Consider the following 230,686-nt stretch of genomic DNA (forward strand, 5'->3'; position numbering starts at 1 on the left):
CGGTGGTGGTGGTGGCGGCGGAACATAAGTACGGATCGCATCCAGCACGGGTATATGCAGCTGGCCGCCATGCCAGAGTCCCAGGCTCATGCCCACCGGCTCCCCCTGACGAGCCCAGCCATCCAGCTGCAAGGCATCCTGACGCAGCACCTGGACGGCACTGGCTTTAGGGCCGTAGTCATTCATGGCGGTGCGGTTATAGTGGGCAATATCAAATCCCAGTCGCTGGATCAGCTGGTGGTTGTTCCATGCGCTGGCGAGCAGCGCGACGATCCCGGCCAGCGTGAACAGACTCAACGCAGAACGCCAGCCGCGCTGACGTGGCGTAAGCCCCGTTCCTTCAGGAAGCAACGGCAGAATAAAATCGGGCGACGGCGAAACGGAGGATGAGCCGGGCTCGCCGGGTAACCAGCCTGCCACCTGATTGAGTGCAGTATGGCGGGACAGCCAGGCGGTCCAGAGCGAAGAGGGCAACGCACCCCGTAAAGCGGGCATCATCCCCCATAACACCGCAGTGGGCATGACAACGGGGAGATCCGGGTTTTTATCTACAAACACCGCCACTACATGCTGACGAAACCAGCTCATCAGACTGTTCATCAGCACCTGCTGCTGCATGGCGGTCGCGCCGCCAGAGGTGATCCATGCTGCGACGGTGGAGGGAGCCTGAGACATAAGCCAGACGTGGACACCCTCTGCCTGAACCTCAGCCTGCCAGAGCGTCTCGTTCATTATGGCGCTGCCCACTACCCCGCTCAGCACCACAGGAATGGTGTGACCGGTCTCCTTACGCAGCTGGCTGATTTGCCAGCGCAGGGCCAGCAGACGACAGGTCAGGGATTCAGTATCGGCATGTTGCTGGGGACAGACTGTCACCATAATGGAAAGCTGACGCGCCCATTCCGGACGCTGCCGCAGCAGCTGACGGCCCACTTGTTGCAGATCCTGATCCTTTTCCAGCCGGAGCCAGCAGCCCTGCGTCACGGTCAGTAGTGGCGTCGCCTGGGGCCAGGCCTGTGGTAAATCGCCACAGACCAGCACCACCGGCTGACGATAAGTCGCTTCCGGCAGCGTATCCAGTCCCGTACTGACTTCATCTTCCGGACGTGCTGCGCGACGGCAGACGACATAGCTGGCCATCATAATCAGAACCCAGCCCGCCAGCATCAGCAGAACCGCCGTCAGCCGGGAAACAGGCAGGAACGCAAGGCATACAATCGCCGTCAGCAGTGCGGCCCACAGCGCCAGAAAACGGCAGAGCACCGGGGTCATTTCAGCGTTCCCGGCAGCAGTGAGGCCAGCGTCAGATCAAGCCAGTGGTTCAGCCCCCACCACAGTGCCACCAGCCCCGCCAGACTCAGGCCAATCCGCACGGGCCAGCTGTCGAAAATCCCCCCTACGCCACGGCTGCGTCTGGCGTCAGCCAGCACCGGCAATGTCTGTGGATGCGTAAAAGGGGGAACCAGCACGCTCAGCGCCTCAACAAGTTTGGTCCGTTCCGGCTCCTCCAGGGAACGGTAACCGCCGAGGAAACCCAGCTGCATCACCCGATGAAAGCAGGTCAGAACCGCGATGTCCGGTGCAGGTTCCCGCAACACCTTCCGCATGCGGTTACACAGCTCATCGCCGGCATCCAGCGTGCCGAGGAAATGCCCCTGTAATGGGACGTCGTACCATTGCAGACAGGCGTCATCCTGTACGCCGCGGCCTTTCACTACTTCATCAAGCAGCGCGCACTGCGCATAGAGAATATGCTGGCAGCTGGCTTCATCCAGCTCTACGGCTTTCAGCGCCTGCCGGACTCGCTCCACATCCGCCACGCAGCGTTCCCAGAGCCTGCGTCCCTCTCCCTCTTTAAAAGAGGGGCCGTGGCGCAGGCTGATGACCTGCAGCCAGGTGTCCTGCAGCAGGTTGTCGATATCACAGCTTAATTTGTTACTCATGTTCTCAGCACCGCAAACAGTTCAAGTTCAGGCTCACCCAGCATGCCCGGGACATAGAACATGCAGCTGCCGCTTTCCAGCATCTCTGCCGCAACCGGATGGGACAGATCGAGCGTGAAATACTGGTTTTCAAGACGCAGAGGTATCGCCGCAGGAACATGACGCAGCGGCTTCAGCGGAATGCCCCGCTGTGATGAGTTCACAATACTGAGCACATAGTCCGGGCTTCCCACGCGGCACTGCTGCGGAAACTGTTCCTGCAGCTGTGCCGCCGGCATCGGTGAACGAACGGAAAGATAGTAATCCGCCTCTTCACGCAGGCGCGGGTCCTGCAAGCGAGCAAGCCACTGGCGCAGACGTTTATCATGGGTGAGTTCGATAGCCACCACGCGTGACGGCAGGCTCGCTTCCATCAGGTCGCTCAGTAAATCAAACAGCGGCGGGAAGACCGCGCCCGGCTGCTCGTGCTGATACGCAGGAATAGCGCTGACCTGATGCTCAAGCGAGAAAGTGAGCAGACTGCCGGCCAGACGGGCCAGTTCCAGATAAAGGCGTTCTGCCGGACTTTGCGGATAACGCTGAAACTGGCTCAGCACCGGCTCAGCGCTGTTCAGGGCGTTCAGCAACCAGAACAGCGACACGTCGGCAACCGCGAAATCCGCCATGCGTTCGTTGCTTTCACGGCGCATGGCCATCAGGCGGGTCAGGCGGGCGCGCAACTGGATCATCAACTGTTCAAGCTGGGCCATCAGCCAGCGGCTACCCTGTACGGACAGCAGCGGTGGTATAAAGGCCCCGTCCAGAGACCAGACGCCCTGCGGATCTTGCAGCAAGCGGGCCACCGGACAGGTCAGATAATCGCTGTTATTCTGGTCAGCAAATCGCAGAGTGATTTCCGGCGACATCACCGCAATCTGACGATTGTCGTCGCCGAACTGATTACGGACGTCACGCCACTGCTGCCGGTAACGCACCGGGCGCTCCGGAACTTCATCCGGTTTCAGGCAGTTGCCGCCGTTCGCCTTCAGAAGCGGCAAAGCCAGCACGACCACCGCGCCATGCAGGGCTCCCTCCAGCGACAGGGCGGGTGGCAACGCATCGGCATTATTCGTATCAATCAGCGTGCCATCCTGAAAACGCAGATGCAGGTGGTTCGCCTGCAGACGGTTCAGTTTCAGGGGGCCGGCTTCAAAAGCGACATTAAGCACGCCCCACGGATGGCTGAGGCTCATTTGTGCAATACATTCAGCGGTCCAGGCCGCATACGCGGCCTGTTGCTGAAAATGCTGGGGAGAGATCATCACGCCTCTGCCCCATAACGGCTGTTCCGTTTTCATCGGCATCCTGCCTTATGCTTTCGCCTTCGGCATTTTTGAGACCAGCGAAAGACTGACGTCCATTCCTTCAACCTGAAAGTGCGGCACGGCAAACAGCTGTACGCGGAAGAAGCCCGGATTGTCCTCAATATCCTCCACGGTGACTTTCGCATCACGCAGCGGATGGGAGGCCTGAAGTTCGTCGCCCGGATCGGTCATCTCCGTGACCAGACCACGTACCCAGGTATTCAGCTCCAGCTCCAGCAGCCGGCGGTCTTTGGTGCTGCCGATGTTTTCACGCTGGATAAGCTTCAGGTAGTGCGCAATGCGCGACAGCAGGAAGATATAGGGCAGACGGGCGTTGATGCGGCTGTTGGCCGTCGCATCCGCCGTGTCGTACAGCGCCGGTTTCTGGGCGGAGTTCGCCGAGAAGAAGCAGGCGTAATCGCGGTTTTTGTAGTACGAGAGAGGGATAAAGCCCAGACTGGCAAACTCAAACTCACGGGTTTCCGGGATCATCACCTCACTCGGGATCTTCACCTGATTGCCGGTGCCCAGATCGTAGAGATGGATCGGCAGATCCTGCACCGCCCCACCCGCCTGCGGACCGCGGATCTGCACACACCAGCCGTTACTGATAAAGCTTTTCACCATATTGGCGGCAAAGGCAAAGGCGGCGCTGGTCCAGAGGTATTTGTCGTGATCCGGCCCTTTTACCTCCTCGGTGTAGTTGAAGCTGCGCACCGGCACGGTATCCGGGCCGTAGGGCAGGCGTCCCAGCACGCGCGGCATCACCAGACCGATATAGCGGGCGTCGTCCGTCTCGCGGAAGGATTTCCATTTGATGTACTCGGCGCGGTCGAAGTAGTTGCCGATATCCTTAATCGCGGCGACCTCTTCCATGGAATCCTTAAGGAAGAACTGCGGTCCGGCCGCGCCGATAAACGGCATATGCGCCGCCGCCGACACTTTGGAGATATTGCGCAGCAGCGCCACATCCTGCGCGGAGGCATCAAACTCAAAGGCGGAAATCAGCGCCCCGACCGGCTCGCCGCCGGGGGTGTCATACTCATCGATATAGGTGTGTTTATAGAGCCCGCTCTGAATGATCTCAGGCGAGTCCTCAAAGTCCTGGCGTAAATCGTCTTTGGAGAGGTCCAGCAGCTCGATTTTGACGTTCTGGCGGAAGTCGGTTTTATCCACCAGCGATTTCACGCCGCGCCATAAGGACTCCACGGCCTGAAAGGCTTCATGGTGCATGACCGCGTCCAGCTGGCGGCTGATCTGATGGTCCAGCGTCGCGATATGGTGGTCAATCAGCGTTTTATCCAGCCGCTCCACCGGCGAGCCCGCTTTACTCAGGCACTCCAGAAAAACCTGCATCCCGGCGGTCAGACGTTCACCGGCGGAGGCGTCAGACATCGCCTGCGTATCCTGCCAGCTGTCGAGCGCACTCAGCTCGGAGACGGGGTTCAGATTGATTTTTTCGAACAGGGACGCGTAGACGCTCCCCCCTGCCGGCTGCGTCAGCACCAGGCTTTCACCGCCCGCCACATTTTCATTATTTACAGACATCAGCATTCCTCAGTTAATCCGTTAAAAGGGTGTTGCCGTTCAGGGCTGCTTCGGGGCCAGGGCAGAAAGCTCGGCCCGGAGTTCCGCGCTCAGGGCCGGATCGCGCAGGATATTTTCCAGCGCTTTCCGGAACGCCTGGTTATCCAGCAGGTTGGCTTTGAGGTCACGGAGGAGATTGCGCATGGCGAGCATGGCTTTAAGCTGGGGGATCTGACGGGCCACCTGTTCAGGTTCAAAGTCTTTCATGTCGCTGAAAGCGAGGCTGACGTTTTCTTCGCTGCCGTCACCGGCGAGGGTATTTTCGACGGTGAGGTTAATTTTTGGGGAATATTCAGAAAGGACGCTGTTAAAGTTATTTTTACTGATGTTCACTTTAGCGCGCTCCGACAGGGGCGCCTTCTCCTGGCCATTGCTGAAATCACCGGTTACCAGTAATTTCAGGGGTAATTCCGTTTTTCTTCCCGCACCACCCGTGTGCAGGTCAAGCTTGAGGTTAATACGCGCCTTCGGTATCTCCCGCTGGAAACTGTCACTCATCAGTTCATCCCTCTTATTTATCGCTGTGTGATCTCTTCGCACGTCAATTCCCTGCGTGCTAAATTCAGATTATTACACCTTTCGTAGTTCAAATTTAAGATCCTGACACTAAATTTTAAAATTAACAGGTGCTCAAATGAGATTAAAAGGATAAAAAATAGAATTTGCGCCCCATGAGCACACATACTGACTGTTTCAGGCGCAAAAAATAGAGATTTACAGTGATAAACACCAGGCATTCAAAATTTTAATGCAACACACTCTTTACATTGATGAAAAAAAGCCCTGTTAAGGAGGGTCCGTCAACTGGAAATTTACTGGAAAATACAGACTGTAATACGAACCCATTGAGAAAGCGGCAAACTAAATTAACGCATAAAACAGGTGTTCATTGCCTGTAGCCCGTTAGTTAAAATACCCTTACTAAAACAGCACCCAGCTTAATAATTAAGATTACACATAAATAAAAACAGCAAAAGACACTCCACACAGAACATTCAATTAAACAAGCGCTGTTCAGTACGCAATGATTTTATACCTTCTCATATTGCTATTCGAGACGAATTCATTAATGTTTTTTCCGTCTGAATCTATCGTACAATCCGGGCTGACCGCCCCTGAAAAATCTATTACTTCATCCCCGTGAAAACTAATATCCTCTTTTAGTGACTGTGCTTTCAGGCTTCGCAACTCAGTCACCGCCAGAGTTACAGGTATTGTTCAGAATAAGGAATTTTATTGGCACCCTCCTGACGGTAAAGCTGAGTACAAACCGCCCGACGCTATTTTACGACGGCTGAACCTATTCATGACCACCTTGAGCCTGACGGCTCAGAGCCAGCTTATGCCGCTTACTCTGCTGTTGATGACATGAGCAATCAGGCTGGCTGCCGTGCCGGGGCTGCAATTGCGTATGGTGAAACAGGCCAGCGATGCGTCCGCTCTATTCCCCGGCACAATATGACTGCCTGTAACATCGGTAATGCACCAGATGCCGGCCCTTAGGGTATGGTACTGAAGCAGAGACGCTGACGGGCCAGGAAAAATTCAATATCCCGGCAATCATCCCTTTAAAAGAAAAGGCACCCCCGCTCGTGCAAGCGCCTGCCTGATGGTTTTCCCTACACTCCGCCGCGATAACGCAATGAATTTCATTGATTAAAATACTATTAACTAGCGGAACTAAAATAAGCCTGCAAAAGGGTTTTGCATTCAATAAGCGTCTTTTCCGGCAGCGCAATTTCCTGAAAAACGCCTCCCGTCACAGTAATGAAAAGAGCGCGTTCTAATTTCTCACAAGGCTTGTGTAACCTGGAAATTTAACTTAGGTTATTAACAAGATATTTCAAAATTCATTATTTTCCATCATTTTGCTGCCCGGCTTCTGGTCGCCGCAGCGCTTTATCGCAGCCTGATTTTTTTATCACTTATCTCATCATGGAATGATGTTGAGAGAGATACATGCGAAAAAGACTCTTCATTATCATCCTGTTTGCCCTGTCAACGGCCAGAGCCAGCGGTATCTATCTTTATGAGATCGGCACCGACGACATCAGGCCGATCATCACTGATTAACCGGGAGGATAAAATGCATTATCTGATAGCTGCGCTGACTTTACTGGCATTAACCGGCCCCGCCGTGGCGGACTCACCCTATAAAAATCTCGCCTTCGCCCTGAAGCAGCAGAAGATGACCGACGATCTGCGCAACCACTGCCAGATCCCGGTCAGCGTGGCCGATGAAGCGTTAAGGCAGCGCTTTTTAGCTGAGCCGCAACAGAGCGACCTGCTGCTCTCCGCCGCTCAGGCATTGAAAGCAAACGATGAGCCACGCTATTTATCTTTGCTGGCAAAGATCGAATGTCCTGACGCAGAGGACAGGTAACGCCGGACGGGAACGGGGTCTGCCTGCCCGCCAGCGAAGCGATTTGGCTGAGGCTATACGCGAGGCAGCGGGCGTCTCGTTTAGCGGCGCTGCGGCTGCCACCGGGAAGCGCTGCCACCGGGAAGCGCTGTCAGCGCACAAACCGGTATCCCACGCCATTTTCCGTAATAAAATGCTGCGGGCGGGCCGGGCTTTCTTCCAGCTTGTGGCGTAAATGCCCCATATAGATTCGCAGATAGTGGCTGTTGCTACCGGCGTTCGGCCCCCAGACCTGCCGGAGGATCTGCGTCTGCGTCAGCACCTTTCCCGGATTTCCCGCCAGCAAAGCCAGCAGGCGAAATTCCGTGGGCGTCAGGTGAACCGACGCGTCGCCCCGCGTGACGGTATGCGCGGTGAGATTGACGGTAATATCGCCAAACTGCACCACATCTTCCTGGCCCTGCTCGTGGCGGCGCAGCGCAACGCGGACGCGCGCCTGAAGCTCCCCCATGCCGAAGGGTTTACAGAGAAAATCATCCGCGCCCGCGTCCAGCGCCGCAATTTTATCCTCTTCCCCGGTGCGGGCGGAAAGCACAATGATCGGTTTGGTGCTCCACTGACGAAACTGGTGAATAAAAGCGATGCCGTCACCATCCGGCAGGCCCAGATCGAGGATCACCAGTTCGGGACGCCGGGCGGCGGCCGTCGTCAGCCCCTGCGCCAGGGTTCCGGCGTCATAAACCCGGATGTTGTCGTTTTCCAGCGCGACCCTTAAATAGCGGCAGATCTGTTTTTCATCGTCGATAATCAGCACGTTTTTCATGGTGTCTCCTCAGGGTTTTCCTCCATCACTGGCGGGGGCAGCAGCGGCAGCGTAAGGGTAAAGCAGGCGCCGCCTTGCGGAAGATTGCTGGCGACGATTTCGCCTCCGTGCAGGGTCATAATCACCCGGCAGATCGCCAGGCCCATGCCGACGCCGGGCACGGCGGACTCCTCATGCCCGCGGGTAAACTTCTCAAAAATCTGGCTCTCTTTCCCCTCAGGGATGCCGGGGCCGTTATCCTCAATGGCAACCCGCAGTTTATCCTGGTGCCTCTCCGCCCGGATAAGAATATCCGCCTCTGCGCCGGCATATTTCCACGCATTCTCCAGCAGATTGACGAAAACCCGCTCAAGCAGGGGGCCGTCAGCGTGAAGCAGCAGCATCTCGTCAGGCAGCACCAGATGGCTATTTTGCGGCGAGAGGATCCCTTCCAGCGCCCGCAGCGCGCTGGCGATCACCTCATCCAGCGCGACCCAGTCCGCCCGCAGCTGGAACCCCTCAGACTCAATCCGCGCCATATCCAGCATGTTGTTCACCAGACGGATGGTACTGAGCGTCTGCTGCCGTATCTCGCTGGCCTGGATGGCATAGGGAGATCCCCCGGCGGAGAGATTCAGCGTCAGGATTTCCGCCTGGCTGAACAGCACCGTTAACGGCGTCCGCAGATCGTGAGAAAGCGCCGCCAGCAGCGAATTCCGTAGCTCTTCCCGCTCCGCCGCCAGGCGGGAATGCTGCTCGCGCTGGGTCAGCGTATAGCGCTCCAGCGCGCCGGCGATAAGCATAAGAAAGGTTTCCAGCAGCCGCTGCTGTTCGGGCAGCATCTGCCGGAGAGGGCCGGGTTCAATAATCAGCAATCCCAGCGACCTGCCCGAGACGACCAGCGGCAGAATCTTATAGGGGACGCCGGGTAGCGTATCGCTGCCCGCCCCGGCCACCTGGCCTTTATCGAAGCACCAGTTGACGATAGCCGGATCGGGCAGGGTCGTCAGCGCTTTCAGCATGGGCGCAACGAGCTGATTGTGGGGATCGGGCAGCCAGATTTCACACCTGACCTGTAGCGCCGCCGCCACCGTCTGCTGGCTGATGCGCGCAATATCTTCCGGCAGGCGCGCCCGGCTAAGCCCGTTCGCCATCTCATACAGATAGCGTGCGCGCTGCTCCCGGTGCTGCGCCACCCGGGCCTGATAGCGTACGCCAGCGGTCAGGTTAGCGGTAATCACCCCCACCGCCAGCATGACGGCAAAGGTCATCAGATACTGCGTATCATGAACGGTAAATTCCCCCGTCGGGGCGATAAACACCAGATCGAAGGCGAGAATATTCAGCAAGGCGGCGAAAACGGAAGGCAGACGCCCAAAGCCGGTGGCGATCAGCACCACGCCTAAAAGGTAGATCATCACCAGGTTGGTGGGAGAAAAACCGGGCAGCAGCCACTGGCCCGTCAGCGTAATCAGCGCGCACAAAGTGACGGCGGCGACGCAGCCGCGCAGCCTTTGCGGCCACTTGGGGTTGCTGGCCGGGAGATCGCCGCTGCGTTCGCTTTTATAATCCGCCGCATCATCCAGCCCGACGATAATCAGATCGAAGTCGGGCCCAAGCTGGCTGAGGCGTTGCGTAAAAGAGGACGTCAGGCGCCAGCGTCGCTGCGCTGAGCGGCCAACGATAATCTTGCCCAGATTATGTTCCCGGGCGTAGCGAACGGTCGCGCTCGCCTCATCCGTCCCGGAGAGGCTGGCCGTTTCCGCGCCCATACTCTGCGCCAGTTGCAGGGTGCGCATCACCGCCCGCCGCCGCGCTTCTCCCTGACGATGCAGCGAGGATGTCTCGACGGTGACCGCATGCCACTCGCACCCGAGCCTGGCCGCTAACCGGGCCGCGATGCGCACCAGTTTAGCGCTGCCGGTATCGCTGCTGATGCAGAGCAGGATAGCGTCACGCACGTGCCAGACCTTCTCTTCCCGCCCTTTGATATCGCGCCAGGCCCGCACCTGATCGTCAACCCGATCGGCCGTGCGCCGCAGCGCCAGCTCCCTCAGCGCGTAGAGATTGCCCTTCCGGAAAAAGTGCTCAATCGCCCGCTCCGCGCTATCGCCGACGTAGACCTTCCCTTCCCGCAGGCGCTGAAGCAGATCGTCCGCCGGGAGATCGACCAGCACGATCTCGTCAGCGGCATCAAAAAAGGGATCCGGCACGGTTTCGCTGACCCGGATCCCGGTGATCCCACTGACAACGTCGTTCAGGCTTTCAAGATGCTGCACGTTGAGGGTAGTCAGGACATTGATGCCCGCATCCAGCAGCTCCTCAATATCCTGCCAGCGCTTGGGATGACGGCTGCCGCGAACGTTAGAGTGCGCCAGCTCATCAATCAGTATCACCGCCGGACGGCGCGCCAGCGCCGCGTCCAGATCGAACGCCTGATGATGGGGCCGGTCGCCCGCCCGCCGGGGCAGCACTTCAAGCCCTTCCAGTAAGGCCGCCGTCTCCTGACGACCGTGCGTCTCGACAACGCCCGCCACCACGTCCAGCCCCTGCGCCCGTAGCCGGCGCGCTTCCTGGAGCATACTCCAGGTTTTCCCCACGCCCGCACAGGCGCCAAAGTAGATCTTTAGCTTTCCCCGGCTTTCATTATCGGCCTGGGCCAGCAGCAGGTCGGGATCGGGACGCTGGAGTTCTTTCATGATGCTCTCTTAGGGTGTGGTTAAGGCATCCAGCGCCATATTCAGCGTCAGGACATTCACGACCGGCTCCCCGATAAACCCAGGCTGCGGATATCGGGTATGAGCTGCCAGCAGCTTTCTTACTTCCTGCTCAGGTAAATGACGCGCCTGCGCAATGAGCGGCACCTGCCATTCCGCCGCGTCCGGCGGCAGATGCGGATCAAGTCCGCTGGCCGAGGCGGTCACCAGCGCGACGGGAACCGTCGGAGACGCCTGGGGATTCGCCTCGCGCAGCGCGGCAATCCGCTGCTTCACCACCTCATCCAGCTGCGGGTTACTGGCCGCCAGATTACTCCCTGATGACGCCAGCGCATTATAAGGGGTTTCTGCGGTGGCCGATGGGCGCCCCTGAAAATAGTCAGGCCGGGTAAAATGCTGCCCGATGAGCGCGGAGCCACGCAGTTCCCCATTCTGCATGATCAGCGATCCCTTTGCCGCGTCAGGAAACCACCACTGCGCCAGCCCGGTGGTGAGCAGAGGATAAGCCACGCCGGTAATCAGCAGCAGCAGAATAAGCACAGAAAAGGCAGGACGTAAAAGATTCATGAGTTTTCCTCAGACCAGATTCAGAAAGGTCAGCAGCATGTCGATCAGTTTGATCCCGACAAAGGGAACAACGATCCCGCCTGCCCCATAGCGCCAGAGGTTCCGCCGCAGCAGCGCGGCGGCGGACATGGGCCGGTAACTCACGCCCTTCAGCGCCAGCGGGATCAGCACAATGATAATCAGCGCATTGAAGATCACGGCCGACATAATCGCCGAATCCGGCGAGTGCAGCCGCATCACGTTAAGCTGGTTCAGCTGCGGATAGGTCGCGGCGAAGGCGGCCGGGATAATGGCAAAATATTTCGCCACGTCGTTGGCAATGCTGAAGGTTGTCAGCGAGCCACGCGTCATCAGCATCTGCTTGCCGATATGCACCACTTCGAGCAGCTTGGTGGGGTTAGAGTCCAGATCCACCATGTTACCGGCCTCTTTGGCGGCCTGAGTGCCGGAGTTCATCGCTACCGCCACATCCGCCTGCGCTAACGCCGGCGCATCGTTGGTGCCGTCGCCGGTCATCGCCACCATGCGCCCTTCCGCCTGATACTGCCGGATTAACGCCAGCTTGGCCTCCGGCGTGGCTTCTGAGAGAAAATCGTCCACCCCGGCTTCGGCGGCGATGGCAGCGGCGGTTAACGGATTATCCCCGGTGACCATCACGGTTTTGATCCCCATCCGGCGCAGTTCGGCAAACCGCTCTTTGATGCCGCCTTTGACGATATCTTTCAGCGCCACAACGCCCATCACCACGCTGCCTTCTGCCACCACCAGCGGCGTTTCGCCCCGGCGCGCAACCTCCTCCACCAGGCTTACCACCTCCGCAGGAAACTCGCCGCCGTTACTCTCTACGTGACGGCGGATCGCATCCGCGGCCCCTTTACGCAGCATAACCTGTCCGGTATTGACGCCGCTCATGCGGGTTTGCGCGGAAAAAGGGATGAAGGTCGCATCCAGGCTAGCTAAATCCCGTTCCCGCAGGCTGAATTTCTGCTTGGCCAGAATGACAATGCTTCGCCCTTCGGGCGTTTCATCGGCCAGGGACGCGAGCTGGGCGGCGTTCGCCAGCGCCTCTTCCGTGACGCCGCGTGCGGGCAGAAACGCACTGGCCTGACGGTTGCCCAGGGTGATGGTGCCCGTTTTGTCCAGCAGCAGCACATCCACATCCCCGGCGGCCTCCACGGCCCGGCCGCTGGTGGCTATCACGTTCGCGCCCAGCATCCGGCTCATGCCCGCAATGCCGATAGCGGAAAGCAACGCGCCGATAGTGGTGGGGATCAGGCAGACCAGCAGCGCGACCAGCACCGTAACGCTGACCGGCGTCCCGCCCCAGGCGGAGAAAGGATAGAGCGTTGCCGTCGCCAGCAGAAAGACGATGGTCAGCGAGATCAGCAAAATGGTGAGCGCCACTTCGTTTGGCGTTTTACGGCGGCTGGCGCCCTCCACCATGGCGATCATACGATCCAGAAACGTCTCGCCCGGATTGACGCTGCACTGAATAATCAGCCAGTCGGAGAGCATACGCGTGCCGCCCGTCACCGACGCAAAATCGCCCCCGGCCTCACGGATGACCGGTGCCGACTCCCCGGTGATGGCGCTCTCATCCACGGAGGCGCCGCCCACCAGCACCTCGCCGTCGCAGGGAATAATGTCACCCGCTTCCACCAGCACGAAGTCGCCTTTGCGCAGGCTTTCGGCCGGGACATTTTGCGCTGAGGCATCATATTTCGCCGCGGCCAGCTTTTTGGCCCAGCTGGTTTTTTTAATCGCTTTCAGGCTCTCTGCCTGGGCCCGGCTGCGCCCTTCCGCCAGCGCCTCCGCAAAGTTGGCAAACAGCACGGTAAACCAGAGCCAGAGGCTGACGGCGGCGGTAAAAAAGCCCGGCGTGCTGCTGCTGAGAGCCAGTAGCGTGGTCAGAATGCTGCCCAGATAAACGACAAACATCACCGGGTTGCGGTACTGCACCCGCGGATCGAGCTTGCTGAACGCGCCGGTAAAGGCCGCCCGCCAGGTGGCGTTGCGCTGCGCTGAAGGTAACTGCTGTGCCATGATGATTCTCCGCCAGTTAATGCGTAGTAAACTGCAAATGTTCAGTGACCGGCCCCAGCGCCAGCGACGGCACGAAGGTCAGTGCGCCGACCATGATGACGGTGCCGATCAGCAGGCCGACAAATAGCGGGCCATGGGTCGGTAATGTGCCGGGACTGGCGGGCTGCGTTCTTTTTCCCGCCAGCGACGCGGCGATGATCATCAGAGGAATAAGCGGCAGAAAGCGTCCCAGCAGCATGGCGGCGGCCAGTAACAGGTTCCAGAACGGCGTATTCGCTGACAACCCGGCAAAGGCGCTGCCGTTATTGTTGGCGGCAGAGGAGAGCGCATAGAGCACTTCGCTGAAGCCGTGCGGCCCCGGATTATAAATCGCTGCCCGGCCAGCGTCGGTCATCATCGCCAGCGCCGATCCCAGCAGCACAAGCGAGGGCGTAATCAGGATATAGAGGGCCACCATCTTCATCTCCGGCACGCCGATTTTTTTCCCAAGGTATTCCGGCGTGCGGCCAATCATCAGCCCGGCGATAAAGACGGCCAGCATCACGTTGATTAACATGCCATACAGGCCTGAGCCGACGCCGCCGAAAATCACCTCGCCCAGCTGCATCAGCCACAGCGGGACCATGCCGCCGAACGCGGTAAAGGAGTCGTGCATTGCATTCACCGCGCCGCAGGAAGCTGCCGTGGTGATCACGGCAAACAGGCTGGCGTTCAGAATGCCAAAGCGGCTCTCCTTCCCTTCCCAGCTCATCGCGCTGTCGGCACCCAGCGTCAGGAAGTGCGGGTTCCCTTCCGTTTCTGCCAGCATCACCAGACAGACCGCAGTGATAAAGATCAGCGTCATCGCCCAGAGCAGCGTATGGCCCTGCCGCCGGTCACGCAGCGTGTCGCCAAAGGCAAAGCAGAGCGCGGCGGGGATCAGAAAAATCATCACCATCTGCACAAAGTTGGTCAGCGCTGAGGGGTTTTCAAACGGATGGGCTGAGTTGGCGTTAAACACGCCGCCTCCGTTGGTGCCGATGATTTTGATCGCTTCCTGCGAGGCGACCGGCCCCATCGGCAGCGTCTGCTGCACGCCTTCCAGCGTGGTGGCGGTAAGATAGGGAGAGAAGTTCTGCATCACGCCCTGACTGACCAGAAACAGCGCCATGACCAGCGACAGCGGCAGCAGAACAAATAAGGTTATGCGCATCAGGTCACGCCAGGCGTTACCCAGACTGGTTGTCTCACGCCGGGAGAAACCGCGAATCAGGGCAAAAACGACGGCGATGCCGGTGGCTGCCGAAAGGAAGTTCTGCACCGCCAGCCCCACCATCTGGCTGAAGTAACTCATGGTGGATTCCCCGGCATAGGCCTGCCAGTTGGTGTTACTGACAAAGCTGACTGCCGTATTCAGCGCCAGATGCCATGAAAGTCCTGGAAGCTGCTGCGGATTCAGCGGAAGAACGCCCTGGCAAAGCAGGAGCAGAAACAGCAGCAGCAGACCCGCCAGATTGAACAGCAGGATGGCAGCCAGATACTGCCGCCCGGTCATCCCGTTATTGCGGATGCCGCAGAGACGCCATAAACCCGTTTCAACGGCGGCGAAGCCGCGCACCGGACGGTCGGCAATCAATCCTGAAAGGTAGCGACCCAGAGGCTGCGCCAGGATCAGCAACACGGCCAGATAGCTGGCCACCAGTAAAAATGCTTCTGAAGCCATCAGAACTCCTCCACCCGGAACAGGGCATAAAAAAGGTAGCCGAGCAGCAGGCATACCAGCACAAGGCCGGACAGCAATCCAACGCTCACGGTGAAACTCCTCTCGTGGTTAAGTGGCTAAAAGTTTAAAAAATTACATATAAAAATGTCGTTAAAAGAAGGGGAGCGGATATAAAAAAAATATAAAAATCTCAGGGGTTTGGGGGAAAGAAAGGCGAGGCCTGAATCAGGCGCAGCGCACAGTAATGAGCGCATTTATTTAAGTGCGTTTTGCCTTAACGAATAAAAAATTAAGGCTCATTTTAATGCCGAAGTGGTGGTTGAAGCAGCCAGGCACATCCCCCGACTGTAAGTTCTACTGACATCTACTCACGCTCAATCTTCCCGGTTAAGGGGGAATACGGGCGTTACAGCTCTCCTGCAAAGAAGAACGTCACTGTGATGGCCCTTATCTGCATCTTTTGGGTATTAAAAATGGCCTGATGATTTTTAGATTTTCGTACAATTTATTGAGTTAATCCTTAGCGGCTGACACAACTGAACTCAGGACCGGAGCAGATACTCCCCAGGCTTTTTTCAGGTAAACATAATGGTTCTACTGAATAGCTATATGTATATCGCTATGCTGTGAATGATTGCCAGCAGGAGATGGGTGGCGTATATTTTATCTACAGGCTAGTGCCATAACATTTAACCGGTGATCGTATGTCAGCTCAGGAAGCAAAAAGCAGACACCAGCGCGAGTATAAACAGCATGTTGAAGCCGTCCGGAACGGTCAGGCTCCAGGTCGCGTGCTTGAAAAGCGTCCTGCTGGGATTGTCCCTGCCAAAGGCGGACGAAGCCTCTCGTTTTTCTGACAGAACGCGTTGAATTGCCCATATGGAATGGGTTAAGTGATAGAATAAGCTCATCATCATGATGGGCTTTTTTTATGACTTTGCATTCTATACCGCCAGAAGAGCAAATCCTCAAACTCAACCGCTATCTGATCGATAACGCACACCAGCTCCCCTCTCCGGTTATAACTGTGGGCGGGCAGGCCGTCATGTACTGGTATCTGACAAACCTGCACCTTTATCCCGATCAACCTGACATGACAGCTATTACCTCAATCGACATAGATTACGTGGCACGAAAGGAGGGAGTCGATGTGATTGCGAAGATCTTCAACGTAGTAGTAAGGGTTCAGGAGATTTTTAATCCACCTTCCATCGCGGTTTTGAGTCTGATAGATAAAGACACGGGCAGGGTAAAGGAGGACACGCAAGGCCAGTTCCTGAATGAGCGACTTAATGAGGCTAATATTGTTGACATCATTGACAGACCCGCGGGCTTTAAAGCCGGGGATTTTGTCGGCGATAAACTCGCACTTAATACAGAGCCCTTCCTGATAATGCCCGATCGACACGGCGCGGCGATGAGCCATGAACTTGTCAGGGTTCTTAACCCACTGGCATGCATCCGCTCACGTCTGTCCAATGCTACTACTCCCATGGGCAAAGATCGGCTTACGGAGGCAGAACGTATACGTGTACTGGCGCTTCCTGCCTTCAACTTCATGCTTGAAAAGTTACAGTCGTTACCTTTTCGGCAGGGCAGACAGTACGTGGATTACTTCATGTCTTTCGTGTGGGACAGGTCATTCAGACATTTCCAGGCAGAACACAATATCCCCCTATACCGCATTGTTGAGCAGCTGGTCGCCGAGCTTGAAAAAAACGCCGGTGATTACGTTTCGCCAGGGCTATATCTGGAAGAATTACCGAGAAAGGTAGATCATTTAGCGCAAGAGTATCAGCGATACCTCAACCTTATTGGCAATAATAAATAATAACCTTGCTCTAAATATGGTATCAGTCAATTTCTAACTATCTTTTTTATTAATCTCCTGATGAGGGATCATAGTAGCTGTAAAATTAGATTTTATATCTATCCTCTCACTGCTGTTTTCGTTAAAAACTGGCGGACGACAGAGACGATCCGCCCTCGCCGCCGTAACCTGCCGCCCTTCTTTTCGCTCACGCTGGCTTTCCCGCTCACGCGCTGAAGCCAGACTTCCGCCGCTTTTATGATGTCAGTAGTGTAACATCGTTAACAAATGAAACACTTTAGCCGCACAAAATGCATCTTTCAGGTCGTGATTCAGTGAGGCATCTTTATCATAAGGCGAGAGAAACGCCACAGGTAACACGAACGGCTGGTAATGAAATTTAAAGATTTTGCAGAAGAAGAGAAACTGTTCGTCCGGCGAACGCTGGTGGCTTTTGGGGTTGTCCTGGCCGGTTTTGTGACGCTGGTCGTTCACCTCTGGCACGTGCAGGTAGAGGAACACAGCTACTATCAGACCCGTTCTGACCAGAATGACATCAAAACGGTGCCGATCGCTCCGACGCGGGGAATTATTTACGACCGCAACGGCATTGCGCTGGTGAAAAATATCACCTGGCACGACATTGAAGTGATGCCCTATAAAATCCACGATATGGATGCGCTGGTGCAACGGCTCACTCCCATCGTCAATCTTTCCCCCGACGATATCGAAACGTTCAGGCACACGCTCCGCTCTGCCAGCCGCTACAGACCCGTGGTGCTGAAAAACGAACTGAGCGAGGAAGAAGTCGCCCGCTTTTCCGTCAGCCAGTTCCGTTTTCCGGGCGTGGCCATCAACAGCTATAAAGATCGCCAGTACCCTTATGGGGCAGAACTGGCCCATGTGGTGGGCTACGTCTCCAAAATTAACGACCGCGACTATGAGCGGCTTGAGAAGGCGGGCATCAGTGAAAACTACGCGGCCAGCCATAATATCGGCAAACAGGGTATTGAGGCCTACTACGAGTCGGTGCTTCATGGCAAAACCGGCTACCGGGAAGTTGAGGTGGATAACCATGGCCGCGTGGTCCGGGTGCTGAAAGAAGTCCCGCCTGTCGCCGGGAAAAATATCTACCTGACCCTCGATCTTCACCTACAGCAGTATGTGGAACAACAGCTGACGGGACAGCGCGCCGCGGTCATTATCGAAAACCCGCGCGATGGCGAAGTGCTGGCGATGGTCTCCAGCCCCAGCTACGATCCCAATCCTTTCGTCAAAGGCATCAGCTATAAAGCCTATAAGACGCTGCTGGCCAACAAAGACCTGCCGCTGATCAATCGCGTCACCCAGGGCCTTTATCCGCCCGCCTCCACCGTCAAACCCTATATGGCGATGTCGGCGCTGCTTTCTCACGTCATTACGCCACAAACCACCTTTTACGGCGCGCCGACCTGGACCCTGCCCGGCACCCACCGCCGCTACCGTGACTGGAAAAAATCGGGCCACGGTATGCTTGATGTTACCCGTGCGATTGAAGAGTCGGCGGATACGTTCTTTTACCAGGTGGCGTTTATGATGGGCATTGACCGCATTCACTCGCTGCTCAGCAAGTTCGGCTACGGCAGATCGACCGGCATCGATCTGAATGAAGAATATGATGGCCTGATGCCGAGCCGTGAGTGGAAGCGGAAGGTGCATAAAAAAAGCTGGTATCAGGGCGATACCGTCGCCGTGGGAATCGGTCAGGGCTACTGGCTTGCCACGCCAATCCAGATGCTTAAGGCGCTCAACACGTTAATTAATAACGGACGTGCCATCCAGCCCCACCTGCTGTATGAGCAGAAAAAAGGCAGGCATATCTCCTCCTGGAAACCAACGTTGCCGCCTGAACAGGTAGGCGATCCAAAATCGCCTCACTGGGCGCTGGTTCGCCGTGCAATGTTCGGCATGGCCAACGAGCCTAACGGCACTGGCTATAAGTACTTTCATACTGCGCCTTACGGCATTGCGGCAAAAAGCGGCACCTCACAGGTCTTCGGCCTGAAGCAGAATGAAATTTACAATGCGAAAAACATCCCGGTTCGCCTGCGCGATCATGTGCTTTATACCGCGTTTGCCCCCTTTAACAACCCGAAAATCTCCATGGCAATTATTCTGGAAAACGGTGGCCTTAATGGCGTCACCGCCGCGCCGGTAGTCCGGAATATTCTGGATCATATTTTTCTGCCGCCGGACGAGGCACCCATGGCGGTCACCGCCGATCCGGACAGCAACCGCACCGCCCGTTAGTCCGGAGCCAGCGCCGTTGACGTAAACGGCGTTAAAGTCTTTGACTGTTCCTGCCGATACCAGCCAGCGAGGTAGTGTTTAAACTTCGCCGGGGCCGGTCTTACTGGCTACTGACTCGTTCACGCTGGAAGGGACATGAATAACGAAAACAGCTCTGCGGCCAGGTTACGACGCCATTTTGCGTATAACGTGCTTGCTCCCATGCTGGCGGTGGTGCTGTTCGCCTTTCTCAGCTGCGGGTTTACCGCTTGGTGGGTTACCACCCTGAGTAATGCCAAAGCAGAGGAGAAACAGCAGCAGGTTATTCAAAATATCTTTGCTCAGCATCTTGCCGACTATCTGCGCCAGCATCGTAACCTGTTAACCTGGCCGGATCTGTCAGCGCAGCTCGCCAGCCCCACGGGCCGCGACACCTTTGCCAGCTGGCTTGTCCGCCTCGCCGGCGATAATGAGGTCTATCTGCTGGATGCGGCTAACCAGCCGCTTTCTGCCTGGCATGATGGCAAAATGGTGGCGTCAGAACGCTTTAGCGAGATCGGCAGCTTACTTTATCCCTGGCTGGCTCAGCTTGACGCCCTGCAAGGCCCGGCGCCTTTTACCGGGGATTTCATCCGCCTGAACGATCGCGTTGCCGAGGTGGCTGTCGGCACGTTGCCCAACAGCGACGGGCACCGGCTGGTTTTTATTCGCTATCTTCACTACAGCTTTATCAACTTTCTTGAACACCGCGGCGTGGTCAGTAACTTCCGCTTTATCGCTGATAGCGCCGGCGGGACCGACAGAACGGGGTTCCTGCTTAAGTCGGGGCTGAATATTCCCGTCAGCTACGTCTCCTGGCAGCCGATGCGGCCGGGCAGTCAGATGCTGAAAGTGACCGCCCCGCTGGTCACCCTCGCCATGCTCGCCATTCTGGTAATGTGCATTCTGGTCAGCCGCCGCCTCTGGCACGCGTCGCGGAACCTTGCAGATACCGTGCGGCGGCTTAAGAGCAGCGAAGCGCATGCCAGACAGCTGGCGCAGCAGGATTCGCTCACCGGACTGCCCAACCGCTCAGCCATGGCGAGCCGGCTGGCCGGAAGGCTGAGGCAGCTTTCAGACGGCGACGCGGGATTTGCCCTGCTGGTGCTGAACCTTGACCGCTTTAAAATGATTAACGATACCTACGGCCACCATACCGGCGATGCGCTGATTATCGAGGTAAGCCAGCGGCTCTCCATGCTGCTGGAGGAGGGCGACTGTGTCGGGCGGCTGGGGGGAGATGAGTTTGTGCTGATGGTCAGCGGCATAAGCAGCGAAGCGCAGATCGCCCACTTTTGTCAGCGAATCATCGCCCTGCTGATGACCCCGGTAACGCTGATGGGCAACTCCTTCTGGGCGGGCGTCAGCATCGGCGTGGCGCTGGCTCCTCTGCACGGCAGGGAGAAGCTGGAGCTGATGCGGATGGCGGATATTGCGCTCTGTGCGGCCAAGTCCGACGGCCGGGGCCGCTACCGGATGTACTCTCCCATGCTGGGCCAGGCCATTCAGAAACGCCAGCTGCTGGCGGAAGAGCTGCGCCTGGCGCTGGATAACGCCAGCGGGCTGGCGCTCTGGTATCAGCCCATCATGGATATCAGCGGTAAAAATATGCTCGGCATTGAGGCGCTGCTGCGCTGGACGCATGCGGACTGGGGAGCGATCTCCCCCGCGGACTTTATTCCGATAGCGGAAGAAACCAGCCTGATCGTGCCGCTTGGCGACTGGGTGATCGACCAGGCCTGCGGCATGGCCCGGCGCTGTCCCGATCTGTTCCTGTCGCTGAACGTCTCGCCGCTGCAATTTCTGGCCGGTAATTTCATCGATAAGCTGAGCGCAACGGTCCGGCAGCATGGGGTTAATCCCCGACAACTGGAACTGGAGATCACCGAAGGCGTGCTGATGGAAGATCAGCAATATGCGCTGGAAACCATCCAGACATTACGCAAAGCGGGCTTCCGCATCGCGCTTGATGACTTCGGCACCGGCTACTCCAGCCTCAGCTATCTGATGCAGTTTCCCGTCGATACGCTCAAAATAGACCGCTGCTTCACGCAGCTACTGGGCATTCAGGAACAGGCAGATACCATTGTGGAATCGGTGATCAAACTGGGTCACTCGCTGGGGCTGTCGGTGACGGCGGAAGGCGTGGAAACCGAAGCGCAGCGGCTGGCGCTGGCCAGGGTGCATTGCGACAAGCTACAGGGCTTTCTGCTCAGCCGGCCCCAGCCGGAAGAAGCGCTGCTGGCGGCCCGACGCCAGCAGCCGCCCGCCATCCACCCGGTGCTGCCTCTGACAGCGGAATAAACCGCGACGCCCTGATGCATGACGCCAGCGGGGCCACCGGATGCTGAATGGCAAAAAGCGCCGTCAGGCAGAATGCGTATCGCGCCGCCTGAGTCCCTATTCGCGGCTAGCGACGCAGAACAACCTGCGGCGCGCCAGCCTCACTATGATGATGAACATGCAGGTCGGCCTGATACCAGCGGCTGAGTGTCTCTTCCCTTATCACCTCATCCGGCGTCCCTCTGGCGACCAGACGGCCCTGATGCAGCAGTAAGATTTTGTCTGACCAGAGCGAAGCGAGGTTAAGATCGTGCAGCACGCAGCAGACCGAGAGCTGCCCCTGCCGCGTAAGCCGGTGCAGCAGGCGCAGCGCATGTTGCTGATGATAGAGATCCAGCGCGGAGGTCGGTTCGTCCAGAAACAGCCAGCCGCGCGGCCCGTCAGAATGCCAGAGCTGGGCCAGCGCCCGCGCCAGCTGAACCCGCTGCTGCTCGCCGCCGGAAAGCGAGCGGAAGTCGCGCCGGGCCAGGCTGTCGCTGCCGGTCAGCCGCATCACCTCATCGATAATCTGCCGGTTTGCCGCGCCGGGCCAGGGTGCCCGCCCCATCGCCACCACATCCCTGACCGGCAGCCTGAACTCCACCTGACTTTTCTGACGCATCACGGCCCGCGTCCGCGCCAGCCGCTCACGTGACCACGAGTCGATGGCCTGCCCGGCCAGCTGGCAACTTCCCTCATCGGGCGTCAGATAGCCGGTCAACAGCCGTAAGAGGGTCGATTTCCCGGCGCCGTTGGGGCCGATAAGCGACACCATCTCCCCGGCGGCGAGCGTCAGCGAAACCTCCCCGATCAGGCGGCGTTCTCCGGCATGATAAACAAGACGATCGGCCTGCAAAATATCACGCATAGTGTCCCTCCTGACGGCGCAGTATCAGCCACAGAAACCAGGGCGCGCCCAGCAGGCTGGTCAGGAGCCCGACCGGCATCTCGGCAGGCGCCACCAGCGTCCGGGCCAGCGTATCGGCCACCAGCATCAGAATTGCGCCCGCCAGCGCCGATCCGGGCAGCAACCAGCAGTGATTACTGCCCATGCACATCCGCATCAGGTGCGGCACCACCAGACCTACAAAGCCGATAACCCCGCTCACCGCCACGGCAGCGGCCACCACCAGCGCGCTGAGCAGCAGCAGTATCCGCTGCGTGCGCCTCACCTCCACGCCGAGATAGTGCGCCTCCTCTTCACCGAGTTGCAGTAGATTAAGCCGCTGCGCCTGCCGCTGGATCGCCAGCATCGCCGGGAGGATCAGCGTGGCGCTCGCCAGCACCGTAGACCACTGCGCCTGGCCCAGCGATCCCATGCCCCACAGCGAAAGCTGACGAAGCTGCTGGTCGTTGCTGATCCATGACATCACGCCGACGGCGGCGCCGCAGACGGCATTAATCGCAATGCCGGCCAGCAGCAGCCGGGAGAGCGAGGTTCCGCCGCGCCGGCTGAGGGTAAAGATGACCAGGGTGACGCCCAGGCTGCCGGCAAAGGCGGCCAGCATCGGCCACCACAGCGCAAGCACGGCGGGCAGCGTCAGCGGCACCAGGATCGACAGCGCGACCATCAGCATTGCACCGCTGCTGATGCCCAGCAGGCCGGGATCGGCCAGCGGATTGCGGAACAATCCCTGCATGACCACGCCCGAGAGCGCCAGCGCGGAGCCTACCAGTACCGCCAGCAGCACTCTGGGCAGGCGGATATTCCACCAGATTTGTCCAATAAAGCTCTCTGAACCGGCCTGCCAGACCGCGGGCAATGAGAGGCGCATCGCGCCCACGTTGGCGGCAAGCAGCACGAGGGCCGCCATCAGCAGCAGCATCAGCAGCAGGCCGCGCTGTACCGTCATCCATTTCATCGGCGAATGGCCTCCGCCGCTTTACGCAGCCGGGCAATGGCGGCGGGCGTTTCCAGACCAAATCCCAGCAGCGCCATTTCATCAATGACCAACAGGTTATGCTGCCTGGCGGCGGGCGTCAGCGCCAGGCCCGGCAGGGACCAGAGCTGCTCTTCTGCGCCCATCGCCCGCAGGCCATCGCGGCCAATGACCACCAGCTGCGGCGCGCTGGCGACGATGCCTTCCTGCGTCAGCGGCTGGTAACGGGGCACCGCGGCCAGCGCGTTAACCAGACCGGCGCTGCGGATTGCGCCATCGGCCGCCGTACCGCTCCCTGCGCCCATCGCCTTCATCCCGGTGTGATTGAGGATAAACAGCACTTTTACCGGCAAGGGCGTCTTTTTCAGCCCGGCAATCTGCTTTTCCAGCTTCAGGCTGAGCGCCCTGCCCTCCTCTTCCCGGTGCAGCGCCTGGGCGACGGCGCGGATTTTGTCAGGAATAACGCTCAGCTCAGGCTTGCCGGTCAGGGTCACCACCTTTACTCCCGCCTTTTCCACCTGCGTGAGCGCCAGAGAGGGCTTCGCCAGCTCGCTGGCAAGCACCAGCGTGGGCCGCATCGCCAGGATCCCTTCGGCATTCAGCTGACGCATATAGCCCACGTCCGGCAGTTTGGTCGCCAGCGCAGGCCTGAGGCTGGTGCTGTCGCGAGCCACCAGGTTCTGCTGCGCGCCCAGCGCGTAAACGATCTCCGTGATATCGCCGCCGATGGTGACCACCCGCTCCTCAGCCAGCAGGGAAAAGGGCAGGGCGAGCAGCGCAATCAGCGCGATCGGCCAGGCTCTCATACGGCGGCTCCTTCACCTGCCACCGCCGCCAGCTGTTCACGCCAGCGGGTCTGCTCCGGCACGCCTTCCGTACGCTGACCATAAAGCTGCGCAATCTGCGTACCATCGGCGGCAAACAGTTCGAGGCTGGTCACCATGCCGTTAGCGGTCTGCTTACGGGTGATCCAGCTTTCGGCAATACCGCTTTCCAGCAGGTGAAGGGTAAACGTTGGCGTAAAAATATTGAGCCAGCTATCCACCGGCATCAGCTTTTCCACCCCGCCGGTAAAAATCTGCACGCAGCCACGGTTACCAATAAAAATCATGATCTTATTGCTATCTGCCTGCGCCATCGTCAGCACTTCCCTCAGCGCGCTGTTATCCACCTGCCTTGCCAGATCCTCCGGGACGGCGCGAAACGCCTGCTGACGTGAGACGTTATGACGCTTCAGCAGACCAAAGAACTGATGCACGTCGGTCATCGCCCGCCACTCCTGCTCAATCAGGGCGCGATCTGGCTGGGCCTCCCATTCCGTCGGTTCTGCCGGTACGATCTTCAGCTCGGGTGCGGCGGGCAATCTGAACGCCGCGATCAGCGCCCGCCAGGCTTCCCTGTCCGACTGGGGCGTGGCGTAGATTTTCAGCACCGCGTCGCCGTGCGCGTCGAAAATCTGGATACTCTGGCGTTCACCGCGTTCGCTTTGCTCGTTCAGCGCAAAGACGCTTCGCCACTGGCTGGGGAAAATACGCTGGTCGAGCGCCCCCGGATTCAGGATCACGCCAGCGTGATCGCCCAGGTGAAGATTTTCGTAACGGCCCACCTGCTCATGAACCGCCCAGGCGTTACGGGTGATCGACCTGGTTTCACCGATGGCCTCAAGCCGGGTCAGTAAGGCGCGGAAATCAGGCTTCAGCGCCACCGCATCATCAAGGGTGCGCGCCTGGGTCAGTTCCGCTTCGCTGACCGACAGCATCTCTGCCAGATCGCGGGCATATTTTTTGGGATGTTCGCTTTTTAACGCCTGGTATTGCTGCAAAAGTGTGGTGATGTTCATTGGCTCTCCTGGAGGCCCTGCGCTTGCAGGGCAACATGATGTTGATCAGAAATCGACGTTAACGCCCAGCTGGAAGGTCCGGCCTGGCATTACCGCAAGGGCTTTATCCTGAGCGTCCTGGCTGCTGGTTTCGGTCAGTTCACGGCTGCTCAGATAGTCCCAGTATTTGCGGTCGGTAAGGTTGTAGATGCCACCGCTTAGCCGGATGTTTTTCGCCACCTGCCAGTAGGCGGTCATATCCACCATGCCGTAACCCGGCACCCGCATATATTCCGTGCTGGCCTCGCCCAGCGGCGCGCCGCTGTTGCTGTAGCTCTGGCGGCTGGTGGCCGTCGCCTGCTTGCCTTTTACAAAGGTAGCGGTCACCGCCGCACCATAGCGCTTCGCCGGATCGTCCCAGGCAACGCCAACAATGGCTTTAACCGGCGCGACGCTGTCGAGATCGACATAGCTGTCGCCAGCGTAGCTGGATTTCGATTTGCCCTCGCTGTAGCCGAGCGCAAAGGCGGCGCTGAGGCCGTTCACCTCCTCAAACCAGCTGCCGAAGTTAATGCGGGTCGCCACTTCACCGCCGTAAATATAGGCTTTGTCGCGATTTTCGGCCTGATAGATGGTGTAGATATTCGAAGGCACATTGGCGAACTGTGCCGGATTCGCCGCGCGGGAATAGCGGGTGTAGGCGATGAAATTCTTATAGGTGTTGTAGAACAGCGAGGTTTTCAGCGTAACGCCTTTCGTCACCTCGCCCTTCACCCCCCACTCCAGGTTATGGCTGGTTTCGGTATCCAGCTCGCTGTTACCGATCAGCGCATATTGCTGACTGCCCGCATAGCTCGATCCCAGATTCCATGAGCCATAAAGCTGGCTGGCGTTGGGAAACTGCGCGCCGCGCTTGTACTGGATCCAGGTCATCAGGGTGGGCGTAATATCATAATTAAAGCTCAGGGACGGCAGTACCTGCGTATCGGCGTTCTCCTTGCCGTACAGCGCCTCCAGCTCCGCCTCGCTCAGCACCGTGCTGCCGGTCGTCAGGCTGGCGAGATTTTCCGGTTTGGTGCGCTGATGGGTGACGCGCACGCCGGGCACGACGGCGAAGCCGTGACCATCCATATCAAACTGGATCTTATCCTGCACATAACCGCCCAGCACGCTGCTCTGGCTGTCGGACTGTGGCTGCATAATGGCGCTGAATACGCTGGGTGCCGGGTCCTGGCGGAAAGGACGCTCCGTTTCGCTGATGCGGCCGTTCAGGCCAGCGCTTAACGCGTGGCGACCCACGATTTTGGTCAGGCGTGTATCAAAGCCCCAGCTATCCACATTGTAATCGGAGAAGACGCGCTCCATGGTGCCGCTGCTGGCGGGCATCCAGGTATTGTCGTGCGCCTGAGTCTGCTGATAAAAAACCTTGCTGATCAGGCTGTCAATAAACGCATTGGCGGGCGTCCACTCATCGCTCAGGCTGAGGCCCCAGCGGCGCGTCTTACTTTGCTGTTCGGCGGTGCCCAGGATAGCGCTGCCCGCCGTATTCCAGCTGTCGTAATGCGTTTGGTTGGTTTTATCGTAGTAGTCCAGCGTCCCGGTGAGCTTATGCTCATCGTCCGGCTGCCAGATGCCGGAGGCCAGCAGCGCATCTGAATGCCAGTTAGCCGGATAGGCCGCCACCGTCCCGCTATTATTACGGGTTTCCTGACCGTCGCGGCGGCTGTAAACCAGCACGCCACGCAGGAAGGCATCGCCAGCGGCTGCGGTAACGCCGTTATGCCAGCTGCGGTTAGCGGAATCGTAATCCGACTGATAGCCAAACCAGGCTGGGGTACGCGGAGAGAGGTAGTCATCCGCCGATTTTGGGATAAAGGAAACGGCGCCGCCGATGGCCGTATTGGCGGTAGCCGTTGAGGTGGCACCTGACTCGATATCGACCTGGCCGTACATATAGGGATCGATATAGTCGCGCCCGATGCCGAAGGTGTTCAGCCCGGCGCGGCTGGCGTAGCTGCGGCCCGTGGCGTCAGGCAGCGGGATGCCGTCAACGTCCAGCCCTACCCGGTTGCTTTCCAGCCCGCGAATGTTATAGCCCGTGTAACCGCTGCGATCGAAACCGCTTTTACCGGCCGACGCGCCGCCGCTGCTGCCGGTGGCGCCGATCAGCGGTTCATAACGCATTATCGAGCCAAAATCGTTGGCGCCTTTGCGCTGCATATCGGCGGCGGTAATGGTGGTTTTACTGCCCGCCTCCTGCTCCATCCGGGGCGCATTAACCGTCATCACGGCACCGGCCTGGTCTGCTTCTTTGGCGGAAGCGATCGCCAGCGGCGTGGTGGAAGAGTCCGTTACGGAAGAGGTTGGGGAGACCGGCGTTACCGCTCCCCAGCTGAAACTGCCTGTCGCCAGCGTGCCAAAAAGCACGGAGGTGCGGATAACTCCCTGAGATAAAGTGGTTTTACGCATTTATTTAAGCCTTTCATCTTTATTAGTATCGACTCCACTGCGACCACTGACTCATTCAGAAAAAGGATGACGTTGCATCCTGACGTGCGCCGGTCATTTCCTGACCTTGTTATAAACGCGAATGATAATGATTTTGATTACCCATATCAACTACCTCCACAATTTATTCACAATTCCCGCCGTCAGGTTGTTACATCCCGGCTTGACAGGGGCCGTCCGCCCGCCAGAAGATGTCGGCACCTTTACCCAGCGAGCCTGCATAATGAAACCTTCCCCCGCTATCACCATCCACTACTGTTCCCAGTGCAACTGGCTGCTGCGCGCCGCATGGATGGCGCAGGAACTGCTGCAAACGTTCAGCACCGATCTGGCCTCGGTCACCCTGGTCCCCGGCACTGGCGGGATCTATCAGGTGATCGTTGACGGCGAAACCATCTGGGACCGCAAGACGGATGGCGGCTTCCCCGAAGCAAAAGTGTTAAAACAGCGGGTAAGGAACTATTGCTTCCCCGATCGGGATCTGGGGCATATTGATAAATAAGCTTCTGCGAAAGCGTGCGCCGCTCCCCGTTTTAATGCAGGGAGCAACGCAAAGAAGATAAGCAGATAACGCGGGCGCGGTTTCCTCCGGCGTCCTTTTTTTAACAACTTTGCCACCTTTTCAGCACGTTTTAATGAAGCACCCCGCCCGCGTTGTGCAGTATCATTCCCGCTTTCTCTTCTCCTTTAACCGGACCGCAAGCGGCAAGCCATGATGACCCAACACCGCCCCGCCTCATCCCAGCCCGTTTTCGACGGGCATAACGATCTGCTGCTGCGCCTGTGGCTTCAGGACGCTGCCCGGGATCCCGTGGGGCAGTTTCTTGACGGCACGCTGGAGGGCCATCTGGATATGTTGCGTATCCGTCAGGGGGGACTGGCAGGCGGCCTGTTTGCCGTCTTTGTTCCCCCTGCCCGCTACGTTATGCAGGGCAACGAGCGATACGATCCGGCGCAGCATGACCCGCTGGCGATCGTCGAAGCGCAGATCGCCCTGCTGCACAGCATTGAAGCGCGCTCGGCGGGCCGGGCGAAAATCTGCCGGAGCGTCACGGAGATTGAGCGCTGCATGGCGACGGGCGTGCTGGCGATGGTGCTGCATATCGAGGGCGCAGAGGCGCTGGATGGCGAGCTGAGCCAGCTCGACAGCTGGATCGCCGCCGGTTTGCGCAGCATTGGCCCGATGTGGAATCTGCCTAACCGCTTTGGCGTGGGCGTCACCGGCAGCTTTCCCGGTTCGCCCGACAGCGGCGAGGGGCTGACGCCGGAAGGCATAAACCTGGTGCAGGTCTGCAACCAGAAAAAGCTGCTGATCGATCTCTCCCATATGAATGAGAAAGCGTTCTGGCAGACTGCGGAGCAGAGCCGCGCGCCGCTGGTGGCGACCCACTCTAACGTTCATGCGCTCTGCCAGCAGCCGCGAAACCTGACCGCCGCCCAGCTGAAGGCGGTGGCGGAAAGTGACGGCTTTGTCGGCGTGAATTTCGGCACCGCTTTTCTGCGCGCCGACGGTCAGCGCAACGGCGATACCCCGCTGAGCGATATCCTTCGTCATCTGGATGGCCTGATGGCGGCGCTGGGCGAGGATCGCGTCGGCTTCGGCTCCGACTTTGACGGCATCAGCGTTCCCGATGCGCTGGGCGACGTTGCCGGGCTGCCGCGACTGGTAACGGCGATGGCCGGTGCGGGCTACGGCGAGGCGCTGATTGAAAAGCTCTGCTGGCGTAACTGGCTAAGCGTACTGAAAAAAACCTGGGGAGAATGAACCGGGTGGAACATTTTGCTCTATAGTTACCTAAAGTCCCTGCTGCTTACAGGGTTGATATCGTTTTACCATAGGCGCAACATTTGCCGCGCCCAGATGTCGATATTTGACAACAAGCGCATTACCTGCCGAACTTACGTTTCGCAGTTTTCTTGATTGCTAACACCGAAGGAGATTCATTATGTGGACTAAACCTCAGTTCGTTGATTTACGCTTAGGTCTGGAAGTAACGCTGTACATCTCCAACCGCTAAGCCTTATGCCTGCGGTCAGCCGCAGGCATCTTCTTCTTTCCTCTTTTCTGGTCTACACATGCAGATTAACGTTCTCGGCTCTGCGGCGGGCGGCGGCTTCCCTCAGTGGAACTGCAATTGCAGAAACTGTCAGGGCGTGCGTAACGGCACCCTGAAGACGTCGGCGCGCACGCAGTCCTCTATTGCGCTGAGCGATGACGGCATCAACTTTGTTCTCTGCAACGCCTCGCCGGAAATTATCCAGCAGATTGCGGCCACGCCCGCCCTGCATAAAACCGATGTGCTGCGCGGCACCGCCATTGGATCGATCATCCTGACCGACAGTCAGATCGACCACACCACCGGGCTTCTGAGCCTGCGTGAAGGCTGCCCGCATCAGGTCTGGTGCACGCCGGAAGTGCACGACGACCTGAGCACCGGTTTCCCTGTATTCCCAATGCTTGCGCACTGGAACGGCGGGCTTGTCCATCACGCCATTGCGCCGGGCGAGCCCTTCTCCGTCGCGGTCTGTCCCGCCCTGCGGTTCACCGCCATTCCGCTGCTGAGCAATGCGCCGCCCTATTCGCGCTACCGCGGTAAGCCGCTGCCTGGCCACAATGTCGCGCTGTTTATTGAAGATACCCGCAGCGGCAGTACGCTGCTGTATGCGCCCGGTCTGGGCGAGCCGGACAGCGAGCTATTGGGCTGGATGAAAAAGGCGGACTGCCTGCTGATTGACGGCACGCTCTGGCAGGATAACGAGCTGGCGACCACCGGCGTGGGCCGCAACACCGGCAAAGATATGGGCCATCTGGCGCTGGCGGAGGAGCAGGGGCTGATAGCGCTGCTCGCCTCTATGCCCGCCAGGCGCAAAATTCTTATTCATATCAATAATACCAATCCGATCCTGATCGAGGACTCCCCTGAACGTCAGGCGCTGACGCAGCTGGGTATCGAAGTGAGTCAGGACGGGATGCGTATTGACCTTTAGCGAGATAACGATGAAGCCAGACAGAATTGTAACCGGACCTATGTCTCCTGAGGCGTTCGAACAAGCTCTGCGCGCCAAAGGCGCCTATTATCATATTCATCACCCGTACCATATGGCGATGCACAACGGTAAATGTACGCGTGAGCAGATCCAGGGCTGGGTAGCGAACCGCTTTTACTACCAGACCAGCATCCCGCTGAAGGATGCGGCGATTATGGCCAACTGCCCGGACCCGAAAACGCGCCGTAAATGGGTGCAGCGTATTCTCGATCACGACGGCCAGGAAGGCGATGAGGGCGGTATTGAGGCCTGGCTGCGGCTCGGTGAAGCGGTTGGCCTGGATCGGGATCTGCTGCTTTCCGAACGCATGGTGCTGCCCGGCGTACGTTTCGCCGTGGACGCCTACGTCAGCTTCGCCCGCCGTGCCGTCTGGCAGGAGGCGGCCTGTAGCTCCCTGACCGAGCTGTTTGCCCCGCAGATCCATCAGTCGCGCCTCGACAGCTGGCCGCAGCACTACAAGTGGATTGAAGAAGAGGGCTACGGCTACTTCCGCAGCCGCCTGAGCCAGGCGAACCGCGACGTGGAGCACGGCCTGCAGCTGGCGCTGGAATATTGTGATACCGCAGAGAAACAGCAGCGTATGCTGGAGATCCTCCAGTTCAAGCTCGATATTCTCTGGAGTATGCTGGACTCGATGACGATGGCTTACGAGCTGCACCGCCCGCCTTATCACACCGTGACCGATAAACTGGCATGGCATCACGAGAGACTGGTCTGATGATAATTAACGACGCGCAGATCCCCGCCTTCCGCCGCGGCTACCGCTTACAGTGGGAACAGGCGCAGGATTGCCATGTGATCCTCTATCCGGAAGGGATGGCGAAGCTGAACGAGAGCGCCACCGCCATTCTGCAACAGGTTGAGGGAACGCGTTCCGTCGCCGAGATTATTGCCGGGCTTAACGCCCAGTTTCCCGAGGCTGGCGGCGTGGATGAGGATGTGAAAGCGTTCCTCGTCCAGGCCTGTGAACAAAAGTGGATAATTTTTCGTGAACCTGCTTAAACCTCAGGTCAACCCGCCGCTCTGGCTGCTGGCTGAACTGACCTACCGCTGTCCGTTGCAGTGTCCCTACTGCTCCAACCCGCTGGACTTTGCCCAGCAGGAGAAGGAGCTGACCACCGCACAGTGGATCGAGGTCTTCAAACAGGCGCGCCAGATGGGCGCCGTCCAGCTCGGCTTTTCCGGCGGCGAACCGCTGGTGCGCAAGGATCTGCCCGAGCTGATCCGTGCCGCACGGGATCTCGGTTTTTACACCAATCTGATCACCTCCGGCATTGGCCTGACGGAGAAAAAGATCGACGCCTTTGCTGAAGCTGGCCTGGATCATATTCAGATCAGTTTTCAGGCCAGTGATGAAACGCTGAACGCCGCCCTGGCGGGATCGCAAAAGGCCTTTCAGACCAAGCTGGCGATGGCGAAGGCGGTGAAGGCGCACGGCTATCCGATGGTGCTGAACTTCGTCCTGCACCGCCATAACATCGACCAGATTGACCGTATTATCGACCTCTGCATCGAGCTGGAAGCGGACGACGTCGAGCTGGCGACCTGCCAGTTCTACGGCTGGGCGCAGCTGAACCGCGAGGGGCTGCTGCCCACGCGCGACCAGATCGCGCAGGCCGAGGCGGTGGTTCACCGCTACCGTGAAAAGATGAGCGCGAGCGGAAACCTGGCGAATCTGCTGTTCGTCACGCCCGACTATTATGAAGAGCGGCCAAAAGGCTGTATGGGCGGCTGGGGCGCGATTTTCCTCAGCGTCACGCCGGAGGGCACCGCCCTGCCGTGCCACAGCGCGCGTCAGCTGCCGGTGCAGTTCCCGTCGGTGCTGGAGCAGTCGCTGCAGGAGATCTGGTATGACTCCTTCGGCTTTAATAAATACCGCGGCTTCGACTGGATGCCCGAGCCCTGCCGTTCCTGCTCTGAAAAAGAGAAGGACTTTGGCGGCTGCCGCTGCCAGGCCTTTATGCTGACCGGTAACGCCGATAATGCCGATCCGGTGTGCGCCAAGTCGCCGCATCATGGCAAAATCCTCGCCGCCCGCGAGCAGGCGAACTGCACCAATATGCAGATCAACCAGCTACAGTTCCGCAACCGCGTGAACTCTCAGCTGATTTTCAAAGAGTAATATGGCTGTCGTCCGGCAGCGGCTGGCTAACGGGCTTCTGGTCAATCTGATTCAGGACCCCGGCGCAACGCAGGCCTCGGCGCTGGTGCGGCTCTCTGCGGGCAGCCTCCACGAGCCGGACGCCTGGCCGGGCCTCGCCCACCTGCTGGAACACGTTCTGTTTGCGGGCAGCGAGCGTTTTCAGGATGAAGAGCGGCTGATGGCGTGGGTGCCGGCAAAAGGGGGGCGGCTCAACGCCACCACGCGGGGAACCTCTACCGCCTGGTTCGTGGAAGTTGCCGCGCCGGAGCTGGCGGAGGCGACGGCCAGGCTGGTGGATATGCTTCAGCGCCCGCTGCTGACAACGGACGCTATCGGCCAGGAGGCGGCGGCCATCGAGGCTGAATACCGGATGCTGGCGACCCACCAGGAGACGCTGTGTGAGGCGGCCCTCAGCCAGGCGTTTGCCGCACCTCACCCGCTGCACCGTTTCCAGGTGGGCAGCCAGGCGCATTTTGGTCAGGATCTTCCTGCGCTCCGGCAGGCGCTGCGGGCCTATCACCAGCAGTTTTTCCATACGGCGCGGCTGACGCTCTGGCTTCAGGGACCGCAGCCGCTGGCAGAGCTACTCCAGCTTGCTGAAGCACTGGGGGGCGAGTTTCAGCGGGCGGCACAGCTCAACAGCGATGCCGGCCTGGGGGCGTCTTCAGAGACGCACAGCGCTCAGGCCCCGACAACGTTGCCCGAATCAGCATGGCCTGCCGCGCTGGCACTGCGTCCTGAACGACACTTCAGGCTACAGCTGCCGGGCACGGAACGCCTCCAGCTCAGCTTCCTTATCGCGTCCCCCGATCCCCGGACCTTCAGCCTGTTACAGGAATTGCTCTGTGATACGGCCAGCCACACTCTGCTGGCGACCCTTCGGGAGGAGGGTCTGTGCGATGAGATCGACCTGCTGGAGCCTTACCGCAGCGACGGACAGGCGGTCATCAGCGTACTCTTCCACCTGTGCGACACGCCAGTCGATGGCAGCGCTGAAAAATCCCCGGCATCCGCCGTGGAGGCGATTTTCTGCCGCTGGCTGGGGCTGCTGGCCGGACTGTCAGCGGAGCAGCTTCGCCACTATGCGGCGCTTTCCCGTCGTCGCTTCGTGCGCCTCTCTTCTCTCGACAGGCTGCGGGCGCGCGCTTTTGGGCTGCCGCCTGCTGATGAGCACACCCTGGCATCCGGCGCATGGCAGCAGCTGCTTACCCAGCTTCAGCCGGGCAATATGACCCGTCTGCGGATCGCAGCGGAAGCCGTGCCCGACCGGGTCGTCGCGCAGGGTTTTATGCTGAATCTCAGCGCTGACCGCTGGCCGGTCAGCGGCGATCCGGCAGCGCGCGTCGGGCTGGATTTTGCCGACCGCCCGCTGCCTGCGCCGCCTTCTCTGCCGGCAGAACGCGCACCGCTGCGCCATCTTCCCGCTACGTGCGATGCTGTGCTGCTGTTAACCCCGGCAGCTGGCGAGCTTTCCCCCGCCCAGGCGGCACTGATTGAGGCCGCGTTACAGACGGTGAGCGGTGCCTGTCACCATCAGGGCGGCGAGCTGCATTTTGAATCCCGGCAGGGAAGCTGGCTGCTGCGGCTGAGCGGCAGCCGCGAACTGATGCTGGCGGCGATCGATGAGGTAAACAACCTTCTGAACCGGCCCACCTCCGCCGTGGTTGCACGAGGCCAGCGGCTGGCTTTGCGGGCGGCACAGCAGCAGCGTGCCGATATTGCCGTGCGCGCGCTGCTGGCAAAGCTTCCCCTCGCCATTGCCCACTGGCAGCTCGCCGGAGATAACGTGCAGGCTACAGCCTCTGCGCCACGCGACGGAAAGATGCCGGATAGGGTTATGCTGGATGACGCGGCGCTTCTCCCTGAGACAGACCTGCCCCGGGTGCGCTGGGAAGCCACGCTCTACGGCGGCGATGAGCCGCTTTATCAGGCCCTTTCCCGGCTGCTCTCCCGCTTTCCCGGTGAGCTTATCGTCCGGCAGCCGCCCCGTTCTCGCCGCGCTGAACCCGCATTTAAGCAAGCTGTCGCCGCGCGGGCAGCGACGCACTATCTCTGCCCGACGGAAAGCCCTGACGCGGCGGTGCTTCTCTTCTGCCCGCTGGCGGAAGCCTCCGCGACCTGCCTGGCGGCCTGGCAGCTGTTCGGCACCCTCTTTGAACCCCGTTTTTTTCAGCAGCTCAGGGTGGAAAAGCCGGTCGGCTATGTGGTCAGCTGCCGCTTCCATCAGTCGGCAGGAATGGCGGGGCTGCTGTTTGCGCTACAGTCGCCCGGCCTTTCCGCTGAGGAACTTTACCGGCATATGCAGGAGTTTATCGCCGGAATGGGCGAAGTTGTCGGTCAGATATCGCCAGAAAGCCTTCAGGAAAAAGCGCATACGCTCCGGCTGGTTGACGCCACTGGGCAGCCTGAGAGTCCGGCGGCGGTGCTGGATGCCTGGCAGAAGCAGCAGCGCCAGCTTCCGGCGCTGACGCAGGAGGAGCTGAACAGCCTGACTCCCGATCGCCTCAGCCGCTATTACCAGGCGCTGGCTGGTGAGCCCGGCCGCTGGATCAGGATAAGCAATCAGTAAGCTTTATTTCCCCGGCGGCTGCGTGCCGCCAATCACCGGCAGCACTTCCCGCATCAGCGCGATAAACTTGCGCAGCTTGGCGGGATAAAAGCGCGCCCAGGGATAGACCAGAAAAATGGGCAGCGGCGCGGCCTGCCATGCCGGACAGAGGTGCAGCAATCTTCCCTCCTCAATATCCGGCTGAACCAGCCAGGAAGAGGCGATGCCCACGCCCATACCTGCCAGCACGCTGTTGCGTAGCGCGTAGAGGCTGTCGGTCAGCAGCCGGGGATTGATATCGCCCCGCCAGGCGGCTTTTTCATCCTGATGCAACACGATTTCCTTGCGGTAAAAGGTGCTCAGCGCCACCCAGGGCAGGCCCGGCAGCGCCGCCGGATCCTCCGGCACCGCCTGCCCGTGAAAAAGAGCGGGAGAAGCCACCACAATGCGCGGCACCTCAGCCACGCGAAGCGCCACCACCGACGGGTCGGTGACCGCGCCCACATGAACCGCGCAGTCAATTCCCTCCGCCAGAAAGTCGGGCTGCCGGTCGCTCAGCATCCACTCCACGGTCATTTTCGGATAGCTTTGCAGATAGTTTTGCAGCGGCAGGATCATCTGGTCCTGACCAAAAGCATGAGGCGCAAGCACGCGCAGCACGCCTTTTGGCTCTTCGGCGGCACCAAGCAGATCCTCTTCAATGATCTGCCAGCTCTCGGTCAGCGCTCTGGCATGGGTATAGCAGCGCTCGCCGTCATCCGTCAGCTTCATTTCATGGGTGGTACGCTGCACCAGCTTCAGCCCCAGCATCCGCTCCAGCGTCTGTAAGCGGCGGCTGATGGTGGGCTGGGAGGTGGCAAGACGCACGGCCGCGGCGGAGAGGCTGCCCGCCTCCACGATGCGGATAAAGGTTTGCATCAGTTCTATACGGTCGATGCCTGACAGATTCTCTTTCTTCATACGACATACGTATAACAGTTCTGTCTGGCAGAGGGCTACCGTTACCGGCGCAAACGGATAAAACTGTGACTCTCATCTCAGCCAGGATACTTACTATGACCGCCACCCACGCTCCTTTATCCACAGAAAAACCGGTTGCTCCCCGGCATGTTCTGATGCTCGCGACCGGCGCAGGCTTCAGCGTCGCCTCTATCTACTACAGCCAGCCGATGCTGGGGATCCTGATTACGGATCTGCATACCAGGATCGGCCTTGTCGGGCTGATCCCAACGCTGACGCAGATCGGCTATGCGCTGGGCATACTGCTGCTTGCGCCGCTGGGCGATCGTCACGATCGCCGGGGGATCATCGCCATTAAAGGCGTGCTGCTGACGCTGGCGCTGCTGCTCAGCGCCGTCAGCGGAGGCATCACTATGCTGCTGGTGGCCAGCCTGGCGATCGGCATTACCGCCACCATGGCGCAGGATATCGTGCCCGCTTCCGCCGCCCTTTCACCCGCCGCGCAGCGGGGAAAAACCGTCGGCACGGTAATGACGGGCCTGCTGCTGGGGATCCTCCTTTCCCGGGTGCTGAGCGGCATCGTGGCGGAATATTTTGGCTGGCGGGTGATGTTTGCCGTCGCGGCTGCGATGGTGATGGCGATAACGCTCATTTTATGGCGCAGCCTGCCAGCGATGCCCGCCAGTACCCGTATGAGCTATCCGGCACTGCTCGGCTCCATGTACCACCTGTGGAAAAGGTATCGCCCACTGCGCCGGGCCACGCTGGCTCAGGCGCTGCTCTCGGTCGGCTTCAGCGCATTCTGGTCAACGCTGGCGGTGATGCTGCATGATGTGTATCACACCGGCAGCGCGGTTGCGGGCGCCTTCGGGCTGGCAGGCGCTGCCGGTGCGCTCGCCGCGCCGCTGGCGGGAACGCTTGCTGACCGCCATGGCCCGGCGATTGTGACCCGCATCGGCACCGCGCTGGCCACCCTCTCCTTCGCCGCCATGTTTCTGCTGCCGCTGCTCTCGCCTGCCGCCCAGCTGGCGCTGATCGTGGTTTCCGCCATCGGCTTCGACTTTGGCGTACAGTCCACCCTCGTCTCGCACCAGTCGATCATCTTCAGCCTGGAGCCGGCCGCGCGTAGCCGCCTTAACGCCCTGATGTTTACCGGCGTCTTTATCGGCATGGCGGTGGGCTCGGCGCTGGGCAGCCTGGCACTGGAGTGGGCGGGCTGGCAGGGCGTGGTGGCGCTGCTGACGCTGGCGGGTGCCGGCAGCTTTATCGTCCGCTTATTAAGTCCTGACACGGCGCAAGGTGCACACGCGGCGGCGTGATAAAACAGGCCAGTCCGGACTGATAGCGTTCTGACACAAGCAGATCGTCCGGCGCAGGTCAGGTGAGCGCCTCTTTACTTCCGGACCAGAGTTATCCCCCTTCGTTGCCGGTAATAATCTGTTCAGCCTGAAGCCATGGAAGGCATAAACCTTAGATCCCTCCTGGCGTTGCCAGCCGGCTCCCTGATAAAAGAAAGAATAACTTTTTTCAGGGCGTATCATTTATATCCGCCATTTCCCGATCGTCATCGCTCATTATTTTTTCAGGTTAATTCTTAAAAGATCTTCTTTGTGGACGATAAGTCACACCCCCATGTAGCTTCTGACAAATGTGACTAATAGTCCGTGGACTTATAGACAGCAAAGCGTAATGTTGCGCTTATGGAAAAAATAATCGCTCCGAAAGTTCTTTTTGGAAAAAGAGTGAAAGAACTCAGACTGCAGGCAGGCTTGTCGCAAGAAGCTTTCGCACTGAAATGCGGGCTGGATCGTACCTATGTCAGTGGAATTGAACGAGGTTTACGCAATCCGACGCTCGAAGTGATCGTTATTTTAGCCAAAGGGCTGGAGATGGAATTAAAAAATCTGATTGAGTTTTAATCAGAGAAAAAACACAGAGTAAAATTTATTACCTATTTAAATCATTCTGTTGAAAAATAAATCACCCTCGCTTCATAAAAACTTATTCATTTTAAAAAATACGCAATCGCTATTTTTAAATTATCCTGACAAAGCGCCTTTTTTACAGGCAGATTCCACACATTTTCGCTCCCTTTTCTTTTTTTTGCCCGCCAACCTCATCAAACCATTACATATTGTGCAGACTGGCTGATGGCGCTCCCGGCAGCATTGTTAAAGTCCGCTTAACGGATTTTCCCGCGATAAAAGTTCCCCTTACTGGCACACCCGGCTCAGCCCGCATAAAACCCTCGTGCCATCAAAAAAGGGGCCCGGTCAAAACTCAGGCTGATAATGCCTGCCGCCTTTTTTCAGGGCCGTTTTACCCTGCCGCTTTTTAATAGTAATCGTTATCAGAACCATTCATAAAACGAAACCTTTCGCGATAGCGTGATAATAATTATCAGTTAACTTTCATAGAGTTACATTTAAAATAAAAGCGGGGAAAAACGCAACAAACGGTTTTTATTTGTGCAACAGCCGTGCATAATGCACCCACTATTCCGGATACATTTGCCCAGAAATAAGGGAGCGCTATGCTGACGACCGATATGACCGCCAGACTGAACGATCAGTTAAACCTTGAATTCTTTTCCGCCAATCTTTACCTCCAGATGAGTGCCTGGTGCGCAGATAAAGGCTTTGAGGGCGCCTCTGCGTTCCTGCGCAAGCATTCCACAGAGGAGATGCAGCACATGCAGCGCCTGTTCAACTATCTGAGCGATACCGGCGCCATGCCGGTGCTGGGCTCGATTGCGGCGCCGCCGGTGACCTGGAACTCACTGAATGAGGTGCTGGAGCAGGCTTATGAACATGAGCAGCTGATCACCGCCAAAATCAACGAACTCGCCCATGCGGCGATGACCAGCCAGGACTACTCCACGTTCAATTTCCTGCAGTGGTACGTTGCTGAGCAGCATGAAGAAGAGAAGCTGTTTAAATCCGTACTCGACAAGCTGGCGCTGGTCGGCACCAGCGGCGACAGCCTGTTCTTTGTTGATAAAGATCTGATGAAGATGAGCTCGGCGGATCACGAACAGGCGTAACGCGAACCGACGGCTTAACCCGTTTATTTGTTGCCCTCAGGGCCGGTCACAGGACCGGCCCTGATTGCGTCAGGCTACCCTCCCGCACGAGGGAGCCTGAGGCGATAAAACTTCGTGTCCACCTGCATCAGTGGAAAGGCCGCCGGAAGCTGCGGGATGGCGATCTCCTCAAAGCCATGCTTCTCATAGAAACGGTGCGCCGCATGGAATTTCGCCGTGGTGCCCAGAAAGATCTCCCGGATCTGCTGCCGGCTGGCATGATCGAGCAGTCTGTTCAGCAGCGCGTTAGCCGCCCCGGTGGCGCTTCCCCGGTAGCCTTCGGCCACGAACATCTTGCGTAGCGCCGCCTGCTGATTGCCGAGATCCTTAAGCCCGATACAGCCCACCACTCTCCCGCCCGCCAGCGCCAGCCAGAAATCGCCGCCGCCACGCTGGTAAAACGCTTCAATTTCACTGAGGTCCGGCTGCTGCTCAGCGGTGATTTCAATGCCGAATTCCTGGTTCTGTATCGGTAAAATAAGCGAGACCACGCCTTGCTGGTAGCCTGGCTGATAACGCTTTAGTGAAATGAGTTCAGTTTGCGCCGTCATAACATCAACTCTCCACAGAGAAAACCTGCGCGCCGGGCGACAGGCCAGTAAAGGGCTGGTTCCGCGACTCTGGCATGTAAATTCCGCATTCCCGCTGTTCGCGGCGAAAAGCGGCTACGCTTAACCACGCTGAACAAGCTGCACGTTTTGTTTCGTTTTATGTCAGAAGGTCACCTTGCCCGCGGTGGTCTGTAAAATCAAATCGTCTTTACACCGGTAACATACCTTGAGCGGGTTTCTCTGCTGCACCGGATTCGCTTCGCGGCGGCACAGAAACCAGAATTCGGCACAGAGATCCTCATACGGGCAAAAGAATGAAGAATAATCTCGATATTACTTTTCGTAAGCTCGGTATTTTTATGGCTTTTATGCAACGGGGAAACATAGCACGTACGGCGGAAGCCCTCGGCTTAAGTAGCGTCAGCGTTCATCGCGCCCTGCACACGCTGGAAGAGAATGTGCGCTGCCCGCTGTTTATCCATCAGGGGCGCAATCTGGTGCCGCTGCCTGCTGCCCATACGCTGTGCGAATACAGTCAGGAAGCGATGGACGTGATGTCGAGAGGCATGGAAGAGACGCGTAAAACGGCGGGAGTCGGCCAGGGAAGAGTAAGGCTGGGCACGCTCTATTCCCTGACCCTGGAGACGGTGCCGCAGCTGATCATGGGCATGAAGATTCGCCGTCCGGATATCGAACTGGATCTGACCATGGACTCAAACCAGATGCTGCTGGGCAAACTTAGCGAGGGTTTCCTGGACGCCATTCTGATTTCCATCACGGACAGTGAAATTGACCGGAGCCGCTTTGAGATTCTGCCGCTGTTTGAGGATGATATTTTCCTGGCCGCCCCCTCAACCACCCACCTTAATGGCAAAAAGCTCGCCGACCTGCGCGATTTTCGTACCCATAAATTCGTTTCGCTGGCGGAAGGGTTCGCCACCTATCACGGCTTTAAAGAAGCCTTTCAGATCGCGGGCTTTGAGCCGGAGATCGTCATGCGCGTCAACGACATTTTTTCTATGCTGAGTCTGGTGCAGGCGGGCGTGGGGCTGACCCTGATCCCCGGCCGCATGAAGCGGGTCTATGAGAATTCGGTACAGCTGCTGAAGCTGAATCACAAATATCAGATGCGCCAGACGCTGGCGATCGTCTTTGAACGTAACCGGGAACACGATCCCAATCTGCTGGCGCTGGCCGCCGAGGGGCGGATGTACTCGCTGAACCGCCTTAACTCCGGCTTCGGAGTCGCTTAGCCAGCGTCAGTGCCAGCTCGCTGCCGCCCTGCTCCAGTGAGAGCATCTCGCCGGAAACAAAGGCCTGCCGCGTAAGTCCGGTGAGTACCGAGCCGGGCGGCATCTCGATCGCCAGCTGCACATCGCGTTCGTTCGCCGCAATCATCGCTTCGTGCCAGCGCACGGTGCGGGACATATTCTGCGCCAGGTCGTCAGCAATCTGTTCCGGCTGCCAGAGCACCCGCCCGCTGCTGCCGCTCAGATAGGCGTAGCGCGGACGGTCGAGCGTCACCGTGTTAAAAGCGTCAGCCAGCTTTCTGGCCGGTTCAGCCAGCAGCGCACAGTGGGACGGCACGCTGACCGCCAGCCGGTGCACTTTCTGCGCGCCGGCCGCCATCGCCCGTTTTGCCACCGCCTGCATGGCCGCCTCGCTGCCCGCAATGACCAGCTGCCGTTCAGCGTTGAGATTGGCTATCCAGCTCTCCTCCACCAGCAGCGTTTCCAGCTCGCGCTGGGTGAGGCCGACAATGGCCGTCAGGCCATAACCCTCTGGATAAGCCTGCTCCATTAAATCACCGCGCAGCGCCACCAGTTTCAGTGCCGCCTCAAAACTGAGCGCGCCCGCGACGACGGCGGCGGGAAATGCCCCGATAGAGAGCCCGCAGGTCATATCGGGCTCAAGTCCCCTCGCCAGCAGATCGCGGGCGTACGCCACGCCGGTAATCAGCAGGCAAAGCTGTACCGCGCGGGTGTGCTGAAGCGCGGTTTCGCTGTCCAGCTCTCCGGCTTTCTCGCCCAGCACCTCACTGGCCTGAGCCAGTATCGCATCGCCAGCGGGAAGCTGTTGCAGCATGCCGGGCCGCTGCGGACCCTGGCCGGGAAAGGTCAGTAAAATCTTCACGCGGATTCCTCCCAGGGGCGCGTCGTGAGGCGCGGCCCCTCGTTTGTTTTCAGCATCACCCGTCCGTCACGCAGCCATTCCGCCAGCGCAAAAGCGCCCGCAGGCGTCTCCACCTGAGTGTCCACCCGGCAGATAAGCCGCTGGCAAAAGTGCTGCCAGCGGGCAAGCTCCGCGTTCGCCAACGGCTCAGGGCTGCGGATAAGCAGATCGAGATCGCTGTCGCCATGCAGCACCGGCACTTCGGTCGCCAGCGCATACCCCACGCTGCCGGTAATGCCCCACGCCCAGGGCCAGACCTGCTGGGCCAGCTGGATGGCCGCCTGTACCGGCGGCTGGGTGACAAAAGGCGACCTCAGCAGGCCCTCACGCTGGCTGAGCGCCTCGGGGGCGAGGCGACGCTGGATCGCGGTGGGATCAACCCAGGCCGCCGCGCGCAGATCGCGACGTAGCCCCCGGATACCCACGGGTATCCGTCCGTTTTCGTCCCGATCGCGGCGCACCACCAGCGGCAAAGTTGCGCGCCACTGGCTGGCTACCCATTCCGGCAACGATCCCTGTAATTGTTCAGGATCGTTAAGCCAGATAAGATCGTGCGCCCGACATTCCAACTGCATCTCAGATCCCTGCGGTTAATGAAATAAATAGCGGTAACGTAATAATACACAGGACAGAAGTGATCAGCAGCGCGGCTTCTGCATCCGGAGACTGAACGCCAAAGCGGTTGCCGAAGACCACGCCGAAAAAGCCCGCCGAAAGCGCAATCATCAGGATGGCGGTAATGGCGATCTGCCCCGTCAGGCCCAGCGCGATAACGATACCCCAGGCAATCAGCGGCTGAATAATCAGCTTGGTCAGGCTGGCGACGATGACCGCACGGTTAATTTTCAGCTGGCGGGCAGAAAGGATCAGCCCCGTCAGGAAGAGCGCGGCGGCGGTCGCGGCCAGGCCCAGCGGTTTGATAGTGGTCAGCACCATTTCCGGCATGCGGATACCGATAGCGGAAAGCACCACGCCCAGCAGCGGTCCCCAGACAATTGGCTTGGTCACCGAACGCCACATCAGCACCGGCAGCATGGCCGCGCCTGATTTATGCTCACCGCCTGCCGCCAGCGCCTTTTCGCGCTCCAGAATCATCAGGCAAAATGGCGTCATTAGCACGGAACCACAGGCGATGGAGACCGCTACCGAGAGCGAGGTTCCGGGGTTTTCACCCAGCACGCTTCCCAGAATCGGCAGCCCCAGCGCGGCATAGTTTGGCAGCGCAACGGTCAGCGTCAGTACCGCTGCATCCTGCGGTGACTTGTGGAAAACCCGGGTGCAGAGGAAATAGATCCCCACCCATGCGATCCACATCGCCAGTACCAGCACCAGAATCAGCGGCGTCTGCTTAACGATCCCCAGCCAGGGCGTCTGAACAGTGGCGGAAAACAGCGCGGCAGGCAGAGCAAAATCCATCACAAATATATTGAGCAGCGCGACGTTGCGGTTATCCACCATTTTCGCTTTTCCGGCATAAAAGCCGAGCAGCATAATCACAAAAATGGGTGCAAGAGCATGAACTATCACGTAAGTCATAAATACCACCTGTAAACGTTAAGAAAGCGAATAGCACAGGTACGATGGTTTTTTATCAACAGGCTGCCTCGCTGAGCACGCCGCAGCGTGCTCAGAAAATGGCCTGACAGGTTTGTCTTAGTATGGTGTTACCAGGCGGCGCGCATTTTTTCACGTACCAGCGCCGAACTGCGGCGGTTTTCCGCATGCAGCCGGCTGCTCAGTCCGGGATCGTTGCGCGCAGCGGTGACGGCTTTTTCAACCGCTTGTTGCACTGTGGCAAGATCGCTGGACGAAGGGGCATCGGGATCCTGGATATCCAGCAGATCCTCCAGCAGGCCTAACGACTTATAGTTGGCGATGTCATAGGCCATGGGCGGAATGGTTTCTGCCAGTCTCTCCAGCGCCTCGACGCTGCGAAGCGTAATGCGCGCGGCGGCATCTTTCCCCATTGCGTGGATCATGACGCCCGGATCGTTGAAGGCGATCAGCCGGTTAGCCTGATAGCCATGGGCCAGAAAGGCCCCGGACATCGCTTTCCCGACAATCAGACCGATGACCGGGTGTCCGGCAAGTCGGGCGTTGGCCCAGCCGCCCGCCGCGGCGGCCAGCGCCTGATGAATACCGAAAGCCTCTTCGCGGCGGCCATAGGCCTGGCTTGCCACGTCGATGACCGCTACCAGCGGGCGTTTGATCGCGCTGTCGGCATCTTCCGCCAGCGTTTCAGCCAGCACTTTTGCCAGCGTCCAGCCCTCAAGCAGCCCGACTTCTCCTTTGGTGGCTCGCGGATAGTGGTTATGGGCATCCGGAACGACGGCAATAAAGCGCGCAGGCTCACCGCCGAGCGTCGCATCAGCGACCTGCACGGAGGGGCAGAGCCCGGACATACGGGGTGCGTTGTTGGTCAGCAGGCTTAACCACTGTTCACCGCGGCTGATAAAATTGCTCATTTCTCCTCCTCCCGGCTAAAAAGCTGCAAGATTTGCTGCGCGTCGGCCTGTTTCTGCGTATCAAACTGGCTGAGACGCGGCAGGAACCAGGCGTAGTTGTCCGAACGGTGCTGCGCCGGAATGCCCTTTGCAATCGCCTCGTTCATCGCTTTTTTCACCGCCTGCTCGCCATCACTGACCAGCATATCGACCAGACCGCTACGGTAGCGGGTTTCGCCGCCGGTCATGCTCCAGATAAAGGGTCTGTCGCGCGAGTCATACTCTTCTATCCCCGCTTCCTGCTCGATAACCTGAGGGCCGTTCAGCCCCAGGCGCGCCTCGCGGGTGACAATCAGGTAGCTACAGAGCGCCGCCGCAATCGACATGCCGCCGAAGCAGCCCACGGTACCGGCAATGATGCCGATCACCGGGGTGTAACGGCGCAGATCGACGATGGCGGCATGAATATCGGCAATGGCCGCCAGGCCAAGATTCGCTTCCTGTAGCCGCACACCGCCGGTTTCCAGGCAGAGAACCGCCTGGGTTTTAATGCCGTTACGGTTATCCTCTGCGGCCAGCTCCAGCGCTGCGGCCATTTTTGCGCCGGACACTTCGCCCATGCTGCCGCCCTGAAACGAACCTTCGATCGCCACTACCACCGCAGGCTGACCATTGATAGTGCCTCTGGCGACCACCATGCCGTCGTCGGACTGCGGTACGATGCCCTGTGGCCCGAGCCACGGCGACATGATGACGTCAAACGGGTCCAGTAATTCGCGAAAGCTCCCCTCATCCAGCAGCAGTCTGGCCCGCTGGCGCGCTTTCAGTTCGATAAAGCTGCGATCGCTACGCATCGCTTACCTCCTCAAAAACCTGCTCAATACGGATACGCGCCACGCCCGGCGTGGCACCAAAATCGTGAATCAGCATCTGGCCTGACGGCAGGTCGCCCAGGGTGTTCAGACGGTCAAACAGCGCGAGCCAGCGTTTTTTGCTGTTATCCACCGAAGTGGTAAGGCTGACGGTGAGCTGCTGGCCGCCATCGGCCTCAAACAGCACTTCCATATCGCCAGACCCCACCACGCCCGCCAGCGCTTTACCGCTGAGCTTCCGCGTGGCCGGAAGGGAAAAAGTGATCTGTTCCATAACGTCCTCTCAAAAAGGGAGATCGGCTAAGCGATCTAAAAACAGGGTGGCGGCGAGTAAATCAGCCGCGCCGCCGGGCGAAGCGTTGAGCCGGATCATCTGTGCATCAAGCACGGCAAGCGCCTGCTGGCCCTGGGGCTGCTTCACGCCACCCGCTGCCAGCACCGACCGGGCGCCCTGCTGCATGGCGGCCAGACCTTGCGCCCCGGCACGGGAAAGCACGCAGGTATCGCTGAGCGAGGTCATGATGGCCATCAGCGCATCCAGCTGGGCTTCGCACTCTGACGCGCCCGCCTGCCGGCTACGCCTGAGCTGCGGCAATGCCAGCCTGAGGATATGCGGAAAGCCCTGCTGAGCTTCTTCCCGCGCGCCGGGAACCCGGTAGCGACGGCTTGCCCGCAGTCCCTTGCTGAACAGCTTAGGTGCGGCGTCATCGGCAATGCACGCCAGGCTCGCTGCGGCATCCGCCAGACGCTGCGGCGCTTTCTCGCCTGCCAGCATCGCGCTGGCGCTGACCAGCAGCCCCATTGCCCAGATGGCACCCCGGTGAGTATTGACCCCGTCCGTGGCCAGCATCATCTGGCGTTCACCCTCGCGGCCCAGCCTGCCGACGGCCTGACGAAGGGCGATATCTGCGGGCCGGTTCCAGCTGTGCAGGGCCAGCGCCTGAAAGGTCGGCTGCAGGCTGCGGGCTGAGCGCTCCATCAGCGCCAGCGTCAGATCCTGATGCGCTCCGCTGCCCCGGCTGTCCACCAGGCCCGGCTTGGGGCTGAGGCGCGCCTCATCAATCAGGCAGCGCGTCGCCAGCTCCGCCATCAGCGCTGACGGCATATCGATGCTTTGCAGTGACGGCTCTCTGTTCATTACCAGCTCCGGAATTTAGGCGGTGGGGTGTAAAGGCCGCCCGACCATTCCACCAGATCGGCGACGCTACCGGCGGCCAGCAGCGAACGGCTGGCTTCCGTGCGGCGGATGCCCAGATCTTCAGGGAAGGCGACTTTGCCTTCGCGCCGCAGCTGCGCCACGCGTTTCGCATCCACACCCAGCCCGATATCGGTAATCCCGGCGACGGCAGCCACCATCGCGCGGCGTTCCTCCAGCGTTTTCGCCCGGTAGAGATAGGCGATACCCTCTTCCGTCAGCACATGGGTAACGTCGTCGCCGTAAATCATGACCGGCGCCAGCGGCATCCCCGCGGCTTTCGCTACCTCGACGGCTTCAAGATTCTCCACGAAGGTGGGTTTACCGCCGGCCTGGAAGGTTTCCACCATCTGTACGACCAGCTTGCGGCCACGGGCCATTGGATCCGGTTCATCGATCATCGCCAGCCAGGCAGGCGTGGCATGGCGGCGGCCGTGCGGGTCGTGGCCCATATTCGGCGCGCCGCCGAAGCCGGAAAGACGGCCCCGGGTCACGGTGGAGGAGTTCGCCAGTCCATCGATTTGCAGCGTGGAGCCGATGAACATATCCACCGCATACTGACCCGCCATCTGGCAAAACGCGCGGTTTGAGCGCATTGAGCCATCAGCGCCGGTAAAGAAGACATCCGGCCGGGCGGCCAGGTAGTTTTCCATGCCCATTTCGCCGCCGAAGCAGTGCACGCTTTCCACCCAGCCGCTCTCAATAGCCGGGATCAGCGTAGGGTGTGGATTAAGGGTCCAGTGTTTACATATTTTGCCTTTGAGGCCGAGCTGTTCGCCGTAGGTTGGCAGCAGCAGCTCAATGGCGGCAGTGTTAAAACCGATACCGTGGTTCAGCGACTGCACCTGATGCTCGGCATAGATCCCTTTGATCGCCAGCATCGCCATCAGGATATGTTCCTGTTTGATCAGCCGGGGATCGCGGGTAAACAGCGGTTCGATAAAGAAGGGTTTATCTGCCACGACCACGAAGTCAATCCACGAGCCGGGGATATCCACGCGGGGCAGATCGCACTCGTCATCCACGAGTTCGTTGACCTGGGCAATGACGATACCGTCATGGAAGGCCGCGGCTTCCACCAGCGCGGGCGTATCTTCGGTGCTGGCACCGGTATAAAGATTCCCTTTACGGTCAGCTTTAAACCCGGCAATCAGCGCCACGTTAGGCGCCAGATCGACGTAGAGGCGTGAATAAAGCTCAATGTAGGTGTGGATAGCGCCAATTTCGAGCTGTCCATCCTCCAGCAGCTGGGAGATGCGCAGGCTTTGCGGACCGGAGAAGGCAAAATCAAGCTTGCGGGCGATACCCTTTTCAAAAATATCCAGATGTTCGCTTCGGCCCACGCTCGGCATAATCATATGCAGGTCGTGAACGATGCCGGGATTCACCTCAGCCAGCGAGCGGGACAGGAAATCGGCCTGCTTCTGGTTATTCCCCTCCATCACCACCCGATCGCCGGGCGCAATCAGCTTTTGCAGCAGGCCCACAATATCGTCGGTGGGAAGCACTTTGCCCGTTACGCCCAGGGCCTCGATGCGCCGCCGTTTTTCACTCCGGCGCGTATCCCAGACGCGGGCCGCCTTTTGTTCAGAGAACATTTTCACCTCCAGTAAGTCCATCGTAAGATGTCATCAGGTTCTGGTCAGGAAGTGTGGTCCTCACTGGCAGGAGTATCAATTAACCCCGGTGTCGAAGCGTTAGCCTCAGAGTAATGATAAAAACAGCGCGCTGTTTTTCAGCAGATTACAGACAACCCTGCGCGTAGTGCGTCACATTTTTTTTCAGACGGGCGGCTCTTTTTTTACCGGTAAATTCCAGTAGTTGTTCCGGATAACGCTGCCTCCCCAGGCGCCAGTCTGCCGCTGAGCCGGCAGGTTTTCAGCTTCGGCTATACCATTTCTATCAACGGCAACAGGCTCTTTATTGTGGGATTAATAATGAAAGGGTTTACGGCGGAAAATATCGCGCTGCGTCTGGAGGATGGCAAACCGCGTCGGGAGAGGACGCCTCGTTTATTACCAGGCAATAAGTGGACGCTCAGTCAGCACGCGGGGATAGTACGCTTGAGGCGCTGGCAAGGCACGGGTGGGCTGCCCCGCCAGATGACCATACTGCACAGGCTTAGTCCTGGTGACTGGCGGCCTGATACTGCACGAGCGGATGCCATATCTCCGTTACCGCGCCTTCTTTACCCGTAATGGGATCGCAGGAAGGCAAAGGCACCTGGGCGATTTTCGTCAGTGACAGGGCGACATCGGCCGGATCGTCACGCTTTGTATCCGGCTGCATATCGCCCGGATAGGCCCCTACCGCAAAAAAATCTTCGCTGGCGGCGAGCTGTTGATGCCCCACGCCCGCCGGGATCAGCATCGCGTCCCCGGCGTGAACGGTCACCGCCCGCCCGGTTTCGCCACCAAAAAGAATTTGCGCCCAGCCTGCACCCACGCCCAACAGTTCATGGGTGTCAGGGTGATAGTGCGTGTAGGGAAAGACCGGATAGCGCCAGCGCGGCGTCCACTGATGGCGGGCAAACAGCGTCTCAAAATAGTGGCCGATGTCCTCCACCTCATCCGGTACAACCTGCGGATAAATGATCAGCGGCAGCACGTTATTTGGCACGCCAACCGAAGGCTGGAAGGTCATATATTGCGGGCTGGTGGAAGCGCCAGCGGCGAACGTACCGGCGGCGAAAGACATCATGCTGAGTAAACTACCGGTATACGTGGACATACGACGACTCCTGGGCTCAGCTGCAGGGCAGCTTTTGTAGCTTAATTGTGGCAGTTATTAACTAACTTGCAACTAAACTAGCGGACCTCAGATCACATAACTCTTTTATTTACCGTGACTTAACTCAAATAGCCTCGCGACCCAGGCAAGACAGGCTGTATCGGCCCACCTCGGGTATAAAATATAACGATGCGGCAATCCGGGTAAAGTGAGTGACGGGGAGGCAGAGCGCATTACGCCACCAAAAAGGTAACTGTTATAGCCTTAATCCTCCTAACTGTGTCTGTATTAACTTTACCCGCTGTGGTTTACTGAAAATCATAACGAGAGAGGTTACCGTGAACGACATTAAACAAATTCTGCTGCGTGAAATTGACACCCTGAATCGTGAAGAAAAACGCGATAACCGCCCGCGCTTCAGCCTGACCTTTCTGAAAAACCATCCGGGCCTTTGGGTCTCGATGTACCTCTGTTATGTGCTGACCGTGGCGCTGATTTTCACCACCGAGTTTCTCGGCTGGCCCGCCTTCTGGGGCGCCACGCTGTTTGTTCTGCTGATGAGCGTGCTGATGCTGATGGATGTGAATCCCCGCTACCGCTTTGAGGATATCGACACGCTGGATCTGCGCGTCTGCTATTACGGCGAGTGGTATTACGTGCGTACGCTTTCTGATGCGGCCGTAAAAGAGATCCTCGCCAGCCCGACGGTGCCCGATAAGGTGAAGAAGGGGGTTGAAAAGCTCCTGTCGCTGAAGGGGGAAGTCGATTTTTATGACGTTTACCGCCTGACCTGGGGTCAGCAGCGCGCCTCTACCGTCTGACGCCGTCCGGGGCCCGCACGGCGGGCCCTTAGCGCATCGTTCCGATCAGTTTCCCTAAAGTAGCCACGGCCCTCTCCTTCTCGTCATCCCATTCCCATGCCGTATTAAAGCGGAAGTAATTAGCGTACTGCTCGCCGGAGGAGAACATTTTTCCCGGCGCGATGCTGATGCCATGCTGAAGCGCACGGTAGTAGAGATCGGTGGCGTTAACCTGTCCCGGCAGCTCCACCCAGAGAAAATAGCCGCCGTGCGACTCGTTGATTCTGGCCCCTTCCGGCAGGTGTCGTCTCAGCGAGAGCCGCGCCTGATTTTTCCTGAGCTCCAGCGCCTGCCGCAGCCGCCGCAAATGCGTATCATAGCTTCGCGTGCGGAGGTAGTTGGCGATAGCAAGCTGCATCGGGGCGCTGGTCGCCAGCGTGCTCATCAGCTGTAAGCGCTGAATGCGCTGCGCGTGCTTGCCCGCGGCGACCCAGCCGACGCGAAATCCGGCCACCAGATTTTTGGAGAACGAGGAGCAGTGCAGCACGCTTCCCTGTCGCTCAAAGGCTTTCGCCGGCAGCGGTTTGTCGCCGCCGAAATAGAGCTCGCTGTAAACATCATCTTCAATCAGCGCGACCTGATGCTGCTCCAGCAGCGCCACCAATTGCTGCTTCTTTTCACGACTGAGCGTGCAGCCAACCGGGTTTTGCTGGTTGGTCATCATCCAGCAGGCTTTTACCGGCCAGCGCGCCAGCGCCCTCTCCAGCTCATCAAGATCCATGCCGTGCTGCGGATCGGTGGCGATGGCGACGGCTTTCAGCTTCAGCCGTTCAATCACCTGAAGCGCGCCGTAGAAGCAGGGGTTTTCGATGATGACCCAGTCACCCGGCTCCGTTACCGCCTGCATGCTGAGGTTCAGGGCCTCCATCGCGCCATTGGTGATGACGATTTCATCCGGGGAAACCTGCACGCCCTGCAACGCGTAGCGCTGTGCCAGGGTTTTACGCAGCATTTCGTTGCCGGGAGGGAGATTGTTCAGGGCATCGGAGGGCGTCAGCGAGTGCGATACCGCGCTGAGCGAGCGCATCAGCTGGCGCTGGGGGAAAAGGCCAGGATCGGGGAAAGCGGAACCAAAGGGGACGATGTCAGGATCGCGGCAGGCCTGTAAGACGTCAAAGATAAAGGCGTTAATATCCACCGACTCAGCCAGCTGGACCTTCTGATGGCTGGCGGGCTGGCTGAGGAATTCCGCGCGCGGCGCGACAAAATAGCCCGACTGCGGGCGCGACTGGATCCAGCCCTGGCTTTCCAGAACCTGATAAGCGTGCATCACCGTCATCAGGCTCATGCCGCTGAGCGCCACCTGCTCGCGCAGCGAAGGCAGTTTCTCGCCCGGAAGCCAGATTTCATCGGCGATCTGCTGGGAAATACGATCGATAAGCTGCTGATATTTTGCCAAAACTGTTACAGGCCGGTTTACAGAATTTGGACACTATTATAGGTCGGCGATCGGCAATATAACAGCCCGGCCCGTATGCTATGCGGCTTATCTGTCGCGGCCGGAGGCGCTATTTCTGCTCAGAGGCTTCCGGCAAGCGAGGCGGCCTCAGCTTTTCTTTTTTTCAGCCCCGGCAGCACGTCAACCTCTCTGCCGTCCACATAGTGCGTCAGGTCGGGCACCTTGTCGGCAGGCACCGGCTTGCCTAACAGATAACCCTGCAAGGAATTACAGCCCAGTTCGGTCAGAAAGGCCTGCTGCTCATGGGTTTCCACCCCTTCCGCCACCACTTTCAGGTTGAGCGTCTTCGCCAGCGCCACAATGGCGGTGACGATGGTGGCATCCTCGCTCTGCGCCTGGAGTTCGTTCACAAAGGCCCGGTCGATTTTCAGCTCGCTCGCGGGCAGCCGTTTCAGATAGAGCAGGCTGGAGTAGCCGGTACCGAAATCATCTATGGAGGCTTTCACGCCCAGATCGGTCAGCTGGGTCAGGATGCGGATGCTTTCATCCGGATCGCGCATGGCGGTCGTTTCCGTCACTTCCAGCGTCAGCAGCTCGGGAGGAATGTGGTGCGTCTCCAGCGCGCTGGTCACCGCCTCGATCAGGCCCGCCTGCTCAAACTGCAGCGCCGAGAGATTAACGGCTACCGACCAGTGCGGATTGCCCTGCAGATGCCAGACGCGCAGCTGGCGGCACGCTTCCCCGATCACCCAGTTACCGATGGTGACGATCAGTCCGGTCTTCTCCGCCAGCGGCAAAAAGACGTCGGGCGTCAGCAGGCCACGCTGCGGATGCTGCCAGCGGATCAGCGCTTCAAACCCCATGATCGGCCCCTGCGGCGCGCAGAACTTCGGCTGATAGAAGACGCGAAGCTCTTTATTGTCCCGCGCCAGCCAGAGATCGTTGACCAGCTGAAGCTGATTCTGGGCGATGGAATTCATCGACGGCTGGAAGAAGTTGTAGCCGTTACGGCCGTTGTTTTTGGTGTGATACATCGCGGCGTCGGCATTAAACATCAGCTCGCGCTCATCCTTACCATCGCCCGGATAAACGGCGATACCGATGCTCAGCGACACCGTCAGTTCGTAGCGGGAGATCAAAAAGGGCGCATCAATCGCTTTCACCAGCATATCAGCCACCGTGGCCGCATCATTGGGATCGTCGATTTCGACCAGCAGCACAAACTCATCTCCCCCCAGCCGGGCGAGAGTATGGTGACCTTTCAGCTGTGACTTCATGCGTTCGGTGACAGCGACCAGCAGGTTATCGCCAATATGGTGACCAAAGGCGTCATTAACCCCTTTAAAACCGTCAAGATCCATGAACATCAGTGCAAATGAGCTGCCTTCCCGCTGGGCTTTATTGACCGACTGATCGAGACGATCTTCCAGCAGGATACGGTTAGGCAGGCGGGTCAGATTATCATGCAGCGCCAGCTGAGCCAGCTCACGGTTCGCCTCCGCTAGCGAGGAAGCCAGCACCGAAGTGCGGGCCTGAAGGCGGGCATCCAGGGTAGAGACGACAAGCGTGATGCCCAGAATGGAGAGCGTCACCACGACCACCAGCACCGCCAGCCAGTTACTGTTTACGCCCATTTCAGTGGCGTGGCTCATGGCCGGAAAACTGGCCGCCGCCATGCCGGTGTAGTGCATGCCCGCGATGGCTGCCCCCATCAGGATGGCCGCGCCGGCGCGAAGCAGGGCAAGTCTGCCTCCGCCCTGACGCAGCTTGAACGCCAGCCACAGCGCGGCCGTCGACGCCACCAGCGCAATGACCACAGAGAGCGCAATCCAGTTCCAGTTCCAGGTAATGCCCGGCGCAAACATCAGCGCGGCCATGCCGATATAGTGCATCGCGACCACGCCGCTGCCGAGCGCCAGCGCGCCGACGATCAGACGGGAAAGCGGCAGCTCCCCGTAACAGACGATCCACAGCGCAAAAACGGACGAGACGACAGAGACGGCCATAGAAAGCATGGTGAGCGCAGGATCGTAGCTCATCATCATATCCAGGTTCATTGCCAGCATGCCGATAAAATGCATTGACCAGATGCCAATCCCCATGGCGAAACCGCCGCCCGCCAGCCAGACGTGAGCCACTTTACCGGCTGATGTTGCCACTCGTCCTGCCATATCCAGCGCGGTATAGGAGGCCAGTATGGCGACAAAAATGGAGACGATGACCAGCAGCTGGTCGTAAGAGCTAGTTAGCATAGGCAAATCTCTGGGTCTGTAGCCAGTCTTCTGGCACCCTGTAGTTAAACAATATTGCTGAAAAAAACGCCTTTCTGACCCACTGGGTATCGGCTAAATAACAGGCAACTTTACGCTGCGTGAAATAAAGTCTCACCGCGCAGAAACACGGCCAGAACAACGCCATGTTATATCCCTGTAATTCATGGCGTTAATTACAGATCTATCAGGCCGCGAAAAACATAACATCGCCCATTTCACTTGCACAGATTTAAATGTGATAGCGCGCAAATTTTCACTTCCCGCGTCCTCCATAGCCTGCGGCCCGATAGACGCTTTTTTTGTGACCCGCAGGCAATATTTTTTCGCTTCGCTTCACAGCGTTTAACCTCCTGTTCTATAGTAAAGAAAAATAAAAGAATAGTGCCCGGTAAAAAGTACGAAATCCCGGCCATTCCATTCTGTTTAATGCGGCCAATCCATTATTTTTTTCATAACGTTCAGCCAGAATGACGTTAATTTCACACCAGGCGAAAAAGCACATTCATCGGTCTGATCCTTAAGGAATGATTATGAAAATGAAGCTTTTTCTGCTGGGCTGCGGCTGGGGCCTCGGCGTAGCCTCTTGCGGCTTTGCCGCGACCACAACGGGCACCATCAATGCCCAGCTGGTGCTGACTACCGGCTGTCTTGTTAACGGGCAATCGGCCACCACCGGCGTTGACTTCGGTACTCTGGACTTTGGTAGCAGCGCGGCCACCTTTGATACCCTGAACGCCACCCTGGTCGGTTCGCTGGGGAACGGCATCTTCGTGCGCTGCACAACAGGACAGACTTATAACGTCCAGCTCACCAGCAGCAATGCGGCTCCGGCCAACGTTTTTGGCGCCGTCACCGCACAGCCCCGCTACCTTGTTCTGGGTAGCGATGCCACCCAGGGGATCGCCTATACCCTTTATGGCACCACCTCTTACACCACCCCAATCGCTGATAACACCGACCTTGCTAACACCGGCACGACCGATCCTGTTAACGGCGAAAACTATCCGATTTATGGCCGTATCACCGGGGGCGGATTTGACGCCACTATCCCGGCCGGCACCTACACGGATACGATCAGCGTTGCCGTGAACTACTGAGTCTGACCGACAGGGAGCGCCAGCGTGGCGAAGCCGGGGAGAAGAGAAGCGGGCCTGATGCGTCCGCTCTGTCTTATATTGCTTTTTATCAGTGGTGGAAGCAGTGGTGCGCTGCCGACGAAACCTTTTCAGGTAACGGCCTCGATTGTTAACGGCTGCGTCATTTCAGGTACCAATACCAGCGTGTTTGGCGCGCTGGATTTTGGCAGTTACCCAGGCGTCGGAGACCGGTCGGTCACCGCAGGCTTTGTGCAAAACGCCACCCTTAACCTGGCCTGCACGCCGGGAACAACCTTATCGATGAGTATTGATGGAGGCAGTAACTACACCACCACCCGCAACCTCCGGGTGGCGAACAACAGTAATCTTGTGGGCTATACGCTCTACAGTAGCGCGACTTACAGCGCCACCAGCGCGATACCGGTTAATCAGAACGTGGCGCTGAGCTACAGCAATGCAAACAACATCACCCTGCCCCTCTACGGCCTGCTACAGCTGAGCGGCGTTAACCGGGCGGGGACTTACAGCGATACCTTGAGGGTTACGCTGAGCTGGTAAATACAGGGACATAAAAGGATGAAGAATGAAGACGCTATGCACTTTTGCGCTGCTGTTCTGTCTGGCAGGTAGCTCGCTGATAACACCAGCCCGGGCGGGTAATTCGGTACTGATCTGGCCTATCGATCCCAAAATCCTCAGCGGCGATAAAGCGTCCGAACTCTGGCTGGAAAACCGGGGCGACGCCACCACGCTGATGCAGGTCAGGATTTTCACGTGGCAACAGGTTGAGGGTAAAGAGCAGTATCAGACGCAGCAAACCGTGGTGGCCAGCCCGCCGCTGGTGAGGATTGAACCCGGGCAGAAACAGCTGGTGCGCCTGATCGGTCAGAGCCCGCCCCCGGCGGGAAAAGAGGTCGCCTACCGCGTGCTGCTGGATGAAATCCCCACGCCGCAGTCCTCGGGTCCGAATCAGGCTGGTCTTAATTTTCAGATGCGCTATTCGGTGCCGCTGTTCACCTACGGCCAGGGGCTTTCTCCCGATGCCGCCAGCCCGGCGCTCAGCTGGAAACAGGTGAACCAGAATGGCCGTCCGGCGCTGCAAATCACCAATACCGGCAACGGACACGCCCGCCTGAGCAGGGCCCGGCTGGGTGGACGGGTGCTGTCAGACAGCCTTTTTGGCTATGTACTGGCGGGCTCGGTGAACACTTTCCCTCTGAATTTTACTGCTTCCGGCGGTGCAGAACTGAGCGCCGACCTCGGGAATAAAACCTGGCGCAGCGGTGCATCGCGCTAGCCAATGAGCAGGCGAAGATTTGTGTCTTTCGGACGCTGCTCCCTGGCCGTTACCGGCATTCTGAGCGGCCTGTTTCCTGGTACAGGCCGCGCGGAAGTCTATTCCTCACTGCCTCCACCTCCGACGCAGAACACCTCTCCCGCCGGTCAGCAGCAATATATGCTGGGGCTGGTGGTCAACGATCGGGACAGCGGCCAGGTGATCCCCGTTGAGTTTCGCGATAATCACTACTTCCTGCGGGCGGGCGATTTACAGCGGGCGGGGATCCCCAGCGCACGCATCACGTCGTCTATTGTTGATGTCTCCAGCATGCCTGAGGTCAGCGCGGAGTATGACCAGGCCCGCCAGCGGATACTGCTGAGGGTGCCGCCCGCCTGGCTGCCCCGCCAGACAATCAGCGGTGAAGAGAGTGCCGGCCCGCGCTATCCGGGACGAACCACGCCCGGCGCGCTGCTTAATTACGATCTCTATACCAGCCATACCTCGCAAAGCGGGACGCGCTTATCAGCCTGGAATGAGCTTCGCCTGTTCGGCGCGATGGGGCAGTTTTCCAGCAATGGCGTCTGGCAGGAGCAGCTCTCCGGCACGCCTGGCGGACTGAATGAGGGCTATCTCCGCTACGATACCTGGTTCAGTAATCAAAACGAGGCGCGATCGCTGAGCTGGCGCGTTGGCGATCTCACCACCGATTCGCTGGCATGGAGCAACAGCGTGCGGCTTGGCGGCATCAAGATCGCCAGAGACTTTTCGGTAAGGCCGGACCTGGTGACCTATCCACTGCCCTCTTTTTCTGGCCAGGCGGCGGTGCCCTCTACCGTCGATCTGTTTGTTAACGGTTATAAAAGCAGCAGTAATGACGTGCAGCCGGGACCCTGGTCGCTGACCAATATGCCTTTTGTGAACGGCGCGGGAAACGCCGTGGTGGTGACGACCGATGCCGTGGGCCGCCGCGTAACCACCACGCTGCCGTTCTACGTCTCCAGCAATCTGTTAAAGCCCGGCCTTGCCGATTTCTCCTTCTCCGCCGGTGCGCTACGTGAGAATTACGGCGTGGAAAATTTTGACTACGGCGCGGCGGCGGTCAGCGGCTCTTACCGCTACGGGCTCAACGACTGGCTGACGCTTGAGACTCACGCGGAGGGGGCGGAGTCGCTGGCGGCCGGCGGTGCCGGCGGGCAGGTGAGGATTGGCTCGCTGGGCGTGGTGAATGCGGCACTGACCCAAAGCCAGTTGGACGGCGGGCACGGCAATCAGTACAGCTGGGGTTATCAGTACAATAATAGCCGCTTCAGCATCGGCACCCAGCACATCATTCGTTCGGCCGGCTTCAGCAATCTTGCGCTCTATGGCGATCGTAACAGCGGCGTCGGCGGCACCGAGTATACCCTGAGCCGCCGCAGCGCCCAGTACAGCGCCAGTCTGTCGCTGAATCAGTATGGCAGCCTGGGCGCGGCGTACATTGATATCGTCAGCGGCAGTGGCGATCGTACCCAGCTGCTGAACCTCTCCTGGAGTAAAAACCTCTGGGGCAACAGCAGCCTCTACGTCTCGGCCAGCCGCGACCAGCAGCAGGGCGCCTGGTCCGGCGCCGTTTCGCTGGTTATTCCCTTAAGCGACCTGATTAACGCCAGCGTCAGCATGGAGCGTGACGTTGAGGGCGGCACCGCACAGCGTATCAGCGCCGCCCGCGCTATGCCTTCCGAGGGCGGCGTCGCCTGGGACGCCTCCTGGGCTAACCAGGGCAGCGGCAGCGATTATCGTCAGGGCAGCCTCAGCTGGCGAAATGCGAAAATAGAGACCTCTGCGGGCTTCTATGGCGACCGGGATTACAGCACCGAATGGGCCGATGTCTCCGGCTCGGTCGTGCTGATGGACGGCAGCTTTTTTGCCGCCAACCAGGTTATGGACGCCTTTGTGCTGGTGAAAACGGACTATCCGGCCATCAGCGTGCGCTACGAAAATCAGCTGATGGGTAAAACCGACAGCGCTGGCTATCTGCTGGTGCCGGGGATCGGCTCATACTATCCGGCCAAATATGATATCGATACGCTGGATCTGCCGGCGGATATGACCACTTCCCGGGTGGAACAGCGCTTCTCGGTGAAAAGACAGAGCGGTTACCTGCTGCATTTTCCCATCGAGCCGCTGCGGGCCGCCAGCGTGATCCTGCATGACCAGAACGGCGAACCGCTGCCCGTTTCCACCCGGATTATCCGCGCCGACCAGACCATTGAATATGTGGGCTGGGACGGCCTCGCCTGGATGGAAAATCTGTCCGCCGAAAACCCGTTCGAGGCCGAAACGCCGGATGGCCGCCGCTGTGAAGCGGTGCTGAATGTCCCCGGCGGACGTCCTCTCTCCCTTGAGACCTACGGTCCGCTGACCTGCGATCTCTCTACTGATGCTTCAGGAACCCCGCCATGAAAAAGCGCCTGCTCTGGCTGTCACCGCTGCTGCTGGGCTGGGCGCTGCCCGGCTGGGCGGCCTGTACTATCCCCTCTTCCAGCGCCGCGTTCGGCACCGTCAGCTCGTTTAGCGTTAACACCGCCGCCAGTACGACCTCGACCAACGCCAACGTAAACTGTGGCAACGGCAGTATCCTGTCACTGCTCTCTTCCGACAATGTGAGGCTACAGCTGGCCAGCGCTACCTCGACCCGCAGCACGAGAGGTACGCTGAAGACGGTAAGCACCGCAACAGACAGTATTCCTGTTCAGCTTTGCCGTGAAGCCGCCTGTACCACTGAATTAACCGTGGGCGGTCCGGCAACGACCTATACGTCTGCCCAGTTACTGAACCTGGTTGGCCTGCTCGGCGGGCTGAACTTTACCTTTCCGCTCTATCTGCGCACCGTTCCCGGCGAGGTTGTGGCGGCGGGCAGCTACACGGTGGTGCTGAATGTGCTGGTGACCTATAACGTCTGTACCGGCATCGGACTGCTCGGCGCCTGCCTGCTGGGAAATCAGCAAAGAGGCTCAGGCACTCTGCCCATTACCGTCAATATGACGATAACCAATGACTGCACCACTATCACCGCGCCCGATATCAGCTTTGGCAGCGCCCCGCTGGCCGGCAGCTTTAACAGCGTCTCGCAATCCATCAACGTGATTTGTACCAAGGGAAGCACCTACACCGTCGGCCTGAGCAACGGCAATAATGCGCAGGGCGCGCAACGCTATATGGTTAGCGGAAATAACCGGCTGGCCTACGATATTTTCAAGAATGCCACGACCACGCGCTGGGGACCGGCGGGGTCAGCGCGGGTTGCCAGCACGGCGGCGAATATTGTCAGCAGCGACGGACTAACGCGAACCTATAACTATACCGCCCGGATCCTGGCGACCCAGAGTACGCCACCCGCCGGCAACTACAGCGATAGCGTGGTGGTCGATTTATCCTTCTGATCGGCTTAACGAACGGCAGGTAGGACTGAATAAGCGGGGGAAAAAAGGCAGATCGTGACGGCGCGGGGCAGAGCGTGGAGCGCGCGCTGCGCTTTTTGCGGCTCGCCGGTTGCCGGACCCGCTTCCCTTCAAAGGGGCTGAGCCGATCGGACGATCGGCTCATAAGGCGTTACTTAGCAGCGGCTTCCATTCCCATCAGGCCGATCTTCAGGTAGCCCGCCTGGCGCAGTTTATCCATCACGCTCATCAGCGTTTCATAATCCACGGATTTGTCCGCCTGGAAGAAAATAGTGGTCTCTTTATTTCCTTCCGTCTGGCCGTTCAGGGCATTAACCAGCGTCTCTTCGGTGACCGCATTATTGCCGATAAAAAGCTGCTTATCCGCTTTGATCGAGAGATAAACCGGCTTTTCCGGACGCGGCTGCGGCGCGCTGGTGGAGGCAGGAAGGTTGACGCGTACGTCAACGGTAGCCAGTGGCGCGGCGACCATAAAGATGATCAGCAGCACCAGCATGACGTCAATAAACGGCGTGACGTTAATTTCATGCATTTCGCCGTTGCTATCCAGATCTTCGTTAAATCGCATTGCCATCGCCGTCAGCCCACCCGCAGTTTCTGAGCCGGCTGCGTCCGGTGTGAACTGCTGCTGGCGGCCAGATCCAGATCGCGGCTTTGCAGCAGCAGGACCTGCGCCGCTACGTCGCCAAGCGACGCCTTATAGCTGGCGATCGTACGGGCGAAGACGTTATAGATCACCACGGCCGGAATGGCGGCGATCAGGCCGATGGCGGTCGCCAGCAGCGCTTCCGCGATGCCCGGTGCCACCACCGCCAGATTGGTGGTCTGGGTCTGGGCGATGCCGATAAAGCTGTTCATGATGCCCCAGACGGTGCCGAACAGGCCGACAAACGGCGAGATGGCACCGATGGTGGCGAGGAAACCGTTGCCCCGTCCGGCATGTCGGCTGAAGAAGGCCACCCGGCGCTCCAGACGGAAACCGGTGCGCTCTTTAATGCCGTCGTTATCGTCGGAACCTTCGGAAAGCTCCAGCTCGTTTTCAGCTTCATTCAGCAACTGCGCGCTCAGGCTGTTTGCCTTGAATGAGGCACAGGTGTCGGCCGCTTCTTTCATGGAGCGGGCGCCCGCCAGCGCCTGCTGCTCGTGCTTGAGACGACGTCTTGCCGAACCGAGTTCGAGGCTTTTGCTGAAGAAAATGGCCCAGGTCACGACCGATGCCAGCAAGAGGCCGATCATTACCACCTTAACCACGATGTCCGCATGCTGGTACATGCCCCAGACGGAGAGATCCGTCTGCATCAAATTATTCGTCACGCTGTCTCTCCAACGGAAGTCAACTGAATAGAAAAAAACCAGTGCGGATCATACCAAATCGTTGGTGAATTGATAGTGGTTATCATTACTATTTACCCGCCACGGGCCATTTAATGACCGTTTTATTGTTTTGCCTCAGGAGAGCGGCATTTTCCCGGCATCTTTCCCAGGCCGTGAAACCGCAGAATTTCCCCCCGCGCTCCGCCGTGGTAACGTGGCTGAAACACGCCACTTGCAGACAGAGCAGAAGATGACCAGTAAAAAACTCGAAACGGTGCTGATCGCCGCCGGCCGCGACAAGCGCTACACGCAGGGTTCCGTCAACAGCGTGATTCAGCGCGCCTCATCGCTGGTTTTCGACAGCGTGGCCGATAAAAAACGCGCCACTGCCGGCCGCGCCGACGGTGAGCTGTTTTATGGCCGTCGCGGCACCCTGACCCACTTTTCATTACAGGAAGCGATGACCGAACTGGAAGGCGGCGCGGGCTGCGCGCTTTATCCCTGCGGCGCCGCCGCCGTGGCCAACGCCATTCTCGCTTTTGTCTCCGCCGGTGATAATGTGCTGATGGCGGGATCGGTTTACGAGCCGACCCAGGATTTCTGTACCAAAATCCTCAGCCGGATGAACGTTTCCACCACCTGGTTCGATCACAGTATCGGCGCGGATATCGCCGATCTTGTGCAGCCCAATACCCGCGTCGTTTTTCTGGAATCCCCCGCCTCCATCACGATGGAAGTACAGGATATTCCGGCTATTGTGGCCGCAGTACGGCGCAAAGCGCCCGACGCCGTAATTATGCTGGATAATACCTGGTCTGCCGGGGTGCTGTTCCGGGCGCTGGATTTCGGTATTGATATCTCCATTCAGGCAGGCACTAAATACCTGATTGGCCACTCTGACGCGATGATCGGCACCGCCGTCGCCAGTGAACGCTGCTGGGCGCAGCTGCGTGAAAACTCCTACCTGATGGGACAAATGGTGGATGCGGACACCGCCTATATGGCCAGCCGGGGACTGCGTACGCTCGCCGTCCGCCTGCGCCAGCATGAAGAAAGCGGCCTGCGCGTGGCAAACTGGCTGGCGGAACGCCCGGAGGTCGGGGTCGTCAATCATCCGGCGCTGCCCCAGTGCCGCGGACATGAATTCTGGCAGCGTGACTTCTCCGGCAGCAGCGGCCTCTTCTCCTTCGTGCTGAAAGCGCGCCTGAGCGATCGGCAGCTGGCGGACTTTTTAGATCACTTCGAACATTTCAGCATGGCCTACTCCTGGGGCGGCTACGAGTCACTGATCCTGGCGAACCAGCCGGAAGAGCTGGCGGCCATTCGCCCCGCCAGCGCCATTACGTTCAGCGGTACGCTGATACGGGTGCATATCGGCCTGGAGAATGTTGAGGATCTGATTGACGACCTGGCGGCGGGTTTTGCACGGCTGTCGCCTGAGCGGGCTGAAGAAAAGTAAATAAACGCGCAATGGCGCCCCACGAAAGCCCTGGATCAGGGTACTGAGCGCCGATTGCGGTTACAATCGACAGATTAATGCTGTCAACGGGATATGAAATGGGTGTATTGCACGAGATTGTTCAGGCGCTCTGGCATCAGGATTTTGCCGCCCTGGCCAGGCCGGATGTCATTTGGATAGTCTACGGAATTATGTTTCTCACCCTGCTGCTGGAGAATGGCCTGCTGCCCGCCTCCTTTCTGCCCGGCGACAGCCTGCTGCTGCTGGCGGGAGCGATGATTGCCAAAGGCGTGATGGCATTTGTGCCGACCATTCTGCTCCTCACGGCGGCGGCCAGCCTGGGCTGCTGGCTGAGCTACCTGCAGGGGCGCTGGCTCGGCAATACCCGGCTGGTGAAAAGCTGGCTGATGCACTTGCCCGCCCAGTATCATCAGCGAGCCTGGAGCCTGTTTCACCGCCATGGCCTGATGGCCCTGCTGGTTGGCCGCTTTCTGGCCTTTGTCCGCACTATCCTTCCTACCATGGCCGGGATTTCTGGCCTGAAGAACAGCCGTTTTCAGCTGTTCAACTGGCTCAGCGGCGCGCTGTGGGTCACTATCCTGGTCTCTTTCGGTTACGCCATCAGCCAGGTGCCTTTTATCAAACGTCATGAGGATCAGGTGATGACCATACTGATGATCCTGCCGCTGGTTTTGCTGGTTGCGGGCCTGGTTGGCAGCCTGACGCTGATGGTTAAGCGCCGGAAATCTTCTTCCTGAGGCCCTCTTTCCGGCCTTATAGCGCGGCCTGGCGCATCCGCGTGATTTCTTCGCCGGGCGTGACGCCAAAATAGCGTTTAAATTCCCGGGAAAACTGCGAAGCGCTCTCATAGCCGACCCGCATTGCCGCCGCGCTGGCCTTTAGCCCCTCCTGTAGCATCATCATTCGCGCCTGGTGCAGACGATAGCTTTTCAGATACTGCAATGGCGAGGTGCTGGTGACCGCCTTGAAATTGTGGTGAAACGCCGAGACGCTCATATTCACCTCAGCGGCAAGCTGGTCGACGCTCAGCGTGTCGGTATAGTGATTCTCTATCCGCCTGATCGCACGGGCAATCTGGCTGAACTGGGTCTGACGGCTGATCAGCGCCAGCAGCGCACCGCCGCAGGGACCGAGCAGGACGTAATAGAGGATCTCCCGCACAATCTGCGGCCCCAGCACGCGGGCATCACGCGGATTACGCATCACATCCAGCAGCCGCTCCGCCGCGCAGAGCATCTCTTCCGTCAGCGATGAAGTATGGATGCCGCGCGTCTGCGGCTCAGGATGAAAGCTGTCGTCCGTGCCGATATCAATCAGCAAATCCTGAAGCCTGGCGGGATCGACGTTCAGCAGAATGCCCACCAGCGGCTCCTCCGGCGTGGCAAAGGTTTCACACTCAAACGGCAGCGTGACCGTCAGCATCAGGTACTTGGTCGCATCATAGTGGAAGACCGTATTACCGAGATAACCCGTTTTCTGCCCCTGAAACAGGATAACAATTCCCGACGAATACATGACCGGGGTCCGCCCACTCGGCCTGTCGGCGTAGAGCAGCTTGATGCCCGGCACCGTCGCCAGCGAAGAGGAGGTTTTCAGCGCGATAACCTGCTGCGCCAGCCGGGTACAAAGCGAAGGATGATCCATCGTCGTTTTCCATTATCAGATCGTTTTCCACCCCATCATGGCGAATTCACGCCAGATACTCCAGCCATCTGGAGGATCAGGCAATAACGCGGCAGAAACAGGCATTAAGGCTGCCGGTTTCCCATGCTGTCAGGGCTGACGGCGCCTGACTGAAGATTTCTCAAACGGCGCGATTTTCTCAACTAGACTTAACCTCACTAACCGACGCAGAACTTTCGGTTCATTCGCTGCACAGGAGATAACATGGCAGACCAACCTTTAATTAAGCTCCACGATGGCAATATGATGCCGCAACTTGGCCTTGGCGTCTGGCAGGCCAGCATTGATGAAGCGCGTACCGCGGCCGTTAAGGCGCTGAGCGTGGGCTATCGCTCCATCGATACCGCCGCGATTTATAAGAATGAAGAAGGCATTGGCCAGGCGTTACAGGAAACGGACATCCCCCGTGAGCATATTTTTGTCACCACCAAACTGTGGAACGATGACCAGTTGAACGCCGAACAGGCGATGGAAACCAGCCTGAAAAAACTTCAGCTGGAGAGCGTGGACCTCTATCTGATGCACTGGCCCTGCCCGGCAAAAGATAACTACGTCGAGGCGTGGAAAGGGATGATTGAGCTGCAAAAACAGGGGCTGACCAAAAGCATCGGCGTCTGTAACTTCCAGGAAAACCATCTGAAGCGCCTGCTGGATGAGACCGGCGTCAGCCCGGTTATTAATCAGGTGGAACTGCACCCAATGCTGCAACAGCGTACGCTGCACGCCTGGAACGCGATGCACCAGATCCAGACGGAGTCCTGGAGCCCGCTGGCTCAGGGCGGTAAAGGCGTATTCGATCAGGAGATCATCCGCAATCTGGCGAAAAAATATGGCAAAACGCCGGCGCAGATCGTCATCCGCTGGCATCTGGATAGCGGTCTGGTGGTGATCCCGAAATCGGTCACGCCGTCGCGCATTGAGGAAAACTTCAAGGTATTTGATTTCCGGCTGGAAAAACCAGAAATCAGCGAGATTGCCTCGCTGGATAAAGGGAACCGCCTGGGGCCAAATCCCGATGAGCTGAACTAAGTCCCTTCGTAAGCTGGGTGGCATCTGCCACCCATACTGCTGTGGCACCGCCCTGCCCGCTGACAAACGTCAGGTTACGGCCCACAGCGGCCCGGCCAGCCTCCACTTTCTGACGGTACCAGGCATCATATTCCGCCGCTTCCTGCTCTTTTCTTATGAACTCTCTTATGAAGTCCCGCAGCCGCTGGGCTCCGATCCGGGCCTGCTGCTTCAGGGCGCGGGATTGACCTGAAGCTGCCCTGCGGTGCCGCGATCGGCCATTTCCAGCGTCTGGCTGTAGTAGACGAACGGGAAGTGCTGCGAGGAGGCCTGTGGGAAAGAGACAAACAGTTCAACGGTGCCATCCACCCAGACGGTATCCTTCCAGCCGCGATCTTCCGCCATCGGCTGGGCGCCATTGACGTTTTTAATCAGAAACTTCACGCCCTGAATGTGGAACGCCTGTGGCAGATCGGCACGAATAATCCAGCGCTCAAAGGTGCCCTCCTGAGTGGTGACATCAATACGCTGCATATCCCAGAGCGCGCCGTTAATGCCCGGCAGATCCCCCAGCGAGAATTCCCGCGTGCGGCTGACGCTGCCTTCAATAACCTGATCCGCCAGCAGGCGCATCGGCAGATTATCGGTGACCAGCGGCAGCAGGCCGGTTGGGCGCAGCGTCAGGATCAGGGTGGAGGTAAGAATGCTGGAAGGTTCAAACAGACCGCGCAGGCGATCGACGATGCCTGCCGCTGAGCCGGCGGTAATAGAAACTTCATCCCCTTCGCTCATATCCACCAGCACTTCCCGGCGTTCGCCCGGCGCCAGCGAGAGCTGCTGCACGGCCACCGGCGCAGGCAGAAAACCCTGATCGCTGGCGATGACGTTAAACGGGCGTCCGTCGCTCAGCTGGAGCTGGTAGCGGCGGGCGTTAGAAGCATTGAGCAGGCGCAGACGCACCCAGCCGCGTGAAACCTCCAGGTAGGGGTTCTGCACGCCATTGACCAGCAGCGTATCCCCCACAAATCCACCGTTTGACGGCGGGGCATATTCAGGCATGCCGAAGTTATCCAGCCTTTTATCCTGAATAATCAGCGGAAAGTCATCCACGCCGTAGTGGTTGGGGATCGGCAGCGATTTGCTGACTTCATCCTCCACCAGCCAGAGGCCAGCCAGGCCGTTATAGAGATGCGGGGCCATACGGTTTGGCGTGTTGGCGTGATACCAGCAGGTGGCCGCCGCCTGACGCACCGGCAGAACGGGCGCCCAGTCAACGCCCGGGGACATCATTCTCGGCGCGCCGCCTGAGAGGGCACCGGGAACCTGTAAACCGCTGATGGTCATCGCCACCGGCTCATTCAGGCGGTTGGTGTAGATCAGTTTGACGTCATCTCCGCTCCATACGCGTACCGTCGGACCGAGGTAAAGGCCGTTAATGCCCCAGACCTGGGCCTTGCTGCCGCTCTCAAAAGACCAGTGGCTGCGCTGTAGCGTCAGGAAAATGGGCTGTCCCCGCCGCGATTCAATCAGGGGGGGAACCGGCAGGGCATTACTCACGCCGGCAGCATGCGTATTAACCGGCAGCGCACCGGCGCAAAGCGCTGCGCCCGAGGCCTGAAGAAACTGACGTCGACTGAAGGACATAAAAAACTCCGTAACCCAAAAAAAACAGACTGCTGGCAACGCAAAGCCCGGGGGACAGGGACAGAAGAGTAAAGCGGGTCACGCCATGGACGGCGTGCCCGGACCGTCAGGAACAACGCCTGATGCCTTTACGATCTGACCCTGTTGCCTGTGCAGGCGCTTTGCCAACAACCTCAGCAGCCAGGGGCTGCAATCCCTTTTTTATAATTCTGCTTATTGCTGTGCTACTTAACGGACTACTGTGCTGTTTATTTATACGCGTCCGCTGGCTTCACGCTCTGCCACTTCGGCATTCAGTTCGTCCAGTTTTGCCGTCATCAGTTCGCGACAGTGGGTCGCCAGCTTACGGACCGACTGGTCGGCAAAGGCCGCCGTATCAATGGGCGGCAGCATTTCGACAATCGCCAGCCCGTTGTGCAGGCGGTTTAGTTTGATTTTATCGTGGGTGTTCGACACGACGATGGGAATAATCGGCACGCCAGCCGCCATCGCCGCATGGAATGCGCCCGTTTTAAAGGGTAGCAGCCCGCGTCCCCGGCTGCGTGTCCCTTCCGGGAACATCCAGAAGGAGATCCTTTTTTTCTTAAACTGTTCCACCAGCTGGCCGATGGTGTCATGCGCCCGGGCGCGGTTATCGCGATCGATAAGCAGGTTGCCGGTCAGCCAGTAGAGCAGGCCGAAAAAAGGCACCCACAGCAGCGTTTTTTTGCCCACCGTGACCGTGGACGGCTGAACGATTTTCGCCGCCGTGATCATATCGTAATTATTCTGGTGATTAGCAATATAGATGGCATTCGGATAATTATCCGCGCCTTCCGGCCGGCGCAGTTCGACTTTGAGGCCAAACACGCCCGACAGACGCCCGAAAAGGTGGCCGAAGGTGGCGACATGGCGGGGGTTTCGTGGACTGAAAAGGCAGTAAATACAGCCAAATACACAGACCAGTATCGAATAAATTATCACTATGATGATACGTAAAATTGAGAGCATCACTTCCTCGTTATGGCTTCCATGGCCTGGTCCTGTTATTCCTCAAGCGCTGACTGCGCGGCGGACCAGCCGTAAAGTTTAGTCGGTATTAACAACGCGCGCCCGGCTGTAGGTTAGCCGCCCTCACTGGCCGCTAACCCGTGGCGCATCAGGCTTCGCTGTCGGTCACACCTTCGCTGGCTTCAGGCCTTGCCGGCCCATCCGTCTCCACGCGATCGATGCGCTGAAGGCCCCGTGGTAGCAGCGTGCCGCGACGGCCACGCTCGGCACGGAATTTTTGCAGATCGTCCGGTTTCAGCGTCAGCTTGCGCTTGCCCACATAGAGCGTAAGGGAGGTGTCCGGGCCCAGCAGCAGCAGCCACGCCAGCTTATCTTCTCCCGACGCCGCCTGCGCGGAAGGGATGGAGATAATTTTATTGCCTTTCCCCTTCGACAGCTGCGGCAGATCGCCGACCGGGAACAGCAGCATTCTGCCTGCGGTGGTGATCGCCAGCAGCATATCGTCGTCGTGACGAATCGCGACGGGCGTCATCACTTTAGCATTCTGCGGCAGGCTCAGCAGCGCCTTACCGGCACGATTGCGGGAGATAAGATCGTTAAAGGTGCAGACAAACCCGTAGCCGGCATCCGACGCCATCAGCAGCTTCTGATCTTCCGGCTCCATCAGCACCTGTTCAACAATGGCGCCCGGCGGCGGCGTCAGTTTACCGGTCAGCGGTTCACCCTGTCCGCGCGCGGAAGGCAGCGTGACCGGATCGAGCGCGTAGCTGCGTCCGGTGGAGTCAATAAAGACCACCGGCTGATTGCTCTTGCCTCTTGCGGCAGCGCGGTAGCTGTCCCCCGCTTTATAGTTCAGGCCGCCCGGATCGATGTCATGCCCTTTGGCGCTGCGCACCCAGCCCATCTGTGACAGCACGATCGTAACCGGCTCTGAAGGCACCAGCTCGCTTTCGCTGATGGCTTTCGCCTCTTCACGCTCGCGTAGCGGCGAACGCCGATCGTCGCCATAGGTGTCGCTGTCGGCCTGAAGCTCTTTCTTCAGCAGGGTGTTCATCTTACGCTCGGAGGCCAGGATACCCTGCAGGCGGTCGCGCTCCTGCGTCAGTTCATCCTGCTCGCCGCGAATTTTCATCTCTTCCAGTTTGGCGAGATGGCGTAATTTCAGCTCCAGGATCGCTTCCGCCTGGGTTTCACTGATGGCGAAGCGTGACATCAGCACCGGCTTCGGCTCATCTTCGCTGCGGATAATATGGATGACATCGTCGATATTCAGGAATGCCACCAGCAAACCTTCAAGGATGTGCAGACGCTTAAGCACCTTCTCCAGGCGGTAGTTCAGGCGGCGGCGCACGGTTTCACGCCGGTAGACCAGCCATTCGCTGATGATCTCAAGCAGATTTTTGACCGCCGGACGGTTATCCAGCCCGATCATATTCATGTTGATGCGGTAGCTTTTTTCCAGGTCGGTGGTGGCAAACAGATGGTTCATCACCTGTTCCATATCCACACGATTAGAGCGCGGCACAATCACCAGGCGGGTCGGATTTTCATGGTTCGACTCGTCGCGCAGATCTTCCACCATCGGCAGCTTTTTATTCCGCATCTGGGCGGCGATCTGCTCCAGCACGCGGGCGCCGGAAACCTGATGCGGCAGCGCGGTGATCACCACGTCGCCATCCTCTTTTTTCCAGACGGCGCGCATTCGCACCGAACCGCGTCCGGTCTGGTAGATCTTACGGATATCGTTGCGCGGCGTAATGATCTCCGCTTCGGTCGGATAATCCGGCCCCTGCACCAGCTCAAGGAGATCTTCAATGGTCGCTTTCGGCGAGTCGATCAGCTTGATTGCTGCCTGAGCCACTTCACGCAGGTTATGCGGCGGAATATCCGTTGCCATGCCGACGGCGATACCGGTCGTGCCGTTCAGCAGGATATTCGGCAGCCGTGCAGGCAGCATTTTCGGCTCCTGCAAAGTGCCATCGAAGTTGGGAATGTAGTCGACCGTGCCCTGCCCCAGCTCGCCCAGCAGCAGCTCAGCATATTTGGAGAGGCGGGACTCGGTATAACGCATGGCGGCGAAGGATTTAGGATCGTCCGGCGCCCCCCAGTTTCCCTGACCGTCAACCAGCGGATAACGATAGGAGAACGGCTGCGCCATCAGCACCATCGCTTCGTAACAGGCGCTGTCGCCATGGGGATGGTATTTACCCAGCACGTCACCCACGGTACGGGCGGACTTTTTGAACTTGGCGCTGTTGCTCAGCCCCAGTTCCGACATCGCGTAGACAATACGCCGCTGTACCGGTTTCAGGCCGTCGCCAATATAGGGAAGCGCCCTGTCCATGATGACGTACATGGAGTAGTTGAGGTACGCATTTTCCGTAAATTTATGCAGGGCGAGACGCTCTGCACCATCCTGCGTCAGGTCACTCATCGATCGTTTTTCCTCACATCGCGGCGCAATTGGCACGCCGCATCGGGGTCGTTTGGCGAGGATAGTACCTTATCCACACCGGGTCTGTCACAGGTATCCGTGGGGTGGCCCGCATTCGGACCCGGCAAAGAATATCCTCCTGTTAGCGGGTGCTTCCCAGCCACTGCGCGGCGATCTGCTGATACTCGCCGGTGGCGTTGCTGAGGTGCAGCCACTGGTCCACGTAGAGCTTCCAGCTGATGTCATCGCGCGGCAGCATGTAGGCCTTTTCGCCATACTGCATCGGCTTGTCGGGATTCACCGCGCAAAGGTCGGGAAAGCGTTTCTGCTGGAACAGCGCTTCCGAGGCATCGGTGATCATCACGTCGGCTTTTTTATCCACCAGCTGCTGGAAGATGGTAACGTTATCGTGAAACAGCGTGAGGGAAGCGTCGGCCAGGTGGCTGTGAACAAAGGCTTCGTTGGTGCCGCCAGCCGGTTCAATCAGCCGGACGTCCGGGCGGTTTAGCTGGGCGATCGTCCGGTATTTATCCTTATCGGCACAGCGCACCAGTGGGATCTTGCCGTCGATCCCCAGCGGCGTGGCAAACCAGGCGGTCTGCTGCCGCTTCAGCGTCACCGAGACGCCGCCCAGCGCGATATCACACTGCTTGCCAAGGAAGTCCTGCGTCAGCATTTTCCACGTTGTCGGCACCCATTTCACCTTCGCGTTCAGGCTTTTTGCCAGCGACTGGGCCATCGCCACGTCAATGCCTTCATAGCTCCCGTCGGCCCGGAGAAAAGTGTAGGGCTTATAGTCGCCGGTGGTGCAAACCGCCAGGGTTTTGCTTTGCATAACGCGGTCAAGATGCGACTGGGCGCTTGCGCTGCCCGCCAGCAGCAGTAGCAGCGCGGTGATACCTGTTTTTATCATTCTGTCCGTCTCTTCTGTCTGTGAAATAAAGCGAGTATTGCGCCGCCATTATTGCGTAAAGCGCAAAAGTGTTGTGATCAAATGCCCATTTTTTTACGCCGTCGTCGCGCGTAAACTTCCCGCCATGTCATGCACTGGAGAGACAAAAAACATGAGCAAAATTTTAATCCTTGATGCCGGTAAAGCCTTCGCCCATTCGAAAGGCGAACTGAATCATACCCTGGCTAACGTGGCGGCATCTTTCCTGCGCGATGCGGGCCACGATGTTGACGTCACGCTTATCGATGAAGGCTATGTCGTCAGCGATGAAGTTCAGAAATTTGCCCAGGCCGATACGGTTATCTATCAGATGCCGGGCTGGTGGATGGGCGAGCCCTGGATTCTGAAAAAATATATTGATGAGGTCTTCACGGAAGGCCACGGCACGCTGTATGCCAGCGATGGCCGCACCCGCTCAGATGCGGCGAAAAAATATGGCTCGGGCGGCCTGCTACAGGGTAAAACCTATATGCTGTCGCTGACCTGGAACGCGCCGCTGGAAGCCTTTACCGATCCCGAACAGTTTTTTGAAGGCGTGGGCGTGGATGGTCTTTACCTCCATTTCCATAAGGCGAATCAGTTCCTGGGCATGACCGGCCTGCCTACTTTTATCTGCAACGATGTCATTAAGCAGCCGGACATTGAGAATGATATTAACCGCTATCGGACTCATCTGAGCCAGATCTTTGCTTAACTTAGCGGGTGACCTCCACATTTTAAGGAATGCCCATGCTTACCGTGCTTGCTGAGATTTGCGTCAGACCTGGCCGCCGCACGGCGGTGATGCAGGCGATTCAGTTGCTGACGCCCACCGTATTGCAGGAAGAAGGCTGCGGCAGCTACCAGGCGCTGGTCGATCATCAGGCCCAGGTGCCCTGGAAACAGAACTCCCCCGACTCCATTTTTATGGTTGAGCACTGGGAGTCGCTGCGTCATCTTGAACGGCATCAGCAGGCCGCGCATATGGAGCGGCATCGCGCCGCAATTAAGGATGATGTGCTGGAAGTGAAGATTTTTATTCTGGAACCGCCAAAAGAGCACTAGCTCTGTCTCAAGGGCGGCAAACATGCCGTCCTTTTTCCGTCTCTGTTTGCTGCCTGGTCCAGTCCAGTCCAGTCCAATCCAGTCCAGTCCAGTCCAACGATATAACATTTTTTTTGTGAGTGAGATCAACTCATTCCAGTATGCCTGGCGACCTGACAAATACTAGTATGGTAATAATAGTTCCCACCGTTACTTTATAGGGAAATTTTATGCAATTTACCATGCGCTGGTTTGGACCAGACGAAGACAAAATTCCACTGGAGCACATGAAACAGGTGCCCGGCGTGGAAGGGGTTGTTGGTGGGCTTTATGACGTGCCGGTTGGTGAAACCTGGCCGGAAAACAAAATTAAACATCTGGTCGGTCAGGCTCATAATGCCGGCCTGAAGATGGAAGTGATTGAAAGCGTCAATATCCATGACGACATCAAAATTGGTTCCCCCAGCCGCGACGGCTATATCGCTAACTATCAGCAGACCATTCGCAACCTGGCGAAACACGGTATCAAGGTTATCTGTTATAACTTTATGCCGGTTTTTGACTGGATGAAAACCGACATGAACTACGTTCTGCCGGACGGCTCGCTCACCATGGCCTTTGAAAAAAAAGGGGTCGATAAGCCGCTGGAAGACGTCGTGAAAGAGGTGCTGGATAACGCCAACGGCTTTGCGCTGCCGGGATGGGAGCCTGAACGCCTGGCGAAAGTTCAGGAGCTTTTCGGCCGTTATAAAGAGGTTGATGAAGAAAAGCTGCGTGAAAATTTAAAATACTTCTTACAGCATATTATTCCGGTGTGCGAAGAAGTCGGCATTAAAATGGCTATCCATCCCGACGATCCGCCTTATTCCATCTTTGGCCTGCCGCGTATTGTAAAAAACCGCGAGGATCTGGACTGGATTTGCAATGCGGTCGACTCCGAAGCCAACGGCATTACGCTCTGCACTGGCTCAATCGCTGAAGATCCTGCCAATAACGTCTGCGATATCCTGGCGGAATTTACCCGCCGCAAGCGCATCCCTTTTGCGCACGTGCGTAACATCAAATTAATTCAGGATAAGGATTTCTACGAATGCGCGCATCCCTCTCAGTACGGCTCGCTGGACATGTATCAGGTGATGAAAGCCCTTTACGATAACGGCTTTGACGGCTATATCCGTCCCGATCACGGTCGCTTTATCTGGGGAGAAACAGGTCGTCCCGGCTATGGACTTTATGACCGCGCGCTGGGCGTCACTTATCTGCTGGGTCTTTGGGAAGCACTACAAAATAAATAATGTATTCTGACAAACATGGACATCCATGTTTGTCATTTTTTAACAGGATAAACAGGGAAGATCATGCCTACTTTTTTAGCACTCTTTTGGGTTATCGTTGGAATAGGAATTCTCGTCATACTTAACCTGAAGTTCAAATTCCATAATATATTTTCTTTACTTATTGCGGGAATATTTATCGCAATAATGGAAGGGATCCCCATTAACAAAATTGTCTCACTTGTTCAGCAGGGGCTGGGCAGTATTATGGGGCACCTGGCGTTAATCATTATCTTCGGCGCTATTATCGGTAAGTTTATGACCGAGTCAGGCGCCAGCCAGCAGATTGCTGACACCGTCATCCGCAAATGCGGCACCCGCTTTCTTTCCGTGGGCTTAATGTTCATCGGCGTGATCTTCGGCATCGCCATGTTTTATGAAGTTGCGTTTCTTATCGCTATGCCACTTGTGATGAATATCGCGAAAAAAGCGGATATCCCCTATATGAAACTGGTCATCCCAACCGTGGTGGGCGCCACGATGGGCCACAGCCTGTTTCCACCTCAGCCGGGGCCGGTGGCGCTAATCAGCGCTTTTGATGCCGATATCGTTCAGGTCTATATGTACGGTGCGCTAGTTTTAATCCCTTCGCTGTTCTGTGCAGGGATCCTGTTGCCCAGATTGCTGCCAGGCATTGCGGCCATTCCGCTGAATTCGATGATCAACCCTGTCGCTGAAAAACCGGCGCATGAATTACCCTCTTTCTTTACCAGCATTATGATCCCGCTAATCCCCGCCATCCTGATGATCGCCTCTTCCATTATTAAACCGGTGATGGGAATGGACTCTCAGGCAGCAAAAGTCTGTGAGTTTCTGGGCAGTGCAGAAATCAGCATGTTACTGGCGACCATGGCGGCAATCTGGCTGCTGGGCCTTCGCCGTGGTATGACGCCCGATAACATTACCCACTGCGTCAGTGATTCTATTTCGAAAATTGCCAACGTGCTGTTTGTCATCAGTGCGGGTGGGATTATTAAACAGGTGATTATCGACTCGGGCGTGGGCGATCATATTGTCGGTGCCATGAGTCACGTGAGCATGTCGCCGTTTATCGTAGCGTGGATTATCACCGCCGTCATTCGTATTCTTACCGGTCAGGGTGCCGTCGCCGCCATCACCTCAGCGGGAATTGTTGCGCCAATGATCGGCGCCTTTAATCTTAATCCGGCACTAATGGCGCTGGCTGTTGCCTGCGGCAGTAATACCATTACGCTAATGTACGACGGCGGTTTCCTGTTATTTAAAGAAACCTTCGGCATTTCTATGAAAGATACGTTTAAAACCTGGGGTTTGCTGGAACTGATTAACTCGGTTGTCGGCTTACTTAGCGTGATAGGGCTGAGCTATCTTATCTAGCGCTTCCAGAATAAGACGTAAAAAAAAATCAGCGGGCCAGTAGCCGGCCAGCTGATTTTTTTCAATGCTGCATAGAAGGTCTTACACCTCTATTTCAGCGGTATCGCCTTTTTCCTGTAGCCAGTTGCGGCGATCTTCCGAACGTTTTTTTGCCAGCAGCATGTCCATCACTGCCAGCGTCTGCTCCACGTCGTCGTCATCTACCGTCAGCTGCACCAGGCGGCGGGTGTTAGGATCGAGCGTCGTTTCACGCAGCTGGAGCGGGTTCATCTCACCCAGCCCTTTAAAGCGCTGCACGTTGGGCTTGCCCTTTTTACGCTTCAGCTGATCGAGGATGCCAGACTTCTCTTCTTCGTCCAGCGCATAATAGACCTCTTTACCCAAATCGATGCGGTATAGCGGCGGCATGGCGACGTAGACGTGGCCATTTTTGACCAGCGTACGGAAATGACGCACAAACAGCGCGCAGAGCAGCGTGGCAATGTGCAGACCATCCGAATCCGCATCCGCCAGGATACAGATTTTGCCGTAGCGCAGCTGTGCCATATCTTCGCTGTCAGGATCGATGCCGATCGCAACCGAGATGTCATGCACTTCCTGCGAGGCCAGCACCTCATCGGAAGAGACTTCCCAGGTGTTGAGGATCTTGCCTTTCAGCGGCATGATCGCCTGATACTCGCGATCGCGCGCCTGTTTGGCCGAGCCGCCCGCCGAATCCCCTTCCACCAGAAACAGCTCGGTGCGGTTGAGATCCTGAGCGCTACAGTCCGCCAGCTTGCCGGGCAGCGCCGGGCCGCTGGTCAGCTTTTTACGCACCACTTTTTTCGCCGCGCGCATACGCCGCTGGGCGCTGGAGATCGCCAGTTCAGCCAGTTGTTCAGCCGCCTGCACGTTCTGGTTCAGCCAGAGGCTGAACGCATCTTTCACCACGCCGGAAACAAAAGCGGCGCACTGGCGGGAGGAGAGACGCTCTTTCGTCTGACCGGCGAACTGCGGATCCTGCATTTTCACCGACAGCACATAGGCACAGCGATCCCAGATATCTTCCGCCGACAGCTTTACGCCGCGCGGCAGAATATTGCGGAATTCGCAAAATTCACGCATCGCGTCGAGCAGGCCCTGACGCAGGCCGTTGACGTGCGTGCCGCCCTGCATGGTCGGGATCAGGTTCACGTAGCTTTCCGTCAGCAGCTCACCGCCTTCCGGCAGCCACAGCAGCGCCCAGTCAACCGCCTCTACCTCACCGGAAAACGCGCCGACAAAAGGCTTCTCCGGCAGCGTCGGCAGACCGTTTACCGCCTCGCACAGATAGTCGGTGAGGCCGTCCGCATAGCACCAGCTCTGCTCGGTGCCGTTCACCTTATCCTTAAAGACGATTTCCACACCCGGACAGAGCACCGCTTTCGCCTTGAGCAGATGGCTCATGCGGGAAACGGAGAAGCGCGGGCTGTCGAAGAAGGAGCCGTCCGGCCAGAAGTGGACGCTGGTGCCGGTATTACGCTTGCCTACCGTGCCCGTCACGCGCAGCTCTTCTACTTTATCGCCGTTCTCAAACGCCATCTCGTAAACCTGTGCGTTACGACGAACGGTGACTTCCACGCGCGTTGAGAGTGCGTTAACCACGGAGATGCCCACGCCGTGCAGACCGCCGGAGAACTGATAGTTTTTGTTGGAGAACTTGCCGCCCGCATGGAGGCGACAGAAGATCAGCTCAACGGCCGGCACCCCTTCTTCGGGGTGGATGTCGACAGGCATACCGCGCCCGTCGTCAATCACTTCCAGTGACTGGTCGGCATGCAGGATAACTTCGACGCGTTTGGCATGGCCCGCCAGCGCCTCATCGACGCTGTTATCGATCACTTCCTGACCCAGGTGGTTAGGACGTGACGTATCGGTATACATTCCCGGACGACGGCGAACGGGTTCAAGGCCGCTGAGTACCTCAATGGAGTCAGCGTTATAGCTGGATTGAGTCATCGTATAAATCTGATTGGTGGCTAAAATGAATGGCCACTCTCCGCTGCCGGCTATCAGGTGCCTGACAGGCCCAGAAAGTCGAGGATCGGGGAGAAATGGCGCTCGAATCCGATAAAAGCGTGATTGCCGCCCTCTTCTACCGTCTGACGGCAGGCATGGTAGTAGCCCTGGGCCTGGCGGTAATCGAGCACTTCATCGCCCGTTTGCTGGATCAGCCAGAGCAGATCCGGCGATTCTAACGGGTCAATCTGCATCACTTTCAGATCGTAAATGTGGCGAGACTCTAACACATATTGCTGACCGGTGTATGGGTTCTCGTTGTCGCCCAGATAATCCGTCAGCAGCTCAAATGGCCTGACGGCGGGATTGACCACCACGGCGGGCAGCATAAAACATTGCGAGAGCCAGGTAGCATAATAACCGCCCAGCGAAGAGCCCACGATACCCAGCGGTTCGCCGGAAGCGGACATCACAATATCTTCGAGCAGCGCGGCGGTTTCGGCAGGCCAGACGGGCAGCTGCGGCACCAGGAAATGGATCTCAGGATGGTGCTTCGTCAGCCACTGACCGAACTGGGACGCCTTGGCCGAACGGGGCGAACTGTTAAAACCGTGCAGATAAAGCAGCGTCGCCATCGATCAATATCCTTCGGAATCCAGATCGGGACTGAAGGCGCGCGTTTTCAGGCGCCCCACTTCCGTTTCCACCCGGCCATCCTCGTGAAGATCGAGCCAGCGCCAGCCCGGCGTTTCAGAATCGATGGTAAAGCTGGTGCAGTGCGGTTTGAACTGGACGCAGGTTGAAGGCGTGGCCAGCAGGCGGCGGCCGTTCCAGTTGAGATCGAGATCCTGATGGATATGCCCACAAATCAGGGTAGTGGCCAGCGGATAGCGCTGCAGAACCGCCTCCAGCATATGTGAATTGCGCAGGCTGTGCTGGTCAAGCCAGGTGCAGCCGGAAGGCAGAGGATGGTGATGCAGCAGGACCAGCGTGTGCCGCTCCGGGTAGGCAGCCAGCGTTTTATCCAGCCACTCCAGCTGAAACTCGCTCAGCTCGCCGAACGGGACGCCAAAGACCTGACTGTCCAGCAGCACGATTTGCCAGCGCTCACCGACCAGAACGTGTTTCTGATTGGCGATTTGCGCCTCGGCCAGCGCGCTGAACATGGTCGGCTGAAAGTCGTGGTTTCCCGGCAGCCAGACGCAGGGTGCCGGCAGGCGAGCTATACCCTCAGCAAAATGCTGATAGGCTTCTACCGTATGATCCTGAGCCAGATCGCCGGTGGCGACGATCAAATCATACTGACGGGGCGTGGCCGCTATCGCCTCCAGCACCGCGTCAAAGCTGGCCCAGGTGTTCACGCCCAGCAGCGTTTCATCTTTACCGGCAAAAAGGTGGGTGTCCGTGATCTGTAAAATCCTGGCCTTCGACCCACTCGCGACAGGAAGTTTTAACAGGCTATCCAATCAAAGTCCTTAGGGTTAACGCCATCTCAACATGTGTCGTCGGGCGCTCAACAAACAGGAACGGCCATCGCGCCGTGCGCTAAACAGTAGCGCAACCAGTCTGCCAGAAACTGGTTTATCTGATGCTTTTCATCACGCTGATGAAGTTTTTTATTAGGGTAATCATAGCGCGCTTTGAAACGAAATATCTGCTGAGTTGAACACACTTCCGCCACCATCGCATCATGGTAAAGCCTGACCGACATGGCGGGCAGGCTCCAGTAGCTGACGGCCGGAGCGGTCTGCCTGATCTCGACCAGCGTCGTGTAGCGCGTTGACTCTTCAATGGTGACTTTGTAGCTGGCCCCATTCACCTGGTACGTCACTGACTCTCCCGCCCGATCTTCTTTGGGCAGCAGGCGACGCAGCTGGGCGAAATTGGTTTCGCAGATCCGCATCATTTCTGGAAAATCAGGTACGTAGCGCTTAGTCATTCGGGTTTCCACTCTTCTCGTAGCATTTCATGGTGCAGCTCAAGCCATTGCAGCGCAATGACCGAGGCCGCGTTATCAATTTTTCCCTCTTCCACCCACCGGTAAGCCTGTTCCCGACTCACCACATGGACAAGAATGTCCTCATTCTCATCCTCCAGACCGTGGTTTCCCTGCGCCACGCGGGCATCCACTTCTCCCACCAGAATCGCCAGCCTTTCGCTGGTGCCACCCGGACTCGCCAGATAGTTCATCACCGGCTTCACGCGTCCCGGAACGATGCCGGCTTCTTCTACTGCTTCACGCCGGACCACGTCCTCCGGCGACTCGCCGGGTTCGATGATCCCGGCTACTAATTCTAACAGCCACGGGGTTGGGCTGCTGTCAAAGGCGGGAATGCGGATTTGCTCAATCAGCACCACTTCGTCATTAACCGGGTCATAGGGTAGCAGCACCGCAGCATGCCCGCGCTCGAAAACTTCTCTTACGACTTCGCGACTCATCTCACCGTTAAATAACCGATGCCGGAAACGGTAACGTGTGAGTGAAAAAAAACCACTATAAAGCGACTCTCGTGCAATAATTTCTACATCGTTTTTGGTGAAAGTCACTGGAAATTGTTTATCGCCTTCCATAAGAAACCTCGTTGGGGTTGAGGGTGGCAAAAACGGAAAAGGTAGTGCCAAATCCGCCGGGAGTCTGGTTCTTAATGAATTTTTTACGTAAATTAAGGCCACATGGCACTTTCAGCCACCTTATCTTTTCCGCCTGGTCTGTTAGAATCGGCGATTATTTTTTGGCTTACGTCAGCGCTACCATAGCAATTTTGCTGCACTACAAGGAATGCAAATGAAGAAACTGCTCCCTTTACTTATCGGCCTGAGCCTGGGCGGCTTCAGCGTCGGCAGTCAGGCAGAGAACCTGGTGCAAATTTACCAGCAGGCCAGGTTATCAAACCCGGATTTACGCAGTTCTGCAGCCGATCGCGACGCCGCGTTTGAGAAAATTAATGAAGCCCGCAGCCCGTTACTGCCGCAGCTTGGCCTCGGTGCTGATTATACCTATAACAACGGGTATCGTGACAGCAGTGGTGTGAATTCCAATACCACCAGCGGCTCGCTTCAGCTGACCCAGACGCTCTTTGATATGTCTAAGTGGCGCTCTCTGACGCTGCAGGAAAAAAGCGCCGGCATTCAGGATATCACCTATCAGTCTGCCCAGCAGACGCTGATCCTGAATACGGCTACGGCCTATTTCAACGTGCTGAATGCGATCGACACGCTCTCCTACATTGAAGCGCAGAAGCAGTCTATTTACCGTCAGCTCGATCAAACTACCCAGCGCTTCAACGTGGGCCTGGTCGCTATTACCGACGTGCAGAACGCCCGGGCGCAGTACGATAACGTACTGGCAAACGAAGTGGCCGCGCGCAACACGCTGGATAACAACGTAGAAACCCTACGTCAGGTTACCGGCCATTATTATCCGAGCCTGGCCTCGCTGAACGTTGACCGTTTTGAAACAACGCGACCACAGCCGGTCAACGTGCTGCTCAAGGAGGCGGAAAGCCGTAACCTTGATCTGCTTTCCGCACGCCTCTCTCAGGACCTGGCGCGCGAGCAGATCCGCTATTCAGAAACCGGCCATATGCCAACGCTGGATCTGACAGCCTCTACCGGGATGTCTAACAACAAATATAGCGGCAGTCGCGCCGGTCAAACCGGCGGCAACGCTGACAATATCACCGGTAATAACCAGGTGGGCCTGAGCTTCTCACTGCCGCTTTACAACGGTGGCCTGGTGACCTCACAGGTTAAGCAGGCGCAGTACGCTTACGTCTCTGCCAGTGAACAGCTGGAAAGCGCGCACCGCAGTGCCGTGCGTACCGTTCGCTCTTCGTTTAACAACGTGAACGCCTCCATCAGCAGTATCGATGCCTACAAGCAGGCTGTCGTCTCTGCGCAGAGCTCCCTTGATGCGATGGAAGCTGGCTATCAGGTCGGTACACGCACCATCGTTGATGTGCTGGATGCGACCACCACGCTGTTCAACGCCAGGCAGCAGCTTTCTGATGCCCGCTATAACTACATGATTAATGAGCTGAATATTAAATCGGCTCTCGGTACGCTGAACGAGCAGGACCTGCTGGCGCTGAACGGCCGCCTCGGCAAGGAAATCCCGACGTCGCCGGAAGCGGTCGCGCCGGAGACGCCTGAACAGAACGCTTCAGTAGACAACGGTCAGCGGGTTTCCGCCCCTGCGCAGATGCGCGCCACCCCGGCAGTAGAAAACAGTGCGCCAGCCCGTTCCGGAAATAATCCTTTCGGTAATTAATGGCAGAGGGGCAGCCTGCGCTGCCCCTTCACAACTTAAGGTATAGTCCGGTAAAGATCCCCGCCCCACCGCCTTCCATCGCTTCATTTTTCATCGCCTTTCCCCTATGCTATGTCATAACTTTGAGCACGAGACTGAACGCGATGAAACGGACTAAACAGATTAATCATGCCTCCTTTCGCAAGAACTGGAGCGCGCGCCATCTCACTCCGGTCGCCCTCGCGGTCACGGCGGTATTTATGCTTGCCGGCTGCGAGAAAACCGACGAAACCGTTTCGCTTTACCAGAACGCGGATGACTGCACCAGCGCCAATCCTGGCAAAAGCGAACAGTGCACGACCGCGTATAACAATGCGCAAAAAGAAGCGGTGAAAACGGCTCCTAAATACGCCACCCGCGAAGACTGTGTGGCGGAATTCGGTGAAGGTCAGTGCCAGCAGGCGCCAGCACAGGCCGGCGTGGGCAGCACTAATGCTGAAACTCAGCAGAGCGGCAGCTTCTGGATGCCGTTGATGGCGGGTTACATGATGGGCCGCATGATGGGCGGCGGCGCGGGCTTCGCTCAGCAGCCGCTGTTTACCTCGCGCGCCCCGGGCAGCCCGGCTAACGGCAAATTCGTCGATGCGAGCGGTAAAAGCTTTGGTAACGCCGCCTCAGGCCGCACCATGACCGTACCGAAAACGGCGCTGGCGCCTAAACCGGCGACCACCAGCACCGTTACCCGCGGCGGCTTTGGCGAAAGCGTGGCAAAACAGACCAGCATGCAGCGCAGCAGCGCCGCCTCCGGCAGCAGCCGCTCTTACGGAGGCTGACGGGTAATGAAGCGATTACCCATAGCTGAACGTCCTGACTGGCAGGCAAAGGCGAGCGAATACGGTTTCCGCTTTCATACCATGCACGGTGAGCCTTACTGGTGCGAGGATGCTTATTACCAGTTCACGCTGCAACAGGTGGAAACGCTGGAGGATGTCACCAGCGAGCTGCACCAGATGTGCTTACAGGTGGTGGAGAAAGTGGTCAACAGCGAAGCGCTGCTGACCAAATTCCGCATTCCCAGACATACCTGGGACTTTGTCCGCGCTTCCTGGAAAACCAGCCAGCCGTCGCTCTATTCACGTCTCGATCTGGCCTGGGATGGTCAGACAGATGCCAAGCTGCTGGAAAATAATGCGGATACGCCAACCTCACTGTATGAAGCGGCTTTCTTTCAGTGGATCTGGCTGGAAGATCAGCTAAAGGCCGGTAACCTGCCCACCAACAGCGATCAGTTCAACAGTCTCCAGGAGAAGCTGATCGACCGTTTCGCGGCGCTGCATCAGCAGCACGGCTTCAGCTGGATACATTTCGCCTGCTGCCGCGACACCGATGAAGATCGCGGTACGGTGCAGTATCTTCAGGACTGCGCGACCGAAGCGGGCCTGCCCAGCGAATTTCTGTTCATTGATGAGATTGGCCTGGGTGAACGGGGCCAGTTTACCGACGTGCATGATCAGGTAATCGGTAACCTGTTCAAGCTCTATCCCTGGGAATTTATGCTGCGGGAGATTTTCTCCACAAAGCTGGAAGACGCCGGCGTACGCTGGCTGGAACCGGCCTGGAAAAGCATTATCTCTAATAAAGCGCTGCTGCCGATGCTATGGGAGATGTTCCCGAATCACCCCAATCTGCTGCCGGCCTGGTTTGCTGAAGACAACGTGCCGGCGATGGATAAGTACGTCATCAAGCCGCTGTTTTCACGGGAAGGTGCCAATATCCGCATCATGGAAAACGGTCAGGAGATCGCCCACGTTGACGGCCCTTATGGTGAAGAGGGGATGATTGTGCAGCAGTTCCATCCGCTGCCGAAATTTGGCGACAGCTATACGGTGATCGGCAGCTGGCTGATAGACGATCAGCCTGCCGGTATCGGCCTGCGCGAAGATCGTGCGCTGATCACTCAGGATCTCTCCCGTTTCTATCCTCACACCTTTATCGAATAAGGGTTTGCTGGCGGTGGTTCATCGCTGCCGCCAGCCTGCAAGGACTCAGACTTTTCATCTTCCGCGCGGCTTAATGGTCATCGCCTCCGTCAGCCAACCTGTACCGACAGCATGCTCAGTGAGGCCATTATCAGGCCATCGACGGGCACCGAAACCACTTCATCTTCTCTTCGCGCACCAAGCACGTAAAGCAGCGGCAGATAGTGTTCCGGCGTCGGATTCGACAGCGCCGCGCCCTCATGCTGCATGAAATTGACCAGCGGATGCTGTTCCACCGGCCCCTGCCATGCCAGATTGTCGCGCACGTACTGGTTAAAGGAACGGGCCCATGCGTAAGGTTCCTGGGTGTCCTGCCAGCGCACCATGCGCAGATTGTGTACCACGTTACCGCTGGCGACGATCATTATTCCCTGCTCACGCAGCGCGGCGAGTTTACGCCCCAGGGCAAAGTGCCAGGCTGGTGACTGCCTGCTGTCCACGCTCAGCTGCACGACCGGAATATCCGCTTCCGGGTACATCTTAATCAGCACGCCCCATGAGCCGTGATCAAGCCCCCACGCCCGATCGAGTCGCACCTCCACCGGCGAAAGCAGCTCCGCGATTTGTGCCGCAACTTCAGGCGAGCCTGGCGCGGGATAGCGTGTATCGAACAGCGCCTGCGGGAAAGCGCCAAAGTCGTGAATGGTTCGCGGCTGCGCCATCGCCGTTACCGCCGTCTCCGGGCCATACCAGTGCGCGGAAATCGCCACAATCGCTTTTGGTCGTGGCAGGGTTTCGCCTAATTTTCGCCAGGTTTCAGTGAAGGTATTCTCTTCCAGCACGTTCATCGGGCTGCCGTGGCCCAGAAAAAGCGCTGGCATAAGAGTGTGACTCATGGTGATTTTCCAGGGGGTTAGAGGTAATAAGCGTCAGATTACGCGCTTTTACGCCATGAAGAACCCGGATAAGCATGATGAAGATCGTCAGGAAATTTGATGGTCTGACCGACATTTCTTTACGCAACGGGGTCAAAATTTCTGCTAATTTATAGCAAAGGCTATACTTTTTTCTTCGTCCGGGAGAAGACCATGTCCGTGCCGTTGCTACTGACCCTGTTTGCAGGAGGCGCTACTTTTATCGGCGCTTTTTTAGGGATTATCGGGCGAAAGCCCTCCAACCGCCTGCTGGCTTTTGCGCTCGGCTTTGCGGCGGGCATTATGCTGCTTATCTCACTGATGGAGATGCTTCCCGCCGCGCTGCATACGGAAGGAATGTCACCCGTACTGGGCTACGGCATGTTTGTGGTGGGCCTGCTGGGCTACTTCGCGCTTGACCGGCTGCTACCGCACCAGCATCCCCAGGATCTGATGGCGCCCGCCATGCCGTCACATAACCTGCGCCGCACCGCGATTCTGCTTACGCTCGGGATCAGCCTGCATAACTTTCCGGAAGGCGTGGCGACGTATGTCACCGCCAGCAGCGATCTGGAGCTGGGACTGGGCATCGCGCTGGCCGTGGCTATCCATAATATCCCCGAAGGGCTGGCCGTGGCCGGGCCGATGTATGCCGCTACCGGTTCCAAGCGCAAAGCGCTTTTCTGGGCGGGCATTTCCGGGATGGCCGAGATTCTGGGCGGCGTGATGGCGTTTCTGATCCTTGGCCCGATACTGTCACCGGTGGTGATGGGCGCCGTTATGGCTGCGGTAGCGGGGATTATGGTCGCCCTTTCCGTCGATGAGCTGATGCCACTGGCGCGGGAGGTCGATCCGCATAACAATCCCAGCTATGGCGTTCTCTGCGGCATGGCGGTGATGGGACTGAGCCTGACGCTGTTACAGAGCAGCGGCCTGAGCTGAAGCGCGGCATAGCTATCCTGACGGGCCGCCTTACCCTGCGGCCCCGGACTACACGCAATAAAAAACCGGACGACAACGCCCGGTTTTTATTCCGCTAAGCCTGGCTTCAGCTTGCCTGGAGAGCTTCGTGGCTGCGGCGGTACGCCACCAGATCTTCAATGGTGACCACCGGCATATTATGCTGCTTTGCAAAGACGATCGCTTCCGGCGCATGCGCCATGGTGCCGTCGTCATTGGTCAGTTCGCAGAGAACGCCTGCGGGTTTGAAGCCGGCAAGCGTCACCAGATCGATGGTCGCTTCAGTGTGACCACCGCGGGCCAGTACACCGCCGTCGCGGGCGCGCAGAGGGAAAACGTGGCCCGGACGGTTGAGATCGGCAGGCTTTGCGTTATCGGCAATGGCGGTACGGATGGTGGTGAGACGATCCTGCGCCGACACGCCGGTCGTCACGCCTTCGGCAGCTTCGATGGTCACGGTAAAGCCCGTGCCAAAAGAGCTGGTGTTGTTCTCAACCATCATTGGCAGATCCAGCTGCAGACGACGTTCGTCAGTCAGACAGAGGCAGACGATACCGCTGCCGTGGCGAATAGTCAGCGCCATCTGTTCAACGGTCATCGTTTCGGCTGCGAAGATCATATCACCTTCGTTTTCACGATCTTCATCGTCCAGCACCATCACGCCACGGCCATCCCGCAGCGCAGCAATCGCCTGTTCCACGCGCTGTTCCGGCGTGCCAAATTCAGAAAGTAGCGTCTGATTCATGGTAAATAAACCTTTATATGTATGGGTTACCAGAATCAGGGCATGCTTAGGAGTGTCATTCAACGACAAAAAATAACGGCAAGCGGGCACCACGACCCGGCAGGATACGTCACTCTCTCCCATCCGGACTTTAACCGTCGGCCCCGGAGTCACACCGGATCTGCTGACCTTCAGACCGGACGGCCTGAAGCGCTCGCGGGCTTTCGGCACAGCGCCGATTTACCGCCGGTGGGGAATTTCGCCCCGCCCTGAGAATAAACATAGAGTTTGTGAATCGCCACTGTGGCTGAACCAGGGTACGCGCATGATGGCGATTCACCGACTAATATAGCGCCGATAAAAGACCAGGGCAACGGACAAAAAGAGCGATATCCTCACCATTTTGCCGCTTTGGCGTTTTCGGGTTTATCCTTTCAGGTTATGGCATTACACTTACAGAAACTTTGCCGCTATCAGGAAGCCGCCATGATCGATCCCAAAAAAATTGAACAACTCGCCCGTCAGGTTCATGAATCTATGCCAAAAGGCATCCGCGAGTTTGGTGATGACGTCGAGAAAAAAATCCGTCAGACCTTGCAGTCTCAGCTGACGCGTCTGGATCTGGTGAACCGGGAAGAGTTTGATGTTCAGACGCAGGTACTGCTGCGCACCCGTGAAAAACTGGCAACGCTGGAACAGCGTATTGCCGAACTGGAGAGCCGTGGTCCGGTGACGACCGCCCCGACAGCGCCGGTAACTGCGGCAGCGCCGGTAACGCCAGCAGCGCCGACAGCCCCGGTCACGCCAGCAGCGCCGATCGCTTCGGAAGAAAAGGAGTAATTTCCTTTTTTTCGCGATGACTGCACCTCAAAACGGTAACCCCAGAGGTTTATTTTGGGTGCAGTTTTACGTTATCAGGCTTTCGACTGAATCGCTTTGATGATGTTGCTGGTCGAGATGCCATCTTCAAAGTTGAGAACGCGCACTTCGCCGCCGTTTGCCCATACCTCTTTACTGCCCGCGATATCTTCCGGCTTGTAGTCGCCGCCCTTCACCAGCAGATCCGGCAATACGCTGGCGATCAGACGCTGTGGCGTATCTTCTTCAAAGGCCACAACCCAGTCCACCGCTTCCAGCGCGCCCAGCACAATCATCCGGTTAACCAGCGGGTTCACCGGGCGGCTTTCGCCTTTCAGCCGTTTGGTGGAGGCGTCGCTGTTGACGGCCACGATCAGGCGATCGCCAAGCTTGCGGGCGTTCGCCAGGTAGGAAACATGACCGGCATGCAGAATGTCGAAGCAACCATTGGTCATCACCACCTTTTCGCCACGCTGTCTGGCCAGCGCCACGGCGGCGATAAGCTGCTCTTCATTCATCACGCCAAAGCCCGACTCCGGACGAGCGCGGATGGCGTTTTCCAGCTCAACCGTGGAGACAGTGGAGGTCCCCAGCTTGCCCACCACGACACCCGCCGCCGCGTTCGCCAGAAAACAGCTCTCTTCCAGCGTGTTCCCTGCCGCCAGCGCCGATGCCAGCACGCCGATCACCGTGTCGCCAGCCCCGGTCACGTCGTACACTTCCTGCGCCTGGGTCGGCAGATGGAAAGGCGCCTTGCCCGGCTGAAGCAGCGTCATGCCATTTTCTGAGCGGGTGACCAGCAGCGCAGAGAGTTCAAACTGCTGCATCAGCGCCATACCGCGTGAAACGATCTCCGCCTCGTCATGACACTTCCCTGCCACGGCTTCAAATTCAGAAAGGTTAGGCGTCAGGATCGTCGCGCCGCGGTAGCGTTCGAAGTCGGTGCCTTTGGGATCCACCAGCACCGGGACATTGGCCTGACGGGCGAGCTTGATCATCGTCTGCACGCTCGCCAGCGCGCCTTTCGCATAGTCGGAGAGCACCAGCGCACCGCAAGCGGGCAGCGCCTGCAAAATACGCTGATGAAGCGGCTCAGGATCAACACCCTCAAAGCCCTCTTCGAAATCCAGACGGATCAGCTGCTGATTACGGGAGAGGATGCGCAGCTTGGTGATAGTAGGATGGGTGGAGACGGAGACAAAATCACACTGCACGTTAACGCCGCTCAGGGAGGCATCCAGCGCGCGCGCCGCGTCGTCGTTGCCGGTCAGGCCCACCAGACGAGCCGCCGCGCCCAGCGACGCAATGTTCATCGCCACGTTAGCCGCGCCGCCAGGGCGCTCCTCTACGTTATCCACCTTCACCACCGGTACCGGCGCTTCAGGAGAGATGCGGCTGGTTGGGCCGTACCAGTAGCGATCCAGCATCACGTCGCCAACAACCAGAACACCCGCACGGTTAAAATCGGGCAGCGTAATTTTCATTCCAGACACTCCTGGCCTAAGTCAAAATTAGTGCGCGCGATAATAGCATAAGCTGCTGACCGCGCACATTTCCCCGTTCTGTTTGCGAACGGCCCCTCAGGGAGACGCGCAGCATACTGAGGTCTTATCGCTCCGGGTCGCCGAACCAGCGCTGCCAGCTCGCATTCACCACGGCCTGCTCGCGGGCAAAGGCGGTCGCAGGCACATGACCGGGCAACGCCTGTAGCGCCAGATGATGCAGCTCGTCACGCAGGGTGACGTAGGCCTGCGTCAGCGCCTGCGCCTCTTCCGCGTCAATACGCCCCCCCTCAGCCAGCAGCGCGAGGATGCGCACGTTATCGGACCAGCGCGTCAGTTCAGGTTCTGAAGCCGCATAGCGTAACACCAGATACTGCGTGATGAATTCAATGTCGGTGATGCCGCCGCTGTCCGCTTTAATATCCCAGCGCTCTTTATGCTTGTTGCCAAGATGCGCACGCATTTTCTCACGCATCTCACGCACCTCGGTTTTCAGCGTCTCCGCCGCCCTCGGCAGGCATAAAATGCCGCGCCGGATCGCATCAAAGCGCTGGCGTAGCGCCGTTTCGCCAAAGATGATACGGGTGCGTACCAGCGCCTGATGCTCCCACGTCCAGGCTTCCTGGCGCTGGTAGTCATCAAAGGCCTCAAAGGTACTGACCAGCATCCCGGCGGAGCCGGAAGGCCGCAGCCGGGCATCGACCTCATAAAGAATGCCTGACGAGGTACGGGTACTGAACAGGTGAATAATGCGCTGGGCCAGCCTGAGATAGAACTGCCGCCCGTCGATGCTCCGCTCGCCCAGCGTCACCGCCTCGGCCGGGCAGTCATGCAGGAAAACCAGATCGAGATCGGAGCTGTAGCCCAGCTCCCAGCCCCCAAGCTTGCCGTAGCCGACCACGGCAAATCCCCGGTCCTGAGCGCCGGTCAGGTGCGAAGGCTGACCGTAGCGCGCCACCATCATATGCCAGGCCTGCTGAACCACCTGCTCGACGATCGCCTCGGCCAGCCAGGTCAGATGATCGCTGACCTTCATCACCGGCAAGGTACCGGCAATATCCGCCGCTGCGATGCGCAGATGCTGCGCCTGTTTGAACTGGCGTAGCGCCTCCAGCTGCTGCTCCTCATCCTCTTCAGGAATGCGCAGCAGATACTGGCGGAGTTCATCGCGATAGGCATCGGTCGCGGTGGGCTGATAGAGCGTCGCCGGGTCCAGCAGCTCATCCAGCAGGAGCGGATAGCGTGCCAGCTGCGCGGCAACCATCGGCGACGCCGCGCACAGCCGGATCAGATGCCTGAGCGCGCCATGATATTCGGTCAGCAGCTCCAGATAGGTTGTGCGGGTGACCACGCTAAGCAGCAGCGGCGTCAGGCGGCCAAGCGTCACCGCCGCATCCTCTCTAGGACAGACTTCGCTCAGCAGGCGCGGCATCAGCTGATCCAGCGCCTGACGACCGCGGGGACCGATGGTGCGCTTATCCACATCCTGACGGAAGTCGGTAATGGCCCGGAGCAGCTGCTGGCGGGCGGGCGTCTCCAGATGCGGCACCAGTGGGGCAAGCTCCGCCTCCTCCAGCCGATCCTGCCAGAGCACGCCATACTCTTCGGACTCCTTATTTTCACCCGCTTCCGGCGTGTCATCCCCGATCAGCTCGTCGAAGATTGCCCGGACAGCCGCCATATGCTGCTCAAGCTGCCGGTAGAGATCGGGCCAGGCCTCGCATCCCATTGCCCAGGCCAGTCGCGCGCGGTCCAGCTCATCCGTCGGCAGCTTTTGCGTCTGTTCGTCATTAATACTTTGCAGCAGGTTCTCCAGCCGCCGGAGAAACAGCCAGGCGTCGCCGAGCTGCGTAACCTGATCCTGTGGCAGAAGATTGAGTTCCTCAATGGCCTTCAGCGTCAGCTGCAGCGAGCGCTGCTGAAGCGCCCGTTCACGGCCGCCGCGGATCAGCTGGAACACCTGCACAATAAATTCGGTTTCGCGGATGCCGCCCGCGCCGAGCTTAATATTGTCAGTCAGGCCGCGCCGCCGCACCTCGCGGGCAATCATGCTTTTCATATTGCGCAGGGACTGGATCACGCTGAAGTCGATGTAGCGGCGATAGACAAAAGGCCGGAGCATCTGCTGTAGCTCCTGGCTCCAGTGGTCGTCGCGATCGCCCATCAGCCGCGCCTTTACCATCGCATAACGCTCCCAGTCGCGCCCCTGCTCCTGGTAATAATCTTCCAGCGCGGCAAAGCTGAGCACCAGCGGCCCGCTGTCGCCAAAGGGGCGCAGCCGCATATCCACGCGGTAGACAAACCCTTCTGCGGTAGGCTGATCCAGCACTTTAATCAGCCGCTGTCCCAGTCGGGTAAAGAACTGGGCGTTATCCAGCTCCCGCCTGCCGCCCTGGGTGGTGCCGTTCTCCGGCCAGGTAAAGATAAGATCGATGTCCGAAGAGAAGTTGAGTTCGCCGCCGCCAAGCTTCCCCATGCCCAGGATCAGCAGCGGCTGCGGCTCGCCGGCCGCGTTGACCGGCGTACCGAACTCGCGGCAGCACGCCTGCCATAGCCAGTCTCTCGCCGCCACAATCAGAGTTTCCGCCAGCACGCTCAGCATTTTCAGCGTCGCGGGGGTGCTGCCGGTTGCCAGCGCCTGTATCCAGGCGATGCGCGTCAGCTGCTCGCGACGAAACAGCCGTAGCTCGCGCATCAGCGCATTTTCATCGCCCACCGTCGCCAGCCGCGCCTGTAACCGGCTTTCATAATGCTGCCATTCATCAGGGTGCGGCGCGTCCTGCCGCACCCTCTGCAACCATTCGGGATGGCGCGTCAGGTTTTCGCTGATAAAATCGCTGAAGGCCAGCACGGATCGCTCGGTGTGCGTTAATTCACCCAGATCCTGTGGTAGCTGGCTGGCCTTCTCCGCCAGCAGTGGCGGCAGAATCTGCGAGGGCATTGGCAACATAAACACTCCCTGATTAAGGCTTAATGAGATCGGATACCGGACGCCAGCCTCTGTGGCCGCACGGCAGGGGTTCAGACGCTACCGTTTTTCCAGAACGCCGGATGCTTCTGGGCCTGGCGACAGTGTGCATCCAGCCAGCTCTCCTGCCTGGTCTCAATGGCCTGAGCCAGCTGCTGCCAGTCGGCAAACCAGGCCGATACCGCTGCCGGATCGTACGCACCGGCAAGCAGATGTGCGGCGATCAGCTGACGGTGTAAGCGGGTCAGCTTATCCTGATATTCGTTCAGCAGGTGCACGCGCCCGAAGGTCTCTTTCAGATCGGCAGACAGGCGGCCCAGCATAATGTCGCAGAAGCGCTTATAGGAGCCCTGAAGTTTGGCATCCGCTTTAGCGTCAATAAAGGCGCGCCAGCGCCCGGCGGCCAGCCAGTCAGTAAGTGCTAACTGGGTATGCAGAGAGAGCGGGCTGAAACAGATCGCCTCCGCCTGCAGATCCTCTGCCAGCAGGGCCTCTTCCAGTTCGGTCAGCCGCTGACGAAGGTCGCTGCTGGCTTTACGCGGCACCAGCGCGCCAAACAGCGAGAAGGCCTGACGCAGCGTTTCCAGCGCCTGACGGATCTCATGCAGCGCCTGAGTATTACCACGCAGCCACAGCTCTTCATGATACTGCCACTGGTTCAGCGCCAGCGTAAAAGCAGCCTGCATGCCTTCTTCTACCGTCGCCTTCGGCTTTATCTTCATTACCGGTAGCGGATGCAGTTCGCGCGGCGCGTTACCCTGCGCCAGCACGTAGCCCCGCGCCGCCTTGCTCAGGCTGCCGAGGCGCAGACCGCCCAGCGTGCGCAGTTCAGCGGCGAAGGCCAGCAGATCGTCGCGCTCGCCGCTTTTCAGCTCCAGCTCAATCTCCCTGAGAATTTCGCTCTGTTCACCCGCGCTGACTTCCCCCTTGTCCAGCGCGACTTCAATCTGGCTGTTCAGGTAAGTAACCACCCACTTTTCACGCATAAAATGCGTGCTGAACAGCGGGGCGAGCTGCTGCTGTAGCGCCGCCGGATCGGTACCTGCCGGCCAGATGTCAGCAGGCAGCGTCTCAAGCGCCAGCTCAGGCTTCTCCAGGGGCACATTATATTCCGGACGCTGGTGCAGACCGCCCACGCTCTGCCCCGCCGTCTTCAGCGTCATCTCATAGCTGTCGCCGAAGCCGCGAATGCGCAGCCCCATATCCCAGCGACGCAGCTGGCGCTCCGCCGTCTCAAAATAGATGTTGGTCAGCTTCTGCGGTGGGGTGTGCTGATGAGGCCAGGCGGCAAGCCTGCCGGGCAATTTTTCCGTCGCCTCGTCAGTAGCGATGAACTTTAACTCGATTTCCATGGTCATATTTTCTTAATCTGAACGTTACCGGTACGGTAAAATGGGAGTAAGGCGTGATTTTCCTCGCCGTTAGCGCCGTTTTTTTCGCCCTCAGGCGTAAAAAAACGCAGTGCCGGACGAGGTCTCTTTCAGCCAGATATGACGTGAAGAGTAATGCAGAATTGCCCCGGCTGTCTCGGCTTTCTTGTGCTTTCGCATAGCGGCCCGCACCGTCCCGAGACCAGGATAGTTCTCATTCAGCTTTCTGCGAGGCGCCTCCAGACTGTGCCATTACTTTTTTTCCCCAGCATTGACGTAAATAAAGACATCGAATGAAAAAAACTCACCTTATTGGCCTCACTTTACTGACAGTTAGCGTAGCAACCGCCGTTCACGCCGAAGAAAAACGCTACATTTCAGACGAGCTTTCGACCTATGTCCGCAGCGGCCCCAGCGACGGTTATCGCCTGGTGGGCACCTTAAACGCCGGTGAAGAAGTCACGCTGCTTCAGACCAACGAAAATACAAAATATGGTCAGATCCGGGATGCCAATGACCGCACGACCTGGATCCCGCTGGCGCAGCTCAGCGAACAGCCAAGCCTGCGCACCCGCGTGCCCCAGCTTGAGCAGCAGGTGCAAGACCTGACCGGCAAGCTCGCCAATATTGACAACAGCTGGAATCAGCGCACGGCTGAGATGCAGAAAAAAGTGGCCGGCAGCGACGCCGCGATCAACAACCTGAAGGCCGAAAATCAGAAGCTGAAGAATGAACTGATCGTCGCGCAGAAAAAAGTGAACGCTGCCAACGTGCAGCTGGACGATAAGCAGCGCACCATCATTATGCAGTGGTTTATGTATGGCGGCGGCGTGGCGGGCGTGGGCCTGCTGCTTGGTCTGCTGTTGCCGCACATGATCCCCAGCCGCAAGAAAAAAGATCGCTGGATGAACTGATCTTCTTATTTCTTCTCTCAGGGCATCCATTGATGCCCTTTTTGGCATGGGTGCCATAAAGCGGCCATTACCGCGCAAAATTGGGCCTCCGCTGACACTTCACGTATGATAAAAGAAACGACAAACTCAGGAGCGCAGTAGTGAAGACTTACCTTGTAGGTGGCGCGGTACGCGATGCCCTGCTGAATCTGCCGGTCAAAGATAAAGACTGGGTCGTGGTGGGCGCCACCCCCGATCTGATGCTCAGCGAAGGTTATGAACAGGTAGGCCGGGATTTCCCGGTATTTCTGCATCCCGTCACGCACGAAGAGTATGCGCTGGCCCGCACGGAGCGTAAAAACGGCAGCGGCTATACCGGCTTTGTCTGCTATTCCGCGCCCGATGTGACGCTGGAGGAGGACCTACAGCGCCGCGATCTTACCGTTAATGCCATCGCGCAGGATGAAAGCGGCCACCTTGTCGACCCTTTCAACGGTCAGAAGGATATTAAACACCGCCAGCTTCGCCACGTCTCTGCGGCGTTTAATGAAGATCCCCTGCGCGTTCTCCGCGTGGCGCGTTTTGCCGCACGTTTCGCCCATCTGGGGTTCAGCGTGGCGGATGAAACCCTGGCGCTGATGCGCTCGATGGCCGCCAGCGGCGAGCTGGATACGCTGACCGCAGAGCGGGTCTGGAAAGAGACCGAGCGGGCGCTGCAAACCCAGTCTCCCCAGGTCTATTTTCAGGTGCTGCGCGACTGCGGCGCGCTGGCCGTCCTGTTTCCGGAGCTGGATAACCTGTATGGCGTGCCCGCGCCGGCGAAATGGCATCCCGAAATTGATACCGGCGTGCATACGCTGATGACGCTGACCATCGCTGCCCAGCTTAGCGACGATGTTGCGGTTCGTTTTGCAACGCTGTTTCACGATGTCGGCAAGGGGCTGACTCCGCCGGAAAAATGGCCCAGCCATCACGGTCACGGCCCCGCCGGCGTTCCGCTGGTTGAAGGGGTGTGTCAGCGCCTTCGCGTGCCCAATGCTATTCGCGATCTGGCGCTGCTGGTAACGGAATTTCATGACCTGGTGCATACTATTGGCCGGCAGCCTGCCGAAGCGCTGGTGGCCTTATTCGATCGACTCGATGCCTGGCGCAAGCCGCAGCGCATTGAACAAATCGCCCTGACCAGCGAAGCGGATGCACGTGGCCGGACCGGATTCGAAAATAATGCCTATCCGCAGGGCGACTATCTGCGTAAGGCGTTTGAAATCGTGCTGAACGTATCGACCAAAGAGGTCGTCGCGGCGGGGTACAAAGGGGCAGAAGTCAGGGAAGAGTTAACACGCAGAAGGATTGCCGCACTGGGTCAGTGGCAGGAAGAACAGCTTACTCAGTGATTGTGGGGCTGGCCGGGAAACCCGCCAGCCCTCATTATTACCCGATCAGACAAACACCATGTAAACGATGGCAGCAACAATAAAGCGATAAATTGCAAAGGGCACGAACGAGATACGCTGGATCAGTTTCAGGAAGACCTTAATGGCAATCAGCGCCACGATAAAGGCCGTGATAAAGCCAACGGCAAACATCGGAAAGTCTGCCATGGTCAGGAAACCCGCGCTTTTATAAAGGTCCAGCACCGTCGCGCCCATCATCATCGGCACCGCCAGGATAAATGAGAACTCGGAAGCGGCATAGCGGCTCACGCCCATCAGCATCCCGCCTGAAATGGTGGCGCCCGAGCGCGAGAAGCCCGGCCATAGCGCCAGGCACTGGAAGCAGCCAATGACGAAAGCCTGACGGTAGGTCATATCATCAATGCCCACCGCTTTAGGCTGTTTTGGCTTCAGGTATTCGGCTGCCAGCAGCAGCACACCGCCGACAATCAGCGCATACATCACGTTGATGGGGTTAAACAGGGATTTAATCGCATCGTGGAAAACCAGCCCCACCACAACGGCCGGGATCATGCCCAGCAGGATATGAATCAGCGTCAGATGCCCTTTACCGGTGCCTTCATGCGGCACTTTGCCAAAATGAATGCCGATAAGGCCAAAAAGACGACGCCAGAACATCACCACGACGGCTAAAATCGATCCAAGCTGAATAACCACTTCGAAAGTATTCGCTTTAGCCCCTTCAAACCCCAACAGATGACCGACAATGATCATGTGCCCGGTGGAGGAGACGGGAAGGAATTCCGTTAAGCCCTCAACAATGCCAAGGATTGCCGCCACCCATAGCTGATGAATATCTGCCATCAAATCTACCCCTAGTATAAAAATCATTAAAAAGGCGGTCGCGAACGCCACCGCCAAATTGTGCCCCGTTAAATCAGGCCACCCTAAGACAGACCATAATGTCGTTTGGTTTCACCGTGATGGCAATCACAATGGGTTTATTTCGGATTAGTCCCTCGTTCTATAATCACACCTACCTGTTTCGCCTGCGCCACGGCGCCGGGCTTGCTCAGCTTGATTCGTACCCACGGCGAATTGAACCGGGTCAGCAGCAGCGTGGCCACTTCTTCCGCCACGCGTTCGACCAGGGCAAATTTCCCGTTGGCGACATGATTAATAATGGCGTCAGAGACGTCGGCATAGCTCAGGCAGTCGTTAACGTCGTCGCTGGCCGCCGCTGTACGGTTATCCCAGGCCATTTCGACATCGAACACCAGCTTCTGCTTAATGGTCTGTTCCCAGTCATACACGCCGATGGTGGTGATAACCGTGAGTTGTTCAATAAATACGATATCCATGATGTCTGTCTCTGTTTTTGTGGTTGCCGGATACCACTTGCTGTGGTTTATGCGTATTATCCACTGATGACCAGAATAAAACGACCCCCACAAAACGGAACGGTGTTATGAGTGTATTCGCGCTTGGTATGATCATTTTCGCGTATCTGTGCGGCTCCATTTCCAGCGCGATTTTGGTTTGCCGACTGTTCAGATTACCGGACCCGCGCCTGAATGGTTCAGGCAATCCCGGCGCCACCAATGTCCTGCGCATCGGCGGTAAACTCCCTGCTGCTGCGGTTCTGATCTTCGATATTTTAAAAGGTATGCTGCCGGTCTGGCTGGCGTACCGTTACGGCGTTTCCCCCTTCTACCTCGGCCTTATCGCTATCGCGGCCTGCCTTGGCCATATTTACCCTCTCTTTTTCCATTTTAAAGGCGGCAAAGGCGTGGCGACGGCGTTCGGGGCGATTGCTCCTATCGGCTGGGATCTGACCGGGCTGATGACCGGCACCTGGCTCCTGACCGTGCTGCTCAGCGGCTACTCGTCGCTGGGCGCCATCGTCAGCGCGCTGATCGCGCCATTTTACGTCTGGTGGTTTAAGCCCCAGCTCACCTTTCCGGTGGCGATGCTCTCCTGTCTGGTGCTCCTGCGCCATCACGATAATATCCAGCGCTTATGGCGCGGGCAGGAGATGAAGATCTGGAAAAAGAAGAAAGCGAAAACCGGTAAAAAGTCCTCTTAACGGCCAGAGATGCCTTTAAAGCCACCTGATAAAACATGCCCGCTGAGGAACGCTTTAATTTCGTTTCTGTGACCAGCCTGATTCTGACCGGAAGTGAGCCAGCAAAGTCACGATAGTGCGGGAGAGGGGTCCGGGCCACGGTATCCGTTATCGTCAAAAGGTACTGACCTGAGGGGCTTTTACAGGGGAAATTAAAAAAGCCGGCACCTTCCGGCACCGGCTTTTTTTAGCCGTTTTGCAGCGGCGAAAGTTCCGCCAGCGGCCAGCGTGGCCGCACGGTGACGCTCAGCTCCCCCCGCGTACCGCCCTTCATTCTGACCATGCCCGCATAGGCGATCATCGCGCCATTGTCGGTGCAGAACTCAGGACGCGCATAGAAAACTTCGCCACCACGCGCTTTCATTACCGCCGCCATTTTCGCTCTCAGCGTACGGTTCGCGCTGACGCCGCCAGCGATAACCAGCCGCTTAAAGCCGGTCTGCTCCAGGGCGCGTTTGCACTTGATGGCGAGCGTATCCACCACGGCATCTTCGAAGGCACGGGCGATATCCGCCCGCGTCTGCTCATCATCGCTGTTGTTGCGGATGGTATTTGCCGCAAAGGTCTTCAGCCCGGAAAAGCTGAAATCCAGCCCCGGACGATCGGTCATCGGCCTTGGAAAGACAAAACGCTTCTCGACGCCCTGCTGCGCCATTGTTGACAGCATCGGCCCGCCGGGATAATCGAGTCCCAGCAGCTTGGCGGTTTTGTCGAACGCCTCACCTGCGGCATCGTCAATCGACTCTCCCAGCAGGCTGTACTCGCCAATGGCGGTGACGCTGATAAGCTGCGTATGACCGCCCGATACCAGCAGCGCGACAAACGGAAACTCAGGCGGCGTCTCTTCCAGCATCGGTGCCAGCAGGTGCCCTTCCATATGGTGCACGGGGATGGCCGGCACGTCCCAGGCAAAGGCCAGCGCACGGCCAACCGTTGCGCCCACCAGCAGCGCACCGACCAGGCCGGGACCTGCCGTGTAGGCAACGGCGTCGATATCCTGCGCCTTAAGTCCCGCCTCGGCGATCGCCGCCTGAATTAAGGGCACGGTTTTTCGCACGTGATCGCGCGAGGCCAGTTCAGGCACCACGCCGCCGTAGTCGGCATGCAGTTTCACCTGACTGTATAGCTGATTAGCGAGAAGCCCGGCCGCATCGTCGTAAATGGCAATACCGGTTTCATCGCAGGATGTTTCAATTCCAAGCACACGCATGACTTTTTACCTCATTCTTGCGGCGCGCAGTGTAGCACGAAGGCCAGGGCGGGCGCGGCAATTTTCCGGTGCTACAGCCAGATGACTGATGCAAAAGGAGAAAATTTTTTCGCCGGGGGCGGGTGGATTGATGTATACTCTCCGGCCTGAAAATACCGGCAGTGGCACAGGCGCATCTGTTGGTGAGATTACGCTATGGTGCTTTACAACGCAGCCTGTGTTGGAGTAAAATTCCGCACCATTTTGAAATGAGCTGGCTTTGAGCCCAGCAAACCGAATTTATCGAGGTGAGAGTTACATGCCGGTAATTAAAGTACGTGAAAACGAGCCGTTCGACGTAGCACTGCGTCGCTTCAAGCGTTCATGCGAGAAAGCAGGCGTTCTGGCTGAAGTTCGTCGTCGTGAGTTTTATGAAAAACCAACGACCGAACGCAAGCGCGCTAAAGCGTCAGCAGTAAAACGCCACGCGAAGAAACTGGCTCGCGAAAACGCACGCCGCACTCGTCTGTACTAATACCTTAAGGGTTCGCCCTTACGCTTCACAGACAAGTAAGTAGTTATAAAGGCCGTGCTTTCCGAAAGGAATGCGCGGCTTGTTGCCGTTTATGAGCCACAGTGAAAGCCCCACGCTTTTCCGGACCGGGTGGGACGGCAACAGCGCGGCTCTGCGCTTGCTTACCGGATAAGCAGCCCGGAGGCGCAAAGGCAGCCGACGCCGTCAGGTGCTGAAAGATGAAGGGGATTTATGGCTGGACGCATTCCGCGTGTATTTATCAATGATCTGCTGGCGCGCACGGACATCGTGGATCTGATCGATGCCCGCGTAAAGCTGAAAAAGCAGGGCAAAAATTATCACGCCTGCTGTCCCTTTCATAATGAGAAAACGCCCTCTTTTACCGTCAACGGCGAAAAGCAGTTCTACCACTGCTTCGGCTGTGGCGCTCACGGTAACGCTGTCGATTTCCTGATGAACTACGATCGTCTGGAATTCGTGGAAAGTATCGAAGAGTTAGCTACGCTTTATGGGCTGGAGGTGCCGTATGAAAGCGGGACCGGACCGACCCAGATGGAGCGTCACCAACGCCAGAACCTCTACCAGCTGATGGCCAGCGTCAGTGAGTTTTACCAGCAGTCGCTTAAGGAAAACCCGGCGGCTGGCGCGCGCGATTATCTCGCCAGGCGCGGGCTCAGTGATGAGGTTATCAGGCATTTTTCTATAGGCTTTGCGCCTGCCAACGCATTGAAGCGATTTAGCGGCAATCAGGATAACCGGCAGTCATTAATTGATGCTGGCATGCTGGTCACCAATGAACAGGGCCGCAGTTACGATCGCTTTCGCGAACGGGTGATGTTTCCGATCCATGATAAACGGGGTCGGGTAATCGGATTTGGCGGACGCGTCCTTGGCGATGCGATGCCTAAATACCTTAACTCCCCGGAAACCGATATTTTTCATAAAGGCCGCCAGCTGTATGGCCTGTATGAAGCGCAGAAGAATCACCCGGAACCCGCGAAGCTGCTAGTGGTCGAAGGCTACATGGACGTCGTGGCGCTGGCGCAGTTCGGCATCGATTATGCCGTGGCGTCACTGGGCACTTCCACCACGCCCGAGCATATTCAGCTTTTGTTCCGCACAACCGATAACGTTATTTGTTGCTATGACGGCGACAGAGCAGGTCGGGAAGCGGCATGGCGGGCGCTGGAAACCGCGCTGCCTTACATGAATGACGGTCGTCAGCTACGCTTTATGTTTCTGCCCGACGGCGAAGATCCCGATACGCTGGTGCGTAAGGAAGGAAAAGAGGCGTTTGAAGCGCGGATGGAGCAGGCAATGCCGCTCTCTGCGTTTCTGTTTGATACGCTGCTGCCTCAGGTCGATCTGCGTTCGCCCGACGGTCGCGCCCAGCTCAGCACGCTGGCGCTGCCGCTGATAAGCCAGGTGCCCGGTGAAACGCTGCGCATCTATCTGCGTCAGGAGCTTGGTAATAAGCTGGGCATCCTGGACGACAATCAGCTTGATAAGCTGATGCCTAAGCTGGGGGAAAAGGCAAAACCGCCCCAGCAGCCGCAGCTTAAGCGCACCACCATGCGGATCCTGATTGGCTTGCTGATACAGAATCCCCAGCTTGCCGCTATGGTGCCCTCGCTGGAAGGGCTGGAGTCGTCGGAGCTGGCCGGTTTCCCGCTTTTTGTGGAGCTGGTGGGGACATGCGTCGCGCACCCTGGCCTGACCACAGGACAGCTGCTGGAGCTTTATCGCGGTACAAAATTCAGTCAGAGCCTTGAAACTCTGGCCACATGGAACCACATGATCGTAGATGATGAAGTGGAAACCATGTTTAAAGACTCCCTGGCCAGCATGTACGACGCGGCGCTGGAGCGCAGGCTTGAAGAGTTAATCGCCCGCGATCGCACGCATGGCCTCAATGCCGGTGAGCGCCGGGAATTCTGGACGCTCAGCCAGGCACTGAAGAAACAGTAATCGTCGGGGAGACCTGGCGGCAGATGAAGACAATGAAGAAGCGCATCGCGTGGCCGTCAATTAACGGACCGCGAAAACCTTTGCAGCCTGGGTCAATGACCCGCGTCTGCGGACGGGCCGCATGCCATTAGTGCGCTTCTGACAGAATATCCGCGGCTTAAGTGCCGATTTGACGCCAGGTTAAGCCTGGCAGCCGCCGCGACGGGCAGCGGCAATAAACCAATGCCCTCACTGTTATTGTTGGCTGCTTAAACTTAGCCGACCAACACCATTTAATTTAACAGAAGTGTGGATACCGTCTTATGGAGCAAAACCCGCAGTCACAGCTGAAGCTGCTTGTCACCCGTGGTAAGGAGCAAGGCTATCTGACCTATGCCGAGGTCAATGACCATCTGCCGGAAGATATCGTCGACTCCGATCAGATCGAAGACATCATTCAGATGATCAACGACATGGGCATACAGGTTGTGGAAGAAGCGCCTGATGCCGACGATCTGATGCTGAACGAAAACAGCTCAGATACGGACGAGGATGCTGCCGAAGCGGCTGCTCAAGTCTTATCCAGCGTTGAATCGGAAATCGGACGTACAACTGACCCGGTGCGCATGTATATGCGTGAAATGGGTACCGTTGAGCTGCTGACGCGCGAAGGCGAAATCGACATCGCCAAGCGCATCGAAGACGGCATCAACCAGGTACAGTGTTCCGTTGCTGAATATCCTGAAGCCATCACCTATCTGCTTGAGCAGTACGATCGCGTCGAAGCGGGCGAAGCGCGCCTGTCAGATATGATCACCGGCTTTGTCGATCCCAATGCAGAGGCGGAAATAGCGCCGACGGCGACTCACGTAGGTTCTGAACTCTCCGAGGCCGAGCGCAACGACGACGACGACGAGGATGAAGAGTCCGACGACGACAGCTCTGATGATGACAACAGCATCGATCCGGAACTGGCGCGCGAGAAGTTTAACGATCTGCGCGTTCAGTACGAGAAAGCCCGTACGGTCATTAAAGCCAAGGGCCGCAGCCACGCTGATGCCGTTGCCGAAATCCAGAATCTGTCCGACGTCTTTAAACAGTTCCGCCTGGTGCCGAAGCAGTTCGACTTCCTGGTGAACAACATGCGTACCATGATGGACCGCGTCCGTACCCAGGAACGCCTCATCATGAAGCTCTGTGTTGAAATCTGTAAGATGCCGAAAAAGAACTTCATCACCCTGTTCACCGGCAACGAAACCAGCGAAACCTGGTTCAAAGCCGCGCTGGCGATGAACAAGCCATGGTCAGAAAAGCTGAACGACGTGGCGGATGACGTGCATCGTGGCCTGCAAAAGCTGGCGCAGATCGAAGAAGAAACCGGTCTGACTATCGAGCAGGTCAAGGACATCAACCGCCGCATGTCCATCGGTGAAGCGAAAGCCCGCCGGGCGAAAAAAGAGATGGTGGAAGCTAACCTGCGTCTGGTTATCTCCATTGCCAAAAAATACACCAACCGTGGCCTGCAGTTCCTCGATCTGATCCAGGAAGGCAATATCGGTCTGATGAAAGCCGTTGATAAGTTTGAATATCGCCGTGGCTATAAGTTCTCAACTTACGCCACCTGGTGGATCCGTCAGGCTATCACGCGCTCCATTGCAGACCAGGCGCGCACCATCCGTATTCCGGTGCATATGATTGAGACCATCAACAAGCTCAACCGTATCTCGCGTCAGATGCTGCAGGAGATGGGCCGTGAGCCGTCACCGGAAGAGCTGGCTGAACGGATGCTGATGCCGGAAGATAAAATCCGCAAGGTGCTGAAAATTGCCAAAGAGCCGATCTCAATGGAGACGCCAATTGGTGATGATGAAGATTCCCACCTGGGTGATTTTATCGAAGATACCACGCTGGAGCTGCCGCTGGATTCAGCGACCTCGGAAAGCCTGCGCTCTGCCACCCACGACGTGCTGGCTGGCCTGACCGCCCGCGAAGCCAAGGTGCTGCGCATGCGCTTCGGTATTGATATGAATACCGACCATACGCTGGAAGAAGTGGGCAAGCAGTTTGACGTGACGCGTGAGCGTATCCGTCAGATCGAAGCGAAAGCGCTGCGCAAGCTGCGCCATCCAAGCCGCTCCGAAGTGCTGCGCAGCTTCCTGGACGATTAATCCGTTCACCCGACCCGTGCGGTTGTTGATAAAGCCCTGGCTGAAAAGCCGGGGCTTTGTTTTTTCAGCGCCCCCGCCTTTTCTCCTGCCCGCCTAACGTCCCTGTAACAAAAATAGCCTTCACTCCGGCAGATAGCGGTTGAGGGTTTTCCATCATTAAAGCGCTAACGTTCTTTTTATCTCCTGCCTATAGTGAAGCGACCCGCAGCGAACGTTAACCTGTCCAAGGAGTTTCTATGTTTCCCTCCTCGCTACCCCATCCCCGCGTGATCGATCCACAAAGCGTTGAACCTCTCCGCTGGGGGATTATCGGACCAGGCTGGATAGCCGCGCACTTCACGAAGGCTTTGCGCGAGCAGACCCAACAGCAGCTGGTCGCCGTGGCGTCGCGTTCAGCAGCGCGCGCCAACGCCTTTGCCAGAGAGTGGGGTATTCCACATGCCTTTGACAGCGCTGATGAAATGCTGGCGATGCCCAATCTGGATGCGGTCTATATCGCCACACCTCATAATCATCACTTTCCTGATGCCAGCCGTGCGCTCAAAGCTGGCAAACACGTACTGGTAGAAAAGCCGCTGGCGCTGAATGCTGTTGAAGGTGCGGCGCTACAGGCTCTGGCAAAAGCGCACAGCGTTTTCTGCATGGAGGCGATGTGGTGCGACTTTCTGCCAAAGTATGACGTGCTGAGCCAGCTGGTTGAGGACGGCGTGCTCGGGGAGCTGCATACATTGATCGCTGACCATGGCGAATTTTTCACGCCGGATCACCGCATTTTTAATCCTGACCTTGCGGGGGGAACGATGCTGGATTTGGGCAGCTATCTGCTCGCCTTTAGCATCCGGCTGGCTGGCGCGCCGGAAACGGTAACAGCAAAAGGACAAACGGCGCACAGCGGGGTTAACGGCCAGGCTTCAATGCTGCTGACTCATGAGAACGGCATGCATTCTGTGCTTAATACTACCTTGTTCAGCAATACGCCGGGCCGGGCGATAATCGGCGGACGCGATGCCAGTATTGAGACAGACGGACAGTTCTACGCGCCGGGCGGCTTTACGTTGCGCTCAAGCCAGCACGGCAAAACCCTGCGCTGGGAAGAGGCAGCAAACCGTTACGTGCAATTGTCTCATGAAGCGGCCCACTTCGCCTGGTGCGTTCATCAGGGACGGCAATCGTCGCCGGTTCGTCCGCTGTCCGCTTCGCTGGCAACGCTGGCCACCATGGATGAAGTCCGTCGGCAGTTGGGCATTATATTTAATGAAGAACGTCCGGAAAGCCCTTCTTAATTTGTCCGCTGAACGTTACTGAGCGTTCATCGTTATTTTGCCTACCCCGCCCGTCCGGCTAGACTGGCTGAATACGCATTTTGAATTTTCTCTGGCGGAGCGGTTGGTGAAAAAAATCACCCTTGATGAGTTAGCCCGGCGGGCGGGCGTTGGTGTGGCAACGGTGGATCGCGTCCTCAACGAACGCGGCGGAGTTTTACCCGCGACGGCGCAAAAGGTATTGCAGGCCGCACGGGAAAGCGGACTGAAACGCATTTTGCCAGAGGAGCACCGACACCCCTGGCAAATTGAAGTGCTGCTGAGCGGTAATGGTTCGTATTTCTTCAGGCAGCTCAGCGACCACTTCAGCAAGGCGGCTACCGGCCTGGGCCACCGCAGGCTGACGCTGCGCCGTACCTTTATTCCGGAAACGAAGCCGCAAAAGCTGGCGGCGCACATTGCGGCCAGCAGCGCCACAAGTGACGGACTGATTGTGTATGCTCATGACTATCCGGTTGTGCATGAAGCGCTGGCGCTCTGTAAAGCCCGTGGCGTACCGGTTATCACCCTCGTGACCGATCTCCCCGGTGCCGAACGCCTCTGTCATGTGGGCATCAATCAGCTTCAGGCTGGACGCACCGCTGGTCTACTGATGGGTAAAATGGTCAGCGGCCCCGGGGAGGTCATTATGGTCAGTGGACGATCGGATTACCGGGCGCATCAGGAGCGTATTCGGGGTTTTCGTGATGTCCTGACAGCGCGTTTTCCGCACGTTACGCTGCGTGAAGTTCTGGCAGGAGAGGATAGACGGGAAACCATCAGCAGGCTTTTGGAAACGGAGCTTGCCCGCGCCGGAGACGTGGCCGGTATTTACAATACCGGTCAGGGGAACCGTGAAATTGACGCTGCGCTGATGCGGCACCGGCTCGCAGGAAAATGCGTATTTATTACCCATGAACTCTCTGCTAACACGCGGACGCTGCTGGCTGCGGACACCCTCTCTCTGACGCTGGATCAAAATGCCCGCCAGCATGCGCAACTTGCCATCGAACTGATGATAAATTACCTGGACAGCGGTGAAGTCCCGGATCTCTACAGCGCGGGCAAAGTGGCGTTTACGATCCATACACCAGAAAATATTATTTAATCAGCGCCTCATTCAACTCCCGGTAAGCGGCCGTCAGCGCCTCCTGAGAGGCGCGGTTAAGCCCGCTGGGATTAGGCAGCACCCACACCTCGGTTTCGCCCAGCCTTTGCGGCTGCCTGCCCCAGTCCACCTTACTGACGCCGAAGGCCCGCTGGTACGCCTGCTTGCCCAGCACCGCCAGCGCCCGTGGCTGACAGCGGTCTATTTTTTCCCGCAGCGCCCGGCCGCCCTCACGCAGTTCCGGGCCGGAAAGCTCGGTCGCCTCTTTCGTCGGACGCTCCACCAGCATGGTGATGCCACAGCCGGTATCCAGCAGCTGCCTCTCCTCCTCCGGCCTGAGCTGACGGGCAGTAAAGCCCGCCTGCCAGATCGTTTTCCAGAACCGGTTGCCGCCGTGGGCAAAATGAAAGCCGGTGTGGGCGGAGGACTTTCCCGGATTAATGCCGCAAAACACCACCCGCAGCCCCGGCGTCAGGATGTCCGCTATCGTATGTTCTGTTATCTCATCCATTCTGTTTCTCAGTCAGGTAATTCAAAATAGCTCAGTACTTCACAGCCGCGCCCCACCGACGGCGTGGCCACGACGCGAAGGCTGGCGATGTCAATCACGCTCAGCGTACCGTCATCCTCATTGGCAATCAGCAGCGTACGGTTATCGGGGCTGAAGCAGCCATCCATCGGTTTGTTGCCCACCTTCACCTCGCCGAGCGGCTTAAGATCGCCGTCGAACAGGCTGATGACCGGCTCCCCGTTGCCGACCGCCACCAGCAGTGAGCCATCGTCGCTGTAACGCACGATCTGACACGCCTTCTGATGCCCCGGTAAAGACAGCGTCTGACGAAGCTGATGGCTTTGCGCATCCAGCACGTAGAGCAGGGGCTGGCGGCTGTCGGTTGCCACAATATAGGGATGTCCCGGCGACGCCGCGATGCCGTTAATCGCACCTGGCATGGCGACATTATCCACCACTTTACCCTGCCCTGCGTGGAGTTCCAGCACGGTCACGGAAGCATCTTCTTCGTTTTCGGTAAACAGCTTACGGCCTGAGGGAAGGATCGTCAGCCGGTGCGAGTTGTGCGAAGGAAGATCGATTTTGCCAACGATTTTATCCGTGGCAGGGTCGATAACCAACACGACGCCGCTGTTTTCGCAGCTCTGGTAAACGTAGCCATCCCTCCCGAGCCGGGCGGTATGCGGCGCACTGAAGGGTCTGATATCAATAAAGCCGGTGACCTGCCGTGTGAACAGATCGATCACCGCAATTTTATGGCCCGGGTGCGGATTATTGCCGTGCACGCCATCGCCAAAGATAGAGACATACGCCTTATGCTGATCGGGCAGGATCAGCAACTCATGCGGTCGGGGCGGGAACGCGTTCAGCTCCTGCTCAACGGCGAACGTTTCTGGATTCAGAAACAGGACATTGCTGCCCTGCTTGTCAACGGCGATAAGGCCGTAGCGGGTTTCCGGGGTCATGGACGCCTCCTTTACTGTTCTGCTCTCCTTACACAGTAGTTCATGACCTTTCAGCCCGCCCTGAACGCCTCACGCAGCCAGCGGGTAAAACTGCTGACCGCCCGCGGTACCTGAGCCGACCAGGGGCGGACGATATAGACCGTCTCAGCAAAAGCGCCCGCCGGCTGCCAGCCCGGCAGCAGCTCAACCAGGCTGCCCGTACTTAGCGCCGTGCGGGCGCTGAAGTCAGGCAGCAGCGCAATGCCCAGCCCGTCGAGGGCGGCATCCCGGATCGATTCGCTGTTGTTGGTGGCAAAAGGACCGTTGACGGTTACCGACACGCTTTCACCTCCAGCTTCACGCGGCGTGAAGATCCAGCGTGGCGCTTCGGTTCCCCTGGGGTAATAAAGGCACTGGTGATCCGCCAGCGCCTGCGGCGTCTCCGGCTTGCCGTGACGGGCGATATAGGCGGGTGAGGCGACCACCAGCGCGTGCGTGGTACAGAGCGGCTGTGCAACGTGAGTATCCGGCAGCGCCTCGCTGTGGCGAATGGCAAGATCAAACCCTTCACTCACCAGCGACACCAGCCTGTCGGAAACCTCAAGCTGAATGCGCACCTGCGGATGTTCCCGCAGGAAAGCCGTAATATGCGGCACCAGCTGCTGACGGGCAAAGGCGACCGGCGCGGTGATCCTGACCAGGCCTCGCAGCGGGCCAGCCGAATCACGCACGCTGAAAAAGCTCTGTTCAATCTGCGCGAAAGGGCCGCGCAGCTCCTCCACCAGCTTCTCTCCGGCCCGGGTCAGCCTCACCGTGCGGGTGGTCCGCGTCACCAGCGGCACGCCGGCCAGCTGCTCCAGCGCCTTTATTTTCTGGCTCATCGCCGCCTTGCTCACCTCCAGCCGCTCCGCCGCGCGGGTAAAGCTCCCCTGCTCAGCCAGCACCGTCAGCCAGTGCAGATGCATCCACATCGCGTCGGTCTTCAGATCTTTCATGCTTATTGTTCACAATAGTAAATAATCCGTTTCAGTATAGCGCTTTTTCCCGGCGCTCATTCTGCGTAAGGTGAAGATCGCTTTTATCCAGCTTCGTCTGCCATCATCCGCCGCCGGAGCCCGCTCAAGGGGAAAATAATGCCGTTACTTCAGTTTGATGTGATTCAGGGCCGTTCAGAATCTGAGATGCGTACGCTGCTGGATGCCGCTCACCGCGCCGTGCTGGCGGCCTTCAACGTGCCGGAGCGCGATCGCTACCAGATTGTTCATGAAAACAAAGCTTATCAGATGGTTTTTGAGGATACCGGGCTGGGCCTGACGCGCAGCGACAATCTGGTGATGGTCAGGGTCTTCACCAGTCCGCGCAGCGATGAGCAGAAGCAGTTCTTTATGGCCGAGCTTTGTCGGGAGCTGAAGGCGAGCTGTGGCATTTCCGGGGAGGATGTGATGATTAGCTTTTTCACTAACGGTAAAGGCGACTGGAGCTTCGGCAACGGCGTGGCGCAGTATATGACCGGCGCGCTCTGAGAAGCTAACGGCACCTCAGCCCGATAATGCCGGGCTGAGGTAATCCCCGGCATAAACCGGGGAGAAAGCGCGCTATCAGAAATCGTAGCGCAGGCGAACCAGGTTCATATCGCCCAGGTTGTCGGTGCTTGATGTGAAGACGTGTTCGTAGTCAACGCGGAAGCCGTAGTCCAGCTGGAAGGTGATCCCCACGCCGTTATCAATACGCTGGTAGTCACGACCGTTCACGAACTCCAGGCGGTCGCCCATAACGTAAGGCATAAACGACTTCAGCGCATACTGATTGACCGGAATGGTATAACCCGCCAGATATTCAATCCCCCAGGCATCACCAGCAAAGTAGTTATGCACATCCACTTTTTTGGTTGGCAGGAAGTTCTGGTAGTAACCGCCGCCCAGCGTGAAGGTCCAGCTATCAGGCTTCCAGCTAAGCGCCGTACCGTAGATATTCTGATCGTACCGCTTCGCATCGCCGTTGCCAGGATTACGCATCTCCGCACGGGTATAGTTCCAGGCCGCGCCCCAGCTCAGATCCGGCGTCAGATGATAATCCACCGCCAGCGAGCCGCCGCCCTGACGCTTGTAGCGCAGGCCGTTCCCCGGCAGATATTCGCTGTCGCTGAACAGGTAAGAAGCATACACATCCGCATCGCCAAAGGTGTTTTTATACTTCAGCATCTTACGCGAGCGGTAGGAGCCATCGTAGTCGCCATTGATTCCGTTGCCGGAGGCCTGGCCGAGCATGTCGTAGTCCCAGATATCGGTTTTTGCGCCAACCGCGTCATAGTAAACGCTGTTCTGCTGACCAAAGGTTAGTTTGCCCCAGGTTTTGCTCTGCAAGCCGGTGTAAAGCATGCGACGGCTGGTGTCGTTGGCGCCCGGCGCGTAATGGTCATCCCAGTTAAAAAGTGCCGGAATATTGACGCCCAGTTCGTAATAGCCAACCCAGCTAATATCATCAAACAGGTAATAATCCGCCTTGAAGCGGAAGCGGGAGCCGCCGTCAAAGCCGTTACGCTTGTAGGATCCCTTATCGCCATCGCCGGTCATATTGTTGAACTGGGGACGGATGCTGCCGCCAACGGTGAAATTAAGACGGCTCAGCGGATCGCCGGCCTGTGGGTCCTGCTTGATTACGGTGATTTCTGCCTGTGCAGCAAATGAGGCTCCGCCCACTAAGAGTGCCAGACCAAGGGTCCGGCTTAAAACGCGCATTTTTGTTAACATTATGTATACCAGTAAAAGATTGCCCGCTATTGGGCGCGCAAAGAATACCCTGAGAGCTCCCGTTTTCATTCGTGATAAATGGCTGTTTTTTAGGGGTTATGCCAATTAATCCTTAAGCAAATATGTCTTCCGACGCATTTACTCATGAATATAATCATTTTGTGCGTTATTTTTGTTAAAAATGGTCCTGCACAGCGCCCGATAAATAAGGCGGAGTTCACTTTTCCACCGGGCCCTTTTTAGCCATTTGAGTTAACACTTGAACAACATATACTGGTTTTCCTCTCTTCTTCCGCCAGGTAAAACTCAGGAGCGACAGATGGCAGAACATGTTGGTGAACGCAGCGCGCTGCTTGCCAGGCTGCGGCAGACCTCCCATACGCCCGTACTGATTGTGGGCGGCGGCATCAATGGCATCAGTACCTTCCGCGAACTTGCACTACAGGGGATCCCCGTGCTGCTGATCGAGCGCGGCGACTGGTGTCAGGCGGCCAGCGGGGCGCTGTCGAGAATGATTCATGGCGGCCTGCGCTATCTGGAAACCGGCGAATTTGGCCTGGTGAAAGAGGCGGTTGAAGAGCGCAATCGCCTGCTGAAGAACGCGCCGCACTGCGTCTTCCCGCTGCGGACCACGGTGCCGGTAGACAGCTGGGGCGGCGGCATGATCGGTGCCGGTAAGCGTTTTCTGGGCCTTGGCGCCTCCCCCTCACGCCGGGGAGCGCTGCTGCTCAGGAGCGGTCTGGCGCTCTATGACGCCTGGTCAGGCCGCTACGGCGCGCTTCCACGCCACCAGCTCAATGACACCGCCGCGACGCGCCAGCGGTGGCCCGGCTTTGCGGACTGGGTGAAATACAGCGCCGCTTACTATGATGCCTGGATAACCGCGCCGGAACGGCTGGGTTTTGAGCTGACGGATGACACCCTGCAAGCCTGTCCGCAGGCGCTGGCGCTTAATTACCTCAGCCTGAAGCACAGCGATGGCGAAAAGATTACCCTCAGCGATACGCTGACCGGCGAGGAGTTCACGCTGCAAACGCATGTCGTGGTTAACGCCACCGGTGCCTGGATCGACCGGCTCAACGGGGCGCTCAGCCCCACGGCTGCCGGCCAGAAGCTGATAGGCGGAACCAAAGGCTCCCATCTGGTCCTGCGCAGCCCCGAACTGCTGGCGATGCTTGATGGTGAGATGATCTATTACGAGAACCGGGACGGACGGGCCTGCCTCCTTTTTCCCTGGTACGGGAATGTCCTGGCGGGCACGACGGATATCCGCGTGGATGACCCGGACGGCGTCATCTGCGAAGCGGACGAGCAGCGCTATATTCTCGATTCCCTGAGGTTTATCTTCCCTCATTTATCCCTCAGCGACAGCGACGTCCTTTATACCTTTTCCGGCGTGCGTCCGCTGCCCGCGAGCAGTGCCGCCACCAGCGGCGCCATCTCACGCAACCACTCGCTGGTGCTGATCCCGCCCGGTCGTGAACGGGATTTCACCACCCTCTGTCTGGTCGGCGGCAAATGGACGACGTTCCGCAGCTTTGGTGAAGAGGCGGCCGATCGCGTTCTCAACCTGCTGGGCCAGCGCCGCAAAGTCAGTACAAAGGAGCGGGCGATTGGCGGCGGAAGGAATTACCCCGGCGAGGCGCGTAAACCGGCCTGGATAAAAGCCCTGAGCAGGGAGAGCGGACTGTCGACGGAGCGGATCGCTGACCTGCTCTCACGCTACGGCACGCGGGCGCAGGCAATGGTGAAGTTCATGGTCAGCGAGCCGGATGCCCTACTGCATACGCTGCCCGACTGGAGCCGCAATGAGCTGCGCTATCTGATCCGTTATGAACAGGTACAAACGCCGGGCGACTTACTGATCCGCCGCACGCCGCTTGCCGTCAGCGGGCAGCTCACCGCCCCCGCCGTGGAGGAGATTACCCGGCTGCTCGCGCATGAGCGCGGCTGGACGGCGGCGCAATCGGAGCAGGAACGGGCGGCAATCAGCTCGCAGCTCAGGCGTGAGCATGGAGTTCATCTGTCAGAGGTGTGATCTTACTCAGAATTCCGGCACTTTATCCGGCAAGGCGGGTTCGCCCGCCTTCAGGTTAATCCCCTTAACGATAATCCCGTCAGGCTATTCCCTTACCTCACCTTACCCGCTGATTAATAAGTTATTTAATCCTGACCTGCTGCCATAAAGCGAACGGAAACATCCGTTATCTGATAAGCTTGCCATCAAAATTTAAATAAACCGTCAACAAACGGCAATAAACTGCGGGACGGGTCACATTTGCCTCACCGCCTTGCGCCTTGTCAGAGATAATCCGCTGCATTAGATTGATGTGTTCTTCACTCACCGATCGGTTCTCTCCCCTTCCCGGCCACGGGCCGACGCGCGCTTCTGAGGATAATAAAAACTGATGGGTTCCGAATTTCTCTCGCTGCTATTTTTTATCGCTTCGGTGCTGCTCTACTCCTGGAAAGCCGGGAGAAACAGGCTCTGGTTTTCGGCTATTTTGCTGTTTCTTGGCATCTATATCGTCCTCAATGCCACCATGCTGGCAAGTAATTATTTTACCGGCGAAGGCATTAATGACGCGGTGATTTATACCATTACCAGCAGCCTGAGCGGGGCGGGTATCAGCAAGTATATCCTGCCTGGGCTTGGCCTGACCGGCGGCCTGATCCTGCTGTTTTTACTGCTCTCATGGGTGCTGCGCCTGCGCAAGGGGCGACGGGCCAGCCCGCTCTACAGCCTGCTGGCGTTAATTCTGGCGCTGGCCTCCATTAACACCACGCCGGCCTACCAGCAGGTTTCCAGCCTGATTAAATCTCAGGTCGCGCGGGGCAGTTCAGATTTCTACACCCATTACAAAGTGCCGGGCAAGCAGCTGCGCGGCGACAAGCCGAACCTGGTCTATATCTATGCCGAAAGCCTGGAGCGCACCTATTTTGACGAGAAAGCGTTTCCGGGGCTGGCGCCGGAGCTGAGCAGGCTGAAAAACAGCGCGCTCGATTTCAGCAATACGGAGCAGCTGCCCGGCACCGAGTACACGATTGCCGGCATGGTCGCCTCACAGTGCGGCATTCCCCTGTTTGCCCCCTTTGACGGCAACGCCTCCAGCTCGCTCTCCACTTTTTATCCGCAGAACGTCTGCCTGGGCGACATTCTGAAATCGTCAGGCTATCAGAACTACTTCTATCAGGGCGCCAACCTCAGCTTTGCCGGCAAGGATCTGTTTCTCTCTTCGCACGGCTTCGATCATCTGTATGGCCTGAATGAGCTGAAAAGCGTGGTCAAAGATCCCGCTTACCGCAACGACTGGGGCTGGTATGACGACACGGTGCTGGACGTGGTCTTTGATAAATATCTGGCGCTGGCGAAGGAGGATAAGCCGTTCTCGCTCTTCGCGCTGACGGTGGACACCCACCACCCGGACGGTTTTATCTCCCGCAGCTGCCGGCAAAAAAGCTGGTCTTATGAAGGGAAACCCAATAAATCTTTCGCCGCCGTCGCCTGTAGCCAGGAGCATATCGCCAGGCTGATTGAGCGCATCCGCGCCACGCCCTACTTTAAAAATACGATTATTGTGGTCAGTTCCGATCACCTGGCGATGAACAATACGGCCTTTAGCTATCTCAACCAGCACGAACGCCGCAACCTGTTCTTTATGCTGCGCGGCAGCGATGCCAGCAGCAGGGTCATTTCCGTAAAGCGCAGCTCGCTGGATAACGGTGCCACGGTGCTTGACGCCATGGGCGGCGATAACTTCATCGGGCTCGGGCGCAGTAGCCTTTCATCCCCTTCGCTGTCGGCCACCTATCTCAATATTAAAGAGAAAATCAACGAGTGGAAGCCGGATGTCATCAAGCTCTGGAACTTCCCGAAAGCCATTTCGGATTACAGCATAGATACCGCAGGCAACACCTTCAGCTTCTCGGGCGTCCACTTCAAGCTGCCGCTGCTGCTGTCGGTCACGCCGGACAAGGTGGAGCCGAAATTTGACGTTTATCTTGCCGCGCCGCTTAAGCAGCAGCTGGCAAAATTTCCGCAGGACAGGAAATTTGTCTGGATAGACCGCTGCTTTAAAATGGGGAGCATCTGGGATAAGACGCTGGAGCTAAACAGCGGCCTCTGCGTGGCGGACGGTACGCTGGGCAGCCAGCCTGAAATCGTGCAGGTGTCGCCGGGCATCACTCAGGGGCATGTCGCGTTCCGCAACGTCGGTAAGCAGAATGAGGAGCGCTATCAGCAGACGGTCACCCGCCTGCGCATCGCGGATAAAGATGTGAAATACACCTCGGACAGCATCCACTTTGCGCTGCCTGGCCTGCCGGAGCAGGTGCTGAAAGCGACCGGGCTCTCCTATATCGAACCCTGGGGCGGCCGCTGGTCCGACGCTAACCTGCTGCCTTCGGTAACCCTTGAGTATCTGGAGCCGCTGCCAGCCGCTTTCGATCTTGAGCTGACCGCCCGCGCCTTTGGCGCCAACCGCGACCGGCCCTTCAGCGTAAAAGTGGGCAACGAAACGCAGCGGATTACCCTGGAAAGCGGCAATACGACCCAGCGCCTTCACTTCACTAATGCCGCCGGATCCCGCACGGTGGAAATCATCCCACCGGCCCCGGAAGAGACGGCGGAAGGCGCCATCGATGGCTTCGCCGCCCGCAGGCTCGGCATCGGGCTGGTGAGCCTGAAAGTTATTCCAGTCCGCTAGTCCCCTGGCCTCCGGTTACCCCATCCGGAGGCCATTTCCCTTCAGTTTTCTGCTTATTTCCGCCCCTATACCGTCAAGTTTCCTTCACCTGTGCCGATGGTAAAAGGCTGGGTGGGTTCAAATAATAAACCCTACTATTCAAGTGGTTAATAGTACCCTCCCGTAATCATATCGCCGGTGTAACCACCGCTTCTGTTTATCCATAGGGATCTTAGAAATGGCATTAGTACGAAATATGAAAGTCGGGGTTCGCCTCGGGGGAGCTTTCAGCCTGGTTATTCTGCTGCTCATTATCGTCAGCGTCACCGCCACGGTGAAAATTGGCAGCATCAATCACGCCGTCGACAGCATTGTCAATGACCGCTACGTTAAAGTCCGGCTGGCCTTTGACGTGCGCGACGGCGTGAATGAACAGATCAAATACCTGCGCGGTATGGTTATCGACACCACCCGCCCACAATATAATGTTAAGCGTTTCGGCCAGCTTAACGACGCCACCCAGAAAACCACGGACGCGATTGCCGCCATTGCAAAAATCCAGACCACGGCCGTCGGTCAGAAAAAAATCAAGGCAGTAGAAGACGCCGCGGCGGCGTTTGAAGAGGCGAAAAATACCCTGCTTAATATGGTGCGTGCCGGCGACGAAGATGGCGCCGCTCTGTTTGCGCTACAGAAAATCACGCCGATGCAGAATACGTTCCTGGGGCTGGCCTCGAAGTTTGCCGACTCGCAGTCCCAGCAGCTTCAGGCTGAAGGAGCCAATGCCCTCCACGATGGTCAGACGGCAATTCAGATCACGCTCATCTTCTCTGCGCTTGCGGTCATCCTGGCGATGATCCTGGGCTATTTCCTGACGCGCTCAATCGTCATGCCGCTGCGTGAAGCCGTGACCATCGCCAGCAACGTGGCGGCGGGCGATCTGCGCACCGTGATCCGCGTGACCTCCCGCGATGAAACCGGCCAGCTGATGGAAGCGCTGAAGAACATGAATGACAATCTTCTGCGCATCGTGACGGAAGTCCGTAGCGGCACCGACCTGATTACCACCGCCTCCAGTGAAATTTCAACGGGGAATATGGATCTCTCTTCGCGCACGGAGCAGCAGGCAAGCTCACTGGAGGAGACGGCTTCCGCCATGGAGCAGATGACCTCCACCGTGAAGCAGAATGCTGACAATGCCCGTCAGGCCAATGAACTGGCGGCGCAGGCTTCCAAAGTTGCGGTACAGAGTGGCGCGGCGGTCAGTAAGGTTGTCACCACCATGGAGATGATCAACAGCTCGTCCCGTAAGATCGTGGATATTATCAGCGTGATTGACGGCATTGCCTTCCAGACCAATATCCTGGCGCTGAATGCCGCCGTGGAAGCGGCCCGCGCCGGTGAGCAGGGTCGTGGTTTCGCGGTTGTGGCTTCAGAAGTGCGCAATCTGGCGCAGCGTTCCGCATCCGCGGCCAAAGAGATCGCTCAGCTGATCGAAGACTCCGTGGCGAAAGTTGACGAAGGCGGCAGGCAGGTAGCGAAAGCCGGTTCAACGATGGAAGAAGTGCTTTCCAGCGTGAAAAGCGTAACGGAGATTATGGGTGAGATCTCCATCGCCAGTAATGAACAGAGCAGCGGGATCGACGAGATCAATATGGCGATCACGCAAATGGATCAGGTGACGCAGCAGAACGCCTCGCTGGTGCAGGAGTCCGCTTCCGCCGCCCACTCGCTCCAGGAGCAGGCCGTTCAGCTCTCCCAGGCAATCAGCATCTTTAAGCTTAACGCCGCCTCTTAATCTGCTTTAAAGATAAACATGCGTGTGGCGGCCAAACGTCGCCACACGTCCCGGATAACTATCCCCCGTAGCGGACGCTTTATCAGGAGGCTTACGGGCTGTCGGAGGCGCTTGCTCTTTCCTCCGATCCCGCCGCCTGATTCCGCCCTTTATGCTTCGCCTCATAGAGCGCGGCATCCGCCTGATACTTCAGCGTCTGAACATCCAGCGCGTTTCCTGACCCACTCAGCGTGGCGCAGCCTGCGCTGAGCGTCACCACACGATCGGGGATGTCGGTTTCGCAGTGCGGCATGCGGCGGTGATACACCTCTTCCACCGCCCTGCGGGCGATATTCAGCGCCTCCTCAGCGGAGGTTTCAGGCAGGATAATCGCGAACTCCTCCCCGCCGTAACGGGCAATCAGGGCATTTTCCCGCAGCGGCATAAGCCGCAGCGCCTCGCTGACGTTTTCCAGGCATTTATCGCCCTCGACATGACCATAGGCATCGTTGTAGCGCTTGAAAAAGTCGATATCCATCATCACCAGAGAGAGCGGCTCTCCGCTCGCCGACGCCTGCTTCACGCTCTCCCGCAGGTAGATATCGAACTGGCGACGGTTAGCCAGGCCGGTCAGGCCGTCAATCAGCGCCATCGCCTGCAGCATACGGTTAATCACGGTCAGCTCATCCCGCAGGTGCGTCAGCTCCGTCTGGTTTTTGACGTTGATTCTGACCTGCCGCAGCACGGTAAGCCCGATAGCCAGAATAATCACCAGTAAGAGCAGGTTGAGCGCGATATCCTGTATCTTCTCCTTCAGCCAGTTTTGCAGCAGCGAAGGTTTATCATAGCCCGCCGCCACCACCAGCGGATAACGCGCAGAGCGGACAAAACCGAATATGCGGGTATGGCCATCCAGCGCCGCGTTCCACTGGCCGCTGCCCCGATCGGACTTGACCAGCATCTCCTGGAAAAGGCGGCTGGAAGAGAGATCTTTCCCGACGTAGCTGTCCGGCATGGGGCGCGCATAGAGGACGGTACTGTCATCCAGCATCAGGACCAGCACATCCTTTTCCCCCAGCTCATAGTAGGCATAGAACTGACGGAAATAATCCACCCGCACGGTGGCCAGCAGCACGCCGGCGAAGCCTCCAGCCGCGTCGTTCAGACGCAGTGAAACCGGAATAACCAGTTCGCCGGTACTGCGGCTGTAGATCGCCGGACCAATATGGATATTGTTATGGCCGTTCTGCCGGTGGTAGGCAAAATATTCGCGGTCAGAGTTATTGGCCTCCGCCGGCGTCTGCCCGATGGACCAGGCCTGCCATTTTCCCGAAGCATCATAATAGAACAGGCCGTGCAGCTGGGGCAGATGGCTGCGCTGCTCCCGCATAATCTGGCTTAGCGCTTCGGTATCGACCTTGCCGGGCATCTGCTGCTGGATAGTACGCTGGATCTCCCTGAGTGAAATCTCCGTTTGCAGAAAAGTATCTTCCGCCTGACGCGCCTGAGAGAGCGCCAGATTCACCGCCGTCTCTTCTGCGGAGCTGATTGTCTGCTGCCATGACGTGTTCAGTGACCAGAGGTTCAGCAGGATCACCGCCAGGATCAGCAGGCAGCCCGATACCGCGATATTACGTCCAAGTGAGGAGCCCAGAAGTAAAAAAGAGGACAACCGCTTACCGAGGCTCATTCATTTCTCCAGCAAAAATCATTACTTTCATTAAAGCACAGCGGGCGGCCGGCAGAATGAATACGCGCTTATTTATGCCGGCAAACGCCTTTTTCTCGCCAACGCCGGACCTGAATACTGGCTGAACAGCGTGGATTAAGGCTGCATGAGGGCGACTTTTTCCGGCCATCCGGTAAGCCGGTGAAAAAAAATGCCTGGCGTCTTTTTTTGCCGACGCGAATCAGATTACTATACCAACCCTACGTTGAATCTGATGGATATACGCACGTTGAACGCTCTACTTCACCGTTTGCTGGCCCTGGCCGCCGCCGCCCTGCCGTTTTGCAGCCTGGCCGCGCCCTCCGCTACCGATCCGCTGCTGGCGTCTCAGATTGTCGATCGCTATGCCGATAATATTTTTTACAATGCCAAAGCGACCGGCATGGCGATAGTGGCTATTGATGCTAACCAGCGTGTCTTTGCCAGCCGCGGAGCTGTTCGTCCCGGCAGCGCCGTACGTCCGCAAAAGGATTCCCTGATCCGCATCGCCTCCCTGACCAAGCTGATGACCAGCCAGCTGCTGGTCAAACTGTCAGAGCAGGGCGTCGTGCGCCTGGACGATCCGCTCAGCAAATATGCGCCTGCCGGACGCCATGTCCCCTCGTATGCGGGGCAGACCATTCGCCTGATTAATCTCGCCACCCATACCAGCAGCCTGCCGCGCGAGCAGCCGGGCGGTAAACCCCATCGTCCGGTATTTGTCTGGCCAACCGCCAGCCAGCGCTGGCAGTGGCTGGACAGCGCGCGGATCGGCGCGGCGCCCGGCACGCAGGCTGGCTACTCTAACCTGGCCTACGATCTGCTGGGCGATGCACTCGCCCGCGCCGCAGGCGTTGCCTATCCCGAGCTGCTAAAGCGCGAAATCACCCGCCCGCTCGGCATGAAGGACACCACCTTCACACCGTCGCCGGAGCAGTGCCGCCGGCTGATGGTGGCGGAAAAAGGGCCGAGCCCGTGCGTCAGTACGCTGGCCGCCATTGGCAGCGGCGGCGTCTACTCCACGCCGGATGATATGGCCCGCTGGATGCAGCAGTTTCTCTCTTCCGACGTGCATGCCCGCTCCGCGCAGGCCGATCGCCTTCAGACCATGGTTTACCAGCGCGCCCAGCTGACGAAGGTGAACGGCATGGACGTGCCGGGCAAGGCTTCTGCGCTCGGCCTGGGCTGGGTCTATATGGCCCCGCAGGACGGCAGGCCGGGGATTATTCAGAAAACCGGCGGCGGCGGCGGCTTTATCACCTATATGGCGATGGTGCCGCGCTACAGCGTGGGCGTTTTTGTGGTGGTGACGCGCTCGCCGCACTCGCGCTTCACGCCGATGAGCGACGGCGTCAATAACCTGCTGACGGAGTTGATCGGCAACACCTCCGACAGCGCGCAGCTGGCCGCCAGTATTATGTCTGAGTGATCCTCTACCGGCGGAAAGCGCTTTTTCTGCCGGTCTTCCCCCTCTCCGCCGCCGTCCGGATCGGACGTTCGGCCAGGCCTATCGCCCTTCTCCCTGATCCCCGTCAATAACGCCTCGCGCTGTTCCTGTGCATATTTTCTCCTGGAAACCGGATTACCATCCACCTTGAGGAGAACGGAATGCTTCACAGAATGATTTTGAATGAGACTTTCTGGTTTGGGCGCGACGCTGTTTCGCAACTCGTCAACGAGGTCACCCAGCGTAATTATAAAAAGGCGCTGCTGGTGACCGATAAAGTGCTGGTCCAGGCGGGCGTGATTGAAAAAGTGACGGCGCTGATGGATAAGCACCAGCTTCCGTGGCAGATCTTCGACGAGGTGATGCCGAACCCCACCATCAGCCTGGTGCAGCGCGGCGTAAAGGCCTTTAAGGCTGCCGGGGCTGACTATCTGATCGCTATCGGCGGCGGATCGCCCCAGGATACGGCAAAAGCGGTTGGTATTATCATCAATAATCCCGAATTTGAGGATGTCCGCAGCCTTGAGGGCGTCGCCGCTACGCGCCATCCCTGCGTGCCGGTTATCGCCATTCCCACCACCGCCGGTACTGCCGCAGAGGTGACCATTAATTATGTGATCACCGATGAGGAAAAACGGCGCAAGTTCGTCTGCGTTGATCCCCACGCCATTCCGAAGGTCTCGCTGATTGATGCCGATATGATGCAGAGCATGCCGCCTGCCCTGAAGGCCGCCACCGGCATTGATGCGCTGACCCATGCGATTGAGGGCTTTACCACCAAAGGCGCCTGGGAGCTGACCGACGCGCTGCACCTGAAGGCCATTCAGATTATCAGCCGTTCGCTGCGCGCCTCGGTCGCCGGAGACGCTAAGGGCGTTGAGGATATGGCGCTGGGACAGTATATCGCCGGGATGGGCTTTTCTAACGTGGGGCTGGGGCTGGTACACGGCATGGCGCACCCGCTCGGTGCCTTTTATAACGTGCCGCACGGCGTGGCTAACGCCATTATCCTGCCTCACGTTATGTCATGGAACGCGCCTTATACCGGCGAGAAGTATCGCGATATCGCCCGCGCCATGGGGGTAGCAAAAGTCTGTCCGATGACGCTGGATGAGGTGCGTAACGCGGCGGTGGAAGCGGTGAGAAAGCTTGGCGCGGACGTTGGCATTCCGCTCCGGCTGCGTGACGTGGGCATGAAAGAGGAGGATATTCCCGCACTGGCGCAGGCTGCCTTTGACGATGTCTGCACCGGCGGCAACCCGCGTGAAACCTCGCTGGAGGAGATTGCGACGCTTTATCGTCAGATCTACTGATGCGAATGATGCAGGCGCACGGCGCCTGCATCCGTTGTTTCAGCTCGCCAGCGGCTGTTTACGCTGCATCAACTGCCGCAGCAGCCCGACCGGCCCCAGTCCGCTCAGCGTAAAGGCGGAGATCAGCGTAAAGCCCAGCGCCACGCAGCCCAGGATCAGATAGGTGCCGTGGAAGCCCACCTTGTCATACATATTCCCGGCGAAAACCGACATAAAAATCACCGCCAGCTGTTTGAAGAAACAGAAGCAGACCAGATAGATGGTGGCCGAAAAGCGTACCTCAAACTGGGTGGTGATGTATTTAAAGCAGCCGACAATCAGGAACGGGATCTCAAACATATGCAGGGTTTTGAGAAACACGACCTCAACCGGCGTGGTGGCGAAGGAGGAGCCAATGATGCGCACCGACATAATCATGCCCGCCAGCAGCAGCGCGTTTTTGCCCCCGATGCGGTTCACGATCAGCGGTGCAAAGAACATGATGCAGGCATTAAGCAGTTCACCCAGCGTGGTGACATAGCCGAAGACGCGCGTTCCCTGCTCCGGCGAGCTGAAAAAGCCGGTAAAGAAGTTGGCGAACTGCTGGTCAAACACATCATAAGTGCAGGAGACGCCCACCACATAGAGCGACAGAAACCAGAGCTTCGGCTCCTTCAGCAGCTGGAAGGCCATCTTAAAGCTAAAGGCTTTATGGTTAGCGCCCAGCTTATCGGCCACTTCTGCGCTGTTCTGCGCCTGCGGTTTAGCAATAAAGAGCAGGATCGCCAGGATGACCGCACAGCCCGAGCCGAGCCAGAAAACGAACTCGTTATTGATGGTAAACATAATGCCCGCGATAGAGGCACATAACGCCCAGCCCACGCAGCCAAACATCCTTGCCCGCCCGAACTCAAAGTCGCTGCGGCGGCTCACCTTCTCGATATAGGCTTCAATCGCCGGCGCGCCGCCGTTATAGATAAAGCCGAGGTAAATCCCGCCCACGATCGAGCCCAGCAGCACGTTGGTTTTCAGCAGCGGGCCAAAAACGTAGATGAAAAACGGCGCGAACAGCACCAGCATGCCGGTGATGATCCACAGGAGATGCTTGCGCAGCCCCAGCTTATCGGAAAGCAGGCCAAAAATGGGCTGAAACAGCAGCGAGAAGAACGAGATACAGGCGAAGATAATGCCGGTATCGCTTTTGCTGATCTGGTTAATATCGTGCAGCCAGATCGGGAAAAAGGGGAAATAGGCGCCCATAATGAAAAAGTAGAAGAAGAAAAACAGGCCGAACATCCAGAAATTGGTGTTTTTGAGGTAGTGCATTTTTCAGTTCCTTTGCAGGGGCAGCCGCAGCTGGCTGCCCGGATTACACCAGCGCGCTTAGCCGCGACGTTTCCAGCTCAGCTGATAGCGGCAGGTTGTGCCGTTCAGCAGATACTCCGGCGCCACGCTCGGGCTCCAGGAGTCATCGCCGCCGACGCCCATGTGGAAGCCATCAATATTGAGCCAGCTTCCCGCCTCAGGCTTCAGCAGGTGGCGGTGAGTCGTCTCCTCCAGCTGCTGCGGGCTGTAGCGTCCGATATTGAAATGGAACTCTCCCGCCAACTGGTGCGGCCCAAAGTTCAGCCGCCGGGTGTCGCAGCGCAGCCCGTTCTCACAGGGGCGGATATAGGGCGTGTGCATCTCTGCCAGCGGTAGCTGCCAGCGTCCCTGCTGCGCCGCCAGCTTACGGTCAGGGTAGTTTTCGTGCGGCCCCAGCCCCAGCCACTCCACCTGATCCTCAACCTGCGCCAGCTGGCAGCTCAGTCCGATGCGCGGCGGCTGTGGCAGACCAAAAGTCATCGCCACATCCACCTCAATATGCAGCTCACCCGCGCTGTCGACACGCCAGTTTTTACGGCTGACGAACAGCGTCTGGCTGCCGTTCTTCCAGGCGTGAACCGTGCGGATCAGCACCTCCTGCTGAAGCTGGTCGGCTGTACAGCTCAGAAGCTCCGGCGTCATCTCCCAGTAGCCCGCCGCCTTCCAGCGCTCGGCCCAGGCGTTCGGGTCGATGCGCTCCACTTCGCTGATGCCGATATCGTTGTCCAGCGCCGCACGGATAAAATTATCCCGCAGCGGCGTCAGGAAGGCTGGACGCTCCGCCTGCCACCACTGGCTTAGCTCGCCCGCCTCGCGGCTGAACGCCCAGCGCTGATCCTGATGGACGATCTCAAATAGCGCCTCAGTCACCGTCAGCTGCGGGCTTTCACTGTGGGTGGCGGTGTCGGGTAACGCCGTCTGCGCCAGCGGAAGCTGCCACTGATCGCAGGCCACCGCGTGTCCGGCCTCTGACCAGGAGGTGGCTTCGGGCTGGATCACCTCCACGTTCAGCCAGAGCTGCCCGCTGCCTGAGGCCGGCAGAGGACAATCGATAATCAGCCGCTGCCTGCCCTGAGGCGGCAGCGACAGCGTGATTTCGCCCTGTTCAAAGCGGTTGCCGTCAAGGGTGAGCTGCCAGCGCAGCCGCTCGTTGTCGCTGTCGCGGAACAGGTATTCGCTTTCAACTTCCATCTCCAGCGGCGAATGGCCGATCAGCCTGAACTGGAAAAACTGCTGGGCGCGCTTCGCTTCATACAGTGACGGGTGCGGCGTGCGGTCGGCAAAGACCAGGCCATTCATACAGAACTGGCGATCGTTTGGCTTGTCGCCAAAGTCGCCGCCGTAGGCGTACCACTGCCCGCCGTCGGGCTCCGTTTTGATCAGGGACTGATCGACCCAGTCCCAGACGAAACCGCCCTGTAAGCGGGGATACTGACGGAACGCCTGCCAGTATTTGTCGTAGCCGCCGAGGCTGTTGCCCATCGCGTGCGCATATTCACACAGGATCAGCGGACGGCTCTCCTCCGGCAGGCCGATCCATTTTTTGATGGACCACTTCGGCACCTGCGGGAACGGCTGATCCTCGTCCACCCTGGCGTACATCGGGCAGAGAATATCGGTCGCCGCCGTGTCCGCCCCGCCGCCCTCATACTGCACCGGACGGCTCGGGTCGCTGGCTTTAATCCAGCGGTACAGCGCGTCATGGGTGGCGCCGTGGCCCGACTCGTTGCCCAGCGACCAGATGATGATGCAGGGATGGTTGCGATCGCGCTGCACCATGCGGGTGACGCGCTCGCTCATCGCCGGGAACCAGGTCGGATCGTCCGACAGCCGGTTCATCGGCTGCATACCGTGCGTTTCGATATTGGCTTCATCCACCACGTACAGCCCGAAGCGGTCGCACAGGCGATACCACATCGGATGGTTAGGATAGTGGGAGCAGCGCACCGCATTGAAGTTGTTCTGCTTCATCAGGCGGATGTCTTCGATCATCGTCGCCACGTCCATGACCTGTCCGCGTTCAGGATGATGCTCGTGGCGGTTAGTGCCGCGGATCAGCAGAGGCTGGCCGTTCAGCTTCAGCAGCCCGCCTTCAATGCCCACCTGGCGGAAGCCGACGTCACAGGCTTCGGCTTCCCGGATCCTGCCCTGCGCATCCGTCAGCAGAATGACCGCGCGATAAAGATGCGGCGTTTCGGCACTCCAGAGCTGGGGGCGCTCCACCTGCAGCCGGAGTTCAGCCCGCTCGGCATAGTTGCCACGCTCATCCACCACCGCGCTACCGGGCGGGGTGCTGCACTCACCCACCAGCTGCTGCTGCTGCCAGAGCTGAAGCGTGATGCGGCTGTCGGCGATAGCCTGACCGGCCAGCGTGACGTTCGCCACCAGATCGGCACGGGTAAAATCCGCGTTCAGATCGGTGCGCAGACGAAAATCCGCCAGGCTGGTGGCGGGCTTGTTCAGCAGCCAGACGTCACGGAAAATGCCGCTCATACGCCACATATCCTGATCTTCGAGCCAGGAACCATCGCTCCAGCGCAGCACCATCACCGCCAGCCGGTTCTCCCCTGTCTTCAGCACGCCGGAGAGATCGAATTCCGCCGGCAAGCGGCTGTCCTGGGAATAACCGATCCAGCTGCCGTTACACCAGAAGTGAAACGCGGAGTTAACGCCATCAAAAATAATCCGCGTATCGCCCATCGCCAGCTCGTCGGCGGTCAGGTTAAATGTGAGCGAGTAACAACCAGTAGGGTTTTCTTCCGGGACGTGCGGCGGCTGGGTGGTAAACGGATAGGTAATGTTGGAGTAAATCGGCGCATCATAGCCGGACATCTGCCAGTTGGACGGCACGGCGACGCTGTCGGCCTCAGCCAGATCTTCTGTTACCCACCGTTGAGGCACCTGCTCAGGGCGGGTAAAGTAGCTGAACTGCCACTCGCCGCTCAGACAGCGCAGGCTGTCGCTCGCTTTATCGTCGCGGGCATTGAGGGCATCACGCCAGCTTGAAAACGGCGGATGCGCCGCCAGCCGGTTAAGGTGCGTGACACCCGGTCTTTCCCAGTCCCGGCGGGCCAGAAGGGTGGATAAGCTCAGGGGATGAGGATTAGTAACAGCGTCGGTCATGCTTACTCCCGGAATTTACGAAGCGCTCACAATTCACGACACTATGTTGACCGGGAGGAAGGGAGTAAAGCGGCAACCCCCCATTCGGTGACCTGCCTCACGAAACGGACTGATTCAGAACCGATCAGGATGCCGGCGGCAGACGCGCCACCTGGCGGGCCAGCAGCATCAGCGCATCCGCCAGCTGGCTGCCCGTTGGCGCCGCGCCGCCGGGACGCGCCGTCGTTTTACGCTCCACCAGCGTGACCGGAAGGATCAGCGGCTGCTGGTGCTGTTCTCCATTGGCGATCTGCCTGACCAGCCGCTCAACAATCTCTTCGCCCAGCTGCCGGAAATCCTGCTTGATGGTGGTCAGCGGCGGAATGAAACAAGCGCTGTCTTCGGTATCGTCATAGCCAATAACCGAGACCTGAGCGGGCACCTGCAGCCCCGCCTCGCTCAGCGCCCGCAGCGCGCCCAGCGCCATCTGATCGTTGGCCACCAGCAGCGCATCGGGGCGGGCATCGCTCGCCAGCAGCGCAGACACGTTGTCAAAGCCGGAGCGGGCGCTCCAGTTGCCATACATTACCGTGACGGGCTGAAGCCCTGCCGCAGTCAGTCCGTCCAGCCAGCCCTCCAGGCGGAGCCGGGAGGAGATCGACTCATGCGGCCCGGCCAGCAGGCCGATACGCTGATGGCCCAGCGCCAGCAGGTGCGACACGCCAAGCCCGGCCCCTTCCGCCGGATCGAACAGCACGCTGTTGGCCGCCAGCTCAGGATTCACATCGGCAAAAATCAGCGGCACGCCGCCGCTGGCGTCGCGCATCATCTGCACTTCGGCATCCTCCAGCGGCATATTGACGATCAGCCCATCGACGCGCTGTGAAAGCAGATAGCTGATGGCGCGGCGGCATCCCTCCGCGTCCGGCTGCTCCAGCATGGAGATCAGCACGTTAAAGTTGTGCTTTCCGGCGGTAGTTTTGACCGAGGCGGCTATCTGTGAAGGGGCGTGCAGGGAGAGCGTGGTAGTGACCAGGCCGAGCGTCTTGCTCTGCTTGCCGGCGAGCTGCTGCGCCACCCGGTTCGGCACGTAGTTCAGCGCCGCCATCGCCGCCTCCACCTTTTTACGCGTTTTATCAGAAACGTTTTCCGCCTGATTCATCACGCGGGAGACCGTCTGGTAGGAGACCCCGGCCTGCCGGGCCACGTCGTAAAGCGTGTAGGATTTGTTTTTCATGCGTTGAGCGCCTTCCCTGCAAGTTTGTTCAGGAAACTAACCCTATTTGCGATTGGGGGCAATGGTCTGCCTCAATTGATGGCGGTGAATCCGCCCTGCATCTCTTTTTCATCACGGCGGCTGACGGGCAGATGCGCCATGCGTCCTGAAGCTAAGCTCAGCGATCGAGTAACAGACCTGAAGATCGAGGATACATCTGGATGCAGAACCTCTTTCCTGCCGGACCAGGCAGTAACCACAACTGTGTCCAGAAATAGCTGGAGGCGGCAGGCATTAAAAAGAATTACGTTCCCCGATAACTTTTAATGAAAGCTTCAAATTTAATTTTGTTTATTCATATTTTTTTAGGCTTTGCGGCAGGCCTTTTCTCAACCTGTTGATCGGCATTAACAAATAAAAATGTCATAAAAAAACGGTATTAAACCCTGCGCCCGATAAAAAGTGAACAGCGTCACTAATTTTATAAAATAGCGTTTCATTTTTTTCTAATGAGACGCACTTCAAACTATTCTTTGCATTTAATGCGTATTTTCATTGCCTCCCTGGCGTATCGCTTGAAAGGACAAATATGAAATTCAATAACATTGCAGCTCAGCAACTTCTGGCCCTGTCATTCGCCACCTTTGCCTTCTCCGCAACGGCGATGGACAAAGTCACGCTGAAACTGGCCCATAATCTGGATACCTCCCACATCGTGCATCAGACCTGGGTACAAATGGCCAAAGATCTGAGTGCGGAATCCGGCGGCAAAATGAAGTTGCGTATTTATCCTGGCGGACAGATGGGCGGCCCGCGTGAAACGCTGGAACTGTTACAGAACGGCGCGCTGGATATGACAAAAGCGATGGCGAATGAATTAGAGGCCTTTACCCCCGCCTACTCTGTTTACAGCCTGCCTTATCTTTTTAAAAACGATGCCCATTTTAATGCCGTTATCCACGGTCCGGTGGGAGACGCGATGACGGAAGCCACCAAAGAAAAAGGCTTCTTTCCGGTCGCGGCCTATGTGGGCGGCACGCGCAGCTTTTATGCCAAAAAACCGATTCATTCCCCGGCGGATATGAAAGGAATGAAATTCCGCGTGATTGTCACACCGACGACGATCAGATTTATTGAGTTACTCGGTGCCTCGCCGGTTTCTATTCCATTAGGGGAAGTTTATACCGCACTCCAGCAGGGTGTGATTGACGGTGCGGAAAATAATGAACCTTCTTATGTCCAGACGCGGCATGAAGAAGTCGCGAAATATTATACCGAGAACCAGCATACGGCGATGCCGGATTATCTGGTGATTGCCAATAAAACCTGGGAGCGCTTAAGCGACGAGCAGAAAGCGGTACTGGAAAAAGTGCTTAAGAAATCGGAGGCCACCCAGGCCAAAGCCTGGAATCTCATGGTGGCTGAATCCGTTAAAGAAGCCGAGAAGGAAGGCGCCACATTTATTACCGTGGATAAAGAGCCGTTCCGTCAGGCGCTCCAACCTCTCTATGATGATTTTAAAAAGGATCCCGTTCGCGGTCCCTGGATTACAAAGATAGAAAGCGCAGGTGAAGGTATCGCTCAATAATGATGTACAAGGGCGGCCTGGCCGCCTTTGTGACGGGGGTTTTATGAAAATCGGTAAATATAAAAATGCGGTCGATAACCTGCTGGCACTCTTCTGTATCATTGTGATGGTCATGCTGGTTATCTGCGTCGTCTGGCAGGTATTCAGCCGCTATGTTTTACAGCAACCCAGTACCTCAACCGATGAAATCGCCCGCTTCAGCATGATTTGGGTGGGATTATTAGGCGCCGCTTACGCCACCGGGAAACGCCGTCACCTCAATATTGACCTCTTTACCTCTGAACTGACCGGCATCCGCAAACTGTTTAATCAGCTTTTTATTGATGGTGCGATTTTCTTTTTTGCCGCTACCGTTATGGTCTGGGGCGGTATGTCGTTACTGCTCGGCGTGTATGAAACCGGGCAGCTCTCCCCCGCCCTGCAAATGCCGATGGCCTATGTCTATCTGGTGCTGCCACTGAGCGGCGTGCTGATTTGCTGGTACAGCCTGTTATATATGGTGGATACCGTGAAGAGCCACCTCGGCGAGCCCGTATTAACGCAGACCGAAGGAGGGAAATCCTGATGGACTGGATGCTCACGCTGGTGATGTTTGGCTCCTTTTTCGTGCTGGTGTTTGCCGGCGTTCCCATTTCTTTTTCCATCGGCCTGGCGACGCTGGCGGCTGGCGTCATGATGCTCCCCTTCGAAACCATTATTGCGGTGGTCGGGCAGAAAATGGCGACGGGCCTCGACAGCTTCTCGCTGCTGGCAATCCCCTTTTTCTTCCTCGCCGGCTCGCTGATGAACAGCGGCGGCATTGCGCAGCGCCTGATTAACCTCTCCCAGGTGCTGGTTGGCCGGGTGCCGGGTTCACTGGGCCATGTCAACGTTATGGCCAATATGCTGTTTGGCTCCATCTCCGGTTCCGCAGTGGCGGCGGCCGTGGCGGTCGGCGGCACTATGGCGCCGATGCAGAAAAAGGCCGGATACGATCCCGCGTTTTCCGCCGCCGTTAACGTCACCTCCTGCATTTCCGGCCTGTTAATCCCACCTTCCAACGTGCTGATTATCTATGCGCTGACCGCTGGCGGCATCTCGGTCGCGGCGCTCTTTATGGCGGGCTATGTGCCGGGACTGCTGATGGGCCTGAGCGTCATGGTGGTGGCAGGGATTATTGCCAAACGCCGGGGCTACCCGGTGACGGAACGGCCCACGTTCGGTCTGGTACTGCGTGTGTTCTGGGATGCCTTCCCCAGCCTGATGCTGGTTGTGGTGGTGATGGGTGGAATACTGGGCGGGATTTTTACCGCCACCGAAGCGTCCGCGATTGCGGTGGTCTACACCTTTCTGCTGTCGGTGGTGGTTTACCGCCAGGTTAAGCTCCGGGATCTTCCGGCTATCCTGCTGGATTCCGTCGTCACCACCGCGATAGTGCTGCTGCTGATCGGGATTTCGGTCGGCATGTCCTGGGCGATGACCAATGCGGATATCCCTTATACCATCAGTGAAGCCCTGATGACCGTTTCCGATAATCCCATTATTATTCTGCTGATTATTAACGTTATCCTGCTGATCGTCGGCATCTTTATGGATATGACGCCGGCGGTACTGATTTTTACGCCGATCTTTTTACCTATCGTTAATGAACTGGGCATGGACCCGGTGCATTTCGGCATCATGATGGTGTTTAACCTCTGCATCGGGCTCTGTACTCCGCCCGTGGGCAGCGCGCTGTTTGTCGGCTGCTCCGTCTCCGGTATTAAAATCCAGGCGCTGATTAAACCGATGCTGCCTTTCTTTTTCGTGCTGGTCATCACGCTGATGGCGATAACCTATATCCCGTCGTTAAGCCTGTTCCTGCCGGGCCTGTTCGGTTTACATTAAGTCTGACGGTAAGACGAACCCGGCCAGGGGATATCCTCTGGCCGGATTATTTCGGATATGGCGTGGGGAATGAAGTGCATGGGGAAGGCTAAAAGCAGGTATTCCGGATAACGTTAAAATATCCCCAGGGATCTGTTGCCCGACTTCAGGCTTCAACGTTCCAGTCATCCGTGTACTGCACATTGCCATCAACGTAGCGCCAGGTGATTTTGCTGTACTGGAGGGAAACGGATTCCATATGATTGAGTTAAATCCTTTCCCGGTCCATAACAACTCCAGATTTTATAGTATCCTTCAATGTGCATCTTATTAGCCTTTTCACCATACAGTAGGCAACCATAGTGATGGTCAGGTTAATTGCAGCCAGCGCTAAATAAGTCATAACCCCTTCCGGTTCACGGAACAGATATTCGTAAGGAAGGAGGCGTAATACTATCCAGAACAGGAGGATAAATGAAAATATCTTCATCAACCTTCTTAACACAGATAGCAGCCATTCCTGAAAGTGGACGCCGGGTTTCGCCTTGTTCCGTAGGGCATTCAATCCAGTGATAATTGCGCTGAAAAATGGCACGCTAATGAGAATATTTACCACAATAAAAATATAGTCACGCATCGCTTCATAAGCCCCGGGATCCAGCTCACCCAAAATAAAACCTGAAATTTTGACGGCTTGATCAAAACTGATATTTTCCGTAATAAATCTGTCAATAAGATAATCATAAGGCACATATTTCGCCACCAGCAGCATAACGCCAAAAAACAGGGCAAATTTCAACGTGACATTAAAGGCATGTTTTGCCATTTGCCATCACCTTAATCGTGCCATACACCTTCAGATCCCTGGCGCAGGGAACGTCCCTTTTTTGACTTTTTAACAGCGCGTTACACAGAAGTGCAAAATCAGTCTCATGAGGAAGAGTGATACAACCTTCTGGCCCGTCAGCAATCCACTGTTTTTCTGCCGGAACAGACCCCATTTCCGGGATCGTCCTACAACCACCGCGGTGACGATAAACACCCTTGCCTGAGAACGTCAGAAACGTACCCAGGCCTGGGAAACTCAGAGATGAGTAGTCAGCATCATTAACGATAAACTTTCCATGTAAAGCCATCTTATCAGTATCCTTACCTTTGATAAGGGTTATCTTATAGCCTATTTAATGCACAATCTATAGTAAATCATTGATTTTACATATATTCACAAAGCCGCTTTAAACAGGCCTCCGCACCGGAGGCATGATTTTGTTTTACAATTCCCGCATTCTGTTATGTGATCGCGTAACGCCCATTCTTACGAGCCGCCTCACAAAACAGGACTTCTATGCGTTTTTATCAGGCCGATCCCAAGCTGGAGCACTACTGGCGGGGGGTGATCCTTTTTGGCAGAAACGTTGCCTCTTACAAATTTGCGCTGGCCCATGCGCTCTATGACCTGAAACAGCCGGATAACGATCTGATTACGCTTGAGGCACTGGCCGTTCCTTTTGCCCGCCACCTGTGCGCGCATCTGAAGCAGGCGCCCAAACAGATCACCAGCCAGCGCAGCCAGTTTCTGGATGCCTGCGTCCGTTTTAATAAGGGCGAAATCACTGAAGAGCAGCTGACCGGGATCACCGTTAAACTCGGTTTCGCCGCCGTGATCGATGCCTTTCATAACGTCAATCAGGCCGAAATCGATAAGCGCTTCTTCCTTGATGAACGTAAAACGTCAAAAGGTATCCGTCTTACCGACAATTATTACTACCTGACTGAAAACAATCAGTTCCCCAACCTGATCCGGGAAACCGATGCGCGCTGGCGACTGGTTGAGGAAGCGTGGGCAATGGGCGTTTCCCGTAACCTGATTGCGGTGGAATACGATGATGACAGTAAGATGCTGTTCAGCCGCCGCAGTAATCAGCGCATTACTATCACCAGCTGCCGCGACAGCCTGAACGGTTATCAGAAGGGCTACTGCTTCTACTGCTTCCGCCCGGTCAGCGTGGTGACGGGCGGTGAAGACCTTGCCGATGTCGATCACTTCCTGCCTTTTACGCTTAATGGCACGATCGGTAACCTGGACGGCGTCTGGAATCTGGTGCTGGCCTGCCAGCACTGCAACCGGGGTCATCAGGGGAAATTTGCGCGGATACCTTCAACAAAGCTGCTTCAGCGCCTGCATGACCGTAACGAGTACTTTATTAACAGCCATCTGCCGCTGCGTGAAACCCTGATCCGCCAGACGGGCACTACGCCGGCGCTGCGGCATAATTTCCTGCAACGCAGCTGGGAGACGGCCAAATTCACGCTGCTGCATGAATGGGAACCCAGCGCACAGGGAAGCGGGATTTTCTGATGAATGACGATTACTACCAGCAAAACGCGCAACGCTTTTACGACGACACCGTGGATGTGGATATGTCCGCCCTCTACGCGCCCTTTCTGGCACATCTGACGCCCGGCGCGCGCATTCTGGATGCCGGATGTGGTTCAGGCCGCGATACCAAAGCGTTCAGCGAACGGGGTTATGAAGTGGAAGCCTTTGACGCTTCGGCAGAGCTGGCTGCCCGCGCCAGGCAGTTAACGGGGAAATCCGTGGAAGTGATGCGCTTCCGGGAGCTGAATGCGGTGGAGAAGTATGACGGCATCTGGTGCTGCGCGTCACTGCTGCATGTTTCTGAAAACGAGTTACCGGAAGTGATGGCGCTGCTTGTCAGAGCGCTGAAGCCCGGCGGAGTATGGTATCTGTCGTTTAAATATGGATGCGGTGAACGGGAGCAGGACGGACGGCGGTTTACGGATATGGATGAGGCGTCGCTGAGAAAAATAGTTGCGGGGTCTGACGTTGAGATTGAAAGAGTCTGGCTTACCGGTGACGCACGGCCCGGCAGAGAAGCAGAGCGGTGGCTGAATGGGTTGTTAGTCCGGGCTTAAAAGGCAGAGGATGTATTGCTCCTGGCGGGGAGGAATAGCGAACCAATATCCCGGAACGGCATGAACGAATGAGAAATGATAAAGTCGGGGATGAGATAATCATTCCAGTGGTGCAATAAAGAATCGATTTGATACTCCGGCTCGCTAAAACGTGCCATACGATAACGCTGACATCCATTTTGGCGAATTTTAAAAGACTCTTTTGAAGAAGCGCTATTCTCTGAATATCAAAAAAACTGCCCAGTGGCATACTTTTTGCCTACCGTCACTTCGTTGCCCTACCAAATACGCCGGGTGCAAAAGTATACCTGTAAACCGGTTGACTCCTTCATAATACGCTTGTATCTGGTAAATATTGAAACCTCTAAAATCGCATTATAGCCATAAATCATCTTTCCTTTTCGCACTAATATTCAATCTTTATAAAATTACCGAAAAGAGTGATTTTTTCTGTGAGCATATTCTTCTTCATCTTAATAGTCACGCTGCGCAACATTCGCTGGAGGCCTTTCCATAAGATAAAATGCATTATTCTCGCTGACTGGACGTTTCGGACTAATGAAAGATAGTAATCAGAACGCCAATTTATCTGATAAAACTCGCCGGGCTGTATCCGTATTAAGCTACTGGCACAAAATTGAATTTTTCGAATCCACTGATTTGAAAGAGCTGGAAGAAGATGCCGCTGGTGTTATCAGCCTGACGCTCGAACAGTTACAAAACCCAGGATGTTTACCCTGGATCAATGCCCAGCAAATCAGGCTGGCAGGGGAAAATTTCTCCCCAGAAAAAAAATACAGATATAAACTCTATTTCGGTAATTTTGAAAGGCAGGAAATATTCACTCTCGCGTCCAGGCATTTTCCTGATATGGCTGGCCATAACGATGAGCGGAACCAGGACGAAGGACGAACATGCTCCATCACGCTTAACGTTGACCAAAACGGCTGCGCCGATGTTGGAAGCTTTAGTTTCTCAACCGTCACCTGGGCGTTGGGTCAGCTTAAGAAGGGCAATTTCGACAATATCGGTTTAAAAGCGTATGAGGCAGACACTGAAAAATTGCGTCAGCGTTTTTCAGATATCATTACGGTGGCAGCCAATATCAAAAATGAACACGCCATTCCGCCAATGCTGACGACCTACGAACTCATTGAGTTTCTGAAATCCATGGAGAAGTGGACAGATTTTACGCCTTCATTTCCTGCTCCTGCGCTTTATATTAAGCTGACTGAGGCCAGACCTCAGAAAGGAAAAAAACCAGCAGCAGCCGACCTGACCGATCTCACCCAGCTGGCCCCACTGACCATTTTATCTGATAATCTTTCCGGTAAAATTCCTGAGCGCGTATCCCATAAGGCTGATACTGCGGTTAATTCGGGCGAAATCACTATTCTGAACAGCTTTTATCTGCGCGATCTGGAAAAAATTATCGCCAGGCTGGAAGCTGAGGGGCTTAATCCAGCCTCGCCTTTAGGCTGTTATCTTACCGGGAGCCGCCATCGTAAACCTGACCTCCTGCAACCTGAAGGGAGAGACATTTTACTGGAAATGTTGCGTCTGGATAATTTGCCCGAGGGCCGCTGGCCTGCTCCCCCAGCGCACGCAATGAGCCTGATGCAGCAATTCGCTATCAATACGATTGACCAGCAGCTTGCCACATGCGGTCTTTACTCCGTTAACGGACCGCCAGGAACCGGGAAAACTACGCTACTTCGTGACCTTATTGCCAGCAACCTGGTAAAGCGCGCACACATTCTTGCCGGCCTGGAAGCCGCATCGGATGCTTTTAGTGGCGAGCTCACTATTACTGCTGGCGGGTCGCAAAAAACGATAAAGAAGCTGTCAGATTCTTTGGCCGGTTTTGAAATGGTCGTCGTCTCCAGCAATAACGCGGCCGTTGAGAATATCTCCCGTGAGCTTCCGCAGACTAAAAGCTTAGGTCGTGACTGGCAGGGTATAAATTATCTCAAACCTGTTGCGCAAAAGCTGGCAGCTTCACATGTTTTGCCAGAAGGGCAATCTCAGTATGAGATCACCCCCTTAGAGACAAGCGCAGACTGCTGGGGTCTTATCGCAGCGGCACTAGGTAAGCATAAAAACCGGGAAATCTTTGGTACCCGGGTCATTTATCAGACCATTGAAAAATGCCTGGCCTCTCCTCCGGCGGATGCCTACAGTACGCTGACAGCGGCAGTCAGGAAACTCTCCGGGCTGCCTGGCTCTTCCTTTGCGCAGGCTCGCTCAGACTTTAAAAAGGCTGAACAGACTCTCCAGACTTCGCTTGATGAATTGAAAAGACTCGAAGCTTTGCCTGCACTGGAGCAGCACTATCAGCAACAGGGGATGAAAGTTAAAAATAAGCTGGCTCGTTCTCTCAGTCTGCGTGCGCGTATTACAAAGCTGGAGCACCATAAACCCGCCTGGTGGAGCCCTGACCTTAAACGAGGCTTTCGTGCAAGAGGGATTATAAAAGGCCTGTCGCGACGTCGTTCCATGACACAAGCCCAGTATGAAGCTGAAAATCACAAACTGATGATGCTTGAAACGACGCTGGAAAATGAGCAGAAAATCTGTCATAGCCTGCAAGAAAAATATTCTGACGTCACTTTTGCTAACTGCCACACAGATTTGGAATCCCCGGATAGCCAACGAACGGCTTTCGGCCAATGTCAGAGAGTGAATGAGGCCCGCTCACAGCTCACCGTGAAAGCGCTTGAACTTCATCAAGCCTGGCTCGGAGAGGCCTACAAAGAAGCCAAACTCAGTGATTCGTTGTTTGTTCTGATGAGTGCGATAGATGGCAAGCAGACAGATGCTGATGCCTGTAAGGCCCTCTGGCGCCTGTTCTTTATGATTGTTCCCGTGGTCTCTTCCACATTTGCCTCAGTTGCGCGCCAGTTCAAAGCATTTGATGAGCAGGAAATTGGCTGGCTGTTTATAGATGAAGCCGGTCAGGCAACACCGCAGCAGGCCGCAGGCGCATTATGGCGCGCAAAACGTGCCGTTGTTGTGGGCGACCCGCTTCAAATCGAACCCGTTTTTACGGTACCTCCCGCTTTTGTGGAAGCCATTGCCCGACGTGAGTTTGGTGAGCAATGGAAAGAATGGGCGCCGACTGAAACTTCGGTCCAGAACCTGGCCGATCGTGTGAACCCTTATGGTACCAGGCAGATTGCGGATAGCTGGCTGGGCAGCCCTTTACGTGTTCACCGCCGCTGTGATGAACCTATGTTCACCATCGCTAACAGAATCGCATATAACAATAAAATGCTGCATGGTCAGGATTGCCCCTGGGACAATACACCTACTCTCTGGGGACCGAGCTGCTGGTTTGATGTGCGTGGTAGTACGGCAGGTAAACACTTTGTCCCGGCACAGGCGCAGCACGTGCTTTCCATGCTGCAAGAATATATTGACCACTATCAAACCTTACCAGATGTCTATCTCATCTCTCCTTTTAAACAGGTCAAAAAAGAGCTTAGACGCTTTTTATCCAGCGAACTGCCTGAAGTAAAAGGGAAAGCCGAATGGCTAAAAGAACGCATAGGTACGGTTCACACTTTTCAGGGAAAAGAGGAGAAAATCGTGATATTTGTGCTGGGCATTGCCGACGAAAATCCCGCTGCTGCCCAGTGGGCTTCAGCAAAACCTAACTTGTTGAATGTCGCTGTTACACGTGCGCAAAAACAGGTTTACATTGTTGGCAGTAAAGCAGTCTGGGCTGGGTGTAAATATTTCTCCGAGGCAAATGAGCTTCTTACCTGACGACGGAGCACCTGATCTTCTATCCTGATTTTTTTATAACAACGGAGAGGCTACGGCGCTCCGTTGTTAGCGTGCAGTTTATGTAGTGCCATCAGTTATCTACTCAATTATTTTTCTTCAGAAAATCTGATCAGCCTTAATGGCCGCTTATACCAGTACTCGCTGAGGCCCGTATTCCCTCCTCTTTCAGGATTCATTCAGAAAGAGGCTCTTATGTGCACCGGGTGAAATATCATGAAAAATAGCCCTCAACGCGTTCACCCCCATTAACCCACAACCCTTCTCCTGCAAGCCCCTGTTACAACACGCCCTGACGAGACTGAAACCGGAGAAATAACGTATACTCCCGCGCCTGCAAGGGGAGCGCGTTTTCGCGGCTTTCCTTCACACACTCTTCAACGCATTCACGCAGGGGCGAATCGCGTGATCGCTGCGCTATACCGGGCATCGCCACGCAAGGAAAACACGTAATGGCTACACTATCGGCAACAACTAAAGCGTCCTCCCTGCTTGGCGGGGCAATGATCATTGGCGGCACCATTATCGGCGCGGGCATGTTTTCTCTGCCGGTGGTGATGTCCGGCGCCTGGTTTTTCTGGTCGCTGCTGGCGCTGGTTGTCACCTGGTTTTGCATGCTGCATTCGGGGCTGATGATTCTGGAGGCGAACCTCAACTACCATATCGGGGCCAGCTTCGACACGGTCACGAAAGATCTGCTGGGCAGCCGCTGGAATATCATCAACGGTCTGAGCGTGGCGTTCGTGCTCTATATCCTGACCTACGCCTATATTTCCGCCAGCGGCTCGGTGATCCACCATACTCTGGCGCAGATGGATATCGCCTTCCCAGCGCGGCTGGGCGGCCTGCTTTTTGCCCTCGCGGTGGCGTTTATCGTCTGGCTCAGTACGAAGGCGGTGGGCAGGATGACCACCATCGTGCTGGGGGCCAAGATCCTCACCTTTTTTATGACCTTTGGCGGCCTGCTCTGGCACGTTCAGCCCGCTGTGTTGCTGAACAGCGCAGAAGTGAACCCCAGCTATATGCCCTATGTGCTGATGGCGCTGCCCTTCTGTCTCGCCTCGTTTGGCTATCACGGCAACGTACCGAGCCTGATGAAATATTACGGTAAAGATCCGCTGACTATCCGCCGCTGCCTGGTGCTGGGAACGCTGATGGCGCTGGTGCTCTATATCATCTGGCTGGTGGGCACGATGGGAAATATTCCGCGTCCGGCGTTTACAGAAATTGCGGAAAAAGGCGGCAATATTGATGTGCTGGTGCAGACCCTGAGCGGACTGCTCAACAGCACCACGCTGGATCTGCTGCTGACCATCTTTTCCAACTTCGCCGTCGCCAGCTCCTTCCTTGGCGTCACCCTGGGGTTATTTGACTACCTGGCCGACCTGTTTAAGTTTGATGACGGTCCGGTGGGACGCTTTAAGACGGCGGCTGTCACTTTCCTGCCGCCAATGCTGGGCGGCGCGATCTGGCCTGACGGCTTTATCTACGCGATTGGTTTTGCGGGCCTGGCCGCCACCGTCTGGGCGGCGATTGTCCCTGCCCTGCTGGCCCGCGCGTCGCGTAAACGCTTCAACAGCCCGCACTACCGGGTATGGGGCGGTAACGCCATGATCGTTGTGATTTTGCTCTTCGGCGTCAGCAACGCGCTGATCCATATTCTATCCAGTTTTAATCTGCTGCCGGTTTACCACTGAGGAGTGTGGCTGGGCTGGCTGATGATAGATGAAGCAGGTCAGGCGCGGCCACAGGCGGCGGTCGGCGCTTTATGGCGTGACAGACGCGTCCTGGTGGTGGGCGATCCATTACAGATTGAGCCGGTATTCGTCACTCCACCACGTCTGACAAAGTATCTGACAGAGGCGGCATTAGCCAATGATGCCGAAGAATGAACACCAGCGAAATGGTCGGTACAGCAGATTGCCGATCGCGCTAACCCGTATGGCGGCACGTTGACGGTAATGGACAAACCAGTGTGGATGGGCGTACATCGTCGCTGCATCGAACCTATGTTCAGCATAGCGAACCGGATAGCCTATGATAGCCGCATGATCCACGGGCTGGACGATCGGACCATTGTCAGCCAGCCGTTAACAAATGGCCTGAGCAACTGCTGGTACTCATCGGAAGGTGAGTGCATTCGTAAGCAATATAAATCCGCACTGGCTCGCGATACTGAAGCCCTTCTCCTCAGGCTTTCTGACGCTGGCTATATGCTCGGCGATATCTCTGTTATTACGCCATTTAAAGCCGTGCGGGCGGGCCTTCTCATGCGCTGCAACAACAGGATGTGGTGGACAAACTGCCCAGGGAAACGGGCTTGTCACGAACCGAACTGAAAGCATGGCGCGGGAAAATGTGGGTCCCGTCCATACCTTTCAGGGCAAGGAGAATGATATTGTCATTTTCGTGCCGGGCTGCGACGTTGCCCATCAGGGCGGCGCAGAATGGGCAGCCAGCAAACCCAACCAGCTGAACATAGCGCTCACCAGAGCAAAGAATAATATATTTGTGATTGGCGACAGAAACGTATGGGCCGACAAAGCCGGATTTGATGTGGTTGCGCAGGCGCTTCCAGAAAGATCGCTGATTTAATGGATGCCAGTCAGCACGCTATTCTACCGCGCGATGCTGGCCTATTCGTGCACAATGTGTTGTTGCCGCGATATAACGACGCGCCCTGCAAGCGGAGCGCGTCTTATTTAATCCTTTCCCGCCAGCTCCCCGAGCAGCTGCGCCAGCCTCTCAGCCACCGCCTCTTCCGGCTCTTTGCTTTTGGCCTCTGCCAGGATCGCAACGGTTTCCAACGGCAGCAAAGCCTGCGGCCAGGCTTCCAGCGCATTCAGCGCATTCAGCGCCATATGGCGGTTACGCGTCACCGGGCTTTTTAAACCTGTCCGGATCAGCGTCCAGCCCTGTCCGGGAAAACGTTTTAAATCCTGCAGGATAAAATCGAGCGCCGAATGCTGCTGATACTGCGGCCCCATCCCCAGGGATTTCTGCGGTCCGGAGGCGATGGCGGCCAGATCCAGCTCGCTTTCCGCCAGCGCGATAACCTGCGCGGTATAATCCGGGTTGTCGGTCTGCATCAGCTGATACCAGAGGCCGCTTTCCCGCCGTTCACGGTGCCGCTGATAAATGGCCGGCCACGGATCGCCGCCCTGCTCTCTGCAAAGCTGAACCGCCGTATGAAATATCATGGCGTCATCATTATGCAGCCCGGCCTCAATCAGCGCGGGCCACTCGGGCAAGGCACGGATCTGCCCGCACAACGCCGTCAGCCGTTGCCGCTCCGCCTCGTCAGCAAACTCTTCTTCACACGCCAGCCTGCCGATTTCGCCTGCCACCTCATAATGCAGCAGGTCGGCTGCGGTGCCAGGTCGGATATGCGTGAGGTAGCGCTCGCAGGCCAGCGCGGCAAAGGGATATTCATAAATGCCGGGGCCGGGCTGACCGCTAATCATGCCGCGCAGGATTTCAGCGGCGCCCTTAAGCAGCTCTGCATCAACCTCGCCCTCCAATGCTTCGTGCAGCCGTCCATGCTCAGCGCAGTGCCAGGCGGTATATTCCACCATCACGGCATTGTTATAGCCTTCCCTTAACAGCCACTGACGAATGGCCCGATCCGGCGCGTCCGGCAGCCGCTCGATCATCTGGATACGTCCCCAACCCGTCGTGCGCTTTGCCAGCGCCAGCCACGCCAGCGTAAACTCCTCCGGCGGCAGGATAGCCCGCATCGCCACCACGGCATAAAGGGTAAATTCATCGTGGCTGCCTAACGTCTGCAGAAGGTCAACGCTTTGCTGATACGGGAAAAAAGCCAGCAGCGCCATCGCTAATTTCACCACCTGACGGTCCGGCGCCCGCGTCGCCAGAAACACCGCCAGCGCCCGCAGGCGACGGGCGTCAATAGCCTCAGAAGCGGCCATCGTCTTCAGCACATCGTCGATAAAATTCAGCGGCGTATCCTGTTTTGCCAGCTGATAAAGCGCCTGCATGTTTTTACTGCTGCTCCGCCGCAGCACGCGGACGATCGCCTGCGTCACCTGAGCCGCTTTGTCCCGATCGCTGCCGTGTGCGATATGATGACCGAAGGCGCCGTCCAGCGCGCCAGGCGCCCAGCGCAGCGTTTCCTCATCTTCTTGCGGCACAGGCTCGTCCGGCAGCGTTTGCGCCGCTTCAGGCAGGACGCCCGTTTCCTGCGACCACTGCGCCAGCCAGCTATAGATGGCGCGCTGCTCTGCCGGCCACACCACCGGAAAACGCTGTTCGTCAGGCTGACGGAAGATGTTGGCGATCCACTCTTTCATTTTTTTTATTCCCTTTTTTATCAGTTACGCCATGCTCAGCACGGTTTTCATCAGCAACGCATCCAGATCGCGGCAGTCTCGCCGCTCGCTATCCGGCAGATCCTGGCTGACGCGGTTCTCGTCCAGGTGCTGGTGGATAAATGCATGGATGCGATCCAGACGCTCGCCGTATTCCGCTTCGCCTGCGCGCTGCTTACGCGCCAGCAGCTGTTCGATTTCGGCCAGCAGGAGGGGGTCCGTCACCGTCCCCGCCAGCAGCTCTTCAAAACGCATCGGCGGCACGCCTTTTCCAGCCTCTATCCACTGCACCGCCAGCAGCGGACGCAATACGTAAAAGTACTTTTTCAGCCGCACGCTGTCGCCCTGCAGATAACCACGAAAATTCTTTTTTGCCATTGAGAGATAGTGCCAGCGCGCCCGTAGCGGCGAAAACCAGTCTGGTATCCTTTCCCGTAAATCGGTGATGATGGCTTCCTCCTGTTGATAGATCACCGGCGAGTCCAGCCATTCGACAAGCGTTGGGTTGGCTCGCTTTAACAGGCCCAGCGCTTTGCGCCACTCCCAGCCGCAGACGTCCAGCGTATCGTCGATCGGCAGCTCGATAACGTCGCGCGGCGGCTCAATACGCAGATACCACTCCGGTTTATGCACATAAAGAAAACGCACATCGTAATCGCTGTCCGGCGAGGCAAAGCCCCAGCCGCGACTGCCCGACTCGCAGGCATACAACACTTTTACCCCGTGATCTTCTTCTACCTGGCGCAGCACGCCACGTACGCGCTCGCGCATTGCGCTATCCACGCCATGCAATCCTGTTTTCATTTTTTTATCCTTTTACGCAAACAACCTGTGACAGCGTGTGCACCACTTCCACCAGCGAAGACTGGGCGGCCATGACGGCATCAATATCTTTATAAGCCATCGGGATTTCGTCGATGACCTCTTTATCTTTCCGGCACTCTACGTGCGCCGTTGCACGTCGCTGATCTTCCACGGTAAAGCGGGCTTTTGCCGCCGTGCGGCTCATGGTGCGCCCCGCGCCGTGGCTACAGGAGCAGAAGCTCTCTTCGTTACCCAGGCCGCGTACGATAAAGCTCTTCGCGCCCATCGAGCCGGGAATAATGCCCATCTGTCCTTTCTGCGCCGAGACCGCGCCTTTGCGCGTCACCAGCACCGATTCGCCAAAGTGCGTTTCCCGCTCCACGTAGTTGTGGTGGCAGTTCACCGCTTCCAGATGCGTGCTGAAGGGCTTGCTGATGGTCCGCGACATCGCCGCCAGCACCCGCTCCATCATGGCTTCGCGGTTATGACGGGCGTAATCCTGCGCCCAGCTCACCGCTTCCACATAATCGTTAAAGTGCCTGCTGCCCTCTTCAAAATAAGCGAGGTTGCGATCCGGCAGATTGGCGATATGCCGCTGCATATCCTTTTGCGCCAGCGCGATAAACAGGTTGCCGATAGCGTTCCCTACGCCGCGCGACCCGCTGTGCAGCATCACCCAGACCTGCTGGCATTCGTCCAGGCAGACTTCAATAAAGTGATTGCCCGTCCCTAACGTTCCCAAATGCTGATAGTTGTTGGTTTTAAACAGCGACGGATGTTTTTGCGTCAGCGTCTTAAAGCGCGGCGCCAGTTTGGCCCAGTGGCGATCCACCTCCTGCGGCGGCGACTGCCAGGCACCTTTATCGCGACCGGAACGATTATTGGTGCGGCCGTGCGGCACCGCCTGTTCGATGGCGCTGCGCACGCCCGACAGGTTGTCCGGCAGATCGCGGGCCATCAGCGAGGTGCGCACCGCAATCATGCCGCAGCCGATATCCACGCCGACCGCCGCCGGGATAATTGCGCCTCTGGTCGGGATCACGCTGCCGATGGTAGAGCCTTTGCCCAGATGCACGTCCGGCATCACCGCCAGATGGCGAAAGATAAACGGCATTTTCGCCGTGTTCAGCAGTTGCTCGCGCGCTTCCGGTTCCACCGGCACACCGTTGGTCCACATTTTTACCGGCACGCCTTTCGCCTGCTGCAGAGTCTGATAGCTGTTTTTCATCTTCGTTTTCCTCATTGCTGTGGCTTAACTATTGCGAATGCCGTGCCAGAAGAGCGCCACGCTGAATAATAAAATTTATCTCTTTGATTATTAATCTTATTTATTACCATAACGCACCTGCGTATTGCCATTACCGGTAGAGCAACTTATCTTACCGGATAAGTTATTTATCTTCTGGGATAAGCATGAAAGCTAACGTAGTGATCGGTGTGCTGGGCACGGTGCTGGATAAACGTGGCAAACGCGCAAACCGCTGGAGCAAATGGCGGCCAACCGTCGCGCTTTGCCAGCAGCAAGGCTTACAGATCGACAGGCTGGAGCTGCTGCATCAACCGCGTGATCTCAGTATGGCGCAGCAGGTGGCGGAAGATATCATTCAGGCATCGCCCGCCACCCAAGTGGTGCTGCACAGCGTGAAGCTGGAAGATCCCTGGGACTTTGAAGAGGTTTACGGCAGCTTCCTCGATTTTGTCAGCCGCTATCCTTTTAAAACCGACGCTGAAGAGTATCTGGTGCATATCACTACCGGCACGCACGTGGCGCAAATCTGCTGGTTTTTGCTGACCGAAGCCCGCTATCTGCCCGCGCGCATTTTGCAGACCTCGCCGGCCAGCAAGGGATCGGAGACGCCAACCGCGTTCGGCCACTATTCCATTATCGATCTCAATCTGAACCGATACGCCACGCTGACCAGCCGTTTTCAGCGCGAACAGCAGCACTCCACCTCGTTTTTAAAATCAGGCATCGAGACGCGCAACCCCACTTTTAACAGCCTGATCGAGCAGATTGAACGCGTGGCGCTGCGCTCGGACGCCCCGATGCTGCTGACCGGCCCAACCGGCGCGGGCAAATCTTTCCTTGCGGAGCGCATCTATCAGCTGCGCCATGCCCGCCACCGGCTGGCCGGTAAATTCGTGGCGGTTAACTGTGCCACGCTGCGCGGCGACAACGCGATGTCCACGCTGTTTGGCCACGTTAAGGGCGCCTTTACCGGCGCACAGCAGGCGCGCGGCGGGCTGCTGCGGGAAGCCGATGGCGGCATGCTGTTTCTGGACGAGATAGCGGAGCTGGGGCTGGATGAGCAAGCGATGCTGCTGCGCGCCATCGAGGAGAAACGTTTCTTCCCTTATGGCGCTGATAAAGAGGTCAGCAGTGATTTTCAGCTGATCGCCGGCACGCACCGGGATATGCAGCAGTGGGTTGCCGAAGGCCGCTTTCGCGAAGATCTGTTTGCCCGCATCAATATGTGGACGTTTCAACTGCCTGGACTGGCCGAACGCCGCGAAGATATTGAACCCAACCTGGATTTTGAGCTGGAACGTTATGCCCGGGAACAGCAGACCCAGGTGCGCTTTGATAAAGAAGCGAGAAGCCATTTTCTGCGATTCGCCTGCTCGACAGAAGCCAGCTGGCGGGGCAATTTCCGCGAGCTGGGTGCTGCCGTCACGCGAATGGCAACGCTGGCGGAACAGGGAAGGATCTCGCTGGAACTGGCGGAAGAAGAGATCGCCCGGCTGCGCGCCAGCTGGCGCACCACGACACCGCAGGCCACCCTGCCCGATAATCACTCAGCGCAGTACGATCTCTTTGACGAGTGTCAGCTACAGACGGTGCTGAGCGTCTGCCGCGCGGCGGATTCGCTTTCCGAAGCGGGCCGGCGCCTGTTTGCCGTCTCCCGTCAGGGGAAAAAACAGCCCAACGATGCCGATCGCCTGCGTAAGTATCTGGCTCGGTTTGGGATGAACTGGGAAGAGGTTAAAGGGTAACGTATCCGGCGACAGCCGTAACGCTTTTGCCGCCGGGCCTGATGCTGTACGGCTGCAAAAGCGGGTAATACGCTATTGTCCTTCAAAGCCGTAGTATTGCACCGGAAGCCGCTGCCCGTTCACTTCCAGATCGCGCCACGGCTTAACTACAGTTTCAGGTATTTTATCCCGGAGAGCCTGCTCCAGTCTTTCCGACAGCGTCACGCTGCCAATCTGATTCCAGCCTGTGGCCTGGTGGGCATAGAGAGTAATACTCTGCTGATTGCGGTTATAGAGCAGCACTTCCGGCGTGCCATCGTTATTCATATCCTGCATCCACACCAGACAGGAACCGGTATCCATCAGGCAGATGCCCGACTCCTGCTCAATATATTGCGTCTGCATCTGCCACCAGCTTTCCGGCGGCGCTTCGCTGCCTGCCCGTAGCGGGATGCTGCGCTGAAGGTCGCTAATGGTTGGGTTAGCATTATTGGTGTCCCGCTCTGCCAGCAGCCGCACCAGCACGGCTTTTTGCCGGGCAGGATCGCTGAGCCACTGCGGATGCCTGCTTATCTCCTGCAACGCCCGTTTTCCCCGGCGACCAGCATTACTGAATAAGTAGAGATCCCCTTCGTCCACCTTTGCCCTGCCCTCTGCAAAGCGCGCCAGTTGATTTTTCACGGTAATGCGCCATGGATCGGCCACCGGCGTGTGCAGCAGAAACCAGCTGAAGGCCGTCAGAGTCAGCATCAGGGGGATAAACATGTTCATGCTGGCGGCACCTTGCACCCAGGCGCGGCGCTGGAACCCTAACAGCAGCAGCGAGCCAGTCACCGCGATCAGTGCAATCATAGCGGCGTAAACCCGCTCCACTGTCCAGCCATAGTCAGCGATACGCAACCACAGCGCCCAGACAGCCAGCCCGGCCAGCAGCGGCGTCAGGCCCTGCGCAACCAGCACCACGCGCCTCATCACACGCTGCCCGCGAGATACGCCAGGTGCGCTTTCATCAGCGATGGCGCTGAACGTCAGCATCATCAGCGTCATGATCAGCAACAGCGTCGTGGCTGAAAAAGCTTTGGGGATGATTGCCAGTCCGGTAAATGGCAAACAGACCAGAAACAGCAGTAAGGCGACCGCGTGCAAAGGCAGCAGTATGTTAACCGCCCGCGTCATCAACTGCCGATACAGACCGGCAGCGCCCGGCAGGCGCCGGCAAAACACTATGCCCGCCGCGATGACCGCGCCGGTCGCCACCGGCGGAAAGAAAGCATTATCAAAAAACAGCTGCTCAAACAGCGTAATGCCGATGATGCTGAAGAGTTTGCTCCACAGCATCAGTATCAGCCAGAACAGCCCGGTCATCACGCCAGTGACGGCAAGGGTAAAGGTGTTGCGCCACAGGGATTCAGTGACAAGCCTGCTCCACGTTGACCGGCCCTGCTCCTGCTTACTGCAGAAGGCGACCAGCATTGGCATCACCAGGCTGAGCATAACCATCACGGCGCAGATATTCTTAAAATTAAACTCACCCGGCGACATGGTGGGAAAATTCCAAACGTACCACCCCGTCATCAAGGCAATAAACGGCAATGTCAGCAAAGCGCAAAGCCAGGGCTTAACATCGCGGAGACGATAAAGCGTGAACGCCAGTATACTGGCCATCGCCAGCGAGAGCGCTGGCAGATAGAGTGCATAACGAGCGTGCAGGTCAAAGAGATCCGGCAAAGCCCAGAGCAGCCCGGCTATCATCCCGATAGCAATGATGGCCCATTTAGTACGGTGAGGGAAAACTTCCTTTTGCAACATCGCGCTTCCTTTCTGTTGGAATGACTGGAAATAAGTGAGTGAATCTTAGCCATGATAAAGCGTTTTTAACGGAAAGTTTGCAAGAAGAGTGATTATCTCGCGCTGTCGCTTTTTTTTCGTTTCCATCCTGGACTTTTCCTCTCTGGCCCGTATCTTGAGGATTTTTCGCAGGCGTACAGCCAGCCTCATCAGACGCCGTTCGGTACTGCGGGTAAATTACGCTGACCGGCATCTGCCAGTAGCATAATTAACAGCACCAGGTGCAGCTGTGATACTGCTGAAAGCCCGGACTTTATCATTCCCGAATAACAGGATAGGAAACGGTACAAGATATATGACGGGGTTACATCTCAGTTTGATACAGTCTTCTGCCATTGCGTGATGGCTTCTGGGAAAACTATTTCCGCCATTAAATCCGGGTGGTAAAGGTGTTTAATGATTTGCAGGTTTTTTGAAGGAAAAATAATCCTTATGGGTGAATTTATTGAATAATATTTTTTCATAAATAACCGTTTTATGGTCCATGAATTGCCCCCTTTAAACAAGCTTTTATCCCTGTAACTATTCCAATAAAACCAGCCGGTCAATATTTAAAGGTTTTCAGAAAGATTGACTGTCTGTAACCCTTAAAAAAGTCAATTGAACTTCTTCTGCATCGGTAGAGAGACTATTACCCATGTATATCTCCCAAATAACCAGTCCGATAACTCAAACCAACACCTTCAATCCATGCTTCCGCACCACCGTAAGCAGTTTCAGCGCCAGTCTGCCAGGACGTTTTACACCACTTTCCCATTTCTGCACCGTTGAAACGCTGGTATTTAGGTAGCTGGCAAAAACAGGCTGGCTGACGTTTAGCTTCTCACGCAGCGCCTTGATCTCAATGGGTAGAAGTCCATCCACGTTATTAAGGCACGCTTTATCAAAGTTGCGCATTGTTTCCTGCGGGATAGCATCAACGTTAAATAATCCCGAAGCCGCACTGTGGATGACCTCAAATGCAGGACTCTTGAATTTACTTTTTGCGGTCATAGTAAATCTCCACCAGTTCTTTACCTTTAATCAATGCCGTAATCTTTTCATCAGCAAGAGCAGCGTAGTGCTTTGCTAACTCGCAAAACGCAGCCAGTTCACGTTGATCGATGTTTGCCATATCCTGTTTGGCATACAGGAACGTGTAAAACCAGGGTTCCCCGCCTTTCGCCAGGATAATGGCGCGGTCGTGATTCTGGTTCAGGCGCTTCTTGTAAACACCACCGCCAAGATCGTCAGCCTTCTCCTGCACTACCGCCTCTATAGCCCGGCATAACTCACTATCTTTAATGGCGTGAGATTTTGCTGCCTTGCTGAACCATTTAGTTTTGAATACGCGCATCAGGCCCACATCCTGCAACCTAAAGTGTAGCACTCGGTGCTAGACTAATGCTTTTACTCACTGATGCAAAGTGCGTGAAGCCACCAAAACTTGGCCGTATTTTAACCATGTATATTTGCAGTCAACGGACAGCCAGCCAATGTTTTCAGTATCAGGATGATACGAGTGACCTGTGAGAAACGCCTTCGGGTGGTTACAAGCTAAAGTCAGAGGGAATGGAGTCTGGTCTGAGACTAACGCCTTCGGCAGACGTCGGAACCTGAAAGATAACGCTGGATTAGCGGGTAGGGTCAAACTTCATCATAAACCAGACCGCCTCCAGAAAAGCGCTTTCTACCTGCAAACACGACTACATGGCATTGACGTTGCTAATGGTGAGATATCTGCTGGCATGATGATAAGCGATGTCCTCAATGTGACGAATGAATGTATGTAACAAATGCATAAGAGGTATATGACTTTTATAGCCAGCTTAGTGCGAGAAATGGATATTGGTTCGTTGTGTATTAATCAAGAAAAAGCAGGTCATTTCGCCTCTATCTTGGTCTGATTGTGAAATAACCCAAATTTCAAAAAGAGTTTTGGGTGTACTATTCACAGGTTGTCTTATGTTCAGGGAGGTATCATGTCACAACTGCTTCGTATCATTCTTATACACACTCACCTGCCTGGTGTTGTTGAAATTCAACTGGATCAACATACCAATATTTGTGGGACAAATGCTTCTGGAAAAACGACGCTTCAGCGCCTTGTTCCTGTTTTCTACGGCGAACAGCCTAATAAAGTCGTACCAAGAACGCGAAAGAAGTTCGACGAGTTTTATCTCCCCTGTAGCAACAGCTATATCATTTATGAATACCAGCGAGAAACAGGTGACAATTGCCTGGTTGTTTTGACGGGTAAACATGAGGGAGGCGTTGAATATCGTTTTGTTAGCACGTCTTATCATCCTGATTTTTTCCTCCGCTATACGGAAGATGGCGCGAAAGGGCTTAGTTATAACGAATGGTCTGCCCAGATGCGCAACCGGGATGACGTCTCAGTTTCAGCCAAAATAGGTTCAACTACGGAGTACCGTAGCATCATTCAGAATGATGTAGCGTCATTACGCGGTAATTCGACGGAAACGATACGGTTACGTCGTTTGGCGTCATCGTTTAGTCTGGTGAGTGGTAACTGTAAGCTCAGACATATTGAGAAATTAGTAAGTGCTGTTCACGCCGGTGAAGGCAAAATGGAAACACTCAAAACCATGCTAGCGGCGATTTTTGCCGATGATGGCGTTACTCTCCCTCAAACCAAAGTAAAAAGCGGCTTTGCGCGGGAATGGATCCAAAAAATGCGCCAGTCGCTGCGTTACGATAAATTGCAGCAAGAGTTTGAACGCTTACAGCACCTGGGGCTGAAACTGGATGATACGGAGGCGCAGTTAGCTGCGCTCCACCCTCCGTTAAAAAAGGATGAACAAATTCAGAAGCAGACAAAAGCGGATGCAGAACAACAACTTATTCAGCGACGGGAAGAGCTTATCCATTTAGAGGATTGCTTTAATCATCAGAGTCGTGAACTGAACGATCAATTAAGTAAAACGCAAAGTGAATTAAAAACGGTTCAGGCATGGCTGGATCATGTTCAGGAAGAGAACGATCGTTATGAACGTAAAGATATCCGCCTTTTGCAGACATACATGGACGAATTACCCCAATGGCGGGAGGCGCTTTTAGCGCAAAGTGAGCAATACCGGCTTATGCAGGATCAAGTCGGTGAACTTTCCCGAGAATTTGAACAGCACAAAGCAAAACTCAAGGACAATTTTTACCGTCATGAACGGCTGACGCAGCAAAAAATTCAGGATTGTCAGCGAGAAAAAGAGATAGTCAGGGATAAATTTGACCGCCAGAAAGAGATATTTCGGCAGCGCTTTGAAGAGCGAAAAAAGCAGCAGGAAAACCACTACGCTGAACGACTGGAGATTATTTCTCGCGATCAAACAGCTGTTAGCATTGAGCTTAAACACTCCCAGTTAACCGCTGAAGAGCAAGAAGAGCGCCAGATTGCAGAGCTGCGCATTGAGCAAGCTCAGGAGTGTTCATTGCAGCTGGGCGATCGACGACAAAATGCGCAGAATAAACTGTCCGAGGCCCGTAAACAGCAAGATAGCGCAGAAAAACAACTGCGCGATGTCCGCGCTTGCCTGCATCAGGCCGAGGAACAATTGCTGCAACTGCAGCGCCAGTTGGAGCCTGAACAGGGGACATTGCGCCACTTCTTGCGTTCACGTTACGAGGGATGGGAGCAGAATTTGGGCAAGGTTCTGAATAAAAACCTGCTTGAACGTAAGGACTTGCAACCTGATCTAAGGGAACTGTCGGAATCACTGTACGGTCTGCAACTGGAATTAAGCGTACTGGATATGCCCGATTTTGCGCAGGATGAAGCTTCAATTCGTGACAGTCTTGATAAGGCAGAGCAAATCAGAGCGCATGCTGAAGAAGCGAAGAAAACGGCAGAAGCCAGCTTTCAGGAGCACCACCAGAACGTCAGGCAGCTGCAATCGCAAGCGGACGAGTGTGAAAGACAATATCAACGGCAGAATCAGGAAGTCAGCTATGCCCGTGATGCCCGGACTCGTTTAATCGCAGAGCATGGGGTGCTGGAGCAAGAACGTCGGCAGGAAAAATGCGCCCGCTTAAGCGCATTAGAAAAAGCACATACCGAATTAACGCAACAGAAAGGACAGGATCTCCAGGCGTTAACGGACGAACATAATGCGCAAACACTGCAATGGAGTGTCGACCTTCAAAGTGAACAGCAGCAAATTGATGATAAGGTGGAAGAGCTGTCCCGGCAGATAAATAAAAAACGTGCCGATATGGAAGATCAGATAAGAATATTCCAGCAGGCTCTGGACGATGATCTAGCGAAGAAGGGTATTGATACCCACGAAGTCAAAATACTGCGGGAGCGCATTGAAACGCTAAAAAAAGATATTCAGGCGGTTGAAGAGCGTCGGGATGAGCTGACTAAATGGCAGCGTTTTATCAAACTTGACTGGGAGCAGTTGCGGCCTGAGAAACAGAAGCAGGAAGGTGAACTGTCTCAGCAGAAGCGTGAGCTGTTGCAGTTAGAACGTCAGTTAAAAGCGGAGTATCAGAATAAAAAAGATCGGCTTAATGATGAGAGAAAACACTATGCTACGCTGATGCGTCAGGCCGGTGAGCTTGTTAGTCAGCTAAAGGTATTATTGGACCGTTTATTGCCTCTGCCGCTGGCCGAAATTGTTCCGACTTATATTGATTCCGCCGCTGATATTAATGAACGGATGTCGCGTACCAGCGATATGCTGGAGCAACACGCCAGCTTGAGCCGTACGCTGGAGAGCAAACTGAATGAGTTTAAGTCACGCTTTAATCAGGATGCTGACCCTACTTTCCTTGAATTACTGGACTCTGAGACAGATAAGTTACCCGATCCTTCAAAGACCCGGCAACAGTTGCCAATACTCGGGAAACTATTACAGCTTCTTAAAGATAAACAGCAGCAATTGCTGGAGATGGGTGAAAATATCGGTGGCGATCTGAAAAAATTCTTTGATGTTTTCAGTGATATCAATCGCCGGATTTCTCAACAAAGTCGGCGTTTGAGCGATGCGGTTACCGACGATTTTCAACTGCAAGGTATTAATAAATCAGAAGTTCGCATTTTATCAACCATCGACCAATTACGATTCTGGAAACCATTAAAGCGCTTTGAAAAAAACTATAGTGACTGGCGCTCGTCCGGTCAGCAATTACCTCCTGAAAGCTATTTGAATGCTCTTATGGATGTGGTTGAACTGCTTCATGCAGATGAGCATTTCACTATGGAATCATTATTAAATCTCGAACTTCACCTTAATGAAGGCGGGGAAGATATTGTTATCAAAAACGATCGCCAACTACTGGAAGCTTCAAGCCACGGTATGGCCTATCTGATCTTGTGCAAGTATCTTTTGGCGTTCACGCGTTTATTAAGAGGCAAATCAGACTCCGTTATTCACTGGCCTATTGATGAAATAGGCACGCTGGCCTACCACAACGTTGAGAAATTATTTATTGCCTGTAGCCATAATAATATTGTGATTGTCGGCGCTTTTCCGAATGCGGAGTCTGATGTGCTGATGCTGTTTAAGCACCGTTATTTGCTTGATGCCGATCAGCTTGAGCCGACTCAGCGCAGGCTGAAAAGAATCCAGCCGAAGGTGAGCCGCCTAGCTGCCCGGTTAGCGCAGATGGAACAGGAGGCAATGTAATGCTGGAGTATGGTCCTTTAATTAAAAGGCTACTGACAGGGGAATTTATTTGCCGTATCAACGACCCGGATGCTTATCGTCATTTACAGGATGACAGTACCCGGCAAGCGATGGATAGCTATTTGCGCCCTCTTAACTACAGAATTGTCAGTAATGAAACGCAAACCGTCTATTATGCGGGCTTTTGTGAGATGAATCGTGATACCCGCAGCCAGCTGATGAATCAGTTTAAGGACATCATCTCTTCTCTGTTGCCTCTGCTTGAGTGGTTACAACTCATACAAGAAACGACAGGGCGGGAGAGTTCGCTGACAGCTGGCGACTATATCAGATTGTCGGAACTCATGACGCGTGTAGAGGATAATCAGAGCCTGCAGCAGCGTCTGAATCAGCTTTCCAGCGATCGTTTTTTCAATTGTCGAAGTGATTCCATTGATCTTCAACTCAAACAAATTTTTCGGCGTTTGAAAGAGCATGGTTATGTCAGACAGCCTAACGCCGAGCAGCAGATATTTATTGCCACGGGGAAAGTTGATTATTTGATTGACGTGATCCGCTTTATCCGTGATGAAGAGCACTTACCAGTTGGAGATACACCACCGGTTCAGCAGGAGCTTCTGTGATGACGCAGGAAATTTCTCCGATATCCAGCCTGTTTAAAAACGGTGCTGACCGGTTGGCACTGTTGGGAAAACATCATCACGCCTTAATGAAGGGTTATCTCGATGGGTTTGTTGATGAAACGGCTTTTAGCGACCAGACATTAAAAAAGTTGATTGCAGCGCGTATTGTATGGCGTCCTGATGAACAACAGCCACTGATGCTACGGCCGCTGGTGAGCGAACTCATCGCCAGCATGGTTGCTGATGAGAGCCGACGGCAGATTAACGCGGATGTGGCAGAAAAGCTGGAACAAGTCCGCAATAAAGTGCAGGCCTGGCGCGATGCTTATTATAAAGGTGATTACAGTATCGCTGAACGGCAAATGCAGAGGTTGACTGAGCTCGTTCACGATCTCAGCGGGCAGTTTGAAGAGGCCATCGACAGCCTCTGGCACCGTCTGAATAATGATTTCGGTTTCGTCAGCAGTCTGAATGAAAAAATTAATGAAAATGCGCGGGCGCAAAACCAGGTTCGTCGGTTGCTGGATGGACTGGAGTTGATCGTTTTCCATGAATTGATAGAGTTTGCTGAAAATAATAGCTCACTACGTAAATTATTAGTGAGTCAGTTACAGTTGCGTGTAAGTCTTCACCATAGTTCATTACTGGCCGTTCAGCAGCGTCTGGTGGATCTAATGGCTAAATTCCGCCAACAGCAGTCGCGCACATTATTAGTGGCGAATATGGCTGCTTTTTTGCGTCAGCATCCACAGTATCAACCCGCCAGCTATGCGGAACGCCGGGAAGTGCCGGATGTATTCAATATTGCGACTTCACTTTCACTGCAAGCCTCCATTTCGCTCGACAGACCCATGGATCGAAAGATGATGGCGGAGATGTTGCTCGCTTTGCCCCGGGCATCAGTTATGCCTCCGCCTGTGCCAAAAAGTGCGGGCTCAGTAATACCTCCCATTGATGAGGAGGTCGCAGCTCGCCAGGTTGCGCTTAAAATGGACGTTGAGGATTTTTATGTTTTCGCTGCCGGGCAATCCGGGCCGGTGAGTGCACTGCATTATCTGGCGGAAAATCATCTGAACTGGGACAGTGAGATATGGCTTTACCAGGTTATTACAGAATATCAATCATTGCCGTTAGCAGATAAGCCGCGTTTTTGGCTGCGCAGTGATGAGCGTCAGGCCAGCCCGGTAAATGATCTCCGTATTATATCGGATGTGACTATTGGCGTGAGGGTAAAATGACCGAAGCAGAATCTTTATCGTATAACGCGCTCGTCTGGCTGAAAAAACTTGATCATCGTCTGAAAGCGAAAAATTGCGAGAAGAAAAATACCGATAGTAAAATCGTGATTCAGGTTTTGCGTTGGTGTACTGAGCTCGATTTGATCCCATCTAACAGTTTGTTGCTGCCTGATTTCAACTTTACAATGCCGTTGCTGAATAATATTTCTGAAGCTCAGCAGCGTCTCAAACAGGCAAATTTTCGTGATGACCTCAGTAAGAAAAATCGCATTGAGAGCGCGCAGTTAAGCGATCAGGAGATTAAAACGGCGGGCATAAGACCACAGCAGTATCGGGTGCTAATTCGTATTAATCAACCTTTAATCAACGAGTCGGGAATAACTGTTGAGGTTGCCGATACGGATTGGCGCAATATTACGTTGACGAAGTTTGATGTTCTTATCGTGGTGGAGAATCAGGATTGCTTCTACCATCTGGCGCTTTTTGATTATTCCCAATGCGGTTTCCGTTTCCCCCTGATTATTTACCGTGGCGATCGGACATATAGTAAGGGGGCTGCTGCCTTGAAGCGTTGCTGGTTAAAAAACGGAAAGACAGCGATCTATTTCGGCGATTTTGATCCCAAGGGAGTAAGTATTGCGATGAAGGAAGGTTATAGCTTTATGTTATTACCCTCGTCAGATATAGTGATAGAAAAATCATCTCCATTAATGTTTCCTGATGCACAGTTAAAATTCTTACCTGAATTATTAAACAGTGAGATACATAGCCATTTTCGTGACTATTTGTTGGTATTGAAAAAACATCAGGCAATGAGACAGCAGAAAATGATGGGAAATATGCTGCATGCAGTTCCTCTATTTGTAAGTAATTCTGTTTAATAGCTGAGACTGCAAGGCGCCTTGAAGTATTACAGCTGCGCTGTGCTAGCATTGAGGTACCACTTAGTATAGCGGCGGGGTTTACAGTAAATACGATAAAGCCTTTTGTGAGCCTACTAATATCTGCCGTCGCAGAACCTGGCGCCGTCAGGGGAAACCAGTAAAACCATACCTTCGCTGTCTTTAAGCTTGTAGGCTTTTGCTTCAGGCTTTGCCGGACGAATCTGCACATCACTCAGAGCCATGCTTATCTCCTCCCTGTAGGTACAAGCATTATCGACCAGGAATATCATCATCTGTACCAACATGTGTTGATAGATGTACGTTGAAGTCGGTTGACCTTGAGAGAGTTAATATAGCGAGAAAGGTAGGTGAATGCTGAATTTTAGGCATAAAAAAAGCCGCCTTTAAGCGACTTTATTGCATAGTGGTGCGAAGGCCGGACTCAAACAACCATACAAGCTTATGGTTTTATTGATTTTTTAATAATGACAATCTAAGAGTGCCCCCATTTGTGCCCCCACAATAATTTGTGGCTCTCACTTTAAAAACAGAGAGTTATGAAATCGCGCAAGAATCATTCATCAATTTTTGATGAAATTTTTCTCTCGGTTTGGTTCCGTGCTGTAGACCCTTACCGGTGCTGCTGACCCTAAAATTTTAGCATTAATTCAGAAAAAAAAGATTTTAAGTAAAAGTGTTCACCCTGTTCACCTTTCAATTTTATTATTTATTATCATGCAGTTAAGTGGTGATCACTTATGTTTGTACTATTCATCACTATTCACCCGAGGGTGAACACTGTTCACTTTCAGGCGTACAAATCCGGTCTGGCCAGTTTGGCTTTTTCAGATGGTTATCTATCGCACTGAAGCCATTGGCTGGCTTCACGGCTTGGCCAATTGAAGTCAGCCTGAAGATTATGGCTGGACGTTACTAATTCACTTATCGCTCATCGTCTAAAGTGAAAGGCTGCTATGAGCGAACAGCGGAAGTTCACAGTTGATCTCGCAGCCAAATAGTCGCATTACTAACACTGCTGCGTGTTAATCAACGGGGAGCAGGTCACCTGACCGGGTGTCAGATGACGCTAGCTAGAAGTATTGCGTTATTTTAATAATTAAATCACTTAAAGCGATTATTTTTTATTCACTCTAATCGTATATCAAAGTGATATAAATGGATAATCATATTAAATATGTGAAAATCCACCTTCTATATACCATCTTTCGTTGATTAACTTACTAAATAATGCATACTCCCAAGAGTCAGGACGACGACTAACCATACTTTGTTGATCAATAAGTTCCTCATAAACCGAATCCCAATCATTTATTTCCAGAAGCGGCTGGAAGTTATTTTTCATGTCCTCTAATCTGACTATGGCATTTGAAGAATAAAGCTCATCTAATTTTAAACGACTGAAATGGCTTTTAAGTTTTTCGTTTGCACCGTTTCCTAAGTGAAGATTATCTTTACATACGTAAGTCAACTCAATAGGGTTCAAGTTTGTGAATCTAACTTCAAACCATTGTTCTTGTGAAAAGTCATCATAATAAGGATGAATGAATTGTTTATTCAGTTGGTTTGGCATTGTATGTTTTTTTGCTTCGTTGCATCTGGAGCAGATAGGCACGAGGTTTTTTGGAAAAATAGAATAAAGAAAATAAGTTGATTTAGGTACGTGATGGTCTAAGGCTGTTACTATACTTTCCGAACACATAGGACATTTTTTTCTTGGTGCCGAAGCCAAAATTCTATCATAGTCATCTCGGCAGCTGCCTGTTTTTCCTACAAGTTGTTTGGTATAGAGTGTTTTCATGAAATCAGCGTTTAGATTTCCATTTGCCTGCGAACGTGGGATCGTATAGCCCGTACTGGCAGTCATCAAACGATCATAGTCATGATAAATCTGTATGAAATATGGAATTGCGCCCATCAATTCCTGTGCTAATGAAGCATCAGTGTAAGCTATAGCACAGTTTCTAAGTATGTTTATATCATTAATTGTTGGTTTGTTTATATTAATCATCGCTATCCCTTTTTTTCTTATTTATCAGGGACCGGGCTAAGGCTCGTGCTTCTGCACCTAACTTATTACTAAAGTAATTATTTACTTCATCAAATGTAGAAAAGGTTTTACTGGCATCCGCTATCATTTTATAAAAGCCAGTATTCACGACTTCATGACTGAATACTTCACGTGTCAGAGTTCCGACATTTTCCCCAAACGTCTCAATTTGCGGCCGGTCGGCACTGACGTACTTACCTGTCCTGTTTAATATCCATACACAGTCAGAGCGTACCTCCTGAAGAACTACCGGAGAGTGCGTAGCGACAATCGCTACGCCGTTTCTTTCACTCATAAGATGTGATACAGCTCGGATATAAGCAGAAATCAATGGAGGGTGCAGGTGAGCCTCTGGTTCGTCAATGAGAGTTAAGGATCTGTCTTCTGTTACCTCAACTAATTTAGTGATACTAAGTAGCGTAACCAGATGACCTGAGCTCAACTTGTTTAAAAACGTTTTTACAATCTCTCTCCAGTCCTTGGGATAGTCTTTATCCTCGAATTGCGCGAGTTTCGAAACACCTGCTTCAGAAAAAAGAGGGTCATTCTCTAAAATATTTAGACATTCCTCCCATCTTTTCCTTCGTACTCCTACTAAACATTCCTGCATACTACTGCAAAACTCTGCATGCAGTTCATCTGAACTTTTCGGTTTTAGTTTTTGTTCTTTATCATTCCCTCTCAGGTCTAGTACCATCAAGCCTATATACTGATATTTAACGCCAGAGGGTAGTATATTCGATCCTACAGGACCAAATCTGTCAAATGGGCTATATGAACATAAGTTGAGGGAGTTAAAATAAGTACTGTTATCTACCCACTCGATACCTTCCTTTACTTGAAGTGAGCCAACAGGGGTTTCATTGTCTGTATTAAGTTTTATTACACCTTTAATAAATCCTGAAAATAAGGTGGTTTTCCCTACTCCGTTTCTGCCAATTACAGCCTGGATATTGCTCTGTGGCATGTCTTTATTATTGACGCTAAACTCTAATCTGATTTCCTTCTCATTGACATCTCTGTTTGGGAAAAGATATGAGAAGTTGAAAGGCTTATTGTGATCTTCTTCATAAGCTATTGCATGCAAAGATTCTTTAATATTTCTTTCACTGACGTCCCTTAAAAGAGACTCCTTCATGGCAGGGTGAGATTTGTAATTTTCATAAATTTCCAAATCATAAGCACAATCCCTAATGCCCTTTAATATTTCAATTCTTATATTTCTTGAGATCTGATTGAGAGTTTCATAAAAGTTCTCGCTCTGCCCTAGAGAGAAAAAATTTTCATCTAATGAAGGGAATGCCTCAGGTAAATCAGGTGTATAAAAAGGCTGTCCCTTTTCATCCTCTGAAAGTGCAGATAACTCCTTCATACCTTTGCTAGCTATTTTTGTGTTACCAATTTTGTATAATTCACCCGTATCATTACTATAAAACATAGTAAAAAGAGTTTCCCAGTAAAACCAGTCATTCCAGCCGTCTTTAACTAGATAAATCGTGTTTTTTTCTGACTTATCTGGTGTGTTTTTTACTTTTCTAAATTTCATAATTCCCCCGCTATAATGAGATGTATTTCGAAGCCATTATTTAAAGTGCTACATCTTTACAAATTTAATCAAATAGATTAAAACTAATGAATTAGATTGTTAGGAGTCGCGGGATAGCTTTCTGACCTTATACAGGCCAGAAAGCTCGTCCTGATCAAAGCTCGTCGAAAGTATCAAGCTTGCAGAAGCTCACCAAGATATTATCATGTTTTCTCTTGAAATCTTCGCTTACGGCAGCCTGTGGCTCAGCAAACAGAAGTACAAAGTGATCATCACCCCATCGCTTAAGCCGGCCAAAGGTAAGCCCTCCGTCAAAGCTAAGCTCGGTTTCATCTGAGAGCCCTGACAGCTCATGTCGCAAATCACCCACAGTAAATTTCATGCCCATCTATATTGCTCACTCTAGTTAAGTTGAGAATTTATTGTAACGGCATATATAAAATATGCATTCCTCTATCAACTGTGACCTGCTCCCTAGTGATTAACACATAATGTTGCGAGGAACAATGTCCGCCGTTGGCACTCAGCGACCAGCCTTACCAGCTACTGAGCCCGCTAAGAGCGAGGAGCTGACCAAAATTTTCCTGCCCTGATCAGTTTTGGATTGTATAGGCGGCCTACTATGACCTTATCAAATAAGATAAGAGAAAATCCTCTACCTCTTTTTTACCGATACCAAGCGTATAGTTAATACCTGCATTTTTTAGAATGCTGAGTCCTTCCCCTCTATTCCTAGGATGCGGATCTTCTAAAGCAACATAGATATGTTGTGGCTTAAGCTCAGCGAGCGTCAAAGCACAGGAGGGGGTTCTGCCTTGAAAGGAGCAGGGTTCAAGGGTGACAAATATTTCACATTCACCAATTGGCAAGGTTAGTTTTGAAATAGCGTCTATCTCGGCGTGATAGTGGCCCGGAGATTTAGTGAAACCTTTGGAAACCACTTTACCTTTATGGACAATCACGCATCCAACAGGTGGATTTGGTCTGCATACTGGTAACGCCCGACGGGAGGATTCAAGCGCCAACAACATGAATTCCAGCTTTTCGCTCATATACTTTTTCTGCCTGAGTATGTAAGTCATAGATTTACGATTTTTAAGGTATCAGGCATGAATGTCCATAATTCAGATTAATTAAATAATGGCTATGGCCGCACCACGTCGATTAACAAGGATTGATGTCATGTATGTCCGCTCCTGGCACAAACCGGCCGGAACCGGTTTGTGCCAATCGTCTAGCTTATGCATCACAGCGCGGTAGCCAGTCAGCCTCGCAGTCCTCGCTCAGCTCCAGGCTGGTCTGGATGCCGTTCTTCGTCTTGCGCTTCAGCAGCTCAACTTCGTACTCCTTCAGCGTCTGCGGCACGGCCTGGCCGAAGGCCGTCAGGCTCATAGGGTGCTGATGGCCTCTTGCCTCCATAAATGACAGGTAGGCGTGATAGAGGTAGCGACGCGGGTTCATGGGCCGGATATTGGCGTTGCCGATAAACAGCCCGGTTGGCGTGCTCAGCGGCGTCAGGTAGCCACAGAAATCGACCAGCGGGTCGGCGCTGCGCTTGATTTCCAGCGCCTCCTCTGACGACTGCTGCGCCTGAAGCAGCTCGCGGGCTTCGTCCGGACGGGTGAAGCGCTGCATCAGATGGCGCACGATAACCGCCAGCTCACCGGCAATTTTTTCCAGCAGCTTTGGATCACGTTCGTTTGCCGGTATCACGTCCGGGAACGGCAGAATTACCCTCCGACGGGACACGCCGCCGCTGCGGTCGCTGAAGCGCATCGGGTTATTGTTCACCGCCAGTATTACCGCCGGGATATGGGTTGAATAGGCGTCGCGGTACTTCGGGTCAATCGCCACGGCGTCACCGCCGGTGATCGCCTTGATGCCCGCGCCGTCGCCGCTCCATTTTTCCTGGTCGGGCAGGATAATCAGCGAGTAGCCAACCACGCCTGCACGTTCTCTTGATGATTCCAGCGTGTCGATGGTCGCGGCCGTGGTGTTGTCCTCCCCGGCCAGCAGGCGGGCAATAGAGGCCATCACGCTTTTACCGCTGCCGCCGGGGCCGGTCACCTCAAGAAACAGCTGCCAGTCGTAGCGGTTCGCCAGCACCATAAATAACGCCGCGAGAATACGCTCCTGCTTCGCCTCATTGCGTCCGGCCGCCCGCGTCAGCCACTGCCAGAAATGAGGCGCATCATCCGCCAGATTTTCGCCCGCTTTAGGCGTGGTGTAGTCCACGCTGTTAACGGTGCGCAACCAGTGCTCCTTACGGTGCGGGCCAAAGGTGCCGGTTGCGGTGTCAAACACGCCGTTACGAAAACCAATCAGCCGCCGGGCCGGTGCGCCCATCTGTGGCACCATCAGCTTGAGCGTGTCCACAATGCCGCCGATACCGGTTGCCGAGAACGGCGCGCGCACCTTCTGAAACAGCGCGGCGATTTCCCGGCTGAGCACGCGGTACGGCAGCACCTGCCACGCGCCGCCCTCGTAGCGGCACAGGTCTTCACCCACGACCGGCACGGCCAGCGTGTTGAGGTAATGCGCGGCCAGCAGTTCGGCCTTCTGGCTGGCGCTCATGGCCTTAAGGTCGGCCTCGCTCACCGACTCAAACGGGCTGAGCGCTTTCGGCTGGGTAAAGGTGGTCAGCATCGCCTGAGTGGCGACTTCGCCCTGCGCCTGAAAGACGTCGTTCCAGTCGCCGGTGACGGGTGGTAATGCCGGTTTACCGTTGCAGCGCTTTGCGGATGCTTCGGCGCGCAGCTGGCCGGTGCCGTTCTCGTCATTGTCGGCGGCAATCAGTATCAACGCGTCCGGATATTCGGCATGCAGGCGTTCAGCCAGCGCGGGCAGGTTGTTGGCGCTCAGGGCGACGTAAACCGCCTGCCCGGTGAGCCGGTGCACGGTCAGGCCGGTGGCGTAACCTTCGGTCAGCCAGAGCATGTCGCGCGGCTCACCCAGGCGGTGGAAGGCATCTTTAACCTGGCCGCCCGCCAGCGTACGCTTGGTGCCGTCAGCGTTAATGAGCTGGGTGTTAACCGTGTCGCCGGAGAAGTCAGTCAGCGGTACGAGCAGGTCGCCGGGCTGGTAGAAGGTGTCGCTGATGCGCTTTGAAGTTGTCAGCGTCAGAGCGGATACGTCAGCCATCCCCTTGCCCGTCAGGTAGGCGTTACCGGCCTGTGCTTTCGCCCCGGCGACAAGTCGTGCAGCCTCTTTTGCTGCGTTAAGGCGCGCACGCGCCTTCTCTTCGTTCGTTTTCGCTGTGGAAGTCTGAACCAGCTTTACCGGCAGGGTGCCAATCAGGTCGGCCACCCGGCAGGCCGCCTCCTTTGTGTTCACGTCCAGCGCCCTTTCAACCAGCGCCAGCCCGTCGCCAGCGCCGCACTGGTTGCAGACCCACGTCCCGCGACCGGCCTGATTATCAAAGCGGAAGCGGTCTTTCCCGCCGCATACGGGGCACGGCGAGTGCTGACCGGCGGTGTTAATGCTGATGCCCAGCGCGGGCAGCAGCTGGGGCCAGTGACCGGCGGCGGCGCTTACGGTGTCGGTGACGATATGTTTCATGCGGCCTCCTTAATGCAGCGTGGCTTTGGACGCGGCCAGGCGGCCACACAGCAGTTCATCCATCATGGTTTCACCCATGCGCGTCAGGCGCGGCGCGGCGACCAGCACGTCGGGCTGTACCATTTCGCTGAGCATGGTGCAGGCCATGTCCATACCGTTTTCCGGGCCGTACTTACGGACGTAATAGCCTTCCAGCTCCAGCGCGATTGTCATCTGCACCTCGTCAAGCGAGGCGGAAACGTTGAGGCCGTAGTGCTCACAGGCGCTCAGGTAGCCCTGGGCAACGGCGCGGCGGTAAACGGCGGTGCGCACTTCAACGGGCAGGCAGGACTGATTACAGGAATGGTTAGTTGTCACGTGAGACCTCCATATCGGTGAGCATGACAGATTCACAGGTGCTGACCACCTTACCCAGCTGGTCGGTAAGCAGTGCCACTACGGACGCCAGCGCATCGCCATCCGGGCCGCTGTGGCGGTTGCCGGAGCATTCGATAATTTCGAGCATATCGAGCACGGTCACGCCAACGCTGTGGGCGTGCTGAAGGCGCAGAAAATCGGCGTGGGGAATGGGATAGCTTGCGTGTTGGTTATGACGGGCTGACAGGGTATTCATGCGGCCACCTCACACAGCGGCAGGCGACCGGCAAAGGAAAGCACGTAATCACGGGCCAGCAGGCGGCGGGCGGCCGTTTCGGTTTCGGCGGTGGTGCGCAGCATGCAGGGACGGGCGGCGGTATCGGCACGGCGAACGGCGGCAAATAAAAAGGTGAACTGCATGCGTGCAGAAATGAGGGTTGCGGCCATAGTGGCAGACTCCAGGGTTAGCTTATAAAAGCTACCACCAGAGTTCCTACACTCAGGGGTGGTAGCCCAGACGGGGGTAGGAATACCGGCAACCTTGGAAACCGGCCAGCCCGGAGGCTGCCCCGCCTGAGCCACCATTATTTTACAGACGCAACGGTATAAGAACCGCTGCGCAAAAAAATGGCGCACTGAGGCGACGACGTAAAAAAACACGCGTGGCGCGTGCTGTGTCGCCAAGGTTAAGCTCGGGTTCCTACGCCCGGCTGCCGATTTTGCGGCAGCGGGGAAACTGTATACCGGCGGCTCGCCAGAAAAAAGCCTTTTTTTAAACATCGGGGCTTTTTCCTCAGCAATCGGTCAGGACGTGATCGGATTGCGGTGGATTTGATCGGAAGTTCTCGCTCTGCCCGCCCTTGCTTCCCTTTGCGGGCTTCGGTTTTTCGGTGAGCACGGAAATATGACCGTGGCGACTGCTGCTGAACGCGGGCAGCGTGGCAGATTTGCCAACGGCAGCGGAAAGCAGGCTTTCGGCCACATACACGGCCTCTTCCTGGCTCAGCGGGTAACTGCAAGTGCCGAAGTTCAGCTTAATCATGCCGCACCTCCGGCACGCTGCGCGATGCGGGCCTGCATCCAGTCGTCAATCTCCGATGCCAGCCAGGCGACGTTCTTGCCGCCGAGGGATATTTGTGACGGAAACTGTTCCCGGCTGATTAAGTCGTAAAGGGTTGAGCGGGAAAGGCCGGTGGTATGGATAACTTCCGGCAGGCGCATAAAACGGTCGCGGGGGTATTGCAGGTTGCTCAGGGACGGCGTTGTCGGGGATGAAACTGAAGCAGTGGAAAGCATGGTGTTACCTTATTTTGTATCCGGGCGGCGCTGGCCGGTTCCGGTCGTGTTGTGCTGGTAACCCCCTATTGTGAGAATATTTTTGCCCGTGTAAACAAGCGATTTTTTGCTGGTAAATGAACAAAGTGGTTGATTTGTAAGAGAGGTAAACTGTGACAATGTTTTGGCATATCTTGGCCCATTGTGGCAAATGAATGCGCCACTTCCAGTTCTGTAAGTTTTACTTTTTATTCCAATAAGTTCTAATTGCATCACCCCTCTGTTTTAGCCTGAGTGAGTTTTAATCTCAAAATCAGGCTTGCCAGAAAAAGGGCGTTTCAAAACCGGGTGAACAGTGGTGAACACCCGGTGAACAGTTAATCCTGAAGTGTTCACCCCTCTACTTACTGTATTTATTATCTTTTTTTTTAAGGTGAAGAGTAGTGAACAGTTTTATATAAAACTAAAAGCTCAGTGGGGGATATCTGGCGAAAATACAGCCGTGTTTGCTGAGCGACAGGCAGACAGCAATGAAATGATTTGTCCGGTGGTGAACGACAGAATAGCGACAACCTTTACAGATGAAGAGACAATGCTATGAGCACCCCGGAAAAAAGCAGTACCCTGGCGGCCTTTGAGCAGGCCCGTACCGCACATCTTGAGAAGATGAAAGAGTACAACGCCATCTGCGCTGATATCACCCGCTGCACGAAAGAGCGTGAGGCGGCCATTGAGGCCGGAAACGAAGCCGAGGCGAACTGGCGCACCCGCTTTCGCAGCCTGCGCGGCAACCTGACCGACGAGCTGAAGGCGGAACACAGCCAGCGCATTGCCAGCCGGGAACTGGCGGAAGAGTTCACCGGGCTGATTGCCGAGCTGGAGCTGGATAAGCAGGTCGCCATGCTCAATGCATGCGGCACGGGTAGGGAATATATCTACGCGCATAAGCTGGCGTTTAACGAATTTGCTGATGCGACCTGGCAGTCTGCACTGCGTAACGTCAGTCCGTCGCTCTTGTGGGCCATCCGTCTGCGCCTTCAGCGTGAGAAAATTAATCCCCGTGACGACGACGAGCGCAGCGACGTGCAGGTTGTGGTGGAGCTGATTGGTAATGCGCTGATCCGTGCGGCCGCCGCGCTGCCTGAGAAGGCGCTGACGGAAGCGCCGGTGCTGGAAAATATCGGCCTGTGGCGCCCGGCACTCACCGGTGTGGATATGGCGCTGTATGCCAGTCCGGGTAAGCGCAATAAGCTGTGGGATGCCATCCATGTACACCGCCCGTGGATAAGGGAAGGTAAAAAGAAATGATGCACTGTCCGTACTGCAAAAGCCCGGCGCATGCCAAATCAAGCCGCTATATGTCCGAACAGGTGAAGGAACGCTACCACCAGTGCATCAACCTTGACTGCTCCTGCACATTCAAGACCAGCGAGAGCATCACGAAGGTGATTACCGCGCCGCCGCAGCCCGAACCGGCCCCCGCAGTCACCCCGGAGCCGGTAAAAGAAAGTCAGACTATCGGGCGCTACGGTTCATCCTTCCGCACCCTCCATTAACCACCACGGCCGCTGAAATCAGCGGCTTTTTTGTTTCCGCTTTTTGTCCTTTCAACGCCCTTTTTCTGGCCAGCCCGGTTTGTAAATAGCGATGCATGCATAAGGTGCATGGATTTGCATGCAGAATGCAGCGCCTCAGACGCCCAGTCAGCCCACGCCCGGCCCGGCTTTGCCCGGTTCATGCAGCTGCATAAAAAACGATGCATAAAGCGGGCAGGCGAGGCGGGGGTAGCATTGCGCGCTGAGGGGAAAAGCAATATAGCTTAGTGCCAAACACGCTTTTGTTTTGGAGTGGCTAAATTGCGCATCGCAATGCCTCACTTACGTTTTGCATAATCGTAAGGAGAGACGTACTCACTACTGTTCGCATAAAGAAAATCCGCCCACCATTGCACCATCAATCTGCGTTCATCTAAATGCTCAGAAGTATGAATGTAAGCAGCGCGTACATTGTTACGCTCGGAGTGGCTCAACTGCCGTTCTATCGCATCATCACTCCATAATCCCGACTCACCCAGCGCACCTCGTGCCATTGTCCTGAAGCCATGCCCGCAAACTTCGGTTTTTGTGTCATACCCCATAGCGCGCAGAGCATTGTTAACCGTGTTTTCACTCATGACTTTTTTAGGATCGTGATCGCCGGGAAAGAGCCTCTCGTTGTCACCGCTTAACTGCTTCAACTTTTCCAGCAGGACTAAAACCTGACGGCTTAGCGGTACGAGATGTTCCTCTTTCATCTTCATGCCACGATGAGAATAACGAACTCCTTCTATCTCTTTACGCTGAGCAGGAATTTTCCATAAAGCCCTTTTGAAATCGAACTCATCCCAACGGGCAAAACGCAGCTCACTGGAACGGACAAAAGTCAGTAATGAAAGCTCGACAGCTATACGCGTCATGATGCGCCCACGGTATGCGGCAAGACGCGCCAGAAACTCAGGAAAACGGCTGAAGGGCAATGCGGGGTAATGGCGAGCCTTGACGGTAGAAAGTGCCCCGGCCATATCAATAGCGGGATTAGATTCAATGTAATCGTTTTGCACGGCATAGCGCATTATTGCCGTAACGCGCTGCTGAAGACGCTGAGCTACGTCATGCCTGCCACTGGCATCAACGGCCTTAATGGGTGCTAACAGCTGGCTGGTTTTCAGTTTACGAACATCTGCTGAACCAATATGAGGAAAAATATACAGCTCAAGGTAGCGAAGGATGCGTGAGCGGTGATCGTCACTCCATCGCTTGTTACTGGCATGCCATTCGCGGGCGATCGTTTCAAAAGTATAAGCCCCGGCGTTTTCAGCCTGGGCTTCTTTCTGTTCAGCTTTGGGGTCAATCCCCTGCCCTAACATCTTTTTAGCTTCGTCACGCTTAGCACGTGCCTCAGCAAGAGTGACTGTCGGCCAGACGCCAAAGGCAAGCCGGTCTTCTTTTTTGTCGGCTGGCCGTCGGTACTTCATACGCCAGTACTTTGATCCTTTGGTCGTGACCTCAAGGTACAAACCGCCACCGTCAGCCATTTTATAAGTTTTTTCTTTAGGCTTTGCAGTGTCGACCTGGCGGGCATTCAGCTTCATTTTGGGGGCACATTTCTTATCGAAGTGGGGGTGCCCCCAATTATGCCCCCAGCGGGGTCTGGATTGCAACGGATGTGCTCGGACGATGCTGGATGACAAAATCAGCCTCAACGTTGATTTTAAAGGATTTTTTGGACTTCCCCGGACGGGGATGGACAGGATGCTGGTGCCGAAGGCCGGACTCGAACCGGCACATCTTTCGATGGTTGATTTTGAATCAACTGCGTCTACCGATTTCGCCACTTCGGCACTGAAGGGTATGCGGAAAACGCTGTGGATTATACCCTTACCCCCTGTTTCCGCAACCCCTATCCGCAGAGGCAGGTGCAACCGCTGTAAAATTCACCACTACCGTGTATTTTGCCCACCGTGCTTCTGACAAATATCGCGTTCCATTAGCGCATTTACTCACCACAGCCTCATAGGTACACTTTCAATGAGGATATTTAATAATACCGATTTGGTAAATCAGATAGGGATACTACAGGGAAAAACTATGACCAAAGGACAGAGGTTAAAGAAGCGCCATATTGCCATTTTATTGCTGATAATGCTTGTGTTCTGGGGTATCTGGCAGGTATTACATTTTTCACCTTTCGAAGAGACCATTATTAAGAAAGTAAAAGTGAATTCCACTACCACGCTGTATGTAACCGAAGGAAATGCAGGCGCAACGACCAGCTACGTCTATCAGTATTACCTGATCCCCTCTGATAAAACGGAAAGCGAGTTTTTGGAGAATTTGGGCGACAGCTACTCTTCCTTTCTCTCCACCGCCGACCCCGACGTCAAATATGAAATCAGCAACAGCAATCTCAGGCTGGCTGTAAAGGATAACGTCTACCATTTTACCAATGTCGCCAACACTACCACGATTTACCTGACGGCCTTACCCTTTTAGCGGATGGACATCCAAGCCAATGCCGCGCCACAAGTGTCTCTTAAGATTACTCTCAAACCCCTGGTGTACTTACGGCTTCTTTTTCCTGTCATGGGAACTCCTCCGGCGGCCCGCAGTCCGAAAGGAGATCGAGCCGTCATGCCAGGGTTGGCGACGGCGCAGGCTAATTAATCAAAGGGTATAAAGATGAAAGCAGTTTCAATGATGATGGTGGCAATAGCGGTTTCCTCTTCCCTGCTGGCGGGCGCGGCGTCGGCGGCGAGCTGGCAGGAGCAGTTAAGCAGCGCGGCGAATGCGCTCAGCCAGGACTCCGATACCAGCTCATCCACCAGCACGCAGGGCAACGGCATGTCGCTGGGGGCGCTTACCGGTCTGCTGAATGGCGGCAGTCAGTCGCTGAGCGCCAACAGCATGACCAATGCGGCGGGCGTGCTTCAGTACTGCGTGCAGAATAATATTGTCGATAACAACGTTAACTCGGTAAAAGATCAGCTGATGGGCAAGCTGGGTTTACAGGATACGCAGAAGGCGCAGGAAACCACCGATTATAAGCAGGGCCTGATGGGGCTACTGAATACCGGCGAGAACCAGCAGATCAACCTGAAAAGCCTTGGCGACACCGCGCTGGGCAAGAAGGTGAAAACCAAAGCCTGCGATTTGGTGCTGAAGCAGAGTAATCAGTTTATCTCCTGATCGCCGTAAAACGCTTTCTCCGGGCCGCGCTATGCGGCTCGTTGTCTTTATATCATCAGGCGATTGTCTGTCGGCGCCCTGCCTGCACCGGCGCCGGATGACATAACGGCAGAACAGAGTCGACCAGGCTTTTAGCACCCAGCGTAGCGCATCACCACTCGCCATAACCAATATCAAAATCCTGGCCATTTCTCGCGCCCGTTCTTCGTCCCGGTATACCATACTGGCACCGGGCGGAAGTATCATACCTCCAGCTGAGGCTGCTAACCTTAGGGCTGCTTCGCCTGCCACCTTCACTGACTTTTAGGGATGAGAATAATGAGTGAACCGCTACTGATTGCCAGAACCGACGGAACCGATCTGCATCTGCTGCCCGCGATGGCTAACCGCCACGGGCTGATCACGGGCGCTACCGGCACCGGAAAGACCGTCACGCTACAGAAGCTCGCCGAGAATTTCTCCCGCATCGGCGTCCCGGTTTTTATGGCCGACGTGAAAGGGGATTTAACCGGCGTTGCCAGAGAGGGCAACGCGTCAGAAAAGCTGATGGCGCGGCTGGCAAAGATTGGCGTGACGGACTGGTCGCCGCAGGGCAATCCCGTGGTGCTGTGGGATATCTTCGGCGAGAAAGGTCATCCGGTACGCGCCACGGTAAGCGATCTCGGTCCGCTGCTGTTTGCCCGCCTGCTGAACCTGAACGAGGTGCAGAGCGGCGTGCTGCAAATTATCTTCCGCCTGGCGGACGATCGCGGCCTGCTGCTGCTCGACTTTAAGGATCTGCGCGCAATGACGCAGTTTACCGGCGATAACGCCAAATCCCTGCGCAGCCAGTACGGCAATATCAGCAGCGCGTCGGTCGGCGCGATCCAGCGCGGGCTGCTGGCTTTAGAGCAGCAGGGCGCGGAGTATTTCTTTGGCGAGCCGATGCTGGATATCAAAGACTGGATGCGGACCGACAGCAGCGGAAAAGGGATCATCAATATTCTTTCGGCGGAGAAGCTTTATCAGATGCCGAAGCTCTATGCCACCAGCCTGCTGTGGATGCTCTCCGAGCTGTACGAGCAGCTGCCGGAGGCGGGCGATCTGGATAAGCCTAAGCTGGTCTTCTTCTTCGACGAGGCGCATCTGCTGTTCAGCGATGCGCCACAGGTGCTGCTGGATAAAATCGAACAGGTTATCCGGCTGATCCGCTCCAAGGCCGTTGGCGTCTATTTTGTTTCGCAGAATCCGGCAGATATTCCCGATGCGGTACTCGGCCAGCTGGGCAATCGCGTTCAGCACGCGCTGCGCGCCTTTACGCCAAAGGATCAGAAAGCGGTCAGGGTGGCGGCGCAAACCATGCGCGCCAATCCGGCGTTTGATACAGCAACCGCTATTCAGGAACTCGGCACCGGCGAGGCGCTGATCTCTTTCCTTGATGAGAAAGGCAGCCCGTCGGTTGTTGAACGCGCTTCGGTTATTGCGCCCACCTCGCGGATGGGGCCGGTCAGCGACGACGAGCGTAACGGGTTGATTAATCACTCCCCGCTCTCCGGCAAGTATGAAGAGGCGGTGGATCGTGAGTCGGCCTTCGAGATGCTGAGCAAAGGCGCGGCGGCCGCAGCCGAAAAGGCGGATGCGCCGCCGGCAAAAGGCCAGAAGGCAGAAGAGGACGACGGTCTGCTGGGCGGCCTGAAGGATATTCTGTTTGGCAGCACCGGCCCCAGAGGCGGCAAGCGTGACGGCATGGTGCAGAGCATGGCGAAAAGCGCCGGCAGGCAGATCGCCCGTCAGATCGTTCGCGGCCTGCTGGGCAGCATTATGGGCGGTCGCAGGCGATAGATAGCCCTGACATGTAACCTGCCGCCCTGCCCAATCCCCGGCTGAGGCGGCGAAATTTTTATAGTAAAGGAGTGGCTCGCTCAGGATGGATAAAGAAACTGAACTGCTGAAAGCAAAACGTCTCCCGCTGCTGCTGCTCTGCGGCGCGGCGCTGCTGTTTATCGCCACCGTGCTTTATCCGCTCTGGTTTCCCCCGGCCTGGTGGGTGGCCGCCCTGAAAGCGATTTCCGAAGCGGCGATGGTGGGCGCGCTGGCGGACTGGTTTGCCGTCAGCGCGCTGTTCCGCCGGGTGCCCATTCCGCTGGTTGGCCGTCATACCGCCATCGTGCCGCGCAATAAGGACCGGATTGCGGATAACCTTGCCCTCTTCGTGCAGGATAAATTTCTTAATACCACCTCGCTGCTGACGCTGATCCGCCGTCACGATCCGGCGCAGATTATCGCTAACTGGCTCAGCACGCCGGAAAATGCCGCCAGGCTGGGCGGTTATCTGCTGAAGATCGTGCGGGGTTTTCTGGACCTGGCGGACGACACCCGCATCCAGGCCTTTATGCGCCGCGCCATTCACAAGGCGATAGATAAGGTCGATCTGACCCAGTCAGCGGCGCTGGTGCTGGAAAGCCTGACGAAGAATAACCGCCATCAGGCGCTGCTGGACGATGCTATCAGTCAGCTGTTGCAGCTGGTGAATAAGCCCGGCACCCATGAGTTTATCGCCCAGCAGGTGATGCGCTGGCTGAAGCGGGAGCATCCGCTGAAAGAGAAGATGCTGCCGACCGAATGGGTGGGTGAGAAAAGCGCCGAGCTGGCGGCTAACGCGGTGAAGTCCATCCTTAACGACATTGAGCAGGACGGCACCCATGAGCTTCGTCAGGGCTTTAACCGTGCGGTGCAGCGGCTGATTGAGCGGCTGAAGAGCGATCCGGAAATGGCGCTGAAGGCGGAAGAGATTAAAGCGTATCTGAAGCAGGACGAGGCGCTCAACACCTATATCAGCCAGCTTTGGGGCGATCTCAGGGCCTGGCTGAAGGAAGATTTAGCGAAAGAGGATTCAACGCTGCATGCGAAGGTGAGCGCCGCCGGGCAGTGGCTGGGCGAAACGCTGCTTCAGGATGCCAGCCTTCGTTCCTCGCTGAATCAGCATATGGAAGAGGCTGCGATGAGCGTCGCGCCGGAGTTCTCCGCGTTCCTGAGCCGCCATATCAGCGACACGGTAAAAAGCTGGGATGCGGCAGATATGTCGCATCAGGTGGAGCTGAATATCGGTAAAGACCTGCAACGCATACGCATCAATGGCACCGTCGTAGGCGGTGCCATTGGCTTGTTGCTCTGGTTATTTTCCCTGGTTCCCGCGCTGCTCAGGTAGGCCAGCACGGTCGCTCAGTATCAGAACTTTTTATCGGACAGGCCAGAGAGCTTGTCCTCTTTCAGACGGGCATCTTCGTCAGCGTGGTCAATTTCCACTTCCTGGCGACGGACGCTGTCTTTGATGGTCTCAACGCGGGACGTTTCTTCGCCACGGAGGCCCACTTCTTCTTTCACGCGCGCGGTCTTCTCGATAACCGGCACTTCGTGTGACTCTTCAACCTCAATGGTTTTGTCAGACCAGTCGACGTCGTTCAGGTAAGCGGGCTCGTCAACGGCGCGACGGAACACTTCCGCGTGCTGGTCATAGAGCGACAGCTCTTCCGAGACTTCATCTTCAACGGTGTAACGGCGCAGACGCATGGTGCCGTCACTGACCTGTTGCTTGCTGATATCGACCTGCTCTTCTGCCAGCTTCAGCGCATCGCGATCGGTTTCAAGGTTATTGCGGTTGGCGGTGGTATCAACGCCGGTCAGCGGCTCATTATCCATATTCGCGAGCGGGTCCCTGTCGAGATCGCTGGTCATTGGATCCCGGTCCAGGTTCATCTCTCTGTCGGCACCGGTCAGCGTTGACTGTTTCGCATCTGGCGGCGTAATAGAAGAAGAGCCCTGAGTCACAGAGGCCAGGTTATCTGGCGATACGCCCGGTGCGTTCATACCGCGATCATTGGTTTCACCTGCGAACTCGCCGCCGGTCAGCGCACGATCCTGATGTGAAACGGAAGAGTAGTCAGCCGCAAAGGCGCTCAGCTCCTGCTCAATATGATCAGCCTGGTCTTTTGGCGCTCTGACGGTCAGCAGCACGCCGCCTGACTGAATGGCTTTGCTGTATTCGCTTGCATAATCATCATCAAGATCGTCGCCAAACAGGCGCTGCCAGAAGCTGGGATGGCGGATCTCTTTATCTTCAACCCGCAGCCTTTCGCCCGAAATAATATCAATGTTTTTCTCAGCAATACCTTCGACGATCAATTTCTCTTTGGCGGCTTCTGCCTGTTGTACCTGATTGAATGCGGTAACAATTTTTTCATGTGCCATGGATAGATCCTCGCAGTTAATGAATTCAGGGTTTTTCTTTGGTAATAGTCACTTCCTGATTACGCAGCGTAACGCTCTCCCTGAATATTTCAGTTTTAGTACGCTTATGAATATGTATCTCTTCTTTCAGAATTTTCCGACGGATTATTTCCACCTGTTCTTCAATTACGGGAATAATAAGCACATCCCCTTCCTGACGAACCTGTGCTGAATCCTCAGCGGTGACCGGCCGGTTAATCGCGACGTGTTCTATATTTACCTCATCGCTGGCCAGTTCCGCCTCCAGCAGCTTTTCTACAGAGTGCGTGGTGCGCTCAAGCCGCAGCCTGCTGTCCACCTGGCGCTGCTTGCTGAGAGTGACTTCCTCTTCAGCCAGCTGCATTACCTCTGCGCTCTCTGCCTTATCAGCCTGCGGCGCGTTTTTATTTCCCATATTGAAATCCTGTTGAGAATAATTAAAAATTTGCCATCCGCTGATACGAAATTTCACCGTCGGGGTGTTAATGACTTCACCCTTCTAACTGTAGTCCGGATTAAGAACTCCGTTGCGCTTAAGTCAGATGAAAATGTAACAATAATTAAATTAACTGATAAAAATACCAGGGATTTATTATTTACATAACTTGAATTTTATTTGGTGAACATTTTATTAATAATGCTGTCGGCGAATAACTCAGGAATATAAAAGGAGCGAATAAAGCGCACGCTATTTTATTTCAGCACAGGAATAAGATAAATCAGCGGGGTTGATGATCAGGCAAATCAGAGAGTTGGCGTGAAGAGAAGAACCTTCCACGACGGTCGCCGTGGAAGGCCAGGCCGGTCAGCGGCGCTTAAGCAGCATATAGACGCTGATGGCGAAAAACGCGGCGCTTGGCAGCAGCGCGCCCAGTACCGGCGGTATGTTGTACACCAGGCTTAGCGGGCCGAAGATCTGATCAAGTACGTAAAACAGGAAGCCGAAGCTGATGCCGGTTACCACACGCATTCCCATCGACACGCTGCGCAGCGGGCCAAAGATAAACGAGAGCGCCATCAGCATCATCACCGCCACCGACAGCGGCTGGAAGATTTTGCTCCACATATTAAGCTCGTAACGTCCGGCGACCTGTCCGCTCTGTCTGAGATAGTTAGCATAGTCATACAGCCCGCTGATCGACAGCGCTTCCGGGTCCAGCGCCACCACGCCTAACTTGTCGGGCGTCAGGGAGGTTTTCCACTCGCCGGTCAGGGTCTGACTGCCGCTCACCTGCTTTGGATCGGTCAGGTCAGACTCATCCACCTGCGACAGGTCCCAGGCTTTGTTTTCAGCATTATATTTTGCCGAAGCGGCATAGCGGACGCTGCTCAGACGACGCTCGTCGTTAAAGGTGTAGATGCTGATGCCGGCCAGCTCGCTGTTATCCTTCAGGCGCTGAATAAAGATAAAGTTGTTGCCATCTTTCGCCCAGAGGCCGGTCTGGGTCGAGAGCAGCGAGCCGCCCACCAGCTGCTGCGCACGGTAGTTACGCGCCATCTGCTCACCCTGCGGCGCCACAAATTCGCCGATCGCCATGGTCAGTATCACCAGCGGGATCGCCGTTTTCATCACCGAGGCGGCGATCTGCATGCGGGTAAACCCTGACGCCTGCATCACCACCAGCTCGCTGCGCTGCGCCAGCGCGCCCAGCCCCAGCAGCGCCCCCAGCAGGGCCGCCATCGGGAAGAAGATTTCAATATCCTTCGGTACGCTGAGCACCGTGTAGAGCCCGGCACCGAGGGCGGTATATTCCCCCTGGCCGGTTTTACGCAGCTGATCGACAAACTTGATGATGCCGGAGAGCGAGACCAGCATAAACAGCGTGGCCATAATGGTGTTGAAGATCGTTTTACCGATATATCTGTCGAGAACGCCAAACATCAGACGGAACCTCCCTTGCTGAAGCGGGCACGAATACGCCGCATCGGCACCGTGTCCCAGACGTTAAGCAGCACCGCCAGCGCCAGATAAGAGAGGTTCACCACCCACATCCAGAGGGCGGGATCCAGGCGCCCTTTCGCCCCGCTGGAGCGCAGCGAGCTTTGCAGCAGGAAGAAGATCAGATAGAGCAGCATGGCGGGAAGCATCGAAAGCACGCGGCCCTGACGGGGGTTCACCACGCTGAGCGGCACCACCATCAGCGCCATCACCAGCACGGAGAAAACCAGCGTCAGGCGCCAGTGCAGCTCGCTGGCGAAATCGGGCTTCGGCGACTGCCACAGGGTTTTGAAGTCCATCTGTTCGGCATCGTTCGGGTCGAGCAGCACCTGCTGATGCCCGACAATCGCCTGATAATTTTTGAAGTCCGTGATGCGGAAGTCCCGCAGCATCGCGGTTCCCTCAAAGCGGGTGCCGTTATCCAGCGTTACCACCTGAGAGCCATCCTGCCGCTGCACCATATGCCCTTTGTCCGCCATCACGACCGAGGGGCGCGCATTTCCTTTTGGCTGTAGCTGCGCCAGGAACACGTTGCCGAAGTTGTTGCCCTTCACGTTCTCAATAAAGAGCACAGACTTCCCATCCCCGGACTGCTGGAACTGACCGGCAGCCAGCGCGGCGGCGCCGGGGTTAGCTTTGGCGTTGGTGGTGACTTCATTCTGATAGCGGGAGGACCAGGGGCCCAGCCAGGCGACGTTAGCGGCGGCCACCACGGCGGTGAACAGCATCAGGACCATCGCCGCCTTCACCAGCACCGCCTTGCTCAAGCCGCAGGCGTGCATCACCGTAATTTCGCTCTCGGTATATAACCGGCCAAGCGTCATTAAAATGGCTAAAAACAGGCTTAGCGGCAGAATTAGCTGCGCCATTTCCGAAACGCCAAGGCCCAATAATGTCAGAACTAAATTTGTCGGTACTTCGCCCTCGGCCGCGGCGCCTAATATCCTGACCAGCTTCTGACAAAAGAAGATCAGCAGCAGGATGAAAAGGATAGCCAGCTGGCTTTTGAGCGTTTCACGAACCAGATATCTAATGATGATCACGCTGAGTACGCCTGTGAAAACTTGTCTTTTTGCAGGAAAATCGCTAGTTTCATCGCTTATACGCCATTTATTCTCATCAATGGCCCTCGTCATAGCTCAAATAGTATGACAATAATCGCGTTCTGGTGAGGTTTTAAAGCCCCTTTACCCCCATATACAGGGTAATCACCGAAACTAGATCTGTCGCCCGTTACCCTAACGGCGTTGTGCCCCGGCATCGGACGTTACGAAAGCGCACCATTCTAGCCGCAGCAAGCGCCGTTGTCTTTAAGATTCAGGAGAGTGCATGGAGTTCAGTGTAAAAAGCGGTAGCCCGGAAAAACAGCGCAGTGCCTGCATTGTGGTCGGCGTGTTTGAGCCGCGCAGGCTGTCACCGATAGCTGAACAGCTGGATAAAATCAGCGATGGCTACATCAGCGCCCTGCTGCGCCGGGGTGAACTGGAAGGTAAACCGGGCCAGACGCTGCTGCTGCATCATGTGCCGAATATCCTGTCAGAGCGCATTTTACTGATTGGCTGCGGCAAAGAGCGCGAGCTTGACGAGCGCCAGTACAAGCAGGTTATTCAGAAAACCATCAATACGCTTAACGATACGGGCTCAATGGAGGCGGTTTGCTTCCTCACCGAACTGCACGTTAAAGGCCGCAATACCTACTGGAAAGTCCGTCAGGCGGTGGAAACATCCAAAGAAACGCTCTACAGCTTCGATCAGCTTAAAAGCAACAAGGTTGAGCCACGCCGTCCGCTGCGCAAGATGGTTTTCAACGTGCCGACCCGCCGCGAGCTGACCAGCGGTGAGCGCGCCATCCAGCACGGCCTGGCCGTGGCGGCAGGGGTGAAGGCAGCGAAAGATCTGGGCAATATGCCGCCCAACATCTGCAACGCCGCCTATCTGGCTTCTCAGGCGCGCCAGCTGGCCGACGCCTATAGCAAGAACATCACCACCCGCGTGATTGGCGAGCAGCAGATGAAAGAGCTGGGCATGAACGCCTACCTCGCCGTCGGCCAGGGCTCGCAGAACGAATCCCTGATGTCGGTCATCGAATACAAAGGCAGCCCGGACGCGGAAAGCAAACCGATCGTGCTGGTTGGCAAAGGCGTCACCTTCGATTCCGGCGGCATCTCCATCAAGCCCGGCGAGGCGATGGATGAGATGAAGTACGATATGTGTGGCGCGGCCTCGGTCTATGGCGTGATGCGCATGGTGGCTGAGCTGAATCTGCCGCTGAACGTGGTGGGCGTGCTGGCCGGTTGTGAAAACATGCCGGGCGGCCGCGCCTATCGTCCGGGCGATGTGCTGACCACCATGTCCGGTCAGACCGTTGAGGTACTGAACACCGATGCGGAAGGCCGCCTGGTGCTGTGCGACGCGCTGACCTACGTTGAGCGCTTCGATCCGGAAGTGGTGATCGACGTGGCCACCCTGACCGGCGCCTGCGTGATTGCGCTGGGGCACCACATCAGCGGGCTGCTCTCCAACCATAACCCGCTGGCGCATGAGCTGATCGGCGCCTCTGAGCAGGCTGGCGATCGCGCATGGCGTCTGCCGATGGCCGATGAGTATCAGGAGCAGCTCGACTCCAATTTCGCCGATATGGCGAACATTGGCGGCCGTCCCGGCGGTGCGATTACCGCCGCCAGCTTCCTGGCGCGCTTCACCCGTAAATATAACTGGGCGCACCTGGATATCGCCGGTACGGCCTGGCGTTCCGGCAAGGCCAAAGGCGCCACCGGTCGTCCGGTCGCCCTGCTGTCGCAGTTTTTGCTGAACCGCGCCGGCCTTAACGGCGACGATTAATTCGCGGGCGGGTCGATTCCGGTCGACCTGCCCGGGGGCAGCCTGTAAAATTACGGCAAAATTTCAGGGCGGAACTCTTCCGCCCGTTTTCATTCAGTAACAGGCTCAGTTATGAAAAACGCCACCTTTTATCTGCTGGAAACCGATACGCCGGTTGACGGGCTCAGCGCGCTGGAAGCGCTGGTCTGCGGGCTGGCGGAGGCGCGCTGGCGCGAAGGGAAGCGCGTGCTCATCGCCTGTGAGGACGAAGCTCAGGCTATCCGGCTCGATGAAGCCCTGTGGCAGCGCCCCGCCAGCGCCTTTGTTCCCCACAACCTGGCGGGCGAAGGGCCAAAGTATGGCGCGCCGGTCGAACTGGCCTGGCCACAGCGGCGCGGCAACGCCCCGCGCGATCTGCTGATCAGCCTGCTGCCCTACTTTGCGGATTTTGCCACCGCTTTCTATGAAGTGATAGACTTTGTCCCAACTGAAGAAGCTTTGAAACAGCTGGCGCGCGAACGCTTTAAGGCGTATCGCAGCGTTGGATTCCACTTGAATACGGCCACGCCGCCCGTGCCTAAGATATAGCAGAAATGGAAAAGACATATAACCCGCAAGAGATCGAACAGCCGCTTTACGAGCACTGGGAAAAGCAGGGCTACTTTAAACCGAATGGCGATACCAGCCAGGAAAGCTACTGCATCATGATCCCGCCGCCGAACGTCACCGGCAGCTTGCACATGGGTCACGCCTTCCAGCAGACCATTATGGATACCCTGATCCGCTACCAGCGTATGCAGGGAAAAAACACCCTGTGGCAGGCCGGTACCGACCATGCCGGTATCGCCACCCAGATGGTGGTGGAGCGTAAAATCGCCGCTGAGGAAGGAAAAACCCGTAAAGATTACGGTCGTGACGCCTTTATTGAAAAAATCTGGGACTGGAAGGCCGAGTCCGGCGGCACTATTACCCGCCAGATGCGCCGCCTGGGCAACTCCGTGGACTGGGAGCGCGAGCGCTTCACCATGGATGACGGCCTTTCCAACGCCGTCAAAGAGGTGTTTGTCCGCCTCTACAAAGAGAACCTGATTTACCGCGGCAAGCGCCTGGTGAACTGGGACCCGAAACTGCGCACCGCCATCTCCGACCTGGAAGTGGAAAACCGCGAGTCGAAAGGCTCCATGTGGCATATCCGCTATCCGCTGGCCGACGGCGCGAAAACCGCTGACGGCAAAGATTACCTGATTGTCGCCACCACCCGTCCCGAGACGGTGCTGGGCGATACCGGCGTGGCCGTTAACCCGGAAGATCCGCGCTACAAAGATCTGATTGGCAAATTCGTCACGCTGCCGCTGGTGAACCGCCGCATTCCGATTGTTGGCGACGAACATGCCGATATGGAAAAAGGCACCGGCTGCGTGAAAATCACGCCTGCGCACGACTTCAACGACTATGAAGTTGGCCGCCGTCATCAGCTGCCGATGATCAACATCCTGACTTTCGACGGTGATATCCGTGAAGAAGCGCAGGTGTATGACACTAACGGTGAAGAGAGTGACGTCTGCGATCCGGCCATCCCGGCTGAATTCCAGAATCTGGAGCGCTTCGCCGCCCGTAAAGCTGTCGTGGCCGCCGTTGACGCGCTCGGCCTGCTGGATGAGATCAAACCGCATGACCTGACCGTCCCTTACGGCGATCGCGGCGGCGTGGTGATTGAGCCAATGCTGACCGACCAGTGGTATGTGCGCACCGCCCCGCTGGCGAAAGTGGCAGTAGAAGCCGTTGAACAGGGCGATATCCAGTTTGTGCCGAAGCAGTACGAGAACATGTACTTCTCCTGGATGCGCGATATTCAGGACTGGTGTATTTCCCGCCAGCTGTGGTGGGGTCACCGTATCCCGGCCTGGTATGACGCCGAAGGCAATGTCTATGTTGGCCGCACCGAAGACGAAGTGCGTGCGGAAAATAACCTGGGTGCCGACGTGGCGCTGAACCAGGATGAAGACGTGCTGGATACCTGGTTCTCCTCCGGCCTGTGGACCTTCTCCACGCTGGGCTGGCCGGAAAAAACGCCGGACCTGAGCACCTTCCACCCGACCAGCGTGCTGGTCAGCGGCTTCGACATCATCTTCTTCTGGATCGCCCGCATGATCATGCTGACGATGCACTTCCTCAAAGATGAAGACGGTAAGCCACAGGTGCCGTTCAAGACCGTCTATATGACCGGTCTGATCCGCGATGACGAAGGCCAGAAGATGTCCAAGTCGAAAGGCAACGTTCTCGATCCGCTGGATATGGTTGACGGCATTTCGCTGGAAGCTCTGCTTGAGAAGCGCACCGGCAACATGATGCAGCCGCAGCTGGCGGACAAAATCCGTAAGCGCACCGAGAAGCAGTTCCCGAACGGCATTGAGCCGCACGGCACCGATGCCCTGCGCTTCACCCTGGCGGCGCTCGCCTCCACCGGCCGCGATATCAACTGGGATATGAAGCGCCTGGAGGGTTACCGCAACTTCTGTAACAAGCTCTGGAACGCCAGCCGCTTCGTGCTGATGAACACCCAGGATCAGGATTGCGGCTTTAACGGCGGCGAGCTTGAGCTGTCGCTGGCGGATCGCTGGATCCTGGCCGAGTTCAACCAGACGGTGAAAGCGTACCGCGCCGCGCTGGACAGCTATCGCTTCGATATCGCGGCCGGTATTCTCTATGAGTTCACCTGGAACCAGTTCTGCGACTGGTATCTTGAGCTGGCCAAGCCGGTGATGAACGGCGGTTCGGAAGCCCAGCTGCGCGGCACCCGCAATACGCTGGTCAACGTGCTGGAGGCGCTGCTGTGCCTGGCGCATCCGATCATTCCGTTTATTACCGAAACTATCTGGCAGCAGGTGAAAGTGCTGAAAAACATCAGCGACGACACCATCATGCTGCAGCCGATGCCAGAGTTTGAAGCGGCGAAGGTGGATGAGGCCGCGCTGAACGATACCGAATGGCTGAAGCAGGCGATTGTTGCGGTGCGTAATATCCGTGCCGAGATGAACCTTTCGCCGTCCAAACCGCTGGACGTGCTGCTGCGCGGTGCAAGCGACGACGTGGTACGCCGCGTAACCGACAACCACAACTTCCTGAAAACGCTGGCGCGTCTGGACAGCCTCTCCTGTCTGGCCGCCGGTGAGAAAGGCCCGGTTTCGGTGACCAAAATTATCGACGGTGCCGAGCTGCTGATCCCGATGGCCGATCTGGTGGATAAAACCGCCGAGCTGGAGCGTCTGGCGAAGGAAGTGAGCAAGCTGGAAGTGGAAATCGGCAAGATCGAAAGCAAGCTCTCTAACGAAGGCTTTGTCTCCCGTGCGCCGGAAGCGGTCGTGGCGAAAGAGCGCGAGCGCATGGCGGAGTTCGGCCAGGCTAAGCTCAAGCTGATTGAGCAGCAGGCCATGATCAAAGCGCTGTAATCTGACCGTTCGGAAAATCCATTTTCCGTCGCCCATCAGCATCAAAGCCCGGTGATCAATTCACCGGGCTTTTTCTTTGCCATCAAAAAACTTCTGAATAAAGTCCCACCAGAACACGGAGCGTGTCTTTTCTTTTAAACGGAAGCCACAATATAATTATAAAGGAAAATCAGAAATATATTAACAGTAAGTTGTCCGACTGAGAATGCGATTAGCACCTGAAAAAAAGAGGCCAATACAGAGTCGGCTGATGATAATAGATTATAAATAAAGCGTAATGATAAAAAATGAATAAAGACAAAAATTAGCTTTCCAGCCATAACTCCCGTTTGTGATTTTTTATTTCTTCTGAATCAAAGCGGCCCGCCTCCTCCTTCACGGGATTTTTTTAGAAATCCCATCAGGCTATCGAAAGCATCAAAACTAAATTCGTAGGATACTCCTCCTCCCGCCGGGAACATGGTAATACTGTCGGTGCCCGGAACCCAGCAAGCCCCGTTGGCATCTATCCAGCTTCCATTGTCTGTCCCCCGCTGATCAATGACGTTAGCAGAACCGCTCAACCCTTTAAGATTCATTCCACCTGCTATAAAACATTCCTCTATCTCGCTGATATTTTGCATATAAATCTCCTTTTATTTACAGTTAACATCCTTTACTAAGAATAGTTTCATACACCTCTGGGAACACTAACTTTCTTAATATGTCGCCTTTAAGCACGGAAGCGCTTCTTTCAACGCGATGGAATTTCATCAGGTAATTGGCATCTATGTTTTTCCCTTTGAGGCCGCACAATGCATAAAGCTTTGCCTCAGGAGTGGCTTGATCTGATTCCAGTATAGTTTTGAATTTTTTTATAGCATTGCGCTCTTTTGATATTTTTTTATAGAGTTTTTCCCCTTCAGATGTCCTGCCTGCAAATCCATTTAATCCTATTGAAAAAGTTTTTACTTGAGATAATTTATTAACATCACTTTCAGAAATATTAGCGTAACAGCTTCCACAAAAAATTATTAAAAGAAAAGATAATCGCGTTAAAAACATATTTTCACCACCGCCATCAAAATTTAAGTAACTCCCCCCTTACATTTAATAGTAATAATGGGAGAAGAAAATATATGTTTGCAGGTGTTTTTCTGTAGAATTCCTCAAATCACGCACTTTTGTCAAGGATTTTATTGATTACCCTAAAACGTTGACAGTCCACTAATTCGGGCATGAATAAATGTACTGCCTCACTTTATTAAGCTGCAATGCATTCGGCCTTTGAAACCTTCAGTACCGGTACAAGATTGCATCCCGCCGCTGGCGATGGTATTACACTGCCATTGGATCAGAAAATGAACGGCACAGAACCATGACAACGCTTCCAACCCATCTGCGGGTCCGGCCCATTGAGGCCGCGGATAATCCGCATATCGCCCAGGTCATCCGCATCGTTTCCGCTGAATTCGGCCTGACCGCCGATAAAGGCTTCACGGTTTCCGACCCGGATCTCGATCGCCTGTTTGAGCGCTACAGCGAAGCCAACAGTGCCTACTGGGTGATTGAACTGGAGGGAAAGGTTGTCGGCGGCGGCGGCGTTGCGCCGCTTCAGGGCGGCGATGACGGCACCTGCGAGCTGCAAAAAATGTATTTTATGCCAGCCGTACGCGGTATGGGCATGGCCAGAGAGCTGGCGATGCAGGCGATGGATTACGCCCGCGAGCGGGGATTCACCCACTGCTACCTGGAAACGACCGCCACGCTGACCCGCGCCATTCGTCTCTATGAGCATTTGGGCTTTGCGCATATTGATGGCCCGCTGGGCAGCACCGGCCATGTGGATTGTGAAGTGACCATGCTGCGGGCTTTATAGCCCGCGACATCAGAACGCGGCCTTATTCTGCTCCGCCCTGGCGCTTTACGCGGTCGCTGAGCGGAAGGCCGGGACGCCGCTGTGAAAGCGCAGTTCGCTGTCCGGTTCCTGAATCAGCTTCGCTTCCGTTTCACCGATTTTTCTCACCCGGGCGCTGATGTCGGTGGCTGAAATCTCCGCCGCCAGCGCCAGGTAATCCTGATAGTGCCGCGCTTCCGAACGCAGCAGCGAGACGTAAAACGCGGCCAGCTCCGCATCCAGGTGCGGGGCCAGGCTGGCAAAGCGTTCGCAGGAGCGCGCCTCAATATAGGCACCGCAGATTAGCTTATCCACCAGCGTCTGAGGTTCGTGCGTGGTGACTTCGCGCAGCAGCCCTTTCGCGTAGCGGCTGGCGGTGATTTTGATATAGGGAATGCCCCGCGCCTGCATGATCTCCAGCACCTGATAAAAGTGGTGCAGCTCTTCTTTAATCAGCAGCACCATTTTGTCGACCAGCTCTTCGCCGTAGGGCACTTCCGCCCGGCTGCCGATCGCTTTCGACAGCCCTTTATGCTGTTCCAGAAACGCCAGATCGGCGTTTTCGCTGTGGACAAACTGTTCCCACGGCCTGAGCCAGGCCAGCAGCGCGTCGCCGCTCTCTTTGTCCGCCACGTATTTGCGGATAAGCCACATAGCCGTTTGCGCCGCCTTCAGTTCACAGACAAGGTGGTCGGTCAGCAGCAGCGGCAAATTTTCCGGCCTGCGGGCTTCTTCTGTCCAGGCCAGAGGGGTTTTACAGTGCAGGAAAGCGTGAATGGGGGCGAGGAGGTGGTCGGTATTCATGCGGGAAAACGATCCGTTGCAAGCGTTAGGGTTATAAAATGCCGGGGACGTTCTCGCCTCCCCGGCCGGTTCGGTTAGTGACGGATGCCGTTATCCTCATCATCAATCATTTCCCCGTCGTCATCTTCATCTTCAGCGTCCGGATCTTCGAAGTAGGTGCCCCAGCCGTCATAATCCACGTTGTACTTCGCTGCCAGATCAATCAGCTGCTCAACCTGCACGTCGATCAGTTCGGCATTCAGCGCACCTTCGCTGAGAATGTCACAGCACATCACCTTGGTGCCATCTTCCAGATCCAGCTCTTCAGGCTCGGTAACCTCATAACCCAGCTTGAACGCTTCCACCGCCGCCTTTTCCAGCGCGTCGAAGCTGTCGCAGGAGAGGTGGTGTTCGATGGTGTAAAGCGCATCGGGATCGCTGCCGTCATCCAGCAACTCTTCAATAATCAGCCGCGTCTCTTCACGCTGCTCTTCCAGCAATGCTTCATTAGCCATGATCCGTTCCTCTGTGTGTGGCGTCTTTGACAAGTATTTTCCCACACTGCCCATCCCGCCACTACCTTTATAGAAAAGTTTATTGCCGTCGGGGTTGAAAATGCATATCCATACGTTTAGATTGAATTTAAATTCAATAATAACCCTATGGAGTGCTTTATGAGTCAGTTATATCAACGCCACTTTCTCAGGCTGCTCGATTTTACCCCGGCTGAGCTAACCGCGCTGCTGGCGCTGGCCGCCACGTTAAAGACCGATAAGAAAAATGGGGAGGAAGTTCAGCACCTGAAAGGCAAAAACATCGCGCTCATCTTCGAAAAAGACTCGACCCGTACCCGATGCTCTTTCGAAGTTGCCGCCTACGACCAGGGTGCCAACGTGACCTGGATTGGCCCGAGCGGCAGCCAGATTGGTCATAAAGAGTCGATGAAAGATACCGCCCGCGTGCTGGGCCGGATGTATCACGGCATTCAGTATCGCGGTTACGGTCAGGCGCTGGTTGAGTCGCTGGCCGGACATGCTGGCGTGCCGGTCTGGAACGGGCTGACCGATGAGTTCCACCCCACCCAGCTGCTTGCCGATCTGCTGACCATGCAGGAGCATCTGCCGGAAAAAGCGTTCAGCCAGATGACGCTTGCCTACGTGGGCGATGCGCGCAACAACATGGGGAATACCATGATGGAAGCCGCCGCGCTGACCGGGCTGGATCTGCGTCTGGTCGCGCCAAAAGCGTGCTGGCCGGATGAGGCGCTGGTGGCGGAATGCCGTCAGGCGGCGGAGAAATCGGGCGGTAAAATCACCCTGACCGACGATGTCGCCGACGGCGTGAACGGCGCGGATTTCATCTATACCGACGTCTGGGTGTCGATGGGCGAGCCAAAAGAGGTGTGGAAAGAGCGAATTGCCCTGCTGCGCGCCTACCAGGTTAACAGCGCCATGCTGGCGCTGACCGGCAATCCACAGGTGAAATTTTTGCACTGCCTGCCCGCGTTTCATGACGATCAGACCGTGCTTGGCCGGCAAATGGCGGAGCAGTATGACCTGCATGGCGGTATGGAAGTGACCAATGACGTATTTGAATCGGCCCATAGCGTGGTGTTCGATCAGGCGGAAAACCGGCTGCACACGATTAAGGCGGTGATGGTCGCGACGCTGGCAAAACTGCCCTGATCGCGCGGCGGGCAAACGATTACCCGGCCAGCGTTTTTTTCTTGCTGCCGTGGCCCGAACGCGTATAATCTCCTCCGTTTGCCGGGAGAACGCATGAAACTGAGTACCGTTAACATTGCTGAACTGACGCGCCTCGCCACAGGCGGGCAGTGCCGTTTTTCCTGTTCCGGCATGACCGATCGTAAAAAGAAGCCCCTCGTTGAGGGGCTTTTTTTTGTCCGTTTTTCCGCCAGCCGGCACGCATAAGAGGTGTGAAGATGGCCAATCCGCTGTATCACAAACACATTATTTCGATTAACGATCTGAACCGCGACGAGCTGGAACTGGTGCTGGATACGGCCGCCAGCCTGAAAGCCACCCCGCAGCCGGAGCTTCTGAAGCACGCCGTGGTGGCGAGCTGTTTCTTTGAAGCGTCCACCCGCACGCGTCTCTCTTTCGAGACCGCCATGCATCGCCTCGGCGCCTCGGTCGTGGGCTTTGCCGACGGCGGTAACACCTCGCTGGGTAAAAAAGGCGAGACGCTGGCCGACACGATTTCGGTTATCGGCACCTACGTGGATGCCATCGTGATGCGCCATCCTCAGGAAGGCGCCGCCCGCCTGGCGACCGAGTTTTCAGGCGGCATTCCGATCCTGAACGCCGGTGACGGGGCCAATCAGCATCCTACGCAGACGCTGCTGGATCTGTTTACCATTCAGGAAACCCAGCACCGTCTGGATAACCTGAACGTGGCGATGGTCGGCGATCTGAAGTATGGCCGCACCGTCCATTCACTGGCGCAGGCGCTGGCGAAGTTCGACGGCAACCGCTTCTGGTTTATTGCGCCGGATGCGCTGGCTATGCCCGCCTACATCACCGATATGCTGGATGAAAAAGGCATCATCTGGAGTCGCCACGACAGTATCGAAGAAGTGGTGCCGCAGGTGGATATCCTCTATATGACCCGCGTCCAGAAAGAGCGCCTCGACCCGTCCGAATACGCCAACGTTAAGGCGCAGTTTATTCTGCGTGCGGCGGATCTGGCTGGCGCACGTGACAATATGAAAGTGCTGCACCCGCTGCCGCGAATTGATGAGATCACCACCGACGTGGATAAAACGCCGTACGCCTGGTATTTCCAGCAGGCGGGCAACGGCATCTATGCGCGCCAGGCATTGCTGGCGCTGGTGCTGAACAGCGAACTGGCTCTGTAAGGGGGAACGAAGATGACGCAGGATAATAAACTTCAGGTCGAAGCGATCAAACGCGGCACGGTAATCGACCATATCCCGGCGCAGATCGGCTTTAAGCTGCTCTCGCTGTTTCGCCTGACGGAAACCGACCAGCGCATTACCATTGGCCTGAATCTGCCGTCACGCGAGCTGGGCCGCAAGGATTTGATTAAGATCGAAAACACCTTCCTGACGGACGATCAGATCAACCAGCTGGCCGTTTACGCGCCGCACGCTACGGTTAACCGCATTGATAATTATGAAGTGGTGGGGAAAATCGCCCCCACGCTGCCGGAGCAGATTGAGCGGGTGCTGACCTGCCCGAACAGTAACTGCATCAGCCGCAGCGAGCCGGTCAACTCCAGCTTTACCGTGAAAAAACGTAATGATGACGTGCAGTTAACCTGTAAATACTGTGAAAAAGGCTTCGCCCATCACGTAGTGCTGGCGAACTGGTAATCGCCGGACCGCGGCTTATAATGAGGCGGTAACGGGCGGTGCTCACCGCCTTCGCCGGCGTTTATCGAGGCTGATAAACGCCTTTCACAGAGGGCGAAGTGATTCGCCCCGCCGGAAATCACCGGGCGCAGCAGCGTCCGCGGAATCGAACGTTGTTCATGGAGAAATTATGACTCGCGAAATCAGCACTGAAAACGCCCCCGCCGCCATCGGCCCTTACGTGCAGGGCGTCGATCTCGGCAGCATGATCATCACCTCTGGCCAGATCCCCGTTAACCCAAAGACCGGCGTCGTCTCTGATGACATCACGGCACAGACCCGTCAGTCTCTGGAAAACGTGAAGGCCATCGTCGAGGCCGCCGGCCTGAACGTAGGCGATATCGTTAAAACCACCGTGTTCGTGAAGGATCTGAACGACTTCGCGACCGTCAACGCCGCCTATGAAGCCTTTTTCATCGAATATAACGCCAGCTTCCCGGCGCGCTCCTGTGTGGAAGTGGCGCGCCTGCCGAAAGATGTGAAAATCGAAATCGAAGCGATCGCGGTCCGTCGCTGATGCGCTCTCCTCTCCCGCTGGCGGGAGAGGAGGCCCGCTCTATTTGCCTGCCCTCAGCAGTTTCTCTACCGGATAAACCAGCGCAATCACCACCTCATCCTGCGTGGCCGCCGCCTTATCCAGCGCATCCTGCATTGCCGCCTTCTTCTGACTGTCGAAAGCCGTGTCGCTTTCCATCGCATCAAGCAGCGACAGCCCTATCGCGCTGACGGCAGCAACCTGCCGGGCGACCGGCTGGAGCGGCTTCAGCTGATAGTTCTGCATCAGCACCGGCATCACCGCCGGCACGTTCTGCTGCCACGCCAGCAGCTGATGACGCACGGCCTGCATCGCCTGTCGGTCATCACGGTTTTTTATCAGCGCATCCACCTGGTGGTTCAGCTTACGCACTTTATCGCTTTCCGCAGGCAGAACATCCGCAAGGCGATTTAATGGCTCGCTCAGATCGTAGTGTCCCGCCTGGAATTTCAGGTGCTGGCGGGTATAGTACTGCGCCGGTTCCAGCGCTTCGGCCAGGATCTGCAACGGGATGGTGTCGCTGCCGTTGGCAAGCCGGATCATCTGCCGCTGCGCCTGAGCGTGCTGCTGGAGGCCAACCGACACCGCAGACCAGCTGTCTACCGCCGCCAGACGGCGGTACATATTTTCTTCACTGGTGACGTCCTGAGCCGACCAGAGGCGTTCTGCCACCACAAAGGCGCGGGGCCAGAGGCGGCTGTCGATGACCTGAGGATTAACGATTTCGGCCCAGAGCGCCGCCTCGCCGCCTAACAGGTTAGCCTTCATCTGCTGCGCGTCAGGAACCGTAGGCTGGATGCCTTCCGGGACGTTCTCCAGCCGGCTGCCCTGGACCGGATAGCGTACATTGCCCACCAGCATATAGCCGCTCAGGCTGTCGCCCGTCGTGACAACCGGTTTGAATACGCCCATCCAGGTATCCACGCTGAAGGTGACGCGGTCGGGCGACAGCCAGGTAATATCGCGCACCATCCGCCGCGACTTCCCGGCAAAATCAACAAAGCCCCGCCAGCGGTCGCCCTGCTGGATAAGCGTAAAGCTGCCTTTTACCGCGCTGCCTTTCAGACGAGGCATGATGAATGACCAGCTGTGGGTAATGTCGCCCGGCTGTAGCCGATCCTGCCCCTTCAGGCCCGACGGATAGACCTCATTGCGGTAGTGGTACGACGCGGGCTGGGCCTGATCGAGATAGAAGCCGGCGGAGAGAATGCCACGATAGTCATCTTTACTGACTTCACCCAGTGCATCCTGCCCTTGCCAGGACTGGATCAGGATGCTGTGAGGCAGATCGGGATGCGCAATCTCATCCCAGCCGACCATTTTGCGCTGATGTTTTTCAAGGATCTTCTCCACGCGCTGGTTGAACCAGACCTGTAAGGCATGTTCATCCTTCAGGCCTTTCTCCTGCATAAAACGCTGGATCTTTGCCGACGCTTTCCACTGAGAAGCGTCTACCTCATCACCGCCGATATGCAGCCAGGGATCGGGGAAAACCGCCGCCACTTCGCCAATCAGCGTATCGATAAAGGCGTAAACCTTTTCATTACTGGGATCGAGCAGCGGTTTGAACACGCCCCAGCCACGCTCGATCTGCCACGGACCTGGCGCGCTGATCAACTCTGGCATCGCCGCCGCCAGCGCCGTTGCGTGACCGGGGAAATCGATCTCCGGCACCACGCGCACGCCACGATCCGCCGCGTATTTAACGATCGCTTTCATCTCCTGCTGGGTATAGAAGAGACCATCGCTGCCCTTCTCCTGAAGCTGTGGAAAGTGCTCCGAGGCGAATCGCCAGCCCTGATCGTCCGTCAGGTGCCAGTGAAAGACGTTCATTCGCGCCGCCGCGATGCCGTCGATCTGCCGGCGGATCGTCTCAAGCGGCATAAAGTGCCGGGATGAATCGATCAGAATCCCGCGCCAGGGGAAACGCGGGCTGTCCTGGATCTCCACCAAGGGGATCGCGCTGTTCGTTGGGGTGTTCTCCACCAGCTGTAGCAGCGTTTCCATCCCGTGCAGCGCCCCAAAACGGGTTGCGGCCTCCAGCCTGATGCCATCAGCGGATACCTTCAGGCTGTAGCTTTCATCGCTGTCAGGTTGCGGAAGCGGATCGACGCGCTGCTGTATCACAATCAGCAGGGTGGGCTTCGCCGGAGAGGCCGGCTGTGGCATCATTTCCCAGCCCGTTTGCAGACCGACGCGCTGTCGTAAACGCATAACGGCCTCATCCAGATTATCGCCGTCAACGCGGACGGAAAAATGGTTATCCAGCGCCAGACTTCCCCCGCTGGCAGGCTGCGTCACCTGCTGGGGCCAGGGCATCAGCGGCAGATTTCCGGCGGGGCTGGCAGAGGTGACAAAAGTCGCGAGCAGCGAGGTGACGAGCAACGTATAGCGCAGGGGCCTGGGCAAGGGAACACTCTCCTGAAGGAACGTGGGATAAAAAACGCACAGACCTTCATAAAACATAATTCGCGTTACACATCAAGTTACAAACGGCAGGCGGCCACCGCGCTCTCCGATTTTGTGATGGGCTTAACGCCAGATTATTCTCACTTTTTTGCATCACGTTCGCGGTGAAACGGTAGACAGAACAGCCTGTGGCGGCTATACCGCTGCTGACGGAAAAAAATTTTTACCTGTAGAGTGGGTGCGGTGGTTTCACCTTCTGAGTTAATAGCTAACCTTAGTAAGAGATTAAAAAAGCAAAGCATCTTCACAGGAACGGGCGGATCTTTTCACCCTGATAACGGGATTGAGCAATGAATAAAACTCCACCCTGGTGGCAAAACGGCGTTATCTATCAAATTTACCCCAAAAGCTTTCAGGACACGACGGGCAGCGGCATGGGCGATCTGGCCGGCGTGGTTCAGCGGCTGGACTACCTGAAGAAGCTGGGCGTGGACGCCATCTGGTTGACGCCGTTCTATATTTCACCGCAGGTGGACAACGGCTACGACGTCGCCAACTATACCGCTATCGATCCCATCTTCGGCACGATGGCCGATTTTGATACGCTGGTTGAGGAGACTCACCGTCGCGGTATGCGCCTGATCCTGGATATGGTCTTTAACCACAGCTCAACCCAGCATCACTGGTTCCATGAGGCGCTCGACCGTGATAGCCCTTACCGCTCTTACTACATCTGGCGCGATGGCACGCCTACCGTGCCACCCAATAACTGGCTTTCCAAGTTTGGCGGAAGCGCGTGGCGCTGGCACCCCGAGAGCGGGCAGTACTATATGCACCTGTGGGCACCGGAGCAGGCGGAACTTAACTGGGAAAATGACAATCTGCGCGCCGAGCTGAAGCAGATTGTTAACTTCTGGGCGGATAAAGGCATCGACGGGCTACGGCTGGACGTGGTGAATCTGGTCTCGAAGGATCTGGATTTCCCTGATGACCCAACGGGCGACGGGCTGCGTTACTATACCGACGGACCCCGCATTCACGAATATATGCAGGAGATGAGCCGTGACGTGTTCAAACCGCGGGAGCTGATGACCGTGGGCGAAATGTCCTCCGCCACTCTGGAGCACTGCCAGCGCTACGGCGCCCTCAGCGGTGAAGAGCTGTCGATGGTGTTCAGCTTCGATCACGTTGAGGTCGATTTCTATAACGGGCAGAAGTGGACGCTGACGCCGCTCGATCTGGTGGCGCAGAAGGCGATTTTTACCCACTGGCAGCAGGGCATGCATAACAAAGCGTGGAACGCCCTGTTCTGGTGTAACCACGATCAGCCGCGCGTGGTCTCCCGCTGGGGCGATGAAGATCGGTATCGCGTTCAGTCGGCGAAGATGCTGGCGATGGTGCTGCACGGTATGCAGGGCACGCCCTATATTTTTCAGGGGGAAGAGCTGGGCATGACCAATCCCCACTTTACCCGCATCCTCGACTATCGTGATATTGAAAGTCATAACATGTATGCCGAACTGCGTTCGCAGGGGCGCGACAGCGATAACCTGCTGGCTATTCTCGCCAGCAAATCCCGTGATAACGGGCGCACGCCCGTTCCGTGGAACGCGGGCGAAAATGGCGGCTTCACCACCGGCACGCCGTGGATCGGCATGAGCGATAATATCGAAACCATTAACGCTGAAGCGGCGGTCGCCGATGAGCAGTCGGTGTTTTATACCTATCAGAAGTTGATCAAGCTGCGTAAAGAGTATGCCATTCTGACCTGGGGTGATTACCTCGACCTGCTGCCTGAGCACCCTTATCTCTGGTGCTACTGTCGCCGTATGGAGAAAGAGACGCTGGTGGTCGCCACCAACTTCAGCGGTGATACTCAGGTCTGGCATCCGCCCGCTTACAGCGGCCACTGGGAGGTGCTGTTAAGCAACTATCCGGATACGCATGTGACGCCGGGTGAGGTGATGCTGCGTCCCTGGGAGGCCGTGTGGTGGTACCAGAAGCGGAGCTGACCAACCCAGCAGGATAACACTCTCCGGCCCGCCTCAGGAGGTTGCAGGCGGGCCGGACTCAGACCGGCTCGAACAGCGCGGCAAGATCGGCGCTGGTAAAAAGACCGGGTTCGCTCAGTCCCTCTTCCAGAATACCGCCCGCCAGTTCAGCCTTCTGCTGCTGGAGAGTCACAATTTTCTCTTCAATACTGCCTGCGGCAATCAGCTTATAGACAAACACCGGCTTATCCTGCCCCAGCCGCCAGGCGCGATCGCTTGCCTGGTTCTCGGCTGCCGGATTCCACCAGGGATCGTAGTGGATCACCGTATCTGCCGCCGTCAGGTTCAGGCCGACGCCGCCCGCTTTGAGGCTGATCAGAAAGACGGGGACCTCACCTTCCTGAAAACGACGCACCGGTTCGTTGCGGTCCCGGGTGCTTCCCGTCAGCGTGACAAAAGGGATCTTCGCTTTCTGTAACTCTTCGGCGATCAGCGACAGCATCGTCGTGAACTGCGAAAAGATCAGAATACGACGATCTTCCGCCAGCAGCTCGCTGAGCATTTCCCGCAGCAGCGCCAGCTTAGCGGAATGCTTTACCTTCACCGCTTTATCCGGGCTGACCAGACGCGGATCGCAGCAGATCTGCCGCAGCTTCAGCAGCGCCTCAAGCACCAGCAGATGGCTGCGCCCGGCGCCCTGCTGCTCGACCGCCAGACGGACGCGATCCTGCATGGCGCTGCGCACCGACTCATACAGCTCGCGCTGGGCCCCTTCCAGCGCCACCGAGCGGACGATGGTATTTTTTGGCGGCAGCTCTTTTGCCACTTCCATTTTGCGCCGGCGCAGCATAAAGGGCCGGATGCGTCTGGCGAGCAGATCGCGCCGGACCCGGTCGCCGTTGCGCTCGATGGGGATGCGCCACATCTGGGTGAACTCTTTTTCGCTGCCCAGAAAGCCCGGCAGCAAAAAATCAAACTGCGACCAGAGCTCGCCGAGATGATTTTCCAGCGGCGTTCCGGTCAGGCAGAGGCGATGGCGGGACTTGAGCGAGCGGATGACGGAAGCGGCGCGCGACGCGCTGTTTTTCACGTACTGGGCTTCATCCAGAATAAGAAGATGATAGCTGAAGCTAATCAGCTGCGGCTGATCGCGCCAGAGCAGTGAGTAGGTCGTCAGCACGACATCATATTCTCCGATGCTGTCATAAAACGCCTTACGCTCAGGCCCGGTCAGCGCCAGTACCCTGAGTCCGGGCGCAAAGCGGCTGGCTTCCTGCATCCAGTTATACACCAGGGTCGTCGGCACCACGATCAGCGCTGGCCGGTCGAGCCGCCCGGCTTCTTTTTCCAGCAGCAGGTGCGCCAGCGTCTGGATAGTTTTGCCCAGCCCCATATCATCGGCCAGCACGCCGGAGAGATCGTGCGCGCGCAGGAATTGCATCCAGTTAACGCCCTGCTGCTGATAATCGCGCAGCTGTGCATGAAGACCTGATGGCGGCGCAACCGGCTGTATACCCTCGCTGGAGCGCAGCCGTTCCGCCAGCTGATACACGCCGCTTTCACCAAAGAACTGCCAGCGTCCGGTATCGCTCAGCGCCGTCAGCCTGCCCGCCTCAAAAGGGGGCAGCCGCAGCGGCGTGCCGGTTTCCTGCATAAACAGATCGATCAGATTGCCGGCGACGGGCTTCAGCGTACCGGCACTGATATGCAGCCGTTCGTTGCGTTCGCCACGCAGTTCAATCACTTCATTGTCGGGAATAAGCGAAAGATCGCCGGCAAACCAGCGACGATCCTGCTGAAACAGCGTAGCCAGTAAAGGTTGCAGGTTCTGCTGCCTGCGGCCAACCGATACCGCCAGCGATACCCTGAACCCGCCATCCGCTTCCTGTTCCGCCCGGCCGTTTATCGTTTTGATCTCGGTGATATTCCAGCTGAAATCATCATCCATACTGACTCGCCAGCCCTGCCTGCGCAGCTTCGGCAGCGTCGAGCGGATAACATCCCGCCAGCCGGAGGCGATTTCCGGTGCAAAAATAACGGGCGGCAGCGGCGCGGATTCCGGCGTATAGATATGCGCGGCGGGGATGGTATTCAGACCGGCAGCATTGAGTTCCTGCAGCCAGCGCTGTTCACGTTCCAGCTGGCGGCTGACGTGAAAAAGACGGCCTTTGCCATCGGCGAAGCGCTCGCCGGGACTGCCCGCCGCAATGCTGACGCCCGCATAGTCGAAATGCAGGGAAGCAAAGTCCAGCCGCTTCTGCCGGTGGCCGTAGCGGCCAAACCCGCTGATAAATTTCGCGCGGGACTCCAGCCGGAGGAAAGGTATGGGTTCGACGCTGAGGCTGCCGGCCGCAGCGTCAGCCGGGCCGGTCTGTGGTCGCTGCAGCCACGCCAGCATCACCGCCGCCACATGGCGACAGTTGTTTTTCACCGGGCAGGTGCACTCACCGCTGGCGTGCAGCTGACCCTGAGGCTGGCTGAAATGGACGATAACCTGGAAAGGTTCGATTTTTCTGCCGGGGACTTCACCGGTTAGCAGGTTATTTTCCCAGTGAATATTCTGCGCTTTTTCCACCAGGCCTTTCGCTCTGGCGACGGTACGCGCACCGATCCACCGGCTTACCTGTTTTTCATTGTATGTCACAGAAGGCATCAGAGAGTATCCCGGGACCTGAGCAACGCCATGTTTGCTCCGCATAACAGGCAATAATATGAATTCCTTTACCTGTTATGCAACCGTGTTGAGCCTTCAGGCGCGCAAATTTTCCGGAAATGTCCGGCATTCCTCCTGTGACGCCGTCTCCGGCCAGAGATGCATCGCCAGGCGGGCAACCTGCTTCAGCACCTTACTGCCGGCCCCGTCCCGCGCCTGCAGCGACATCCCCTGCTGGAGGCTGACGTAAAGCCGGGCCAGTGTCGCAACATCCGTTTCCGGCGGCAGTTCACCTGTCGCCACGCCGCGCTTAAGACGTGCCGTTAGCAGCTGCAGGCCTTGATAGCGGGAACGAATAACGACCTCACCCAGTCTGTCGTTCCCTTCGCTGGCGACGCCGGAAAGCGTGACCATGCAGCCGGGTGGAAAACCGTCGCGGGTGAGCGTTTCAGCCGAGCGGATCAGCCAGGCCTCAACCGCTTCCCGGGCGGTGGGCGCGGCCTCAAGCGGCTGCCAGATGTGTGGGGCGATTTGCTGAGCGTAGTGCTCAATAGCGGCCAGATAGAGATCTTCTTTACTGCCAAACGCCGCGTACAGACTTGGCGAACTGATGCCCATGACACGATAAAGGTCGGCCATTGAGGTTGCGGTATAGCCTTTTTCCCAGAACAGCAACATAGCGGCGGTCAGTGCTTCTGTACGATCAAAATTTCTTGGTCTGCCTCTTGATGTCATTACGGCCTCTTATTTTGTGTCGATCGATATAATAATCCGGTTGACGGCCTGATTCAACCGCGCTTAGGATGCTTTCTGTATCAATCGACACATAAATGAGGTTTACCATGAAATCACTGATCGGAAAGCGTGCTTTGATTACCGGCGCCAGCCGGGGACTGGGTCGTGCTATCGCTCTTCAGCTGGCCTCTGATGGCGCGGATATCGCCATTACTTATGAAAAATCGTCGGAGAAGGCGGCGGCTGTAGTGGCGGAAATTGAGGCGCTCGGTCGCCGTGCCGTGGCTATTCAGGCCAGCACGGCGGTCACGGAAGATATCTCCCGCTCCGTTAAGGAGACGCTGGCTGCGCTGGGTGGGCTGGATATTCTGGTCAATAATGCCGCCGTGGCGCGCGGGGGTCCGCTGGAAGAGATGGCGCCAGAGGATATTGATATTATGCTGAACGTTAACGTGCGCGGCGTGGTGCTGACCACCCAGGCCGCCCTGCCGCACCTGAACGAAGGCGCAAGAATTATCAATATCGGCAGCTGTCTGGCTCAACGTGTACCGATGCCGGGCGTCAGTGTTTACGCGATGACCAAATCAGCCCTGCTCGCTTTTACCTGCGGGCTGGCGCGTGATTTGGGGCCTAAAGGCATTACGGTGAATCTGGTCCATCCCGGCCCGACGGACAGCGATATGAATCCTGCGGAAGGCGAAGGCGCAGCAGCCCAGCGGCAATATATTGCGCTTGGGCACTATGGCCAGGCGGAAGATGTGGCTGCCGCCGTCGCCTTTCTCGCCAGTCCGGCAGCCCGCCAAATCACCGGCACCAGCCTGAACGTTGACGGCGGTATTAACGCCTGAGAAGCCATCTCCATCCTTAAGCCTGTTAAAGCGCGAATCCGCGTTGACTCTGCCCAGCCTTCTGCTTTCTGCAAAGGCTGGCTACTACTTTCTCACCCGCTAACGCATCCGTAAGCCGCAGGCTAATCCACCTCGCGCCAGTCGCCTGTCTGGCTGCGCCCTTGCAGAACAGCCTAATCGCAACTGATTAACTTTGCTGCGCCCTTTTTTAATCTTTGTTTCAGGTCAATAAATTCGCAGTTATAAAAGGAGAAAACCCTATATATAGCGCTTACTATGTCTGTGTATACCTACATATAGACAATTAGCGCGAGGAAAGGTAATGGTTTCCAGGGTGATAAAACGGGACGGCTGCAAGGTGGCTTTTGATGAAGCGCGCATTCACGACGCCGTCCGGGGTGCGGCCCGTGCGGCCGGTATTGACGACAGCCTGTACTGTAGCAGCGTTACCCGCGAGATTTGTCAGCAGCTTCAGCCGCAGGAAAGCGTGGATATCCATGATATCCAGGACGCGGTTGAAAACCAGCTGATGACTGGCCCCTACCCCGAGCTGGCCCGGACCTATATTGAATATCGCCACGACAGAGATATTGCCCGCGAGCTGCGCGGCAACCTTAATAAAGCGATCCGCGGTCTGGTCGAGCAGAGTAACCCCGCGCTGCTGAATGAAAATGCCAATAAAGACAGCAAGGTGATCCCCACCCAGCGTGACCTGCTGGCGGGTATTGTGGCGAAGCATTACGCCACGCAGCATCTTCTCCCGCGTGATGTGGTGCTGGCGCACGAGCGTGGCGAGATCCACTATCACGATCTCGACTACTCCCCTTTCTTCCCCATGTTCAACTGTATGCTGATCGATCTGAAGGGCATGCTGACCAGAGGCTTTAAAATGGGCAATGCGGAGATCGAACCGCCAAAATCGATCTCCACAGCGACCGCCGTGACGGCGCAGATCATCGCTCAGGTAGCCAGCCACATCTATGGCGGCACCACCATTAACCGCATCGACGAGGTGCTGGCGCCTTTCGTCGAAGCCAGCTGGCAGAAACATCGGGCCATCGCTGAAGAGTGGCGTATCCCCGACGCCGACGCCTATGCGCACACCCGGACGGAGAAAGAGTGCTACGACGCCTTCCAGTCACTCGAGTATGAGGTGAATACGCTGCATACCGCTAACGGGCAGACGCCGTTCGTGACCTTCGGTTTTGGTCTCGGCACCGGCTGGTCCGCGAGGCTGGTTCAGCAATCCATCCTGCGCAACCGCATCGCAGGCCTGGGCAGAAATCATAAAACGGCGGTCTTCCCCAAGCTGGTGTTCGCCATTAAAGCGGGACTGAACCGCTCGCCGGCCGATCCGAATTACGACATCAAGCAGCTGGCGCTGGAGTGCGCCAGCAAGCGCATGTACCCCGATATCCTTAACTACGAGCAGGTGGTGAAGGTTACCGGCTCGTTCAAGACGCCGATGGGCTGCCGCAGCTTTCTCGGCACCTGGGAGGAAAATGGCGAGCTTGTGCATGAAGGCCGCAATAATATTGGCGTTATCAGCCTGAATCTGCCGAGAATCGCGCTGGAAACAGCGGGGGATGAAACGGCTTTCTGGGCGCTGCTGGACCGCCGTCTGCTGCTGGCGAAAAAAGCGCTGATGACCCGGATTGCCAGGCTGGAGAATGTAAAGGCCCGCGTTGCCCCGATCCTGTATATGGAAGGTGCCTGCGGCGTCAGGCTCAAGGCGGACGATAACGTGGCGGAGATCTTTAAAAACGGGCGCGCTTCTATTTCGCTGGGGTACATCGGCCTGCACGAAACCATAAACGCGCTGTGCGGCGGAGAAACCCATCTCTATGATGACGTCGCGCTGCGTGATAAAGCCGTGGCTATCGTCACCCGTCTGCGGGAGGCCGTGGACAGCTGGAAGGAGGAGACCGGCTACGGCTTCAGCCTCTACAGTACGCCAAGCGAGAACCTGTGCGACCGCTTCTGCCGTCTGGATGCCGCAGAGTTTGGCGTGGTGCCCGGCGTGACCGATAAAGGCTACTACACCAACAGCTTCCATCTGGACGTGGAGAAGAAGGTTAATCCTTACGACAAAATCGACTTTGAGGCCGCCTATCCGCCAATCGCCAGCGGCGGCTTTATCTGTTACGGCGAGTATCCCAATATCCAGCACAACCTTAAGGCGCTGGAGGATGTGTGGGACTACAGCTACAGCCGCATCCCCTACTACGGCACCAATACGCCCATCGACGAATGCTACGAGTGCGGCTTCAGCGGAGAATTTGAGTGCACCAGCAAAGGCTTCACCTGCCCGAAATGCGGTAACCATGATGCGGCCCGCGTGTCGGTAACCCGGCGGGTTTGCGGCTACCTGGGCAGCCCCGACGCCCGTCCCTTCAACGCCGGTAAGCAAGAAGAGGTGAAGCGCCGCGTCAAACATATGGCGACAGGCCAGCTGGGATGAATATTCATCAGTATTACCCGGTCGACATTGTCAACGGGCCGGGAACCCGCTGCACGCTGTTTGTCGCCGGGTGCGAGCATCAGTGTGAGGGCTGTTATAACAAAAGCACCTGGCGGCTCAATTCCGGCACGCCGTTTACCGTGCAGCATGAGGAGCAGCTGATTGCCGATCTCACCGACCGCCGTATCCCCCGCCAGGGTTTGTCACTTTCAGGCGGCGATCCGCTGCATCCGGCCAACGTGCCGGACGTGCTGAGGCTGGTAAAGCGGGTACGGCGGGCTTGTCCGGGGAAGGATATCTGGATGTGGACGGGCTATCAGCTGGATGGGCTCACCGCCGCCCAGCGGGAAGTGGTAAAGCTGGTGGACGTACTCATAGACGGGAAGTTCATCCAGGCCCTGAAAGATCCCTCGTTACCCTGGCGCGGCAGCAGCAATCAGGTTATTCACTACCTGCGAAAGTAAACTTCAGGCTCTGATGCGGCGTAGCGCCAGCAGCGATCAGCCCTCTTCCCGTGGGATCTGACCGGACTCAATGATATTCAGGCTCTGCCCGCACGGTGAAAACGCCTCCCGCATCATTACCGCCGCCACATCTTTTGCCGACACGGCCCGCCAGTTGCCCGGAAGGTGCTTAAAAAGCGGCGCCATAAAGGATTCTCCGCTGCGTTTGTTTTCGCGATTGCCCAGCAACAGCGAGGGCCGGACCAGCGTCAGGCGCGGCCACTGCTCCTGCGTCAGCGCATTTTCCATTTCGCCCTTTACCCGATTGTAAAAAAAGGGAGAACGGGTACTAGCGCCATGGGCGCTGACCACCAGCAGATGTTTCGCGCCGAGCCGCTGACCGGCTATCGCCGTATCCACCACTAGCGTGTAATCAACGTGAACAAAAGCAGCTTTAGATCCCGCCTCACGCCGCGTAGTGCCCAGGCAGCAGAAGACCAGGTCCAGCGGCGTTTTCAGCGGCCCCAGTGAATCCGTCAGATCGTCTTCGACAAGATTTGTTACCTTATCCATCTCCGGTAGCTTCCGCCGGGTTGGCGCAATAATTTCGCTGACCCTCGGATCGTCGATCAGTTTTCGCAGCAGATGGCGGCCAACCAGTCCGGTGGCACCTGTTATCAGAATCCGGCTCATAAAATCTCTCCTTTTCAACCAGTTTAGCTGCTTCCTGAGCCGCGGAGAAACAATTAGCTGATTCCGCGATCCTTAGCCTGAACGGCCCCGCTGCCTTGATTTTTCAGAATGACCAACCACACTTAGCGGTACTGAACGACATAAACACCGGAGGAAAAATGAAGAAGATTGCGGTTCTGATTACGGATGAATTTGAAGATTCAGAATTTACCTCTCCCGCAGAGGCCTATACCAAAGCGGGCCACCAGGTCGTGACCATTGATAAGAAAGCGGGCGTCACCGTGACCGGCAAAAAGGGTAAGGCGACGGTTAAGATCGATAAAGATATCGACCACGTCAAGGCGGATGAATTTGATGCGCTGCTGCTGCCAGGCGGCCACTCACCGGACAGCCTGCGCGGAGACGACCGCTTTGTTAACTTCACCAAAGAGTTTATGGCGCTGGGCAAACCCGTCTTTGCTATCTGTCACGGCCCTCAGCTGCTGATCAGCGCCAACGCCGTACGCGGACGTAAGATGACTTCGGTAAAAGCGATTGCCATCGATCTGAAGAATGCGGGCGCGGATTTTTACGATAAAGAAGTGGTGGTTGATAACGATAAACTGGTTACCAGCCGCACACCAGACGATCTGCCCGCCTTTAACCGGGAATCTTTACGTATCCTGGAGACGGCATAAGCTTGTATAAGCCGGGTTCGCCCGGCTTTTTCTTTTTTATGATAGTGAAAAAGTAACCCGCCTTGATCCCTCAGCGTGCTTCACGTACCCAGCTCAGCTTTTTCCCAAAACCCAGGGCATTATCGGTCATTTTCAGCTCATGCAGCCTGATCTCCCAGATCGGCGCAGAAGCCCTGGCGGCAACGGGGAATCGCCGGATATAGCGCTGGCGCGCCAGCGCCTCTTCCTCCCCTTCCAGCAGGAGAATACGTCCGGCATACTGAACGCCTTTGATCAGCATAACGGATTTAGGTTGCCCGCTGATCGTACCGGCAACCTGCGGATCGTTTGCGATCAGCTGACCATGCCGGGTCTCTTTTTCGGTCATCAGCCAGAAGGCGACGCGCCCGGGGTCAAAAACATAAAAACAGTTGGCGCACCAGACAGGATTGCCGCTACAGAGGGAGAGAACGTGCTGCTTTTTCAGATAGCGGCTGATAGCGTCAAGCGAACTGGAATCGGACATAATGGCCTCCCTGGTAAACCGCCACTGTGCCACAGGCCCGGGACTGTTGACCAGCAGCAGGGTGAAACAGAGAAACGTTCGCCTTATATAAGTACAGTGAGCGATGAGGTAGAGAAGCAGTAATGAAAAGCAGCGAAGCCGCCCTGTGGCGGCTCTATATTGTCCGTACCGCCAGCGGCGTGCTTTACACCGGCATAACCAATGATGTGGCCAGGCGTTTCTTACAGCATCAGACGGGAAAAGGGGCGAAGGCGCTGCGTGGGAAAGGCCCGCTTGAGCTGATATTTCACTGCGAGGCGGGCGATCGCGCCAGCGCCTCAAAGCTTGAATATCAGGTCAAGCAGCTAAAAAGGCAGGATAAGATCAGGCTGGTTACCCACCAGCCTGCTTCCCTGAGCGCCTGGCTTCAGGCACTCAGGAACGGTTGAACGGCGCGGCGTAATCGATCTGACCTTCAATCTGATTAAACGCCTCATCGGACAGCTTATAGACCTGAAAAGCCGCTTCCGTGCCCGGCCAGCGGCAGCGCAGCTGGTGACGCGCGGCCGGCTCAAAGCCGAGGCGACCGTACCAGGCGGGATCGCCCATGACCACCACGGCGGCATAGCCAAACTCATTCAGCGTATCCAGCCCTTCATAAATCAGCTGTTTTCCCAGCCCCTGGCGGCGCACGCTTTCATCGACCACCAGCGGTGCCAGTCCGACCCACTGACGATCTTCACCGTTCAGCGTCACCGGGCTGAATGCGGCATAGCCCAGCACCTGGCCCTCGTCATCCGTCGCCACCACGCCCAGCGTCAGCAGCCCGTCTTCACGCAGCTGCTGAACCAGCTCAGCTTCCGCAGAGGTATCAAAATTCCGGCGCAACAGACTGTCTATGCTGGCCGCATCCACCCCTATTTCAGTACGAATTAACATGATGCACCTGCGCGATCCTCGGGGGAAGTCGCGTCCTCAGTCAGTCCTCTCTCTACCTGGTCAGCCAGTTGCATGAGTCCGAAGCGCAACGGTGCCGGCATGTGTTCAAGTTCAATGGCGTCCATAAGGTTTTTCACTTCCAGCCCCAGCTCGGTATCCCCTTCGATAACCAGACGTCGCTGGAAGAAAAGCGTATCCGGATCCATTCTGCGGGCAGCCACGAGCAGCAGATCGTTCGCGTCACCGCGAAACCAGACGTCCGCCGCTTCCCGCGCCTCAACGCGCAGCGTTCCCTGCTCCAGGGTCGTTGCCCAGCGCAGACCGAGATCGCGGATTTCAATGCCAAGCCATCGTCCTTCAAGGAAGTCTAACTCACCTTCGGCAAGAGCATGATGAAATTGCCAGCCCAGCAGCTGTTGCAGCAGCTTTTTCTTCAGCACGAAGGGAGCAAACCGTAGCGGAAAGCGCAAATATTGGGGTCCTTTGCGGACAAGCTGCGCACGTAACTGGTTCAACACCATTTTCACTCCTTACCAATAAATTTCGGCTATTTTGCCATACTGACGAATTGCATCCGGCGGCTGGATCAACAAAACGTAAGAACTTATGGCGTTATGACCCTGAATCCATTTCTCATCAATACGCGATTAGCTGCCTCAAATCAAAAATTGTCACCGCCAGCCTGTCTAGACTTAACGGCCCTTAGGTTTTCCGGAATTCGTTATGGAACTGCTTTGCCCCGCCGGTAATCTGCCAGCGCTGAAGGCGGCGATCGAGAATGGCGCCGACGCTGTCTATATCGGTCTGAAAGATGACACCAACGCCCGCCATTTCGCCGGTCTGAATTTTACCGAAAAGCGCCTCCAGGAGGCGGCCCGTTACGTGCATCAGCATAGACGCAAACTGCACGTTGCGATCAATACTTTTGCTCATCCGGATGGCTATGAACGCTGGCAGAGAGCGGTTGATATGGCCGCAAACGCGGGCGTGGACGCGCTGATTCTGGCGGATATCGCCATGCTGGAGTATGCCACGGAGCGCTACCCGCATATTGAACGGCACGTTTCTGTGCAGGCCTCTGCAACCAATGCTGAAGCGGTCAATTTTTACCAGCGCCACTTTGACGTGGCCCGCGTGGTGCTGCCCCGCGTGCTGTCAATGCATCAGGTACGCCAGCTCTCCCGCACCACCACCGTGCCGCTGGAGGTTTTCGCCTTCGGCAGCCTGTGCATTATGGCCGAAGGGCGCTGTTATCTCTCCTCCTACCTGACCGGCGAATCCCCCAACACCGTAGGCGCCTGCTCTCCCGCCCGCTATGTCCGCTGGCAGCAAACGCCGCAGGGGCTGGAGTCGAGGCTGAATGAGGTGCTGATTGATCGCTATGAAGCCCAGGAGAACGCCGGCTATCCGACGCTCTGTAAAGGCCGCTACAAGGTGGAGGACGCCCGCTATCACGCGCTTGAGGAACCGACCAGCCTGAACACGCTGGCGCTGTTACCCGAGCTGCTGGGGGCCAATATCGCTTCTGTAAAAATCGAGGGGCGTCAGCGCAGCCCGGCCTACGTCGGGCAGGTTGCGCGCATCTGGCGTCAGGCTATCGATCGCTGCAAGGCCAGTCCTGAGCGCTTTACCGTTCAGCAAAACTGGATGAGCGCGCTCAGCGCATTAAGTGAGGGCACGCAGACCACCCTGGGCGCCTATCATCGTCAATGGCAGTAGGATATCCCATGAAATATGCAATCGGTCCGGTACTGTGGTACTGGCCAAAAGAAACGCTACAGGACTTTTATCTGGCTGCGGCGGAAAGTGACGCGGAGATCGTTTATCTGGGGGAGGCTGTCTGTAGCAAACGCCGCGCAACCAAAGTGGCGGACTGGCTGGCGATGGCAAAAGAGCTCGCCGCATCCGGCAAGCAGGTGGTGCTCAGTACGCTGGCGCTGGTGCAGTCCGGCTCGGAGCTCACTGAGCTGAAACGCTACGTTGATAACGGTGAGTTTCTGATCGAAGCAAACGATATGGGTACGGTAAATATGGCGGCGGAAGCGGGCCTGCCTTTTGTGGCCGGTCATGCGCTGAACTGTTATAACGCCGTCACGCTGCGCCTGCTGTTGAAAATGGGCATGGTGCGCTGGTGCATGCCGGTGGAGCTGTCGCGCGACTGGCTGAAAAACCTGCTGACGCAGTGCGAGTCGCTGGGTATTCGTCATCAGTTCGATGTCGAAGTCCTGAGCTACGGCCATCTGCCGCTGGCCTGGTCCGCCCGCTGCTTTACGGCAAGGGCTGAGAACCGGGGTAAGGATGACTGTCAGACCTGCTGCATCAACTGGCCGCAGGGACGGGCGCTCCGGTCGCAGGAAGATCAGCAGGTATTCGTTCTGAACGGGATTCAGACCATGAGCGGCTATTGCTATAACCTGGGCAATGACCTGATCTCAATGCAGGGGCTGGTGGATATCGTGCGGCTGTCGCCGGACAGTAAGGAGACGCTGGCAATGGTTGGTCGTTTTCGCGCCAACGAAACCGGCCAACATCCCCTGACCCTCGGCTCACACCAGCACTGTAACGGCTACTGGCGCCAGGTCGCCGGGCTGGCGCTGGTCAGCTAACGCGTGACGACAGGCTGTGCCGTTATCTGCGCTGCGCAAAAGTAGATGCCATCAACGGCCCTGCGCGGTAGCCTCAGCGGATTTCCTCTCCCCGGTTCAGGCGATGCAACCACTCAGCCGGGCCGGGATCCCACCGTTTTTCCGCAGGGAACTGAATCCTGTTTGACTCTGAGAAATGCTGAGTAATACTGGTCTGTCTGGCCCCTGAGTTTGTCAGCTAACACAACGCAGCCGGGCGCGTCATAACTGAAAAGTGCTGCAAACTGCCAATTTCTTCGCGGTAAGATCGTTTAGGCTGCTTCTATGTATTGGTGCGCTAACCTCAATGGTTCGCCTGCAGTCCGGCCTTGCTGCATCTGCACGTCTGTGAGTGAAAGTTAGCTTCCGCCCTTCAAATAAGTGAGCGAGTATGTCTGATAATAAAACGGTTCCACTGTCAGTTCTCGATCTGGCCCCCATCCCACAGGGCGCCGTCGCGCGCGACGCTTTCCACGCCTCACTGGCGCTGGCGCAGCAGTCTGAAAAACTGGGCTATAACCGCTACTGGCTGGCGGAACACCACAATATGACCGGCATCGCCAGCGCGGCCACCTCGGTGCTGATTGGCTATCTTGCGGCGAATACCCAGACGCTGCGCCTGGGTTCCGGCGGCGTGATGCTGCCTAACCACGCGCCGCTGGTGATTGCCGAACAGTTCGGCACGCTTGAGTCCCTCTATCCCGGACGTATCGATCTGGGCCTGGGCCGCGCACCCGGTTCCGATCAGCGTACTATGATGGCGCTGCGGCGTCATATGGGCGGCCATATGGATAACTTCCCGGCCGACGTCGAGGAGATGCTGAACTGGTTTGACGCGTCGGAAGATGACCGGCCTGCGGTGCAGCCCGTGCCGGGCCTGGGGCTGAAAATTCCCGTCTGGCTGCTCGGCTCCAGCCTCTACAGCGCGCAGCTTTCGGCCCGGCTCGGTCTGCCGTTTGCCTTCGCCTCACACTTCGCGCCGGATATGCTGCTGCAAGCGCTGCATCTTTACCGCGAGAACTTCAAGCCCTCGGCGCGCCTGGAGAAACCGCATGCGATGGTCTGCGTCAACGTCGTGGCGGCCGACAGCGAGCGAGATGCGCGCTTCCTCTTCACCTCCATGCAGCAGCAGTTCATTAACCTGCGTCGCGGCATGCCGGGTCCGCTGCCTGAGCCGGTCGAAAACATGGATAACCTCTGGTCTCCGTCCGAGCAGTACGGCGTACAGCAGGCGCTGAGCATGTCTGTCGTGGGTGATAAGGAGGCGGTCCGCAGCGGCCTTGCGACGCTGATTCGGGAAACACAGGCGGATGAGATCATGGTGAATGGTCAGATTTTTGACCAGCAGGCGCGCCTGCGCTCCTTTGCGCTGGCGATGGAAGCTCACCAGTCGCTGTAGTCCGTTCGCCAGCGGCGGCGGCAACGCTGCCCTGCTGCTGGCGATTCCGGGAAAGCCTGTGGTTAATAACGCAGCCTGAACGCCCCGCTGATAATAATCAGGAACGCCAGCCCCATCAGGGTAAAGGCGACATACAGGCTGGAAAGATGCGCGACCCAGCCCAGCAGCGCCGGGCCGCCCAGGATCCCCAGATAGCCCATCGTTGCCACCAGCGCCACCGACATATTGACCGGCATCACCTTTTCCTGTCCGGCGAGCGTGATCAGCACCGGGGCAATATTCGCGGCGCCAAGTCCTACCAGCGCAAAACCAATCAGTGACCACTCCCAGCCCGGCAGCAGTACCACGATCAGGTAGCCTGCCATGGCGATAAGCCCGCCATAGATCAGGACGCGCTGGCGTCCCAGCCGGCTGACCACCGCATCGCCGGTCATTCTCATCAGCGACATGGTCAGGGAAAACAGGGCAAAGCTCCATCCCGCATGCTCCAGCGCCAGACCACGATCTTCCGTCATAAAGACGCCGCTCCAGTCAATGACCGCACCTTCCGCCATAAAACAGATCATGGTCATCACGGCCATCAGCACCAGCCGGAAATTGGGACGCGCCTTCGGTTTTATTCCGCCCTGCTCTTCATGATTGCCAAAAGGAAGTAGCGCAGTGAAGGAGAACAGCGTCACGAGGACAATCAGGCTGACAGCCACAAAAGTGCTCATCGCTGGCGTCACACCCAGACCGAACAGCAGCGCTCCCCCGCCCGCGCCCGCGATCCCACCGACGCTCCACAGGCAATGGAAGCCGGACATCAGCGGCTTACCGGCCGCCTGCTCAACCAGCGAGCCCTGCACGTTGACCGCCACATCCGTCAGCCCAATCCCCATGCCAAAGATAAACAGGCTGAGCGCCAGCATCGGCAACGTATCCAGCATCGACAGCAGCGGTAGCATCAGGCTGTAGAGAATAACGGAACCTACGATAACGGCCCGGCAGCCAAACCGGCCGATGATGCGTCCCGATCCCAGCATCGACAGCAGCGACCCCGCGCCAAGGCAGAGCAGCAGCAGGCCCAGCTCTCCGGCCGCCGAGCCTGTACGCTGCTGAGCAAAAGGCACCAGCGCTGCCCACAGCCCCATTGCCATACCGGTGATAAAGAAAATCGCCCGGGTGGCGATGCGCTTGTCATGGCTGCCAGCCATAACCATTACGTTATCAACAGACATAGCTGGCTACCTTCCGTGAATATGCAGAGTGAATGACCCGTTATTAAAACACTTTTAATAAGTGGAAATTATATTCATGCCGCCTGAAAACTGTCAAATCCTTAGCGGAATTTTCCAGCACAAATATGGCACAAGGGAAAAGGTAAAGAGCGGTTCATCCGCCAAAAAGCCGGTGCAGCATATAGCGCTGGCTGCTCAGTTCCGCGATCCCCTGCAGGTAGTCAGGCCGGACAGCATGACGGAAGACGAGGTGGGGAATATGCCTTTCGGGAATATGGTCAGCGCAGCGCTGGCGGATTAGCGGCAGCATCTCTTCACGGAGGCGCGGCCCGGCAAGGGCGACCGTCACGGGATTGATCATCGCGGCCAGCGAGGCCAGAATTTTGCCCAGCTCATCGGTGAGCGACAGATTCTCCCCGTTTTGCCAGGGCAGACAGGAAACTTCGCCCGCAAAAAAGCTGGCTCCCTGTAACACCTGACCATTAATCACAATACCGCAGCCGGTGCAGGGCACGTCCGGCTTGAGAATATAGGCGACCGGCGCTGAGGTGTCCGCACAGCTGCTGCGATAGAAGCCCCAGGCGGTGTAATTCATATCGTTATCTACCTGCACGTACAGCCCAAACCGCTGCTGTAGCGCCTGCACCACCGGCACGTTGACAAAGAGGCTGATATCGCAGGAGAGCACCACACCGTCCGTCACCACGCCGGGCAGACCGACCCCCAGCACCTTAATGCCAGGCCAGGCTTTGATCAGACTTTCCGCCTGCTGGTAGAAGTTTTCCAGCGTCAGCGGCATAAAATCCTGCTCCCCTTGCACGAGCATCTCTCCGGTGGCCGACGTTACTGACCAGACCAGCGTGGCGGAGGCGTCGCTGCCTTCCGCATACAGGCTGAGCACGGAATAAAAATCCGGATTGCAGGCATAGCGCTGGGCTGGCCGCCCGCCGCTCGAGGCCGCCTGCGCCACTATCAGCGCCTCACCGCTCTGGCACAGCTCATTAAGTACCGTGCCACAGGTCGCCACGCTCAGCCCGGTTTCCGCTGCCACCTCTGACTTCGTGACCGCGCCCTGAGATTTCAGCGCTTCGATAACCTGCACGACGTTATTTTTTTTTATCTCCCGGGTCGTACGGGTGACAGGAATATTCATATCGCCTCACTGGCATTTTCGTTAACAGGGCTAATCTACCACAACATCACTGGCGGCCTGAACTGACCGGACATATCCTTCAGGCAAAAAAAAACCAGCCACCCTGGGGTGACTGGTTTATCAGGCGAACAGGCCAGTGGTGGCCCGTCAGCTGTTACGCATCGCGACGACGGGTCGGCGCTGCGCCACCGTCTTCACGACGTGGACCACGGTTGCCACCGTCACGGCTGAAACCACCGCTACGGCGCTCGCCGCCACGGTCGTTGCTGAAGCGACGCGCGCCTTCAGGACGATCGCCACGGCCAGCTTCACGACGCTCGCTGAAACCACCACGAGGGGCTCCGGCGCCTGCGCCACGGCGCTCAGCACCACGATCGTTGCTGCGCGGCTGGGCATCACCAATCAGCTGCATATTCATCGGCTTGTTCAGAATACGCGTGCGGGTGAAATGCGTCAGAATGTCACCCGGCATGCCTTTCGGCAGCTCGATAGTGGAATGGGTACCAAACAGCTTGATGTTACCGATGTAACGGCTGCTGATATCACCTTCGTTAGCAATCGCACCAACGATGTGACGCACTTCAACGCCATCATCACGGCCCACTTCAATGCGGTAAACTTCCATATCGCCAACGTCACGACGCTCACGACGCGGACGATCGCCTGCCGCTTCGCTACGTGGTTCACGCGGACCACGGTCCGGGCGATCGCCACGACGGTCATCACGCTCTTTAAACTCACGACGCGGACGCTGTGGCGCATCAGCAGGAACGATCAGAGGACGTTCACCCTGAGCCATTTTCAGCAGAGCGGCGGCCAGCGTTTCGATATCCAGCTCATCTTCTGCCGGCTGCATTTTGCTCAGCAGTGCGCGATACTGTTCCAGATCGCTACTTTCCAGCTGCTGCTGTACTTTAGCCGCGAACTTGGCCAGACGACGCTCACCCAGCAAGGCTGCATTAGGCAGTTCGACTTCTGGAATAGTCAGCTTCATGGTGCGTTCAATGTTACGCAGCAGACGACGCTCGCGGTTCTCAACGAACAGCAGAGCACGGCCGGCACGACCAGCACGACCGGTACGGCCGATACGGTGAACGTAAGACTCCGCATCCATAGGGATGTCGAAGTTAACCACCAGGCTGATGCGTTCAACGTCCAGGCCACGGGCCGCAACGTCGGTGGCGATCAGGATATCCAGACGACCATCTTTCAGGCGCTCCAGCGTCTGCTCACGCAGAGCCTGATTCATGTCACCATTCAGCGCGGCGCTGTTGTAACCGCTGCGCTCAAGCGCTTCAGCCACTTCCAGCGTTGCGTTTTTGGTACGCACGAAGATGATAGCTGCATCAAAGTCTTCCGCTTCCAGGAAGCGAACCAGCGCGTCAGTCTTACGACCGTAAGCGGTCCAGTAGCTCTGGCTGATGTCCGGACGGGTAGTCATGCTTGACTGGATACGCACTTCCTGCGGATCTTTCATAAAGCGTTTGGTGATGCGACGAATTGCTTCTGGCATCGTGGCGGAGAACAGGGCGGTCTGATGGTTCGCCGGGATCTGCGCCATAATAGTTTCAACGTCTTCGATGAAGCCCATACGCAGCATTTCATCAGCTTCGTCCAGCACCAGGCCGCGCAGGTTAGAAAGATCTAACGTGCCACGTTTCAGGTGATCTAACAGACGGCCAGGGGTACCCACAACAACTTGTGGACCCTGACGCAGAGCGCGCAGCTGTACGTCATAACGCTGACCACCGTAAAGGGCGACCACGTTAAGGCCTTTCATATGTTTAGCAAATTCGGTTATAGCTTCGCCTACCTGAACCGCCAACTCACGGGTTGGTGCCAGCACCAGGATCTGAGGTGCTTTCAGGGAGCTATCAATGTTATTCAGCAGTGGCAGCGAGAACGCTGCAGTTTTTCCGCTTCCTGTCTGAGCCATACCCAGAACATCACGACCCGCCAGCAGGTGTGGAATACATTCCAGCTGGATTGGGGAAGGCTTCACGTAGCCCATACCGTTCAGTGATTCGAGGAGATCGGCGCTCAGGCCCAGGTCAGCAAAAGTGGTTTCAATATCAGTCATGTAGTACACGTGCCTCTTAGATTGCGGCGGCCAGTCTACATAACTCGTCGTGAAAACATTTAGTCATTTTCATCAAAAAGTGTGAACCGGCTCAAATTAGTGGTTTCGACGAACAAGAAAGCCCTCATCCGCTAAGATGATGACATTTCGAAAAAAAGGGCAATAAAAGTTCGTCAGCTATTGCTGGTCAGATTCTGATAGATCGTCTTGTGTCTGGCCGAGTAGCGCCAGCTCCAACAATGCATATCGGTGCTCAACAAAGTTATGTACGTTGTTGGCGACCGTCAGCTTGAACAACGCTTCTGCGTCGTCCTTCTCCCCCAGACTTAGGTAATGTTTACCTAAATAGAAGTTGGTTTCACTGAGATGTTCAGCGAGCGAGGTGTTATCCGTTGCGTCCGCCTTGAGGCTGTCTATCAGCTTACTTTCGCTGATATCCCCCAGGTAGAACTCGACAATATTCCATCCCCATTGGTCCCTGACCGCTTTGTCGTAACGCTGTTGTAGCGCCGCGACGGCCTTTTCCGCGTCAATTTCTCGTTCATCGAGATAAAGCCACAAACTGCGGAAGGGATCGTTAGGATCGTCTTGATAAAACGCCAGCAGATCATCTTGCGCCAGTTTAAACCTTCCGCCGTAATACAGTGCGATACCACGGTTTAAACGCGCATAATTGTAAGTTGGATCAAGCTCAAGTACAGAATCGAACGCTTCATAGGCAGCATCAAAATTGCCTGCCTGCGTAAGATAAATGCCTAAGTAATTGAATACTTCAGGCATATCGGGTCTGACAGACAGCGCTTGTGAAAAATCATTTCGCGCCAGTGCTCTCAAACCTAAACTATCATACAACACTCCGCGCTCATATAACAGCTGTGCGCGTTCATCATCGCTCAGGGCCCGACTGGCAAGTATTTGTTCCATGCGCGCCAGAATGACTTCCTGCTGCAACGTGGGCTGCAACGGGACGGCCAGAACCTCACTCTTACGCCAATCAGAGTTGCTGCATCCTGCCAGCGTTAAAGCTGTCGCAACGAAACACCAGCGCAAAAAAGGCTTCATTTCCCACTCCCGAATACAAACAATGGGATGACCATCCATTCATCCGCCTGCCGTGCACAAGGTGTCTTCCTGCCCTCGCGATGAAACAGCTCCCCATACCAGACGCGGCATGGGGAGCTTATTGGTATGACGTTACTCTGCTTCAGGCGCTGGCGTCGCAGCCGCTTCAGGCTCTGCCTGTTCGGTCGCTTCTTTGATGCTCAGGCGCACACGGCCCTGACGATCAACTTCCAGAACCTTCACCGGGACTTCCTGGCCCATCTGCAGGTAATCAGTCACTTTCTCAACGCGCTTGTCAGCGATCTGAGAAATATGAACCAGACCTTCTTTACCGCCGCCGATAGCCACGAAGGCACCGAAGTCAACGATGCGGGTCACTTTACCGTTGTAGATACGGCCCACTTCGATTTCTGCGGTGATCTCTTCGATACGACGAATAGCAAATTTCGCTTTCTCGCCGTCGGTTGCAGCAATTTTAACGGTACCGTCATCTTCGATTTCGATGGTGGTGCCGGTCTCTTCGGTCAGGGCACGGATAACAGAGCCGCCTTTACCGATGACGTCTTTGATTTTGTCCTGACTGATCTTGATGGTGTGAATGCGTGGCGCAAACTGAGAGATATCGCCGCGTGGGGTGCTGATAGCCTGTTCCATCACGCCCAGGATATGCAGACGCGCACCTTTAGCCTGATTCAGCGCCACCTGCATGATTTCACGGGTGATACCTTCAATTTTAATGTCCATCTGCAGCGCGGTGATGCCTTCACGGCTACCGGCAACTTTGAAGTCCATGTCGCCCAGATGATCTTCGTCACCCAGGATATCGGACAGCACCACAAAGTTTTCGCCGTCTTTCACCAGACCCATCGCGATACCCGCTACGGCAGCCTTGATCGGCACACCCGCGTCCATCAGCGCCAGAGAGGCACCACACACGGACGCCATTGAAGACGAGCCGTTCGATTCGGTGATTTCAGAGACAACGCGCACGGTGTACGGGAATGCATCGCCTTTCGGCATCACGGCCAGCACGCCGCGCTTCGCCAGACGACCGTGACCAATTTCACGACGCTTAGGCGAGCCAACCATACCCGTTTCACCAACGGAGTAAGGAGGGAAGTTATAGTGGAACAGGAAGTTGTCGGTACGTTCGCCCATCAACTCATCCAGGTTCTGCGCATCACGTGCGGTACCCAGCGTAGCGGTAACCAGCGCCTGAGTTTCACCACGGGTGAACAGCGCGGAGCCGTGAGTACGTGGCAGCACGCCGGTACGCACATCCAGGCCGCGGATCATGTCTTTCTCACGTCCGTCGATGCGGGGCTCGCCACGCAGGATGCGGCTACGGACCACTTCCTTTTCCAGACCGTGCAGGATATCGCTGATTTCACCTTCGTCCAGGCTCTCATCTTCAGCCAGCAGCGTAGCGGTAACTTCCGCTTTGATGTCGCCAACCTGGGTATAGCGTTCCTGCTTTTCGGTAATGCGGTAAGCGTCGCTCAGGCGGGATTCCGCCAGGGCAGCAATACGGGAGTGTAACGATTCGTTTACAGCTTCCGGCTGCCAGTCCCAGCGAGGCTTGCCCGCTTCTGCAACCAGGGAGTTGATCTGATCGATAACGATCTGCTGCTGCTCGTGGCCAAATACCACAGCGCCCAGCATCTGATCTTCGCTCAGCAGTTCAGCTTCAGACTCAACCATCAGCACGGCGCCCTGGGTACCGGCAACCACCAGGTCCAGCTTGCTCTCTTTCAGCTCATCGCTCGTTGGGTTCAGCACATACTGATCGTTGATATAACCAACGCGGGCTGCACCGATCGGGCCATTAAAAGGCATACCGGAAAGGCTGAGCGCTGCGGAAGCACCGATCATCGCGACGATGTCCGGGTTGACCTGCGGGTTAACGGAAACCACGGTAGCGATGACCTGGACTTCGTTAACAAAACCTTCAGGGAACAGCGGGCGAACAGGACGGTCAATCAGACGCGAGGTCAGCGTTTCACCTTCGCTCGGACGGCCTTCACGACGGAAGAAGCTGCCCGGAATACGACCAGCAGCGTAAGTACGCTCCTGATAGTTAACGGTCAACGGGAAAAAGTCCTGGCCTGGCTTAGCGCTTTTCTTGCCGACAACGGTCACGAACACAGCGGTGTCGTCCATGCTTACCATTACGGCTGCGGTTGCCTGACGAGCCATCATACCGGTCTCAAGGGTGACGGTATGCTGACCATACTGGAATTTTCTTACGATCGGATTCAGCAAAATTATGTCCTTAACGTCCTGGCAGAGCACTGACTCTGCCGTTAATTTTCAATCCTCATCTGCATCCTCGCGACTAATGACAATCTTTAATCCCCGCCCGGGAATAAAGCCTCTCATTAGCCGCGCGAAACGCTGCAACTGAAGATCACACTCGTAAACAATACAATAGTTTGGTCGGAAATGCTGCGGCTCACCTGAAAAAAGGGGCCCTAAAGGCCCCTTTTTAGCGAAACTCGCACGAATCTGCCTTTATGCCGTTTTTCGGTTCAGATTGCGCTGAAACGATGGCGTGGCCGATTCTGAGACTTAGCGACGCAGACCCAGACGCTCGATCAGGCTGGTGTAGCGCGCAACGTCTTTACGCTTCAGGTAATCCAGCAGTTTACGACGCTGGGAAACCATACGCAGCAGACCGCGACGGCTGTGGTGATCTTTCTTGTGCTCAGAGAAGTGACCCTGCAGGTGGTTAATCTGAGCAGTCAGCAGAGCAACCTGAACTTCGGTAGAACCGCTGTCGTTAGCATCACGACCGTAATCGGCAACGATCTGCGCTTTAGTTTCAACACTTAGAGACATATTACAACTCCAAATTATAAGATAAATGTACAGGCGCCGATCTCTAATTCAGCAACCCAATGTAAAGCCGCGCCATTCTACTCTTAGCCGCAAACTTACGCAAATGACTAGTCGGAATATTCTACAACCAGCCGCCGTGGCGCGACGCGACCATCCTCTGCAATTTCCGCCATCCCGATAAACTTGCGTTCATCGCCTTCCGTCACCCTCACCAGCCCGGAATCCGGCGCGTTAGTCGCCTGAACCGGCATGCCCTGCTTAAAGTAAGCGGAGACGGTGGCCGGCAGATTGACCTCAGGCCAGGCCGCAGCCGGACTGTCCATCGGCATCAGTAAAGGGTCCAGCAGGTCCGCAGGCGTTCGCTCTGTGCGGTACGCTTCTTCACTCAGCGCGGCCAGCTGCTCCAGCGTCACCATACTGGTGATGGGATAGGTGGCTACCTGCAGGCGCCGCAGAAAAATCACGTGCGCGCCGCAGCCCAGCATCTCACCAAGATCGTCGGTGATGGTGCGGATATAAGTGCCTTTTGAGCAGTGGATTTCCAGCTCAAGCTCATCCCCTTCCCAGCGAATAAACTGCAGGTCGTATACGGTAATGCTGCGTGCTTCGCGCGGAACTTCAATGCCTTCACGGGCATATTCATACAGCTTGCGGCCCTGATACTTCAGCGCTGAGTACATGGACGGCACCTGCTGAGTTTCCCCACGGAAACTTTCCAGCGCGCGATCCAGCTCTTCCTGCGTAAAGGTTACCGGACGCTCACTGATTACCGCACCATCGGCATCAGAGGTGTCTGTGCGCTGACCCAGTCGGGCAATCACGCGGTAGCGTTTATCGGAGTCCAGCAGATACTGGGAAAACTTGGTGGCTTCGCCCAGGCAGATAGGCAGCATGCCTGTCGCCAGCGGATCCAGTGCGCCAGTGTGGCCGGCACGGTTTGCCGTGAACAACCGCTTTACTTTCTGCAGGGCATCATTGCTTGAAAGCCCCTGAGGTTTGTCCAGCAGCAGAACACCGTGGACGTCGCGACCGCGACGACGAGGACGGCTCATCAGTCTTCCTTCTTGTCTTCTTCCTGCACTTCGCCCGGTCCACGGCGCTCAGCGTCGTTTTTGACCACGTTCGTCACCAGGTTAGACATGCGCATCCCCTCAACCAGCGAGTTGTCGTAGAAGAAGGTCAGTTCAGGCACGATACGCAGGCGCATTGCTTTACCCAGCAGTGAGCGAATGTATCCCGTGGAATCACCCAGCGCGCGCAGACCGCCTTTGATGGCGTCTTCGTCTTTGTCATTCAGGAAGGTAACAAATACTTTGGCATAGGCCAGGTCGCGAGAGAGCTCTACGCCTGAAACAGTTACCATCATGCCCAGACGGGGATCTTTGATCTCACGCTGTAAAATAATGGCGATCTCTTTTTGCAGTTCCTGAGATACGCGCTGTGGACGGCCAAATTCTTTCGGCATATTAATATTCTCCATATTGAGACTGTATCCCCCCACTAATCAGAGTGAGGCCGACAAAGTAACCATAGTTCATTATCAAGGCTGAAGGTGCAGGGCATAGCCGTCGGCGTTCAGGCCAGACAGGACAGAAAACGAACTCTGAGCGCGTCATCTGAAGGGGTTTGAGCCAGAACTTGCTACTGCGATGCTCCCCGGTCGTTTGGGTCGCCAAACTTGCTGGTCTGCGCCCTGCGATAACAGAGTTTGAGCGCCAGCAGCCTTCACGCATAAGGGGGGATACAGATTGCGGGAGGCACGATGGCCTCCCACATACGTCGCTGTTTAAACGAGCTATTACGCGATGGTGCGCTGAATTTCGATAATTTCGAAGACTTCGATCATATCGCCAACGCGAACATCGTTGTAGTTCTTCACGCCGATACCACATTCCATGCCGTTACGGACTTCGTTGACGTCATCCTTGAAGCGACGCAGAGATTCCAGCTCGCCTTCATAGATAACCACGTTGTCGCGCAGTACGCGGATTGGGTTGTGACGCTTGATGTTGCCTTCGGTCACCATACAGCCCGCGACAGCACCAAACTTCGGTGATTTGAACACGTCACGCACTTCGGCCAGGCCGGTGATCTGGTGCTTATACTCAGGCGCCAGCATACCGCTCATCGCCTGCTTCACTTCGTCAATCAGGTTATAGATGACGGAGTAGTAACGCAGATCCAGACTTTCTGAATCGATAACGCGACGGGCAGACGCATCAGCACGGACGTTGAAGCCAACCAGAATCGCATTGGAGGCTGCAGCCAGCGTGGCATCGGTCTCGGTGATACCACCCACGCCGGAGCCAACGATTTTGACCTTCACTTCTTCGGTCGACAGCTTCAGCAGGGAATCGGAGATCGCTTCGACGGAACCCTGTACGTCAGCTTTCAGCACGATGTTCAGCTCGGACACTTCGCCTTCGGTCATGTTGGCAAACATGTTTTCCAGCTTGGACTTCTGCTGACGAGCCAGCTTAACTTCGCGGAATTTGCCCTGACGATAGAGCGCAACTTCACGCGCTTTCTTCTCGTCACGTACCACGGTCGCTTCATCACCGGCAGCAGGTACACCTGACAGGCCAAGGATCTCAACCGGGATAGACGGGCCAGCTACGGTGACTTCACGTCCCAGCTCATCACGCATAGCGCGCACGCGGCCATACTCAAAGCCGCAGAGCACGATATCGCCTTTATTCAGCGTACCTTCGCGCACCAGAACGGTAGCAACCGGACCACGACCTTTATCCAGGAAGGATTCGATAACCACGCCGCTCGCCATACCCTGACGAACAGCGGTCAGCTCCAGGACTTCCGCCTGCAGCAGGATCACGTTTAACAGATCATCAATACCGGTACCCGCTTTCGCCGATACGTTGACGAACATGTTTTCGCCGCCCCACTCTTCCGGCACGATACCGTACTGGGTCAGTTCGTTTTTAACGCGATCCGGATCGGCTTCTGGCTTATCGACCTTGTTCACCGCAACGACAACCGGCACTTTCGCCGCTTTAGCATGCTGGATAGCTTCGATAGTCTGTGGCATGACGCCATCGTCGGCGGCCACAACCAGGATAACGATATCCGTTGCCTGAGCACCACGAGCACGCATGGCGGTAAACGCGGCGTGGCCCGGAGTATCCAGGAAGGTGACCATACCGTTGTCGGTTTCAACGTGGTATGCACCAATGTGCTGGGTAATGCCGCCCGCTTCGCCTGAGGCGACTTTCGTGGAGCGAATGTAGTCCAGCAGTGAGGTTTTACCGTGGTCAACGTGACCCATGATGGTAACAACCGGCGCACGGGACTCCATCGCAGCATCGGTATCACGATCGCTCATTACCGCTTCTTCCAGCTCATTCTCACGGCGCAGCGTCACTTTATGACCCATTTCTTCCGCGACCAGCTGGGCAGTTTCCTGATCGATAACCTGGTTGATGGTGGCCATTGCGCCCAGCTTCATCATCGCTTTGATGACCTGAGAGCCTTTCACCGCCATTTTGTTAGCCAGTTCCGCTACGGTGATGGTTTCACCGATGATCACGTCACGGTTAACAGCCTGAGCCGGCTTGTTAAAGCCCTGCTGAAGGGTGCTTGGCTTACGCTTGCCGCCTTTACCGCCGCGGAACTGCGCACGCGCTTCCTCGCGGTCAGTTTTGGCTTCAGAGTGCTTGTTGCCTTTCTTACGCTGTGCCGGTTTAGCCGGACGGGCAGCGCGGGTACGGCGGTCGCCTTCAACCTGCGCGTCGTTCTCATCTTCTGCCGCACGAGCGTGGGTAGATGTGGTGACGTGGTAGTCAGAAGTATCTTCCACTTCTTTCTCCGCTTCAGCCCACTCGGAGCCCTTCTCTTCCGCCATTTTACGGGCCTCTTCCGCTACGCGCTTCGCTTCTTCTTCGATCTTGCGACGCGCTTCTTCTTCAGCTTTACGCTTCAGCTCTGCGGCTTCGGCTTCGCGACGGGCTTTGTCAGATTGGGTAGCCCGGGTCATATCGTCGGTATGTTGATTGCTCACTTTATCTTTTTCCGCTGCTTCACGTTTGGCTTTATCAGCTGCCTCACGTTTAGCCTGCTCCTCGGCTTCACGCTTCGCTTTCTCTTGAGCTTCGCGCTTGGCTTGTTCTTCAGCCTCACGACGAGCCAGTTCTTCCGCTTCACGCTGTGCCTGCTCTTCTGCTTCAGCCTGCTCGGCTTCGGCAGGATCGCCTTTTACATAGGTGCGCTTTTTGCGGACTTCAATTTGCACCGACTTACTTTTACCGCCGGTGCCAGGGATATTCAAGGTGCTGCGCGTCTTGCGCTGCAGAGTCAGTTTACCAGAACCGCCGGTGTGATCACGGTTCAAATGGTTAAGGAGCGTCTCTTTTTCCTGCTGCGTCACAGAGTCTGTTTCAGTCTTACGGATCCCTGCATCAGCAAATTGCTGTACCAGGCGTTCTACCGGGGTCTGAATCTCTGCGGCCAGCGATTTTACGGTTACATCTGTCATGCTGTTCCTTCCTGCTTACAGTTTATTACGCGTCGTCGCCGAACCAGCAGATATTACGTGCAGCCATAATCAGCTCACCAGCCTGTTCATCGTTCAGGCCATCAATATCTGACAGATCGTCAACACCCTGCTCGGCAAGATCTTCCAGCGTGCATACGCCTTTCGCTGCCAGCTTGTACGCCAGTTCGCGATCAAGACCTTCCAGGCCCAGCAAATCTTCTGCTGGCTGGTTGTCGCCAAGGCTCTCTTCTTTAGCAAGAGCCAGAGTGGTTAACGCATTTTTCGCACGATCGCGCAGCGCTTCTACTGTCTCTTCATCCAGACCGTCGATTTCCAACAGCTCATTGATCGGGACGTAAGCCAGTTCTTCCAGCGAAGAGAAGCCCTCTTCGACCAGCACGGTGGCAAAGTCTTCATCAATATCGAGATGTTTGGTAAAGACGTCGATGGCGGCATGGGCCTCAGCCTGATGCTTCGCTTGCAGATCGTCGACCGTCATTACGTTCAGCTCCCAGCCACTCAGCTGCGAAGCGAGACGGACGTTTTGGCCATTACGACCAATCGCCTGAGCCAGATTTCCGGCTTCAACGGCGATATCCATGGTGTGATTATCTTCATCCACCACGATAGAGGCGACATCCGCCGGGGCCATTGCGTTGATAACAAACTGTGCAGGATTATCATCCCACAGTACGATATCAATACGCTCGCCACCCAGCTCGCTGGATACCGCCTGAACGCGTGCACCGCGCATGCCTACGCAGGCGCCGACCGGATCGATACGCTTGTCGTTGGTTTTGACGGCGATTTTGGCCCGGGAGCCTGGATCGCGCGCGGCTGCTTTAATTTCAATCACTTCTTCGCCAATTTCCGGCACTTCGATGCGGAAAAGTTCAATCAGCATCTCCGGTTTAGAACGGCTGACGAACAGCTGAGCACCGCGTGCTTCAGGACGTACAGCGTAAAGCACACCGCGGATACGGTCGCCCGGACGGAAGTTTTCACGCGGCAGCATGTCTTCACGAATGATGACGGCCTCTGCGTTACTGCCCAGATCCAGAGAGATGTTATCGCGGTTTACTTTCTTCACCACGCCGGTGATGATTTCGCCTTCCTGCTCGCGGAACTGATCGACCACCATGGCGCGTTCAGCTTCGCGCACTTTCTGCACGATAACCTGCTTGGCCGTCTGCGTGGTGATACGGTCAAAGGTCACAGATTCAATCTGGTCCTCAACATATTCGCCCAGATTGAGTGATTCATCTTCATAACGCGCGGCATCAAGAGTGATTTCACGCGTTGGCATCGTCACTTCATCAACGATAACCCAGCGGCGGAAAGTGTCAAAGTCGCCGCTTTTACGATCGATGCTGACGCGGACGTCGATTTCCTGCTCATATTTTTTCTTGGTTGCTGTCGCCAGGGCGCTTTCCAGCGCTTCGAAAATCTTCTCACGTGGGAGAGATTTTTCGTTCGATACGGCCTCGACTACAGCTAAGATTTCTTTGTTCATCCTGGTATGCCTCAATCCGGACTTTTAAAAGTGGGGAACCAGGTTCGCCTTCTGGATATTGCTCAGCGCGAACACTTCGTCGTTACCCTCAACGGTAACAGTGATCATTTCACCTTCAACAGATTTAATGATTCCCTGCCATTTGCGGCGGTTCTGTACGGCCATACGCAGCACCAGGCTTACTTCTTCGCCGGTAAATCGTGCGTAGTGCTCAGCGGTGAAGAGTGGGCGCTCAAGGCCTGGTGAGGAGACTTCAAGGTGGTAGGCGACGGTTATCGGATCTTCAACGTCGAATACGGCGCTTACCTGGTGGCTGACATCAGCGCAATCGTCAACAGTGATGCCATCTTCACTATCAATATAGATGCGCAACGTGGATGTGCGAGCGCGTACAAACTCAATACCAACCAGTTCGTAGCCTAACGCTTCTACCGGTGCTGAAATCAGCTCTGTTAATTTTTGCTCTAATGTGGACAATCCCACCCCCAAGACATAAAAAAAGGGCTTAATAGCCCAGTGTGCTGTTTCCTGATAACAAAAAACCCCGAAAATTCGGGGCTTTATGCGACTGGACCCTGTACGCCATCACTGGCGGTTCGGCACAATCCAAAAGAATTTTTTTCAAAATCTGCTGAAATGCGCGTTACGTTGCATACAGTATATTTGAAAAAGAACTCTAAGGGAAAGTGGTTGCGGGGGCCGGATTTGAACCGACGACCTTCGGGTTATGAGCCCGACGAGCTACCAGGCTGCTCCACCCCGCGTCCGAAAACGTGGCAAATACTACGCCGACCTTGCATAAAATGCAAGCAAAACTGAGATTTGGTACCGAGGACGGGACTTGAACCCGTAAGCCCATGCGGGCACTACCACCTCAAGGTAGCGTGTCTACCAATTCCACCACCACGGCACAAAAGATTGCGACTTTTTTATTTCTGTCGCGTCGAAATGACGTTTCTTACTGCTTACTGCGGGATATCGCTAGACGGCGAGGCCGGTTTCGCTGGCTGGCTCTGCTGCGACTGTGCAGGCTGAGTCAGATTTTCCCACTCGCTTCCTTTCTGGGTTTTGTTGCTGTTGAGGTTGCCCAGAATCAAGCTGATGATGAAGAACAATGCTGCCAGTACTGCGGTCATACGGGTCATGAAATTGCCAGAACCGTTAGAGCCAAACAGCGTTGCAGAAGAGCCTGCACCAAATGACGCGCCCATATCAGCGCCTTTACCTTGCTGCAGCATGATCAGACCGACAAGGCCGATTGCCACAATAAGGAAAACTACCAAAAGAGCTTCGTACATATTCAACCTGTTCCTTGCGCGGAAACCGCACATCAAAAGCTTCAAACCAGTTTGATTGATAGCGTTGTCACTACCCATCAGAAGCGGGTGTGAATACTAACCAAACCTGCCCTGCTGTGCAAGAGCAATTTATCACGCCCCGACTGATTGCAGAAAAAATCAGCAAAAGCGTAAAAAGCGCCGTATTTCTGAGCGAATCAGGCTGATTTTATAGCAAAAAAAAGCTGTCAGTCACGTAGCGCCCAGGCATGATTCAGCCGTTTTTTTTCGACGAAGACCAGGCCAGAAAGGAGGCAGCCCGGTCCTTTGATGGCACCGGACTTAAGCCTCTGCAACAAAGGCGAACGGATGCTGATTAGACGGCCTTAACCGCATCAGCAATACGGTGTGCCAGCGCGGTGACCTGCGCCTCGTCCTCGCCTTCCACCATCACCCGGATTAGCGGTTCAGTACCTGATTTACGCAGCAGCACGCGTCCACGCCCATTAAGCGCTTTCTCCACTTCAGCCGTTACCGCTTTCACAGTTTCGTCTTCCAGCGGATCTGTCGTACCGCTGAAGCGCACGTTCACCAGGATTTGCGGCAGCAGCTTCATCCCACTGCAAAGGTCATGCAGGGTCATATGGTTGCGTACCATCGCGGTAAGCACTTGCAAACCGGCCACGATGCCGTCGCCGGTGGTCGTCTTGTCGAGCAAGATCACGTGACCGGAGTTCTCGGCTCCCAGCCGCCAGCCCTTCTCCTGCAATTTTTCCAGCACGTAGCGGTCGCCCACTTTCGCCCGGGCAAAGGGGATGCCCAGCTGTTTGAGCGCCAGCTCAAGGCCCATATTGCTCATCAGCGTGCCCACAACGCCGCCGCGCAGCTGGCCCTGACGTAATCCCTCACGGGCGATGATGTAAAGTATCTGGTCGCCATCCACTTTATGACCCAGATGATCCACCATCATGATGCGGTCGCCGTCGCCGTCATAGGCCAGGCCAACGTCCGCTTTTTCAGCCAGGACGCGTTCCTGAAGCTGACGAACGTCGGTAGCGCCGCACTCTTTGTTAATGTTCATGCCATCAGGCTGGATACCAATCGTAATTACCGTTGCGCCCAGCTCACGCAGCACATTAGGAGCAATGTGGTAGGTGGCGCCGTTAGCACAGTCCACCACAACCTTTAGCCCATTCAGGCTCAGTTCGCTAGGGAAGGTTCCCTTACAGAATTCGATATAGCGACCGGCAGCATCAACGATACGGCTGGCGCGGCCCAGTGCAGCAGATTCCACGCAGGTAATCGGCTTCTCCAGCTCCGCTTCAATCGCTTCTTCCACCTCATCAGGCAGCTTGGTGCCTTCAATGGAGAAAAATTTGATGCCGTTGTCATCAAAGGGATTATGGGAGGCGGAGATCACGATCCCCGCTTCAGCACGGAATGTTCTGGTCAGGTAGGCGATGGCCGGCGTTGGCATAGGACCGGTAAAGGCCGCAGAAAGGCCAGCCGCCGCCAGCCCCGCTTCCAGGGCTGACTCCAGCATATAGCCAGAGATTCGCGTGTCCTTGCCAATGATAATTTTTTTAGAGCCGTTCCTTGCCAGAACTTTTCCGGCTGCCCAGCCGAGCTTCAGCACGAAATCGGGCGTGATAGGCGACTCACCCACTTTTCCGCGGATGCCATCGGTACCAAAATACTTACGATTGCTCATAGCCTTACTTTTCCTTCGCTGACAGTGTTGCTTCGACGACGCGCATCGCCTCGACGGTTTCTTTAACATCATGAACGCGCAGGATATGCGCGCCCTGCATTGCCGCTATCACCGCACAGGCCAGGCTGCCGGTGAGGCGCTGCGAGGGCCCGACGTTCAGGAGTTGCCCGATCATACTCTTTCGCGACATGCCAACCAGCAGCGGTAATCCGAAGTGATGAAAATCGGCCAGATGCGCCAGTAGCTGATAATTGTGTGAGAGATTCTTACCGAAACCGAATCCCGGGTCGAGCAGCAGTTGCGCTTTTTTGATCCCCGCCCGTTCACAGCGCGCAATCTGTTCGATGAAGTAGTCATTCACTTCCTGCAGAAGATTACTGTACTTCGGCGCCTGCTGCATGGTCTGGGGGGCGCCCTGCATATGCATAAGACAAACGGGTAAGCCCGTCTCTGCTGCGGCTTCCAGCGCGCCAGGTTCGCTCAGGGAGCGAATATCATTGATGATATGCGCTCCGGCACGAGCCGACTCGCGGATCACCTCAGGCTTGGAAGTATCGACTGACACCCAAACCTCAAATCGCTGAGCGATGGCCTCAATAACCGGGATAACGCGTTCCAGCTCCTGCTCAGCACTGACTTCAGCCGCACCGGGTCGGGTTGATTCCCCGCCGATATCAATGATGGTGGCACCGGCATTGATCATCTCGTTGGCGTGCGTCAGCGCCTGGACCAGCTCATTGTGCTTTCCGCCATCTGAAAAGGAATCAGGCGTCACGTTCAGAATGCCCATGACATGGGGATGTGACAGATCCAGAACGGAATCGCGGGCGTACAGCTTCATGATTAGGTTTCTCCAGGCAAAAAAGGCGGGTTGAACTGGCCGGTAGTTTAACGAATGCGGGGATATAAAAAACCCCGGTCAGCGCCGGGGTTTCAGTTTTGTGTCTGACAGAAAGGAGACTTATTTGTCGCCCAGCTGTTCGGACATGGTATTGCCTGGGTTTGGCGTACGCGGTTCATCGACCGGACGCGGCGCCTTTGGCGTACCGTTGTTATCTGAATTATTGGTGCTGCCCGGATCCGTCCAACCTGCTGGCGGCCGCACTTCGCGGCGAGCCATCAGGTCATCGATCTGAGGCGCATCAATGGTTTCATACTTCATCAGCGCGTCTTTCATCGCGTGAAGGATGTCCATATTTTCATTCAGGATACGACGTGCACGCTGGTAGTTGCCTTCCACCAGAGATTTGACTTCCTGGTCAATAATGCGCGCGGTTTCATCAGACATGTGCTTCGCTTTCGCCACCGAGCGGCCGAGGAAAACTTCACCATCTTCTTCAGCATAGAGCAGCGGGCCAAGTTTCTCTGAGAAGCCCCACTGCGTCACCATGTTGCGCGCAATCGAGGTAGCTACCTTGATATCGTTAGACGCGCCGGTAGAAACACGCTCAGGTCCATAGATAATCTCTTCCGCCAGACGACCGCCGTACAGCGTTGAAATCTGACTTTCCAGCTTCTGACGGCTGGCGCTGATCGCATCGCCTTCCGGCAGGAAGAAAGTCACGCCCAGGGCACGGCCACGAGGAATAATCGTCACCTTGTGTACCGGATCGTGTTCAGGAACCAGGCGGCCAATGATGGCATGACCCGCTTCATGATAAGCCGTTGATTCTTTTTGCGACTCCGTCATCACCATGGAGCGACGTTCCGCACCCATCATGATTTTGTCTTTCGCTTTTTCAAACTCAACCATTGAAACGACGCGTTTATTACCGCGAGCGGCAAAGAGCGCAGCTTCATTGACCAGGTTAGCCAGATCCGCACCGGAGAAGCCCGGGGTACCACGAGCAATCACAGAAGCGTCGATATCGGTAGCCAGCGGCACGCGACGCATATGCACTTTCAGAATCTGCTCGCGACCGCGCACGTCCGGCAGTCCAACCACAACCTGACGGTCGAAGCGGCCTGGACGCAGCAGCGCCGGATCCAGTACGTCTGGACGGTTGGTTGCGGCAATGACGATGATGCCTTCATTCCCTTCAAAGCCGTCCATCTCAACCAGCATCTGGTTCAGCGTCTGCTCGCGTTCATCGTGACCGCCGCCTAAGCCTGCGCCACGCTGGCGACCTACCGCATCGATCTCATCGATAAAGATGATGCATGGTGCCGCTTTTTTCGCCTGTTCAAACATATCGCGGACGCGGGAAGCACCCACACCGACAAACATTTCAACAAAGTCAGAACCGGAGATGGTAAAGAAAGGCACTTTCGCTTCACCCGCGATAGCCTTTGCCAGCAGCGTTTTACCAGTACCCGGTGGGCCCACCATCAGCACGCCTTTCGGAATTTTACCGCCCAGTTTCTGGAAGCGGCTCGGCTCGCGCAGGTATTCAACCAGCTCGCTCACTTCCTCTTTCGCTTCGTCGCAACCGGCTACATCGCCAAAGGTGGTTTTGATCTGATCTTCTGTCAGCATACGGGCTTTGCTTTTGCCGAAGGACATCGCCCCCTTGCCGCCGCCGCCCTGCATCTGACGCATAAAGAAGATCCAGACACCGATAAGTAACAGCATTGGGAACCATGAAATGAAGATCGAGGCCAGCAGGCTCGGCTCTTCCGGCGGTTCACCAACTACTTTTACATTTTTAGTCAACAGGTTATCGAGCAACTTGGGATCGTTGACGGGGATGTAGGTCGTGTATTTATTACTGTCTTTTTTGGTAACGTTGATTTCACGCCCGTTAATCCGCGCCTCGCGGACCTGATCCTGATTTACTTCAGACAGGAAGGTAGAGTAATCAACCCTACGGCCATTCGACTCGCTGGGCCCAAAGCTCTGGAATACAGACATCAGCACAACTGCGATGACTAACCAGAGAATCAGGTTTTTCGCCATGTCACTCAAGGGATTAACCTCTTCTTACAACGGTGTTAACAGACAGCGTAGGGTACTATATAACCATCCTGGTTGGAATCGCTGCGATGCTGACGGCGTCTCTCTGACTCACTTACCTGCGTAAGCCTGTCGGAGGTCGCATCTGCCGCTCTGCTGCGAAGCCACCTGTAATGGCTATAGTTTGCGCCCAGTCGCTACAATGTACACTTCACGCGAACGAGAGCGCGAAGCGTCCGGCTTACGAATTTTTACTTTCGTAAACAGGGAGCGAATTTCCCGGAGGTAATCTTCAAAGCCATCTCCCTGAAACACTTTCACTAAAAAACTGCCGCCGGGTGCCAATACATCTCGACACATTTCCAGCGCAAGCTCAACTAAATACATCGATCGGGGGATATCAACGGCTGGCGTGCCGGTCATGTTGGGGGCCATATCGGACATCACAACCTGAACTTTTTTATCGCCAACGCGCTCCAGCAGGGCCTTCAATACCAGTTCATCACGAAAGTCACCCTGAAGGAAATCGACACCAACGATAGGATCCATTGGCAGGATATCACAGGCGATAACCCGCCCTTTAGACCCGATCTGCGTGACCACATATTGCGACCAGCCGCCAGGGGCTGCTCCCAAATCGACCACGGTCATGCCGGGTTTAAACAGCTTGTCACCCTGCTGTATTTCATCAAGTTTAAACCAGGCGCGCGAACGCAGCCCTTTTTTCTGTGCCTGAAGCACATATTTATCGCTAAAGTGTTCCTGCAGCCAGCGGCTGGAACTGGCCGAACGCTTTTTACCAGTCATACAATTTCCAACTATGATTCAACGTATGCGATAAATAAACCGCACAAATCAGCATGCCGATTTGGTGATACACCAGAGATGGCGGTAGAATGACCCGTTTTCAATCCCAATGTAAGTAAAAAATACGATGAATCTGAGTACCAAACAAAAACAGCACCTGAAAGGACTGGCCCATCCGCTGAAGCCTGTCGTCATGCTCGGCAACAATGGTCTGACCGAAGGGGTGCTGGCCGAGATCGAACAGGCACTGGAGCACCACGAGCTCATCAAGGTAAAAATCGCCACGGAAGACCGTGAGACCAAAAACCTTGTTGTTGAAGCCATCGTGCGTGAAACCCGTGCGGTTAACGTGCAGGTTATCGGCAAGACGCTGGTGCTGTACCGTCCAACGAAAGAACGCAAGATCGCCATTCCACGCTGAGGTCGGGAGAGATTCCTGAACCTGGGCGGAGAGAAAGGTGCCACGCTCCTGATGTTGATAAAAGGCCGCATAGCGGCCTTTTTCCTTTCTTTACATTACGTCGACCCAGGTCAGCGTAGCAGAAATCAAAGATATTCTATTTTCAGGATTTCATATTCCACGTCGCCGCCCGGCGTTTTGATGACGGTGATGTCATCAACTTCTTTACCAATCAGGCCACGCGCCATCGGCGAGTTCACAGAAATCAGATTTTGCTTAAAGTCCGCCTCATCATCACCCACGATGCGATAAGTTGACTCTTCGTCGCTGTCCAGGTTCAGCACGGTGACGGTAGAACCGAAGATCACCCGACCATTCGCGTTCATTTTTGTGACATCGATCACCTGAGCGTTCGACAGCTTTGCTTCAATTTCCTGGATACGGCCTTCACAAAAGCCCTGCTCTTCACGTGCAGCATGATATTCAGCGTTTTCTTTCAGATCGCCATGCTCACGCGCGTCAGCAATTGAGGCAATAATTCTGGGGCGTTTAACGGTTTTCAGCTCTTCGAGCTCTTCGCGCAGCTTTTCTGCGCCCCTTAACGTCATCGGAATCTGATTCATCTCAATACCTCGTAAAATCGGTCCTGTGCAAAATTTCGTCATCCTGACAGGTTAATGCAGAAAAAGCGTTCTGCGGCGCCTACCACTGAATTACAAACGAAAGAACCCTGGCCCGGAGGAATGCTCAGGACCCGGCAGGTTTTGCATTTTGATACGTATTTTACCCCAGAGTTCCTTATGGGTCATCGTTTACTTTCCACCGTAATGCACCGTAGTATGGCTGCATCACCTGTCAGTAAACGCGAGATTATGCGATTTTCAAGAATTGTTGCGGGCTTAACCTGCGCATTTATGCTGAATGCCCAGGCTGCTCCGGTAGAAAACTACGTTAAATATTTACCCGAAGGCGCAAACCTGGCGCTGGTCGTTCAAAAAATAGGCGCAAGTACTCCTTCCATTGACTATAACAGTCAGCAGATGGCGCTGCCAGCCAGTACGATAAAGGTGATTACTGCTCTGGCCGCACTGTTACAGCTCGGCCCCGACTACCGTTTTCATACCCAGCTGGAAAGTAAAGGCAGCCTGAACGGCGATACGCTGAATGGGGATCTTGTGGCGCGTTTTGGCGGCGATCCCACGCTAACAAGGCAGGATTTGCGAAATATGGTCACGACGCTCAGAAAGCAGGGCGTGCAGCATATTAAAGGTAATCTGGTTATTGATACCTCCGTTTTTGCCAGCCACGATCAGGCGCCCGGCTGGCCGTGGAACGATATGACCCAGTGCTTCAGCGCCCCGCCAGCGGCAGCCATCGTTGACCGGAACTGCTTCTCCGTTTCCCTCTACAGCGCGCCAGAGGCGGGCGATAACGCTTTTATCCGCGTGGCGTCCTTTTATCCGGTCAATATGTTCAGCCAGGTCCGTACGCTGGCAAAAGGTTCTCCTGACGCGCAGTATTGCGAACTGGATGTCGTTCCCGGCGAGCTTAATCGCTTTACCCTGACCGGCTGTATGACGCAGCGCGCGGAGCCCCTACCGCTGGCGTTTGCTATTCAGGATGGTGCCAGCTATGCCGGTGCGTTACTGAAAGCAGAGCTCCAGACGGCGGGCATCGACTATTCCGGTCATCTGGTACGCCAGCGGTTGGTGACGCCGCCCGCTAACGTGCTCGCCAGCACGCAGTCAGCGCCCCTGCATCACCTGCTGAAGCTCATGCTGAAAAAATCAGACAATATGATTGCCGATACGGTCTTTCGCACTATTGGTCATGAACGCTTTGGCGTGCCGGGGACCTGGCGTGCGGGTTCAGATGCCGTACGGCAGATACTTCGTCAGAAAGCGGATATCGATCTTGGTAACAGCATTCAGGTCGACGGATCCGGCCTGTCGCGCCACGATCTGATCTCCCCGGCGACGATGATGAAAGTTTTACAGTATATTGCGCAAAACGATCGGGAGCTGAACTTCATCTCGCTACTGCCGCTGGCTGGCTATGACGGCACCTTACGCTACCGTGGCGGGCTGCATGAAGCGGGTGTGGATGGCAAGGTTTCCGCCAAAACGGGCTCTTTGCAGGGCGTCTATAATCTTGCGGGCTTTATGACCACTGCCAGCGGAGAGCGCGTGGCGTTTGTGCAGTTCCTTTCCGGCTATGCCGTACCGCCGAAGGAATATCGCCAGCGTCGTATTCCGCTGGTTCGTTTTGAGAGCCGGCTTTACAAGGATGTCTATCAGAACAACTGACGGCCATGAAATCGCGTCCTGATAGTCAAAGAATGTTTTACCACGGCCCGCTGTGATTGTTCGCAAACCGGGACAGTTACCAGCCCGGTTTGCGAACATCAGAAGCTATCGCGCCAGGGGCACTTAACCTCATGGCTCAGCTCCTGTTCCGATCAGAGGGTAAGCATTTCTGCTGAATGACAGACAATAAAAAGGGACACAATTTGTGTCCCCCTTCTGAGCGTTAGCGCTGGTAGATAAATTCGACGCCTTCGTCGTCCTCATCGTCCCACTCTTCATCCCACTCTTCGTCATCTTCAACCGCCGCGTCAGCTTCTTCAAGCTGCTGACGATGGTAGTCGTCCCACATGAATTCGACTTTTTCCGGCTCTTTAGCAGCCAGTTCCGCTTCTTTCGGATTCGCGTTGATAAAGGACATCACGTCCCAGCACAGCTCTTTCACGCCAACGCGATTAGCGGCAGAGATCAGGTAATACTTCTCCGTCCAGCCCAGTGCGTCTGCAATGGTTTTGGCACGAGCTTCCGCCTCTTCCTGGTCCAGCAGGTCAACTTTGTTGAATACCAGCCAGCGTGGTTTACTGAACAGCTTCTCGCTGTATTTTTCCAGCTCACCCAGAATGATGCGGGCATTTTCGACCGGATCGGTTTCATCGATAGGCGCAAGATCGATAGTGTGCAGCAGCACGCGGCAGCGTTCCAGGTGCTTAAGGAAGCGAATGCCCAGGCCTGCGCCATCAGAAGCCCCTTCAATCAGGCCCGGAATGTCGGCCACCACGAAGCTCTGTTCGCTATCCATACGCACCACGCCCAGGCTCGGCACCAGGGTGGTAAACGGATATTCAGCCACTTTCGGTTTAGCGGCAGAAACGGCGCGGATAAAGGTCGATTTACCGGCGTTAGGCAGCCCCAGCATACCCACGTCAGCCAGCAGCATCAGCTCCAGTTGCAAATCGCGCTTTTCGCCCGGCGTGCCCATGGTTTTCTGGCGCGGAGAGCGGTTTACGGAAGATTTGAAGCGGGTATTCCCCAGCCCGTGCCAGCCGCCTTTAGCGACCATATGCACCTGACCGTGGTGCGTCATATCACCCAGCGTCTCGCCGGTGCCCTGGTCGATAATACGCGTACCGACCGGCACTTTAATAATAATGTCTTTGCCGCGCTTGCCGGTACAGTCACGGCTCTGACCGTTCTGCCCACGTTCCGCACGGAAAGATTTTTCAAAACGGTAGTCGATCAGCGTATTCAGGTTCTCATCAGCCTGCATATAGACGTCACCGCCGTCACCGCCGTCACCGCCGTCCGGGCCGCCCCTGGGGATATATTTCTCACGACGGAAGCTGACGCAGCCATTGCCGCCATCGCCCGCAGCAACGAGGATCGTCGCTTCATCAACAAACTTCATGTTACTTCTCCGTAAATCATTCTCCCGGCACAAAAAGAGTGCAAAGCCGGGGGTGATCCGTCGTGGCCAACAGCGATGTCGGGTGACGGAAACAGGGTATCTGGAGCCGCAAATCCTGTCTTCGCGTCATTACCAGAAAAGGGATCCG

At 56.3% G+C, this 230,686-nt stretch carries 200 protein-coding genes, 3 tRNA genes, 2 pseudogenes and 1 riboswitch; of the genes and pseudogenes, 90 read left to right on the top strand and 115 right to left on the bottom strand.

Translation table 11 applies throughout. The features are described from left to right. The 5 genes from AAH446_RS13125 to tssB all read right to left on the bottom strand — a co-directional run. A partial coding sequence (locus AAH446_RS13125; RefSeq protein ID WP_342907140.1) for an OmpA family protein occupies positions 1-1,272 on the bottom strand: 1,272 nt, incomplete at its 3' end. Further along, positions 1,269-1,943: a type VI secretion system protein TssL, short form gene (tssL, locus tag AAH446_RS13130; protein ID WP_342907141.1), complete on the bottom strand. Its 675-nt coding sequence runs from the start codon at positions 1,941-1,943 to the stop codon at positions 1,269-1,271. The genes tssL and AAH446_RS13125, both read right to left, overlap by 4 nt. After that, positions 1,940-3,280, bottom strand: coding sequence for a type VI secretion system baseplate subunit TssK (tssK, locus tag AAH446_RS13135; protein ID WP_342907142.1), 1,341 nt, complete (start codon positions 3,278-3,280; stop codon positions 1,940-1,942). Before tssK ends, tssL begins: the two co-directional genes overlap by 4 nt. A 12-nt stretch (positions 3,281-3,292) precedes the next feature. Next, the gene (gene tssC, locus AAH446_RS13140; RefSeq protein ID WP_342907143.1) at positions 3,293-4,840 is read right to left on the bottom strand and encodes a type VI secretion system contractile sheath large subunit; all 1,548 of its coding nucleotides are present in this window, start codon (positions 4,838-4,840) and stop codon (positions 3,293-3,295) included. Between the two features lie 33 nt (positions 4,841-4,873). Next, a complete protein-coding gene (tssB, locus tag AAH446_RS13145) occupies positions 4,874-5,371 on the bottom strand; it encodes a type VI secretion system contractile sheath small subunit (RefSeq protein WP_342907144.1) in 498 nt (165 codons plus the stop codon). A gap of 1,588 nt (positions 5,372-6,959) precedes the next feature. Here tssB and AAH446_RS13150 point away from each other — a divergent pair. After that, positions 6,960-7,256, top strand: a complete 297-nt coding sequence (locus AAH446_RS13150; RefSeq protein WP_342907145.1) for a YicS family protein — start codon at positions 6,960-6,962, stop codon at positions 7,254-7,256. Between the two features lie 130 nt (positions 7,257-7,386). On the opposite strand, the gene kdpE is transcribed toward AAH446_RS13150, so the two are convergent. Genes kdpE through kdpF form a run of 6 tightly spaced genes read right to left on the bottom strand, consistent with a single transcriptional unit; the run spans position 7,387 to position 15,155 of the window. Next, positions 7,387-8,058, bottom strand: coding sequence for a two-component system response regulator KdpE (gene kdpE, locus AAH446_RS13155; RefSeq protein WP_342907146.1), 672 nt, complete (start codon positions 8,056-8,058; stop codon positions 7,387-7,389). Next, complete coding sequence (gene kdpD, locus AAH446_RS13160) at positions 8,055-10,736, bottom strand: two-component system sensor histidine kinase KdpD (RefSeq protein WP_463322812.1); 2,682 nt, start codon at positions 10,734-10,736, stop codon at positions 8,055-8,057. Before kdpD ends, kdpE begins: the two co-directional genes overlap by 4 nt. A 9-nt stretch (positions 10,737-10,745) precedes the next feature. Beyond that, entirely contained in the window at positions 10,746-11,321 is a 576-nt protein-coding gene (gene kdpC / locus AAH446_RS13165; protein ID WP_342907147.1) for a potassium-transporting ATPase subunit KdpC, read from the bottom strand. Between the two features lie 9 nt (positions 11,322-11,330). After that, positions 11,331-13,364, bottom strand: a complete 2,034-nt coding sequence (kdpB, locus tag AAH446_RS13170; protein WP_342907148.1) for a potassium-transporting ATPase subunit KdpB — start codon at positions 13,362-13,364, stop codon at positions 11,331-11,333. A gap of 16 nt (positions 13,365-13,380) precedes the next feature. After that, positions 13,381-15,066 carry a potassium-transporting ATPase subunit KdpA gene (gene kdpA / locus AAH446_RS13175; protein WP_342907149.1) on the bottom strand — a complete coding sequence of 562 codons (1,686 nt, stop codon included), beginning with the start codon at positions 15,064-15,066 and terminating at the stop codon, positions 13,381-13,383. After that, a complete protein-coding gene (gene kdpF, locus AAH446_RS13180; RefSeq protein WP_342907150.1) occupies positions 15,066-15,155 on the bottom strand; it encodes a K(+)-transporting ATPase subunit F in 90 nt (29 codons plus the stop codon). Before kdpF ends, kdpA begins: the two co-directional genes overlap by 1 nt. An 842-nt stretch (positions 15,156-15,997) precedes the next feature. On the opposite strand from kdpF, the gene AAH446_RS13185 reads away from it, so the two are divergent. From AAH446_RS13185 to AAH446_RS13195, 3 genes are all read left to right on the top strand, one after another. Further along, complete coding sequence (locus tag AAH446_RS13185; RefSeq protein WP_342907151.1) at positions 15,998-16,897, top strand: hypothetical protein; 900 nt, start codon at positions 15,998-16,000, stop codon at positions 16,895-16,897. 372 nt (positions 16,898-17,269) lie between these two features. Next, positions 17,270-19,165, top strand: coding sequence for a penicillin-binding protein 2 (gene mrdA, locus AAH446_RS13190; protein WP_342907152.1), 1,896 nt, complete (start codon positions 17,270-17,272; stop codon positions 19,163-19,165). A 135-nt stretch (positions 19,166-19,300) separates the two neighbouring features. Beyond that, on the top strand, positions 19,301-21,487 hold the full coding sequence (locus AAH446_RS13195) for a putative bifunctional diguanylate cyclase/phosphodiesterase (RefSeq protein ID WP_342907153.1): 2,187 nt from the start codon (positions 19,301-19,303) through the stop codon (positions 21,485-21,487). A 106-nt stretch (positions 21,488-21,593) separates the two neighbouring features. Here the strand turns inward: AAH446_RS13195 and AAH446_RS13200 are convergent, their stop codons facing one another. Genes AAH446_RS13200 through AAH446_RS13220 form a run of 5 tightly spaced genes read right to left on the bottom strand, consistent with a single transcriptional unit; the run spans position 21,594 to position 27,673 of the window. Then, positions 21,594-22,373, bottom strand: coding sequence for a heme ABC transporter ATP-binding protein (locus tag AAH446_RS13200; protein WP_342907154.1), 780 nt, complete (start codon positions 22,371-22,373; stop codon positions 21,594-21,596). Further along, positions 22,366-23,358 carry a FecCD family ABC transporter permease gene (locus AAH446_RS13205; protein WP_463322820.1) on the bottom strand — a complete coding sequence of 331 codons (993 nt, stop codon included), beginning with the start codon at positions 23,356-23,358 and terminating at the stop codon, positions 22,366-22,368. Before AAH446_RS13205 ends, AAH446_RS13200 begins: the two co-directional genes overlap by 8 nt. 5 nt (positions 23,359-23,363) lie before the next feature. Further along, entirely contained in the window at positions 23,364-24,191 is an 828-nt protein-coding gene (locus AAH446_RS13210; protein ID WP_342907156.1) for a heme/hemin ABC transporter substrate-binding protein, read from the bottom strand. Beyond that, complete coding sequence (locus AAH446_RS13215; RefSeq protein ID WP_463322821.1) at positions 24,188-25,219, bottom strand: hemin-degrading factor; 1,032 nt, start codon at positions 25,217-25,219, stop codon at positions 24,188-24,190. The genes AAH446_RS13210 and AAH446_RS13215 overlap by 4 nt, the downstream gene beginning before the upstream one ends. Before the next feature lie 51 nt (positions 25,220-25,270). Further along, the gene (locus tag AAH446_RS13220) at positions 25,271-27,673 is read right to left on the bottom strand and encodes a TonB-dependent receptor domain-containing protein (RefSeq protein WP_342907158.1); all 2,403 of its coding nucleotides are present in this window, start codon (positions 27,671-27,673) and stop codon (positions 25,271-25,273) included. A 262-nt stretch (positions 27,674-27,935) separates the two neighbouring features. On the opposite strand from AAH446_RS13220, the gene AAH446_RS13225 reads away from it, so the two are divergent. From AAH446_RS13225 to pqqF, 8 genes are all read left to right on the top strand, one after another. Further along, a complete protein-coding gene (locus AAH446_RS13225) occupies positions 27,936-28,214 on the top strand; it encodes an Rdx family protein (RefSeq protein WP_342907159.1) in 279 nt (92 codons plus the stop codon). Between the two features lie 213 nt (positions 28,215-28,427). Continuing rightward, entirely contained in the window at positions 28,428-29,477 is a 1,050-nt protein-coding gene (locus AAH446_RS13230) for a dipeptidase (protein ID WP_342907391.1), read from the top strand. A gap of 181 nt (positions 29,478-29,658) precedes the next feature. Beyond that, positions 29,659-29,730 (top strand): pyrroloquinoline quinone precursor peptide PqqA, encoded by a 72-nt coding sequence (gene pqqA, locus AAH446_RS13235; RefSeq protein ID WP_071995430.1) that lies wholly within the window; start codon positions 29,659-29,661, stop codon positions 29,728-29,730. A 58-nt stretch (positions 29,731-29,788) separates the two neighbouring features. Next, positions 29,789-30,700: a pyrroloquinoline quinone biosynthesis protein PqqB gene (gene pqqB / locus AAH446_RS13240; RefSeq protein ID WP_342907160.1), complete on the top strand. Its 912-nt coding sequence runs from the start codon at positions 29,789-29,791 to the stop codon at positions 30,698-30,700. A 10-nt stretch (positions 30,701-30,710) separates the two neighbouring features. Next, positions 30,711-31,478: a pyrroloquinoline-quinone synthase PqqC gene (pqqC, locus tag AAH446_RS13245; RefSeq protein ID WP_342907161.1), complete on the top strand. Its 768-nt coding sequence runs from the start codon at positions 30,711-30,713 to the stop codon at positions 31,476-31,478. Continuing rightward, positions 31,478-31,762, top strand: coding sequence for a pyrroloquinoline quinone biosynthesis peptide chaperone PqqD (gene pqqD, locus AAH446_RS13250; protein ID WP_463322813.1), 285 nt, complete (start codon positions 31,478-31,480; stop codon positions 31,760-31,762). Before pqqC ends, pqqD begins: the two co-directional genes overlap by 1 nt. Continuing rightward, positions 31,749-32,882: a pyrroloquinoline quinone biosynthesis protein PqqE gene (pqqE, locus tag AAH446_RS13255; protein ID WP_342907162.1), complete on the top strand. Its 1,134-nt coding sequence runs from the start codon at positions 31,749-31,751 to the stop codon at positions 32,880-32,882. The genes pqqD and pqqE overlap by 14 nt, the downstream gene beginning before the upstream one ends. Before the next feature lies 1 nt (position 32,883). Then, the gene (gene pqqF / locus AAH446_RS13260; protein WP_342907163.1) at positions 32,884-35,472 is read left to right on the top strand and encodes a pyrroloquinoline quinone biosynthesis protein PqqF; all 2,589 of its coding nucleotides are present in this window, start codon (positions 32,884-32,886) and stop codon (positions 35,470-35,472) included. A 3-nt stretch (positions 35,473-35,475) separates the two neighbouring features. Here the strand turns inward: pqqF and AAH446_RS13265 are convergent, their stop codons facing one another. Continuing rightward, positions 35,476-36,411: a LysR family transcriptional regulator gene (locus AAH446_RS13265; protein ID WP_342907164.1), complete on the bottom strand. Its 936-nt coding sequence runs from the start codon at positions 36,409-36,411 to the stop codon at positions 35,476-35,478. A gap of 95 nt (positions 36,412-36,506) precedes the next feature. Here AAH446_RS13265 and AAH446_RS13270 point away from each other — a divergent pair, with 95 nt between their 5' ends. The 3 genes from AAH446_RS13270 (at position 36,507) to ftnA (ending at position 39,454) form a co-directional block, all read left to right on the top strand. Then, positions 36,507-37,730 (top strand): MFS transporter, encoded by a 1,224-nt coding sequence (locus tag AAH446_RS13270; protein ID WP_342907165.1) that lies wholly within the window; start codon positions 36,507-36,509, stop codon positions 37,728-37,730. A 381-nt stretch (positions 37,731-38,111) separates the two neighbouring features. Further along, entirely contained in the window at positions 38,112-38,330 is a 219-nt protein-coding gene (locus AAH446_RS13275) for a helix-turn-helix domain-containing protein (RefSeq protein WP_342907166.1), read from the top strand. Between the two features lie 614 nt (positions 38,331-38,944). Next, positions 38,945-39,454, top strand: a complete 510-nt coding sequence (ftnA, locus tag AAH446_RS13280) for a non-heme ferritin (RefSeq protein WP_342907167.1) — start codon at positions 38,945-38,947, stop codon at positions 39,452-39,454. Positions 39,455-39,528: 74 nt separating this feature from the next. On the opposite strand, the gene AAH446_RS13285 is transcribed toward ftnA, so the two are convergent. Continuing rightward, positions 39,529-40,044: a GNAT family N-acetyltransferase gene (locus AAH446_RS13285; RefSeq protein WP_342907168.1), complete on the bottom strand. Its 516-nt coding sequence runs from the start codon at positions 40,042-40,044 to the stop codon at positions 39,529-39,531. Positions 40,045-40,358: 314 nt separating this feature from the next. Here AAH446_RS13285 and AAH446_RS13290 point away from each other — a divergent pair, with 314 nt between their 5' ends. Further along, positions 40,359-41,297: a LysR family transcriptional regulator gene (locus AAH446_RS13290; protein WP_342907169.1), complete on the top strand. Its 939-nt coding sequence runs from the start codon at positions 40,359-40,361 to the stop codon at positions 41,295-41,297. Here AAH446_RS13290 and mdcH read toward each other — a convergent pair. The 9 genes from mdcH to AAH446_RS13335 form a co-directional block, all read right to left on the bottom strand. Continuing rightward, entirely contained in the window at positions 41,272-42,177 is a 906-nt protein-coding gene (gene mdcH / locus AAH446_RS13295; protein WP_342907170.1) for a malonate decarboxylase subunit epsilon, read from the bottom strand. The two genes, AAH446_RS13290 and mdcH, sit on opposite strands and share 26 nt — an antisense overlap. Next, positions 42,174-42,791: a malonate decarboxylase holo-ACP synthase gene (locus tag AAH446_RS13300; RefSeq protein WP_342907171.1), complete on the bottom strand. Its 618-nt coding sequence runs from the start codon at positions 42,789-42,791 to the stop codon at positions 42,174-42,176. Before AAH446_RS13300 ends, mdcH begins: the two co-directional genes overlap by 4 nt. Position 42,792: 1 nt before the next feature. Continuing rightward, positions 42,793-43,752: an AEC family transporter gene (locus AAH446_RS13305; RefSeq protein ID WP_342907172.1), complete on the bottom strand. Its 960-nt coding sequence runs from the start codon at positions 43,750-43,752 to the stop codon at positions 42,793-42,795. 128 nt (positions 43,753-43,880) lie between these two features. After that, a complete protein-coding gene (gene mdcE / locus AAH446_RS13310) occupies positions 43,881-44,681 on the bottom strand; it encodes a biotin-independent malonate decarboxylase subunit gamma (protein ID WP_342907173.1) in 801 nt (266 codons plus the stop codon). Then, positions 44,678-45,514, bottom strand: coding sequence for a biotin-independent malonate decarboxylase subunit beta (locus tag AAH446_RS13315; RefSeq protein WP_342907174.1), 837 nt, complete (start codon positions 45,512-45,514; stop codon positions 44,678-44,680). Before AAH446_RS13315 ends, mdcE begins: the two co-directional genes overlap by 4 nt. Beyond that, positions 45,507-45,806, bottom strand: a complete 300-nt coding sequence (mdcC, locus tag AAH446_RS13320; protein WP_342907175.1) for a malonate decarboxylase acyl carrier protein — start codon at positions 45,804-45,806, stop codon at positions 45,507-45,509. The genes AAH446_RS13315 and mdcC overlap by 8 nt, the downstream gene beginning before the upstream one ends. A 9-nt stretch (positions 45,807-45,815) precedes the next feature. Next, positions 45,816-46,637 carry a triphosphoribosyl-dephospho-CoA synthase gene (locus tag AAH446_RS13325; RefSeq protein ID WP_342907393.1) on the bottom strand — a complete coding sequence of 274 codons (822 nt, stop codon included), beginning with the start codon at positions 46,635-46,637 and terminating at the stop codon, positions 45,816-45,818. Between the two features lie 32 nt (positions 46,638-46,669). Further along, the gene (mdcA, locus tag AAH446_RS13330; RefSeq protein WP_342907176.1) at positions 46,670-48,325 is read right to left on the bottom strand and encodes a malonate decarboxylase subunit alpha; all 1,656 of its coding nucleotides are present in this window, start codon (positions 48,323-48,325) and stop codon (positions 46,670-46,672) included. 523 nt (positions 48,326-48,848) lie between these two features. Further along, positions 48,849-49,457, bottom strand: coding sequence for a hypothetical protein (locus AAH446_RS13335; RefSeq protein WP_342907177.1), 609 nt, complete (start codon positions 49,455-49,457; stop codon positions 48,849-48,851). Between the two features lie 338 nt (positions 49,458-49,795). On the opposite strand from AAH446_RS13335, the gene AAH446_RS13340 reads away from it, so the two are divergent. Next, positions 49,796-50,278: a YlaC family protein gene (locus AAH446_RS13340; protein WP_342907178.1), complete on the top strand. Its 483-nt coding sequence runs from the start codon at positions 49,796-49,798 to the stop codon at positions 50,276-50,278. A gap of 28 nt (positions 50,279-50,306) precedes the next feature. On the opposite strand, the gene AAH446_RS13345 is transcribed toward AAH446_RS13340, so the two are convergent. Together AAH446_RS13345 and AAH446_RS13350 are read right to left on the bottom strand one after the other, a co-directional pair. After that, on the bottom strand, positions 50,307-51,716 hold the full coding sequence (locus AAH446_RS13345; RefSeq protein WP_342907179.1) for an aminotransferase-like domain-containing protein: 1,410 nt from the start codon (positions 51,714-51,716) through the stop codon (positions 50,307-50,309). 119 nt (positions 51,717-51,835) lie between these two features. After that, the gene (locus AAH446_RS13350; RefSeq protein ID WP_342907180.1) at positions 51,836-53,968 is read right to left on the bottom strand and encodes a putative bifunctional diguanylate cyclase/phosphodiesterase; all 2,133 of its coding nucleotides are present in this window, start codon (positions 53,966-53,968) and stop codon (positions 51,836-51,838) included. A gap of 551 nt (positions 53,969-54,519) precedes the next feature. Between AAH446_RS13350 and AAH446_RS13355 the strand changes: the two genes are divergently transcribed. Genes AAH446_RS13355 through AAH446_RS13375 form a run of 5 tightly spaced genes read left to right on the top strand, consistent with a single transcriptional unit; the run spans position 54,520 to position 59,787 of the window. After that, positions 54,520-55,086 (top strand): Csu type fimbrial protein, encoded by a 567-nt coding sequence (locus AAH446_RS13355; protein WP_342907181.1) that lies wholly within the window; start codon positions 54,520-54,522, stop codon positions 55,084-55,086. 57 nt (positions 55,087-55,143) lie between these two features. Beyond that, positions 55,144-55,644 carry a Csu type fimbrial protein gene (locus AAH446_RS13360; protein WP_342907394.1) on the top strand — a complete coding sequence of 167 codons (501 nt, stop codon included), beginning with the start codon at positions 55,144-55,146 and terminating at the stop codon, positions 55,642-55,644. A gap of 25 nt (positions 55,645-55,669) precedes the next feature. Then, on the top strand, positions 55,670-56,383 hold the full coding sequence (locus tag AAH446_RS13365) for a fimbrial biogenesis chaperone (RefSeq protein WP_342907182.1): 714 nt from the start codon (positions 55,670-55,672) through the stop codon (positions 56,381-56,383). A 3-nt stretch (positions 56,384-56,386) separates the two neighbouring features. Further along, positions 56,387-58,807, top strand: a complete 2,421-nt coding sequence (locus AAH446_RS13370) for a fimbria/pilus outer membrane usher protein (protein ID WP_342907183.1) — start codon at positions 56,387-56,389, stop codon at positions 58,805-58,807. Next, positions 58,804-59,787, top strand: a complete 984-nt coding sequence (locus tag AAH446_RS13375) for a Csu type fimbrial protein (RefSeq protein ID WP_342907184.1) — start codon at positions 58,804-58,806, stop codon at positions 59,785-59,787. The genes AAH446_RS13370 and AAH446_RS13375 overlap by 4 nt, the downstream gene beginning before the upstream one ends. A 169-nt stretch (positions 59,788-59,956) precedes the next feature. Here the strand turns inward: AAH446_RS13375 and exbD are convergent, their stop codons facing one another. After that, entirely contained in the window at positions 59,957-60,379 is a 423-nt protein-coding gene (gene exbD / locus AAH446_RS13380; RefSeq protein ID WP_342907185.1) for a TonB system transport protein ExbD, read from the bottom strand. 5 nt (positions 60,380-60,384) lie between these two features. Continuing rightward, on the bottom strand, positions 60,385-61,119 hold the full coding sequence (gene exbB / locus AAH446_RS13385) for a tol-pal system-associated acyl-CoA thioesterase (RefSeq protein WP_342907186.1): 735 nt from the start codon (positions 61,117-61,119) through the stop codon (positions 60,385-60,387). Between the two features lie 250 nt (positions 61,120-61,369). Between exbB and metC the strand changes: the two genes are divergently transcribed. Beyond that, the gene (gene metC / locus AAH446_RS13390) at positions 61,370-62,578 is read left to right on the top strand and encodes a cystathionine beta-lyase (RefSeq protein WP_342907187.1); all 1,209 of its coding nucleotides are present in this window, start codon (positions 61,370-61,372) and stop codon (positions 62,576-62,578) included. A 98-nt stretch (positions 62,579-62,676) separates the two neighbouring features. Further along, entirely contained in the window at positions 62,677-63,336 is a 660-nt protein-coding gene (locus tag AAH446_RS13395) for a DedA family protein (protein WP_342907188.1), read from the top strand. A gap of 16 nt (positions 63,337-63,352) precedes the next feature. On the opposite strand, the gene AAH446_RS13400 is transcribed toward AAH446_RS13395, so the two are convergent. Next, a complete protein-coding gene (locus AAH446_RS13400) occupies positions 63,353-64,243 on the bottom strand; it encodes an AraC family transcriptional regulator (protein WP_342907189.1) in 891 nt (296 codons plus the stop codon). 243 nt (positions 64,244-64,486) lie between these two features. On the opposite strand from AAH446_RS13400, the gene dkgA reads away from it, so the two are divergent. Beyond that, complete coding sequence (gene dkgA, locus AAH446_RS13405; protein WP_342907190.1) at positions 64,487-65,311, top strand: 2,5-didehydrogluconate reductase DkgA; 825 nt, start codon at positions 64,487-64,489, stop codon at positions 65,309-65,311. Positions 65,312-65,521: 210 nt separating this feature from the next. Here the strand turns inward: dkgA and ftsP are convergent, their stop codons facing one another. From ftsP to AAH446_RS13425, 4 genes are all read right to left on the bottom strand, one after another. Next, the gene (gene ftsP, locus AAH446_RS13410; RefSeq protein WP_342907191.1) at positions 65,522-66,934 is read right to left on the bottom strand and encodes a cell division protein FtsP; all 1,413 of its coding nucleotides are present in this window, start codon (positions 66,932-66,934) and stop codon (positions 65,522-65,524) included. Between the two features lie 252 nt (positions 66,935-67,186). Continuing rightward, complete coding sequence (locus tag AAH446_RS13415) at positions 67,187-67,924, bottom strand: 1-acylglycerol-3-phosphate O-acyltransferase (RefSeq protein WP_342907192.1); 738 nt, start codon at positions 67,922-67,924, stop codon at positions 67,187-67,189. 148 nt (positions 67,925-68,072) lie between these two features. Continuing rightward, entirely contained in the window at positions 68,073-70,358 is a 2,286-nt protein-coding gene (gene parC / locus AAH446_RS13420) for a DNA topoisomerase IV subunit A (protein ID WP_342907193.1), read from the bottom strand. 142 nt (positions 70,359-70,500) lie between these two features. Next, entirely contained in the window at positions 70,501-71,271 is a 771-nt protein-coding gene (locus tag AAH446_RS13425; RefSeq protein ID WP_342907194.1) for a transporter substrate-binding domain-containing protein, read from the bottom strand. Positions 71,272-71,422: 151 nt separating this feature from the next. On the opposite strand from AAH446_RS13425, the gene AAH446_RS13430 reads away from it, so the two are divergent. The 4 genes from AAH446_RS13430 to AAH446_RS13445 all read left to right on the top strand — a co-directional run bounded on the left by AAH446_RS13430 (position 71,423) and on the right by AAH446_RS13445 (position 75,023). Next, entirely contained in the window at positions 71,423-72,004 is a 582-nt protein-coding gene (locus AAH446_RS13430; RefSeq protein ID WP_342907195.1) for an NAD(P)H-dependent oxidoreductase, read from the top strand. A gap of 35 nt (positions 72,005-72,039) precedes the next feature. Further along, positions 72,040-72,354, top strand: coding sequence for a putative quinol monooxygenase (locus AAH446_RS13435; RefSeq protein WP_342907196.1), 315 nt, complete (start codon positions 72,040-72,042; stop codon positions 72,352-72,354). Between the two features lie 209 nt (positions 72,355-72,563). Continuing rightward, positions 72,564-73,628 (top strand): mannonate dehydratase, encoded by a 1,065-nt coding sequence (gene uxuA, locus AAH446_RS13440; RefSeq protein WP_342907197.1) that lies wholly within the window; start codon positions 72,564-72,566, stop codon positions 73,626-73,628. A gap of 63 nt (positions 73,629-73,691) precedes the next feature. Then, positions 73,692-75,023 (top strand): gluconate:H+ symporter, encoded by a 1,332-nt coding sequence (locus tag AAH446_RS13445; RefSeq protein ID WP_342907198.1) that lies wholly within the window; start codon positions 73,692-73,694, stop codon positions 75,021-75,023. Positions 75,024-75,104: 81 nt separating this feature from the next. On the opposite strand, the gene parE is transcribed toward AAH446_RS13445, so the two are convergent. Genes parE through nudF form a run of 5 tightly spaced genes read right to left on the bottom strand, consistent with a single transcriptional unit; the run spans position 75,105 to position 79,571 of the window. Next, complete coding sequence (gene parE, locus AAH446_RS13450; RefSeq protein WP_342907199.1) at positions 75,105-77,000, bottom strand: DNA topoisomerase IV subunit B; 1,896 nt, start codon at positions 76,998-77,000, stop codon at positions 75,105-75,107. Positions 77,001-77,053: 53 nt separating this feature from the next. Beyond that, positions 77,054-77,635, bottom strand: a complete 582-nt coding sequence (gene yqiA / locus AAH446_RS13455) for an esterase YqiA (protein ID WP_342907200.1) — start codon at positions 77,633-77,635, stop codon at positions 77,054-77,056. A gap of 3 nt (positions 77,636-77,638) precedes the next feature. Then, entirely contained in the window at positions 77,639-78,466 is an 828-nt protein-coding gene (gene cpdA, locus AAH446_RS13460; protein WP_342907201.1) for a 3',5'-cyclic-AMP phosphodiesterase, read from the bottom strand. 47 nt (positions 78,467-78,513) lie between these two features. Then, the gene (locus AAH446_RS13465; RefSeq protein ID WP_024966834.1) at positions 78,514-78,939 is read right to left on the bottom strand and encodes a DUF1249 family protein; all 426 of its coding nucleotides are present in this window, start codon (positions 78,937-78,939) and stop codon (positions 78,514-78,516) included. After that, the gene (nudF, locus tag AAH446_RS13470; RefSeq protein WP_342907202.1) at positions 78,936-79,571 is read right to left on the bottom strand and encodes an ADP-ribose diphosphatase; all 636 of its coding nucleotides are present in this window, start codon (positions 79,569-79,571) and stop codon (positions 78,936-78,938) included. Before nudF ends, AAH446_RS13465 begins: the two co-directional genes overlap by 4 nt. Before the next feature lie 214 nt (positions 79,572-79,785). Here nudF and tolC point away from each other — a divergent pair, with 214 nt between their 5' ends. The 3 genes from tolC to AAH446_RS13485 all read left to right on the top strand — a co-directional run bounded on the left by tolC (position 79,786) and on the right by AAH446_RS13485 (position 83,249). Continuing rightward, positions 79,786-81,270 (top strand): outer membrane channel protein TolC, encoded by a 1,485-nt coding sequence (gene tolC, locus AAH446_RS13475; RefSeq protein WP_342907203.1) that lies wholly within the window; start codon positions 79,786-79,788, stop codon positions 81,268-81,270. Positions 81,271-81,413: 143 nt separating this feature from the next. Further along, complete coding sequence (locus AAH446_RS13480; RefSeq protein ID WP_342907204.1) at positions 81,414-82,082, top strand: DUF1190 family protein; 669 nt, start codon at positions 81,414-81,416, stop codon at positions 82,080-82,082. Between the two features lie 6 nt (positions 82,083-82,088). Next, positions 82,089-83,249, top strand: a complete 1,161-nt coding sequence (locus AAH446_RS13485; RefSeq protein WP_342907205.1) for a glutathionylspermidine synthase family protein — start codon at positions 82,089-82,091, stop codon at positions 83,247-83,249. Between the two features lie 89 nt (positions 83,250-83,338). Here AAH446_RS13485 and ygiD read toward each other — a convergent pair whose 3' ends face one another. Continuing rightward, positions 83,339-84,124: a 4,5-DOPA-extradiol-dioxygenase gene (gene ygiD, locus AAH446_RS13490; RefSeq protein ID WP_342907206.1), complete on the bottom strand. Its 786-nt coding sequence runs from the start codon at positions 84,122-84,124 to the stop codon at positions 83,339-83,341. Between the two features lie 192 nt (positions 84,125-84,316). Between ygiD and zupT the strand changes: the two genes are divergently transcribed. Then, positions 84,317-85,084 carry a zinc transporter ZupT gene (zupT, locus tag AAH446_RS13495; protein ID WP_342907207.1) on the top strand — a complete coding sequence of 256 codons (768 nt, stop codon included), beginning with the start codon at positions 84,317-84,319 and terminating at the stop codon, positions 85,082-85,084. A gap of 106 nt (positions 85,085-85,190) precedes the next feature. On the opposite strand, the gene ribB is transcribed toward zupT, so the two are convergent. Further along, positions 85,191-85,847 (bottom strand): 3,4-dihydroxy-2-butanone-4-phosphate synthase, encoded by a 657-nt coding sequence (gene ribB, locus AAH446_RS13500; RefSeq protein ID WP_342907208.1) that lies wholly within the window; start codon positions 85,845-85,847, stop codon positions 85,191-85,193. A gap of 107 nt (positions 85,848-85,954) precedes the next feature. Continuing rightward, positions 85,955-86,107, bottom strand: a riboswitch (FMN riboswitch). Between the two features lie 205 nt (positions 86,108-86,312). Here ribB and ubiK point away from each other — a divergent pair. Continuing rightward, positions 86,313-86,666 carry a ubiquinone biosynthesis accessory factor UbiK gene (gene ubiK / locus AAH446_RS13505; protein WP_342907395.1) on the top strand — a complete coding sequence of 118 codons (354 nt, stop codon included), beginning with the start codon at positions 86,313-86,315 and terminating at the stop codon, positions 86,664-86,666. Positions 86,667-86,740: 74 nt separating this feature from the next. Here the strand turns inward: ubiK and hldE are convergent, their stop codons facing one another. The 3 genes from hldE to AAH446_RS13520 form a co-directional block, all read right to left on the bottom strand. Beyond that, a complete protein-coding gene (gene hldE / locus AAH446_RS13510; protein WP_342907209.1) occupies positions 86,741-88,168 on the bottom strand; it encodes a bifunctional D-glycero-beta-D-manno-heptose-7-phosphate kinase/D-glycero-beta-D-manno-heptose 1-phosphate adenylyltransferase HldE in 1,428 nt (475 codons plus the stop codon). Positions 88,169-88,292: 124 nt separating this feature from the next. Continuing rightward, entirely contained in the window at positions 88,293-91,136 is a 2,844-nt protein-coding gene (gene glnE / locus AAH446_RS13515; RefSeq protein WP_342907210.1) for a bifunctional [glutamate--ammonia ligase]-adenylyl-L-tyrosine phosphorylase/[glutamate--ammonia-ligase] adenylyltransferase, read from the bottom strand. Positions 91,137-91,207: 71 nt separating this feature from the next. After that, positions 91,208-92,512: a CYTH and CHAD domain-containing protein gene (locus AAH446_RS13520; protein ID WP_342907211.1), complete on the bottom strand. Its 1,305-nt coding sequence runs from the start codon at positions 92,510-92,512 to the stop codon at positions 91,208-91,210. A gap of 305 nt (positions 92,513-92,817) precedes the next feature. On the opposite strand from AAH446_RS13520, the gene AAH446_RS13525 reads away from it, so the two are divergent. Both AAH446_RS13525 and AAH446_RS13530 read left to right on the top strand, forming a co-directional pair. After that, complete coding sequence (locus AAH446_RS13525; protein WP_342907212.1) at positions 92,818-93,438, top strand: TIGR04211 family SH3 domain-containing protein; 621 nt, start codon at positions 92,818-92,820, stop codon at positions 93,436-93,438. Positions 93,439-93,578: 140 nt separating this feature from the next. Then, entirely contained in the window at positions 93,579-94,811 is a 1,233-nt protein-coding gene (locus AAH446_RS13530; protein ID WP_342907213.1) for a multifunctional CCA addition/repair protein, read from the top strand. Between the two features lie 45 nt (positions 94,812-94,856). Here AAH446_RS13530 and bacA read toward each other — a convergent pair whose 3' ends face one another. Together bacA and folB are read right to left on the bottom strand one after the other, a co-directional pair. Then, positions 94,857-95,702 (bottom strand): undecaprenyl-diphosphate phosphatase, encoded by an 846-nt coding sequence (gene bacA, locus AAH446_RS13535; protein WP_463322815.1) that lies wholly within the window; start codon positions 95,700-95,702, stop codon positions 94,857-94,859. Between the two features lie 110 nt (positions 95,703-95,812). Further along, positions 95,813-96,172 (bottom strand): bifunctional dihydroneopterin aldolase/7,8-dihydroneopterin epimerase, encoded by a 360-nt coding sequence (gene folB / locus AAH446_RS13540; RefSeq protein ID WP_342907215.1) that lies wholly within the window; start codon positions 96,170-96,172, stop codon positions 95,813-95,815. Positions 96,173-96,279: 107 nt separating this feature from the next. On the opposite strand from folB, the gene plsY reads away from it, so the two are divergent. Beyond that, positions 96,280-96,897 carry a glycerol-3-phosphate 1-O-acyltransferase PlsY gene (plsY, locus tag AAH446_RS13545; RefSeq protein ID WP_342907216.1) on the top strand — a complete coding sequence of 206 codons (618 nt, stop codon included), beginning with the start codon at positions 96,280-96,282 and terminating at the stop codon, positions 96,895-96,897. Between the two features lie 226 nt (positions 96,898-97,123). Here plsY and tsaD read toward each other — a convergent pair whose 3' ends face one another. Then, positions 97,124-98,146: a tRNA (adenosine(37)-N6)-threonylcarbamoyltransferase complex transferase subunit TsaD gene (gene tsaD, locus AAH446_RS13550; RefSeq protein ID WP_342907217.1), complete on the bottom strand. Its 1,023-nt coding sequence runs from the start codon at positions 98,144-98,146 to the stop codon at positions 97,124-97,126. Positions 98,147-98,444: 298 nt separating this feature from the next. Between tsaD and rpsU the strand changes: the two genes are divergently transcribed. The 5 genes from rpsU (at position 98,445) to AAH446_RS13575 (ending at position 105,184) form a co-directional block, all read left to right on the top strand. Beyond that, complete coding sequence (gene rpsU / locus AAH446_RS13555) at positions 98,445-98,660, top strand: 30S ribosomal protein S21 (RefSeq protein ID WP_001144069.1); 216 nt, start codon at positions 98,445-98,447, stop codon at positions 98,658-98,660. A gap of 231 nt (positions 98,661-98,891) precedes the next feature. Further along, a complete protein-coding gene (gene dnaG, locus AAH446_RS13560; protein WP_342907218.1) occupies positions 98,892-100,628 on the top strand; it encodes a DNA primase in 1,737 nt (578 codons plus the stop codon). 302 nt (positions 100,629-100,930) lie between these two features. Beyond that, positions 100,931-102,775 (top strand): RNA polymerase sigma factor RpoD, encoded by a 1,845-nt coding sequence (rpoD, locus tag AAH446_RS13565; RefSeq protein ID WP_342907219.1) that lies wholly within the window; start codon positions 100,931-100,933, stop codon positions 102,773-102,775. A 236-nt stretch (positions 102,776-103,011) separates the two neighbouring features. Further along, positions 103,012-104,058 (top strand): Gfo/Idh/MocA family protein, encoded by a 1,047-nt coding sequence (locus AAH446_RS13570; protein ID WP_342907220.1) that lies wholly within the window; start codon positions 103,012-103,014, stop codon positions 104,056-104,058. Between the two features lie 106 nt (positions 104,059-104,164). Then, a complete protein-coding gene (locus AAH446_RS13575; RefSeq protein WP_342907221.1) occupies positions 104,165-105,184 on the top strand; it encodes a LacI family DNA-binding transcriptional regulator in 1,020 nt (339 codons plus the stop codon). Here AAH446_RS13575 and mug read toward each other — a convergent pair. The 3 genes from mug to AAH446_RS13590 are packed head-to-tail and all read right to left on the bottom strand — an operon-like array spanning position 105,177 to position 107,634. Beyond that, a complete protein-coding gene (gene mug / locus AAH446_RS13580) occupies positions 105,177-105,695 on the bottom strand; it encodes a G/U mismatch-specific DNA glycosylase (RefSeq protein ID WP_342907222.1) in 519 nt (172 codons plus the stop codon). The genes AAH446_RS13575 and mug overlap by 8 nt on opposite strands. A gap of 8 nt (positions 105,696-105,703) precedes the next feature. Next, on the bottom strand, positions 105,704-106,660 hold the full coding sequence (locus tag AAH446_RS13585) for a beta-propeller fold lactonase family protein (RefSeq protein ID WP_342907223.1): 957 nt from the start codon (positions 106,658-106,660) through the stop codon (positions 105,704-105,706). A 50-nt stretch (positions 106,661-106,710) separates the two neighbouring features. Beyond that, on the bottom strand, positions 106,711-107,634 hold the full coding sequence (locus tag AAH446_RS13590; protein ID WP_342907224.1) for a LysR substrate-binding domain-containing protein: 924 nt from the start codon (positions 107,632-107,634) through the stop codon (positions 106,711-106,713). A 138-nt stretch (positions 107,635-107,772) separates the two neighbouring features. On the opposite strand from AAH446_RS13590, the gene AAH446_RS13595 reads away from it, so the two are divergent. Further along, positions 107,773-108,162 (top strand): tautomerase family protein, encoded by a 390-nt coding sequence (locus tag AAH446_RS13595; protein WP_342907225.1) that lies wholly within the window; start codon positions 107,773-107,775, stop codon positions 108,160-108,162. A gap of 75 nt (positions 108,163-108,237) precedes the next feature. On the opposite strand, the gene AAH446_RS13600 is transcribed toward AAH446_RS13595, so the two are convergent. Beyond that, positions 108,238-109,389 (bottom strand): porin, encoded by a 1,152-nt coding sequence (locus tag AAH446_RS13600; RefSeq protein WP_342907226.1) that lies wholly within the window; start codon positions 109,387-109,389, stop codon positions 108,238-108,240. A gap of 319 nt (positions 109,390-109,708) precedes the next feature. On the opposite strand from AAH446_RS13600, the gene AAH446_RS13605 reads away from it, so the two are divergent. After that, a complete protein-coding gene (locus tag AAH446_RS13605) occupies positions 109,709-111,427 on the top strand; it encodes a glycerol-3-phosphate dehydrogenase/oxidase (RefSeq protein WP_342907227.1) in 1,719 nt (572 codons plus the stop codon). Between the two features lie 166 nt (positions 111,428-111,593). On the opposite strand, the gene AAH446_RS13610 is transcribed toward AAH446_RS13605, so the two are convergent. After that, positions 111,594-111,734, bottom strand: coding sequence for a hypothetical protein (locus tag AAH446_RS13610; RefSeq protein ID WP_342907228.1), 141 nt, complete (start codon positions 111,732-111,734; stop codon positions 111,594-111,596). A 63-nt stretch (positions 111,735-111,797) separates the two neighbouring features. On the opposite strand from AAH446_RS13610, the gene opgB reads away from it, so the two are divergent. Together opgB and AAH446_RS13620 are read left to right on the top strand one after the other, a co-directional pair. Then, positions 111,798-114,095: a phosphatidylglycerol--membrane-oligosaccharide glycerophosphotransferase gene (gene opgB / locus AAH446_RS13615; protein WP_342907229.1), complete on the top strand. Its 2,298-nt coding sequence runs from the start codon at positions 111,798-111,800 to the stop codon at positions 114,093-114,095. 217 nt (positions 114,096-114,312) lie between these two features. Beyond that, positions 114,313-115,872, top strand: coding sequence for a methyl-accepting chemotaxis protein (locus tag AAH446_RS13620; protein ID WP_342907230.1), 1,560 nt, complete (start codon positions 114,313-114,315; stop codon positions 115,870-115,872). Between the two features lie 91 nt (positions 115,873-115,963). On the opposite strand, the gene AAH446_RS13625 is transcribed toward AAH446_RS13620, so the two are convergent. Next, positions 115,964-117,541, bottom strand: a complete 1,578-nt coding sequence (locus AAH446_RS13625) for a sensor domain-containing diguanylate cyclase (protein WP_342907231.1) — start codon at positions 117,539-117,541, stop codon at positions 115,964-115,966. 253 nt (positions 117,542-117,794) lie between these two features. Between AAH446_RS13625 and ampH the strand changes: the two genes are divergently transcribed. Beyond that, positions 117,795-118,988, top strand: a complete 1,194-nt coding sequence (gene ampH / locus AAH446_RS13630; RefSeq protein ID WP_342907232.1) for a D-alanyl-D-alanine-carboxypeptidase/endopeptidase AmpH — start codon at positions 117,795-117,797, stop codon at positions 118,986-118,988. Between the two features lie 179 nt (positions 118,989-119,167). Then, complete coding sequence (fucO, locus tag AAH446_RS13635) at positions 119,168-120,319, top strand: lactaldehyde reductase (RefSeq protein ID WP_342907233.1); 1,152 nt, start codon at positions 119,168-119,170, stop codon at positions 120,317-120,319. 39 nt (positions 120,320-120,358) lie between these two features. Here the strand turns inward: fucO and AAH446_RS13640 are convergent, their stop codons facing one another. The 3 genes from AAH446_RS13640 to AAH446_RS13650 form a co-directional block, all read right to left on the bottom strand. Beyond that, entirely contained in the window at positions 120,359-121,624 is a 1,266-nt protein-coding gene (locus AAH446_RS13640) for an MFS transporter (protein WP_342907234.1), read from the bottom strand. 57 nt (positions 121,625-121,681) lie between these two features. Further along, the gene (locus AAH446_RS13645) at positions 121,682-124,786 is read right to left on the bottom strand and encodes a beta-galactosidase (protein WP_342907235.1); all 3,105 of its coding nucleotides are present in this window, start codon (positions 124,784-124,786) and stop codon (positions 121,682-121,684) included. Positions 124,787-124,910: 124 nt separating this feature from the next. Then, entirely contained in the window at positions 124,911-126,002 is a 1,092-nt protein-coding gene (locus AAH446_RS13650) for a LacI family DNA-binding transcriptional regulator (RefSeq protein WP_342907236.1), read from the bottom strand. Positions 126,003-126,570: 568 nt separating this feature from the next. On the opposite strand from AAH446_RS13650, the gene AAH446_RS13655 reads away from it, so the two are divergent. Genes AAH446_RS13655 through AAH446_RS13665 form a run of 3 tightly spaced genes read left to right on the top strand, consistent with a single transcriptional unit; the run spans position 126,571 to position 129,435 of the window. Further along, positions 126,571-127,569, top strand: a complete 999-nt coding sequence (locus tag AAH446_RS13655) for a TRAP transporter substrate-binding protein (protein ID WP_342907237.1) — start codon at positions 126,571-126,573, stop codon at positions 127,567-127,569. 43 nt (positions 127,570-127,612) lie between these two features. Next, a complete protein-coding gene (locus AAH446_RS13660; RefSeq protein ID WP_342907238.1) occupies positions 127,613-128,134 on the top strand; it encodes a TRAP transporter small permease in 522 nt (173 codons plus the stop codon). Beyond that, a complete protein-coding gene (locus tag AAH446_RS13665) occupies positions 128,134-129,435 on the top strand; it encodes a TRAP transporter large permease (protein ID WP_342907239.1) in 1,302 nt (433 codons plus the stop codon). Before AAH446_RS13660 ends, AAH446_RS13665 begins: the two co-directional genes overlap by 1 nt. Positions 129,436-129,580: 145 nt before the next feature. Here AAH446_RS13665 and AAH446_RS13670 read toward each other — a convergent pair. From AAH446_RS13670 to AAH446_RS13680, 3 genes and pseudogenes are all read right to left on the bottom strand, one after another. Then, positions 129,581-129,682: pseudogene (locus AAH446_RS13670) on the bottom strand (type VI secretion system tube protein Hcp); the annotation flags it as partial. Beyond that, a complete protein-coding gene (locus tag AAH446_RS13675) occupies positions 129,683-130,240 on the bottom strand; it encodes a hypothetical protein (RefSeq protein ID WP_342907240.1) in 558 nt (185 codons plus the stop codon). After that, positions 130,221-130,550: a hypothetical protein gene (locus AAH446_RS13680; RefSeq protein ID WP_342907241.1), complete on the bottom strand. Its 330-nt coding sequence runs from the start codon at positions 130,548-130,550 to the stop codon at positions 130,221-130,223. The genes AAH446_RS13675 and AAH446_RS13680 overlap by 20 nt, the downstream gene beginning before the upstream one ends. A gap of 209 nt (positions 130,551-130,759) precedes the next feature. On the opposite strand from AAH446_RS13680, the gene AAH446_RS13685 reads away from it, so the two are divergent. From AAH446_RS13685 to AAH446_RS13715, 7 genes are all read left to right on the top strand, one after another. Next, entirely contained in the window at positions 130,760-131,773 is a 1,014-nt protein-coding gene (locus tag AAH446_RS13685; protein WP_342907242.1) for an HNH endonuclease, read from the top strand. Continuing rightward, the gene (locus tag AAH446_RS13690; protein ID WP_342907243.1) at positions 131,773-132,351 is read left to right on the top strand and encodes a class I SAM-dependent methyltransferase; all 579 of its coding nucleotides are present in this window, start codon (positions 131,773-131,775) and stop codon (positions 132,349-132,351) included. The genes AAH446_RS13685 and AAH446_RS13690 overlap by 1 nt, the downstream gene beginning before the upstream one ends. A gap of 558 nt (positions 132,352-132,909) precedes the next feature. Further along, positions 132,910-136,119, top strand: a complete 3,210-nt coding sequence (locus AAH446_RS13695) for a DEAD/DEAH box helicase (RefSeq protein ID WP_342907244.1) — start codon at positions 132,910-132,912, stop codon at positions 136,117-136,119. A 470-nt stretch (positions 136,120-136,589) separates the two neighbouring features. Beyond that, on the top strand, positions 136,590-137,834 hold the full coding sequence (gene mtr, locus AAH446_RS13700; protein WP_342907245.1) for a tryptophan permease: 1,245 nt from the start codon (positions 136,590-136,592) through the stop codon (positions 137,832-137,834). A gap of 21 nt (positions 137,835-137,855) precedes the next feature. Then, entirely contained in the window at positions 137,856-138,029 is a 174-nt protein-coding gene (locus AAH446_RS13705) for a hypothetical protein (protein WP_342907246.1), read from the top strand. Positions 138,030-138,098: 69 nt separating this feature from the next. Next, on the top strand, positions 138,099-138,476 hold the full coding sequence (locus AAH446_RS13710) for a hypothetical protein (protein ID WP_342907247.1): 378 nt from the start codon (positions 138,099-138,101) through the stop codon (positions 138,474-138,476). A 4-nt stretch (positions 138,477-138,480) separates the two neighbouring features. Then, positions 138,481-138,732 carry an AAA domain-containing protein gene (locus AAH446_RS13715; protein ID WP_342907248.1) on the top strand — a complete coding sequence of 84 codons (252 nt, stop codon included), beginning with the start codon at positions 138,481-138,483 and terminating at the stop codon, positions 138,730-138,732. Between the two features lie 107 nt (positions 138,733-138,839). Here the strand turns inward: AAH446_RS13715 and AAH446_RS13720 are convergent, their stop codons facing one another. From AAH446_RS13720 to AAH446_RS13730, 3 genes are read right to left on the bottom strand one after another with little or no spacing between them, the layout of a single operon-like run. Continuing rightward, positions 138,840-140,447: a hypothetical protein gene (locus AAH446_RS13720; RefSeq protein WP_342907249.1), complete on the bottom strand. Its 1,608-nt coding sequence runs from the start codon at positions 140,445-140,447 to the stop codon at positions 138,840-138,842. A gap of 24 nt (positions 140,448-140,471) precedes the next feature. Beyond that, a complete protein-coding gene (locus AAH446_RS13725; protein WP_342907250.1) occupies positions 140,472-141,269 on the bottom strand; it encodes a nucleotidyltransferase domain-containing protein in 798 nt (265 codons plus the stop codon). A 4-nt stretch (positions 141,270-141,273) separates the two neighbouring features. Continuing rightward, entirely contained in the window at positions 141,274-142,497 is a 1,224-nt protein-coding gene (locus tag AAH446_RS13730) for an RtcB family protein (RefSeq protein ID WP_342907251.1), read from the bottom strand. A 185-nt stretch (positions 142,498-142,682) separates the two neighbouring features. On the opposite strand from AAH446_RS13730, the gene rtcR reads away from it, so the two are divergent. Next, the gene (gene rtcR, locus AAH446_RS13735; RefSeq protein WP_342907252.1) at positions 142,683-144,263 is read left to right on the top strand and encodes an RNA repair transcriptional activator RtcR; all 1,581 of its coding nucleotides are present in this window, start codon (positions 142,683-142,685) and stop codon (positions 144,261-144,263) included. Between the two features lie 72 nt (positions 144,264-144,335). On the opposite strand, the gene AAH446_RS13740 is transcribed toward rtcR, so the two are convergent. The 3 genes from AAH446_RS13740 to AAH446_RS13750 form a co-directional block, all read right to left on the bottom strand. Next, positions 144,336-146,051 (bottom strand): DUF4153 domain-containing protein, encoded by a 1,716-nt coding sequence (locus AAH446_RS13740; RefSeq protein ID WP_342907253.1) that lies wholly within the window; start codon positions 146,049-146,051, stop codon positions 144,336-144,338. Between the two features lie 708 nt (positions 146,052-146,759). After that, positions 146,760-147,083: a helix-turn-helix domain-containing protein gene (locus tag AAH446_RS13745; protein ID WP_342907254.1), complete on the bottom strand. Its 324-nt coding sequence runs from the start codon at positions 147,081-147,083 to the stop codon at positions 146,760-146,762. Beyond that, positions 147,067-147,426: a type II toxin-antitoxin system RelE/ParE family toxin gene (locus tag AAH446_RS13750; RefSeq protein ID WP_342907255.1), complete on the bottom strand. Its 360-nt coding sequence runs from the start codon at positions 147,424-147,426 to the stop codon at positions 147,067-147,069. Before AAH446_RS13750 ends, AAH446_RS13745 begins: the two co-directional genes overlap by 17 nt. A gap of 625 nt (positions 147,427-148,051) precedes the next feature. Here AAH446_RS13750 and AAH446_RS13755 point away from each other — a divergent pair. Genes AAH446_RS13755 through AAH446_RS13770 form a run of 4 tightly spaced genes read left to right on the top strand, consistent with a single transcriptional unit; the run spans position 148,052 to position 154,459 of the window. Next, on the top strand, positions 148,052-151,717 hold the full coding sequence (locus AAH446_RS13755) for an ATP-binding protein (RefSeq protein ID WP_342907256.1): 3,666 nt from the start codon (positions 148,052-148,054) through the stop codon (positions 151,715-151,717). Continuing rightward, positions 151,717-152,340, top strand: a complete 624-nt coding sequence (locus AAH446_RS13760; protein ID WP_342907257.1) for a condensin complex protein MksE — start codon at positions 151,717-151,719, stop codon at positions 152,338-152,340. The genes AAH446_RS13755 and AAH446_RS13760 overlap by 1 nt, the downstream gene beginning before the upstream one ends. Next, positions 152,340-153,578: a hypothetical protein gene (locus AAH446_RS13765; protein WP_342907258.1), complete on the top strand. Its 1,239-nt coding sequence runs from the start codon at positions 152,340-152,342 to the stop codon at positions 153,576-153,578. Before AAH446_RS13760 ends, AAH446_RS13765 begins: the two co-directional genes overlap by 1 nt. Beyond that, positions 153,575-154,459 carry a DUF7281 domain-containing protein gene (locus tag AAH446_RS13770; protein WP_342907259.1) on the top strand — a complete coding sequence of 295 codons (885 nt, stop codon included), beginning with the start codon at positions 153,575-153,577 and terminating at the stop codon, positions 154,457-154,459. The genes AAH446_RS13765 and AAH446_RS13770 overlap by 4 nt, the downstream gene beginning before the upstream one ends. Positions 154,460-154,578: 119 nt before the next feature. Here AAH446_RS13770 and AAH446_RS13775 read toward each other — a convergent pair. The 3 genes and pseudogenes from AAH446_RS13775 to AAH446_RS13785 form a co-directional block, all read right to left on the bottom strand. Beyond that, positions 154,579-154,704 (bottom strand): annotated as a pseudogene (locus AAH446_RS13775) (integrase); the annotation flags it as partial. 947 nt (positions 154,705-155,651) lie between these two features. Further along, positions 155,652-156,491, bottom strand: coding sequence for a hypothetical protein (locus tag AAH446_RS13780; RefSeq protein ID WP_342907260.1), 840 nt, complete (start codon positions 156,489-156,491; stop codon positions 155,652-155,654). Further along, positions 156,484-158,076, bottom strand: coding sequence for an AAA family ATPase (locus tag AAH446_RS13785; protein ID WP_342907261.1), 1,593 nt, complete (start codon positions 158,074-158,076; stop codon positions 156,484-156,486). The genes AAH446_RS13780 and AAH446_RS13785 overlap by 8 nt, the downstream gene beginning before the upstream one ends. Positions 158,077-158,281: 205 nt before the next feature. On the opposite strand from AAH446_RS13785, the gene AAH446_RS13790 reads away from it, so the two are divergent. Continuing rightward, positions 158,282-158,413, top strand: a complete 132-nt coding sequence (locus AAH446_RS13790; protein ID WP_306211204.1) for a hypothetical protein — start codon at positions 158,282-158,284, stop codon at positions 158,411-158,413. 283 nt (positions 158,414-158,696) lie between these two features. Here the strand turns inward: AAH446_RS13790 and AAH446_RS13795 are convergent, their stop codons facing one another. The 7 genes from AAH446_RS13795 to AAH446_RS13825 form a co-directional block, all read right to left on the bottom strand. Continuing rightward, entirely contained in the window at positions 158,697-159,128 is a 432-nt protein-coding gene (locus AAH446_RS13795; protein ID WP_342907262.1) for a bifunctional diaminohydroxyphosphoribosylaminopyrimidine deaminase/5-amino-6-(5-phosphoribosylamino)uracil reductase RibD, read from the bottom strand. 187 nt (positions 159,129-159,315) lie between these two features. Then, positions 159,316-161,634, bottom strand: a complete 2,319-nt coding sequence (locus AAH446_RS13800; protein ID WP_342907263.1) for a primase-helicase zinc-binding domain-containing protein — start codon at positions 161,632-161,634, stop codon at positions 159,316-159,318. Positions 161,635-161,643: 9 nt separating this feature from the next. Next, positions 161,644-161,991, bottom strand: a complete 348-nt coding sequence (locus AAH446_RS13805; protein WP_342907264.1) for a DUF5375 family protein — start codon at positions 161,989-161,991, stop codon at positions 161,644-161,646. Beyond that, on the bottom strand, positions 161,981-162,247 hold the full coding sequence (locus AAH446_RS13810; RefSeq protein WP_342907265.1) for a hypothetical protein: 267 nt from the start codon (positions 162,245-162,247) through the stop codon (positions 161,981-161,983). The genes AAH446_RS13805 and AAH446_RS13810 overlap by 11 nt, the downstream gene beginning before the upstream one ends. Further along, complete coding sequence (locus tag AAH446_RS13815) at positions 162,244-162,771, bottom strand: host cell division inhibitor Icd-like protein (RefSeq protein ID WP_342907266.1); 528 nt, start codon at positions 162,769-162,771, stop codon at positions 162,244-162,246. Before AAH446_RS13815 ends, AAH446_RS13810 begins: the two co-directional genes overlap by 4 nt. A 13-nt stretch (positions 162,772-162,784) precedes the next feature. Continuing rightward, positions 162,785-163,033: a hypothetical protein gene (locus AAH446_RS13820; RefSeq protein ID WP_342907267.1), complete on the bottom strand. Its 249-nt coding sequence runs from the start codon at positions 163,031-163,033 to the stop codon at positions 162,785-162,787. Then, entirely contained in the window at positions 163,030-163,287 is a 258-nt protein-coding gene (locus AAH446_RS13825; protein WP_342907268.1) for a helix-turn-helix transcriptional regulator, read from the bottom strand. Before AAH446_RS13825 ends, AAH446_RS13820 begins: the two co-directional genes overlap by 4 nt. Before the next feature lie 576 nt (positions 163,288-163,863). On the opposite strand from AAH446_RS13825, the gene AAH446_RS13830 reads away from it, so the two are divergent. Both AAH446_RS13830 and AAH446_RS13835 read left to right on the top strand, forming a co-directional pair. Then, a complete protein-coding gene (locus AAH446_RS13830; RefSeq protein ID WP_342907269.1) occupies positions 163,864-164,574 on the top strand; it encodes a hypothetical protein in 711 nt (236 codons plus the stop codon). Next, positions 164,571-164,822, top strand: a complete 252-nt coding sequence (locus AAH446_RS13835; RefSeq protein ID WP_342907270.1) for an ogr/Delta-like zinc finger family protein — start codon at positions 164,571-164,573, stop codon at positions 164,820-164,822. Before AAH446_RS13830 ends, AAH446_RS13835 begins: the two co-directional genes overlap by 4 nt. Positions 164,823-165,139: 317 nt before the next feature. Here the strand turns inward: AAH446_RS13835 and AAH446_RS13840 are convergent, their stop codons facing one another. Beyond that, a complete protein-coding gene (locus tag AAH446_RS13840) occupies positions 165,140-166,396 on the bottom strand; it encodes a tyrosine-type recombinase/integrase (protein ID WP_342907271.1) in 1,257 nt (418 codons plus the stop codon). 164 nt (positions 166,397-166,560) lie between these two features. Continuing rightward, positions 166,561-166,645, bottom strand: a tRNA-Leu gene (locus tag AAH446_RS13845). 247 nt (positions 166,646-166,892) lie between these two features. Between AAH446_RS13845 and AAH446_RS13850 the strand changes: the two genes are divergently transcribed. The 4 genes from AAH446_RS13850 (at position 166,893) to AAH446_RS13865 (ending at position 171,177) form a co-directional block, all read left to right on the top strand. Further along, on the top strand, positions 166,893-167,297 hold the full coding sequence (locus tag AAH446_RS13850) for a hypothetical protein (RefSeq protein WP_342907272.1): 405 nt from the start codon (positions 166,893-166,895) through the stop codon (positions 167,295-167,297). 186 nt (positions 167,298-167,483) lie between these two features. Further along, positions 167,484-167,990 (top strand): YjjA family protein, encoded by a 507-nt coding sequence (locus AAH446_RS13855; RefSeq protein WP_342907273.1) that lies wholly within the window; start codon positions 167,484-167,486, stop codon positions 167,988-167,990. A 318-nt stretch (positions 167,991-168,308) separates the two neighbouring features. Continuing rightward, positions 168,309-169,811 carry a helicase HerA-like C-terminal domain-containing protein gene (locus AAH446_RS13860; protein WP_342907274.1) on the top strand — a complete coding sequence of 501 codons (1,503 nt, stop codon included), beginning with the start codon at positions 168,309-168,311 and terminating at the stop codon, positions 169,809-169,811. An 85-nt stretch (positions 169,812-169,896) separates the two neighbouring features. Then, on the top strand, positions 169,897-171,177 hold the full coding sequence (locus AAH446_RS13865) for a DUF445 domain-containing protein (RefSeq protein WP_342907275.1): 1,281 nt from the start codon (positions 169,897-169,899) through the stop codon (positions 171,175-171,177). A gap of 20 nt (positions 171,178-171,197) precedes the next feature. Here the strand turns inward: AAH446_RS13865 and AAH446_RS13870 are convergent, their stop codons facing one another. From AAH446_RS13870 to lptF, 4 genes are all read right to left on the bottom strand, one after another. Next, positions 171,198-172,217, bottom strand: coding sequence for a YsnF/AvaK domain-containing protein (locus tag AAH446_RS13870; protein WP_342907276.1), 1,020 nt, complete (start codon positions 172,215-172,217; stop codon positions 171,198-171,200). A gap of 25 nt (positions 172,218-172,242) precedes the next feature. Further along, entirely contained in the window at positions 172,243-172,650 is a 408-nt protein-coding gene (locus AAH446_RS13875; protein WP_342907277.1) for a YsnF/AvaK domain-containing protein, read from the bottom strand. 390 nt (positions 172,651-173,040) lie between these two features. Further along, positions 173,041-174,117, bottom strand: coding sequence for an LPS export ABC transporter permease LptG (gene lptG, locus AAH446_RS13880; RefSeq protein ID WP_342907278.1), 1,077 nt, complete (start codon positions 174,115-174,117; stop codon positions 173,041-173,043). Next, complete coding sequence (gene lptF, locus AAH446_RS13885) at positions 174,117-175,217, bottom strand: LPS export ABC transporter permease LptF (protein WP_342907279.1); 1,101 nt, start codon at positions 175,215-175,217, stop codon at positions 174,117-174,119. Before lptF ends, lptG begins: the two co-directional genes overlap by 1 nt. Positions 175,218-175,503: 286 nt before the next feature. Here lptF and pepA point away from each other — a divergent pair, with 286 nt between their 5' ends. The 3 genes from pepA (at position 175,504) to AAH446_RS13900 (ending at position 180,443) form a co-directional block, all read left to right on the top strand. Further along, entirely contained in the window at positions 175,504-177,015 is a 1,512-nt protein-coding gene (gene pepA / locus AAH446_RS13890; RefSeq protein ID WP_342907280.1) for a leucyl aminopeptidase, read from the top strand. A gap of 111 nt (positions 177,016-177,126) precedes the next feature. Further along, complete coding sequence (locus AAH446_RS13895; RefSeq protein ID WP_342907281.1) at positions 177,127-177,582, top strand: DNA polymerase III subunit chi; 456 nt, start codon at positions 177,127-177,129, stop codon at positions 177,580-177,582. A 5-nt stretch (positions 177,583-177,587) separates the two neighbouring features. Then, complete coding sequence (locus AAH446_RS13900; RefSeq protein ID WP_342907282.1) at positions 177,588-180,443, top strand: valine--tRNA ligase; 2,856 nt, start codon at positions 177,588-177,590, stop codon at positions 180,441-180,443. Positions 180,444-180,796: 353 nt separating this feature from the next. On the opposite strand, the gene AAH446_RS13905 is transcribed toward AAH446_RS13900, so the two are convergent. Both AAH446_RS13905 and mchS3 read right to left on the bottom strand, forming a co-directional pair. Beyond that, complete coding sequence (locus AAH446_RS13905) at positions 180,797-181,066, bottom strand: hypothetical protein (RefSeq protein WP_342907283.1); 270 nt, start codon at positions 181,064-181,066, stop codon at positions 180,797-180,799. A 22-nt stretch (positions 181,067-181,088) separates the two neighbouring features. Further along, the gene (mchS3, locus tag AAH446_RS13910; RefSeq protein WP_342907284.1) at positions 181,089-181,487 is read right to left on the bottom strand and encodes an MchS3 family protein; all 399 of its coding nucleotides are present in this window, start codon (positions 181,485-181,487) and stop codon (positions 181,089-181,091) included. Positions 181,488-181,800: 313 nt separating this feature from the next. Here mchS3 and AAH446_RS13915 point away from each other — a divergent pair, with 313 nt between their 5' ends. After that, positions 181,801-182,301, top strand: a complete 501-nt coding sequence (locus AAH446_RS13915) for a GNAT family N-acetyltransferase (RefSeq protein ID WP_342907285.1) — start codon at positions 181,801-181,803, stop codon at positions 182,299-182,301. Between the two features lie 45 nt (positions 182,302-182,346). Here the strand turns inward: AAH446_RS13915 and miaE are convergent, their stop codons facing one another. Together miaE and rraB are read right to left on the bottom strand one after the other, a co-directional pair. Continuing rightward, complete coding sequence (gene miaE / locus AAH446_RS13920) at positions 182,347-183,123, bottom strand: tRNA isopentenyl-2-thiomethyl-A-37 hydroxylase MiaE (RefSeq protein ID WP_342907286.1); 777 nt, start codon at positions 183,121-183,123, stop codon at positions 182,347-182,349. A 74-nt stretch (positions 183,124-183,197) separates the two neighbouring features. Continuing rightward, positions 183,198-183,617: a ribonuclease E inhibitor RraB gene (gene rraB / locus AAH446_RS13925; RefSeq protein WP_342907287.1), complete on the bottom strand. Its 420-nt coding sequence runs from the start codon at positions 183,615-183,617 to the stop codon at positions 183,198-183,200. Between the two features lie 159 nt (positions 183,618-183,776). Between rraB and argF the strand changes: the two genes are divergently transcribed. The 5 genes from argF (at position 183,777) to ridA (ending at position 187,013) form a co-directional block, all read left to right on the top strand. Further along, positions 183,777-184,787: an ornithine carbamoyltransferase gene (gene argF, locus AAH446_RS13930; RefSeq protein WP_342907288.1), complete on the top strand. Its 1,011-nt coding sequence runs from the start codon at positions 183,777-183,779 to the stop codon at positions 184,785-184,787. Positions 184,788-184,880: 93 nt separating this feature from the next. Then, positions 184,881-185,033 carry a hypothetical protein gene (locus AAH446_RS13935; protein ID WP_342907289.1) on the top strand — a complete coding sequence of 51 codons (153 nt, stop codon included), beginning with the start codon at positions 184,881-184,883 and terminating at the stop codon, positions 185,031-185,033. An 11-nt stretch (positions 185,034-185,044) separates the two neighbouring features. After that, the gene (gene pyrB, locus AAH446_RS13940) at positions 185,045-185,980 is read left to right on the top strand and encodes an aspartate carbamoyltransferase (RefSeq protein ID WP_342907290.1); all 936 of its coding nucleotides are present in this window, start codon (positions 185,045-185,047) and stop codon (positions 185,978-185,980) included. A gap of 12 nt (positions 185,981-185,992) precedes the next feature. Then, positions 185,993-186,457, top strand: a complete 465-nt coding sequence (gene pyrI, locus AAH446_RS13945; protein WP_342907291.1) for an aspartate carbamoyltransferase regulatory subunit — start codon at positions 185,993-185,995, stop codon at positions 186,455-186,457. Between the two features lie 169 nt (positions 186,458-186,626). Then, positions 186,627-187,013 (top strand): 2-iminobutanoate/2-iminopropanoate deaminase, encoded by a 387-nt coding sequence (ridA, locus tag AAH446_RS13950; RefSeq protein ID WP_342907292.1) that lies wholly within the window; start codon positions 186,627-186,629, stop codon positions 187,011-187,013. Between the two features lie 39 nt (positions 187,014-187,052). Here the strand turns inward: ridA and AAH446_RS13955 are convergent, their stop codons facing one another. Further along, positions 187,053-189,440 carry a beta-N-acetylhexosaminidase gene (locus AAH446_RS13955; protein WP_342907293.1) on the bottom strand — a complete coding sequence of 796 codons (2,388 nt, stop codon included), beginning with the start codon at positions 189,438-189,440 and terminating at the stop codon, positions 187,053-187,055. A 350-nt stretch (positions 189,441-189,790) separates the two neighbouring features. Between AAH446_RS13955 and treC the strand changes: the two genes are divergently transcribed. Next, on the top strand, positions 189,791-191,452 hold the full coding sequence (gene treC / locus AAH446_RS13960) for an alpha,alpha-phosphotrehalase (RefSeq protein ID WP_342907294.1): 1,662 nt from the start codon (positions 189,791-189,793) through the stop codon (positions 191,450-191,452). A 58-nt stretch (positions 191,453-191,510) separates the two neighbouring features. Here the strand turns inward: treC and AAH446_RS13965 are convergent, their stop codons facing one another. Both AAH446_RS13965 and AAH446_RS13970 read right to left on the bottom strand, forming a co-directional pair. Next, a complete protein-coding gene (locus tag AAH446_RS13965) occupies positions 191,511-194,084 on the bottom strand; it encodes a DEAD/DEAH box helicase (RefSeq protein WP_342907295.1) in 2,574 nt (857 codons plus the stop codon). Positions 194,085-194,180: 96 nt separating this feature from the next. Next, positions 194,181-194,819: a TetR/AcrR family transcriptional regulator gene (locus AAH446_RS13970; protein ID WP_342907296.1), complete on the bottom strand. Its 639-nt coding sequence runs from the start codon at positions 194,817-194,819 to the stop codon at positions 194,181-194,183. Between the two features lie 107 nt (positions 194,820-194,926). Here AAH446_RS13970 and AAH446_RS13975 point away from each other — a divergent pair, with 107 nt between their 5' ends. The 3 genes from AAH446_RS13975 to nrdG all read left to right on the top strand — a co-directional run bounded on the left by AAH446_RS13975 (position 194,927) and on the right by nrdG (position 198,592). After that, entirely contained in the window at positions 194,927-195,667 is a 741-nt protein-coding gene (locus tag AAH446_RS13975; RefSeq protein WP_342907297.1) for a 3-oxoacyl-ACP reductase family protein, read from the top strand. A gap of 322 nt (positions 195,668-195,989) precedes the next feature. Continuing rightward, positions 195,990-198,128 carry an anaerobic ribonucleoside-triphosphate reductase gene (nrdD, locus tag AAH446_RS13980; RefSeq protein WP_342907298.1) on the top strand — a complete coding sequence of 713 codons (2,139 nt, stop codon included), beginning with the start codon at positions 195,990-195,992 and terminating at the stop codon, positions 198,126-198,128. Continuing rightward, positions 198,125-198,592 carry an anaerobic ribonucleoside-triphosphate reductase-activating protein gene (gene nrdG / locus AAH446_RS13985; RefSeq protein WP_342907299.1) on the top strand — a complete coding sequence of 156 codons (468 nt, stop codon included), beginning with the start codon at positions 198,125-198,127 and terminating at the stop codon, positions 198,590-198,592. The genes nrdD and nrdG overlap by 4 nt, the downstream gene beginning before the upstream one ends. Before the next feature lie 36 nt (positions 198,593-198,628). On the opposite strand, the gene AAH446_RS13990 is transcribed toward nrdG, so the two are convergent. Then, on the bottom strand, positions 198,629-199,264 hold the full coding sequence (locus AAH446_RS13990) for an NAD(P)H-binding protein (protein ID WP_342907300.1): 636 nt from the start codon (positions 199,262-199,264) through the stop codon (positions 198,629-198,631). Between the two features lie 158 nt (positions 199,265-199,422). Between AAH446_RS13990 and AAH446_RS13995 the strand changes: the two genes are divergently transcribed. After that, positions 199,423-199,941 carry a type 1 glutamine amidotransferase domain-containing protein gene (locus tag AAH446_RS13995; protein WP_342907301.1) on the top strand — a complete coding sequence of 173 codons (519 nt, stop codon included), beginning with the start codon at positions 199,423-199,425 and terminating at the stop codon, positions 199,939-199,941. 70 nt (positions 199,942-200,011) lie between these two features. Here the strand turns inward: AAH446_RS13995 and AAH446_RS14000 are convergent, their stop codons facing one another. Next, a complete protein-coding gene (locus tag AAH446_RS14000) occupies positions 200,012-200,446 on the bottom strand; it encodes a YhbP family protein (RefSeq protein ID WP_342907302.1) in 435 nt (144 codons plus the stop codon). A gap of 122 nt (positions 200,447-200,568) precedes the next feature. Here AAH446_RS14000 and AAH446_RS14005 point away from each other — a divergent pair, with 122 nt between their 5' ends. Beyond that, positions 200,569-200,874: a GIY-YIG nuclease family protein gene (locus AAH446_RS14005; protein ID WP_342907303.1), complete on the top strand. Its 306-nt coding sequence runs from the start codon at positions 200,569-200,571 to the stop codon at positions 200,872-200,874. Here AAH446_RS14005 and AAH446_RS14010 read toward each other — a convergent pair. Together AAH446_RS14010 and ubiT are read right to left on the bottom strand one after the other, a co-directional pair. Beyond that, positions 200,861-201,364, bottom strand: coding sequence for a GNAT family N-acetyltransferase (locus AAH446_RS14010; protein WP_342907304.1), 504 nt, complete (start codon positions 201,362-201,364; stop codon positions 200,861-200,863). The two genes, AAH446_RS14005 and AAH446_RS14010, sit on opposite strands and share 14 nt — an antisense overlap. After that, complete coding sequence (ubiT, locus tag AAH446_RS14015; RefSeq protein WP_342907305.1) at positions 201,358-201,885, bottom strand: ubiquinone anaerobic biosynthesis accessory factor UbiT; 528 nt, start codon at positions 201,883-201,885, stop codon at positions 201,358-201,360. The genes AAH446_RS14010 and ubiT overlap by 7 nt, the downstream gene beginning before the upstream one ends. 202 nt (positions 201,886-202,087) lie before the next feature. Between ubiT and ubiU the strand changes: the two genes are divergently transcribed. The 3 genes from ubiU to AAH446_RS14030 all read left to right on the top strand — a co-directional run bounded on the left by ubiU (position 202,088) and on the right by AAH446_RS14030 (position 205,387). Continuing rightward, positions 202,088-203,083, top strand: a complete 996-nt coding sequence (ubiU, locus tag AAH446_RS14020) for a ubiquinone anaerobic biosynthesis protein UbiU (protein ID WP_342907306.1) — start codon at positions 202,088-202,090, stop codon at positions 203,081-203,083. 8 nt (positions 203,084-203,091) lie between these two features. Further along, positions 203,092-203,970: a U32 family peptidase gene (locus tag AAH446_RS14025; RefSeq protein ID WP_463322818.1), complete on the top strand. Its 879-nt coding sequence runs from the start codon at positions 203,092-203,094 to the stop codon at positions 203,968-203,970. A 409-nt stretch (positions 203,971-204,379) separates the two neighbouring features. Beyond that, a complete protein-coding gene (locus AAH446_RS14030) occupies positions 204,380-205,387 on the top strand; it encodes a luciferase-like monooxygenase (protein WP_342907308.1) in 1,008 nt (335 codons plus the stop codon). Between the two features lie 62 nt (positions 205,388-205,449). On the opposite strand, the gene AAH446_RS14035 is transcribed toward AAH446_RS14030, so the two are convergent. The 19 genes from AAH446_RS14035 to rlmE all read right to left on the bottom strand — a co-directional run bounded on the left by AAH446_RS14035 (position 205,450) and on the right by rlmE (position 226,430). Then, on the bottom strand, positions 205,450-206,607 hold the full coding sequence (locus AAH446_RS14035; RefSeq protein ID WP_342907309.1) for an MFS transporter: 1,158 nt from the start codon (positions 206,605-206,607) through the stop codon (positions 205,450-205,452). A gap of 154 nt (positions 206,608-206,761) precedes the next feature. After that, positions 206,762-207,760: an ROK family transcriptional regulator gene (locus AAH446_RS14040; RefSeq protein WP_342907310.1), complete on the bottom strand. Its 999-nt coding sequence runs from the start codon at positions 207,758-207,760 to the stop codon at positions 206,762-206,764. Positions 207,761-207,914: 154 nt separating this feature from the next. Continuing rightward, positions 207,915-209,840, bottom strand: a complete 1,926-nt coding sequence (locus AAH446_RS14045; protein WP_342907311.1) for a DEAD/DEAH family ATP-dependent RNA helicase — start codon at positions 209,838-209,840, stop codon at positions 207,915-207,917. Between the two features lie 16 nt (positions 209,841-209,856). After that, entirely contained in the window at positions 209,857-209,913 is a 57-nt protein-coding gene (gene yrbN / locus AAH446_RS19780) for a protein YrbN (protein ID WP_152540238.1), read from the bottom strand. A 104-nt stretch (positions 209,914-210,017) separates the two neighbouring features. Beyond that, positions 210,018-210,902 (bottom strand): lipoprotein NlpI, encoded by an 885-nt coding sequence (gene nlpI / locus AAH446_RS14050; RefSeq protein ID WP_342907396.1) that lies wholly within the window; start codon positions 210,900-210,902, stop codon positions 210,018-210,020. Between the two features lie 132 nt (positions 210,903-211,034). Further along, entirely contained in the window at positions 211,035-213,164 is a 2,130-nt protein-coding gene (gene pnp / locus AAH446_RS14055; RefSeq protein WP_342907312.1) for a polyribonucleotide nucleotidyltransferase, read from the bottom strand. 306 nt (positions 213,165-213,470) lie between these two features. Beyond that, positions 213,471-213,740: a 30S ribosomal protein S15 gene (rpsO, locus tag AAH446_RS14060; RefSeq protein WP_024966694.1), complete on the bottom strand. Its 270-nt coding sequence runs from the start codon at positions 213,738-213,740 to the stop codon at positions 213,471-213,473. A gap of 107 nt (positions 213,741-213,847) precedes the next feature. After that, positions 213,848-214,792, bottom strand: coding sequence for a tRNA pseudouridine(55) synthase TruB (truB, locus tag AAH446_RS14065; RefSeq protein WP_342907313.1), 945 nt, complete (start codon positions 214,790-214,792; stop codon positions 213,848-213,850). Beyond that, a complete protein-coding gene (gene rbfA / locus AAH446_RS14070) occupies positions 214,792-215,205 on the bottom strand; it encodes a 30S ribosome-binding factor RbfA (RefSeq protein WP_342907397.1) in 414 nt (137 codons plus the stop codon). The genes truB and rbfA overlap by 1 nt, the downstream gene beginning before the upstream one ends. Before the next feature lie 333 nt (positions 215,206-215,538). Then, positions 215,539-218,229 (bottom strand): translation initiation factor IF-2, encoded by a 2,691-nt coding sequence (infB, locus tag AAH446_RS14075; RefSeq protein ID WP_342907314.1) that lies wholly within the window; start codon positions 218,227-218,229, stop codon positions 215,539-215,541. A gap of 25 nt (positions 218,230-218,254) precedes the next feature. Further along, positions 218,255-219,742, bottom strand: coding sequence for a transcription termination factor NusA (gene nusA, locus AAH446_RS14080; protein ID WP_342907315.1), 1,488 nt, complete (start codon positions 219,740-219,742; stop codon positions 218,255-218,257). Between the two features lie 24 nt (positions 219,743-219,766). Next, entirely contained in the window at positions 219,767-220,219 is a 453-nt protein-coding gene (rimP, locus tag AAH446_RS14085; protein ID WP_342907316.1) for a ribosome maturation factor RimP, read from the bottom strand. 210 nt (positions 220,220-220,429) lie between these two features. Continuing rightward, positions 220,430-220,506, bottom strand: a tRNA-Met gene (locus AAH446_RS14090). A gap of 59 nt (positions 220,507-220,565) precedes the next feature. Then, positions 220,566-220,652, bottom strand: a tRNA-Leu gene (locus tag AAH446_RS14095). A 55-nt stretch (positions 220,653-220,707) separates the two neighbouring features. Further along, entirely contained in the window at positions 220,708-221,040 is a 333-nt protein-coding gene (gene secG, locus AAH446_RS14100; protein WP_342907317.1) for a preprotein translocase subunit SecG, read from the bottom strand. 355 nt (positions 221,041-221,395) lie between these two features. Next, positions 221,396-222,730 (bottom strand): phosphoglucosamine mutase, encoded by a 1,335-nt coding sequence (gene glmM, locus AAH446_RS14105; RefSeq protein ID WP_342907318.1) that lies wholly within the window; start codon positions 222,728-222,730, stop codon positions 221,396-221,398. 4 nt (positions 222,731-222,734) lie between these two features. Further along, a complete protein-coding gene (gene folP, locus AAH446_RS14110) occupies positions 222,735-223,571 on the bottom strand; it encodes a dihydropteroate synthase (protein ID WP_342907319.1) in 837 nt (278 codons plus the stop codon). 120 nt (positions 223,572-223,691) lie between these two features. Then, positions 223,692-225,626 carry an ATP-dependent zinc metalloprotease FtsH gene (ftsH, locus tag AAH446_RS14115; RefSeq protein ID WP_342907320.1) on the bottom strand — a complete coding sequence of 645 codons (1,935 nt, stop codon included), beginning with the start codon at positions 225,624-225,626 and terminating at the stop codon, positions 223,692-223,694. A 174-nt stretch (positions 225,627-225,800) separates the two neighbouring features. Next, on the bottom strand, positions 225,801-226,430 hold the full coding sequence (gene rlmE / locus AAH446_RS14120) for a 23S rRNA (uridine(2552)-2'-O)-methyltransferase RlmE (protein WP_342907321.1): 630 nt from the start codon (positions 226,428-226,430) through the stop codon (positions 225,801-225,803). Between the two features lie 127 nt (positions 226,431-226,557). Between rlmE and yhbY the strand changes: the two genes are divergently transcribed. Then, positions 226,558-226,851: a ribosome assembly RNA-binding protein YhbY gene (gene yhbY, locus AAH446_RS14125; RefSeq protein WP_342907322.1), complete on the top strand. Its 294-nt coding sequence runs from the start codon at positions 226,558-226,560 to the stop codon at positions 226,849-226,851. Positions 226,852-226,976: 125 nt separating this feature from the next. On the opposite strand, the gene greA is transcribed toward yhbY, so the two are convergent. Further along, on the bottom strand, positions 226,977-227,453 hold the full coding sequence (gene greA / locus AAH446_RS14130) for a transcription elongation factor GreA (protein ID WP_342907323.1): 477 nt from the start codon (positions 227,451-227,453) through the stop codon (positions 226,977-226,979). A 249-nt stretch (positions 227,454-227,702) separates the two neighbouring features. On the opposite strand from greA, the gene dacB reads away from it, so the two are divergent. Then, complete coding sequence (dacB, locus tag AAH446_RS14135) at positions 227,703-229,136, top strand: serine-type D-Ala-D-Ala carboxypeptidase (RefSeq protein ID WP_342907324.1); 1,434 nt, start codon at positions 227,703-227,705, stop codon at positions 229,134-229,136. A 223-nt stretch (positions 229,137-229,359) separates the two neighbouring features. On the opposite strand, the gene cgtA is transcribed toward dacB, so the two are convergent. Then, positions 229,360-230,538, bottom strand: coding sequence for an Obg family GTPase CgtA (cgtA, locus tag AAH446_RS14140; RefSeq protein WP_342907325.1), 1,179 nt, complete (start codon positions 230,536-230,538; stop codon positions 229,360-229,362). Positions 230,539-230,686: the final 148 nt, after the last annotated feature.

It is taken from the genome of Erwinia psychrophila (genome assembly GCF_039023475.1).
In the GTDB taxonomy this organism is placed as follows: Bacteria; Pseudomonadota; Gammaproteobacteria; order Enterobacterales; family Enterobacteriaceae; genus Erwinia.

What these genes read in the sequence shown, in the direction of transcription:
- tssL (WP_342907141.1), bottom strand. Translation starts at nt 1,943, where the DNA reads ATGAGTAACAAATTAAGCTGTGATATCGACAACCTGCTGCAGGACACC.
- tssK (WP_342907142.1), bottom strand. Translation starts at nt 3,280, where the DNA reads ATGAAAACGGAACAGCCGTTATGGGGCAGAGGCGTGATGATCTCTCCC.
- tssC (WP_342907143.1), bottom strand. Translation starts at nt 4,840, where the DNA reads ATGCTGATGTCTGTAAATAATGAAAATGTGGCGGGCGGTGAAAGCCTG.
- tssB (WP_342907144.1), bottom strand. Translation starts at nt 5,371, where the DNA reads ATGAGTGACAGTTTCCAGCGGGAGATACCGAAGGCGCGTATTAACCTC.
- AAH446_RS13150 (WP_342907145.1), top strand. Translation starts at nt 6,960, where the DNA reads ATGCATTATCTGATAGCTGCGCTGACTTTACTGGCATTAACCGGCCCC.
- kdpE (WP_342907146.1), bottom strand. Translation starts at nt 8,058, where the DNA reads ATGAAAAACGTGCTGATTATCGACGATGAAAAACAGATCTGCCGCTAT.
- kdpD (WP_463322812.1), bottom strand. Translation starts at nt 10,736, where the DNA reads ATGAAAGAACTCCAGCGTCCCGATCCCGACCTGCTGCTGGCCCAGGCC.
- kdpC (WP_342907147.1), bottom strand. Translation starts at nt 11,321, where the DNA reads ATGAATCTTTTACGTCCTGCCTTTTCTGTGCTTATTCTGCTGCTGCTG.
- kdpB (WP_342907148.1), bottom strand. Translation starts at nt 13,364, where the DNA reads ATGGCACAGCAGTTACCTTCAGCGCAGCGCAACGCCACCTGGCGGGCG.
- kdpA (WP_342907149.1), bottom strand. Translation starts at nt 15,066, where the DNA reads ATGGCTTCAGAAGCATTTTTACTGGTGGCCAGCTATCTGGCCGTGTTG.
- AAH446_RS13185 (WP_342907151.1), top strand. Translation starts at nt 15,998, where the DNA reads ATGACTTTGCATTCTATACCGCCAGAAGAGCAAATCCTCAAACTCAAC.
- mrdA (WP_342907152.1), top strand. Translation starts at nt 17,270, where the DNA reads ATGAAATTTAAAGATTTTGCAGAAGAAGAGAAACTGTTCGTCCGGCGA.
- AAH446_RS13195 (WP_342907153.1), top strand. Translation starts at nt 19,301, where the DNA reads ATGAATAACGAAAACAGCTCTGCGGCCAGGTTACGACGCCATTTTGCG.
- AAH446_RS13200 (WP_342907154.1), bottom strand. Translation starts at nt 22,373, where the DNA reads ATGCGTGATATTTTGCAGGCCGATCGTCTTGTTTATCATGCCGGAGAA.
- AAH446_RS13205 (WP_463322820.1), bottom strand. Translation starts at nt 23,358, where the DNA reads ATGACGGTACAGCGCGGCCTGCTGCTGATGCTGCTGCTGATGGCGGCC.
- AAH446_RS13210 (WP_342907156.1), bottom strand. Translation starts at nt 24,191, where the DNA reads ATGAGAGCCTGGCCGATCGCGCTGATTGCGCTGCTCGCCCTGCCCTTT.
- AAH446_RS13220 (WP_342907158.1), bottom strand. Translation starts at nt 27,673, where the DNA reads ATGCGTAAAACCACTTTATCTCAGGGAGTTATCCGCACCTCCGTGCTT.
- AAH446_RS13225 (WP_342907159.1), top strand. Translation starts at nt 27,936, where the DNA reads ATGAAACCTTCCCCCGCTATCACCATCCACTACTGTTCCCAGTGCAAC.
- AAH446_RS13230 (WP_342907391.1), top strand. Translation starts at nt 28,428, where the DNA reads ATGACCCAACACCGCCCCGCCTCATCCCAGCCCGTTTTCGACGGGCAT.
- pqqB (WP_342907160.1), top strand. Translation starts at nt 29,789, where the DNA reads ATGCAGATTAACGTTCTCGGCTCTGCGGCGGGCGGCGGCTTCCCTCAG.
- pqqC (WP_342907161.1), top strand. Translation starts at nt 30,711, where the DNA reads ATGAAGCCAGACAGAATTGTAACCGGACCTATGTCTCCTGAGGCGTTC.
- pqqD (WP_463322813.1), top strand. Translation starts at nt 31,478, where the DNA reads ATGATAATTAACGACGCGCAGATCCCCGCCTTCCGCCGCGGCTACCGC.
- pqqF (WP_342907163.1), top strand. Translation starts at nt 32,884, where the DNA reads ATGGCTGTCGTCCGGCAGCGGCTGGCTAACGGGCTTCTGGTCAATCTG.
- AAH446_RS13265 (WP_342907164.1), bottom strand. Translation starts at nt 36,411, where the DNA reads ATGAAGAAAGAGAATCTGTCAGGCATCGACCGTATAGAACTGATGCAA.
- AAH446_RS13270 (WP_342907165.1), top strand. Translation starts at nt 36,507, where the DNA reads ATGACCGCCACCCACGCTCCTTTATCCACAGAAAAACCGGTTGCTCCC.
- AAH446_RS13275 (WP_342907166.1), top strand. Translation starts at nt 38,112, where the DNA reads ATGGAAAAAATAATCGCTCCGAAAGTTCTTTTTGGAAAAAGAGTGAAA.
- ftnA (WP_342907167.1), top strand. Translation starts at nt 38,945, where the DNA reads ATGCTGACGACCGATATGACCGCCAGACTGAACGATCAGTTAAACCTT.
- AAH446_RS13285 (WP_342907168.1), bottom strand. Translation starts at nt 40,044, where the DNA reads ATGACGGCGCAAACTGAACTCATTTCACTAAAGCGTTATCAGCCAGGC.
- AAH446_RS13290 (WP_342907169.1), top strand. Translation starts at nt 40,359, where the DNA reads ATGAAGAATAATCTCGATATTACTTTTCGTAAGCTCGGTATTTTTATG.
- AAH446_RS13300 (WP_342907171.1), bottom strand. Translation starts at nt 42,791, where the DNA reads ATGCAGTTGGAATGTCGGGCGCACGATCTTATCTGGCTTAACGATCCT.
- AAH446_RS13305 (WP_342907172.1), bottom strand. Translation starts at nt 43,752, where the DNA reads ATGACTTACGTGATAGTTCATGCTCTTGCACCCATTTTTGTGATTATG.
- mdcE (WP_342907173.1), bottom strand. Translation starts at nt 44,681, where the DNA reads ATGAGCAATTTTATCAGCCGCGGTGAACAGTGGTTAAGCCTGCTGACC.
- AAH446_RS13315 (WP_342907174.1), bottom strand. Translation starts at nt 45,514, where the DNA reads ATGCGTAGCGATCGCAGCTTTATCGAACTGAAAGCGCGCCAGCGGGCC.
- mdcC (WP_342907175.1), bottom strand. Translation starts at nt 45,806, where the DNA reads ATGGAACAGATCACTTTTTCCCTTCCGGCCACGCGGAAGCTCAGCGGT.
- AAH446_RS13325 (WP_342907393.1), bottom strand. Translation starts at nt 46,637, where the DNA reads ATGCCGTCAGCGCTGATGGCGGAGCTGGCGACGCGCTGCCTGATTGAT.
- mdcA (WP_342907176.1), bottom strand. Translation starts at nt 48,325, where the DNA reads ATGTTCTCTGAACAAAAGGCGGCCCGCGTCTGGGATACGCGCCGGAGT.
- AAH446_RS13335 (WP_342907177.1), bottom strand. Translation starts at nt 49,457, where the DNA reads ATGTCCACGTATACCGGTAGTTTACTCAGCATGATGTCTTTCGCCGCC.
- AAH446_RS13350 (WP_342907180.1), bottom strand. Translation starts at nt 53,968, where the DNA reads ATGCTAACTAGCTCTTACGACCAGCTGCTGGTCATCGTCTCCATTTTT.
- AAH446_RS13355 (WP_342907181.1), top strand. Translation starts at nt 54,520, where the DNA reads ATGAAAATGAAGCTTTTTCTGCTGGGCTGCGGCTGGGGCCTCGGCGTA.
- AAH446_RS13360 (WP_342907394.1), top strand. Translation starts at nt 55,144, where the DNA reads ATGCGTCCGCTCTGTCTTATATTGCTTTTTATCAGTGGTGGAAGCAGT.
- AAH446_RS13365 (WP_342907182.1), top strand. Translation starts at nt 55,670, where the DNA reads ATGAAGACGCTATGCACTTTTGCGCTGCTGTTCTGTCTGGCAGGTAGC.
- AAH446_RS13370 (WP_342907183.1), top strand. Translation starts at nt 56,387, where the DNA reads ATGAGCAGGCGAAGATTTGTGTCTTTCGGACGCTGCTCCCTGGCCGTT.
- AAH446_RS13375 (WP_342907184.1), top strand. Translation starts at nt 58,804, where the DNA reads ATGAAAAAGCGCCTGCTCTGGCTGTCACCGCTGCTGCTGGGCTGGGCG.
- exbD (WP_342907185.1), bottom strand. Translation starts at nt 60,379, where the DNA reads ATGGCAATGCGATTTAACGAAGATCTGGATAGCAACGGCGAAATGCAT.
- metC (WP_342907187.1), top strand. Translation starts at nt 61,370, where the DNA reads ATGACCAGTAAAAAACTCGAAACGGTGCTGATCGCCGCCGGCCGCGAC.
- AAH446_RS13395 (WP_342907188.1), top strand. Translation starts at nt 62,677, where the DNA reads ATGGGTGTATTGCACGAGATTGTTCAGGCGCTCTGGCATCAGGATTTT.
- AAH446_RS13400 (WP_342907189.1), bottom strand. Translation starts at nt 64,243, where the DNA reads ATGGATCATCCTTCGCTTTGTACCCGGCTGGCGCAGCAGGTTATCGCG.
- dkgA (WP_342907190.1), top strand. Translation starts at nt 64,487, where the DNA reads ATGGCAGACCAACCTTTAATTAAGCTCCACGATGGCAATATGATGCCG.
- ftsP (WP_342907191.1), bottom strand. Translation starts at nt 66,934, where the DNA reads ATGTCCTTCAGTCGACGTCAGTTTCTTCAGGCCTCGGGCGCAGCGCTT.
- AAH446_RS13415 (WP_342907192.1), bottom strand. Translation starts at nt 67,924, where the DNA reads ATGCTCTCAATTTTACGTATCATCATAGTGATAATTTATTCGATACTG.
- parC (WP_342907193.1), bottom strand. Translation starts at nt 70,358, where the DNA reads ATGAGTGACCTGACGCAGGATGGTGCAGAGCGTCTCGCCCTGCATAAA.
- AAH446_RS13425 (WP_342907194.1), bottom strand. Translation starts at nt 71,271, where the DNA reads ATGATAAAAACAGGTATCACCGCGCTGCTACTGCTGCTGGCGGGCAGC.
- AAH446_RS13430 (WP_342907195.1), top strand. Translation starts at nt 71,423, where the DNA reads ATGAGCAAAATTTTAATCCTTGATGCCGGTAAAGCCTTCGCCCATTCG.
- AAH446_RS13435 (WP_342907196.1), top strand. Translation starts at nt 72,040, where the DNA reads ATGCTTACCGTGCTTGCTGAGATTTGCGTCAGACCTGGCCGCCGCACG.
- uxuA (WP_342907197.1), top strand. Translation starts at nt 72,564, where the DNA reads ATGCAATTTACCATGCGCTGGTTTGGACCAGACGAAGACAAAATTCCA.
- AAH446_RS13445 (WP_342907198.1), top strand. Translation starts at nt 73,692, where the DNA reads ATGCCTACTTTTTTAGCACTCTTTTGGGTTATCGTTGGAATAGGAATT.
- parE (WP_342907199.1), bottom strand. Translation starts at nt 77,000, where the DNA reads ATGACTCAATCCAGCTATAACGCTGACTCCATTGAGGTACTCAGCGGC.
- yqiA (WP_342907200.1), bottom strand. Translation starts at nt 77,635, where the DNA reads ATGGCGACGCTGCTTTATCTGCACGGTTTTAACAGTTCGCCCCGTTCG.
- AAH446_RS13465 (WP_024966834.1), bottom strand. Translation starts at nt 78,939, where the DNA reads ATGACTAAGCGCTACGTACCTGATTTTCCAGAAATGATGCGGATCTGC.
- nudF (WP_342907202.1), bottom strand. Translation starts at nt 79,571, where the DNA reads ATGGAAGGCGATAAACAATTTCCAGTGACTTTCACCAAAAACGATGTA.
- tolC (WP_342907203.1), top strand. Translation starts at nt 79,786, where the DNA reads ATGAAGAAACTGCTCCCTTTACTTATCGGCCTGAGCCTGGGCGGCTTC.
- AAH446_RS13480 (WP_342907204.1), top strand. Translation starts at nt 81,414, where the DNA reads ATGAAACGGACTAAACAGATTAATCATGCCTCCTTTCGCAAGAACTGG.
- AAH446_RS13485 (WP_342907205.1), top strand. Translation starts at nt 82,089, where the DNA reads ATGAAGCGATTACCCATAGCTGAACGTCCTGACTGGCAGGCAAAGGCG.
- ygiD (WP_342907206.1), bottom strand. Translation starts at nt 84,124, where the DNA reads ATGAGTCACACTCTTATGCCAGCGCTTTTTCTGGGCCACGGCAGCCCG.
- zupT (WP_342907207.1), top strand. Translation starts at nt 84,317, where the DNA reads ATGTCCGTGCCGTTGCTACTGACCCTGTTTGCAGGAGGCGCTACTTTT.
- ribB (WP_342907208.1), bottom strand. Translation starts at nt 85,847, where the DNA reads ATGAATCAGACGCTACTTTCTGAATTTGGCACGCCGGAACAGCGCGTG.
- ubiK (WP_342907395.1), top strand. Translation starts at nt 86,313, where the DNA reads ATGATCGATCCCAAAAAAATTGAACAACTCGCCCGTCAGGTTCATGAA.
- hldE (WP_342907209.1), bottom strand. Translation starts at nt 88,168, where the DNA reads ATGAAAATTACGCTGCCCGATTTTAACCGTGCGGGTGTTCTGGTTGTT.
- glnE (WP_342907210.1), bottom strand. Translation starts at nt 91,136, where the DNA reads ATGTTGCCAATGCCCTCGCAGATTCTGCCGCCACTGCTGGCGGAGAAG.
- AAH446_RS13520 (WP_342907211.1), bottom strand. Translation starts at nt 92,512, where the DNA reads ATGACCATGGAAATCGAGTTAAAGTTCATCGCTACTGACGAGGCGACG.
- AAH446_RS13525 (WP_342907212.1), top strand. Translation starts at nt 92,818, where the DNA reads ATGAAAAAAACTCACCTTATTGGCCTCACTTTACTGACAGTTAGCGTA.
- bacA (WP_463322815.1), bottom strand. Translation starts at nt 95,702, where the DNA reads ATGATTTTTATACTAGGGGTAGATTTGATGGCAGATATTCATCAGCTA.
- folB (WP_342907215.1), bottom strand. Translation starts at nt 96,172, where the DNA reads ATGGATATCGTATTTATTGAACAACTCACGGTTATCACCACCATCGGC.
- plsY (WP_342907216.1), top strand. Translation starts at nt 96,280, where the DNA reads ATGAGTGTATTCGCGCTTGGTATGATCATTTTCGCGTATCTGTGCGGC.
- tsaD (WP_342907217.1), bottom strand. Translation starts at nt 98,146, where the DNA reads ATGCGTGTGCTTGGAATTGAAACATCCTGCGATGAAACCGGTATTGCC.
- rpsU (WP_001144069.1), top strand. Translation starts at nt 98,445, where the DNA reads ATGCCGGTAATTAAAGTACGTGAAAACGAGCCGTTCGACGTAGCACTG.
- dnaG (WP_342907218.1), top strand. Translation starts at nt 98,892, where the DNA reads ATGGCTGGACGCATTCCGCGTGTATTTATCAATGATCTGCTGGCGCGC.
- rpoD (WP_342907219.1), top strand. Translation starts at nt 100,931, where the DNA reads ATGGAGCAAAACCCGCAGTCACAGCTGAAGCTGCTTGTCACCCGTGGT.
- AAH446_RS13570 (WP_342907220.1), top strand. Translation starts at nt 103,012, where the DNA reads ATGTTTCCCTCCTCGCTACCCCATCCCCGCGTGATCGATCCACAAAGC.
- mug (WP_342907222.1), bottom strand. Translation starts at nt 105,695, where the DNA reads ATGGATGAGATAACAGAACATACGATAGCGGACATCCTGACGCCGGGG.
- AAH446_RS13585 (WP_342907223.1), bottom strand. Translation starts at nt 106,660, where the DNA reads ATGACCCCGGAAACCCGCTACGGCCTTATCGCCGTTGACAAGCAGGGC.
- AAH446_RS13590 (WP_342907224.1), bottom strand. Translation starts at nt 107,634, where the DNA reads ATGAAAGATCTGAAGACCGACGCGATGTGGATGCATCTGCACTGGCTG.
- AAH446_RS13595 (WP_342907225.1), top strand. Translation starts at nt 107,773, where the DNA reads ATGCCGTTACTTCAGTTTGATGTGATTCAGGGCCGTTCAGAATCTGAG.
- AAH446_RS13600 (WP_342907226.1), bottom strand. Translation starts at nt 109,389, where the DNA reads ATGTTAACAAAAATGCGCGTTTTAAGCCGGACCCTTGGTCTGGCACTC.
- AAH446_RS13605 (WP_342907227.1), top strand. Translation starts at nt 109,709, where the DNA reads ATGGCAGAACATGTTGGTGAACGCAGCGCGCTGCTTGCCAGGCTGCGG.
- opgB (WP_342907229.1), top strand. Translation starts at nt 111,798, where the DNA reads ATGGGTTCCGAATTTCTCTCGCTGCTATTTTTTATCGCTTCGGTGCTG.
- AAH446_RS13620 (WP_342907230.1), top strand. Translation starts at nt 114,313, where the DNA reads ATGGCATTAGTACGAAATATGAAAGTCGGGGTTCGCCTCGGGGGAGCT.
- AAH446_RS13625 (WP_342907231.1), bottom strand. Translation starts at nt 117,541, where the DNA reads ATGAGCCTCGGTAAGCGGTTGTCCTCTTTTTTACTTCTGGGCTCCTCA.
- ampH (WP_342907232.1), top strand. Translation starts at nt 117,795, where the DNA reads ATGGATATACGCACGTTGAACGCTCTACTTCACCGTTTGCTGGCCCTG.
- fucO (WP_342907233.1), top strand. Translation starts at nt 119,168, where the DNA reads ATGCTTCACAGAATGATTTTGAATGAGACTTTCTGGTTTGGGCGCGAC.
- AAH446_RS13640 (WP_342907234.1), bottom strand. Translation starts at nt 121,624, where the DNA reads ATGCACTACCTCAAAAACACCAATTTCTGGATGTTCGGCCTGTTTTTC.
- AAH446_RS13645 (WP_342907235.1), bottom strand. Translation starts at nt 124,786, where the DNA reads ATGACCGACGCTGTTACTAATCCTCATCCCCTGAGCTTATCCACCCTT.
- AAH446_RS13650 (WP_342907236.1), bottom strand. Translation starts at nt 126,002, where the DNA reads ATGAAAAACAAATCCTACACGCTTTACGACGTGGCCCGGCAGGCCGGG.
- AAH446_RS13655 (WP_342907237.1), top strand. Translation starts at nt 126,571, where the DNA reads ATGAAATTCAATAACATTGCAGCTCAGCAACTTCTGGCCCTGTCATTC.
- AAH446_RS13660 (WP_342907238.1), top strand. Translation starts at nt 127,613, where the DNA reads ATGAAAATCGGTAAATATAAAAATGCGGTCGATAACCTGCTGGCACTC.
- AAH446_RS13665 (WP_342907239.1), top strand. Translation starts at nt 128,134, where the DNA reads ATGGACTGGATGCTCACGCTGGTGATGTTTGGCTCCTTTTTCGTGCTG.
- AAH446_RS13675 (WP_342907240.1), bottom strand. Translation starts at nt 130,240, where the DNA reads ATGGCAAAACATGCCTTTAATGTCACGTTGAAATTTGCCCTGTTTTTT.
- AAH446_RS13680 (WP_342907241.1), bottom strand. Translation starts at nt 130,550, where the DNA reads ATGGCTTTACATGGAAAGTTTATCGTTAATGATGCTGACTACTCATCT.
- AAH446_RS13685 (WP_342907242.1), top strand. Translation starts at nt 130,760, where the DNA reads ATGCGTTTTTATCAGGCCGATCCCAAGCTGGAGCACTACTGGCGGGGG.
- AAH446_RS13690 (WP_342907243.1), top strand. Translation starts at nt 131,773, where the DNA reads ATGAATGACGATTACTACCAGCAAAACGCGCAACGCTTTTACGACGAC.
- AAH446_RS13695 (WP_342907244.1), top strand. Translation starts at nt 132,910, where the DNA reads ATGAAAGATAGTAATCAGAACGCCAATTTATCTGATAAAACTCGCCGG.
- mtr (WP_342907245.1), top strand. Translation starts at nt 136,590, where the DNA reads ATGGCTACACTATCGGCAACAACTAAAGCGTCCTCCCTGCTTGGCGGG.
- AAH446_RS13705 (WP_342907246.1), top strand. Translation starts at nt 137,856, where the DNA reads ATGATAGATGAAGCAGGTCAGGCGCGGCCACAGGCGGCGGTCGGCGCT.
- AAH446_RS13710 (WP_342907247.1), top strand. Translation starts at nt 138,099, where the DNA reads ATGGACAAACCAGTGTGGATGGGCGTACATCGTCGCTGCATCGAACCT.
- AAH446_RS13715 (WP_342907248.1), top strand. Translation starts at nt 138,481, where the DNA reads ATGGCGCGGGAAAATGTGGGTCCCGTCCATACCTTTCAGGGCAAGGAG.
- AAH446_RS13720 (WP_342907249.1), bottom strand. Translation starts at nt 140,447, where the DNA reads ATGAAAGAGTGGATCGCCAACATCTTCCGTCAGCCTGACGAACAGCGT.
- AAH446_RS13725 (WP_342907250.1), bottom strand. Translation starts at nt 141,269, where the DNA reads ATGAAAACAGGATTGCATGGCGTGGATAGCGCAATGCGCGAGCGCGTA.
- AAH446_RS13730 (WP_342907251.1), bottom strand. Translation starts at nt 142,497, where the DNA reads ATGAAAAACAGCTATCAGACTCTGCAGCAGGCGAAAGGCGTGCCGGTA.
- rtcR (WP_342907252.1), top strand. Translation starts at nt 142,683, where the DNA reads ATGAAAGCTAACGTAGTGATCGGTGTGCTGGGCACGGTGCTGGATAAA.
- AAH446_RS13740 (WP_342907253.1), bottom strand. Translation starts at nt 146,051, where the DNA reads ATGTTGCAAAAGGAAGTTTTCCCTCACCGTACTAAATGGGCCATCATT.
- AAH446_RS13745 (WP_342907254.1), bottom strand. Translation starts at nt 147,083, where the DNA reads ATGACCGCAAAAAGTAAATTCAAGAGTCCTGCATTTGAGGTCATCCAC.
- AAH446_RS13750 (WP_342907255.1), bottom strand. Translation starts at nt 147,426, where the DNA reads ATGCGCGTATTCAAAACTAAATGGTTCAGCAAGGCAGCAAAATCTCAC.
- AAH446_RS13755 (WP_342907256.1), top strand. Translation starts at nt 148,052, where the DNA reads ATGTCACAACTGCTTCGTATCATTCTTATACACACTCACCTGCCTGGT.
- AAH446_RS13760 (WP_342907257.1), top strand. Translation starts at nt 151,717, where the DNA reads ATGCTGGAGTATGGTCCTTTAATTAAAAGGCTACTGACAGGGGAATTT.
- AAH446_RS13765 (WP_342907258.1), top strand. Translation starts at nt 152,340, where the DNA reads ATGACGCAGGAAATTTCTCCGATATCCAGCCTGTTTAAAAACGGTGCT.
- AAH446_RS13770 (WP_342907259.1), top strand. Translation starts at nt 153,575, where the DNA reads ATGACCGAAGCAGAATCTTTATCGTATAACGCGCTCGTCTGGCTGAAA.
- AAH446_RS13780 (WP_342907260.1), bottom strand. Translation starts at nt 156,491, where the DNA reads ATGATTAATATAAACAAACCAACAATTAATGATATAAACATACTTAGA.
- AAH446_RS13785 (WP_342907261.1), bottom strand. Translation starts at nt 158,076, where the DNA reads ATGAAATTTAGAAAAGTAAAAAACACACCAGATAAGTCAGAAAAAAAC.
- AAH446_RS13790 (WP_306211204.1), top strand. Translation starts at nt 158,282, where the DNA reads ATGTTTTCTCTTGAAATCTTCGCTTACGGCAGCCTGTGGCTCAGCAAA.
- AAH446_RS13795 (WP_342907262.1), bottom strand. Translation starts at nt 159,128, where the DNA reads ATGAGCGAAAAGCTGGAATTCATGTTGTTGGCGCTTGAATCCTCCCGT.
- AAH446_RS13800 (WP_342907263.1), bottom strand. Translation starts at nt 161,634, where the DNA reads ATGAAACATATCGTCACCGACACCGTAAGCGCCGCCGCCGGTCACTGG.
- AAH446_RS13810 (WP_342907265.1), bottom strand. Translation starts at nt 162,247, where the DNA reads ATGAATACCCTGTCAGCCCGTCATAACCAACACGCAAGCTATCCCATT.
- AAH446_RS13815 (WP_342907266.1), bottom strand. Translation starts at nt 162,771, where the DNA reads ATGTTTAAAAAAAGGCTTTTTTCTGGCGAGCCGCCGGTATACAGTTTC.
- AAH446_RS13820 (WP_342907267.1), bottom strand. Translation starts at nt 163,033, where the DNA reads ATGATTAAGCTGAACTTCGGCACTTGCAGTTACCCGCTGAGCCAGGAA.
- AAH446_RS13825 (WP_342907268.1), bottom strand. Translation starts at nt 163,287, where the DNA reads ATGCTTTCCACTGCTTCAGTTTCATCCCCGACAACGCCGTCCCTGAGC.
- AAH446_RS13830 (WP_342907269.1), top strand. Translation starts at nt 163,864, where the DNA reads ATGAGCACCCCGGAAAAAAGCAGTACCCTGGCGGCCTTTGAGCAGGCC.
- AAH446_RS13835 (WP_342907270.1), top strand. Translation starts at nt 164,571, where the DNA reads ATGATGCACTGTCCGTACTGCAAAAGCCCGGCGCATGCCAAATCAAGC.
- AAH446_RS13840 (WP_342907271.1), bottom strand. Translation starts at nt 166,396, where the DNA reads ATGAAGCTGAATGCCCGCCAGGTCGACACTGCAAAGCCTAAAGAAAAA.
- AAH446_RS13850 (WP_342907272.1), top strand. Translation starts at nt 166,893, where the DNA reads ATGACCAAAGGACAGAGGTTAAAGAAGCGCCATATTGCCATTTTATTG.
- AAH446_RS13855 (WP_342907273.1), top strand. Translation starts at nt 167,484, where the DNA reads ATGAAAGCAGTTTCAATGATGATGGTGGCAATAGCGGTTTCCTCTTCC.
- AAH446_RS13860 (WP_342907274.1), top strand. Translation starts at nt 168,309, where the DNA reads ATGAGTGAACCGCTACTGATTGCCAGAACCGACGGAACCGATCTGCAT.
- AAH446_RS13865 (WP_342907275.1), top strand. Translation starts at nt 169,897, where the DNA reads ATGGATAAAGAAACTGAACTGCTGAAAGCAAAACGTCTCCCGCTGCTG.
- AAH446_RS13870 (WP_342907276.1), bottom strand. Translation starts at nt 172,217, where the DNA reads ATGGCACATGAAAAAATTGTTACCGCATTCAATCAGGTACAACAGGCA.
- AAH446_RS13875 (WP_342907277.1), bottom strand. Translation starts at nt 172,650, where the DNA reads ATGGGAAATAAAAACGCGCCGCAGGCTGATAAGGCAGAGAGCGCAGAG.
- lptG (WP_342907278.1), bottom strand. Translation starts at nt 174,117, where the DNA reads ATGTTTGGCGTTCTCGACAGATATATCGGTAAAACGATCTTCAACACC.
- pepA (WP_342907280.1), top strand. Translation starts at nt 175,504, where the DNA reads ATGGAGTTCAGTGTAAAAAGCGGTAGCCCGGAAAAACAGCGCAGTGCC.
- AAH446_RS13895 (WP_342907281.1), top strand. Translation starts at nt 177,127, where the DNA reads ATGAAAAACGCCACCTTTTATCTGCTGGAAACCGATACGCCGGTTGAC.
- AAH446_RS13900 (WP_342907282.1), top strand. Translation starts at nt 177,588, where the DNA reads ATGGAAAAGACATATAACCCGCAAGAGATCGAACAGCCGCTTTACGAG.
- AAH446_RS13905 (WP_342907283.1), bottom strand. Translation starts at nt 181,066, where the DNA reads ATGCAAAATATCAGCGAGATAGAGGAATGTTTTATAGCAGGTGGAATG.
- mchS3 (WP_342907284.1), bottom strand. Translation starts at nt 181,487, where the DNA reads ATGTTTTTAACGCGATTATCTTTTCTTTTAATAATTTTTTGTGGAAGC.
- AAH446_RS13915 (WP_342907285.1), top strand. Translation starts at nt 181,801, where the DNA reads ATGACAACGCTTCCAACCCATCTGCGGGTCCGGCCCATTGAGGCCGCG.
- miaE (WP_342907286.1), bottom strand. Translation starts at nt 183,123, where the DNA reads ATGAATACCGACCACCTCCTCGCCCCCATTCACGCTTTCCTGCACTGT.
- rraB (WP_342907287.1), bottom strand. Translation starts at nt 183,617, where the DNA reads ATGGCTAATGAAGCATTGCTGGAAGAGCAGCGTGAAGAGACGCGGCTG.
- argF (WP_342907288.1), top strand. Translation starts at nt 183,777, where the DNA reads ATGAGTCAGTTATATCAACGCCACTTTCTCAGGCTGCTCGATTTTACC.
- AAH446_RS13935 (WP_342907289.1), top strand. Translation starts at nt 184,881, where the DNA reads ATGAAACTGAGTACCGTTAACATTGCTGAACTGACGCGCCTCGCCACA.
- pyrB (WP_342907290.1), top strand. Translation starts at nt 185,045, where the DNA reads ATGGCCAATCCGCTGTATCACAAACACATTATTTCGATTAACGATCTG.
- pyrI (WP_342907291.1), top strand. Translation starts at nt 185,993, where the DNA reads ATGACGCAGGATAATAAACTTCAGGTCGAAGCGATCAAACGCGGCACG.
- ridA (WP_342907292.1), top strand. Translation starts at nt 186,627, where the DNA reads ATGACTCGCGAAATCAGCACTGAAAACGCCCCCGCCGCCATCGGCCCT.
- treC (WP_342907294.1), top strand. Translation starts at nt 189,791, where the DNA reads ATGAATAAAACTCCACCCTGGTGGCAAAACGGCGTTATCTATCAAATT.
- AAH446_RS13965 (WP_342907295.1), bottom strand. Translation starts at nt 194,084, where the DNA reads ATGCCTTCTGTGACATACAATGAAAAACAGGTAAGCCGGTGGATCGGT.
- AAH446_RS13970 (WP_342907296.1), bottom strand. Translation starts at nt 194,819, where the DNA reads ATGACATCAAGAGGCAGACCAAGAAATTTTGATCGTACAGAAGCACTG.
- AAH446_RS13975 (WP_342907297.1), top strand. Translation starts at nt 194,927, where the DNA reads ATGAAATCACTGATCGGAAAGCGTGCTTTGATTACCGGCGCCAGCCGG.
- nrdD (WP_342907298.1), top strand. Translation starts at nt 195,990, where the DNA reads ATGGTTTCCAGGGTGATAAAACGGGACGGCTGCAAGGTGGCTTTTGAT.
- nrdG (WP_342907299.1), top strand. Translation starts at nt 198,125, where the DNA reads ATGAATATTCATCAGTATTACCCGGTCGACATTGTCAACGGGCCGGGA.
- AAH446_RS13990 (WP_342907300.1), bottom strand. Translation starts at nt 199,264, where the DNA reads ATGAGCCGGATTCTGATAACAGGTGCCACCGGACTGGTTGGCCGCCAT.
- AAH446_RS13995 (WP_342907301.1), top strand. Translation starts at nt 199,423, where the DNA reads ATGAAGAAGATTGCGGTTCTGATTACGGATGAATTTGAAGATTCAGAA.
- AAH446_RS14000 (WP_342907302.1), bottom strand. Translation starts at nt 200,446, where the DNA reads ATGTCCGATTCCAGTTCGCTTGACGCTATCAGCCGCTATCTGAAAAAG.
- AAH446_RS14005 (WP_342907303.1), top strand. Translation starts at nt 200,569, where the DNA reads ATGAAAAGCAGCGAAGCCGCCCTGTGGCGGCTCTATATTGTCCGTACC.
- AAH446_RS14010 (WP_342907304.1), bottom strand. Translation starts at nt 201,364, where the DNA reads ATGTTAATTCGTACTGAAATAGGGGTGGATGCGGCCAGCATAGACAGT.
- ubiT (WP_342907305.1), bottom strand. Translation starts at nt 201,885, where the DNA reads ATGGTGTTGAACCAGTTACGTGCGCAGCTTGTCCGCAAAGGACCCCAA.
- ubiU (WP_342907306.1), top strand. Translation starts at nt 202,088, where the DNA reads ATGGAACTGCTTTGCCCCGCCGGTAATCTGCCAGCGCTGAAGGCGGCG.
- AAH446_RS14025 (WP_463322818.1), top strand. Translation starts at nt 203,092, where the DNA reads ATGAAATATGCAATCGGTCCGGTACTGTGGTACTGGCCAAAAGAAACG.
- AAH446_RS14030 (WP_342907308.1), top strand. Translation starts at nt 204,380, where the DNA reads ATGTCTGATAATAAAACGGTTCCACTGTCAGTTCTCGATCTGGCCCCC.
- AAH446_RS14035 (WP_342907309.1), bottom strand. Translation starts at nt 206,607, where the DNA reads ATGTCTGTTGATAACGTAATGGTTATGGCTGGCAGCCATGACAAGCGC.
- AAH446_RS14040 (WP_342907310.1), bottom strand. Translation starts at nt 207,760, where the DNA reads ATGAATATTCCTGTCACCCGTACGACCCGGGAGATAAAAAAAAATAAC.
- AAH446_RS14045 (WP_342907311.1), bottom strand. Translation starts at nt 209,840, where the DNA reads ATGACTGATATTGAAACCACTTTTGCTGACCTGGGCCTGAGCGCCGAT.
- nlpI (WP_342907396.1), bottom strand. Translation starts at nt 210,902, where the DNA reads ATGAAGCCTTTTTTGCGCTGGTGTTTCGTTGCGACAGCTTTAACGCTG.
- rpsO (WP_024966694.1), bottom strand. Translation starts at nt 213,740, where the DNA reads ATGTCTCTAAGTGTTGAAACTAAAGCGCAGATCGTTGCCGATTACGGT.
- truB (WP_342907313.1), bottom strand. Translation starts at nt 214,792, where the DNA reads ATGAGCCGTCCTCGTCGTCGCGGTCGCGACGTCCACGGTGTTCTGCTG.
- rbfA (WP_342907397.1), bottom strand. Translation starts at nt 215,205, where the DNA reads ATGCCGAAAGAATTTGGCCGTCCACAGCGCGTATCTCAGGAACTGCAA.
- infB (WP_342907314.1), bottom strand. Translation starts at nt 218,229, where the DNA reads ATGACAGATGTAACCGTAAAATCGCTGGCCGCAGAGATTCAGACCCCG.
- nusA (WP_342907315.1), bottom strand. Translation starts at nt 219,742, where the DNA reads ATGAACAAAGAAATCTTAGCTGTAGTCGAGGCCGTATCGAACGAAAAA.
- secG (WP_342907317.1), bottom strand. Translation starts at nt 221,040, where the DNA reads ATGTACGAAGCTCTTTTGGTAGTTTTCCTTATTGTGGCAATCGGCCTT.
- glmM (WP_342907318.1), bottom strand. Translation starts at nt 222,730, where the DNA reads ATGAGCAATCGTAAGTATTTTGGTACCGATGGCATCCGCGGAAAAGTG.
- folP (WP_342907319.1), bottom strand. Translation starts at nt 223,571, where the DNA reads ATGAAGCTGTACGCCCGCGATTCCGTTCTGGATCTGTCACATCCCCAT.
- ftsH (WP_342907320.1), bottom strand. Translation starts at nt 225,626, where the DNA reads ATGGCGAAAAACCTGATTCTCTGGTTAGTCATCGCAGTTGTGCTGATG.
- rlmE (WP_342907321.1), bottom strand. Translation starts at nt 226,430, where the DNA reads ATGACTGGTAAAAAGCGTTCGGCCAGTTCCAGCCGCTGGCTGCAGGAA.
- yhbY (WP_342907322.1), top strand. Translation starts at nt 226,558, where the DNA reads ATGAATCTGAGTACCAAACAAAAACAGCACCTGAAAGGACTGGCCCAT.
- greA (WP_342907323.1), bottom strand. Translation starts at nt 227,453, where the DNA reads ATGAATCAGATTCCGATGACGTTAAGGGGCGCAGAAAAGCTGCGCGAA.
- dacB (WP_342907324.1), top strand. Translation starts at nt 227,703, where the DNA reads ATGCGATTTTCAAGAATTGTTGCGGGCTTAACCTGCGCATTTATGCTG.
- cgtA (WP_342907325.1), bottom strand. Translation starts at nt 230,538, where the DNA reads ATGAAGTTTGTTGATGAAGCGACGATCCTCGTTGCTGCGGGCGATGGC.